This window comes from Paraburkholderia caribensis (assembly GCF_002902945.1).
Taxonomy (GTDB): domain Bacteria; phylum Pseudomonadota; class Gammaproteobacteria; order Burkholderiales; family Burkholderiaceae; genus Paraburkholderia; species Paraburkholderia caribensis.
The window spans coordinates 1,668,497-1,899,182 of record NZ_CP026101.1 but is presented as its reverse complement, the minus strand read 5'-3'; the positions used below and the strand labels follow the sequence as shown (position 1 = coordinate 1,899,182).

The 230,686-nt window shown below is 63.9% G+C and carries 185 protein-coding genes, 3 tRNA genes, 1 other RNA gene and 1 pseudogene (1 of these 190 only partly in view); 111 read left to right on the top strand and 79 right to left on the bottom strand.

Going from position 1 to position 230,686, the window contains the following annotated elements; all coding sequences use genetic code 11:
• Positions 1-59 precede the first annotated feature (59 nt).
• Positions 60-620, bottom strand: coding sequence for a group III truncated hemoglobin (locus C2L66_RS08390; protein WP_060600706.1), 561 nt, complete (start codon positions 618-620; stop codon positions 60-62).
• 240 nt (positions 621-860) lie between these two features.
• Between C2L66_RS08390 and C2L66_RS08385 the strand changes: the two genes are divergently transcribed.
• Together C2L66_RS08385 and clpB are read left to right on the top strand one after the other, a co-directional pair.
• A complete protein-coding gene (locus C2L66_RS08385) occupies positions 861-1,358 on the top strand; it encodes an Rrf2 family transcriptional regulator (RefSeq protein WP_054930397.1) in 498 nt (165 codons plus the stop codon).
• A 371-nt stretch (positions 1,359-1,729) separates the two neighbouring features.
• Positions 1,730-4,327 carry an ATP-dependent chaperone ClpB gene (clpB, locus tag C2L66_RS08380; protein ID WP_054930398.1) on the top strand — a complete coding sequence of 866 codons (2,598 nt, stop codon included), beginning with the start codon at positions 1,730-1,732 and terminating at the stop codon, positions 4,325-4,327.
• Positions 4,328-4,460: 133 nt separating this feature from the next.
• Here clpB and C2L66_RS08375 read toward each other — a convergent pair whose 3' ends face one another.
• The 4 genes from C2L66_RS08375 to C2L66_RS08360 all read right to left on the bottom strand — a co-directional run bounded on the left by C2L66_RS08375 (position 4,461) and on the right by C2L66_RS08360 (position 14,235).
• The gene (locus tag C2L66_RS08375; protein WP_054930399.1) at positions 4,461-4,904 is read right to left on the bottom strand and encodes a YidB family protein; all 444 of its coding nucleotides are present in this window, start codon (positions 4,902-4,904) and stop codon (positions 4,461-4,463) included.
• 155 nt (positions 4,905-5,059) lie between these two features.
• Positions 5,060-5,584, bottom strand: a complete 525-nt coding sequence (locus tag C2L66_RS08370) for a ComEA family DNA-binding protein (protein WP_054930407.1) — start codon at positions 5,582-5,584, stop codon at positions 5,060-5,062.
• A 182-nt stretch (positions 5,585-5,766) separates the two neighbouring features.
• On the bottom strand, positions 5,767-8,169 hold the full coding sequence (gene pbpC, locus C2L66_RS08365; RefSeq protein ID WP_060600709.1) for a penicillin-binding protein 1C: 2,403 nt from the start codon (positions 8,167-8,169) through the stop codon (positions 5,767-5,769).
• 12 nt (positions 8,170-8,181) lie between these two features.
• Positions 8,182-14,235, bottom strand: a complete 6,054-nt coding sequence (locus C2L66_RS08360; RefSeq protein WP_060602656.1) for an alpha-2-macroglobulin family protein — start codon at positions 14,233-14,235, stop codon at positions 8,182-8,184.
• Positions 14,236-14,419: 184 nt separating this feature from the next.
• Between C2L66_RS08360 and C2L66_RS08355 the strand changes: the two genes are divergently transcribed.
• Together C2L66_RS08355 and C2L66_RS08350 are read left to right on the top strand one after the other, a co-directional pair.
• The gene (locus C2L66_RS08355; protein WP_054930401.1) at positions 14,420-14,800 is read left to right on the top strand and encodes a MerR family transcriptional regulator; all 381 of its coding nucleotides are present in this window, start codon (positions 14,420-14,422) and stop codon (positions 14,798-14,800) included.
• 29 nt (positions 14,801-14,829) lie between these two features.
• On the top strand, positions 14,830-15,240 hold the full coding sequence (locus tag C2L66_RS08350) for a carboxymuconolactone decarboxylase family protein (protein WP_060600712.1): 411 nt from the start codon (positions 14,830-14,832) through the stop codon (positions 15,238-15,240).
• A gap of 205 nt (positions 15,241-15,445) precedes the next feature.
• Here the strand turns inward: C2L66_RS08350 and C2L66_RS08345 are convergent, their stop codons facing one another.
• From C2L66_RS08345 to trxA, 7 genes are all read right to left on the bottom strand, one after another.
• The gene (locus tag C2L66_RS08345; protein ID WP_060602659.1) at positions 15,446-16,825 is read right to left on the bottom strand and encodes an MATE family efflux transporter; all 1,380 of its coding nucleotides are present in this window, start codon (positions 16,823-16,825) and stop codon (positions 15,446-15,448) included.
• Positions 16,826-16,827: 2 nt separating this feature from the next.
• Positions 16,828-18,585, bottom strand: a complete 1,758-nt coding sequence (locus C2L66_RS08340) for an ArnT family glycosyltransferase (protein WP_054930403.1) — start codon at positions 18,583-18,585, stop codon at positions 16,828-16,830.
• Positions 18,586-18,882: 297 nt separating this feature from the next.
• Complete coding sequence (locus C2L66_RS08335; protein WP_036005045.1) at positions 18,883-19,146, bottom strand: type B 50S ribosomal protein L31; 264 nt, start codon at positions 19,144-19,146, stop codon at positions 18,883-18,885.
• A 179-nt stretch (positions 19,147-19,325) separates the two neighbouring features.
• Positions 19,326-20,162, bottom strand: coding sequence for a M90 family metallopeptidase (locus C2L66_RS08330; protein WP_060600715.1), 837 nt, complete (start codon positions 20,160-20,162; stop codon positions 19,326-19,328).
• Between the two features lie 71 nt (positions 20,163-20,233).
• Entirely contained in the window at positions 20,234-20,734 is a 501-nt protein-coding gene (locus C2L66_RS08325; RefSeq protein WP_054930405.1) for a MerR family transcriptional regulator, read from the bottom strand.
• A gap of 150 nt (positions 20,735-20,884) precedes the next feature.
• Positions 20,885-22,150: a transcription termination factor Rho gene (gene rho, locus C2L66_RS08320; RefSeq protein WP_036005054.1), complete on the bottom strand. Its 1,266-nt coding sequence runs from the start codon at positions 22,148-22,150 to the stop codon at positions 20,885-20,887.
• Positions 22,151-22,441: 291 nt separating this feature from the next.
• Positions 22,442-22,768 carry a thioredoxin TrxA gene (gene trxA / locus C2L66_RS08315; protein ID WP_007586494.1) on the bottom strand — a complete coding sequence of 109 codons (327 nt, stop codon included), beginning with the start codon at positions 22,766-22,768 and terminating at the stop codon, positions 22,442-22,444.
• Positions 22,769-23,200: 432 nt separating this feature from the next.
• Here trxA and ffs point away from each other — a divergent pair.
• The 8 genes from ffs to C2L66_RS08275 all read left to right on the top strand — a co-directional run bounded on the left by ffs (position 23,201) and on the right by C2L66_RS08275 (position 31,221).
• An RNA gene (gene ffs / locus C2L66_RS08310) (signal recognition particle sRNA small type) lies at positions 23,201-23,299 on the top strand.
• Between the two features lie 180 nt (positions 23,300-23,479).
• On the top strand, positions 23,480-25,864 hold the full coding sequence (gene dnaX, locus C2L66_RS08305) for a DNA polymerase III subunit gamma/tau (RefSeq protein WP_060600719.1): 2,385 nt from the start codon (positions 23,480-23,482) through the stop codon (positions 25,862-25,864).
• A gap of 82 nt (positions 25,865-25,946) precedes the next feature.
• Positions 25,947-26,273 (top strand): YbaB/EbfC family nucleoid-associated protein, encoded by a 327-nt coding sequence (locus tag C2L66_RS08300; RefSeq protein ID WP_006048866.1) that lies wholly within the window; start codon positions 25,947-25,949, stop codon positions 26,271-26,273.
• A 142-nt stretch (positions 26,274-26,415) separates the two neighbouring features.
• The gene (recR, locus tag C2L66_RS08295) at positions 26,416-27,012 is read left to right on the top strand and encodes a recombination mediator RecR (RefSeq protein ID WP_036005062.1); all 597 of its coding nucleotides are present in this window, start codon (positions 26,416-26,418) and stop codon (positions 27,010-27,012) included.
• A gap of 71 nt (positions 27,013-27,083) precedes the next feature.
• Positions 27,084-28,328: a CaiB/BaiF CoA transferase family protein gene (locus C2L66_RS08290; protein ID WP_060600721.1), complete on the top strand. Its 1,245-nt coding sequence runs from the start codon at positions 27,084-27,086 to the stop codon at positions 28,326-28,328.
• 70 nt (positions 28,329-28,398) lie between these two features.
• Positions 28,399-29,436 (top strand): ABC transporter substrate-binding protein, encoded by a 1,038-nt coding sequence (locus C2L66_RS08285; RefSeq protein WP_060600724.1) that lies wholly within the window; start codon positions 28,399-28,401, stop codon positions 29,434-29,436.
• Between the two features lie 134 nt (positions 29,437-29,570).
• Positions 29,571-30,395 (top strand): ABC transporter ATP-binding protein, encoded by an 825-nt coding sequence (locus C2L66_RS08280; protein WP_036005071.1) that lies wholly within the window; start codon positions 29,571-29,573, stop codon positions 30,393-30,395.
• 1 nt (position 30,396) lies between these two features.
• Positions 30,397-31,221: an ABC transporter permease gene (locus C2L66_RS08275; RefSeq protein WP_054930413.1), complete on the top strand. Its 825-nt coding sequence runs from the start codon at positions 30,397-30,399 to the stop codon at positions 31,219-31,221.
• Between the two features lie 69 nt (positions 31,222-31,290).
• Here C2L66_RS08275 and C2L66_RS08270 read toward each other — a convergent pair whose 3' ends face one another.
• Positions 31,291-32,265, bottom strand: coding sequence for an NADPH:quinone oxidoreductase family protein (locus tag C2L66_RS08270; protein ID WP_054930419.1), 975 nt, complete (start codon positions 32,263-32,265; stop codon positions 31,291-31,293).
• 287 nt (positions 32,266-32,552) lie between these two features.
• On the opposite strand from C2L66_RS08270, the gene surE reads away from it, so the two are divergent.
• The 5 genes from surE to C2L66_RS08245 are packed head-to-tail and all read left to right on the top strand — an operon-like array spanning position 32,553 to position 37,231.
• Complete coding sequence (gene surE, locus C2L66_RS08265) at positions 32,553-33,311, top strand: 5'/3'-nucleotidase SurE (RefSeq protein ID WP_054930414.1); 759 nt, start codon at positions 32,553-32,555, stop codon at positions 33,309-33,311.
• Positions 33,308-34,384, top strand: a complete 1,077-nt coding sequence (locus tag C2L66_RS08260; RefSeq protein ID WP_060600727.1) for a protein-L-isoaspartate(D-aspartate) O-methyltransferase — start codon at positions 33,308-33,310, stop codon at positions 34,382-34,384. The genes surE and C2L66_RS08260 overlap by 4 nt, the downstream gene beginning before the upstream one ends.
• Positions 34,385-34,389: 5 nt before the next feature.
• Complete coding sequence (locus C2L66_RS08255; protein ID WP_060600730.1) at positions 34,390-35,337, top strand: peptidoglycan DD-metalloendopeptidase family protein; 948 nt, start codon at positions 34,390-34,392, stop codon at positions 35,335-35,337.
• Between the two features lie 16 nt (positions 35,338-35,353).
• Positions 35,354-36,448 (top strand): RNA polymerase sigma factor RpoS, encoded by a 1,095-nt coding sequence (rpoS, locus tag C2L66_RS08250; protein WP_060600733.1) that lies wholly within the window; start codon positions 35,354-35,356, stop codon positions 36,446-36,448.
• 6 nt (positions 36,449-36,454) lie between these two features.
• Entirely contained in the window at positions 36,455-37,231 is a 777-nt protein-coding gene (locus C2L66_RS08245) for a 3'-5' exonuclease (protein WP_060600736.1), read from the top strand.
• A 766-nt stretch (positions 37,232-37,997) separates the two neighbouring features.
• Here the strand turns inward: C2L66_RS08245 and C2L66_RS08240 are convergent.
• Positions 37,998-38,861, bottom strand: coding sequence for an endonuclease/exonuclease/phosphatase family protein (locus C2L66_RS08240; RefSeq protein WP_060600740.1), 864 nt, complete (start codon positions 38,859-38,861; stop codon positions 37,998-38,000).
• An 83-nt stretch (positions 38,862-38,944) separates the two neighbouring features.
• On the opposite strand from C2L66_RS08240, the gene rlmD reads away from it, so the two are divergent.
• Entirely contained in the window at positions 38,945-40,369 is a 1,425-nt protein-coding gene (rlmD, locus tag C2L66_RS08235) for a 23S rRNA (uracil(1939)-C(5))-methyltransferase RlmD (protein ID WP_060602662.1), read from the top strand.
• Between the two features lie 129 nt (positions 40,370-40,498).
• Here the strand turns inward: rlmD and C2L66_RS08230 are convergent, their stop codons facing one another.
• A complete protein-coding gene (locus C2L66_RS08230; RefSeq protein WP_036005095.1) occupies positions 40,499-41,356 on the bottom strand; it encodes an outer membrane protein assembly factor BamD in 858 nt (285 codons plus the stop codon).
• 38 nt (positions 41,357-41,394) lie between these two features.
• Between C2L66_RS08230 and C2L66_RS08225 the strand changes: the two genes are divergently transcribed.
• From C2L66_RS08225 to C2L66_RS08170, 12 genes are all read left to right on the top strand, one after another.
• On the top strand, positions 41,395-42,678 hold the full coding sequence (locus C2L66_RS08225) for an RluA family pseudouridine synthase (protein WP_060600743.1): 1,284 nt from the start codon (positions 41,395-41,397) through the stop codon (positions 42,676-42,678).
• Positions 42,675-43,514, top strand: coding sequence for a peptidoglycan editing factor PgeF (pgeF, locus tag C2L66_RS08220; protein WP_060600745.1), 840 nt, complete (start codon positions 42,675-42,677; stop codon positions 43,512-43,514). Before C2L66_RS08225 ends, pgeF begins: the two co-directional genes overlap by 4 nt.
• A gap of 427 nt (positions 43,515-43,941) precedes the next feature.
• Positions 43,942-45,930, top strand: a complete 1,989-nt coding sequence (gene phaC, locus C2L66_RS08215; RefSeq protein ID WP_224102591.1) for a class I poly(R)-hydroxyalkanoic acid synthase — start codon at positions 43,942-43,944, stop codon at positions 45,928-45,930.
• A 190-nt stretch (positions 45,931-46,120) separates the two neighbouring features.
• Positions 46,121-47,302 carry an acetyl-CoA C-acetyltransferase gene (locus tag C2L66_RS08210; RefSeq protein WP_054930433.1) on the top strand — a complete coding sequence of 394 codons (1,182 nt, stop codon included), beginning with the start codon at positions 46,121-46,123 and terminating at the stop codon, positions 47,300-47,302.
• A gap of 179 nt (positions 47,303-47,481) precedes the next feature.
• Positions 47,482-48,222, top strand: coding sequence for a 3-ketoacyl-ACP reductase (locus C2L66_RS08205; RefSeq protein ID WP_054930423.1), 741 nt, complete (start codon positions 47,482-47,484; stop codon positions 48,220-48,222).
• A 148-nt stretch (positions 48,223-48,370) separates the two neighbouring features.
• Positions 48,371-48,949 (top strand): polyhydroxyalkanoate synthesis repressor PhaR, encoded by a 579-nt coding sequence (gene phaR, locus C2L66_RS08200; protein ID WP_007742570.1) that lies wholly within the window; start codon positions 48,371-48,373, stop codon positions 48,947-48,949.
• 563 nt (positions 48,950-49,512) lie between these two features.
• Entirely contained in the window at positions 49,513-49,797 is a 285-nt protein-coding gene (locus C2L66_RS08195; protein ID WP_060600752.1) for a helix-turn-helix domain-containing protein, read from the top strand.
• 287 nt (positions 49,798-50,084) lie between these two features.
• A complete protein-coding gene (rimO, locus tag C2L66_RS08190; protein ID WP_060600755.1) occupies positions 50,085-51,476 on the top strand; it encodes a 30S ribosomal protein S12 methylthiotransferase RimO in 1,392 nt (463 codons plus the stop codon).
• Positions 51,477-51,479: 3 nt separating this feature from the next.
• Entirely contained in the window at positions 51,480-52,406 is a 927-nt protein-coding gene (locus C2L66_RS08185; protein ID WP_060600758.1) for a sugar kinase, read from the top strand.
• 156 nt (positions 52,407-52,562) lie between these two features.
• The gene (gene bktB, locus C2L66_RS08180) at positions 52,563-53,747 is read left to right on the top strand and encodes a beta-ketothiolase BktB (protein ID WP_054930427.1); all 1,185 of its coding nucleotides are present in this window, start codon (positions 52,563-52,565) and stop codon (positions 53,745-53,747) included.
• Positions 53,748-53,905: 158 nt separating this feature from the next.
• On the top strand, positions 53,906-54,511 hold the full coding sequence (locus C2L66_RS08175) for a hypothetical protein (protein WP_054930428.1): 606 nt from the start codon (positions 53,906-53,908) through the stop codon (positions 54,509-54,511).
• 40 nt (positions 54,512-54,551) lie between these two features.
• Complete coding sequence (locus C2L66_RS08170) at positions 54,552-55,736, top strand: cystathionine beta-lyase (protein ID WP_060600767.1); 1,185 nt, start codon at positions 54,552-54,554, stop codon at positions 55,734-55,736.
• 108 nt (positions 55,737-55,844) lie between these two features.
• On the opposite strand, the gene serB is transcribed toward C2L66_RS08170, so the two are convergent.
• Positions 55,845-56,684: a phosphoserine phosphatase SerB gene (gene serB / locus C2L66_RS08165; protein WP_054930434.1), complete on the bottom strand. Its 840-nt coding sequence runs from the start codon at positions 56,682-56,684 to the stop codon at positions 55,845-55,847.
• A gap of 392 nt (positions 56,685-57,076) precedes the next feature.
• Between serB and C2L66_RS08160 the strand changes: the two genes are divergently transcribed.
• The 5 genes from C2L66_RS08160 (at position 57,077) to C2L66_RS08140 (ending at position 64,953) form a co-directional block, all read left to right on the top strand.
• Positions 57,077-59,062, top strand: coding sequence for a glycoside hydrolase family 28 protein (locus C2L66_RS08160; protein ID WP_060602665.1), 1,986 nt, complete (start codon positions 57,077-57,079; stop codon positions 59,060-59,062).
• A gap of 137 nt (positions 59,063-59,199) precedes the next feature.
• Positions 59,200-60,444, top strand: coding sequence for a cytochrome P450 (locus C2L66_RS08155; protein ID WP_060600770.1), 1,245 nt, complete (start codon positions 59,200-59,202; stop codon positions 60,442-60,444).
• Positions 60,445-60,646: 202 nt separating this feature from the next.
• Complete coding sequence (ku, locus tag C2L66_RS08150; protein WP_054930431.1) at positions 60,647-61,633, top strand: non-homologous end joining protein Ku; 987 nt, start codon at positions 60,647-60,649, stop codon at positions 61,631-61,633.
• Between the two features lie 51 nt (positions 61,634-61,684).
• Positions 61,685-64,570 (top strand): DNA ligase D, encoded by a 2,886-nt coding sequence (gene ligD, locus C2L66_RS08145; RefSeq protein WP_060602668.1) that lies wholly within the window; start codon positions 61,685-61,687, stop codon positions 64,568-64,570.
• Between the two features lie 71 nt (positions 64,571-64,641).
• Entirely contained in the window at positions 64,642-64,953 is a 312-nt protein-coding gene (locus C2L66_RS08140; RefSeq protein WP_054930436.1) for a hypothetical protein, read from the top strand.
• A 38-nt stretch (positions 64,954-64,991) separates the two neighbouring features.
• Here the strand turns inward: C2L66_RS08140 and C2L66_RS08135 are convergent, their stop codons facing one another.
• The gene (locus C2L66_RS08135; RefSeq protein ID WP_060600773.1) at positions 64,992-65,963 is read right to left on the bottom strand and encodes a LysR family transcriptional regulator; all 972 of its coding nucleotides are present in this window, start codon (positions 65,961-65,963) and stop codon (positions 64,992-64,994) included.
• 165 nt (positions 65,964-66,128) lie between these two features.
• On the opposite strand from C2L66_RS08135, the gene C2L66_RS08130 reads away from it, so the two are divergent.
• Positions 66,129-67,145, top strand: a complete 1,017-nt coding sequence (locus C2L66_RS08130; protein ID WP_060602671.1) for a zinc-binding alcohol dehydrogenase family protein — start codon at positions 66,129-66,131, stop codon at positions 67,143-67,145.
• Positions 67,146-68,135: 990 nt separating this feature from the next.
• Entirely contained in the window at positions 68,136-68,702 is a 567-nt protein-coding gene (locus C2L66_RS08120; RefSeq protein ID WP_060600775.1) for a DUF6013 family protein, read from the top strand.
• A gap of 102 nt (positions 68,703-68,804) precedes the next feature.
• On the opposite strand, the gene C2L66_RS08115 is transcribed toward C2L66_RS08120, so the two are convergent.
• Both C2L66_RS08115 and C2L66_RS08110 read right to left on the bottom strand, forming a co-directional pair.
• Positions 68,805-69,608: an ABC transporter permease gene (locus C2L66_RS08115; protein WP_007585855.1), complete on the bottom strand. Its 804-nt coding sequence runs from the start codon at positions 69,606-69,608 to the stop codon at positions 68,805-68,807.
• Entirely contained in the window at positions 69,605-70,348 is a 744-nt protein-coding gene (locus tag C2L66_RS08110) for an ABC transporter ATP-binding protein (RefSeq protein WP_233444943.1), read from the bottom strand. Before C2L66_RS08110 ends, C2L66_RS08115 begins: the two co-directional genes overlap by 4 nt.
• A 101-nt stretch (positions 70,349-70,449) precedes the next feature.
• Here C2L66_RS08110 and C2L66_RS08105 point away from each other — a divergent pair, with 101 nt between their 5' ends.
• Positions 70,450-72,894, top strand: a complete 2,445-nt coding sequence (locus C2L66_RS08105) for an AsmA family protein (RefSeq protein ID WP_060600778.1) — start codon at positions 70,450-70,452, stop codon at positions 72,892-72,894.
• A gap of 109 nt (positions 72,895-73,003) precedes the next feature.
• Here C2L66_RS08105 and C2L66_RS08100 read toward each other — a convergent pair whose 3' ends face one another.
• On the bottom strand, positions 73,004-73,501 hold the full coding sequence (locus C2L66_RS08100; RefSeq protein ID WP_036005152.1) for a hypothetical protein: 498 nt from the start codon (positions 73,499-73,501) through the stop codon (positions 73,004-73,006).
• A 495-nt stretch (positions 73,502-73,996) separates the two neighbouring features.
• Between C2L66_RS08100 and C2L66_RS08095 the strand changes: the two genes are divergently transcribed.
• The 3 genes from C2L66_RS08095 (at position 73,997) to C2L66_RS08085 (ending at position 78,363) form a co-directional block, all read left to right on the top strand.
• Complete coding sequence (locus tag C2L66_RS08095; protein WP_060600781.1) at positions 73,997-75,607, top strand: sensor histidine kinase; 1,611 nt, start codon at positions 73,997-73,999, stop codon at positions 75,605-75,607.
• A 175-nt stretch (positions 75,608-75,782) separates the two neighbouring features.
• Positions 75,783-76,277, top strand: coding sequence for a response regulator (locus C2L66_RS08090; RefSeq protein WP_054930463.1), 495 nt, complete (start codon positions 75,783-75,785; stop codon positions 76,275-76,277).
• A 94-nt stretch (positions 76,278-76,371) separates the two neighbouring features.
• Positions 76,372-78,363, top strand: coding sequence for a hybrid sensor histidine kinase/response regulator (locus C2L66_RS08085; protein ID WP_060600784.1), 1,992 nt, complete (start codon positions 76,372-76,374; stop codon positions 78,361-78,363).
• A gap of 104 nt (positions 78,364-78,467) precedes the next feature.
• Here C2L66_RS08085 and mscL read toward each other — a convergent pair whose 3' ends face one another.
• From mscL to mfd, 5 genes are all read right to left on the bottom strand, one after another.
• Positions 78,468-78,917, bottom strand: a complete 450-nt coding sequence (gene mscL, locus C2L66_RS08080; protein WP_054930464.1) for a large conductance mechanosensitive channel protein MscL — start codon at positions 78,915-78,917, stop codon at positions 78,468-78,470.
• Between the two features lie 207 nt (positions 78,918-79,124).
• Positions 79,125-80,147 (bottom strand): threonine/serine dehydratase, encoded by a 1,023-nt coding sequence (locus C2L66_RS08075; protein ID WP_054930445.1) that lies wholly within the window; start codon positions 80,145-80,147, stop codon positions 79,125-79,127.
• A gap of 78 nt (positions 80,148-80,225) precedes the next feature.
• On the bottom strand, positions 80,226-81,473 hold the full coding sequence (argE, locus tag C2L66_RS08070; protein ID WP_060600786.1) for an acetylornithine deacetylase: 1,248 nt from the start codon (positions 81,471-81,473) through the stop codon (positions 80,226-80,228).
• Between the two features lie 147 nt (positions 81,474-81,620).
• Positions 81,621-82,808: a M20 family metallopeptidase gene (locus C2L66_RS08065; protein ID WP_060600789.1), complete on the bottom strand. Its 1,188-nt coding sequence runs from the start codon at positions 82,806-82,808 to the stop codon at positions 81,621-81,623.
• A 9-nt stretch (positions 82,809-82,817) separates the two neighbouring features.
• Positions 82,818-86,306: a transcription-repair coupling factor gene (gene mfd, locus C2L66_RS08060; RefSeq protein ID WP_060600791.1), complete on the bottom strand. Its 3,489-nt coding sequence runs from the start codon at positions 86,304-86,306 to the stop codon at positions 82,818-82,820.
• A gap of 281 nt (positions 86,307-86,587) precedes the next feature.
• On the opposite strand from mfd, the gene ispD reads away from it, so the two are divergent.
• The 3 genes from ispD to C2L66_RS08045 all read left to right on the top strand — a co-directional run bounded on the left by ispD (position 86,588) and on the right by C2L66_RS08045 (position 89,226).
• Complete coding sequence (ispD, locus tag C2L66_RS08055; RefSeq protein ID WP_054930449.1) at positions 86,588-87,298, top strand: 2-C-methyl-D-erythritol 4-phosphate cytidylyltransferase; 711 nt, start codon at positions 86,588-86,590, stop codon at positions 87,296-87,298.
• Positions 87,299-87,392: 94 nt separating this feature from the next.
• Complete coding sequence (gene ispF, locus C2L66_RS08050; RefSeq protein WP_036005177.1) at positions 87,393-87,872, top strand: 2-C-methyl-D-erythritol 2,4-cyclodiphosphate synthase; 480 nt, start codon at positions 87,393-87,395, stop codon at positions 87,870-87,872.
• A 187-nt stretch (positions 87,873-88,059) separates the two neighbouring features.
• A complete protein-coding gene (locus tag C2L66_RS08045) occupies positions 88,060-89,226 on the top strand; it encodes an acyltransferase family protein (protein ID WP_233444941.1) in 1,167 nt (388 codons plus the stop codon).
• An 82-nt stretch (positions 89,227-89,308) separates the two neighbouring features.
• On the opposite strand, the gene C2L66_RS08040 is transcribed toward C2L66_RS08045, so the two are convergent.
• The 4 genes from C2L66_RS08040 to ompR all read right to left on the bottom strand — a co-directional run bounded on the left by C2L66_RS08040 (position 89,309) and on the right by ompR (position 92,858).
• Positions 89,309-89,833 carry a carboxymuconolactone decarboxylase family protein gene (locus tag C2L66_RS08040; protein WP_054930452.1) on the bottom strand — a complete coding sequence of 175 codons (525 nt, stop codon included), beginning with the start codon at positions 89,831-89,833 and terminating at the stop codon, positions 89,309-89,311.
• A 76-nt stretch (positions 89,834-89,909) separates the two neighbouring features.
• A complete protein-coding gene (locus tag C2L66_RS08035; protein WP_007585877.1) occupies positions 89,910-90,458 on the bottom strand; it encodes a peroxiredoxin in 549 nt (182 codons plus the stop codon).
• A gap of 272 nt (positions 90,459-90,730) precedes the next feature.
• Positions 90,731-92,080, bottom strand: a complete 1,350-nt coding sequence (locus tag C2L66_RS08030; protein ID WP_007585878.1) for an ATP-binding protein — start codon at positions 92,078-92,080, stop codon at positions 90,731-90,733.
• 43 nt (positions 92,081-92,123) lie between these two features.
• Positions 92,124-92,858, bottom strand: coding sequence for an osmolarity response regulator transcription factor OmpR (gene ompR / locus C2L66_RS08025; RefSeq protein WP_007585880.1), 735 nt, complete (start codon positions 92,856-92,858; stop codon positions 92,124-92,126).
• 229 nt (positions 92,859-93,087) lie between these two features.
• On the opposite strand from ompR, the gene C2L66_RS08020 reads away from it, so the two are divergent.
• Positions 93,088-93,423, top strand: a complete 336-nt coding sequence (locus C2L66_RS08020; protein WP_054930465.1) for a hypothetical protein — start codon at positions 93,088-93,090, stop codon at positions 93,421-93,423.
• Between the two features lie 102 nt (positions 93,424-93,525).
• On the top strand, positions 93,526-94,689 hold the full coding sequence (locus C2L66_RS08015) for a DUF1501 domain-containing protein (RefSeq protein WP_060600797.1): 1,164 nt from the start codon (positions 93,526-93,528) through the stop codon (positions 94,687-94,689).
• A 3-nt stretch (positions 94,690-94,692) separates the two neighbouring features.
• Here C2L66_RS08015 and C2L66_RS08010 read toward each other — a convergent pair whose 3' ends face one another.
• Positions 94,693-95,526: a squalene/phytoene synthase family protein gene (locus C2L66_RS08010; protein WP_054930454.1), complete on the bottom strand. Its 834-nt coding sequence runs from the start codon at positions 95,524-95,526 to the stop codon at positions 94,693-94,695.
• Between the two features lie 292 nt (positions 95,527-95,818).
• Here C2L66_RS08010 and C2L66_RS08005 point away from each other — a divergent pair.
• Positions 95,819-95,905 (top strand) — tRNA-Leu (locus C2L66_RS08005).
• Positions 95,906-96,077: 172 nt separating this feature from the next.
• Here C2L66_RS08005 and C2L66_RS42135 read toward each other — a convergent pair.
• Positions 96,078-96,212 carry a hypothetical protein gene (locus tag C2L66_RS42135; protein WP_257722135.1) on the bottom strand — a complete coding sequence of 45 codons (135 nt, stop codon included), beginning with the start codon at positions 96,210-96,212 and terminating at the stop codon, positions 96,078-96,080.
• A gap of 210 nt (positions 96,213-96,422) precedes the next feature.
• Between C2L66_RS42135 and C2L66_RS08000 the strand changes: the two are divergent.
• Positions 96,423-96,752 (top strand): annotated as a pseudogene (locus C2L66_RS08000) (class II aldolase/adducin family protein); the annotation flags it as partial.
• A gap of 156 nt (positions 96,753-96,908) precedes the next feature.
• Here the strand turns inward: C2L66_RS08000 and C2L66_RS07995 are convergent.
• Positions 96,909-97,364: a MarR family winged helix-turn-helix transcriptional regulator gene (locus C2L66_RS07995; protein WP_007585886.1), complete on the bottom strand. Its 456-nt coding sequence runs from the start codon at positions 97,362-97,364 to the stop codon at positions 96,909-96,911.
• 63 nt (positions 97,365-97,427) lie between these two features.
• Complete coding sequence (locus C2L66_RS07990) at positions 97,428-98,573, bottom strand: glycerate kinase (RefSeq protein WP_060600800.1); 1,146 nt, start codon at positions 98,571-98,573, stop codon at positions 97,428-97,430.
• A gap of 523 nt (positions 98,574-99,096) precedes the next feature.
• Here C2L66_RS07990 and tig point away from each other — a divergent pair.
• The 8 genes from tig (at position 99,097) to C2L66_RS07950 (ending at position 108,302) form a co-directional block, all read left to right on the top strand.
• Positions 99,097-100,443, top strand: coding sequence for a trigger factor (tig, locus tag C2L66_RS07985; protein ID WP_054930456.1), 1,347 nt, complete (start codon positions 99,097-99,099; stop codon positions 100,441-100,443).
• Between the two features lie 182 nt (positions 100,444-100,625).
• Positions 100,626-101,285 carry an ATP-dependent Clp endopeptidase proteolytic subunit ClpP gene (gene clpP, locus C2L66_RS07980; protein WP_007585897.1) on the top strand — a complete coding sequence of 220 codons (660 nt, stop codon included), beginning with the start codon at positions 100,626-100,628 and terminating at the stop codon, positions 101,283-101,285.
• 207 nt (positions 101,286-101,492) lie between these two features.
• Positions 101,493-102,764 (top strand): ATP-dependent Clp protease ATP-binding subunit ClpX, encoded by a 1,272-nt coding sequence (gene clpX, locus C2L66_RS07975; protein WP_036005206.1) that lies wholly within the window; start codon positions 101,493-101,495, stop codon positions 102,762-102,764.
• A 183-nt stretch (positions 102,765-102,947) separates the two neighbouring features.
• Positions 102,948-105,365, top strand: coding sequence for an endopeptidase La (gene lon, locus C2L66_RS07970; protein ID WP_036005209.1), 2,418 nt, complete (start codon positions 102,948-102,950; stop codon positions 105,363-105,365).
• Positions 105,366-105,738: 373 nt separating this feature from the next.
• The gene (locus C2L66_RS07965) at positions 105,739-106,011 is read left to right on the top strand and encodes an HU family DNA-binding protein (protein WP_060600803.1); all 273 of its coding nucleotides are present in this window, start codon (positions 105,739-105,741) and stop codon (positions 106,009-106,011) included.
• A gap of 70 nt (positions 106,012-106,081) precedes the next feature.
• A tRNA-Val gene (locus tag C2L66_RS07960) sits at positions 106,082-106,157 on the top strand.
• Between the two features lie 41 nt (positions 106,158-106,198).
• Positions 106,199-106,275, top strand: a tRNA-Asp gene (locus C2L66_RS07955).
• Positions 106,276-106,373: 98 nt separating this feature from the next.
• Positions 106,374-108,302, top strand: coding sequence for a SurA N-terminal domain-containing protein (locus C2L66_RS07950; RefSeq protein ID WP_060600805.1), 1,929 nt, complete (start codon positions 106,374-106,376; stop codon positions 108,300-108,302).
• A gap of 95 nt (positions 108,303-108,397) precedes the next feature.
• Here C2L66_RS07950 and C2L66_RS07945 read toward each other — a convergent pair whose 3' ends face one another.
• The gene (locus tag C2L66_RS07945; protein ID WP_007585909.1) at positions 108,398-108,739 is read right to left on the bottom strand and encodes a hypothetical protein; all 342 of its coding nucleotides are present in this window, start codon (positions 108,737-108,739) and stop codon (positions 108,398-108,400) included.
• A gap of 140 nt (positions 108,740-108,879) precedes the next feature.
• Positions 108,880-109,608 (bottom strand): arylesterase, encoded by a 729-nt coding sequence (locus tag C2L66_RS07940; RefSeq protein ID WP_208459751.1) that lies wholly within the window; start codon positions 109,606-109,608, stop codon positions 108,880-108,882.
• Position 109,609: 1 nt separating this feature from the next.
• Between C2L66_RS07940 and C2L66_RS07935 the strand changes: the two genes are divergently transcribed.
• Positions 109,610-110,296 carry an ABC transporter ATP-binding protein gene (locus C2L66_RS07935; RefSeq protein ID WP_060600816.1) on the top strand — a complete coding sequence of 229 codons (687 nt, stop codon included), beginning with the start codon at positions 109,610-109,612 and terminating at the stop codon, positions 110,294-110,296.
• A gap of 72 nt (positions 110,297-110,368) precedes the next feature.
• On the opposite strand, the gene pgi is transcribed toward C2L66_RS07935, so the two are convergent.
• From pgi to C2L66_RS07920, 3 genes are all read right to left on the bottom strand, one after another.
• Entirely contained in the window at positions 110,369-111,991 is a 1,623-nt protein-coding gene (gene pgi, locus C2L66_RS07930; RefSeq protein ID WP_060600820.1) for a glucose-6-phosphate isomerase, read from the bottom strand.
• A gap of 268 nt (positions 111,992-112,259) precedes the next feature.
• Positions 112,260-113,837: a bifunctional ADP-dependent NAD(P)H-hydrate dehydratase/NAD(P)H-hydrate epimerase gene (locus C2L66_RS07925; RefSeq protein ID WP_060602676.1), complete on the bottom strand. Its 1,578-nt coding sequence runs from the start codon at positions 113,835-113,837 to the stop codon at positions 112,260-112,262.
• 107 nt (positions 113,838-113,944) lie between these two features.
• Positions 113,945-115,246: an FAD-dependent oxidoreductase gene (locus C2L66_RS07920; RefSeq protein ID WP_054930462.1), complete on the bottom strand. Its 1,302-nt coding sequence runs from the start codon at positions 115,244-115,246 to the stop codon at positions 113,945-113,947.
• A gap of 458 nt (positions 115,247-115,704) precedes the next feature.
• Between C2L66_RS07920 and purL the strand changes: the two genes are divergently transcribed.
• The gene (purL, locus tag C2L66_RS07915; RefSeq protein WP_060600823.1) at positions 115,705-119,784 is read left to right on the top strand and encodes a phosphoribosylformylglycinamidine synthase; all 4,080 of its coding nucleotides are present in this window, start codon (positions 115,705-115,707) and stop codon (positions 119,782-119,784) included.
• Positions 119,785-120,760: 976 nt separating this feature from the next.
• On the opposite strand, the gene C2L66_RS07910 is transcribed toward purL, so the two are convergent.
• The 4 genes from C2L66_RS07910 to C2L66_RS07895 all read right to left on the bottom strand — a co-directional run bounded on the left by C2L66_RS07910 (position 120,761) and on the right by C2L66_RS07895 (position 124,188).
• The gene (locus tag C2L66_RS07910) at positions 120,761-121,540 is read right to left on the bottom strand and encodes a peptidylprolyl isomerase (RefSeq protein ID WP_054930466.1); all 780 of its coding nucleotides are present in this window, start codon (positions 121,538-121,540) and stop codon (positions 120,761-120,763) included.
• 10 nt (positions 121,541-121,550) lie between these two features.
• Complete coding sequence (locus tag C2L66_RS07905) at positions 121,551-121,865, bottom strand: BolA family protein (RefSeq protein WP_060600826.1); 315 nt, start codon at positions 121,863-121,865, stop codon at positions 121,551-121,553.
• A gap of 1 nt (position 121,866) precedes the next feature.
• Positions 121,867-122,397 carry a septation protein A gene (locus tag C2L66_RS07900; RefSeq protein ID WP_007585925.1) on the bottom strand — a complete coding sequence of 177 codons (531 nt, stop codon included), beginning with the start codon at positions 122,395-122,397 and terminating at the stop codon, positions 121,867-121,869.
• 234 nt (positions 122,398-122,631) lie between these two features.
• The gene (locus C2L66_RS07895; protein WP_060602677.1) at positions 122,632-124,188 is read right to left on the bottom strand and encodes a protein adenylyltransferase SelO; all 1,557 of its coding nucleotides are present in this window, start codon (positions 124,186-124,188) and stop codon (positions 122,632-122,634) included.
• Between the two features lie 145 nt (positions 124,189-124,333).
• Between C2L66_RS07895 and C2L66_RS07890 the strand changes: the two genes are divergently transcribed.
• The 4 genes from C2L66_RS07890 (at position 124,334) to C2L66_RS07875 (ending at position 130,194) form a co-directional block, all read left to right on the top strand.
• The gene (locus tag C2L66_RS07890) at positions 124,334-126,037 is read left to right on the top strand and encodes a 3-(methylthio)propionyl-CoA ligase (protein WP_060600828.1); all 1,704 of its coding nucleotides are present in this window, start codon (positions 124,334-124,336) and stop codon (positions 126,035-126,037) included.
• 170 nt (positions 126,038-126,207) lie between these two features.
• The gene (locus C2L66_RS07885; RefSeq protein ID WP_060600831.1) at positions 126,208-128,292 is read left to right on the top strand and encodes a 3-hydroxyacyl-CoA dehydrogenase NAD-binding domain-containing protein; all 2,085 of its coding nucleotides are present in this window, start codon (positions 126,208-126,210) and stop codon (positions 128,290-128,292) included.
• 39 nt (positions 128,293-128,331) lie between these two features.
• Positions 128,332-128,958 (top strand): bifunctional nicotinamidase/pyrazinamidase, encoded by a 627-nt coding sequence (pncA, locus tag C2L66_RS07880; protein ID WP_060600834.1) that lies wholly within the window; start codon positions 128,332-128,334, stop codon positions 128,956-128,958.
• A 57-nt stretch (positions 128,959-129,015) separates the two neighbouring features.
• Complete coding sequence (locus tag C2L66_RS07875) at positions 129,016-130,194, top strand: acetyl-CoA C-acyltransferase (protein ID WP_060600837.1); 1,179 nt, start codon at positions 129,016-129,018, stop codon at positions 130,192-130,194.
• A 119-nt stretch (positions 130,195-130,313) separates the two neighbouring features.
• On the opposite strand, the gene C2L66_RS07870 is transcribed toward C2L66_RS07875, so the two are convergent.
• Positions 130,314-130,532, bottom strand: coding sequence for a hypervirulence associated TUDOR domain-containing protein (locus tag C2L66_RS07870; protein ID WP_060600839.1), 219 nt, complete (start codon positions 130,530-130,532; stop codon positions 130,314-130,316).
• A gap of 158 nt (positions 130,533-130,690) precedes the next feature.
• Between C2L66_RS07870 and C2L66_RS07865 the strand changes: the two genes are divergently transcribed.
• Positions 130,691-131,470 (top strand): SH3 domain-containing protein, encoded by a 780-nt coding sequence (locus C2L66_RS07865; RefSeq protein WP_060600842.1) that lies wholly within the window; start codon positions 130,691-130,693, stop codon positions 131,468-131,470.
• Between the two features lie 30 nt (positions 131,471-131,500).
• Here C2L66_RS07865 and C2L66_RS07860 read toward each other — a convergent pair whose 3' ends face one another.
• Complete coding sequence (locus tag C2L66_RS07860) at positions 131,501-131,992, bottom strand: LEA/WHy family protein (RefSeq protein ID WP_060600845.1); 492 nt, start codon at positions 131,990-131,992, stop codon at positions 131,501-131,503.
• A 255-nt stretch (positions 131,993-132,247) separates the two neighbouring features.
• Here C2L66_RS07860 and C2L66_RS07855 point away from each other — a divergent pair, with 255 nt between their 5' ends.
• On the top strand, positions 132,248-132,871 hold the full coding sequence (locus C2L66_RS07855; protein ID WP_060600847.1) for a trimeric intracellular cation channel family protein: 624 nt from the start codon (positions 132,248-132,250) through the stop codon (positions 132,869-132,871).
• Positions 132,872-132,918: 47 nt separating this feature from the next.
• Here the strand turns inward: C2L66_RS07855 and C2L66_RS07850 are convergent, their stop codons facing one another.
• Positions 132,919-133,212, bottom strand: coding sequence for a GYD domain-containing protein (locus C2L66_RS07850; protein WP_036005252.1), 294 nt, complete (start codon positions 133,210-133,212; stop codon positions 132,919-132,921).
• Positions 133,213-133,646: 434 nt separating this feature from the next.
• On the opposite strand from C2L66_RS07850, the gene C2L66_RS07845 reads away from it, so the two are divergent.
• The 5 genes from C2L66_RS07845 to C2L66_RS07825 all read left to right on the top strand — a co-directional run bounded on the left by C2L66_RS07845 (position 133,647) and on the right by C2L66_RS07825 (position 137,455).
• Positions 133,647-133,946 (top strand): Dabb family protein, encoded by a 300-nt coding sequence (locus C2L66_RS07845; RefSeq protein ID WP_107203099.1) that lies wholly within the window; start codon positions 133,647-133,649, stop codon positions 133,944-133,946.
• 6 nt (positions 133,947-133,952) lie between these two features.
• The gene (locus C2L66_RS07840; protein ID WP_054930476.1) at positions 133,953-134,426 is read left to right on the top strand and encodes a PaaI family thioesterase; all 474 of its coding nucleotides are present in this window, start codon (positions 133,953-133,955) and stop codon (positions 134,424-134,426) included.
• A 61-nt stretch (positions 134,427-134,487) separates the two neighbouring features.
• Positions 134,488-135,486, top strand: a complete 999-nt coding sequence (locus C2L66_RS07835) for an NADP-dependent oxidoreductase (protein ID WP_060600853.1) — start codon at positions 134,488-134,490, stop codon at positions 135,484-135,486.
• Between the two features lie 52 nt (positions 135,487-135,538).
• On the top strand, positions 135,539-136,408 hold the full coding sequence (locus C2L66_RS07830) for an SDR family oxidoreductase (RefSeq protein ID WP_060600856.1): 870 nt from the start codon (positions 135,539-135,541) through the stop codon (positions 136,406-136,408).
• Positions 136,409-136,495: 87 nt separating this feature from the next.
• Positions 136,496-137,455: an alpha/beta hydrolase gene (locus tag C2L66_RS07825; protein ID WP_060600859.1), complete on the top strand. Its 960-nt coding sequence runs from the start codon at positions 136,496-136,498 to the stop codon at positions 137,453-137,455.
• Positions 137,456-137,476: 21 nt separating this feature from the next.
• Here the strand turns inward: C2L66_RS07825 and C2L66_RS07820 are convergent, their stop codons facing one another.
• Together C2L66_RS07820 and ygfZ are read right to left on the bottom strand one after the other, a co-directional pair.
• The gene (locus C2L66_RS07820) at positions 137,477-138,298 is read right to left on the bottom strand and encodes an NRDE family protein (RefSeq protein ID WP_060600861.1); all 822 of its coding nucleotides are present in this window, start codon (positions 138,296-138,298) and stop codon (positions 137,477-137,479) included.
• Between the two features lie 103 nt (positions 138,299-138,401).
• Positions 138,402-139,463, bottom strand: coding sequence for a CAF17-like 4Fe-4S cluster assembly/insertion protein YgfZ (gene ygfZ, locus C2L66_RS07815; protein WP_060600863.1), 1,062 nt, complete (start codon positions 139,461-139,463; stop codon positions 138,402-138,404).
• Positions 139,464-139,540: 77 nt separating this feature from the next.
• On the opposite strand from ygfZ, the gene mltG reads away from it, so the two are divergent.
• The 10 genes from mltG (at position 139,541) to C2L66_RS07765 (ending at position 149,426) form a co-directional block, all read left to right on the top strand.
• Entirely contained in the window at positions 139,541-140,551 is a 1,011-nt protein-coding gene (mltG, locus tag C2L66_RS07810) for an endolytic transglycosylase MltG (protein WP_060600866.1), read from the top strand.
• On the top strand, positions 140,551-141,171 hold the full coding sequence (tmk, locus tag C2L66_RS07805) for a dTMP kinase (RefSeq protein ID WP_054930483.1): 621 nt from the start codon (positions 140,551-140,553) through the stop codon (positions 141,169-141,171). Before mltG ends, tmk begins: the two co-directional genes overlap by 1 nt.
• 94 nt (positions 141,172-141,265) lie before the next feature.
• On the top strand, positions 141,266-142,324 hold the full coding sequence (locus tag C2L66_RS07800) for a DNA polymerase III subunit delta' (protein WP_060600869.1): 1,059 nt from the start codon (positions 141,266-141,268) through the stop codon (positions 142,322-142,324).
• A gap of 63 nt (positions 142,325-142,387) precedes the next feature.
• Positions 142,388-142,894 carry a GNAT family N-acetyltransferase gene (locus C2L66_RS07795; RefSeq protein WP_060600871.1) on the top strand — a complete coding sequence of 169 codons (507 nt, stop codon included), beginning with the start codon at positions 142,388-142,390 and terminating at the stop codon, positions 142,892-142,894.
• A gap of 55 nt (positions 142,895-142,949) precedes the next feature.
• A complete protein-coding gene (locus C2L66_RS07790; RefSeq protein ID WP_054930486.1) occupies positions 142,950-143,741 on the top strand; it encodes a TatD family hydrolase in 792 nt (263 codons plus the stop codon).
• 51 nt (positions 143,742-143,792) lie between these two features.
• Positions 143,793-144,530 carry an ankyrin repeat domain-containing protein gene (locus C2L66_RS07785; protein WP_060600873.1) on the top strand — a complete coding sequence of 246 codons (738 nt, stop codon included), beginning with the start codon at positions 143,793-143,795 and terminating at the stop codon, positions 144,528-144,530.
• A 140-nt stretch (positions 144,531-144,670) separates the two neighbouring features.
• Positions 144,671-145,027 carry a Rap1a/Tai family immunity protein gene (locus C2L66_RS07780; RefSeq protein ID WP_036005290.1) on the top strand — a complete coding sequence of 119 codons (357 nt, stop codon included), beginning with the start codon at positions 144,671-144,673 and terminating at the stop codon, positions 145,025-145,027.
• Between the two features lie 271 nt (positions 145,028-145,298).
• Entirely contained in the window at positions 145,299-146,744 is a 1,446-nt protein-coding gene (gene otsA / locus C2L66_RS07775) for an alpha,alpha-trehalose-phosphate synthase (UDP-forming) (RefSeq protein ID WP_060600876.1), read from the top strand.
• Positions 146,745-146,820: 76 nt separating this feature from the next.
• Positions 146,821-147,984, top strand: coding sequence for an AAA family ATPase (locus C2L66_RS07770; protein ID WP_060600879.1), 1,164 nt, complete (start codon positions 146,821-146,823; stop codon positions 147,982-147,984).
• Positions 147,985-148,364: 380 nt separating this feature from the next.
• Positions 148,365-149,426 carry a glycosyltransferase family 4 protein gene (locus tag C2L66_RS07765; protein WP_054930490.1) on the top strand — a complete coding sequence of 354 codons (1,062 nt, stop codon included), beginning with the start codon at positions 148,365-148,367 and terminating at the stop codon, positions 149,424-149,426.
• Between the two features lie 211 nt (positions 149,427-149,637).
• Here the strand turns inward: C2L66_RS07765 and C2L66_RS07760 are convergent, their stop codons facing one another.
• From C2L66_RS07760 to C2L66_RS07750, 3 genes are all read right to left on the bottom strand, one after another.
• Positions 149,638-150,225: a BPSL1445 family SYLF domain-containing lipoprotein gene (locus C2L66_RS07760; protein ID WP_054930491.1), complete on the bottom strand. Its 588-nt coding sequence runs from the start codon at positions 150,223-150,225 to the stop codon at positions 149,638-149,640.
• Positions 150,226-150,660: 435 nt separating this feature from the next.
• On the bottom strand, positions 150,661-151,107 hold the full coding sequence (locus C2L66_RS07755) for a hypothetical protein (protein WP_054930492.1): 447 nt from the start codon (positions 151,105-151,107) through the stop codon (positions 150,661-150,663).
• A 333-nt stretch (positions 151,108-151,440) separates the two neighbouring features.
• Complete coding sequence (locus C2L66_RS07750) at positions 151,441-151,737, bottom strand: PsiF family protein (protein WP_054930493.1); 297 nt, start codon at positions 151,735-151,737, stop codon at positions 151,441-151,443.
• Between the two features lie 264 nt (positions 151,738-152,001).
• Between C2L66_RS07750 and C2L66_RS07745 the strand changes: the two genes are divergently transcribed.
• Both C2L66_RS07745 and C2L66_RS42340 read left to right on the top strand, forming a co-directional pair.
• Positions 152,002-152,298 carry a YciI-like protein gene (locus tag C2L66_RS07745; RefSeq protein ID WP_060600882.1) on the top strand — a complete coding sequence of 99 codons (297 nt, stop codon included), beginning with the start codon at positions 152,002-152,004 and terminating at the stop codon, positions 152,296-152,298.
• Positions 152,299-152,860: 562 nt separating this feature from the next.
• The gene (locus C2L66_RS42340; protein WP_060600885.1) at positions 152,861-154,111 is read left to right on the top strand and encodes a DUF6566 family protein; all 1,251 of its coding nucleotides are present in this window, start codon (positions 152,861-152,863) and stop codon (positions 154,109-154,111) included.
• A gap of 240 nt (positions 154,112-154,351) precedes the next feature.
• Here C2L66_RS42340 and C2L66_RS07735 read toward each other — a convergent pair whose 3' ends face one another.
• Positions 154,352-155,881 carry a mannose-1-phosphate guanylyltransferase/mannose-6-phosphate isomerase gene (locus C2L66_RS07735; protein WP_060600888.1) on the bottom strand — a complete coding sequence of 510 codons (1,530 nt, stop codon included), beginning with the start codon at positions 155,879-155,881 and terminating at the stop codon, positions 154,352-154,354.
• Between the two features lie 645 nt (positions 155,882-156,526).
• On the opposite strand from C2L66_RS07735, the gene C2L66_RS07730 reads away from it, so the two are divergent.
• The 12 genes from C2L66_RS07730 to C2L66_RS07675 all read left to right on the top strand — a co-directional run bounded on the left by C2L66_RS07730 (position 156,527) and on the right by C2L66_RS07675 (position 171,486).
• A complete protein-coding gene (locus C2L66_RS07730; protein WP_054930497.1) occupies positions 156,527-157,924 on the top strand; it encodes an undecaprenyl-phosphate glucose phosphotransferase in 1,398 nt (465 codons plus the stop codon).
• Between the two features lie 75 nt (positions 157,925-157,999).
• Positions 158,000-159,418, top strand: a complete 1,419-nt coding sequence (locus C2L66_RS07725; RefSeq protein WP_060600891.1) for a UDP-glucose dehydrogenase family protein — start codon at positions 158,000-158,002, stop codon at positions 159,416-159,418.
• A gap of 34 nt (positions 159,419-159,452) precedes the next feature.
• The gene (locus C2L66_RS07720; RefSeq protein ID WP_054930499.1) at positions 159,453-159,905 is read left to right on the top strand and encodes a low molecular weight protein-tyrosine-phosphatase; all 453 of its coding nucleotides are present in this window, start codon (positions 159,453-159,455) and stop codon (positions 159,903-159,905) included.
• The gene (locus C2L66_RS07715) at positions 159,899-161,080 is read left to right on the top strand and encodes a polysaccharide biosynthesis/export family protein (protein WP_060600894.1); all 1,182 of its coding nucleotides are present in this window, start codon (positions 159,899-159,901) and stop codon (positions 161,078-161,080) included. Before C2L66_RS07720 ends, C2L66_RS07715 begins: the two co-directional genes overlap by 7 nt.
• 91 nt (positions 161,081-161,171) lie before the next feature.
• A complete protein-coding gene (locus tag C2L66_RS07710) occupies positions 161,172-163,448 on the top strand; it encodes a polysaccharide biosynthesis tyrosine autokinase (RefSeq protein WP_374727110.1) in 2,277 nt (758 codons plus the stop codon).
• Positions 163,449-163,514: 66 nt separating this feature from the next.
• Positions 163,515-164,471: a glycosyltransferase family 2 protein gene (locus C2L66_RS07705; RefSeq protein ID WP_060600897.1), complete on the top strand. Its 957-nt coding sequence runs from the start codon at positions 163,515-163,517 to the stop codon at positions 164,469-164,471.
• Complete coding sequence (locus tag C2L66_RS07700) at positions 164,468-165,619, top strand: glycosyltransferase family 4 protein (protein WP_054930502.1); 1,152 nt, start codon at positions 164,468-164,470, stop codon at positions 165,617-165,619. Before C2L66_RS07705 ends, C2L66_RS07700 begins: the two co-directional genes overlap by 4 nt.
• A 27-nt stretch (positions 165,620-165,646) precedes the next feature.
• Positions 165,647-167,101, top strand: a complete 1,455-nt coding sequence (locus C2L66_RS07695; protein ID WP_374727113.1) for a glucose-6-phosphate isomerase — start codon at positions 165,647-165,649, stop codon at positions 167,099-167,101.
• Positions 167,102-168,331 (top strand): glycosyltransferase family 4 protein, encoded by a 1,230-nt coding sequence (locus tag C2L66_RS07690; protein ID WP_060600903.1) that lies wholly within the window; start codon positions 167,102-167,104, stop codon positions 168,329-168,331.
• Positions 168,332-168,380: 49 nt separating this feature from the next.
• Complete coding sequence (locus C2L66_RS07685) at positions 168,381-169,541, top strand: glycosyltransferase family 4 protein (RefSeq protein ID WP_060600906.1); 1,161 nt, start codon at positions 168,381-168,383, stop codon at positions 169,539-169,541.
• 320 nt (positions 169,542-169,861) lie between these two features.
• Positions 169,862-170,131, top strand: a complete 270-nt coding sequence (locus tag C2L66_RS07680) for a helix-turn-helix domain-containing protein (RefSeq protein ID WP_060600908.1) — start codon at positions 169,862-169,864, stop codon at positions 170,129-170,131.
• Positions 170,131-171,486, top strand: coding sequence for a HipA domain-containing protein (locus C2L66_RS07675; protein WP_060600911.1), 1,356 nt, complete (start codon positions 170,131-170,133; stop codon positions 171,484-171,486). Before C2L66_RS07680 ends, C2L66_RS07675 begins: the two co-directional genes overlap by 1 nt.
• A gap of 55 nt (positions 171,487-171,541) precedes the next feature.
• On the opposite strand, the gene gmd is transcribed toward C2L66_RS07675, so the two are convergent.
• The 3 genes from gmd to C2L66_RS07660 are packed head-to-tail and all read right to left on the bottom strand — an operon-like array spanning position 171,542 to position 174,446.
• Entirely contained in the window at positions 171,542-172,585 is a 1,044-nt protein-coding gene (gmd, locus tag C2L66_RS07670) for a GDP-mannose 4,6-dehydratase (RefSeq protein ID WP_036005339.1), read from the bottom strand.
• Positions 172,582-173,364: an SGNH/GDSL hydrolase family protein gene (locus tag C2L66_RS07665; RefSeq protein ID WP_060600914.1), complete on the bottom strand. Its 783-nt coding sequence runs from the start codon at positions 173,362-173,364 to the stop codon at positions 172,582-172,584. Before C2L66_RS07665 ends, gmd begins: the two co-directional genes overlap by 4 nt.
• Positions 173,361-174,446 (bottom strand): acyltransferase family protein, encoded by a 1,086-nt coding sequence (locus C2L66_RS07660; RefSeq protein ID WP_060600917.1) that lies wholly within the window; start codon positions 174,444-174,446, stop codon positions 173,361-173,363. Before C2L66_RS07660 ends, C2L66_RS07665 begins: the two co-directional genes overlap by 4 nt.
• 521 nt (positions 174,447-174,967) lie before the next feature.
• Between C2L66_RS07660 and C2L66_RS07655 the strand changes: the two genes are divergently transcribed.
• The 3 genes from C2L66_RS07655 to C2L66_RS07645 are packed head-to-tail and all read left to right on the top strand — an operon-like array spanning position 174,968 to position 181,163.
• Complete coding sequence (locus tag C2L66_RS07655) at positions 174,968-177,157, top strand: NHL repeat-containing protein (protein WP_098021533.1); 2,190 nt, start codon at positions 174,968-174,970, stop codon at positions 177,155-177,157.
• Between the two features lie 59 nt (positions 177,158-177,216).
• A complete protein-coding gene (locus C2L66_RS07650) occupies positions 177,217-178,695 on the top strand; it encodes a flippase (RefSeq protein ID WP_060600922.1) in 1,479 nt (492 codons plus the stop codon).
• The gene (locus tag C2L66_RS07645; RefSeq protein WP_060600924.1) at positions 178,692-181,163 is read left to right on the top strand and encodes a glycosyltransferase family 4 protein; all 2,472 of its coding nucleotides are present in this window, start codon (positions 178,692-178,694) and stop codon (positions 181,161-181,163) included. The genes C2L66_RS07650 and C2L66_RS07645 overlap by 4 nt, the downstream gene beginning before the upstream one ends.
• 806 nt (positions 181,164-181,969) lie before the next feature.
• Here C2L66_RS07645 and C2L66_RS07640 read toward each other — a convergent pair.
• On the bottom strand, positions 181,970-183,154 hold the full coding sequence (locus C2L66_RS07640) for an acyltransferase family protein (protein ID WP_060600930.1): 1,185 nt from the start codon (positions 183,152-183,154) through the stop codon (positions 181,970-181,972).
• 241 nt (positions 183,155-183,395) lie between these two features.
• Between C2L66_RS07640 and C2L66_RS41195 the strand changes: the two genes are divergently transcribed.
• Entirely contained in the window at positions 183,396-183,539 is a 144-nt protein-coding gene (locus tag C2L66_RS41195) for a hypothetical protein (protein WP_007749838.1), read from the top strand.
• Between the two features lie 263 nt (positions 183,540-183,802).
• On the top strand, positions 183,803-184,696 hold the full coding sequence (gene galU / locus C2L66_RS07635; RefSeq protein ID WP_036005763.1) for a UTP--glucose-1-phosphate uridylyltransferase GalU: 894 nt from the start codon (positions 183,803-183,805) through the stop codon (positions 184,694-184,696).
• Positions 184,697-184,769: 73 nt separating this feature from the next.
• Here galU and C2L66_RS07630 read toward each other — a convergent pair whose 3' ends face one another.
• Both C2L66_RS07630 and C2L66_RS07625 read right to left on the bottom strand, forming a co-directional pair.
• A complete protein-coding gene (locus C2L66_RS07630; protein WP_060600933.1) occupies positions 184,770-185,441 on the bottom strand; it encodes a phosphoribosyltransferase in 672 nt (223 codons plus the stop codon).
• 36 nt (positions 185,442-185,477) lie between these two features.
• A complete protein-coding gene (locus tag C2L66_RS07625; protein ID WP_054930514.1) occupies positions 185,478-186,248 on the bottom strand; it encodes an IclR family transcriptional regulator domain-containing protein in 771 nt (256 codons plus the stop codon).
• 380 nt (positions 186,249-186,628) lie between these two features.
• On the opposite strand from C2L66_RS07625, the gene C2L66_RS07620 reads away from it, so the two are divergent.
• From C2L66_RS07620 to C2L66_RS07595, 6 genes are all read left to right on the top strand, one after another.
• The gene (locus C2L66_RS07620) at positions 186,629-187,474 is read left to right on the top strand and encodes a beta-keto acid cleavage family enzyme (protein ID WP_054930516.1); all 846 of its coding nucleotides are present in this window, start codon (positions 186,629-186,631) and stop codon (positions 187,472-187,474) included.
• Between the two features lie 26 nt (positions 187,475-187,500).
• Positions 187,501-189,393 (top strand): bifunctional sugar phosphate isomerase/epimerase/4-hydroxyphenylpyruvate dioxygenase family protein, encoded by a 1,893-nt coding sequence (locus tag C2L66_RS07615; protein ID WP_060600936.1) that lies wholly within the window; start codon positions 187,501-187,503, stop codon positions 189,391-189,393.
• Between the two features lie 199 nt (positions 189,394-189,592).
• The gene (locus C2L66_RS07610; protein ID WP_060600938.1) at positions 189,593-190,810 is read left to right on the top strand and encodes a porin; all 1,218 of its coding nucleotides are present in this window, start codon (positions 189,593-189,595) and stop codon (positions 190,808-190,810) included.
• A 278-nt stretch (positions 190,811-191,088) separates the two neighbouring features.
• Positions 191,089-191,763 (top strand): ProQ/FinO family protein, encoded by a 675-nt coding sequence (locus C2L66_RS07605; protein ID WP_060600940.1) that lies wholly within the window; start codon positions 191,089-191,091, stop codon positions 191,761-191,763.
• 215 nt (positions 191,764-191,978) lie between these two features.
• Positions 191,979-193,406: an ISNCY family transposase gene (locus C2L66_RS07600; protein WP_060600942.1), complete on the top strand. Its 1,428-nt coding sequence runs from the start codon at positions 191,979-191,981 to the stop codon at positions 193,404-193,406.
• A gap of 270 nt (positions 193,407-193,676) precedes the next feature.
• Complete coding sequence (locus C2L66_RS07595) at positions 193,677-194,684, top strand: IS110 family RNA-guided transposase (RefSeq protein WP_060600945.1); 1,008 nt, start codon at positions 193,677-193,679, stop codon at positions 194,682-194,684.
• 373 nt (positions 194,685-195,057) lie between these two features.
• Here C2L66_RS07595 and C2L66_RS07590 read toward each other — a convergent pair whose 3' ends face one another.
• Entirely contained in the window at positions 195,058-195,261 is a 204-nt protein-coding gene (locus C2L66_RS07590; protein WP_060600948.1) for a DUF3563 family protein, read from the bottom strand.
• Positions 195,262-195,548: 287 nt separating this feature from the next.
• Here C2L66_RS07590 and C2L66_RS07585 point away from each other — a divergent pair, with 287 nt between their 5' ends.
• Positions 195,549-196,955, top strand: coding sequence for a sugar porter family MFS transporter (locus C2L66_RS07585; protein WP_060600950.1), 1,407 nt, complete (start codon positions 195,549-195,551; stop codon positions 196,953-196,955).
• A 265-nt stretch (positions 196,956-197,220) separates the two neighbouring features.
• Here C2L66_RS07585 and C2L66_RS07580 read toward each other — a convergent pair whose 3' ends face one another.
• Positions 197,221-197,676: a hypothetical protein gene (locus C2L66_RS07580; RefSeq protein WP_054930519.1), complete on the bottom strand. Its 456-nt coding sequence runs from the start codon at positions 197,674-197,676 to the stop codon at positions 197,221-197,223.
• Positions 197,677-197,931: 255 nt separating this feature from the next.
• Positions 197,932-199,071: a porin gene (locus C2L66_RS07575; protein WP_054930520.1), complete on the bottom strand. Its 1,140-nt coding sequence runs from the start codon at positions 199,069-199,071 to the stop codon at positions 197,932-197,934.
• A 551-nt stretch (positions 199,072-199,622) separates the two neighbouring features.
• On the opposite strand from C2L66_RS07575, the gene C2L66_RS07570 reads away from it, so the two are divergent.
• Positions 199,623-200,999, top strand: a complete 1,377-nt coding sequence (locus C2L66_RS07570) for a GntT/GntP/DsdX family permease (protein ID WP_060600953.1) — start codon at positions 199,623-199,625, stop codon at positions 200,997-200,999.
• Between the two features lie 51 nt (positions 201,000-201,050).
• Here the strand turns inward: C2L66_RS07570 and C2L66_RS07565 are convergent, their stop codons facing one another.
• Positions 201,051-201,956, bottom strand: a complete 906-nt coding sequence (locus C2L66_RS07565) for a LysR family transcriptional regulator (RefSeq protein ID WP_054930522.1) — start codon at positions 201,954-201,956, stop codon at positions 201,051-201,053.
• 133 nt (positions 201,957-202,089) lie between these two features.
• Between C2L66_RS07565 and C2L66_RS07560 the strand changes: the two genes are divergently transcribed.
• Genes C2L66_RS07560 through C2L66_RS07550 form a run of 3 tightly spaced genes read left to right on the top strand, consistent with a single transcriptional unit; the run spans position 202,090 to position 205,936 of the window.
• Positions 202,090-203,511 (top strand): M20 family metallopeptidase, encoded by a 1,422-nt coding sequence (locus C2L66_RS07560; RefSeq protein ID WP_060602680.1) that lies wholly within the window; start codon positions 202,090-202,092, stop codon positions 203,509-203,511.
• A 10-nt stretch (positions 203,512-203,521) separates the two neighbouring features.
• Positions 203,522-204,835, top strand: coding sequence for an MFS transporter (locus C2L66_RS07555; RefSeq protein WP_060600956.1), 1,314 nt, complete (start codon positions 203,522-203,524; stop codon positions 204,833-204,835).
• A 30-nt stretch (positions 204,836-204,865) separates the two neighbouring features.
• The gene (locus C2L66_RS07550) at positions 204,866-205,936 is read left to right on the top strand and encodes a serine hydrolase domain-containing protein (protein ID WP_060600959.1); all 1,071 of its coding nucleotides are present in this window, start codon (positions 204,866-204,868) and stop codon (positions 205,934-205,936) included.
• A gap of 64 nt (positions 205,937-206,000) precedes the next feature.
• On the opposite strand, the gene ppk2 is transcribed toward C2L66_RS07550, so the two are convergent.
• The 4 genes from ppk2 to bla all read right to left on the bottom strand — a co-directional run bounded on the left by ppk2 (position 206,001) and on the right by bla (position 209,707).
• A complete protein-coding gene (ppk2, locus tag C2L66_RS07545; RefSeq protein WP_060600962.1) occupies positions 206,001-207,050 on the bottom strand; it encodes a polyphosphate kinase 2 in 1,050 nt (349 codons plus the stop codon).
• Positions 207,051-207,242: 192 nt separating this feature from the next.
• On the bottom strand, positions 207,243-207,464 hold the full coding sequence (locus tag C2L66_RS07540) for a YdcH family protein (RefSeq protein WP_060600964.1): 222 nt from the start codon (positions 207,462-207,464) through the stop codon (positions 207,243-207,245).
• A gap of 182 nt (positions 207,465-207,646) precedes the next feature.
• Complete coding sequence (ampC, locus tag C2L66_RS07535; protein WP_409372588.1) at positions 207,647-208,786, bottom strand: class C beta-lactamase; 1,140 nt, start codon at positions 208,784-208,786, stop codon at positions 207,647-207,649.
• Between the two features lie 54 nt (positions 208,787-208,840).
• Positions 208,841-209,707 (bottom strand): class A beta-lactamase, encoded by an 867-nt coding sequence (gene bla / locus C2L66_RS07530; protein ID WP_063803369.1) that lies wholly within the window; start codon positions 209,705-209,707, stop codon positions 208,841-208,843.
• A 130-nt stretch (positions 209,708-209,837) separates the two neighbouring features.
• Between bla and C2L66_RS07525 the strand changes: the two genes are divergently transcribed.
• Positions 209,838-210,767 (top strand): LysR family transcriptional regulator, encoded by a 930-nt coding sequence (locus C2L66_RS07525; protein WP_060600973.1) that lies wholly within the window; start codon positions 209,838-209,840, stop codon positions 210,765-210,767.
• Between the two features lie 45 nt (positions 210,768-210,812).
• On the opposite strand, the gene C2L66_RS07520 is transcribed toward C2L66_RS07525, so the two are convergent.
• From C2L66_RS07520 to C2L66_RS40565, 10 genes are all read right to left on the bottom strand, one after another.
• Positions 210,813-212,315 (bottom strand): MDR family MFS transporter, encoded by a 1,503-nt coding sequence (locus tag C2L66_RS07520; RefSeq protein WP_103323687.1) that lies wholly within the window; start codon positions 212,313-212,315, stop codon positions 210,813-210,815.
• Between the two features lie 165 nt (positions 212,316-212,480).
• On the bottom strand, positions 212,481-214,709 hold the full coding sequence (locus C2L66_RS07515; protein WP_060600975.1) for a DEAD/DEAH box helicase: 2,229 nt from the start codon (positions 214,707-214,709) through the stop codon (positions 212,481-212,483).
• Positions 214,681-215,991 (bottom strand): ATP-binding protein, encoded by a 1,311-nt coding sequence (locus C2L66_RS07510; protein WP_060600979.1) that lies wholly within the window; start codon positions 215,989-215,991, stop codon positions 214,681-214,683. The genes C2L66_RS07515 and C2L66_RS07510 overlap by 29 nt, the downstream gene beginning before the upstream one ends.
• Positions 215,988-218,306, bottom strand: coding sequence for a tellurite resistance TerB family protein (locus C2L66_RS07505; protein ID WP_060600983.1), 2,319 nt, complete (start codon positions 218,304-218,306; stop codon positions 215,988-215,990). Before C2L66_RS07505 ends, C2L66_RS07510 begins: the two co-directional genes overlap by 4 nt.
• A 592-nt stretch (positions 218,307-218,898) precedes the next feature.
• Positions 218,899-219,981, bottom strand: coding sequence for an EamA family transporter RarD (gene rarD / locus C2L66_RS07500; RefSeq protein ID WP_060600985.1), 1,083 nt, complete (start codon positions 219,979-219,981; stop codon positions 218,899-218,901).
• Positions 219,978-221,261, bottom strand: a complete 1,284-nt coding sequence (locus tag C2L66_RS07495; RefSeq protein ID WP_233444937.1) for an aspartate aminotransferase family protein — start codon at positions 221,259-221,261, stop codon at positions 219,978-219,980. Before C2L66_RS07495 ends, rarD begins: the two co-directional genes overlap by 4 nt.
• On the bottom strand, positions 221,251-222,753 hold the full coding sequence (locus tag C2L66_RS07490) for a heme oxygenase-like domain-containing protein (protein ID WP_060600991.1): 1,503 nt from the start codon (positions 222,751-222,753) through the stop codon (positions 221,251-221,253). The genes C2L66_RS07495 and C2L66_RS07490 overlap by 11 nt, the downstream gene beginning before the upstream one ends.
• An 8-nt stretch (positions 222,754-222,761) precedes the next feature.
• Entirely contained in the window at positions 222,762-223,757 is a 996-nt protein-coding gene (locus C2L66_RS07485) for an iron-containing redox enzyme family protein (protein WP_060602682.1), read from the bottom strand.
• Complete coding sequence (locus C2L66_RS07480) at positions 223,757-224,743, bottom strand: iron-containing redox enzyme family protein (RefSeq protein WP_060602685.1); 987 nt, start codon at positions 224,741-224,743, stop codon at positions 223,757-223,759. The genes C2L66_RS07485 and C2L66_RS07480 overlap by 1 nt, the downstream gene beginning before the upstream one ends.
• A 49-nt stretch (positions 224,744-224,792) precedes the next feature.
• Positions 224,793-224,939, bottom strand: a complete 147-nt coding sequence (locus C2L66_RS40565; protein WP_007742629.1) for a hypothetical protein — start codon at positions 224,937-224,939, stop codon at positions 224,793-224,795.
• Between the two features lie 794 nt (positions 224,940-225,733).
• Here C2L66_RS40565 and C2L66_RS07475 point away from each other — a divergent pair.
• Positions 225,734-227,140 (top strand): aminotransferase-like domain-containing protein, encoded by a 1,407-nt coding sequence (locus C2L66_RS07475; RefSeq protein ID WP_054930536.1) that lies wholly within the window; start codon positions 225,734-225,736, stop codon positions 227,138-227,140.
• Between the two features lie 45 nt (positions 227,141-227,185).
• On the opposite strand, the gene C2L66_RS07470 is transcribed toward C2L66_RS07475, so the two are convergent.
• The 4 genes from C2L66_RS07470 to hpnK form a co-directional block, all read right to left on the bottom strand.
• Positions 227,186-227,890, bottom strand: a complete 705-nt coding sequence (locus tag C2L66_RS07470; protein ID WP_060600999.1) for a carbonic anhydrase — start codon at positions 227,888-227,890, stop codon at positions 227,186-227,188.
• Between the two features lie 414 nt (positions 227,891-228,304).
• On the bottom strand, positions 228,305-228,772 hold the full coding sequence (locus C2L66_RS07465) for a Fur family transcriptional regulator (RefSeq protein WP_054930538.1): 468 nt from the start codon (positions 228,770-228,772) through the stop codon (positions 228,305-228,307).
• A 104-nt stretch (positions 228,773-228,876) separates the two neighbouring features.
• Positions 228,877-229,866, bottom strand: coding sequence for a lysylphosphatidylglycerol synthase domain-containing protein (locus C2L66_RS07460; RefSeq protein WP_060601001.1), 990 nt, complete (start codon positions 229,864-229,866; stop codon positions 228,877-228,879).
• A protein-coding gene (gene hpnK, locus C2L66_RS07455; RefSeq protein WP_060601004.1) for a hopanoid biosynthesis-associated protein HpnK crosses the window boundary here: on the bottom strand, positions 229,863-230,686 show its 3' portion. It continues 40 nt past the right edge of the window; 824 of the gene's 864 nt are visible here — the last part of the coding sequence; the start codon falls outside the window, past its right edge; it ends in the stop codon at positions 229,863-229,865. Before hpnK ends, C2L66_RS07460 begins: the two co-directional genes overlap by 4 nt.

Genomic DNA, 230,686 nt, shown 5'->3' with positions numbered 1-230,686 from the left:
TCGCGATTCTCGAGTCCCCATTTTCGAATCGCACGATTAATCCTGACCGTTCGATCAGCTTAATCGTCGTCGCGCGATTTACCGATGATTTTTGCCGGAAATGGCTCGCCGCGCGGCTGCGCATGTTCGTCCATGTGCTCGTCGCGCGAGCGGCGGCGCGGCGCGATCCGGTCCAGCAAATCCTGCTGTTCGGCAGGAATCCGATAGTCCCAACCGAACTTGCTCAGCTGCAGGCTCTGCGCGATACGCAGCGCCGGTTCCATGAAGCGCACGGCGGCTGCCGGTTCGTAACGTGACTCGACCGTGTCCAGGAACAGGAACAGCCAGCGGCTGAAGTGGCGCGGTTCGAGGCCCGCGAGCGGCATGTGCGCCTGCTGCACGTTGCCGCGATACTGCTTCGCGCCCAGCACCAGCGATCCCCAAAACACGCACATCTTCGGCAGATGCTCGTCCCAGCGTCCGGCGAGCTTCTGCTCGAATGCGGGGCCGAGCAGCGCGTCGGCGCGTACGCGGTCGTAAAACGCGTAGACCAGCTCGCGGATGTTGTCCTCGGTGGGCTCGGCGTAGCGCGTGGCGAGTGGTTCGATAGCGGGAATATCTGAAGAATTATCGGACTTCATATCTGGAACAAAACTGAGTCGGGGCAAACCCGTCATCGCAAACGTTTTAGGCGCTCGCGCTCTAAAATCAGAAAAAGTGCGCTTAAAAGGAAAGTTACCGTTTATAGTTACGCGAAATAACGAGATAAACGTGGCAATAAGATGTGTTATACACGCATGTTATTGCGCGGCAGCAGTACCGGCGTTAGTGGAGCCGGCGTGAACATTCCGCACGCTGACTCCGTCGCGATTTGCCTTTCAATGAGACTCACAGACTATACCGATTACTCGCTGCGCGTGCTGCTTTACCTCGCGGTTCGTTCCGAAGGACTGGCAACAATCCAAGATATTTCCGATGCCTATGGCATATCGAAGAACCATCTGATGAAGGTGGTTCAGCGGCTCGCCGAACTTGGCTGGGTCGAGACCGTGCGCGGGCGCAATGGCGGTCTGCGGCTGTACGAACATTCGTCGTCGCTGACCATCGGCGAAGTGGTGCGGGCGGCCGAGAACGACTTTGCGCTGGTCGCCTGCTTCAACGGCGCCGACGCAAGCGGCGTGCATCGCGAGTGTGTCATTCAGTCGCAATGCCGGCTGAAGCACGTCTTCGAATCCGCGCGCTCGGCCTTCTTCCGTGAACTCGACAGCTTTACGATCCGCGACATCGCCGAGCCGGCGTCGCCGCTGATGTCGCTGCTCGGGTTGAAGCCCTCGGCCGCCGTCGTGCCGATCGTGCCCGCTGTGTCGACGGGCACCTGAGCGCCTTCGGGTGGAGCAAGCATCGCGTCGCGGAGGTTTCGTCTAACGCTCGCTCGCCCGGTCCGGCGTACGTCGCGCCTCGCGCCCCGCGCCCGGCGCGCCCGCAGGCCTGGACGGCCTGCCGTTCCGAACTGTCGGCTGCCCGCCGGCCATCCGCGCCGGGTCGTGCGTGCGGCTTCGTCCGTCGCTTTCGTACGATCCTGCGCCGGGCTACACTCGGTGGTTGTGCCGGCGGGCTTCCGGCTCCGTTCACGCGTCCCGCACGATCGTGCTGCTGGCGTGTAAATTCTCTCTCCCTGATGCAAAAAAGCGCTTGAAACCGGCAGAAAACGCCTCATTTTGGTGGTAATCGAAATTTGGAGGTCTCCTAGATGAGAGTCGACAAACTCACCACTAAATTCCAGGAAGCGTTGGCCGATGCGCAAAGCCTTGCCGTCGGTCATGACAATCAGTACATCGAGCCCGTCCACCTGCTAGCGGCACTCGTCGCGCAGCAGGACGGCTCCGCGCGCTCGCTGCTGTCGCGCGCCGGTGTGCACGTTCAGGCGCTGCAAACGGCGCTGGCCGACGCCATCACGCGTCTGCCGCAAGTGCAGGGCACGGACGGCAACGTGCAGATCGGCCGCGATCTCACGGGTCTGTTGAACCAGGCCGACAAGGAAGCGCAGAAGATCAACGACACCTACATCGCGAGCGAAATGTTCCTGCTCGCCATCGCCGACGACAAAGGCGAAGCGGGCCGTCTCGCGCGCGAGCACGGCCTGTCGCGCAAGTCGCTCGAAGCGGCCATCGTGGCCGTGCGCGGCGGCGCGCAGGTGCACAGCCAGGACGCCGAAAGCCAGCGCGAAGCGCTGAAGAAATACACGATCGACCTGACCGAGCGCGCCCGCGCGGGCAAGCTCGATCCGGTGATCGGCCGCGACGACGAAATTCGCCGTTCTATTCAGATCCTCCAGCGCCGCACCAAGAACAACCCGGTGCTGATCGGCGAGCCGGGCGTGGGCAAGACGGCCATTGTCGAAGGCCTCGCGCAGCGCATCGTCAACGGCGAAGTGCCCGAGACGCTCAAGGGCAAGCGCGTGCTGTCGCTCGACATGGCGGCGCTGCTCGCGGGCGCGAAGTATCGCGGCGAGTTCGAAGAGCGGCTGAAGGCTGTGCTGAACGACATCGCGAAAGACGAAGGCCAGACCATCGTCTTCATCGATGAAATCCATACGATGGTCGGCGCGGGCAAGGCCGAAGGCGCGATGGACGCGGGCAACATGCTCAAGCCGGCGCTCTCGCGCGGCGAGCTGCATTGCGTCGGCGCGACCACGCTCGACGAATATCGCAAGTACATCGAAAAGGATGCCGCGCTGGAGCGCCGCTTCCAGAAGGTGCTCGTCGACGAGCCGAGCGTCGAAGCGACCATCGCGATCCTGCGCGGCTTGCAGGAGCGCTACGAGCTGCACCACGGCGTCGATATCACCGACCCGGCGATCGTCGCGGCGGCGGAACTGTCGCATCGCTACATCACCGACCGTTTCCTGCCGGACAAGGCCATCGACCTGATCGACGAAGCCGCGTCGAAGATCAAGATGGAAATCGACTCGAAGCCGGAAGAGATGGACCGACTCGATCGTCGCCGCATCCAGCTGAAGATCGAGCGCGAAGCCGTCAAGAAGGAAAAGGACGAAGCGTCGCAGAAGCGCCTGCAACTGATCGAGGAAGAAATCGAGCGGCTCGACCGCGAATATTCGGATCTCGAAGAAATCTGGACGGCGGAAAAAGCGGCCGTGCAGGGCAGCGCGCAGCTGAAGGAAGAGATCGAGAAGACGCGCGCGGAAATCACCCGCCTGCAACGCGAAGGCAAGCTGGAGAAGGTCGCCGAGCTGCAGTACGGCAAGCTGCCGCAACTCGAGGCGCAACTGAAGGCGGTCACCAAGGCCGAAGCGGAAGAGCAGAGCAATCCGACGCGTCCGCGCCTGTTGCGCACGCAGGTCGGCGCCGAGGAAATCGCCGAGGTCGTGTCGCGCGCGACGGGCATCCCCGTGTCGCGCATGATGCAGGGCGAGCGTGAAAAACTGCTGCAGATCGAAGAGAAGCTGCATCAGCGCGTGGTCGGCCAGGACGAAGCGATCAGCGCCGTCGCCGATGCGATCCGCCGTTCGCGTGCCGGTCTGTCGGACCCGAACCGTCCGTATGGCTCGTTCCTGTTCCTCGGCCCGACGGGTGTCGGCAAGACGGAGCTGTGCAAGGCGCTCGCCGCCTTCCTGTTCGACGCGGAAGATCACCTCATTCGCATCGACATGAGCGAGTTCATGGAGAAGCACAGCGTCGCGCGCCTGATCGGCGCGCCGCCGGGATACGTCGGCTACGAGGAGGGCGGTTATCTGACGGAAGCGGTGCGCCGCAAGCCGTACAGCGTGATCCTGCTCGACGAGATCGAGAAGGCGCACCCAGACGTCTTCAACGTGCTGCTGCAGGTGCTCGACGACGGCCGCATGACGGACGGCCAGGGCCGCACCGTGGACTTCAAGAACACGGTGATCGTGATGACCTCGAACCTCGGCTCGCAGGTGATCCAGTCGATGATCGGCCAGCCGGAAGAGACCGTGAAGGATGCCGTCTGGGAGGAAGTGAAGCTGCATTTCCGGCCGGAATTCCTGAACCGGATCGACGACGTCGTCGTGTTCCATGCGCTCGATCGCTCGAACATCCAGTCGATCGCGAAGATCCAGCTGGAGCGCGTGCACGACCGGCTGGCGAAGCTCGACATGCAGCTGGTCGTATCGGATGCGGCGCTGGAACTGATCGGCAAGGTCGGCTATGACCCGCTGTTCGGCGCGCGGCCGTTGAAGCGCGCGATCCAGCAGGAGATCGAGAACCCCGTCGCGAAGCTGATTCTGGCCGGCAAGTTCGGTCCGAAGGACGTGATCCCCGTCGAGGTCGAGAACGGCAAGCTCGTGTTCGAGCGGGTCGTGCACTAAGGCGTCAGTGGAACCGAGCGTCGAAGGTCGACGCCTGGGTTCCGGTGCAAAGCAAAAAGGGCAACGAAGTGATTCGTTGCCCTTTTTTTATACTCAGCGCGTCAAAGAGGCCGCGTGTGGCGAACCGCGGCGTTCAGGCATTCTTGTTGCCGAACAGCCCCGCAAGCTGGCCGAGTGCGCCCAATGCGCCCGACACGCCGCCTGCATCGAGCTTGCCGTCGGCGGGCACTTCGCCGTTCGGCGTCGCGGCGTTGATGACGTGCGGCAGGACTTGCGACAGCAGCCCCGTCACCATCGAAGGTTCGACGCCGACTTTTGCCGCCATATTGGTAACAGCTTCGGAGCCGAGCACGTTATGCAGCGTGTCGGCGGCGATTGGCTGGTTTTCGCCCGTGCCGACCCACGAGCCTATGATGTCGCCCGCGCCGTTTTGCTGGAAGCGCTGGATCAGGCCGTTCAGGCCACCCGGCTGGTTGTTGACGAATTCGAGTGCGGCGGCGATCAGCGCAGCCTGGCCACCGCCCTGCGGCGAGTTGCCGCCGCCGAGCATGGAACCGAGGGAGTCGAGTAGGCTCATGACAATCTCTCTTGAGAAGCCGGTGCGACGCGGGGGAAGCGTGCGCCGGCGGGGAACGGAACGCCGCGCGGAGCGCGGCACCAATAGTGACAGCAATGGCCGTCGATATAGGCGTGAGGCAGTGCGGCGACGGGACGCGGCCGGATTGCGCGTCCTTATACGCCCGACGCAGCGGACGCAGCCTTGCTCTTCTTCGATTTCTTCGACTTCGAAGCCGTTGTGTCCGACGCGGTGGCAGGCGCGGACGCCGCCGCAGCCGCATCGGCCTTGCTCTTCTTCGACTTCGACGCCTTGCCGCCCGAGGCGGCCTCGGCAGGCGCCGGGGTTTGCGCCGTGGTCGCGGCGGGTGCGGGTGCGGACTTCGACATCGTGCCCGCCGGCGCCTTGGCGGGTGCGCCTGTCGGCGGCGCCGACGAGCCGTTGATCGTCAGGCCAGCCGCTTCGAGATTCTTCACCGACTTTTGCCCGATGCCCTTGACCCGGTTGGCGAGGTCGTCGGCATCCTTGAATGGGCCATTTTTGGTGCGTTCGTCGATGATCGCCTTGGCATGGACGGGGCCGATGCCCTTGACCGATTCAAGCGCGGCCTGGTCGGCGGAATTGACTTCGACAGCGGCCGCCAATCCCGCCGACAGCGACAGGACGAGCACGGCGATCAGCATCAACAGCTTTTTCAACATGGCAATCACTCCATTGAGGGCAAACAGGTAGCCGGGAACGGACGACGCTTCCATTTGAGCAAGCACTGCGTTCAAGCATAGGACAATTTGCTGTCCTCTTTCACCGAACGGCGCGAGACGAGGCGCGAATCGGCCGATTTATACCGTTCGCATCATGACAAGGCAATGCAAGCTCACCAAATTTAAAGCTTTTGCCCGTTCGTTGTGCTGTCTTGCAGCGGGGATGTCAGAGGAGTTTGAGCGGGCTGTGACGCCGCGCGGGCGTGTGCCGTACCCGGCTTGCCGGCGCGCGGCGGCACGGCCTGGTGCGCGGTCGCGCCGCGCACCTCGAAGCGCACCGAATCGGCGCTCGAGCCATCCGCATTGACGAGTTCGAGCACATGGCGTCCCGGCCACGGCAGCCACAGCACGCGTGCTTCGCCGCCGATCGGCTTGCCGTCGAGGCGCCAGTTGGCGCGCCCCGACGCGCCGCTCGCGCGTTCGAACACGACCCGCTGGCGTGTGGCGGGAATGTCGGGATCGAGCGCGAACAGCGTGCCGTCCGTCGGCGAGCCGATGCGCGGCGCGGCATTCGAAGCCGAAGCGGCCGCCTTGCCCGATGCGCGCGCGACGTCGCTCGCGTCGTCGGATGAAACGGCGTTCGCAGCCAGCCCGACTGTCTGCGTTTGCGTGCCGTCGACGAACCACTCGTTGCGCGCGGGCTCGATATTGCCGTCGAAGCGCACGCGCGTCTGCACGACACCTGCCGGCGCACGCGGCGCGACGCTCGGCACGCGCCGGTGCAGATAGCCGACGATAGCGGCCCAGATCGGCGCCGCACCCGTCACGCCGGACACGTCCCACATCGGCTGGCCATCCGCGTTGCCGACCCACACGCCGACCGTGTAGCGCGACGTATAGCCGACTGTCCAGTTGTCGCGCATGTCCTTGCTGGTGCCCGTCTTCACAGCCGAGAAAAAGCGCGTCGCGAGCGGACTGTCGAAGCCGAACGTGCGCGTGCGCGCATTGTTGTCGGACAGAACGGTTGTGATGATGTAGCTCGCGTCGGCGCTGAACACGCGTTGCCGCGCGAGCGGGGCGGGCGGCGTGCGGCGCGGCAGGTCGACAGCCGGCGCGGCGAGCCCGCCGTTGGCCAGCGCGCGATACGCATTGGTCAGCGACAGCAGCGTCACATCCGCGCTGCCGAGCGCCAGGGAGTAGCCGTAGTAGTCGCCGCTTTGCTCGAGCGGCAAGCCGAGCGCGGTGAGCGTCTTCGCGAAGCGATGCGGCGTGACCATCACGAGCGTGCGCACGGCAGGCACGTTCAGCGACGAGCCGAGCGCCGTGCGCACGCTGACCCAGCCCTTGAAGTCCTTGTCGTAGTTTTGAGGTATATACAGGCCGCCGCCCGCCGCCAGATCGAGTGGCGCGTCGTCGAGCAGCGAGGCCGTGGTGAGGCGCCGTTCGTCGATGGCCTGTGCATAGAGGAACGGCTTGAGCGTCGAGCCCGCCTGGCGGCGCGCGAGCACGCCATCGACATCGCGCGCGCCCGACAGTCCACCCGACGAGCCGACCCACGCAAGTACTTCGCCCGTCGCGTTATCGAGTACGACCACGGCGCCGTCGTGCACGTTGCGCGGATGCGCGGGCGCGTTTAGTTCGACCAGCGTGCGCGTGAGCGTATCGCTTGCGAAGCGCTGGAGTTTCGCGTCGAGCGTGCTCGTCACGCGCGCGCCCGCAACGGGATGCGTTTCGCTCGCGATGCGCCGCGCGACGTGCGGCGCGAGCGTCGGCGCATCGGGGGAGACGGACAGCCACGCGGGAGCAGGGCGCGCGAACGCGAGTTGCACGAAGGCCGCGAGATTCACGCAGCGCTCGGGCGCCTGCATGTCGCGCAGGATGCGGCATGCGCGTTCGCCGACCTTGGCGTACGGCGCATTCGGCGCACGGATCAGTGCGGCGGCGACGGCGGCCTCGCGTTCGTCGAGACCGGAAGGCGCCTTGCCGAACAGCGTGATCGACAGCGCGGACAGGCCGATCGTCTCGCCGCGAAACGGCACGAGGTTCAGATACGCTTCGAGAATCTGATCCTTGCGCCATGTGTGTTCGAGCCATAGCGCGCTGACGGCCTGATTCGCCTTCTGCGCGATCGAGCGTTGCCCCGAACGCTCCCGGTCGTCGTTGAGCAGACCGGTCAGTTGCATCGTGACCGTCGACGCGCCGCGCGTGCGCGTATTCCACAGATTCGCCCACGCGGCGGCCGCCGCGCCGCGCCAGTCGACGCCGCTGTGTTCATAAAAGCGCTTGTCTTCCGATACGACGATCGCTTCGCGCAGCGCCGGCGAGACGTCCGCCAGCGCGACCCAGTCGCCGCGCCGCTCGGTTTTGTCGATGCGCGTGCGTTGCAGCGGCACGCCGTCGCGCGACAGCAGCAGCCAGTCGGAGCTGCGCCATTGCGTGCGTACATCGTCGAACGCGGGCAGCGCGCGCGCGGCGAGCGGCTCGGCAAGCAACAGGGCGCACAGCGCGATGCGCGCAAACGCGATGCGCCCGCTCCGCCATTTGGGCAGAGCATGGCAGCCTATCGCATCCGTGCATTCACGCATCACGCGTTCTCCTTACTTCGCAGCCGCCGCCGGCTTCACGACGACGGCGGCATTCGGCAGCGCGCCGAACGTCGACGGCGCGTAGAGCGCTTCGACGCGCGTCGGCGGCAGACCGAACGTGCCGACGTTGTTCAGCCGCACCGTGTACTCCACCGAGAACTTGCCCTTCGGCACGTAATCGTAGTACGCGCGATAGCCGTCGAAACCGCGTTCGACAAAGGCCGGCCACGCCTCGCCCTTCGACTTCTCGCCTTGTGTCGCGGCTTCCGAATCGCGGCCGAGGCCCGAGCCGAGTATCGTCGCGCCCGCCGGAACGGGGTCGTTGACGACGACCCAGGTCATGTCCGTTTGGGCGTCGATGTCCAGATGCACGCGCACGATATCGCCGCGCGTGTTCACGCCCTTCACGGCGGGATCCATCGGCGTGACCGTCTTCGTGATCCGGTAGCCGGCGGCGAACGGCGCTTTCAGCGCGACGGCGGCGAGGCTTTCGATGGTCGCCCACGGCTTGCCCGTGCCGTCGTGCGTCAGCGTCAACGACACGGGCGCGCTGCGCGTTTCGGGCGGCCACGGCAGCAACTGGCTGCGCGTATCGGCCGTCTTCGTGACGGCCGTTGCGGATGCATAGTTCGCGGCGGCGGCAGCGGGCTGGCCCCACGAAATCGTCTTGTCCGTCGAGCCGAGTTGCAGCTTCGTCTGCCCCGTCACGGGCACGTTCTCGAACACCTGCGAGAAGCGCTGTACGGCAATCGATCCCCACAGGTTGGCCGTCGTCGTCTGCCATGCGCCGTTCTTCTGCAACGCCAGCAGTCCCGCGACGAGGCGCGGCATCTCGTCCTTCCAGCCGGGCATATCGACGAACGTGAGCGCCGTGCGCGCCGCATTGGTCTCCGTGCCCGACATCAGCCACCACAGATCGTCGTTGTCGGCTGTCGAGAAGGTGAGGCGCGTGCCCTGATACATGAGCCGCGCGCGGATGATCTGCTCGGCCTGCGCGAGCTTGTCGTCGCGTTGTGGAATGTCCTTCACGCGCGACAGCACCGCGTAGTAGTCGAGCACGGCCGAGGTCGGCCACTGGTTCGGCGCAATTTCGATCGAGCCGAGCATGCTCGCGCGCGCGGCGCCGTGACGCGACAGCGCTTCGAGCGCGGCGAGCTTGCGCAGATCGAGATCCTTGCGCGGTGCCCAGAAGTTGCGTTCGAGCCGGCCTTCGACAAAGCTGACCAGACCGCCTTCGAGCTTCGCGCGCAAATCGTCGGGCAGCGCGAAGCGCGGGTCGAGCTTCGCGGCTTCGTCCGTCACGGACAGCAGATACGCGGTGAGCGTGGTGCTGCCCGTGTTGCCGCTGTCGTCGCCGGGCGGGAAGTAATTCGCGAGACCGTCCTTGTCGAGATAGACGGGCATGCGCGCGAGCACGCCTTGCCAGCGTGCCGGGTCGCGCAAGCCGAGCGCAACCGACGTCTGCTGTTCGAGGCAGCTATACGGATAGCGCTCGAACCAGCGGCGCACGCCCGGCATGCCGTCCGACAGCTTCGATTGCAGCGACACGGCGATGCCGCCGCGCAACGCGCCCGCTTGCGTGGCCGTGGCGTTCGGCGGCGCGGCGACGGGCAGCGAGAACGTGCCGTCGACCTGCGTGAGCGTTGCCTGCTGCACGGTGATGGGAATCGCGGTCGTCACGCGTTGCGTGACCTTGAGCGCGTCCGTCGCGTGCGATGCGCCTTGTTCCGCTGCGCCGATGTTCCAGGTCAACGCAGCGGGGTTTGCCTCCGAAAGACCGTCGGGCGGCGTGACCGTCCAGGCGACTTCGCGTGCCGAATCGGCGGCGATATCGACGGTTTGCGCTTGCAACGACAGGCCCGGCACGTTCGGCGTGACGACCACTTTCATCGCGCGCGTGGTCGTGTTGCGCACCGTGAACTGCGCGCGGAACTGGTCGCCTTCGCGCACCAGCGGCGGCAAGCCGGAGATCAGTTGCAGGTCCTGCGTGCTGCGGATCGATGCGCTGCCCGTGCCGAACGTGCCGTCGCCGACGGCCGCGATCGCCACGATACGGAAGCTCGTCAACGCGTCGTTGAGCGGCACGTCGACGGACGCTTCGCCGTTCGCATCGAGCGTCACGCGCGGGTTCCACAGCAGCAGCGTGTCGAACAGTTCGCGCGTCGAGCTGTGTCCACCGCCGCCGCCAGCGGGCACGGCCTTGCGGCCGAAATGCCGGCGTCCGACAATCTCCATCTGCGCAGTCGACGTTTCGACGCCATACGCGCGCCGTTGCAGCATCGCGTCGAGCACGTCCCAGCTGTTGTTCGGCATCAGTTCGAGCAGCGCTTCGTCGACAGCGGCGACGGCGATCTGCGTGCCGGCGGGCGCGGGCTTGCCGCCGGGCATTTGCACCCGCAGCTTCACATGCGCCTTGCCGCGCACCGTGTACGACTTCGCGTCGGGCGTGACTGTCACAGCCAGTTTGTGCGCGGCCGTGCCGACCTTGATCTCGGCCAGACCGTAGCGGAACGCGGGCTTCGACAGATCGACGAGCGGTGTCGGCGCTTCGTAGTAGCGGCCTTCGTACCAGAACGCGCGTGCCCATTCGAGCGGCGCCTTCCAGCCCCACGTGAAGAACGAGTACCACGGCACTTCGCGGATGCGTCCGCGCAGCGCGAGCACCGACACATACACGTTCGGCCCCCACGCTTCGCTCACTTTCAGCTCGACAGTCGGGTCCTTGCCGTCCAGTTTCACGACATGGGTTTCGACGATGCCTTCACGCTCGACGGCGACGAGCGCGGTCGCGAAGCGGAACGGCATGCGTACCTGGAAGCGCGCCGTTTCGCCGGGTTCGTAGGCGCTTTTTTCGGGCAGCACGTCGATGCGGTCGGTGTTTTCGCCGCCGAACCACAGGTCTTCCTCACGCGTGACCCACACGGAAGTCGTGGCCGTCGATGCATGGCCCTCGCCGTCCTTCGCGGTGACGACGAGATCGACGTTGCCCGCTTCCTTAAGCTTCGCGTCGCAGGTCATCAGGCCGTGGTCGTCGCTCTTGCCGCTGCACAGCGTGCCGAGGTCTTTGGTTTCCGTGTGGTTGTCGTACGCATAGAAGCCGCCGACCATGCGCTTTCTCGACGTGATCGTGATACGCGCGATGCCGCGCACCTCGAGCGGCACGCCCGCGCGCGGCTTGCCTTGCAGATCGACGGCGAGCGCCTTAACGGGCACCGCATTGCCGACCGACACCCATTGCCCCGACTTCACGCCCGCGACGACGGCGGCGGGCCACAGCGTCGCGTTGCCGCTGATGGTCTGCACTTCGCCGTTCGGATCGGCGAAGGTCGCTTCGAGCGCGAGACGTTTCGGCGCATCCACTTGCGGCAGATTCTTCAGGCTCAGGCTGCCCGCTCCGTTGCGATCGAGCGTAACGGGTTCCTTGTCGGCGACCAGCTTGGACGTGTCGTCGTCGGCCGCCTGTTCGCTTTCTTCGTCATTGGACGACGCGTTGGCGTCGTTGCGTTTTTTGTACGGCGCGAAGCTGAACTCCGGATACGTGCCGGCGAAAGCGGGCGTCGTGCTCTTCATCAGCGCCGAGACCTGCACGGGCAGGCCCGACGCGCCGCCGCCAGACATGTAGTCGATCTGCAGCGTGACGGGCGCTTCGCTCGCGGCAACGAGCGGGTGGTTCTTTTCGTCGCGTACGGCGATCGAGCCTTTGAATACGGGCAGGCGAAATTCTTCGACGCGGAAGCTGCCCGACGAATAACGATGGCGGGCCGAGTCGGCGCTGCTGTCGTCGTCGCTGTCGTTGTTCGATGTGTCGTCGTTCGATGCCGCGCTTGCATCGCCGTCATCGAGCGACACGCTGTATTCGCCGAGCTTCGCCGCGGCGGGAATCGCGAAGGTCGAGTCCGCCGTGTGATCGGCGCTCCATTTCAGCGGCATATGCCAGCTCTGTCCGCTGCCGAGATGGCGGATCGTCAGGCGCGTGGGGTAGGTCTTCGGGAAAGCGAGGCCGTGCATCGTCTCGACGCGGATCATGTGCTTCATCGACACCGTCTCACCCGCGCGCAACAGCGTGCGGTCGAACACGGTATGCGCGCGCACGGTCTGCTCGATGCTCGTGTCGGTCGGCACGTTGAAGCGCCACGCTTCGATGCCGCGATTCCAGTCGGAGCGCACAAAGGCCATGTCGTGACCCGTCTTCGGATCGTCGATGCGCGCCGACACGAAGAAGCCTTCGAAGCTGTCTTCGCTGCATTCGTTGCGCGACGTCAGCGACTGGTTGATGGTCAGCACGCCGTGCGCGTCGGTCTTGCCCGATGCAAGCTCGTCGCCGTTGCAGTCGCTCACGTGCACGTCGGCGTTCGGCACGGGCTGGCCCTTGTCGAGCGTCGTCACCCACACGACGCTATTCTCGCGGCCTTGCTTGAAGTGCACGCCGAGGTTCGTGACGAGCACGGCCGTGCGCACGTACATCGGCGCCTGCTTGCCGAGCAGCGATGCGCCGAGCGCTGGCGACGCGAGTTCGATCACATAGAAGCCCGGTTTCGTCACGGGCACGCCGACTACTTCGAAAGGCCGCAGCGCTTTCGGATCGGCCTTCGGCAGCGCGAGCGTTTCGACGTTCGCTTGACCCGCGAGCAGCGACAGCGAACGTACGTCGATCAGCGGATTCTTGCGGTTCTCGGCTGGGTCCGAGTCCTCGGCCCGGCGCGGCACGATCACGGGATGCGGATTGTGCGCGAGCAGTTGCGGCATCTGCTGGTTGATCGACTGGCGGTCCATCATGAAGCCGTCGAAACGGTCGACGTTGCGCATCCAGCGGCGAATATCGCCGTCGGCGTCGACGCGCAACTTCGTGAACTGCGCGTTGCCCGCATTGAGCCCCGCGATATGCAGATCGGCCTCGACGTTGCGCAGCGTGACGGGCACGAGCGCGGGCATGCCCGGTTCCGCGAAACGCTCGATGATGCCGAACGTGCCCGACGAAAACTTCGCAAGCGGCGGCATCGGCGCCGTCGCGGTCTTCAGCGGAAAGAGGTCCGCGTTGCTCAGCGCGCGGCCGCTGACGTCCTTGAGATTCGCAGGAAGCTCGATGGTCAGATCGGTGCGCTCAGGCAGCGGCGCGGCGAATTCGACGGTGCTGGTTTGCGGGTCTTTGTCGTCAGGGGAGAAGCCTGGCTTGATCTCGCCGTTCGGCCCCTTGATGCGAATCTTTTCCGCATCGGTGCGCAGGATGGGCGCGTTGAACTGGACGCGCAGCGGACGCAACGGCGTGCAAGGCGCCTTCGCGTTCTCGCGCTCGCAACTGAAGCTCGCGGCAAAGGGTTCGCGCACGTTGAAGTCGAAGCGGCGCTCGACGTCGTTGGCAATGCCGCTCGGACTCGCGACGCCCTTGCCGTAGACGAGTTGCGCCTTCGTGCCGGACGGCAGCGTCTGCTGGCATTGCAGCGTCAGCACGCGGGCCGCTTCCTTCTGCAGACGGAAGCGCTTGAGCAGTTCGGTGCGCGTGGCGGCATCGACGTTCTTCACGGGAATCCGGTTGCCCAGGCCGCTCGATTCGCACCACACGTGCTGTCGCACCGACGCATCCGTCGCCGGACCGTTGAGCCGTACGACGAACGCCTGGTCTTCCTCGATTTCGCCGCCGTAGGGCTGCACGTTCTGCACGAACGGGCCGCCTGTTTCGAACGTGTAGTGACGCGGGCCCGTCAACGCCTGGCCCGCCGACGATTTCAACCCGTCGTTCAGATCGACCGAGCAGGCGACGCCGGGCGGCAGATCGGCGGTGAAGTCCCATGCCCAGGTTTTGCCGTCGATCCAGCGCGGCTGGCCGGCACTCGCCGATGCGTCGTTGCACTTGATACGCGCGGGCGCGGGCAGATCGGGGGCGCCGAACGCGACCATTGATTCGTCGAACTTGACGACCACCTGGCGCACCTGCGCGACCTTGCCTTGTGGCGTGACCTGCGTGATGCGCGCTGCATCGGCGTGCCATGTGACGCTGATGAGGAAACCGAGCATCGCAGCCGCTGCGGCTGCCCATATCGCTTGACGTTTGACGGTGCCGCTTTGCATCGACTGCGCTCCCGGTTTCATTTTTCTTTCGGATGGGAGCCGATTCTAACTGACGCTTTCGACGTTCCCAACCTGCTTCACAGGTAGGATCACGCTTGAATCCCACGCATTGTCACGCAAAGTCACGCATTGTCAGATAGCGCTTGACTTAGAGTTCACTCGAAGTCCTAACCTGAGTTCCGTCATGTCGAAAGCTCTCACCATCGGTCAGGTCGCCGCGACGAGCGGCGTCTCCACGCATACGCTGCGTTACTACGAACAGGCGGGATTGTTGCGGTCGATCGGCCGCACGGACGCGGGGCATCGCCTGTATGCGCCCGCCGATCTCGACTGGCTGCAATTCGTGATGCGTCTGAAGGCGACGGGGATGCCGATCGCCGGCATGCAGGCGTTTGCCGCGTTGCGTGCCGAAGGCGACGCGACGTTCGGCGCGCGGCGCGCGATGCTGATCGAGCATCGCGACGCCGTGCTCGCGCGCATCGCCGAGTTGCAGACGAACCTCGACGCGATCAGCGACAAGATCGCGTTTTACGAGGCGGCCGAACGTGAAGCATCGACAGGATGAATCGACAACTCATATGTAAAGGACTTGCCATGAATCACGCACACGACGATCGTTATGCACGCGGCTGGGACAAGCTGAAGGAAATCGACGGCACGGCAGGGGAGAAGGTGATCGCATCGCTCGCGCCGATTGCGCCGGATTTCGCGCGGCTCTTGATCGAGTTCCCGTTCGGCGACGTGTATAGCCGTCCGCAACTCGACCTGCGCGCGCGGGAAATCGCGACGATCGCGGCGCTGGCCGCACTCGGCAACGCGCAGCCGCAACTCAAGGTGCATATCGAAGCGGCGTTGAACGTCGGTTGCACGCGCGACGAGATCGTCGAAGTGTTCATGCAGATGGCCGTGTATGCGGGATTTCCGGCGGCGTTGAATGCGCTGTTCGCGGCACGCGAGGTGTTCGAGCGGCGCGATGAAGAGGAAGCGGCGGAGGCCGCAGTCTGAGTCGTTGGATGATCGGCGGCGGGTTGGCGGAAGGGTTCGAGTGCAACTAACGGTCTGTTTTAATAACATTCTCCAAACTGGCGTACGCGGCCCGTTCCAAAAACCCCGTCTGTAGAGGGAGATCGTCGGTTGCGGAGCAGCAGGGCGGTGCTGTCGGTCGGCACGGAGGACGAGCGCCACCGCGTTAGCGCCGGCTGCAAGCGAATCAGGCCGCGCTGTCCGCCTGCTGCACGGCTCCCAGCCGCACCGACCGCGCGCTGATCGACCGCAAATACAAGGCGAGACCGATGCCCGCGATCAGCAGGCTCGCCGCATTCGCGAGCCAGAATCCACGCGCGCCCGTGAACGATTCGGGCACCCAGCCGCCGACGTCGAACCCAAGCGCATACCCGCCGCCCAACCCGACGCCCCACAACGCAACGGCATAGATCACGGTGGGCACGACGGCCACTCGATACGCGCGCAGCACGAACGCCGAGGTGATCTGCAGCGCGTCGCACAGGTGATAGAACACGACGATCAGCACGAGCGGCATCGCGGCTTGCGCGACATGCGCGTTCGGCGTGTAGCCCGCGATGATGACGGGCCGCAGCGCGAGCACGATCACGCCGTAGCAGCACGCGATCGCCACCGCCATCGCAATGCCGTGCCGCGCGAGCGTGCGCGCCGCTTCGTAGCGATGCGCGCCGAGCGCCTGCGCGACGAGCGTCGAGGTGGCGATGCCGATCGACAGCGGCGTCATGTACAGCACCGCGCCGATGTTGCCCGCGATCTGATGACCGGCCAGCGTCGTCGTGCCGAAGCGCGCGATAAAGAGCGCCATGAACGTGTACGACGTCACCTCGATCAGATACGACAGCCCCATCGGCACGCCGAGCTTCAACTGCGCCGCCTGACGCCGCCACACCGGCCAGCAGAAATGCCGGAAGATCGCGAACGGCCGGAACACGTCGAGCTTCGTCATCACCGTCATGCCGACGATGGCAAGCGTCCAGTTGATCAGAATGCTGGCGAGCGCGGCGCCCGGACCGCCAAGCGCCGGCAAGCCGAGCTTGCCGAAAATCAGCAACACGTTGAGCGGCAGCTTCAGCAGCAGCGCGCCGATCTGCAGGATCATCACGAGCCGCGGCTGGCCGACGGCATTCGTCAACGAGCTATAGACGCGGAACGCGAGGCTCGCGGGCAAGCCGAACGCGAGTATCTGCAAATAGGACACGGTGCGCTCGCGCAGCGCCTCGGGTGCTCGCGCAAGCTGCAGCAGCGGGTGAGGGAAGAAGAGAATCAGAAAGCCGATTACCGCGAGCGCCAGCGCGAGCCACAGCGCCTGGCGCACTTCCTCGCCGATTTCCTCGTAGCGCGCCGCGCCGTAGAGCTGACCGGCGATCGGTTGCAGCGCCGTCAGAATGCCCGTCAGACCGATATACACGGAAATGTAGATCGACGAGCCAAGGCCGAGCGCGGCGAGATCGGTTGCCGAGAAGCGGCCGACCATCGCCGTGTCGATCACCCCGAACGCGATGATGGCCAGTTGGCCGATCAGCACGGGCCACGCCAGCCCGGCGATTTTCCGCACATCGGCGAACATGGTCAGCCAGTTTTCTTCGGGCGCCACGGGCGGCGCTTGACGGGCGGCTGCGGCCGGTCGATACGCACGTACAGGCGGAAGCGTTCGTCGCGGTCGGCGACGCGGCGGCCTTCCCAGACGAGCTTCCAGACGAAGTTGGACATCGCGCTCGGCTCGCCGAAGTCCTGCGTGTCCTGGCGCAGCAGCACGTCGCAGTCTTCGTCGAACGAAAAATGCATGTCGCCGAAGTAGGCGAACGTGGCGATCTGCGCGTCGCCCAGGCGAGCGGGCGATATGCAGTTGTAGTCGGACGGCAGGTGCGCGGCGATCTGCTGGGCGACGTCCTTGTAGGTCCGACTGTAGTTGACGACGGGCAGCCACAGTGTCATCAGCAGCACCCACATCAGCGTCGTGCCTGCGCTCGACAGCACGACGCTGCGCCACAGCACCTTCGGATGACGCGCCACCCGCCATTGCACCAGCACGAACCAGCAGACGGTCACGGCAACCGCGCATACGAACGACAGGATCTTGAACTGCGGCGTGAAACCGGGCGCGAGGCGCGCAAGATTGCGCGCCAGCTGATGCGGAAAGCCCGTCATGCCCGCGAGCCACACCAGCCACACGAACGAGCCCAGCACGGTGAAACTGAGCACCGCGAACCAGTCGATCGCGTTGATCGCGCCGCGCTTGAGCGTCGGCAGCGCGAACGCGGCGATCACCGCGAGCGCGGGCGTCAGCAGGATGAACAGACGGTTCGAGCCGTGGCTTTGCAGCACGACGAGAACCAGCATCGGCGCGATCACCGACAGCGGAATCGCGATGTGCGGCGCGCGCCGCAGGCCGGCCCAGCTGAACCACGCCCAGATCGCGAGCGGCCACGCGGGCCACGCGAACAGCGACAGGTTCTTGAGGGCGTAGAGCAGCGTCGAGCCATACGGGCCCGCGAACGCATGCAGACTGCCGCGCATCCACTGCTGGAGGAACCAGACGGCGTCATCGGGATAGAGCGCGATGGCCGCCAGCGGCCACGCCACCGACAACGCCAGGGCGACGGGCAGACCGGCCAGCATCAGCGTGCGCCAGTGCGTCTCGTGGACGATCACCATCATCGCGAAGGTGCCGATCAGCAGCGCGCCGACCAGCACAGGACTGCTCGTCAACGTGACGAGGCCGATCGCGCCACCCCAGATCAGCGCGCCCTGGACGGGTTTGTCGACCATCCGCACCAGACCGTAGACGAGCATCGCGATGCAGACGAACTGTGCGATTTGCGGCGTGGTTTCGTGGCCGCGCTCGGCGAGGCCGAAGGTGGCGAGCAGGATCAGCAGCGCGCCGTCGCCGAGCGTGCGGCCATAGTCGCGCGGCTCGGGTTCGCCGCCGAATGCGTATTTGAACGGCTGAACCTCGGGCCGGCGGCCGAGCAGATAGGCCGCGTACCAGACGAACGCGCACGCCGCACAGAACAGCAGGCCAGTGAACACGCGCGACGCATTGCTTGCATCGACCAGCGGGTCCAGTACGCGGATCGCGCTCGCGCCGAGCCAGTAGCCAAGCGGCGCATCCGACGTCATGTACTTGCCCACCAGATTCGGCAGCAGCCAGTCGTGCAGGGAGCCGTTGGCCATCGTCCACATGACGCCGAAACCGGCTGCATCCTCGTTCTTCCACGGGTCGCGCCCGAACAGGCCAAACGACGCATACACGACGCAGATGGTGAGCAGCAGCCAGCGCGGCAGCGCGCTGGTGGCGGAGGCGGTGAGGCGAACGACAGATCTCATGCGGTGTTCGTGTGGGGCCGCGCGCGTGGCAGCCGTGAGTTATTGGTGGAGCGCAGGAGGCGTCTCGAAATCGGACATGCGGCATTGTAGACGGGTGGCGCGGTGCGCGTCACACGCTGCCTTACAGACAGTTGCACAGCAGATAAACGGGCGAGGGCCGGGCGGATTGCCGATGCGAACCCGGGCGGTGTGCCGATAAAGCGTCCACCGACAAAAAAGGGCAGCTTTCGCTGCCCTTTTTGCATCGTAGCGGCCCGGACGATAGTCGGGGCCACCCGTGTGTCACTTCCCGGGGTATTACTTGCCGGCCTTGCCCGAAGCGCGGGCGCCGAACTTCTTGTTGAACTTCTCGACGCGGCCTGCCGTGTCCATGATCTTTTGCTGGCCCGTGTAGAACGGGTGCGATTCCGACGAAACTTCGATCTTCGCCAGCGGGTACGTCTTGCCTTCGAATTCGCCCGTTTCCTTCGTCTGGATGGTCGAGCGCGTCACGAACTTGAAGTCGATCGACATATCGACGAACAGGACTTCGCGGTAATTCGGGTGAATGCCTTCTTTCATGGTCTTTCCTTTAGTCTGGCGGTAGCCAACCCGGGAGCCGGAGGATTCCGCAACCGCGAGCCACTTGCCTAAGGTCGAAAAACGGCGATTATGCCAGAAAATCAGACCTTTGACGAGGTTTTCGGCGGTTTTCTGGCAGCCGCGGCGCTTGGTTGCTTTCAGTTATTTTTCTTTTCGAATCAGACGTTTACGTCGCCGAGCGCGCCCGTGCGCGCGGGGTCTTGCCGGTAATAGCGCGCGAGCAGCCGGTATAGCTCGGGATACTCCGCTTCGAACTCGCGCGGCTTCACGAACAGCGCCTCGCTGCACACGGCAAAAAATTCCGACGGATGGTCGGTTGCATAAGGATCGATCAGCGATTCCCGCTCGAAGCGCGCCCAGCGGCGGTCCGGCACGGCGTCCACCTTCGCGCAGAACTGATCGTATGCGTGGTCGAACACGTCCGCCCATTGGGCGGCGTCGAGCGGCGCATGGAGCCTGCGAAAGAGGGGCGGGTGGCCATCCGCTTCGCCCGTCACCATGTCAATCTTGTGCGCGAACTCGTGAATCACGACGTTGTAGGCGTCCGAGCCGTCCGTCATCTGCGCGTCTTCCCACGACAGGATCACGGGTCCGCCTTCCCACGCTTCGCCGCTCGCGTCGTGCTCGACTTCATGCACGACGCCGTCCTCGTCTTCAACGGTCTTGCGGATCACGAACTCGCCCGGATAAACGATCACGCCGACCCAGCCGCGATACAGCTCCAGCCCGAGATTGAGCACGGGCAGGCAGGCCTGCACGGCGATCGCGACGGTGATCTGCTCCGTCAGTTCGAGATCGTGCGCGGTCGAGAATTCCTTTTGCGCGATGAACAGACTCGTCATCTCGCGCAGGCGCTGCAGGTCGGCGGGCGCGAGATGCGACAGGAACGGCAGGCCGTCGAGCGTCGCCTGCCAGAGCGCGTCGTCGATCGCGTAGGTGCGTAGCGCGCGGTCGCGGCGGCGCGTGTCGAGCCATCGGGTGAGTTTCGAAAACATCGCGTGCGTGGATTCGTTTGAATGATCGATGTCGGGCGGTTGCGCGACATGCCGGGCCGTCCCTGCCGCGTTCAGGCTTTCGTGCCTTTGGCGCGCTTCAACGCGGCCGATGCGCGCCGCTTCTGGATCAGTTCGTCGGCGCTCTCGCCGGCGAGACGGCGCTGCACGTAATCCAGATCGTCGCTCAGTTCGGCTTTGAGCTTCTGCGCTTCCTTCAGTTCGCGCTGCACGGATTCGATCCGCGCATCGAGCGACTCGACCTGCTGCGCGAGACCGTCGCGTATCTGCTGCAACGATTCCATCGAATAGCCGCGGCGTCCGCTTTCGGTGTTTTCGAGCGGCCGCTTCAGCATTTCGGTAATGCCCGCCAGCGAAAAACCGAGCGCGCGCAAACGCAGGATGCGCGAAAAACGTTCGAGATCTTCCTCGTCGTACAGACGATAGCGGCCCTCGCTGCGGCTGGGCGTGACGAGCCCGCGCTCTTCGTAGTATTTGAGCGTGCGCGGCGTGACGGCCAGGCGTTCGGCGGCGTCGCGAACGGTCAACAGAACGGGGGAGTCGGCGATCGGCATGGTGATGCTTCACTGGTCGGCGGGACGTGAAGCATTATAGAGATAGGCGCGGGTTCGCATGGTCGCTTGCGCAGGCGCTGGGCGCGAAGATAAAAAAAAGCGCCTGCTCGGAAGCAGGCGCTTTTGGTGAATGCGAACCTCGACGGTTATTTAGCCGCCGCCGCGACGCATCATGTCGAAGAATTCGGCGTTGTTCTTCGTCTGGCGGATCTTGTCGAGCAGGAATTCCATCGCTTCGACTTCGTCCATGTCGTGGATGAACTTGCGCAGCACCCAGATCTTTTGCAGGATCTCGGGCTTGATCAGCAGTTCTTCGCGACGCGTGCCGGACTTGTTCAGGTTGATCGACGGATAGACACGCTTTTCCGCGAGACGCCGCTCGAGGTGCACTTCCATGTTGCCCGTGCCCTTGAACTCTTCGTAGATCACGTCGTCCATGCGGCTGCCCGTTTCGATCAGCGCCGTGCCGATGATGGTCAGCGAACCGCCTTCCTCGATGTTACGGGCCGCGCCGAAGAAGCGCTTCGGACGTTGCAGCGCGTTCGCGTCGACACCGCCCGTCAGCACCTTGCCCGATGCGGGGACAACCGTGTTGTAGGCGCGTGCGAGACGGGTGATCGAGTCGAGCAGAATGACCACGTCGTTCTTCATTTCGACGAGGCGCTTGGCTTTTTCGATCACCATTTCGGCGACCTGCACGTGACGCGCGGCCGGTTCGTCGAAGGTGGAGGCAATGACTTCGCCCGCCACCGAGCGCTGCATTTCCGTCACTTCTTCAGGACGTTCGTCGATCAGCAGCACGAACAGGATCACGTCCGGATGGTTCTGCTTGATGGCATGCGCGATGTGCTGAAGCATCACGGTCTTGCCGGACTTCGGCGACGCGACGAGCAGGCCGCGCTGACCCTTGCCGATGGGCGCGATCATGTCGATGATCCGGCCCGTGACGTTTTCTTCGCCACGCATTTCACGTTCGAGCAGCAGCACCTTGTTCGGGTGCAGCGGCGTCAGATTCTCGAACATGATCTTGTGCTTCGAGGCTTCCGGCGGCTGGCCGTTGACCTTGTCGACCTTCACCAGCGCGAAGTAGCGCTCGCCGTCCTTCGGCGTGCGGACTTCACCTTCGATCGTGTCGCCCGTATGCAGGTTGAAGCGGCGGATTTGCGACGGGCTGATGTAGATGTCGTCCGTGCTGGCGAGATACGAGGTTTCCGGCGAGCGCAGGAAGCCGAAGCCGTCTGGCAGCACTTCGAGGGTGCCGTCACCGAAGATCGTTTCGCCCGTTTTGGCGCGCTTTTTTAGAATGGCGAACATCAGTTCCTGCTTGCGCAGGCGGTTCGCACTTTCGATCTCGAGACCATTGGCCATCTCGATCAATTGGGACACGTGCAGAGTCTTAAGCTCGGATAAATGCATACGGAGAACCCGCAGAGAAGGTGCGACCTGAAATGAAATCTGGGAGGAGAAGTGAGCGGAACCGCTCAAGGACTTACTCGTCTTTTAGACGTTTTGTGGATTCTAGCATAGCACACGCCAAAACCAGCCTGCGCGGCCGGTTCTTTGTCGGCGCATGATTCTTGTTGTCATTGTTGTCCAGCGACAACAAGAATCATGCGGCTCGCTTCATGCGTGGCGGGACTTCATTGCCGACGCACTGCGCGAGCCGGGCAACGCGCCTGCTGCGCGCGTGCCGTCCGCGGGTGCAGATTAAAGATTGCCGTCGAGGAACGCGGTGAGTTGCGACTTCGACAATGCCCCGACCTTTTGTGCAGCGACCGCGCCGTTCTTGAAGAGGATCAGCGTGGGAATGCCGCGCACGCCGAACTTGACGGGCGTGGATTGATGCTCGTCGACATTGATCTTGGCGATCTGCAGGCGATCAGCGTAGTCCTTCGCAACTTCGTCGAGGATCGGCGCGATCATCTTGCACGGGCCACACCATTCCGCCCAGAAATCGAGCAGCACGGGTTTGTCGGATTTGACGACGTCCTGTTCAAACGACGCGTCGCTAATATGCTTGATGTGTTCGCTCATTTGTGTGAATACCTCTTTCGGTTCGAGGCCTGCTTTGAATGCCCGCCACGATACAACAAAATCAGAAAACTTTCCGTTCGCTTCGCCACAGGACAAACCATCAAACGCACCGCGGGAAGTATCGTGGGGACACCTTCAGGAGGGCGGGCTGGCTTGGCTTTGCGGGCCACTTGAACGTCAGTTTAGCCTAAATTGCTATGCGTTGCCCGTCGTGATAGTACGCATTCCGACAGTAGGGTTTCCGCGCCGCGCCTCACATGATTCAGTTGATGCCAGTGTCGATACGAAGCGTGGCGGTCCCTCGTGACATTACCTATCTGGAGTTCGCCTGCGCGAACACAAGAGGGCCGCAGCGAAGTTCGAACGAGGTTTCTGCGCGTTTTGTCTGCGAGCCTCTCGCGCAGCGCAACGAGCGATGTTAGAATACGACGTGACGGGCCTCCTCGCATGGAGGTGCGGTCAACCTGGTCAGGTCGGGAACGAAGCAGCCACAGCCGTTTTCCGCCAGTGCCGAGGGTCAGGCTCGTCACCTTCCTTTTTTCCCCCTCGTTTTACTTTCCCTGTTTGTTCTCTTTGCAGCGTCGTTCGAAACGCGGCATCTTCTATCGCCTGCCTAGCGAAATTCAATGAAGCGTCAAAGCGTCGTCGCGCCTTGTCTGAACACGCTACCGATTCGTCTTTACGCGTCAGTCTTGCTGATACAATTTCCGGATGACCTATCAAGTTCTCGCACGCAAATGGCGGCCGAAGGATTTCGCTTCGCTCGTCGGACAGGAGCACGTGGTGCGCGCGCTCACGCACGCGCTCGACGGCGGCCGTCTGCACCACGCCTATCTGTTTACAGGCACGCGTGGCGTCGGCAAGACGACGCTGTCGCGGATCTTCGCGAAGGCGCTCAACTGTGAGACGGGTGTCACGTCCACGCCGTGCGGCGTGTGCCGCGCGTGCCGCGAGATCGACGAAGGGCGCTTCGTCGATTATGTCGAGATGGACGCGGCGAGTAACCGCGGCGTCGACGAAATGGCCGCGCTCCTGGAGCGCGCGGTGTACGCGCCCGTCGACGCGCGCTTCAAGGTCTACATGATCGACGAAGTGCACATGTTGACGAACCACGCGTTCAACGCGATGTTGAAGACGCTGGAAGAACCGCCGCCGCACGTCAAGTTCATCCTCGCCACCACTGACCCGCAAAAGATTCCCGTCACCGTGTTGTCGCGCTGCCTTCAGTTCAACCTGAAGCAGATGCCGGCCGGACATATCGTGTCGCACCTCGAGCGCATTCTCGGCGAAGAGAACATTCCGCACGAAGCGCAAGCGCTGCGCCTGCTCGCGCGCGCGGCGGACGGCTCGATGCGCGATGCGCTGTCGCTGACCGATCAGGCCATCGCGTACTCGGCGAACCAGGTCACCGAGGAAGCCGTGCGCGGCATGCTCGGCGCGCTCGATCAAAGCTATCTGATCCGCCTGCTCGACGCGCTGGTCGCGGGCGACGGCGCGGCGGTGCTGTCGGTTGCCGACGAAATGGCATTGCGCAGCCTGTCGTTCTCGACCGCGCTGCAGGATCTCGCCGGGCTGTTGCACAAGATCGCGTGGGCGCAGTTCGCGCCGTCGTCGGTGCTGGACGAGTGGCCGGAAGCCGCCGACCTGCGCCGTTTCGCCGACGCGCTGAGTCCGGAGCAGGTGCAACTGTTCTATCAGATCGCGACGATCGGCCGAAGCGAACTGGGCCTCGCGCCAGATGAATACGCGGGCTTCACGATGACGCTGTTGCGCATGCTCGCGTTCGAACCGGCCCCGAACGGTGGCGGCGGAGGCGGCGTGGCGCCTGCTGGGCGTTCGAGCGTGCCGCCGGCTGGAGCGAAGCGCACGGGTGCGCCTGTCGCGGCGGCGGCTGCCGCGCCGCAGGCTCGCGCCAGCGAGGCGCCGGCGGCTGCCGTTGCGATTGCGCCGCGCGTCGCCCCGGAGGCGAAACCCGAACCCGCGCTGGTTCAGCCGCAAGCCGCTCCTGAAGCGGCCGTGCCGCCACCGCCAGCGCCTGAAATCCAGGCCGCGCCTGTCGATGCCGCCGTCACGCCGATGTCGGTGGCCGGGGCTTCGAGTTCGGCCGAATCGACCGCGAATGTCGATGCACCGGTTGCTTCCGTCCGGCAACAAGACAACGCTGCGCCGCAAGACGACGCCTCCACGCAGCCCGAATCGGCGCCGCGCCGCGCAGGCGGCGCGAGCGCCGCGCTCGACGTGCTGCGCAATGCGGGCCTGAAGGTATCGGCAGGAGGCCGTGCCGCATCGGCCTCGGCTTCGCCCGCGTCAGCGGCGCCTGCGGCACCCGCCAAGCCCGCCGCGCCGCGTGTCGCCGTTCGCGTGCCGACGCCCGATCCCGCGCGCCGCGCCGCGGCCGCCGCACAGCAGGGAAGCGCGGCGCGCACGCAGACGGCGCGCGCCGCGCAGCCGCAGGGCGCCTCGGGCGTTCCGCCGTGGGACGACATTCCGCCGGACGACTACATGCCCGCATCGTCGGACGATGCGTTCTTCGCGGCTTCCGACGACAACTTCGTTCCCGTCTTCGACAGCGGCCCGGACGACATGCTCGTCGGGCGAGGCAATGCGCCCGCCGCGCCTGTCGCCACAGCCGCGCCCGTCGTCGACATCCGCACGCTGCCGCCCGCCGTGCCGCTCGATGCGATCGGCGTCGCGGGCGACTGGCCGGCGCTCGCCGTCACGCTGCCGCTCAAGGGCATCGCTTATCAGCTCGCGTTCAACAGCGAACTGATGGCCGTCGAGGGCAAGACGCTCAAACTGAATGTCGCAGTCCAGCTTTACACCGAGTCCGCGCAGGTCGCGAAGCTCAAGGCGGCGCTCGCCGAACGTCTGGGCAATGAAATCGATGTGCAGGTCGAAGTCGGCCCGGTGCGGCGCACGGCAGCCGTGCTCGATTCGATCGAACGCGCGAAGCGCCAGCAGGAAGCCGAGCGCGAGATCGGCGCCGATCCGTTCGTGCAGTCGCTGATCCGCGAATTCGGCGCGAGCATCGTGCCGGGTTCCGTTCGCCCGCTTGCGCCGGGCGCCGAAGGCGGCCAGAGCGCGGCCGGCCACTGACATCCGCGCGCGCCTTCCGCGCCTCCCATTACGCCGACGCGCACGCGCCCAACCGAATCCACTATTACGAAGGAGCAAGTCCATGATGAAAGGTCAACTCGCCGGGCTGATGAAGCAGGCCCAGCAGATGCAGGAAAACATGAAGAAGATGCAGGAGCAACTCGCGCAGATCGAAGTCGAGGGGCAGTCGGGCGCGGGTCTCGTCAAGGTGACGATGACCTGCAAGAACGACGTGCGCCGCGTATCGATCGATCCGAGCCTGCTCGCCGACGACAAGGACATGCTCGAAGACCTCGTCGCCGCTGCCTTCAACGATGCCGTGCGCAAGGCGGAAGCCACCGCGCAGGAAAAAATGGGTGGCATGACTTCCGGCCTGCCGCTGCCGCCGGGATTCAAGCTGCCGTTCTAATTGCGCGCGGCGTGTCGCGCGCGGCGCATCGCCTCATGGCCTGATGCGCGCGCGTTCGCCGTTGGTTGTCAAACGGCGCGGTTTCGCACGCCGCAACGCATTCGCGATTCAATCCACTACACGTCGACGCCGCCGTACCAGCATGAAACAACCTTCCGCCTTGTCGGCGCTCGTCGAAGCGCTGCGCGTACTCCCCGGCGTCGGTCCGAAGTCCGCGCAGCGTATGGCATATCACCTGATGCAGCACGATCGGGAAGGCGCCGAGAAACTCGGCCGCTCACTGCTGTTTGCCACCGAGCATCTGCAGCACTGCGAGAAATGCAACACGTTCACGGAAGCGCAGATCTGCGAGGTCTGCAGCGACAGCGAACGCGATCCGACGCTGCTGTGCGTCGTCGAAACGCCAGCCGACCAGATCATGCTCGAACAGACCATGACCTACCGTGGCCTGTATTTCGTGCTGATGGGGCGCCTCAGTCCGCTCGATGGCATCGGCCCCAAGGAAATCCATTTCGACCGGCTCGTCAGGCGCGCATCGGACGGCGTCGTCAAGGAAGTCGTGCTCGCAACCAACTTCACCAATGAAGGCGAGGCGACGGCTCATTATCTCGGCCAGACGCTCAAGGCACGTGGCCTGTCCGTCACGCGGCTCGCGCGCGGCGTGCCCGTGGGCGGCGAACTCGAATATGTCGACGCGGGCACGATCGCGCGCGCAATGCTCGACAGGCGTTCGATGTAACGGCGCGCCGTCCGAACCGCAACGCGTGACGGCAGAACCGCCCGGCCAGCACAACGAAGATCAGGAGACACATGAGCGCATCCACTTCAACGCCAACGGATAAACCCGAAGCGGACAAGCCCAAGGGGCCGCTCGCGGGCGTCAAGGTGCTCGAACTCGGCACGCTGATCGCGGGTCCGTTCGCCGCGCGCTTTCTCGGCGAATTCGGCGCGGACGTGATCAAGATCGAAGATCCGAAGGGCGGCGATCCGCTGCGCAAATGGCGCAAGCTCTATCCCGAAGTGGGCGGCACGTCGCTGTGGTGGGCCGTGCAGGCGCGCAACAAGAAGTCGGTGACGATCAATCTGAAGGCCGAAGAAGGCAAGGAAATCGTCCGCAAGCTCGCGAAAGAAGCGGATATCGTCGTCGAGAATTTCCGGCCCGGCCTGCTCGACAAACTGGGACTCGGCTATGACGTGCTGTCGGCGGAAAATCCCGGTCTCGTGATGGTGCGCCTGTCCGGCTACGGACAAACGGGCCCGTATCGCGACCGTCCCGGTTTCGGCGCGATTGCCGAATCGATGGGCGGGCTGCGCCACATCACCGGTTATCCGGACTTGCCGCCGCCGCGCATCGGCATTTCGATCGGCGATTCGATCGCGGCGCTGCACGGCGTGATCGGCGCGCTGATGGCGCTGCATCACCGGCAGGTGAACGGCGGCAAAGGGCAGGTCGTCGATGTCGCGCTGTACGAGGCCGTGTTCAACATGATGGAAAGCGTGGTGCCCGAATACGGCGTGTACGGCATGGTGCGCGAGCGCACGGGCGCATCGCTGCCGGGCATCGTGCCGTCCAATACCTATCCGTGCCGCGACGGCAGCATCGTGATCGGCGGCAACAGCGATCCCATCTTCAGGCGGCTGATGCTCGCGATCGACCGTGAAGATCTTGCGAACGATCCGGCGCTCGCGCATAACGACGGCCGCGTGCCGCGCACGCAGGAGATCGACGGCGCGATCGCCGCGTGGCTCGCCAGCCGCACGATCGACGAAGCGCTCGACGTGCTGAACGCCGCCGACGTGCCCGTGGGCCGCATCTACAGCGTCGCCGACATGTTCACCGATCCGCAATACGTCGCGCGCCAGATGATCCAGACATTCAAGTGGCAGGACGGACGCGACATCACGCTGCCGAACGTCACGCCGAAGCTCTCGGAGACGCCTGGCGAGACGCGCTGGCTCGGACCCGAACTGGGTGAACATACGGATGAAGTTCTGCAAACGCTGGGTTATGATGCGGACCACATTGCAAGGTTGCACGCGCAACAGATCGTGTAGCGGGCACCCACGCTAGCGCACGAAGACGGGCGGATCAGCCCGCGACAGAACAAAAACCGGAGACAGGACCATGCAACGAAGAAGCTTTCTCGCAGGCGGCGCGGCACTCGCGGGCGCATCGCTCGTCGGCGCGCCGCTCGCGTTTGCGCAAAGCAAGCTGGAGACGTCGAAAGTCGCGATCGCCGTCGGCGGCAAGAACCTCTTCTACTATCTGCCGCTCACCATTGCCGAGCGCCGCAATTTCTTCAAGGACGAAGGGCTCGACATCGAAATCTCCGATTTCGCGGGCGGCTCGCAGGCGTTGAAAGCGGCTGTCGGCGGCAGCGCGGACGTGGTGTCCGGCGCGTTCGAGCACACGCTGCTGTTGCAGGCAAAGAACCAGTACTTCCGCGAATTCGTGTTGCAAGGACGCGCGCCGCAGATCGTGCTCGCCGTGTCGAAAAAGACGATGGCGAACTACAAGTCGATCGCCGATCTGAAGGGCAAGAAAATCGGCGTGACGGCGCCCGGTTCGTCGACGTCGATCATGGCGAGCTTCGTGCTCGCCAAAGCCGGGCTGACGGCGAAGGACGTGTCGTTCATCGGCGTCGGCGCCGGGGCGGGCGCGATCGCCGCGTTGCAGTCCGGCCAGATCGACGCGCTCGCCAATCTCGACCCCGTGATGACCAAGCTCGAACGCTCGGGCGAGATTCGCGTCGTGTCGGATACGCGCACGCTGGCCGACACGCGCACGGTGTTCGGCGGCAACATGCCGGCCGGCTGTCTGTACGCCTCGCAATCGTTCATCAGCAAGAATCCGAACACGACGCAGGCGCTGACCAACGCAATGGTGCGCGCGCTCAAGTGGCTGCAGACGGCGACGGGCACCGAGCTGATCAACACCGTGCCCGAGGCCTACCTGCTCGGCGACCGTGCGCTGTATCTGGATGCGTGGCAGCACGTGAAAGAGGCGATGTCGCCCGATGGCCTGATGCCCGCCGACGGCCCCGCGACATCGCTGAAAACGCTGCAGGCCTTCGACGACACGATTAAAGGCAAGCCGATCGATCTGTCGAAGACCTGGACGAACGACTTCGTGAAGAAGGCGCTCGCGACGGTCAAGGCATAACGCCATCTGAACTTCGATTCAACCTCGATCCGTGCCGGGCTTGCGCCCGGCGGCACGCGTGAGGGCGCAAGCCCCGCCGCGTCACGATATTGCAACATCGAACCACCGAAGCATCGAAACAAGCGAGCCAAACGATGACCGTTGCCGCCCTGGCGCTCGAAAACATCACCTGCACGTTTGCGTCGCGCGAGAAGCGCGGGCAACGTTACACCGCCGTCAAGGACACGACGCTGCGCATCGCGCCGGGCGAGTTCGTCTCCGTGGTCGGCCCGACGGGCTGCGGCAAGTCGACCTTGCTGAACGTCGGCGCGGGGCTGCTGGAGCCGTCCTCGGGCGCGGTGACGGTGTTCGGGGAACCGCTAACGGGCATCAACCGGCGCGCCGGCTACATGTTCCAGGCGGACGCGCTGATGCCGTGGCGCTCGGCGCTCGACAATGTGCTGGCGGGCCTGTCGTTCCATGATGTGCCGCGCGCCGAAGCGCTCGCACGCGCCGACGAATGGCTGAAGCGCGTCGGTCTCGGCGGGTTCGGGGACCGTTATCCGCATCAGCTGTCGGGCGGCATGAGAAAGCGGGTCGCGATGGCGCAGACGCTGATTCTCGATCCCGACATCATCCTGATGGACGAGCCGTTTTCCGCGCTCGACATCCAGACGCGCCAGTTGATGGAAAACGAGCTGCTCGACCTGTGGGCCGCGAAGCGCAAAGCCGTGCTCTTCATCACGCACGATCTGGACGAAGCGATCGCCATGTCGGACCGCGTCGTGGTGCTGTCAGCGGGGCCGGGTACGCGGCCGATCGGCGAGTTTACGATCGATCTGCCGCGTCCGCGCGATGTCGCCGAAGTGCGCTCGCATCCGCGCTTCGTGGAACTGCACGCGCAGATCTGGAGCGTGCTGCGCGACGAAGTGCTTAAGGGTTATCAGCAGCAACTGACGGTCGCGCCGGAGGGCAACTGAGATGTGGAAAGCATTGCGCCCGAACCGCGCGAACCTCGTGATCTGGCAGTGGCTGCTGCTCGTGCTGTGTTTCGTGCTCTGGTACGTGCTGACGAGCCCGACACTGCTGCCCGCGTTCTATTTCGACGACGCGAACAAGGCGGCGTTCTTCTTCGGCGAACCGCAGAAAGTGCTCCTGCGGATCTGGGAGTGGTTCGCGTCCGGTGAAATCTATCTGCACCTGTGGATCACGCTGATCGAAACCGTGCTCGCCTTCGCGCTCGGCACGGTGCTCGGACTCGGCGTCGGCTTGTGGCTCGCGCTGTCGCCGCTCGCGAGCGCGTTGTTCGACCCGTACATCAAGGCCGCCAACTCGATGCCGCGCGTGATTCTCGCGCCGATCTTCGGCGTGTGGTTCGGTCTGGGCATCTGGTCGAAAGTCGCGCTCGGCGTGACGCTCGTGTTCTTCATCGTGTTCTTCAACGTCTATCAGGGCGTGAAGGAAGTCAGCCCGGTCGTGCTCGCGAATGCGCGCATGCTCGGCGCGAACCGCAAGCAGCTATTGCGCGCCGTCTATCTGCCCAGCGCGATGAGCTGGGTGTTTTCGAGCCTGCATACGTCGGTGGGGCTGGCGTTCGTCGGCTCGGTGGTGGGCGAGTATCTGGGTTCGGCGCGCGGCGTCGGCTATCTGATCTTGCAGGCCGAAGGCACGTTCGATATCAACACCGTGTTTGCCGGCATTCTCGTGCTCACGGCCTTCGCGCTGATACTCGATGCGATTGTCGGCGCGCTGGAGAAGCGCCTGATGAAGTGGCAGCCGAAGAGCGGCGAGACCGAAAAGCTCTGATCGCCCGATGTTCCCGTTGCAAACGGCGCGTGACCTGCGAAGGCTACGCGCCGTTTGTGTTTTGAAGGCTTACGGCGTGATCACGATCTTGCCGAGCACGCGCCGCTGCGCCATGTCGTTGAGCGCGCGCGCCGTGTCTTCGAGCGGATAACGCGCCGACACGAGCGGCGTGAGCTTGCCTTCGCGAATCCAGCCGACCATCTGCTCGAACGCGGCCGCATTGCGTTGCGGCTCGCGCCGTGCGAAATCGCCCCAGAACACGCCGACGATGCTCGCGCCTTTGAGCAACGCGAGATTGAACGGCAGCTTCGGGATGTCGCCGTTCGCAAAGCCGACGACGAGATATCGCCCGCGCCAGCCGATGCTGCGAAAGGCGGGTTCCGCATAACTGCCGCCGACGGGGTCGTAAATCACATCGGGTCCGTTGCCGTCCGTGAGCGCCTTGATCCGTTCGCGCAAGTCTTCCGTCGCGTAGTTGATGGTCGCGTCGGCGCCGTGCGCGACGCAGGTCGCGAGCTTCTCGTCGCTCGATGCCGCTGCGATCACGCGTGCTCCGAGCGCCTTGCCGATTTCGACGGCGGCGAGTCCCACGCCGCCTGCCGCACCGAGCACGAGCATCGTTTCACCCGCTTTCAGCGCGGCGCGATCGACCACGGCGTGATGCGACGTGCCATAGGCGAGGGTGAAGACGGCTGCCGTCTCGAGATCGGCGTCATCGGGCAACGGCACGCACGCGGCAGCGTCCGCGACGGCCTGCTCGGCGAACCCGCCTTGCTGCGTGTAAGCGACCACGCGCATGCCGGGTCTGAACTGCGTGACGCCGTCGCCGACGGCGCGCACGATGCCCGCGACTTCCGCGCCGGGCGTGAAGGGCAGGGGCGGCTTGAACTGGTACTTGTTCTGGATGATCAGCACGTCGGGAAAGTTGACGCTTGCCGCCTTGACGTCGATGACGATCTGGCCGGCTTGCGGCACGAGATCGGGTAGTTCCTCGATGCTCAGGCTTTCGGGCGGGCCGTACTGGTTGCAGCGGATTGCGCGCATCGTGTCTCCCATCGGTGAATGTGCGTTGCAGGCTTCGCGGGTTCATGCACGGCTCATAAGCGTGCTTCCGGCTCCGTACGGCTGCGGGCGCGCTATAACGCGGGTGCCGCAGCGAAGCAAACGCCGCCGTCTTGACAAACCCTTATAGCGAAGCAGTGTAATGCAGGCGCGAACGACCGTGCGCTTTCGTCGTGCAGCCGCATCCATGCCGCGCTGCATGAAAGCATAGGCACGCGCGGGGCCTGTGTGTCGTTCGCGTGCCTTGTTTCCTCGGTTACAATCGCCGCATGCGAATCCTACTCAGCAATGACGACGGTTATCTGGCGCCAGGCCTTGCTGCGCTTTACGAAGCGCTCAAGCCGCTCGCCGATGTCACCGTGATGGCTCCCGAACAGAATTGCAGCGGCGCGTCGAATTCGCTAACGCTTTCGCGCCCGCTGTCGGTGCTGCGCTCGGCCAACGGCTTCTACTACGTGAACGGCACGCCGACCGATTCCGTCCACATCGCATTGACGGGCATGCTCGATCACACGCCCGATCTCGTCGTGTCCGGCATCAACAACGGGCAGAACATGGGCGAGGACACGCTGTATTCGGGCACCGTCGCCGCGGCGACAGAAGGCATCATGTTCAACGTGCCCGCCATCGCGTTTTCACTCGTCGATAAAGACTGGGTGCATCTCGAAGACGCGACGCGCGTCGCCGCCGAAATCGTCGCGCATTATCTCGAGCAACCGCTGCCGGGTTATCCGTTGCTGAATGTCAACATCCCGAACCTGCCTTACGAGCAGTTGCGCGAGTGGCGTATCACGCGCCTCGGCAAGCGGCATCCGTCGCAGCCGGTGATCCGGCAGACCAATCCGCGCGGCGAGCCGATCTACTGGATCGGACCGTCGGGCAGCGCGCGCGATGCCAGCGAAGGCACCGACTTCCACGCGGTGGCTAACGGCCTCGTGTCGATCACGCCGCTGCAACTCGATCTGACCCATACGGCTATGCTGCCCGCGGCGCGCGACTGGCTCAGCGCCGGGAGCGGCGCTTCATGACGGGCGAGCGCGCAAAGCGCTTTCCGCTGGGACTCGAAGACCTGGTGCGGGAGCCGCGCCGGGCGGACGCGCGCGGCGCGAAAACGGCTGCGGCCAAGCCGGCTGCAGCCAAGCCTGCCGCGCCGAAGGCGGCCGTACCCAACCCGAACGCGCAGGCAACAGGGCGCGCGCGCAGCAGCGTGAGCGGCACCGTCGCTGGAAAAACGCCGGCGGGCGCGAAGGGCGCGACAGGCATCCTCAATTCGAACGCGAAAGCGGCCGGTTCGTCCGCGCGCCCGTCCGCGATTACAAAAAGTCCGTCCGGAATCGTCAATACGAAAGGCGCAATTACGATCCGCAATGACGGCGCGCGCAACCAGTTGCCGCGTCCCGTGACGGCGTCGTTCGAGCGCACGGGCGCGCCCAATGTCGCGTTGACGAGCGCCGTCACGCTGACGTCAGAACGCGTGCGCGAGCGGATGGTCGAAAGGCTGCGGGCGAACGGCATCACCGACCCGCGCGTGCTCGATGCGATGGCAATGGTGCCGCGTCATATGTTCGTCGATCCTGGCCTCGCCACGCAGGCTTACGAAGACGCGGCGCTGCCCATCGGCCATCACCAGACCATCTCCAAGCCTTCCGTGGTCGCGCGGATGATCGAGCTGGCTGCGCAGGGCCGCACGCTCGCGAATGTGCTGGAAATCGGCACCGGCTGCGGCTATCAGGCCGCGGTGCTGAGCCACGTCGCGCGCGACGTGTATTCGATTGAACGCATCAAGCCGCTTTACGAGCGCGCGAAGACGAACCTGCGTCCGCTGCGCATCCCGAACATCCGTCTGCACTACGGCGACGGACGGATCGGTTTGCCGGCCGCGGCACCGTTCGACGCGATCGTGATCGCGGCAGCTGGACTCGATGTGCCGCAGGCGCTGCTCGAGCAGCTTGCCATCGGCGCGCGGCTCGTGGCGCCTGTCGGATCGCAGGACGGACAGTCGCAGGTGCTCACGCTCGTCGAGCGCACGGGCCCCGCGCAGTGGCGCGAATCGCGGCTTGATCGCGTTTTCTTTGTCCCCTTAAAATCCGGAGTGATTTAACCCCGATGAGTATGTTTCGCGCGATGCAAAGAACAAGCCTGAATGTCCCGTTGTCCGTCGCTCAGCGCAGCGTTTGCGTGGCCATGCTGTCCGTCCTGGCCGCATGTGCAACGCGGCTCGATAACGCGCCCGTCGTCGATCGCTCCGGCACCCTCGGCACTGTCACGCAGCCGGGCGCCGCGCCCGGCGCGCAGCCTGCCGCGCCGCTCGGGCCGCCGCCTCCGGGCTACTACCGAGTGAAGCCTGGCGACACCTTGTATAGGATCGCGCTCGAAAACGGTCAAAACTATCGCGACATCGCCGCGTGGAACAACCTGACCAACCCGAACCAGATCGAAGTCGACCAGTTGCTGCGCGTGGCGCCGACGGGTGCGAACGGCGCGCCGCTTGTGGCGGGCGTGCCGGGTGTCGCGACGGCGCCCGTTGGCGGCGGCGCGGTGCAGAACGCGCCAGTGGCGGGCGTCCAGCCGGCGCCGTCGGCGGGTGCGGCCAACCAGCCGCCCATTTACGGTGCGGCGCCGGGCGCGTCAGGTGCACAACCGGTCACGCCGCCGCCCGCGGCCAGCGACGCGACGGCGTCGAACGGCAACGTGACGTTTGCTTGGCCCGTGCGCGGACCGTTGTTGAACGGCTTTGATGATTCGAAGAACAAAGGCGTGAACATCGGCGGATCGGCGGGCGAAGCGGTAAAGGCTTCCGCCGACGGCCGGGTGGTTTATGCAGGAAATGGGCTGCGCGGTTACGGCAATCTCATTATCATCAAACATGACGCGACGTATCTCACAGCGTATGCACATAATCGTGCTTTGATGGTAAAAGAGGGTGACGCGGTAACCAAAGGTCAGAAGATCGCCGAAATGGGCAATAGTGATTCCGACCGCGTGATGTTGCATTTCGAAGTTCGCCGCCAGGGTAAGCCTGTCGACCCAATGAAGTATTTGCCGCCGCAATAAGCCAAGCGATACGACCATGCCGAAATCGAAGCGCCGCCCGTCGCAAGCAGAGACTGAGTCCGTGAGCCGTGCCACGCCTGTTTCGGTGGACGACGTTGGCGCTTCGGATGTCGATGACGACACTGTCGAGGATCTCGACAACGCCAACGACTCCGAAGAGCGGGCGTCGGGTCGCGACGAGGAATCCGAGGGGCGCGAGAGCGCAAACGATTCCGCGCCCGACGCCGACGATTTTCGCGCGCTCTTGCAGGCCGAACTCACGGCTGACACGATCCAGCACTACCTGAACCGGATCAGCGTGAAGCCGCTGCTGACCGTCGAGGAAGAGCAGCGTTATTCGCGCCTCGCGAAGGCGGGCGAGTTCGAAGCGCGCCAGGTGATGATCGAGCGCAATCTGCGGCTCGTGGTCAGCATCGCGAAGGGGTATCTGAATCGCGGCGTGCCGCTGCTCGATCTGATCGAAGAGGGCAACCTGGGCCTGATGCACGCGATCGAAAAATTCGATCCGACGCGCGGCTTCCGCTTCTCGACGTATGCAACGTGGTGGATTCGCCAGAGCATCGAGCGCGCGATCATGAATCAGGCGCGCACGGTGCGGCTGCCGGTGCATGTGATCCGCGAGCTGAATCAGGTGTTGCGCGCGAAGCGCCACCTCGAAAAGAATTCGATGAATTCGGGCGAAGCGGCCGAGCGCCGCGACGCGAGCATCGACGACATCGCGTATCTGACGGGCAAGACGACGGACGAAGTCACCGATATCCTCGCGTTGAACGAGCACACGGCGTCGCTCGATGCGCCGCTCGATCTCGACCCGGCGAGCAGCCTGCTCGATCTGTTGTCCGACGACCAGAGTCAGTCGCCCGATGCGGAGGTGCAGCATCGCGAGCTCGAGACGTTGACGCGCGCGTGGCTCGCGCGGCTCTCGGACAAACACCGTCATGTGATCGAGCGCCGCTTCGGGTTGAATCACATCGAGCCGGCCACGCTCGAGGAACTTGCCGACGAAATGGGCCTTACGCGCGAGCGTGTGCGCCAGATCCAGCAAGAGGCGCTCGTGCGTCTGAAGCGCTTCTTTGCGTCCAATGGCGTTCGAAAGGACGCTGTTCTCTAGAAACTGATGACTCCAATTCTGGTTTTCGACATCGAGACGATTCCCGATGTCGCCGGCATTCGCCGGCTTGAAAGTCTTCCCGCAACGATGTCCGACGAAGAAGTGGCCGAGCACGCGTTTGCGGCGCGGCGCGAGAAGACGGGCAGTGATTTTCTGCCGCATCACTTGCAGCGTGTCGCGGCGATTTCATGCGTGTTCCGCGATGACAATGGTTTTCGGGTGCGTTCGCTTGGCACGCCGTCGGATGGCGAGGCTTCGCTCGTGCAGTCGTTTTATCGCACGATCGAGAAGTACACGCCGCAGTTGGTGTCGTGGAACGGGGGCGGCTTTGATTTACCGGTGCTGAACTACCGTGCGCTGGTGAATGGCATACGCGCGAACCGGTTTTGGGATCTTGGCGAGGATGACCGCGATTTCAAGTGGAACAACTACATCAGCCGATACCACGCGCGGCATACTGACTTGATGGATGTGCTCGCGATGTATCAGGCGAGGGCGAATGCGCCGCTCGATGCGCTTGCCAAGCTGTGTGGTTTTCCCGGCAAGCTCGGGATGGATGGCGGGCAGGTGTGGCACGCGTTTCAGGCGGGGCGGATCGATGAGATCCGGAACTACTGTGAGACGGATGTCGTTAATACTTATCTGCTTTATTGTCGGTTTCAGTTGATGCGGGGTGGGTTTTCGCCGGAGGAGTATGCGGATGAAATCGCACTCGTGAAGAACTCCTTGGCGCAGGAGGCGGCGCCTCATTGGGCCGAGTATCTCTCTGCGTTCGATAATTAGTGGTTTTTTTGGGGTCTTTTGTCTGCGACGCTTGGGTGGTCTGCTTGCTTTTGCGCTGGCATCCGCGTGACGTTAGCGTGCTTCAGGCGTTGCCCCTGTGCGGGGCGGCACCTACTTTTCTTTGCCGCCGCAAAGAAAAGTAGGCAAAAGAAAGCGGCTCACACCGCCAGCGCTAATTCTTGCCTGAGGGCCCCCAAAGGTTCTTACGCTTCACACGGCAATCACGTCATTCGTGTTCGTTGCCAGCGCTCTTGCGGTGCGCCTCACCTGCTTCACACACCTGCGGCCCAGCACGCCGCGCCAGATAGTCCACCGCCGCCCAGGTGGCAAACTGTGTGTAGGCCATAGCGCCTCGCACGCCTCACTCCGGACCCGATAGCACGCGCATACCTCCATGTAAGAGCGCCGAGCTATACGCCGCGACAACCTACACACAGTTTGCCACCTGGGCGGCACGTACCATTCGCTGCCGCTAACTCATGTACGGGTGTTTGAAGTGGTGAGGCGCCTGTTCGACGCGTTGGCAACGAGCACCAACCAGGGCACTGCCGCGTGAGGCGTGGGGACGTTGGGGGCCCGTGGATAAGAACACGGGCTGGCGGTGTGAGCCGCTTTCTTTTGCCTACTTTTCTTTGCGGCGGCAAAGAAAAGTAGGTGCCGCCCCGCACAGGGGCGACGCCTGAAGCAAGCTAACGTCACGCGGATGCCAGCGCAAAAGCAAGCAAACCACCCCATCGTCGCAGACAAAAAAAACCCAAAAAAAACCTTAATCCAACTCGACCAAGATAGGCTGATGATCCGAAGCGCGGGTCGCGCCATCGACCTCACACCTACGTAACCGCATCCGCAAATCATCAGTGACAAATACGAAATCGCAGGTCAGCGGCCCATCTGCCCACTGAACCTTGTCAAAGACACCTGCCGTCATAGGCGGCGTCTGACCCGGATGCAACGTGGTCCAGGCATCGATAAACGAAGGACTGCCGTCGAGCGGCTCGAGCATCCGCCGGTAGGCCTCACTACCGTATGCGCTATTGAAGTCGCCACACACGACGGCACTGACCGGCCGCCCGGTATCAGCAAACGGCCCAATGGCGTTCTCGGCGGGAACAGGATGCGCCGCATGCCCAGCGGCTTCCTGCTGCAACTGGCGCAGCCGGTCGACCTGCGCGAGCCGCTGCTTCAGCGAATAAAACTCCAGATGCGTCACGATCACCCGCACCGAGCCGCCCGGCGCGCGCAGCACCGCCTCAAGCGCGACGCGCTGCATCGACGGCGCCTCCGGATCGACCGGCCATGGCAACGAATGGCGGATCACACGCTCGACAGGCAGACGTGTCGCGATCGCATTGCCGAACTGCCGTCGCGGCGCCGCCGGCGCATCGAGCTTCAACGCGGGCAGATCCGCGCCGATCGCCTCGAGCACCGTGAATCCCGGCAGGGCGTCCGCGATCTCGGCGAACTGGTCGTCGCCCGGATGCCCCGCCAGCACCGAAAAGCCACGCGTGACTTCCTGCATGCACAGCACGTCGAAATCAACGAGCCGGCGTGCCTCGTCGAGCGTGCGCGTCAGGTTCACGTCGCCGTGCGCACTGCGTCCCCACTGGACATTCCAGCTGATCAGTCGCATCGTCAAATCTCCGTCGGTGTGTGTCGTTCGTCTACAATCTCGTGTTTGGTCCCACTTTTACACAGTCTGTCAGGAAGTCGCAGGTGTCCGAAACTGTCCCCCACATTGGTAAAACGCGCTCGTCCAGAAAGGGCAAGCAGGCGCGCGAAGACGCTGCCGCCGGTCCCTTCAAGGCGCCCGAACTCGATATCGAGTCGCTCGATATGGAAGCGCGTGGCGTCGGCCGCACCGTCACGGAAGACGGCTCGCCCGGCAAGGTCATCTTCGTCGAGGGCGCGCTGCCCGGCGAACGGGTCACCTATTCGAGCTACCGCAAAAAGCCCAGCTTCGAACAGGCGCAACTCGTCGATATTCTTAAAGAGAGCGTGATCCGTACCCGCCCGCAGTGCAAGTTTTTTGGCATCTGCGGCGGTTGTTCGATGCAGCATCTCGACGTGCGCGCGCAGATCGCCGTCAAGCAGCGCGTGCTCGAAGACAATCTGGCCCATCTGTCGAAGCTGCGCCCGGAAACCGTGTTCCGGCCGATCCACGGCCCGTCCTGGGGCTACCGCTATCGCGCGCGCCTCACCGTGCGCCACGTCGCGAAGAAGGGCGGCGTGCTGGTCGGTTTCCACGAAAAGAAAAGCAGCTACGTCGCCGATATGACGAGCTGCGAAGTGCTGCCGCCGCACGTGTCCGACATGCTGGTGCCGCTGCGGCACATGGTCGAAGCGCTGTCGATTCGCGACCGCATGCCGCAGATCGAACTGGCCGTCGGCTCATCGGTGACGGCGCTCGTGCTGCGCGTTCTGGAGCCGCTCAACGAGGCCGACGAACAGCTGCTGCGCGATTTCGCCGATCAGCACAATGTCCAGTTCTGGCTGCAGCCGAAAGGGCCGGACACGGTCTATCCGTTCTATCCGCTCGACGCGCAGCTCGATTACACGCTGCCCGAATACGGCATCCGCATGCCGTTCCGTCCGACCGACTTCACCCAGGTCAACCATCAGATCAACCGCGTGCTGGTCGGCCGCGCGCTGCGTCTGCTGGCGCCCGCGAAGACCGACCGCGTGCTCGATCTGTTCTGCGGCATCGGCAACTTCACGCTGCCGCTCGCGCGGATCTCGCGGGAAGTGGTGGGTATCGAAGGCAGCGAGGTGCTGACCTCGCGCGCGCTCGACAACGCGAAGGAAAACGGCGTCGACAGCCATACGTCGTTCGCGTGCCGCAATCTGTTCGAAGTCACCGCCGACGACATCCGCGCGCTCGGTCATTTCGACAAATACCTGATCGATCCGCCGCGCGAAGGCGCGCTCGCGGTGTCGAAGGCGCTCGCGGACATTGCGCAGAGCGGCGAAGGGCCGTTGCCGAAGCGCATTGTCTACGTGTCGTGCAACCCGGCGACGCTCGCGCGCGACGCGGGCCTGCTCGTGCACGAAGCGGGCTACCGGCTGAAGGGCGCGGGTGTCGTGAACATGTTCCCGCACACCTCGCACGTGGAGTCGATCGCACTCTTCGAGCGCGACTGAATGTGACGGACTGAAGCGTGCGCCTATTGCATCAACGCGGAGACACGCAAACGCGGACGCCAGAAACAGAAACGCCACGGTATGCAACCGTGGCGTTTTTTTATCCGGTCAGGCGGGTCAGAACTGCCCTCAGAACTGCCACCAGGACTTTTCCTTGCCCGGACGTGCATGACCCGTGATGTACGGGCTGTCCGGGAACGTGCCCGCCAGGATGCGCTTCGTGTCGTCCGCAAGCTGGGGCTGATCCAGCTTCTGATACGACAGCATCATGATGTGCAGCGCGTCTTCGATCGCGGGCGCGTTCTTGTATTCCTTGATCGCGAGCTGCGCACGGTTGATGGCGGCCACATACGCGCCACGGCGGTAGTAGTAGTCCGCTGCGTGCACTTCGTGCGACGCGAGCGCGTTCACGATATAGCGCATGCGCTGGGCCGCATCCGGCGCGTACTTGCTCTGCGGGTACTTGTCGACGACGACCTTGAACGCGTCATACGACTCGCGCAGCGACTTCGGATCGCGCTCGCTCATGTCCTGGCCCGAGAAGCGGCCGAACAGGCCCAGATCGTCGTTGAAGTGGATCATGCCCTTCAGGTAGTACGCGTAGGGAATGTCCGGGTGATCCGGGTGAAGCTGGATGAAGCGGTTGACGGCCTGGTCGGCGGCGTCCGTTTCGCTGTCCTTCCAGTTGCAGTACGCGACGTTGATCTGCGCCTGCTGCGCGAAGTGGCCGAACGGGTCGCGGCCTTCGAGTGCTTCGAAGTATTTCGCGCACTTGCCGAAGTCGCCACCGCTCAAGGCGTCTTGCGCCTCCGTATATAATTTATTGTTGGTCCACGTGGCCGTTTCGTCGGTCTTTTCCGGCAGGCCGTGACAGGCCGCCACCAGCGTAACGGCTGCCATGGAAGCGCCATAGAGGGCTGCTTTCCTGGCCAGCTTTTGGGCCACCGTCTTTCGAACAGTTTGAGTAATGATGTTCAAGGCTCGCATTTTCCAGTCTAGCTTTACGTCCAGGTGACCCAGTCTCGATGACCCGTTCCAATACTCCGCGTCCCGCTCAGCATCCCGGTCAGGGCGCGCGGAAGAGCAACAAAGATTATAGCCCAAGCGCCGACCCCGCCAACGTATCGGCAGGTGACCCGGGCACCGATGCCCTTGACGACGATCTGGTCGGCGACGCGCTCGCCCCATCGTCTGCATCCGGCGCGGAGCAAGGCTCCGCGCGGCGCGCAGACGAAGCGCCGCGAGTCGTCACGGTGCCGTCCGAGCTCGCCGGGGAGCGCCTCGACAAGGTGCTCGCCAAAGTCTTTCCGGAGTTTTCACGCAGCCGGCTGCAAAGCTGGATCGAGGCGCAGCGTGTGCGCGTCGACGGACAGCCCGCGAAAATCCGCCAGCCGGTGCCGCTTGGCGCATCGATCGAGCTGGTGCCCGATCTGCTGCCCGAGCAGCTTGCGTTCACGCCCGAACCCGTGCCGCTCGACATCGTCTATGAAGACGACACGCTCGTCGTGATCAACAAGCCGGCCGGCCTCGTGGTGCATCCCGCTGCGGGGAACTGGAGCGGCACGGTGCTCAACGGCCTGCTGCATCGCTATGGCGACGCGGCCGCGGGCCTGCCGCGCGCGGGCATCGTGCATCGGCTGGACAAGGAGACCTCGGGACTGATGGTCGTCGCGCGCACGCTCGAAGCGCAAACCGACCTCGTGCGCCAGCTGCAGGCGCGCACCGTGAAACGCCGCTATCTCGCGCTCGTGTGGGGCAACATGCGCGACGAAGGCACGATCGACGCGCCGATCGGCCGCGATCCGCGCGAGCGCACCCGCATGGCCGTGGTGACGGGCGCCGCGGGCAAGCCGGCGCGCACGCACTTCCGGCGCATCGATTCGGCCATATGGGAGCGTCAGCCCGTCTCGGCGATTCACTGCGATCTGGAAACCGGGCGCACCCATCAGATTCGCGTGCATTGCGCCCATGTCGGCCATCCGCTGCTAGGCGACCCCGTGTACGGACGTGCGCGCGGCCAGCGCTCGGTGACGCCGCTGCCGGGCGGCTTCGCGCGCCAGGCGCTGCATGCTTGGCGGCTCGCGCTGGTTCATCCGCGCACGGGCCGCACGATGCAATGGCGCGCCGACGTGCCCGACGATATCGCTGAACTGTCCGAAGCGTTGGGCCTCGGCCGCGAGCACGACGCTGCGTACCAGGAAGATTTCGACGAGTATGACGACTACGACGATGAAGCCGAAGCATCGATCGAAGACGATTACGACGGTGAAGACGACGAACCATCACCCGACAAGGACGACCGCGCATGACGCTGCCTGAGCTGACCACCAACGACGTGTTGCGCCCCGAGTGGTCCGTGTCGCCGCGCGTGCGGGCGCTCGTCACGACGCGCAACGGCGGCGTCAGCCTGCCGCCGTTCGGCACATGGCGCGATGGCGTCGATGGAGCGGGCGGGCTGAATCTCGGCAGAAAGTCGGGCGACGATCCCGCGCATGTCGAAGCCAACCGTGCGCGTCTGATGCGGCTGACGGCGCGCGATGAGGCCGCATGGCTCGCGCAGGTTCATGGCGCGACCGTCGTGAATGCCGGTGACGTGCTGGCCGCCACACGGCGCGGCGAACCGCTGATGCAAGCCGATGCCAGCGTGACCGACCGGACGGGCACGGTATGCGTGGTGATGATCGCCGATTGCATGCCCGTCCTGCTATGCGATCCGCAGGGCCGCGCGGTGGGCGCTGCGCATGCGGGCTGGCGCGGTCTCGCGTCGGGTGTCGTGGAGCATACGGCGCAGCATGTCGCGTCGCTCGCGGGCACTGACATGTCAGCGTTGCATGCTTACCTGGGCCCATGCATCGGCCCGCAGGCCTTCGAGGTCGGACCAGACGTGCGTGACGCCTTCATGAACGGTGTCGGCGGCACACAACGCGAGGCCGTCGCCAGCGCCTTCGTCGAACACCCGTTGAACGCCGGCAAGTTCCTCGCGGATCTGCCGCGGCTCGCGCGTTGGCGTCTCGCGCAGATTGGCGTGACGAACGTAACAGGCGGCGATCACTGCACGGTCACCGAACGCGAGCGCTTCTACTCCTATCGACGCGATCGCGAAACAGGCCGGATGGCCGCGCTGATCTGGCTCGCGGATCAATGACAGGCGCGTCTAACTCCCGCTGCACAAAGGCAATTTTGCTGCGCCTGACCCGACGTTAAGCGGGGTCCTATACGGTCTTATGTTGCACTGCGCGAAAATAAGAAGACCTACGCGGTTGCGCAGTGCATAAGCGTTCCGCGCGTTCCTCCATCAGCCAGACGAGCCCGTAGTAGCGGGCTCGTTTTGCATTGCACAGCGCGAGCGTTTGTTCCATCGGCAATTCGGTTTCATATACATCGGGAAAACGATGATGAAAAAAATATCGCAGTGCGGCAAAATCGGGAACAAGCATTGACATGCCTTGCGATGGGGCGCAAGAATGTTCTCCACTGGGCAAGGACGTAACGCGGTCGTGAACCATTCGCTGCTCCCGCGCGAGTACCTGCCTCTCAACCCGTCCGCGAGGACCTTTCGGTTAAAAGCAGGCATGGCTGCATCTCAAACTTCCTCGACTTCTTCTCGCACGGACACCTCGTCGGACCGCACGCAGCAGCAGGCGGATGCGGCAGGGGTGCATCAATGGTTCGATGCCTGGATGAACGCATGGCGTTCGATAGGCGCGCAGGCTGCAGCGAACGGCAATCCATTTAGTGTCCCCGCCATGCCCGACTTCGCCAAAGCGGCGACGGCGCAGGCTGGTTCGCTGCCATTCGCGAATCCTTTCTTCGAGCAACTGGCCAAACAGTTTGCGCAAACGCAAGCTCAACCGAACGGTCCGGCCGAAGCTCAACCGTTCAACGCATTCTTCGGACAGGCATTCAATCCGCAGATTGCGCAACAGTTCACGCAGCAGCTTGCCGGGTTGAAGGTGCCGAGCGCATCCATCCCGTCCGGGCGTCTGCAGCAGTTGCAGTCAGACTATTCGCGTGAAGCGATGCAGTTGCTGCAACAGTCGACGCAGACAAGCTCCTCGGCTATCGAGCTCAAGGACCGGCGCTTCAGTTCGGATGCATGGAAGACGACGCCCGTCTACGCGTACACGGCAGCATGGTATCTGCTGAACGCGCGCTATCTGCAGGAACTGGTAGACGCGCTCGAAACCGACCAGAAAACCCGCGAGCGCATCCGCTTCGCCGTGCAGCAATGGACCGCGGCCGCCTCGCCGAGCAACTTCTTCGCGCTGAATCCAGAAGCGCAAAAAACACTGCTCGAAAGCAACGGCGAAAGCCTGCGTCAGGGCGTGATGAACCTGCTCAACGACATGCAGCGCGGCAAGATCTCGCAGACGGACGAATCGCGTTTCGTGGTCGGCAAGAATCTCGCGATGTCGGAAGGTTCCGTCGTGTTCGAGAACGAGCTGATGCAACTGATCCAGTACAAGCCGCGCACGGCGACCGTGTACGAGCGGCCGCTGCTGATCGTGCCGCCTTGCATCAACAAGTACTACATCCTCGATCTCCAGCCCGAGAACTCGCTGGTCGCGCACGCGGTCGAGTCGGGCCATCAGGTGTATCTGATTTCGTGGCGCAACGCGGATCAATCGATCGCCGACAAGGGTTGGGACGACTACATCGGCGACGGCGTGCTGGCCGCGATCGAAACTACGCGCCAGATCAGCGGCCGCGAGCAGATCAACACGCTCGGCTTCTGCATCGGCGGCACGCTGCTCGCGACGGCGCTAGCCGTGGCGTCGGCGCGCGGCGAGCATCCCGCGGCATCGATGACCTTGCTCACGGCGATGCTCGACTTCGCCGACACGGGCATTCTCGACATCTTCGTCGACGAAGCGCATGTGCAGATGCGCGAGCAGACCATCGGCGGCAAGAACGGCACGCCGCCTGGCCTGATGCGCGGCCTCGAGTTCGCGAACACGTTCTCGTTCCTGCGCCCGAACGACCTCGTATGGAACTACGTCGTCGACAACTACCTGAAGGGCCGCACGCCGATGCCGTTCGACCTGCTGTACTGGAACAGCGATTCGACGAGCCTGCCGGGCCCGATGTACTGCTGGTACCTGCGCAACACGTATCTGGAAAACAAGCTGCGCGAACCGGGCGCGCTCACCACGTGCGGCGAGAAGGTGGACCTGACGCGCATCGACGTGCCGACGTTCATCTACGGCTCGCGCGAAGACCACATCGTGCCGTGGGAAACGGCGTATGCGTCGGTGCCGCTGCTGACCGGCCCACGCAAGTTCGTGCTCGGCGCGTCGGGCCATATTGCCGGTGTGATCAATCCGCCGGCGAAGAAAAAGCGCAGCTTCTGGTCGGTGGCGGGCGACGATAAAACGCTGCCCGACAATCCCGCCGACTGGCTCGCAAGCGCGACGGAAACGCCCGGGAGCTGGTGGCCCGAATGGACGGGCTGGCTCGCCCAGTTCGGCGGCAAGAAGGTGAAGCCCGCGGCGCAAGCTGGCTCGGCGGAGTTTCCGGTGATCGAGCCTGCGCCTGGCCGCTACGTGCAGCAGCGCGAATAATCGTTCGGGGGCCGAATCATTCGGATAGGGTCGCCGTCGATGTGAAAAGAGCGACCACCCCCTGACGGAAAACGACTGACGACGGATGGAGTGAGACAGACGCTGTATCGCAGTAACGCTGACTTGACCGGATTATCAACTTGACGGGGTACTGTGGAGCATGTCGCCGCAGCCTCCGGAGGAAACGAAAATGACTGACGTAGTGATCGTATCGGCGGCCCGCACGGCTGTCGGCAAATTCGGTGGGTCGCTGGCGAAGATTGCGGCGCCGGAACTGGGCGCCACGGTGATCCGCGCCGTGCTGGAGCGCTCGGGCCTCAAGCCTGAGCAAATAAGCGAAGTCATCCTCGGTCAGGTGCTGACGGCGGGCTCGGGACAGAACCCGGCGCGTCAGTCGCTGATCAAGGCCGGCCTGCCCATGGCAGTGCCCGGCATGACCATCAACAAGGTGTGCGGCTCGGGCCTGAAGGCCGTGATGCTGGCCGCCAACGCGATCATCGCGGGCGACGCGGACATCGTCATCGCGGGCGGCCAGGAAAACATGAGCGCGGCGCCGCACGTGCTGCCGGGCTCGCGCGACGGCTTCCGCATGGGCGACGCGAAGCTGATCGACAGCATGATCGTCGACGGCCTGTGGGACGTGTACAACCAGTACCACATGGGCGTGACGGCTGAGAACGTCGCGAAGGAATACGGCATTTCGCGCGAAGACCAGGACAAGTTCGCGGCGCTCTCGCAGAATAAGGCGGAAGCCGCACAGAAGGCCGGCCGCTTCGATGATGAAATCGTGCCGATCCAGATTCCGCAGCGAAAGGGCGATCCGCTGTCGTTCGCAACGGATGAATTCGTGCGCCACGGCGTCACGGCCGAGTCGCTGGCGGGCCTGAAGCCGGCTTTCTCGAAGGAAGGCACGGTGACGGCGGCGAATGCGTCGGGCCTGAACGACGGCGCGGCAGCCGTGGTCGTGATGTCGGCGAAGAAGGCCGAGGCGCTGGGTCTCACGCCGCTCGCGCGCATCAAGGCGTACGCGAACGCGGGCGTCGATCCTAAGGTGATGGGCATGGGCCCGGTGCCGGCATCGCGCCGTTGCCTGGAGCGCGCGGGATGGAGCGTGAACGACCTCGACCTGATGGAAATCAACGAGGCATTCGCGGCGCAGGCGCTGGCCGTGCACAAGCAGATGGGCTGGGATACGTCGAAGGTGAACGTGAACGGCGGCGCGATCGCGATCGGCCACCCGATCGGCGCATCCGGCGCCCGGATTCTCGTCACGCTGCTGCACGAAATGCAGAAGCGCGATGCCAAGAAAGGCCTGGCGTCGCTGTGCATCGGCGGCGGCATGGGCGTGGCGCTCGCGGTCGAGCGTCCGTAAGCAGTCGTTTCACAAGGAGGCCGCCGCGCCTGCCGGTGTCGCCCGACGGCGACTGGCGGCGCGGCGTGGTCCGATGCTTTCGCGCGCCTGGCCGCATCGGGCGCGGCGGGCGCATCGGACATTGGAAGGCGAAGCACGAGGCGGCTGGCGCCTCGTAAAACGATAATGGAGTGTGTGTTATGTCACAACGAATTGCGTACGTAACGGGCGGCATGGGTGGCATCGGCACGAGCATTTGCCAGCGTCTGCTCAAGGATGGCTTCAAGGTGATCGCAGGTTGCGGCCCGAATTCCCCGCGTCGCGTGAAATGGCTCGAAGATCAGAAGGCTCTGGGCTTCGACTTCATTGCGTCGGAAGGCAACGTGGGCGACTGGGAGTCGACCAAGGCCGCGTTCGACAAGGTGAAGGCCGAAGTCGGCGAAATCGACGTGCTGGTCAACAATGCGGGCATCACGCGCGACGTCGTATTCCGCAAGATGACGCATGAAGACTGGACGGCCGTGATCGACACGAACCTGACCAGCCTGTTCAACGTGACGAAACAGGTGATCGACGGCATGGTCGAGCGTGGCTGGGGCCGCGTGATCAATATCTCGTCGGTGAACGGCCAGAAGGGCCAGTTCGGTCAAACAAACTATTCGACCGCGAAGGCAGGGATTCACGGTTTCACGATGGCGCTCGCGCAGGAAGTGGCCACCAAGGGCGTGACGGTCAATACCGTTTCGCCGGGCTACATCGGCACGGACATGGTGAAATCGATTCGCGCCGATGTGCTGGAAAAGATCGTCGCGACGATTCCGGTGCGCCGTCTGGGCACGCCGGATGAAATCGGGTCGATCGTTGCATGGCTGGCGTCGGACGAGTCGGGCTTCTCGACGGGGGCCGACTTCTCGCTGAACGGCGGCCTGCATATGGGCTGATCCGTGGACGTCCTGGTTCGTGGTGGCTCGAACGAAGCAGGATGTTGCATGGTTCAGATGTTTCCGGCGGCGTCTTGTACGCGCAGCGTTTTGCTGTGCGTTCGGCAGGACGCCGTTTCTGCGCTTCATTCGCGCTCAAAGGCGTTACATGACCACTACTACAAAGAAAACAGCCGAACGACTCATTAAGAAATATCCGAACCGTCGACTGTACGATACAGAGACCAGCACTTACATCACGTTGACCGATGTGAAGCAGCTCGTGCTGGATCAGGAGGATTTCAAGGTCATCGATGCCAAGAGCAACGAAGACCTGACGCGCAGCATCCTGCTTCAGATCATTCTCGAGGAGGAGAGTGGCGGCCTGCCGATGTTCTCGTCGATCATGCTGTCGCAGATCATCCGTTTCTACGGGCATGCGATGCAGGGCATGATGGGCACGTACCTGGAAAAGAACATCCAGGCGTTCATCGACATTCAGAGCAAACTCGCGGATCAGTCGAAGGGCCTGTACGAGGGCAAGACGATGAATCCGGAGGTCTGGTCGCAGTTCATGAACATGCAAGCCCCGATGATGCAGGGGATGATGACGAGTTACATCGAGCAATCGAAGAACATGTTCGTGCAGATGCAGGAGCAGATGCAGAACCAGGCGAAGACGATGTTCAGCACGTTCCCGTTTACGCAGCCGACGCCGCAAGGAAATCCGGAGCCGGAGAAGAAGTAAGGCTGCGCGAGCGGGCTGAATACTCGAATCTGCCCGGCGGCGCGCGCCGGGCAGAGGGTCGTCTGTTTCTCGTCGATGTCTGGCTAAGCCTGGTCATTTTCTGCACGTTGCGGCATGCAGTCCCAAAATGTTGACCAGTATGAAATATCTGATTGAGATTAATTTTTTTGATATTTCGAATTTGCTGATTTTTAGCTAGATAAAATCAGAACCGCTAGTGTTGACATGGGCTGCTGATCAAAAAAAATAATACTAGTCCGGACCTCAACCGTGACTCGAGTCTGTCATTGAATATCGCTGACTAGCTCGACAAGCCTGAGTCCCATCAAGAAGCGGCCGCATAAAAAACCGGCGCGGCTGTTTTGTATTTTACGGAGATCAAGCATTTGTCATGGAAGTTCACTATCAGTAAAACGAAAAGCGGGTTTTATTCGGTGAATGGGTCGATTCAATTTTCCGTTGGCATTTTGTCGCCAACGGATTAAATCACGTCTCGATGTTTCTCCTGGAGCGTGTCCGCGTTCGGGCGTTTTGTGCGGGCGTCAGGTCTCTTGAGGTGAGTGATGACAAGCAAGCACGTAGGTGGAAATATCGACGATTTCCTTGCCGAGGAATCGCTGCTTGAGGAAGTCACGGCTACGGCGATGAAGCGCGTGATCGCCTGGCAGATCGAGCAGGAAATGAAAGCGCAGAATCTGACCAAAACCCGAATGGCTGCAAAGATGAATACGAGCCGTGCGGCGTTGAACCGCTTGCTGGATCAGAACGATACGAGCCTCACGCTGACAACGCTGGCAAGCGCCGCGAATGCGCTCGGCAAGAAGTTCAGGTTCGAACTTGCTTCGTGAGACGGGCGCCGGATGTCCACGTGACTTTCTCCATGCGCGTTTTGGCGGCGATGTGCGCTAACCGCCGCGCCGTACGCCGCTTGACCCCTCTCACGGTATAATCCGAGGTTGCTTGCGCGGGCCTAATCGACTTCCCACAAGATCCACATGGCCCCATTTCGCGACGGTCCTCGCCACGAGGGCACCGTCGCACGGTGCACCCACGTTTGCCGCGATTCCGGCGCCCGGGCTGCACGCCCAAGCCCTCAACTATCGCGTCACTCATCGCTCTCGCCGGACCATTCTCTATGTCGCAGACTTCGACCCCCGCCGCGCCGACCGCTTCGATTCCGAAGGTCGGGTTCGTTTCCCTCGGATGCCCGAAAGCCCTCGTCGACTCCGAACAGATCATCACGCAGCTGCGCGCCGAGGGCTACGAAATCTCCGGCACCTATGACGGCGCGGATCTCGTCGTCGTGAACACCTGCGGCTTCATCGACGAAGCCGTCCAGGAAAGCCTCGACGCCATCGGCGAAGCGCTCACGGAAAACGGCAAGGTGATCGTCACCGGCTGCCTCGGCGCCAAGCAGAGCGCGAGCGGCTCGAACCTGATCGAAGAAGTGCATCCGAAGGTGCTCGCCGTGACGGGGCCGCACGCGCTCGGCGAAGTGATGCAGGCCGTGCACAGCCATCTGCCGAAACCGCACGATCCGTTCGTCGATCTCGTGCCCGCCGCCGGCGTCAAGCTCACGCCGCGCCATTATGCGTACCTGAAGATTTCCGAAGGTTGCAATCACCGCTGCACGTTCTGCATCATCCCGTCGATGCGCGGCGACCTCGTGTCGCGCCCCGTCGCGGAAGTCATGCTGGAAGCGGAGAACCTCTTCAAGTCGGGCGTGAAGGAACTGCTCGTCATCTCGCAGGACACGAGCGCCTACGGCGTCGACGTCAAGTACCGCACCGGCTTCTGGAACGGCAAGCCGATCAAGACGCGCATGACGGACCTGGTCGGCGCGCTCGGCGAACTCGCCGCGCGGTACGGCGCGTGGGTGCGTCTGCATTACGTCTATCCGTATCCGAGCGTCGACGAAGTGATTCCGATGATGGCGGAAGGCCCGCTCAAGGGGCATGTGCTGCCGTATCTCGACGTGCCGTTCCAGCATGCGCACCCCGAAGTGCTCAAGCGCATGAAGCGTCCCGCAAACGCGGAAAAAGTGCTCGAGCGCGTGCGCGCGTGGCGCGAAATCTGTCCGGACCTGACCATTCGCAGCACCTTTATTGCGGGCTTCCCCGGCGAAACAGAAGAGCAGTTCGAAACGCTGCTCGACTTCATCCGCGAGGCGGAACTCGATCGCGTCGGCTGCTTCGCGTATTCGCCCGTCGAAGGCGCGGGTGCCAATGAACTCGACGGCGCGTTGCCCGATGAAGTCCGCGAGGCGCGTCGCGCGCGCTTCATGGAAGTCGCGGAAGAAGTCTCGGCGAAGCGCATCGCGCGCAAGGTCGGCAAGACGCTGAAGGTGCTGGTCGACGAGATCAATGCCGATGGCGGCGTCGGCCGCACGGCGGCGGATGCGCCGGAAATCGACGGCGTCGTCTATATCGCGCCGGCGACCAAGGCGTCGAAGCGTTACAAGGTCGGCGATTTCGTGTCGGTGAAGATCACGGGTGCCGACGGCCACGACCTGTGGGGCGAGGTCTAGGCCATGCCCTCGAACACACCGTCCATCCTCGCGCTCGGCGAGGCCATGGTCGAATTCAACCAGTCCGGAATCAACCAGCCTACTTATTTGCAGGGCTTCGGCGGCGACACGTCGAACTTCTGCATCGCGGCCGCGCGACAAGGGGCGTCGACGGGTTTCGTATCGGCTGTCGGCAGTGATCCGTTCGGGCGTTTGCTGCTCGATCTGTGGCAGCGCGAGCAGGTGGATACCGCGTTCGTGCGCGTCGACGATCAGGCGCCGACGGGCGTGTATTTCGTGTCGCACGGTCCGTCCGGCCATCAGTTCGACTATCTGCGCGCGGGTTCGGCGGCGAGCCGCTACGCGCCGCGCGATCTGCCGCTCGACGCAATCGCCGCCGCGAAGGTCATCCATCTGTCGGGCATCAGTCTCGCGATCAGCGTGAGCGCGTGTGACGCCGCGCTCGCCGCGATCGCGCACGCGCGCGCGAACGACGTGCTGGTGAGCTTCGACACCAATCTGCGCCTCAAGCTGTGGCCGCTCGCGCGGGCGCGCGCCGTGATGCTCGAAGCGATCCGTCAGACGGACATCTGCCTGCCCAGTTGGGACGACGTCACTGAACTGACGAGTTTGACGGAGCGCGACGACATCGTCGATTTTCTGCTCGCGCAAGGGCCGCGCGTCGTCGCGCTGAAACTCGGCAAGGAAGGCTCCTATATCGCGACGCCCGACGAGCGGCGTGTCGTGCCCGGCCACGTCGTCCATGCCGTCGATGCGACTGGCGCGGGCGACTGCTTCGGCGGCGCGTTCATCGCGCGCATCGCTGCGGGCGACGATCCTTTCCAGGCGGCGCGCTACGCGAATGTCGCGGCCGCGCTGTCGACGCAAGGCTTCGGCGCCGTCGCGCCGATTCCCGATCGCGCGACGGTCGAAAAGCTTCTCGGCGCCTGAGCGCATGCTCATGCGCGCGCGTCGCCAGCACCGCCGCGCAATGGCGTCGGATTCAACGCGGAAATCCGGCACTCGGGTATGGTCAGCAAGGCAAGGTCACGCGCGTCTTCAACGGGGCGCATGACATTCATCTGAGACGAGAGAGAGGAGCAAGCGATGCAACGTGAAGTGGTGGTAGTGAGCGGCGTGCGCACGGCAATCGGCGACTTCGGCGGCAGCCTCAAAGACTTCGCGCCGACGGATCTCGGCGCGCGCGTCGTGCGCGAGGCGTTATCGCGTGCGAGCGTCGCCGGCGACGAAGTCGGCCATGTCGTGTTCGGCAACGTCATCCATACCGAGCCGAAAGACATGTACCTTGCGCGCGTCGCAGCGCTCAACGGTGGCGTCGCGCAGCATGCGCCTGCGCTCACCGTGAACCGGTTGTGCGGCTCGGGCTTGCAGGCAATCGTATCGGCGGCGCAATCGGTGCTGCTCGGCGACGCGGATATCGCGATCGGCGGCGGCGCGGAAAGCATGAGCCGCGCGCCGTACATCATGCCGTCGGCGCGCTTCGGCCAGCGCATGGGCAACGCCAGCATCGTCGACATGATGCTCGGCGCGCTGCACGACCCGTTTCAGTCGATCCACATGGGCGTGACGGCCGAAAACGTCGCGAAGAAATACGACATCTCGCGCGACGCACAGGACGCGCTCGCGCTCGAATCGCACCGCCGCGCCGCGAAGGCGATCGAGAGCGGCTACTTCAAGGAACAGATTCTCCCCATCACGATTGCGTCGAAGAAAGGCGACACCGTCTTCGACACGGACGAGCACGTCCGCATGAACGCGACGGCCGACGACTTCGCGAAACTGAAGGCCGTGTTCGCCAAGGAAAACGGCACGGTCACGGCGGGCAATGCGTCGGGCATCAACGACGCGGCGGCGGCCGTCGTGCTGATGGAGCGCAGCGTCGCCGAGAAGCGCGGCGCAAAGCCGCTTGGCCGGCTGGTTGCATACGCGCATGCGGGCGTCGATCCGAATTACATGGGCATCGGCCCCGTGCCCGCGACGCAGAAGGCGCTGGAGCGCGCCGGCCTGAAGGTCGGCGATCTCGACGTGATCGAAGCGAACGAAGCGTTTGCGGCACAAGCCTGCGCCGTCAGCAAGGAACTGGGCCTCGATCCCGCCCGGGTGAACCCGAACGGCTCGGGTATTTCGCTCGGTCATCCGATCGGCGCGACGGGCGCGCTGATCACCGTCAAGGCGCTGTACGAGTTGCAGCGTATCGGCGGCCGTTATGCGCTCGTGACGATGTGCATCGGCGGCGGGCAGGGCATTGCAGCGATCTTCGAACGGATCTGATCCGTTCGCGAGACGGGACGGGGCGGCGATGACCTGGCGTCGCGCCGCTCCGTCGCTGAACGAACTTGCGGTATAACCCGTCGCAGCGGGTTCTCGAGGTATCGGGCGTTGTCAGGCGTGCGCAGAACGCCGTCATGCCGGTTGAAAGGAAATAACGGATGCAGGAAACCAGCTCGAAACACAAGGCGTCGTGGCCCGCGATGATCGCGGCGGCGGCATTAGCCGTCGCGGCGGCGATGCCCGTCGCGACTCACGCGGAAAGCGACGCCGTCAAGCAACTCGCGGCGCCGCCGCCGATCCAGTTGCCGCTCAAGCCGAGCCCCGAGTTCGCGAAGTTTCCGCAGTACGCGGGCACGCTCGGCAAGCGTCAGATCGTGCTGCGGCTGGGTGCGAAAACCGACGACCCGTCCGGCGTACACGGCGAGTATCAGTTCGCCGACACGGGCGAGGTCATCCTGATCGCGGGCGACCGCGACGGCGACACGCTCGAAGTCGAAGAATCCAACGACGGCACGCATATCACGGGCAACTGGGTCGGCAAGTTCGCCGCGGATGGCTCGATCGAAGGCGAGCGCATGAACGTCGACGATTCCAATCCGCTGGAATTTTCGTTGCGGCCGCTCGCAGCGGGGCAGAAAGCGCCGTCGGCCGCGCCCGTTCAGGCTCAGAAACCGGCGCAACAGTCCACGCAACAGTCCGCGCCGCAGCCGCGCACCGGCGGCCAGCCCGTCAACGGCGTGAGCAATCTGACGATCGGCGAATAAGCGCCGCGCGCATCACAGACGAATCCAACTTTCCTTGACCATGACTCAAAAGACTCCAAAGCACGGTTTGCAGACCCGCATCGTCCAGCCGAACGATCAGCTCACGCCCGGCTGGGAATCGTTCTCGGTGCCCGTGGCGCGCGCCTCGACGGTCGTTTTCCCGGACCTCGCGGCGATGCGCGCGCTCGACTGGCGCAACGACGCGCAATGGCGCTACGGCCTGCACGCAACGCCGACCTCGATCGCGCTCGCGCAGCGCCTTGCCGCGCTCGAAGGCGGCAACCACGCGCTGTTGCAGCCATCCGGCCTGTCGTCGATCTCGAACGTGTATTTCGGGCTCGTGAAATCGGGCGACGACGTGCTGATCCCCGACAACGTCTATTCGCCGAATCGCGATCACGCCGAGTGGCTCGCGAAGGACTTCGGCATCACCGCGCGCTACTACGATCCGATGATCGGCGCGGGCATCGCCGACCTGATCCAGCCGAACACGAAGCTGATCTGGCTCGAAGCGCCCGGCTCGGTGACGATGGAAGTGTCCGACATTCCCGCCATCACGGCCGTGGCCCGCGCGCGCGGCGTCGTCACGGCAATCGACAACACGTGGTCGGCGGGTCTCTCGTTCCGTCCGTTCGATCACGGCGTCGACATTTCGATGCAGGCGCTCACGAAGTACCAGTCCGGCGGCAGCGATGTGCTGATGGGCGCGACGATCACCGTCGATCGCGATCTGCATCTGAAGCTGAAGCTGGCGCGCATGCGCATGGGCATTGGCGTGTCGGCGGACGATTGCTCGCTGATCCTGCGCAGCCTGCCGTCGATGAAAGTGCGTTTCGAGCAGCATGATAAAAGCGCGCTCGAGCTCGCGAAGTGGCTGAAGACGCGTCCGGAAATCGCCGTGGTGCTGCATCCGGCGCTGCCCGATTGTCCTGGTCATGAATTCTACAAACGCGATTTCACGGGTGCGGGCGGGCTGTTCTCGGTCGTGTTCGACGCACGCTACACGCCGCAACAGATCGACCGGTTTTGCGAATCGCTGGAACTGTTCTCGCTGGGTTGGAGCTGGGGCGGCGCGCAAAGTCTGGCGATGCCGTACGACGTCGCGTCGATGCGCACCGAATCGCAATGGCCGCATCGCGGCACGCTGGTGCGCTTCTACGTCGGTCTTGAAGAAGAAGCGGATCTGCGCGCGGATATCGAGCGATGCCTCGCCGCGTTGGGTTGAACCTGTCGCGCGTGACGTGCGTGTAGCGTTTCGTCGAGTCAGAAGCAAAAAGGCCCGCTCGGTTTCGAGCGGGCCTTTTTTATGTTCCTATGAAGCGAACGCGCCGGCTCAGAAAAGCCGCAGCAATCCGTCCAGTCCGACGTGATTGAACGCGACGCTCGCCGCTTCGCGCACAACCGGCTTCGCACGGAACGCGACGGACAGGCCAGCCGCCGCCATCATTTTCAGATCGTTTGAACCATCGCCCATCGCGATCGCGCGGGCCGGCTCGATGCCGAGCTTGTCGCAAGCTTCGCGCAGCGTGCGCGCCTTCACGTCGGCGTTGACGATCTCGCCGAGCACGCGGCCCGTCAGCTTGCCGTCGACGATTTCCAGCGTATTGGCGCGTGTGAAGTCGAGAGCGAGCCGCGCTTGCAGCTTGTCGGTGAAGAACGTAAAGCCGCCCGACACCAGCAGCGTCTTCATGCCCGCGGCCTTCGCGCCCGCCAGCATTTTTTCCGCGCCCGGCGACAGTTGCAGGCGCTCTTCGTAAACCTTTTCGAGTGCGCTCGCGTCCAGCCCTTTCAGCAACGCGACGCGGCGCGTCAGGCTCTCGTTGAAGTCCTTGATCTCACCGCGCATCGACGCTTCCGTGATCGCCGCCACTTCCGCCTTCAGCCCGCAGAAATCCGCGATTTCATCGATGCACTCGATCGTAATCAGCGTCGAATCCATGTCCATGGCGACGAGGCCGAAGTCGGTCAAACGCCGGCCCGCTTCGACGAACGCATAGTCGAGCGCATGCGTTGCGCAGTAGACGTCGAGGTCGGCGCGCTGCGCGAGGTCGGCGGTTTCGATGCGCACCGCGCACGGATCGATCACGGTGAGATTCGAGCCGCGCGACAGCGCGATGAGTGGCTTGTGATGCTCGGCGGCAAGCGGGCTGAGGCTTTGGATGACGAGATTCATGTCGACGCGGGAATGGGACAGCAGCAAGAAGGCACGGGAAACGCCCATTGTAACGGTTCCGTGCAATGCGGCCGCGCAGGCGAGGGCGGTGAGTCTTGCGGATGGTATCGACGCGCGGTGCGTTCCAGGTTCACGGACGCGATCGTCGTGATCAAGGCTATCTCATAAATAAGCTGCCGATAACACTTGGTACTACGGAATGAATTGTCGAACCAAGCGGGGTTTACCACATGGGTTTTTATTGATTCGGATCGCTAATATTCTCTGTGTTGTTTGACAACATCTCGAAAAAATCAATGGCTTGTCAGATGACGGGCGAGCGTGATGCGCTCGTCGGAACGCTGCAGGCGCGATTGCACGACTTAGAAAACTCCAGGGAAGACAGAGCGATCATGGGCACTCACATCGAACATCTTGCATCGACGCCAACACGACCCGCGCGGGCGGCCGCAGCGGCGTGGCTTGCGTCGTTGTCGACAGCGCTGGTTCTCACGGCCTGCGGAGGCGGGTCGGGCCCGGGCGTATCGGCCGTATCGGGCGTATCGGGCGTATCGGGCGTGTCGGGGGGCAACGTGGACAACAACGCTGCCGCTGCGCCCGCTGCTGCTTCCAGCGCAAGCGACGCCAGCGCTCCGACAGCCGATCAACCGGCCTCGGATGCCACGCCCGCCTCCGACGCCACACCCGCCAGCGACACGCCCGCGCCGGGCTTCCAGGTCGGCACGACGACCTTCGACGCCGCGCTGCCGCCGGAACCGACCTTGCCGACATCGTCGCAAATCTGTCAGACGCTGCCCGCGACGCTGACAGCGCAGGCGAACGGCCTGCTGCCCGATAGCGCCGACGCCGCCAGCACGGCCCCCGACACCACGCGTATCCAGGCTGCGCTGACGGCATGCACGAACGCTGCGAGCACGGGCCTTTCGACGAACAAGGTCGTGCGTCTGACGTCCGGCGCGAACGGGGCGAACGCGTTCCTGTCCGGCCCGCTGAACCTGCCGAGCGGCGTCACGTTGTGGATCGACAAACGCGTGACCCTGTTCGCGTCGCGCGATCCGCGCCAGTTCGACAAGACCCAGGGCACCGCGAGCTGCGGCCTCATCACTGTCAGCGACAACGGCTGCAACGCGCTGATCACGGCCGCCAGGACGAGCAACAGTGCGGTGGTCGGCGACGGCACGATCGACGGGCGCGGCGGCAGCCAGCTGGTCAGCAGCGTGCGCGACGATCCCAATCTGCTCAAGCGCGCCGATGGCTCCGCGATGAGCTGGTGGGACATCGGTTATGAGGCGAACGTCGTGCAGAACAAGTCGCAGAACAACCCGCGTCTCATCCAGATCAACAACGGCAGCAATTTCACGCTGTATCGCGTGACGCTGCAGAACGCGCCGAAGTTTCACGTCGTGCCGAGCGGCGTGCAAGGTTTCACTGCGTGGGGCGTCAAGATCTACACGCCGACGGCCGCCTACGAGGCAATGAACAACTACAAGGGCGTGCCGTACAGCACCGTCAATGCAAAGAACACCGACGGCATCGACCCCGCGAGCTCGGGCGCGATCACCAGCAATCCAGGCAACCCGGGCAAGCTCACGGGCGACGCGAGCAACATGCTCATCGCGTACACATCGATCCGCACGGGTGACGACAACATGGCGATCAAAGGCGGCACCGCGCCCGTCAACGGCCGCACGTACAACATCACGGTCGCGCACAGCCACTTTTACGAAGGGCATGGGATGTCGATCGGCAGTGAATCGGCGGGGTCGGACAACGGGGTGGCCAATGCGGACGTCACGCCCGTGGGCGGCGTGTACCCGAGCGTGAGCAACGTGAACGTCTACGACCTGAGCATCGACGGTGCGGACAATGGCTTGCGCATCAAGTCCGACTGGAGCCGCGGCGGACTCGTCTCGAACATCCGTTATTCGAACGTGTGCATTCGCACGGGCAACCAGACGTCGAACCCGCAGGCGCTGATCTTCTCGCCGTACTACAGTCCCACGAAGACCCTCGGACTGTATCCGAACCTGCAAGGCATCGTGCTCGACGGAATACGCATCGTCAACGCGTCGAACTACACGTTCCAGGGCTTTGATTCGACCAGTCCGATTCTGCTCGGTTCGGGCTGGTCGGCGGGAACGGCTGGATTCCCGAGTCCGGCCGTGGTCAATCCGTTGCTGATCTCGCTGAACAACGTCGTGGCGGATGCCGCGCCGCTCAGCATGACCGTTGCGGACGCACAGTTCTCGATTGGCGAAGGCGGCACGACGCTGCCGTTGCGGGCAGGCAGCGGCGTGACATTGACGCAGGCGGCGGGCGCGCAGGCGTCGCCCGTCGATTGCAGCAAGGCGTTCGTGCCATTCCCGACGAAGTCGTGACATGACGTGGCGGGCGTGACGCGCATCGGCGTCTCGCTCCGCCACGAGCGGCAAGCAACACGGCGCCGGCATGGTTCATACTGAGGGTTCGAAACGTTTCAGCCGCGCTCGCGGCGAAGATCAAAAAGGAGACACCCATGACCCCGTCCAACGCGACGTCGAACGATGCCGACATCGCGCGCCGGTTCGATTTGCGACACCTCGACACGTCGTTTCACGCGGACCCGTATCCCGTCTATCACGCGCTGCGCACGCACGAGCCCGTCAAGCGCATGCCGGACGGCTCGCTTTTTCTCACGCGCTATCGCGACGTGCAGGCCGTCTATCGCGATCCGAAGACCTTCAGCTCCGACAAGAAAGTCGAGTTCGCACCGAAGTACGGCGCCACGCCGCTCTTCGAGCATCACACGACGAGCCTCGTCTTCAACGATCCGCCGCTGCATACGCGCGTGCGCAAGCTGATCGCGGGCGCGTTGACGGCGCGTGCGATTGCCGCGATGGAGGACGGGCTGGTGCGTCTCGTCGACGGCTTGCTCGACCGCGCTGCCGGGCGCGGCGAGATCGATCTGATCGGCGACTTCGCGGCGGCAATTCCCGTCGAGGTGATCGGCAATCTGCTCGACGTGCCGCACGACGAACGCGAGCCGTTGCGCGACTGGTCGCTTGCGATTCTCGGCGCGCTCGAACCTTCGCTCACGCCGGCGCAGCACGAGCGCGGCAATCGCGCGGTGACGGAGTTCGTCGCGTATCTGAAGGATCTCGTCGCGCGACGCCGGGCCGCGCCCGGCGATCCGCAGCACGACGTGCTCACCCGCCTGATCCAGGGCGAACAGGGTGAGGGCGGCGGCGAGCAGTTGTCCGAAGTCGAACTGCTGCAAAACTGCATCTTCATCCTGAACGCGGGCCACGAAACGACGACCAACCTGATCGGCAACGGCCTCGTCACGCTGAGCGTCTGGACGGAAGAGCGCGACGCGTTGCTGCGCGAGCCGGCGCTGATCGAAAGCGCCGTCGAGGAATGCCTGCGCTTCGAGAGCTCGAACCAGCTCGGCAATCGCATGACGATGATCGATACGGAGATCGGCGGTGTGCCCGCGGCTGCGGGCACACCTGTCACGCTGTGCATCGGCGCGGCGAACCGCGATCCCGAGCAGTTCGCGCAGCCGGACCGCTTCGACATCCGCCGCGCGCCGAACCGGCATCTCGCGTTCGGCTTCGGCATTCATCAGTGCGCGGGACTGTCGCTTGCGCGCCTCGAAGCGCGCATCGCCATTGGACGCTTCGTACGGCGCTTTCCTGCATATCGAATCAGCGGCGAGCCGACGCGCGGCGGACGCGTGCGCTTTCGTGGCTATGCGGCCGTGCCGTGCGCCGTCGAGTGAAATCTGCGGACCGATAGCGCGGACCTGAAGCCGTGTGCCCGTAGCCGTAGCTTTTTCCGCCTCTGAGGCAAGACTTACAGCGGGATGACGTCGCGCGGCCGCGACCGTCTCTCGCGGGCATGCCAGGGCGTGGATAGCGGCCCGCATCGGCGCTGGGCACGCTTGCTGCTTGGTACGGAGTTCAACTTCCCGGGAGCGCGCGATGGCTCATATGATCTGGAAAGGCGCGATCAGCTTCGGTCTCGTCCATGTGCCGGTGCAACTGTATCCGGCGATCAAGTCCGAAAAGGTCGGCTTCAATCTGCTCGACAAGCGCACGATCGATCCCGTCGGCTATCGGCAGATCAACAAGCGCACGGGCAAGGAAGTGACGCGCGAGAACATCGTGCGCGGCTTCGAGTACGAGAAAGACCGCTACGTCGTGCTGACCGACGAGGAAATTCGCGCGGCGAATCCCGAGTCGACCCAGACCGTCGATATTCTCGCGTTCGTCGATGCACCCGATATCCCGTTTCTTTATCTCGACACCCCGTACTACCTCACGCCCGACCGCAAGGGCGAGAAGGTGTACGCGTTGCTGCGCGATGCGATGAAGGCGACCGGCAAGATCGGCGTGGCGAATGTCGTAATGCACAACAAGCAGCATCTGGCCGCGCTGATTCCCGTCGGCCCGATGCTCGCGCTGAATACGCTGCGCTGGGCCTCGGAAGTGCGTCCATTCGACGAATTCAAGGTGCCCGACGAAAACGCGAAGAAGACAGGCGTGACGGCACGCGAACTCGACATGGCGAAAAAACTGATCGCCGACATGAGCGACACATGGGACCCGTCTGAATACAAGGACACGTTCCGCGACGACATCCTCGCGCTGGTCGACAAGAAGGTGCAGGCCGGCAAGACCGAAGAGGTGATGGATATCGAAACGCCTCGCGAAGCGCCGCGCTCGGCGGATATTCTCGACTTGTCCGATCTGCTCAAGCGCAGCCTTGGACGCGGCGGCAAAGGCAAGCCCGCCACGCGTGCAGCGGCCAGCGACGACACGGACGACGAGGAAGCGGCTCCCGCAAAACGCCGCGCGCCCGCGAAGAAGGCGGCGCGCCGCACGACGGGGACCGTGGCGAAGACAAGCGCGGGGACCACCGCGCGCAAGAGCACCAGCACGGCTGCGCGCAAGCGCCGCGCCGCCTGAACACGGATCGCGCCGCTGGAGATGTCTCGCGGCGCAAAGAGCACAGCGATCATGGCCGACAAGCTCGATACCTATCAGCGCAAGCGCCGCTTCGATAAGACGCCGGAGCCGTCGGGGACTGCTGCGCGCGCGAAGCGTGCGAAGCGTGCGAAGGGTGCGAAGGGTGCGAAGGGTGCAAGCACAGCCGCAAGAAACACCGTGAAGCCGCACAGCTTGTCGTTCGTGATTCAGGAACACGACGCGCGACGCCTGCATTACGACTTCCGTCTTGAACTCGACGGCACGCTCAAATCCTGGGCCGTGCCGAAAGGGCCGAGCCTCGATCCGTCCGTCAAGCGGCTTGCCGTGCATGTCGAAGATCATCCGCTCGAATACGGTACGTTCGAAGGTTCGATCCCCGAAGGCAACTACGGCGCAGGCTCGGTGATCGTATGGGATCGCGGCACATGGGAACCGGCGGGCGGCGAAGCGGGCGCGCGTGACGCGTATCAGGCAGGCAAGCTCAAATTCCACCTGAACGGCGAGAAGCTGCACGGCGGCTGGACGCTGGTGCGCAGCCACATGCGCGGCAGCGGCGACAAGGAGCAGTGGCTGCTCATCAAGGAACGCGACGACGCTGCGCGCAGCGAAGCCGATTTCGACGTGCTCGACGAGCGGCAGGGCAGTGTGCTCTCGGATGCGCCGGGGGCGCGCGGCGGCACGAACGGCAAACGCGTCTCCAGCAAGCCCGCCGCTGACCAGCCGAAGAGCAGAGCGGAACGCGCCAACGCATCGGTCAAGGCGAAGAAGGCGGCGGCATCGCGCAAGGCCAAAGGCACTCCTGCCGACCGCCCCGACATCGTCGCGACGCGCAACGCGGAATCGCTGCGCGAACTGGCCGGTCATCCGTCGATAGAAGGTGCCGTCGAGGCGAAGCTCCCGTCGGCGCTCAAGCCGCAACTGGCGACGCTCGTCGACAGCGCGCCCACCGGCGACCATTGGGTCTACGAGATCAAGTTCGACGGTTATCGTGTGCTGGCGCGCATCGATCACGACTCGAAGGATGCCGTGAAAATCTTCACGCGCGCAGGCAACGACTGGACCACGAAGTTCAGCAAGCAGGTCAAGGCGATCGCGCGCATCGGCGTGGACCGCGCGTGGCTCGACGGCGAGGCCGTCGTGCTCGACAGCAACGGCGTGCCGAGCTTCCAGGCGCTGCAAAACGCCTTCGACGCGCACCGGCCGCAGGACATCACCTTGTATCTGTTCGACCTGCCGTATCTGAACGGCTATGACCTGCGCGGCGTGCCGCTCGAACAGCGTCGCGCGATCCTGCGCGCGCTGCTCGATACCGCCGACGACGACACGCTGCGCTTTTCCGAAGACTTCGGCTTCGACGCGGGCCAGTTGCTGAAGAGCGCATGCGATATGCAGCTCGAAGGCATCATCGGCAAGCGGCGCGACAGCCAGTACGTGTCGGGCCGCTCGCCTGCGTGGATCAAGCTCAAATGCCGGCGCCGTCAGGAATTCGTGATCGGCGGTTATTCGGAACCGGCGGGCAGCCGCGAGGCATTCGGCGCGCTGCTGCTGGGCGTCTACGACACGAAGGGCAAGTTGCAATATGCGGGGCGCGTCGGCACGGGTTTCGACGCGGCCAGACTGCGCTCGATCAAGAAGGCACTGGACGCACGTGAAACGCAGAAGATGCCGTTTGCCAGCGAGCCGCGCGAACGAAGCCGCACGCCTGTGCATTGGGTGAAGCCGGAACTCGTCGCCGAATGCAATTTTGCGGAATGGACGAGTGACGGCATCGTGCGGCAGGCGTCGTTTGTCAGCTTGCGCGACGACAAGCCCGCCAGGCAGATCGTCCACGAAGCGCCAGACAAAGGAGCCGACGTGCAACAGATGACGGATGAGACGAACGCCGCTCAGGCGAAGACGTCGACGGCGAAAAAGCGCGCGTCGAAGACCGCGGATGTCGAGCCGACGCCCGCCACGAAGCGTGCGAAGACGAGCGGCGCGGCATCGCGAGACAAGGCGGTGGCGAAAACGACCGGCAAGGCCGCCACCGTGACGGTGTCCGGCGTGCGTATCTCGCACCCCGACCGCGTGATCGACAGGAGCACGGGCGCGCGCAAGATCGAGCTGGTCGAATACTACGCGTCGGTTGCGTCGTGGATGCTGCCGTTTCTGAAGGACCGGCCGGTCGCGCTCGTGCGCGCGCCGGAGGACATCGGCGGCGAGCTGTTCTTCCAGAAGCACAGCCAGAAGCTCGCGATTCCCAACATCACGCAGCATCCGGGGCTGGACCCGGACCATCCGCCGCTGCTGACCATCGAAAGCGAAGCGGCGCTGGTGGGCGCTGCGCAGATGGGCACGATCGAACTGCATACGTGGAACGCGGTGGCCGCGAATATCGAGAAACCCGACCGCATGGTGTTCGATCTCGACCCGGACCCCGCGCTCGGCTGGGAGCGGATGATCGAAGCGGCCCAGCTTACGCGCGAACTGCTCGCAGAACTCGGCCTCGCGTCGTTTTGCAAGACGAGCGGCGGCAAGGGACTGCACGTCGTCGTGCCGATCGTAAAGCAGCTCGGCTGGGACGAGGTGAAGGCGTTCACGCAAGCCGTCGCGCAGCACATGGCGACGGCGCTGCCGAAGCACTTTGCCGCGAAGATGGGTGCGCAGAATCGCAAGGGCAAGATTTTTGTCGACTATCTGCGCAACAACCGTGGCTCGAGCACCGTCTGCGCGTATTCGCTGCGCGCGCGGCCGGGGCTGGGCGTGTCGGTGCCGCTCGCATGGGACGAAGTGCCCGGTACGACGGCGGGCGATCAATGGAACATCGCGAATTTGCACGAGCGGCTCGACGCGCTGAAAAGCGACCCGTGGGCCGACTACGCGAAGACGAAGCAGCGCATCACGGCCGCCATGCGGCGCAGGCTGGAGCGCGATTGACGGCTGCTGGCCGCGAAGCGGCAACGCACGAGACGCACCGGCGTCATCGTGAGCACATCAGGGAGAGGACCATGAAGACATCGCAACAACACGCGACGGGCGACGATCACGAAGCGCAGAGTGCGCGCCCTGCAGGAAACGATCAGTCCAACGTGCCGAAGCGGCCGTTCGACGAGCAGGCTGCGCCGTTGCCGCATGAAGCGGATCAGAGCACGGATTCGCAGCAGGAGCATGAGCCGCGCGGCGTCGGCAAGCAGGCGCATCGCGATCTCGAGCGAGGACTCGAAGATACCGACCGGCGCGGCGGCGACGAGTATCAGGAACGCACGCAAAACGATGCGCACGCCAACGAGAATTCCGGCGAAACAGGCAAGCGCCGCTGACCCGCAAACCGACGTACGCGCAACGGCCCGTCACACGATTACCATCGCGTGCCTTGACTCGCGTCGCGGTCGAGTTCGATGTCCCAGTAGGGCGGATCGCCGAAATGCGCGGCGAGGAAGTCGATGAACGCGACCGTTTTCGGCGGCACGAAGGCGCGCGACGGATAGACCGCCCAGATCGCGACCGTTTCCCCGAGCGGATACGCGTCGAGCACCGTCACCAGTTCGCCGCTGCGTAGATACGGCGCGACATCCCACGTCGATTTCAAGGCGATGCCGAATCCCGCCAGCAAGGCGTCGCGGATGACTTCGCCGTTATCCGTCGCGAGGCGTCCGCCGACGCGCACGGTCAACGGTCCCGCTGGCGTGACGAACGACCAATCGCGCTGATCGGCGAGGATCACGCATTCGTGCTGCGCGAGATCGGACGGATGATGCGGCGCGCCGTGCCTCGCCAGATAGGACGGCGCGCAGCAGATCACACGGCGGTTTGCTGCGAGCCGCCGGGCGATGAGCGTCGAATCCTTCAGCGCGCCCAGCCGGATGCCGACGTCGACGCCGGCATCGACGAGATCGACGATCGTGTCGGTCAGCCGCAGATCGACGCTCACGCCCGGGTAGCGCCGCAGAAACTGCGTAATCACAGGCGACACGTGCTGTCGGCCGAACGACGACGGCATCGACACGCGCAGCCGTCCTTGCGGCTCGGCCTGGCCGCGCCCAACCGACGCGCGCGCGGCGGCGGCCGCGTCGAGCAGCGTCTCGGCGCGCGTCATGAAGACTTCGCCTTCCTGCGTGAGACTGACGCGGCGCGTGGTCCGGTGCAGCAGGCGCGCGCCCAGCAGCCGTTCGAGACTGGCGATGCGCGCGCTCGCGACGGCGGGCGACAGCCCGAACTCGCGTCCCGCTGCCGAGACGTTGGCGAGCAGCGCGGCGCGCACGAACAGCGCGACGTCGAGCAGATCGAGGCGGTCGCGTTCATCGGTTGACGGCTGGGGAGTCGTGTTCATTGATTATTCGGAAATTCCAGAAGATGTTTCAGTCATTACGTTGGTTTTCGAAGCGTAAAGAATTTCTTACAGTTGAGTCAACGCGATCGGCGCGGTGTCTCGGATGAGTTGCCCGCCGTTGTCGTCGAAATCTTCGAAAAACGTCACACGAATCAAGGAGCCGTCATGAAAGCCGTTGGCCTGACCCGTTATCTCCCTATCGACAATCCCGAGTCGCTTATCGACATCGAGCTCGACAAGCCGCAGCCGGCCGGCCACGACTTGCTCGTGAAGGTGGAGGCGATTTCCGTGAACCCGGTGGATACCAAGGTGCGCGCGTCGAAGGAGACGGTCGAGACGCGGCCGCGCGTGCTTGGCTGGGATGCGGCGGGCACAGTCGAAGCCGTCGGGCCGGAGGTGACGCTGTTCAAGGTGGGCGACCCGGTGTTTTACGCGGGCAGCATTACGCGGCCGGGCGCGAACAGCGAGTTTCATCTCGTCGATGAGCGCATTGTTGGCCGCAAGCCGGCGACGCTGGATTTCACGCATGCGGCCGCGTTGCCGTTGACGGCGATCACGGCGTGGGAAGCGCTGTTCGACCGGCTTGGCGTATCGCCGCAGGGCGCGGATGCGGGCAAGTCGGTGTTGATTATCGGCGGCGCGGGCGGGGTGGGCTCGATCGGGATACAGCTTGCGAAGCAACTGGCGAAGCTGACTGTTATCGCGACTGCGTCGCGGCCGGAATCGGCGAAATGGGCGAAGGAGTTGGGCGCGGATCATATCGTCGATCATTTTGGCGATATGCCGGCGCAGTTGAAGCAGATCGGTTTTGAGCAGGTCGATTATGTGTTGATGTTCAACGACACCGATCGGCATTTTCCGGCGGCTGCTGCAGTGATCAAGCCGCAGGGTGGGATTGCGACGATTGTCGAGAATGCGAGGCCTGTGCCCGTCGAGCTTCTGAAGGCGAAGAGCGCCGCGTTTCATTGGGAGTTCATGTTCACGCGGTCGATGTTCGGGACGCCCGATATGATCGAGCAGCATAAGCTTCTGACTGAGGTGGCGCGGTTGATCGATGCCGGGACTTTGCGCACGACGGTGGGTGAGGATCTTGGCAAGATCAATGCGGGGAATTTGCGGCGCGCGCATCAGTTGCTGGAAGAGGGGCGGGCGATTGGGAAGCTTGTGTTGAGTGGGTTTTGATTTTTTGGTTTTGATGTTGGTGCGGGGGTGCTTTGTCTGCGACGCGGGGGCGATGGCGATTTTGCGGTGTGGGCGTACGTGATTTGCTTTTGCTTTTGCTTTTGCTTTGCGCTGGCATCCGCGTTTCGTTAGCGTGCTTCAGGCGTCGCCCCTGTGCGGGGCGGCACCTACTTTTCTTTGCCGCCGCAAAGAAAAGTAGGCAAAAGAAAGCGGCTCACACCGCCAGCTCTTTTTTCTGCCTGAGGGCCCCCGAAGGTTCTTACGCTTCACACGGCAATCACGTCATTCGTGTTCGTTGCCAGCGCTCTTGCGGTGCGCCTCACCCGCTTCACGCACCTGCGCTTCAGCACGCCGCGCCAGACAGGCCCACGGCCGCCCAGGTGGCAAACTGTGTGTCGGCCCTCGGTGCTCCACACGCTTCACTCCAGACAGATAGCGCACGCGTCCCACGCGGTAAGAGCGCCACCCTATACGACGCGACAACCTACACACAGTTTGCCACCTGGGCGGCCCATACCATTCGCTGCCGCTTGCACGGGTACGGGTGCCTGAAGCGGGTGAGGCATCTGTTCGAAGTGTTAGCAACGGGCATCAATAAGCGCGTTGCCGTTTGAGGTGTGGGGACGTTGGGGGCCCGTGGGAAAACGTCAAGGGCTGGCGGTGTGAGCCGCTTTCTTTTGCCTACTTTTCTTTGCGGCGGCAAAGAAAAGTAGGTGCCGCCCCGCACAGGGGCGACGCCTGAAGCGAGCTAACGTCACGCGGATGCCAGCGCAAAAGCCAAAAACACCGAACAACGGCACGAGAACAGCCACACCCAACCAACCCCACCCCCGCGCGCGCAGCGCAAAAAACAACCTCAACCCCGGGTTAATCCCAGCCCAAACCCACATCCACGCCAACCACTTGGCGTTAGACTTCCCGTGCAACATGCAAAAAAAACCACCGCGCGCGGCCAGCGCGAACGCGGCAGCACAACAACGAGGTGACAGTATGAGCATCAGCGTCAAACTTCCCGCGATTTCTGTTGTAGCTTCCATCGCATGCGCAACGCTTGCGCTCGCCGCATTGCCGGCACCCGCGCACGCAGCGACACCCATCACCGTCACTTCGCAGGCGGCCACGGACGGCCCCATCCGCTATACGGTCAAGGTCACGTCGAAGCAGTTCGGCAACTCGCAGGAAACCCGCACCATCCGTTCCGGAGAATCGGACGACTTCACCTGGAAAACCGTGCCGCCCGGCGGCCCCGTCGCAGCCGATAGCGACTGCCCAGGTCTGTCGTCGCTACCGCTCGACACGAACGGCGCCATGATCCGTCAGACACAGATCCGCTTCGCACCCGTCGTCGCCAGGGACGGCACCGCAACCGTGCAGATGAACTTCCAGGCGCAAACACCGAAAGGCACGAAGGCCGTGTCGAACAATGGCAAGTCGCTCAAGTGCCCGAACTACGCAAGCGTCAGTCAGGTGCTGCGCTTCACCATGCCGACCAACGGCAGCACGAAGACGCTGACACTCAGCGACGGCTCGCAGGTGAGCGTGTCGGCCAAACGGTAACGTAAGCGTCCTGGTATCCAATCCGGTATCGCAAGCCATGCACATCGGCTGAATTGCATGCGGTGTGCATGCATCGATCACCACGCTCGCCTCGCACACACGTCAGCGCTTCGAGCGCCGCTCGACAAGCCGCGACGCCAGAAACCGGTGCTCCGGCGAAAACAGCCGCCGATACGTAAGCAGCACAGCACCCACCGTCCCCAGCGCCGACGACGCCGCGATCAGGAACATGATCACGATCTGATAGCGCACGGCCTGCAGCGGCGATTGCCCGGCCAGCACCTGGCCCGTCATCATTCCCGGCAGACTCACGACGCCCACCACGGCCATCTGGTTGAGCGTCGGAATCATGCCGGCGCGCACCGCCTGGCGCGCCGGTCCCTGCGCGGCTTCCCAGCGCGTCGCGCCGAGGGCGAGCGCCATGTCGACGCGGTCGCGGCGCGCGGTTAGCTCCTCCGTCATCCGTTCAATGCCCAGCGACACGCCCGTCAGCGTATTGCCGAGAATCATCCCGAGGATCGGAATCGCATATTGCGGTTCGTACCACGGTCGAATGCGGATCACGGCAAAGAGTCCAACGGCCGCGACGAGCCACGCGCTCGCCCAGATCGACAGGATGCTGTCGACGCGCTGCCCGGCATACGTGCGCGAGCCGCGTCCCGCGCCCGCGAAGCCCGCGATCAGCGTCATCGCGATCATCAGCGGCAGCACCACGTACCAGCGCGCGTACGCAAATACCCACGCGAGCACATAGCCGATCGCGAGCAGCTGGACGACGGTGCGCACGGCCGCCCACGCGAGCTTGCGTTCGAGATCGAGCTTGAGCAGAACGGAGACCGCACCGTTCACGACGATCAGCAGCGCTGCCAGCGCGACGTCCCAGAGGCTGAGGTTCTGCAAGGTCATCGCGGCGGCTCCCCGGTGTGCGTGGACGTATCGGGCATAGTGCGCTGCGCATCGTCGAGCACGCCGGCGCGCATCGTCAGATGACGGTTGCTCACGCGGGCCGCTTGCGCCGGATCGTGCGACACCCACAGCCACGCGCGCACCTGCGGCGCGGCATCGAACCACGCGCGCACCAGGCCTTCGATCGCCAGCGCCGATTCGGGATCGAGCGATGCCGTCGGTTCGTCGAGCAGCAGCAAGTCCGGCGCGAGCTGCAGCACGCGGATCAACGCGGCGATCTGCGCCTCGCCGCCCGACAGCTCGCTAGCAAAGCGTTCGAGAAAATCGCCCGCACGTCCGGCCTGCGAAGCAAGCGCGGCCGCCTGCCCGCGGTCGAAGCGGACATCGCGATACGCGCGCAGCGTGTACGGATAACGCAGATTGTCTTCGACCGTGCCGTCGAGCAGCGCGGGCCGCTGGCGAATGTAGGCGACGTGGCGCCGGTAGAGCGGAATCGTCGCCCGTGCGATGCGCTTGCCGCGCCACCGCACCTCGCCGCTATCGAGTGGATCGAGCAGCGCAAGGGCACGCATGAACACGCTTTTGCCCGACCCGGACGGGCCCGTGATCGCAATTCGCTCGCCCGCATGAATGGCGATGCTGGTCGCATGCAGCAGCGTCTGGCCGCGCGCCGCGTCGCGCCGAACGAGGCTTTGCGCCTGGACGAGGGGCGCGTCCGTCAGGTTGGTGGGGTGGGGCATGGCATATTGGAATGTGTCGCAGCGCATCATCATAACGAAGCGCGCGCGGGCACAGCACGTGCTGTGCAGACGAATGACGCAAGTATTTTTTCGGAGCGCTCATGGCTGTGCTGCATTCGTCTGGCATGTCCGTCGGCAAGACAATCGGCAAAACCCTCGCGTGGCTGTTCGCGGTGCTGGTGATCCTGATCGTTGCTGTGGCGGTTTTCATTCTGACGTTCGACTGGAATCGCGCGCGTCCCTATGTGAACGACAAGGTCAGCGAAGCCATCGGCAGGCCGTTTGCAATCGAAGGCGATCTGAAGGTGGGGTGGCGACATCCCGTCGGCGAGGCGGGCTGGCGTTCGTGGGTGCTGTGGCCGCGCTTCTCGGCGCAGAACATCACGATCGCCAATCCCGACTGGGCGAAACAGAAGCACTTCGCGACGCTCGACGAAATCAACTTCCAGGTGAAAGTGCTGCCGCTGCTCGCGCACGACATCGTGATCCCGGCAATCAATGTCGTGAATCCATCCGTCGATCTCGAACGGCTCCTCGACGGACGCAACAACTGGACGTTCAAGCTGAAATCGTCGGCGGGACCGTCGGAATGGAAACTCGATCTGCACGACATCCAGCTCAATAAAGGCAATATCGCGCTGTCGGACGAGCAGAAAAAGATCGACATGCAGGCGGTGGTCGATACGCTCGGCCAGCCGATCCCCATCGGCGAAGCGATGAAGCAACAGGAAGAGGCGTCGCGCAGGTCGTCGGCTGAGGTCGTCGGCAAGCAGGGTGCGAAGCAGCTCGCTGCGCAGGCGAAGGCAGCCGCCGCATCCGAGGCGTCAGGCGCGTCCGCTGTGGCGCCTGGCGTGCCTGTTGCGTCGGGCGCGTCCGTGCCGGCTGGCGTGGGCGCATCGACGGCCGTAGCCGCATCGGGCGCCACGGCGAGCGCGCCAGGCACAGCCGTCGCGCAGAGTGCGAACTCGCCGCAATATGGAATCGGCTGGACGGTGAAGGGCACTTACAACCGCTCGCCGATATCGGGCAGCGGCAAGCTCGGCGGCGTGCTCGCGTTGCAGGACACATCCCGGCCGTTCCCCGTGCAGGCCGACGTGAAGGCGGGCGATCTGCGCATCGCACTGGTCGGCACCGTCACCGATCCCGCGCATCTCGCCGCCGTCGATCTGCGCCTGTGGCTGCAAGGCTCGAGCCTCGATCATCTGTATGACCTGACGGGCATCACGCTGCCCGAGACGCCGCCCTATGCGACGGAGGGTCATTTGATCGGTAACTTCAGGCAGGGCGGCAGCGTGTTCCGGTATGAAAATTTTACAGGCCGCGTCGGCGGCAGCGATCTGAACGGAACGGTCGTCTACACGCAGCGCGCGACACGTCCGCTGCTCGAAGGCACCCTTGTCTCGAATCTGTTGCAGTTCAAGGACCTCGCGCCGATCATCGGCGCGGATAGCAACGCCAGCAAGGCGAAGCGCGGCGACACCGCACGCCAGCCGTCGAACAAGGCGCTGCCCGCCGAGGAGTTCAAGACCGACCGCTGGAAAGCGATCGACGCGAACGTGAAGTTCACGGGCCGCCGCATCATCAAGGATCCGGCGCTGCCCATCACCGATCTCTACACCCATGTCGTCATGACGGACGGCGTGCTGTCGCTGGCGCCGCTGAAGTTCGGCGTCGCAGGCGGGTCGCTCGCGTCGAACATTCATCTCGACGGCAGCGCGTCGCCGCTCAAGGGCCGTTTTTCGACGGAAGCCCGTCACCTGAAGCTCAAGCAGTTGCTGCCGACCGCGAAGACCATGCAGAACGCGCTCGGCGAGATCAACGGCGACGCCGCGCTGTCGGCGACGGGCAATTCGCCCGCGGCGCTCGCGGCTTCGTCGAACGGCGAGGTCAAACTGCTCGTCACCGATGGCGCGGTGAGCCGTTTGCTGATGGAAGCGGCCGGGTTGAACGTGGCGAATGTGGTCTACGAGAAACTGTTCGGCAATCGCGACGTGCAGATCAATTGCGCGGCAGGCGATTTCGTCGTGACGGACGGCGTGCTCGACTCACGCGTGTTCGCGCTCGATACGCAGGACGCCGTGATCAACGTCGACGGCACGGTGAACCTGAAGAACGAGTCGATGGACCTCGGCGTGCATCCGCACACGAAGGGTTTCCGGATCTTTTCGCTGCGCTCGCCGCTCTATGTGAAGGGCACGTTCAAGGACCCTCACGTCGGCGTGAACGCGGCGGCGCTCGCCGTGCGTGGCGGCGCGATGGTCGGCCTCGGTCTGATCAATCCTTTCGCCGCGCTGATCCCGCTGATCGCGCCGAGCAACAACAAGCCTTTGCCGTGTCAGCAGCTGATGGCGGCCATGGAGGCGCAGCACCCGAGCGCGCCGCCGCCGGGACAGCGCGAGAAGGCCAAGGCTCTACCGCTGCCGCCGGGGACGCCGGGCGCGTCGGCCGTCGCGCCGTCGACCGCACCGTCGAAGCAGCCAGCAAAGCCGAACAACGGCGCGGCATTGCCGGGACCGTCGAACGCGGCGGATTACAAGGGAAGCTGAGCGCGAGGCAAGGATGCATCGCCCGCAATGATCGACTCGCAAAAACGCCACGGCCGCGAATCTTCGCGGCCGTGTTTTTGTGTGAGTGGCTACGCCTGATCTTCGGGATTCAACGGAGCGAACGCGGTGTCGCGTCGCCCGCCGCATCCTGACGCCGCACGCCGCGCCGCGTACTGGCAGCCGTGCGCGTCGCGCCGAACTCCGGCAGGATGCGCGCTCTCGCGCGGCTCGCGAACACGAGGAAGCCGAAACCATCGGCCTCGTACCAGTAGCCGCCGTTCTCCAGTCCGTCGAGCGGCTGTTCAAGCGCGTTGGCAATGGATTCGATGCAGCGCCGGCGCAATTCGGCGACGGCGGGATACGGTGGATGCGCGCCGCGCACGCTGCAGAGCAGGACATCGAGTCCTGGCAGCACATGCGCGTACAACACCGGCTCATCTTGCGAGCGGGCGCGCGCAATCTTGGTGTCGAGCTGACCGAAGGGCTTGAAGTGTCGCAGCACAGCGAGGAACGACTCGTCGCCGTCCACCTTCGCGCGCCTGCGCTTTTTCGGGAAGGACATAAAAACTCGCCTGAAAAAGAATTGCAAGAAACGCAGCGTCCTCATGCGACCACTCCCGGCTTCGCGCGCCGCACGTCGATCTTTTATAGCATACGAAAATGCCGGATACACGGTGATTCGTCTGTCTCACTCCATCGTTCCGTGCGAACCAGGCCGAATCGCGTCGCCGTGCGCTTTCGCATCCCCTGTGCATCTGGTCTCAATAATAGACTCACCCGCGCTGCGCGTGTTTCCGGCACCGTAAAAAAAGACATTTTTATGTGTGCCAAGCCCTCTTCGGCGCGCATTGAAATATGCGTTGGGCCCGCCCATAATGGCCGCGTCCCAGTTGCGGCGCGGTTTTCACGCCCATTGCACCGGTTCGGCGAGTCGACGGGCGCGGCGCATGAGTGAAAATATCGATAGCGTTCGTCGCGCAGCGACGTTAAGGCCGCGGCGCACAGCCATGATGCATGCGCCCCGCTCATGATTACGCGCGGCGGTTCCACATGCCAGGACGCGGTTGCCTCGCACGTTCATGCCGTATTGCGCCAGCCATCCATGAAACTGTTCACCAAAGGCTTATTGCTGATCGCGTTGCCGAGCGCCATCGAACTGGCGCTGCTCGGCGTCGTCTTCGACATGCAGGCGCAAACCACACGGGCCGTTGAACGCTCGTCGGACAGCAAGCAGATCCTGTATCAGGCGGCCGCGCTCGAAAACCCCGTGCTCCGGCAAGTCGCGCGCGTGCGCACGGGCATCGTCGCGGGCGCCCCGTCTTTCATGGACCGCCATGCGGCGTGGGTCGACATCGGCGACCGGCTCGCGCGGCTCGAAACCGCTGTCGCCGATACGCCCGCGCAGGCCGCGCGCGTGCAGCGCATGCGCGACGAAGTGGACAGCTACCGGCAGCAGGCGCTGTCTGTCGCGCAGTCGCTGCGCACGGGCGCGACGATGAAACCCTTCGTCACGCTCGAAGGCGGCGAGTTGCCTGCGCAGGTGATGCGCTTTCGTGTGCAGTTGAAAGAATTCATCGACGAAGCATCGCGGCTCGAAGTCGAGCGCAACGCGACGCTCGCGAAAACGCGCCAGCGCCAGCAATGGACGCTGGTGGGCGCCGTGATCGGCTCGATGCTGCTGTGGGCGGGCACGGCATTGGGATTCGCGCGCAGCATCGGCCGGCGGCTGGACGTGCTCGCGGCAAACGCGCAGCGGCTCGCCGGCGGGCAGCCGCTGCCCGCGCCGCTATCGGGCAACGACGAAATCGCCGCGCTCGATTCCGCGTTGAATCGCACCAGCGCGCTGTTGCGTGAGGCAGACGACAAACAGGCCGCGCTCAAGACATCGCTGCAAGTGCGCGCGGCGGAACTGGCGAGCGTCAACGAAACCCTGCGTCAGGAGACGCAGGACAACGAGATGTTCATTTACAGCGTGTCACACGATCTGCGCTCGCCGCTCGTGAACATGCAGGGTTTCTCGAAGGAACTGCAGGTTTCGTGCGACGAACTGCGCGCGACCATCGACGATGCGCGTCTGCCCGAGCCCGAACACAAACGCGTTGCGCATGTGCTCGACGGCGACATGCAGGAATCGCTGCGCTATGTGCGCTTGTCGGTGACGCGCGCTGCGGCCATTATCGAAGCGCTGTTGCGCATTTCGCGCGCGGGGCGGCTCGAATATCAATGGCAGCGCGTAAGCGTCGGCCGCGCGGTCGCGCGTGCCGTCGACGCGCTGCAAAAGCGCATCGACGAGCGCCGCGCGGTGGTTCTCGTGCGCGATCTGCCCACGGCGTGGGGCGATCCATCCGCCATCGAACAGGTGTTCAGCCAGTTGCTCTCGAACGCAATCAACTTTCTCGATCCGTCGCGGCCGGGGCGCATCGAAGTCGGCGCGCTGGATGGCGCACCTGCCGAGCGCGCGCTCGCGTCGCCGCAAAGAACCCGCACTTACTTTGTGCGCGACAATGGAATGGGCATTCCCGCTGCCTATATGTCGAAAGTATTTCGCGCTTTCCAGCGGCTGCACGGCGATGTCGCGCAAGGCGACGGCGTCGGCCTTGCGCTCGTGCGGCGCACGGTCGAACGACATGGCGGGCGCGTGTGGGTCGAATCGGCGGAAGGGGCGGGGTCGACGTTCTTCGTCACGCTGCCCGATCAACCGATGCGCTATTGATGCGCTATTGATGCGCCGTCGATGCGCATGACACGCACCGGCCCTCATGCGCAAAGGGGCAGCAAGCCGTCAGCCAACGGCCGCATAATAGCGGGCAGCGAGTCGTACCATTCACGCAGTCGCAGCTCACGCACAACGCATCGAACAGATGCGGCGCAAGGGCTTCGGAGGGAACATGTCACACGGGGAAACGGATGGTAAGTCGGTCGGCATCGTGCTGGTCGAGGACGATGACGGGCATGCTACGCTCGTCGAGCGCAATCTGCGGCGCGCGGGGATTTCGAACGGTTTTGTCCGCTTCGGCGACGGTCAGGAAGCGCTCGATTATTTCTTCGGCGAACCGCGCGCGGGCGAGCGCGCCGCCGGCCGGCCGGCGCGCGACGAACTCGCGAATTACGTGGTGCTGCTGGACCTGAAGATGCCGCGCGTCGATGGCTTTGAAGTGTTGCGGCGGCTGAAGGAATCGCCGTCGACGTCGTCGATGCCCGTGATCGTCCTCACGACCACCGACGATCCACGCGAAATCGAACGTTGCTACGAGTTGGGCTGCAACGTCTACATCACGAAACCGGTCGAATACGATGCGTTCATCGAAGCCGTGCGGCGGCTGGGTTTTTTCCTGCAGGTCGTGAAGCTGCCGCCGGGACAGCGCTACGCGCCCGCAGCATGATTGCCGGTGGGCCGAGGCATTCACGCAGCGTTCACGAATTATTCACGCGGCACCATTGCAGCCTCGTCCGTCCCATTGACCTGAATCATCTGGCATGACAGAAGACGTAACCACGTTACCCACAGCCCGCGTGCTCGTCGTCGACGATGACGAAGGCATCTTGCGCCTTGCGCGCAAGTCGCTGGAGCGCGCTGGCTGCCGGGTCGAACTGAGCAGTAGCGTCGAGGCTGCGCATCGCGCGATCGTCGCGAATTCACCCGATCTGATCGTGCTCGACTATCAGCTCGACGGCGCGGAGACGGGACTCGACTTTTTCCGGCGCCTGCGCAGCGAAGGGGTGCGCATCCCCGCCATTCTCGTCACCGGCTTCACGGATGAATCCCGCGTGATCGAAGCGCTGCGCTCGGGCGTCTCCGACGTCGTGCCGAAAGCGGGCGACTATCTCGACTATCTGCCCGAAGCCGTCGAACGCGTGCTATCGCAGATGCGGATGCAGCGCGCCTCGGCGGAAGCGCTGCTGTTGCGCGAGCGCGAGGCGCATTACCGGATGCTGTCGGAGGCGCTGCCGCACCTGGTATTCACGTGCAATGCCCACGGCGACTGCGATTTCGTGTCGAAGCAATGGGTCGAATACACGGGTCTCGACGGCACGCATGCGCTGGGTCTTGCGTGGATCGATGCCGTGCATCCCGACGACCGCGAAGAGACGCGCCGCAGCTGGCTTGGAACGGTGCGCGGCGACGGCGCCGACTATCGCAGCGAATTCCGCATTCGCCGGCACGATGGCGCGTATCGCTGGTTCGACGCGCGCATTGCCGCGATGCGCGATGCGGGCGGGGTCGTCAGCAAATGGTTCGGCAGTTGCACTGACATCCATTCGCAACGCGAAGCCATCGAGGAGCGCGAGCGACTTCTTGCATCCGAGCAGGCCGCGCGCCAGGCGGCGGAAGAGGCGAACCGCGCGAAGGACCGCTTTCTGGCGATGCTGTCGCACGAATTGCGCACACCGCTCACGCCCGTGCTGGCGGGCGCGCGCATGCTCGAAATGATGCAGGACCTGCCCGACGCCGTGCGCGCGGGCGTCATGATGATTCGCCGCAACGTCGAACTGGAGGCGCGCCTGATCGACGATCTGCTCGATCTGACGCGGGTTGCGAACGGCAAGCTGCGGCTGTCGCTGGAAACGGTCGACGTGCATGAGGTAATCGACAGCGTGCTCGAACTGTTCCGCAGCGAGATCCAGACCAAGCAGCAGGACGTGCACATCAGCACCGAAGCGCACCATCATTTCGTGCTCGCCGACCGCGCGCGTCTGCAGCAGATGCTGTGGAACCTGATCCGCAATGCCGCGAAGTTCACGCCGGATGGCGGCCATATCTACGTGCGCACACGTGACGAACGGATGCACGTGCAGATATCCGTGGAAGATACGGGCGTCGGCATCGAGCCCGAGCAGATCGGCAAGCTCTTCAATGCGTTCGAGCAGGGCAGCCAGAACATGTCGCGGCAGTTCGGCGGGCTGGGTCTTGGACTCGCAATCACCAAGGCGCTGACGGACGCGCATGGCGGCACGGTGACGGCGCAAAGTCCGGGCGCGCATTGCGGCGCGACCTTCACGATCACGCTGCCGACGGCCGCCGAGCCGCACGCCGAGCCGGTCGTGCCGGAGGCGGCGAGCGTGCAGCCGGCGGGCGGATTGGGCATTCTGCTGATCGAGGACCACGCGGACACAGCCGAAGTGATGGCGCAACTGATGCGCACGCTCGGCCATGACGTGACGGTGGTCGGGCGTGTGGCCGATGCGCTCGCCGCCACGCAAACCGCCACGTTCGACCTGATCGTCAGCGACGTGGGCTTGCCCGACGGTACGGGCCTCGATTTCGTCAAGGCGTTCCGCGAGCGCGACGATGCGCCGGCCGTTGCATTGACGGGCTTCGGCAGCGACGAGGATATCCGGCGCTGCCTCGAAGCGGGCTTCACGTCGCATCTGACCAAGCCCGTCAATTTCTCGCAGCTCGAGCAGGTGATCGAGAGCGCCGCAGCCGCGAAGACGCAGAAGAACGCAGGCGAGGCCAGAGCGGATTAAGCCCGCGCGTGTGGCGAAAAAAGAAGGACGTGTTGCGCGCAAAGCGCAACACGTCCTTCGAATTTATATGAGCGCCGCTTTCGTGGCGCTTCGATGAGGCGTGGTCAGATACGCGGCGAATGCTTCAACGAATCGCGGATTTCACGCAGCAGCAGCACGTCTTCGGGCGTGGGCGGCGGCGCTTCAGGCGCGGCCGGGGCGGGCGCGCGCAGCTTGTTGATGAATTTGACCATCATGAAAATGATGAACGCGAGAATCACGAAGTTGATTGCGACCGTGATGAACGAACCATAGCCGAACGCCGCGACGCCTGCCGTCTGCAAGTCCTTGTAAGACTCCGGATTGCCCTTGAAATTCGCGGGGATGTGTCCGAGCAGGATGAACTTGTTGGAGAAATCGAGGCCGCCCGTCGCGACGCCGACGACAGGCATGATCAGATCCTTCACGACGGAGTTGACGATAGTCGAAAACGCTCCGCCGATGATCACACCGACCGCGAGGTCCATCACGTTGCCTTTGAGGGCAAATTCCTTGAATTCAGTAATCATGCTCATCGGGCAGTTCTCCTTGAAGTCGATGGCGACATGATAGCCAACGATCGGCACTGCGTGAAATGATTTGGCGCCTGATCGTGTTGCGCTCTGGCCGATATGTCGCGGAAGTGACGAAGAGCCGTCGATGCTTGCAAACGGTGCGCCTGCCATCACCCGGGTCGAATCGGGCGACGGCAAGGCGCGTGAAAAGTACGTGAAGCGAACCGCTTAAACTTCTGCCGCGCGCGCCTGTTCGATGTGCGCGGCGAACGTGACAGGATCGGTATTCGTCCCGCATAGCAGCACGCCGACGCGCTTGCCTTGCAGTTGCTCGCGCAACGGGCCGAGCAGGGCGGCCGTGGCGGCGGCGCACGCAGGTTCGACGGCCAGCTTCAGTTGCATGAACAGGGTGAGCATGGCGGCGCGCAAGGCGTCGTCGGTGACGGTGACGAGACGGTCGACATGCCGGCGGCACAGCTCGTAGCTGTATTGCTCGGTGTGCGGCGCCATCAGCGAATCGGCGATCGAATGCATGTGGGTCATCTTGACGGTGTGATTCGCGGCGAAGCTGCGGTTCATCACGTCCGCGCCTTCCGGCTCGACGCCGTACACATGCACACGCGGATTGGCGAGGCGCAGCGCCGTCGAAATGCCCGCCGCAAGCCCGCCGCCGCCGATCGGCACGATCACGGCATCGAGATCGGGTGTCTGCGTCGCCCATTCGTAGCCGAGCGTCGCGGTGCCGAGCACCGTGCGGTAACCGTTGAACGGATGCACGAAATAACGGCCTTCCTCGGCCTCGATGCGCCGCACGATCTCGAACGCTTCTTCCACGTTGTCGGCCATCACGACTTCCGCGCGATATTGCCGGCACAGCGCGATGCGTGCCGGATTCGCCGCGTGCATCACGACGACTTTCGCGCTGATGCCCATACGCATGGCGGCATAGGCGACGGCCACGGCATGATTGCCGCCCGACACGCAGGTCACGCCGGAACTGCGCTGCGCTTCGTCGAGTGCGAGCAGGTTCGAGAACGCGCCGCGCGCCTTGAAGCTGCCGCCCGCCTGCAGCAGCTCGAACTTGAAGTTGACGAGCGTGCCTTCGAGCGTCGGAAAATCCATCCGGTCGAACACAGGCGTTCGCACGACCCACGGCGTTAGCGCGAAGTGCTGCGAGGCGATGTCGTCGAGCGTCGGGATCGGCTCACCGTCGATCGTACGGTCAGTGTGCTGCGGCGTGGCGGTGGACATGGCGTGCGTCGTCTTGTGGGTGAGGTCCGCGTTTTATGCCTTGTTCCTGTTTGTGCTTGTTGTTATGTGCTGCTCGAGTTATTGCGCGTGCGCATCGACCGACATGCTGTGAATGAACTTGCCGAGAAACCGTTCGCACTGCGCCAGTTGATCGAGCGTGACGAATTCGTTTGCCTTGTGCGCCTGGACGATGTCGCCGGGCCCGCACACGATGCTCGGAATGCCCGCCAGCGAGAACAGGCCCGCTTCCGTGCCGTACGCGACCTTGCGCTTGTCCTGATCGCCGGTGAGCGCGCGCACGAGTTGCGTGATGGCCGCCTGCTCCGTCGAGTCGAGGCCGGGCGCCGCGGCGATTTTCGTAAACTCGATCGCGGCCGCTTCGTGCTCGCGCTTCATCTTCGGCAACAGCGTTTCACGCGCGTACTGGTCGATGCGCGCGAAGATCGGCTCGGGATCGAGTGTGGGCAGATTGCGGAACTCGAACTCGAAGCTGCACTCGGCGGGTACGGTGTTGATCGCGTTGCCGCCCTTGATCGTGCTGGTCTGCGCCGTCGTGAACGGCACGTCGTAAAGCTGGTCGAACGGGCCTTGCTCGCGGAACTGATCGGCCATGTCGCGGATGTAGCAGATCAGGCGCGCCGCGTATTCGATTGCGTTCAGGCCTTTGGGCGTGAGCGACGAATGCGCCGCGAAGCCGCGCACGCAGCACTGGTAAGCGTTGATGCCCTTGTGCGCAATGATGGGGCGCATGCTGGTCGGCTCGCCGACGATGCAGCCGTCCGGTTTGACGCCGCGCTTCATCAGGTCGGCGATCATCAGCGGCGCGCCGACGCATCCCACTTCTTCATCGAATGAAAACGCCAGATGGATCGGCTTGGCGAGCCTCGTCTGCTGCATCTGCGGCACGAGCGTGAGCGCCGCGCCGATAAAGCCTTTCATGTCGCAGGTGCCGCGGCCGTAGAGCTTGTCGCCGCGCACTTCGGGCTTGAACGGATCGCTGTCCCATTTCTGGCCGTCGACAGGCACCACGTCCGTGTGCCCCGATAGCACGATCCCGCCATTGGTCTCGCCGTCATGCGCCGGAATCGTCGCGAACAGGTTGGCCCATTTGCCGCTTTCGTCGTGCGTCAGGGTGGCGTCGACACCGCGTTCGCGCAGCGCGTCGCGCACCGTTTCTATCAGGCCGAGGTTCGGATTGCGGCTGACCGTGTCCATCGACACGAGGCGCGTGACCCAGGGGAGCGAAGCGGGGGAAGAAGACTCGGCGGAAGCAGCGGAAGAAGACGACGTTTGGGCGGACAGCGCTTTGTCAGCGACCTGTGACATGACTTGAGCTCCAGCTTGGGTGTGTTTTGATGATACCCAAAAACCGCTTAATTAGCCAAAGCTCATAAAGCGCGGTCGCTTGCCGGACGGGGCTTTGCGCGACGCAGCAATTGATGGCGCGCGTTGAAAACGTTCCCGGGTGATGGGTCAGGCGCGTTGCTCGTCGGGCGCGAGCAGGCTGAGCAACGCGCTTTCGTACACGCGATAGACGGGCGCGATGCTGGCGAGTTCGATGCGCTCGTTCGCCGCGTGGATGCCTTCGCATTGCACGCCAAAGCCGCACAATGCAGGCACGCCGAGCGACGCGAGGTAGTTGCCGATGTTCGACGGTCCCGCGACGGCCAGCGGCAGGTCGGCGCCAAGTTCGCGGCGTGCTGCGCGATGCAGCGCGCGCGTCATGGGATGCGAATCGGGCACGCGGTAGGCGGGCCAGCCCGCGATCCATTCGATCGACGTCGCAAGCGATGGATCGTGTTGCGCGTCCCGATCCCGAACGATGTCTTCGATCGCACGTCGCGCTTCAGAAGCATCGAAACCCGGCGTGAGGCGGCAATCGACGGTGAGTTCGCAACGATCCGGCACGCTGGTGAATGTGCCGTCGCCTGCGCGGATACCGGTGACGGTCAATTGCGCGGGGCGATCGAACGCTCGGTCCACGGGCAGCGTGGCCTCGTTCAAGGCAGCGGCCAGGTGGGCGCCGCGTATCGCCGCATTGAGTCCGCGCGTGTGGCTCGCGCCGGAATGCGCGGCGACGCCGTGCACGACGAGCTTCGCGCGAACGAACCCGCGCGCGCCGACGACGATACGGTCGATGCCCGGATAGCCGATGAACACACCATCGGGCTTCACCGCATCCGGCACGTCGAAGAACGCGCGGGCGCCGCCGAAACGGCCCGTATGCTCGTCGAGATCGAACAGCACGCCGAGCGTGCCCGCGAGCGTATTAATGCGCTTCGCGAACGCGGCGGCGAGATGCGCGAAGATCGCGACGGCCGCCTTGCTGTCCGCGCTGCCGCGTCCGTGGAGCCAGCCGTTTTCGACCCGTGCGGCGAGCGGCGGACAGGTCCACGTCGATTCGTCGCCGAAGCTCGCGGTGTCCAGCGTCGCGTTCAGCAGGTAATGCGGGCCTGGGGCCGCGCCGCGTATTGCCGCATGAAGCGCGAGCGGTTGTCCGTCGGCGGAAGCGAGCCGGCGCGTGTCTATGTCATGCGCGCCGAGCCACGCTTCGATACATTCGAGCACGGGTGCGCGCGCATCGATGCCGCCGCGGCTCGGCACGCGCACGAGCGCCGTCAGCAGTTCGACGATCGATGCCGTGTCGACAGCGCCCGTCATCTGGCGGGCTTATGAAGCGACGCGCCGGTCCGCCGCGCCTTTGGTCGGTGCGCCGAGCGCACGCAGCGTTTCCTTGACGGTCGCGACGCGCACGGTGAAATCGGGACTACGGCTCTCGATGCGCAGCTTGTCCTGACCCGCGAGCTTGATGTGCTTGTGCTTCTGCACCATCTCGATGATCCGCATCGCGTCGATGGGCGGATTCGGAATGAACTGCAGGCCGATCACTGCTTCGCCCGCGTCGATCTTCGAGATGCCGAGCGGCTTCGCGGCGAGGCGCAAGCGGTGCGTTTCGACCAGCGCATGCGCCTGCGGCGGCATCTTGCCAAAGCGGTCGATCAGCTCTTCCTGAATGCCGTCGATGGAATCGTTGTGCTCGCAGTTCGCCAGCCGCTTGTACAGCGACAAACGCTCCTGCACGTCGCCGCAATAGTCGGCGGGCAGGATGGCGGGCGTGTGCAGATTGATCTCCGTCGTGGCCGCCAGCGGTGCCGTGAGGTCCGGCTCCTTGCCGTTCTTCAGCGCCTTGACGGCGTCGTTGAGCATGTCCGTATAGAGCTGGAAGCCGATCTCGTGAATCTCGCCCGACTGCTTGTCGCCGAGCACTTCGCCCGTGCCGCGAATTTCGAGGTCGTGCATCGCGAGATAGAAGCCCGCGCCGAGTTCTTCCATCTGCTGAATCGCTTCGAGACGCCGTTGTGCCTGCTTCGTCAACCCTTGCGGATCGTGCACCAGCAGATACGAATACGCCTGGTGATGCGAGCGGCCAACGCGGCCACGCAGCTGATGCAGCTGCGCGAGACCGAATTTGTCCGCGCGGTGAATCAGGATCGTGTTCGCGCTCGGCACGTCGATGCCCGTTTCGATGATGGTCGTGCATAGCAGCACGTTCGCGCGCTGCGCGACGAAATCGCGCATCACGCGTTCCAGTTCGCGCTCGTGCATCTGTCCGTGCGCCACCGCGATACGCGCTTCGGGCACCAGCGCTTCGAGCATCTGCCGGCGGTTTTCGATCGTCTCGACTTCGTTGTGCAGGAAGTACACCTGGCCGCCGCGCTTCAGTTCGCGCAGCATTGCTTCGCGGATCACGCCGTCTTCCTCGCGGCGCACGAAGGTCTTGATCGCGAGGCGCTTTTGCGGCGCCGTCGCGATCACCGAGAAATCGCGCAAGCCTTCCAACGCCATGCCGAGCGTGCGCGGAATCGGCGTTGCGGTGAGCGTGAGCACGTCGACTTCGGCGCGCAGCGCTTTCAGCGCTTCCTTCTGGCGCACGCCAAACCGGTGTTCCTCGTCGATGATGACCAGCCCCAGCCGCTTGAACTGCACATCCGACGACAGCAGCTTGTGCGTGCCGATCACGATATCGACGCTGCCTTCATTGATCTGCTGGATCGACGCGCTCACTTCCTTCGTGCTCTTGAAGCGCGACAGTTCGGCAATCCGCACGGGCCAGTCGGAGAAGCGGTCGGTGAAGGTCTGCGTGTGCTGCTCGGCGAGCAGTGTGGTGGGCGAGAGCAGCGCTACCTGTTTGCCGCCCATCACCGCAATGAACGCCGCGCGCAACGCGACTTCCGTCTTGCCGAAGCCGACGTCGCCGCACACGAGGCGGTCCATCGGCTTGCCGCTCGTCATGTCGCCGATCACGGCGGCAATGGCGGCCGCCTGGTCGGGGGTTTCCTCGAAGCCGAAGCTCTCGGCGAACTTCACGTAGTCGCGCGGTTCGAGCGCGAACGCATGGCCTTCGCGCGCAGCGCGGCGTGCATAGAGGTTCAGCAGTTCGGCCGCCGTGTCGCGGATCTGCTGCGCGGCCTTGCGCTTGGCCTTTTCCCACTGGCCCGAACCGAGCGCGTGCAGCGGCGCGCTTTCCGGGTCCGCGCCGCTGTAACGCGAGATCACGTGCAACTGCGCGACGGGCACGTACAGTTTGCTGTCGCCCTGGTATTCGAGGTGCAGGAATTCGGTTTCGCCTTCGCCGAGGTCCATCGTCACGAGGCCCATGTAGCGGCCAATACCGTGCTGCGAATGCACGACCGGGTCGCCGACCTTCAGCTCCGACAGATCGCGCACCATCGAATCGACATTGCTCGCCTGTTCCTGGCGGCGGCGTCCCGTGCGTCTTGCGAGCGGGCCGTACAGTTCCGTCTCGGTGAGGATCGCGACGCCTTCGCCCGGAATCGCGAAGCCGTTTGCGAGCGGCGCGACGCCGAGCGCGAAGCGCGCGTCGGAGGTCAGCCAGTCACCGTAGCTGTCGACGGAAGCGGGGCGCAGCGCGTTGTCCGCGAGCAGTTGCGCAATCGTCTCGCGCCGGCCCGCCGATTCCGCCGCGAACAGCACGCGGTTCGGCGTCGTCGCGAGCCACGCGCGCAAGGCGGCGACGGGATCGTCGGCGTGGCGGTCGATCGCGAGATTGGGCAGCGGCACGGCCCAGCCGCCGCCCGCGTTGCCGGGCAACGACAGGCGCGCGAACGGCTTGGCGAACGTGAAGAAATCTTCGTCCGACAGGAACAGGCGCTGCGGCTCCAGGATTGGCCGGTCGCGGTCGTGCGACAGGAAGTTGTAGCGCTGCCTGGTATCGGCGGTGAAGCGCCGGATGGCGGCGTCCAGATCGCCGACGAACGCGAGTTGCGCGCCGTCGGGCAGGTAGTGGAAGAGCGTCGCCGTCTCTTCGAAGAACAGCGGCAGATAGTATTCGATACCCGCCGACGGCACGCCGTTGCCGATGTCCTTGTAGATCGACGCGCGGCTCGGATCGCCTTCGAACACCTCGCGCCAGCGGCTGCGAAAGGCGGTGCGCGCGGCTTCGTCGAACGGAAACTCGCGGCCGGGCAGCAGGCGCACGTCCTTCACGGGGTAGAGGCTGCGCTGCGAATCGGGATCGAACGCGCGGATCGAATCGACCTGGTCGTCGAACAGGTCGATCCGGTACGGCAGCGGCGAGCCCATTGGAAAGAGGTCGATCAGCGAGCCGCGCACACAGTATTCGCCGGGCCGCACGACCTGGCTCACGTGCTCGTAGCCGGCCAGCGTCAGCTGCGCTTTCAGCTTTGCTTCGTCGAGACGCTCGCCCTGCGAGAACGAGAACGTGTAGGCGGCCATGAAGGAGGCGGGCGGCATCCGGTACAGGGCGGTCGTCGCCGGCACGAGCAGGATGTCGCAGCGTGCTTCGCCGAGATCGTGCAGCGTCGCGAGACGCTCGGAGACGAGATCCTGGTGCGGCGAGAACGAGTCGTACGGCAGCGTTTCCCAGTCGGGCAGCAGGCGCACCCGGGCCTCAGGCGCGAAAAACGCGAGTTCCTGCGACAGCCGCTGTGCATCGACGGCGCTCGCGCAGACGACGGCCAGCAGCGGCACCTGCGCCTTGTACGCGAGGTGGTAGCGCGCGATCAGCAGCGCGTCGGACGAGCCGTTCGTGCCGTCGAACACGAAACGCTGGCCGGCCTTGACCAGCGCGACGGGCGTTGAGGAGGAGGACTGCGTGGATGCGGCGATGTCGGGCATAAAAGGGAAACGGCCTTTGGGTGACGCCAATGAACAGCGGTTCAACGATCGACTGCAAACGAATGACGGTAAATGGTGCTGCAACTCATGCTGGGCGGTGCTGCAAGCGGCTGACAACCCCGCCTGCCCGCAACACGGGAATCAATGCAAACGCCCAGCGGGCGCCTCGTGGGCGCGTCGCTGACGGTGCGTGACCGGCAAGTTTACGCGTGCTGGGGCATGCGTGCCGAAGACCTATTATAAAATCCGTCCTTCACTTTCACCTGCAACGCGTCCGTTCCGTGACTTCCCGCCTCTTTGCCCTGATTCCTTGCGCCGGTACCGGCAGCCGTTCGGGCGCGCCGATGCCCAAGCAATATCGAACCGTCGCGGGACGCGACATGCTGTATTACTCGCTCGCCGCGTTCGACGCATGCAGCGAGTTCGCGCAGACGCTCGTCGTGATCGCGCCCGACGACCAGCATTTCGACGCGCGCCGCTTCGCGGGCCTGCGCTTCGCCGTGCGGCGCTGCGGCGGGGCATCGCGGCAGGCTTCCGTGCTCAACGGGCTGCATGCGCTCGCCGAGTTCGGCGCGCGCGACGACGACTGGGTGCTGGTGCACGACGCGGCCCGCCCCGGCATCACGCCTGCGCTGATCCGCGCGCTGGTCGGCACGCTGAAGGACGACGCCGTGGGCGGCATCATGGCGCTGCCCGTCGCGGACACGCTCAAGCGCGTGACGCCCGATACCGACAACCGCATCGATCACACTGAACCGCGTGACGGCCTGTGGCAGGCCCAGACGCCGCAGATGTTCCGCATCGGCATGTTGCGCGAAGCGATTCTGCGCGCTCAAGGCGACGGCCACGATCTCACCGACGAAGCGAGCGCGATCGAATGGTCGGGTCACGCGCCTAAACTGGTTCAAGGCAGCTTGCGCAATTTCAAGGTCACGTACCCGGAAGATTTCGATCTGGCCGAAGCGATACTCGGGCGCGGCACGCCGGGCTGACGGGCGCCTCGCCTGCGTCCTCGGGGCGGGCGCGCGGCCGTCATGGCTTCAGCATCATCACAACGCTTTCACGAAACAACGGAACCCCACGCATATGGATTTGAGAATCGGACAAGGCTACGACGTTCACGCATTGGTGCCGGGACGCCCGCTCATCATCGGCGGCGTGACGATTCCTTACGAGCGCGGGCTGCTCGGCCACTCGGATGCCGACGTGCTGCTTCACGCGATCACCGACGCGCTGTTCGGCGCGGCCGCGCTCGGCGATATCGGCCGTCATTTCCCGGATACGGCAACCGAGTTCAAAGGCGCGAACAGCCGCGTGCTGCTGCGCGAATGCGCGGCGCGCATCGCGAAGGCGGGCTTCACGATTCAGAACGTAGACAGCACGGTGATTGCACAGGCGCCGAAACTCGCGCCGCATATCGACGGGATGCGCGCGAATATCGCCGAAGATCTGAATCTGCCCATCGAGCGCGTCAACGTGAAGGCGAAGACCAACGAAAAGCTCGGCTATCTGGGGCGGGGCGAGGGCATCGAAGCACAAGCGGCCGCGCTGTTGCTGCGCGCCTGAGCGTTGCGGCGTCGTTCTGTGGAGCGGGTCAGATTTGCCTGATCCGCGTATGCGTCTTAGTGTGAATCTGCATCATTTGCCGGTTTCGGACGACAACGTGCATTAAAAAAATCGAAACGCGCGGTCGCGCATTTTTGTCGATATTTGTCCGCTTACAGTGGTCCGCATGAAGTCAAGCGGACGGACAATGACGGCGGTCGACACGCGCGTCAAACATGCGGGGCACGCGAAGGAACATGTGCGCGGGCTCAACGGGCTGAGAGCGCTGGCTGTCGTGCTGGTGTTCCTCTCGCACAAGGCGCACGTCGAAACCGTCGACGTCGGCAAGCTCGGCGTCTGGATCTTCTTTCTCATCAGCGGTTTTCTGATCATCGGAGAACTGGATCGCAATCGCGTGCGTGTCGAAGCGGGCAATGCGCGCCGCGAAGCCGTGATGTGCGTGTTCTTCATGAAGCGCGCATTGCGCATCTTCCCGATCTACTACTTGCTGCTGCTCGCACTGACGATCGCGCATGCGCTGTTCTATCAGCGCGATGTCGATCTCGGTCTCGCGTGGCATTACTTCTTTCTGTCCGACTACTGGATCGGCGTGGTGAAGGACGGCTGGCCGGGGACGGTGTCGCACTTCTGGAGCCTCGCCGTCGAGCAGCAGTTCTATCTGGTCGCGCCATTTCTGCTGGTGCTGACGCCGGCGTCGCGGCATCGGGCAGTGTGCGCGCTCGTCGTGCTGACGGGCGTGGCCGGTCATCTCGCGATGCATGCCGCCGACGCCAGCGAACCGCTGATCTACGCATGCTCGCCGTTGAACTTCGCGCTGCTCGCGCTCGGCGGGCTGTGTGGGGTGTTGGGGCGCGAGCGTGGTCTTGCGCGAGCCGCGGGGCATTGTTCAACAGGCATCATCGGCGCGCTCGGCGTGCTGGTGTTCGCAACGCAGCCGGTGTGGAGCACCTTGGCCTTACCGTTTTCAGCCGCCGGTTCCGCGTGGATCGACATTGGCCTTGCGCTCTCGCTTTGCGCGCTGTTCGCGTGGATCGCAAACAGCCCTGGCAGCATCGTCGTGTCGGCGCTCGAAATCAAACCGCTCGACTATCTCGGCACGATCAGCTACGGCTTCTATCTGTTTCACAACCTCATTCCGTCGAAGCTCGGCTTCGCTCCCGCCTGGTTCGCCGCACCGACGTGGGTTCACACGCTGTGCGCGCTTACGCTGCAATTCGCGCTTGCCGTGCTGCTCGCGCATCTGTCGTGGCATCTGGTCGAGAAGCGGCTGCTCGAACTGAAGAAGCCTTTCGAGGCGGCGATCGCGCGGCGCTTGCCTGCGCGCTGCCTGCACAGCCAGACGCAACCGCGCTGACTTTTGCCCCGGTCAAGCAAAAACGCCACGCACTAAGCGTGGCGTTTTGCTTCAGGCGCGGCGTGCGCGCGGCTTACTTGCCTTACTTGCCTTCGGCCACGATCACTTGAGCGGCTGCATTGACGACCGCCGCGATACGGCCGACGTCGCGCAGTTGCGTCGAGCTCATGCCTTCGTTGATCAGCGTGTCGAAGTGCGATTTCACGCAGAAATGGCACTTGCCGATGATCGACGCGGCGAGCGCATACATTTCGAAGCGGCGCTTGTCGACGCCGCCATGCGACGCGTACGCGTTCATCCGCAAGCCAGCCGGCTGCGACTTCAGATCGGCGTTTTCCGTCATCTCGACGTACGGATACCAGACGTTGTTCATGCCCATCAGCGCAGCGGCCGTCAGCGCGCCATTGACTTCTTCCGGCGACAGCACGCCTGCGTCGCGGATCGCGGCGATGATCTTCGGGCTCTTCGCGGCGAACGCGGCGGCCAGCGCGACGCCGACGGCATCGGTGCCTTGCAGCGACGAGCGCGCAATCGTGCCGTCGAGATTGAGGCGAATGTCTTTGGCGTAATCAGGAATAAGTTCTTTAATCGCTGAGATGAATTCCATTGATATCTCCTATCAAATTGCCGATAAAAAAGCCCGCTGGCCTTTTCAAGCTTAGCGGGCTTTCAGCTGCGAGTCCTTACAGCGTCGCGCCGCCGACTGCGCGGTTGCACGGGCAGAGCTCATCCGTTTGCAGGCCGTCCAGAATGCGCAGGACTTCTTCCGGGTTACGGCCGACGTTCAGGTTGTTCACCGAAACGTGCTGGATCGTGTTGTCCGGATCGACGATGAACGTGGCGCGCAGTGCGACGCCGGCTTCCTTGTCGCGCACGCCGAGCTGGTCGATCAGCTCGCCCTTGACGTCGCCGAACGCGTAGTGGTTCAGCTTGTTCAGGTCCTTGTGTTCACGGCGCCATGCGAGCTTGACGAATTCGTTGTCGACGCTGCCGCCCAGCAGGACGGCGTCGCGCTCTTCGAAGTCCTTGGCCAGCTTGCCGAACTCGACGATTTCCGTCGGGCAGACGAACGTGAAGTCCTTCGGGTAGAAATAGATGATCTTCCACTTGCCCGGGAACGACGATTCCGTGATTTCCTCGAACGCCGATACGCCGTTTTCTTCGTGGTTGTTGAAACCCGGCTTCGCAGCCGTCACGGTAAAGGCTTCGACTTTATCGCCCACAGTTTTCATGCGCTGACTCCTTGAGAATTGGCAAATGAGATTCAAAACAACCCGCTCAAACTACCTGCTGGCTGTAACGAACACGTTACACGCTTGAGACTATAACTCTATTAATCAATCGCATCAATAGTTTTTTTCTAAATAGGTAGATAGATTTTCTCAAATATGGCGATAGAGCAGTCTGGAATTAGGTTGTCTCGCACGAAATTCGGGAAAATATTGCACAAGAATGCAGCAATCTGAAACGGAAGCCGGTAATTCCGGCCGGCTTCCTGTCCGCTTCAGACGCTCTTGGCGAGCGGGAACTCGATCGTCACTTCGAGCCCCGGCAATGGCGTGCGGTTGCGTAGCCTCAGCGCGCCCCGATAGCGTCCGACGAGCCGCTGCACGATCGCCATGCCGAGCCCCGTGCCGTTGGCCTGCGTGCGCGCCGAGTTCACGCGGTAGAAGGGGCGGGTGACGAGCGCCAACTGGTCTTCGGGAATGCCTGGACCTTCGTCGACCACCGACAACTCGACCCGCGAATGCGACACCCGCGTCTCAAGAATCACATGCGGGATGCCATCGGACTCGGACAGCCCGTACTTGCGCGCATTCTCGATCAGATTGCCCACGACTCTTCGGATATCCGTCTCGTCCGCCTCGATCACGGCAGATGGCGCCAGCCGCGTCACCAGCCGCATGCCATCTTCGCTCGACATGCGCGCAGCCAGTTCCCCTGCGATCACGGAAAGGTCGACGGGTTCCGGCATCCGCTGCACGGGGCGCGCGTAATCCAGGAAGCGGCCAATGATCATGTCCATCTGCTCGATGTCGTCGATCATCGCGTCCTTGGTCGCCTGGTCGGACGGGCTCATTTCCGTTTCCAGACGCAGACGCGCAAGCGGCGTGCGCAGGTCGTGCGAGATGCCCGCCAGCATCAGCGCGCGGTCCGCTTCAAGTTGCTCCAGGTCCTGCACCATCTGGTTGAAGCTTCGGTTGGTTTCGGCCGCCACGCCCATGCCGCGTTCGGGCAGCTTCTCCGGCGCCTGGCCCGAGCCGACCTTGCGTGCCGCCATCGCGAGCCGCGCGAATGGCCGGTTCACGAGACTGGTAATGAACGCCGCGCCGAACAGCGACAGCGCGAGCGCGAAAATACCCCAGCCGGCCCATTGCAGGCCCGTCACGCTATCGAGCTGATCGCGATCGAGCGCCACCCAGTAATCGTCGTCGTCGATCTTGAAACTGATCCAGACGCCGGGAATGTCGTTCACCGACTGCGCGATGATCGTGTCGTCGCCGAGGCGCCCGCGAATGTCATGCTCGATCAGGCGGTTGAGCGATTCGTCGGGCTGGAGCTTGTACTTGTCGGTGGTTTCGCGCGGATACACGCGCACGCCTTCATTGCTTTCCAGATCCTGCAGCAGTGCGCGCCGCAGGTCGGGATCGGAATAGAGGAGTGCGGTGCGCGTGAGCTTGACGATTGCGACGAGCTGCAGCGCGACGCGTTGTGCGCGCGGCTCGCGCTCGATCACGCGGAAGCTCTGGAACCAGGCGGCGAGGCTGACCGCGATCAACAGCGCGATCAGCAGGAACGTTCGCCAGAACAGGCCGCCGAACGCGAGCGTCAGGAGGCGCCGGTCGATCCGCATGCGGCCTTCTTATGGCAGAAGAGAGACAACTGGAACGGCAAATTCAGGCTGCGCCGTCGGGGATGAACACGTATCCGAGACCCCAGACCGTCTGGATGAAGCGCGGGCTGCCCGGGTCCGGCTCGATCAGCTTGCGCAGACGCGAAATCTGCACGTCCAGGCTGCGGTCGAACACTTCGTATTCACGGCCCCGCGCGAGTTCCATCAGCTTTTCGCGCGACAGGGGCTGGCGCGGATGACGCGCGAACACCTTGAGCACCGAGAACTCGCCCGTGGTCAGCGGGATTTCCTGGCCGGCCTTGGTGAGCGTGCGCGTTGCGAGGTTCAGCGCGAACTCGCCGAACTCGAAGACTTCCGATGTCTCCGACGGCGCGCCTGGCAATTCAGATGGCGACTGTCGGCGCAGTACCGCGTGAATGCGCGCGACCAGTTCGCGCGGATTGAACGGCTTGGGCAAGTAGTCGTCAGCGCCCATTTCGAGCCCGACGATGCGATCGACATCCTCACCCTTGGCGGTGAGCATGATGATCGGCGTGCGATCGTTGCTGCCGCGCAGACGCCGGCAGATGGAAAGGCCGTCTTCGCCCGGCAGCATCAGGTCGAGCACCAGAAGGTCGAAACGTTCGCGCACCCACAGCTTGTTCATCGAGGGCGCGTTCTCGGCAACGTAGACGTTGAAGCCCTGCTCGCCGAGGTAGCGGCGCAACAGATCGCGCAGACGCGGGTCGTCATCGACGACGAGGATTTTCGAAGGGTTTTTGGTTTCCATGGTCGGCATCTTAGCGCGATTAGAGAGAGGTGCACGTTTGCACCAATTATCACGTAACAGTCAGTTACAAAATTTACCCGGCCTGTGGCACGACGTAAAGCCTTGGCGCTTACACTCCTTTACTGTTTGCGCCAGTTCGGTAGATACTTCACTCGAATAAAGCTCTCGCACCCGGTTTCAAGCCGGAGTCAATACACGTATCTGAGGTTGCCGGTTGCCGCGCCACGAAGGGAAAAAGATGAAGGGAGGGGTCTGGCCGAACATGCGCCTGAGCGTGATCGCTGTAGCTGTTGCGATCGTGTTCGCGAGCGCGTTGAGCCCGGTTCCTGCCCATGCCGATTCCTCGACGGAACGCAACACCGACACACGCCCGCCACCGCGCCCGCATACCCGCTCGGGCCGCCAGCCGCACAATCCCGACGCGGATCGTCCCGCATCCGACACGATCATGCGCGCTACTGCCGTGCCGCCCGATCTGGATCAACGTCGGCGCGACGGGCACATGACGCCTGAAGAACGGCGTTTGCTACGACAGCATATCGAAGATGCCGTTCGCGAGCTGTACAAGCGCTGACGCCTGATTTTCATGCACCGTCACCGACGGGCGACGCTTCGGCGCGACGGCCGCGTGTTTGCCGTTCGTGTCGAATAAGGTCATTCATCCAGTGAGGCATCGATGAAGCGGCGCGAGTTTCTGACGATGGCGGCGGCAGCAAGTGCGTCGCTATCCATGCCACGCGTCTTCGCCGCGCCACACACGAGCAGCGGCATATCGACGCAACTGGATGCAGGCGCAACGGGCCGCGCGCCGGGCAAGCTGATTGTTCTGATCGAACTGAAAGGCGGAAACGATGGTCTGAACACCGTCATTCCTTTCGCCGATTCCACTTACTACGCGTTGCGTGAGCACATCGCGATACCGCGCGAGCGCGTGCTGCCGCTGGACGAGCGTGTCGCGCTGCATCCCGCGATGCGCGCGCTGCTGCCATTCTGGCGCGATGGAGAAGTGGCCGTCGTGCAGGGTGTCGGTTGCGCGCAGGATCATGCATCGCATTTCCGTTCGACGGAGATCTGGGACACGGCATCATCGGCCGATGTGTATCGACACGACGGCTGGCTGACGCGTGCAATCGGGCAATGGCCCGCGAGCCAGCGAGCGGTGGCGGCGGCCTCGTTCGGCAGTGCGGAGCCGGGGCCGTTCGCGGGCTGCGCAGCGCGCGTCGAGGCGGATGACGCCTGGGCGCGTGTCGATGATCCCGACGCCGCGCCGCACGCCGGTTGGCTCGACGCGGATCGAGGCGAGAGCGATCGCGTTTCCAGCGTCGCGCAAGCACTCCGGGTGAGCGCGCCGACGCTTCGGGATTCGATCGATGCCGCGCTGCGCACGGTCGTCGACCGGTTTGCGCCGCATATGTGCGGCGCGATCCGGCTAACGCTCGATGGTTTCGACACGCACAGCAATCAGCCGGCGCAGCACGCGGCTTTGCTCCGGCAACTCGCCGAAGGCTGCGCGACCCTTCGCGCGGAACTGACGCGACGCGGCAGGTGGCGTGACACGCTCGTCGTGACGTACTCGGAGTTCGGCCGCTCCGCGCGCGAAAACGTTCATCGCGGCACGGGGCATGGCGGCGGCGCCGCACATTTCGTGCTGGGTGGTCAGGTGCGTGGAGGTGTGTACGGACGCGCGGCCGATCTGGCGCGGCTCGATACGGACGGCAATCTACCCGTCGACATCGACTTCAGACAGATCTACGCGACCGTACTCGGCCCGTTCCTGAAACTGGATGCAAACGCGGTCCTTCAGGACGACGTCCCGCCGCTGCCGTTGCTGCGCGCCTGAACGTCAGTGCTTGCGCGCCGCTCGCCATGCAACCCACAGCTTGCGGATCGGCGTGAGCGCGATACGTTGATGAAGCACGCGGTAGCCGTCGCGCTCGATCTCGTCAAGCAACGCCAGCGCCAGTGCAGCCAACGCGCGCAGCGTGCGCTGCGAGTGACGCTCGCCGACGGGTAGCGCATCGAGCGCCTTGCGGATCGAGTCGCGGGCACGCGCTGTCTGGAAACGCATCAATTCGGTGAACGCGTCCGTGTACTTGCGGTTGATCAGATCCGCCGCCGTCACGTTATAGCGCTGCATTTCGTCGATGGGAATATAGATACGGCCATGCCGCGCGTCGTTACCGAGTTCGACGACGATCTGCGCGAGCATCAAGGCCTCGCCGAGCGGTGCGGCCCAGACTTGAGCCTGCGACGGATCGCGCGCCGTCGCGCGCGCAACGACGCACGCGAAGTTGCCGCCGACCCCGGCCATATAGCGGCGCAGGTTCGGATAGTCGAGATAGCGCGCCTGATCGAGGTCCATTTCGAAGCCCGCGATCAACGCCTGCAACGCGGGATATTCCGCCTGCACATCGGGCAGATGTGCAGCGAGCGCCTGCGACACGGGGTGCGTCGGTTCGCCCGCTGCGAGCGCGGCCGCTTCTTTTTGCCACCACGCGAGCTTCGTGCGTCCGATCGTCGGATCGGTCGTTTCCTTCACGGTTTCTTCGAACTCGCGACGCAGCGCGAACAGCGCAGTCAGCAAAGGCTGCCGGGCGACGGGCGCCTGGCGCAGTGCGTAGTAGGTGCTCGAGCCGGGAGGCGCTGCTTTCTGCAGGCAGTATTCGTCGAAATTCACGGGAATTGGCTTGTGGGGAGGCAGTCGCGCACGGCTGTGCACGAGGGACCGAAAATTGTAGCATCGACCGTATTCGACAGATGCAGACAAGCGCAGATCAATCGGTTAGAATCTCGCGCTTACGCTTTTGGCGGTGTCGCGATCGGACGTGTTTTTCAGGCGCGTTCGTTCGTGGAGATGGCGGGTCTGAGCCCACAGGTTCGGATTTGTCCACGCGAACGACATGGCGATGACATCGCGACGTCCATCGCCAGTGAGACATCGGGTGCTGCACCTCACGCATCGCCCGGCTGCGAGGATGGCGAAATTGGTAGACGCACCAGGTTTAGGTCCTGACGCCCGCAAGGGTGTAGGGGTTCGAGTCCCCTTCCTCGCACCACTTTTTTCTCATTGATTGACACAGAACCCCGCCTGTTTTCGACGCGCGGGGTTTTTTGTTTTTGCATCCCGACGCGACGATCGCGCAGACTCGCGGCCAATCAATCGACCCGCACAAAAAACCCCGCACGAAGGCGGGGCTGGCTCATCACATCGAAGATTCGCGGCTACTCTTAGTGGCAGCGCTTTTCCCAGTGATGATGCACCTTCACCTTATGGCACTCGTGATGGTGGTCGTATGCGAATGCCGAGGACATGCTCACAAAACCTGCGGCCGCAGCGACCAGTGCCAGAACAACCTTCTTCATTTTCGATCCTTAAAATCAGAGAGATAGAGCGAAGCGCGATCGTAGCAAGTCCGGTTTACGATCCGCTTGGACTCAGTCGTTCTCTATGTCTTGTACGCTGCCTATCGCGACGCACGACATCGACCCTCTGGTTGCACGCACAACCAGATTCTCCTGTTCTGCGATCAGCGATCATTTAGCTCGTCAACGCGTAAGAAGAGGGGCGTGCAAATGGCACCAACCGATGTTCGACCACCCTCAGACATCGACGCGCAATGCATGCTGCGCGTGACACTTGCAGGCACGTACCGCGTGTTCGCGATGCCCGGCTGGACCAAGCTGATCTACAACCACATCACCGTGCGCGTGCCCGGCACGCACAGCCATTTCCTGATCAACCCGTTCGGCCTGCACTACACCGAAGTGACGGCGTCGCATCTGGTGAAGGTCTATGTAGACGGGAATGTGCTCGATGGTTCGCCGCATCGTGTGAACCCGGCGGGCTTTGTCATGCACGCCGCGATTCATCGCGCGATGCCCGACGCGCATTGCGTGATGCACGATCCGTTGTATCGCGACTAGAAAGGCGAACGCCGCCCTGCGAGACGCATAGGCGGGCCGACTTGTGAATGAGTGTTTAAGGAATTCGGCAACGACGGGTTCACCGGCGCCAGGCAAGCGCCGATGAACGTTCGCCCCGGACTTCGTCTGACCTGACTACGCTGCGTTGCGCGCGATCGCGGTTTCGATCACCTTGTCGAGTGCTTCGCTGAGCGCGACTTTCTCGCGGTCGTCGAGGCAATCGAACAGATCAGTGTTCCACTTGCGTGCGATGGGCATCACTTTGCGATAGAGCGCACGGCCTTCCGCGGTCAACGATACGAGCACCACGCGGCCGTCGTCCGCGCTCGCTTCGCGTTGCACGAGGCCTTGTCTGATCAACGCTTCGGCTGCGCGGCTCGCCTGACTTTTGTCGAGGTTCGCGTGGCGCGCGAGGTCCATGATCGAGAATGGTCCGAACGATCCAACCGATGCAATCACGCGCGCCTCGGGTAGCGTCACGTCCAGCTTGGCCATATACCGTTCGCTGATGCCCCGCTCGGAAAGTTTATTCAGCACGTGCAGACGATACGTCAGAAACTGTTCGAGTCCGGCTTTATCGGAGGCCTTCATGGTCTTCCCGTTGTGAGTGGATGCAGTCCGGTGATGTGATTGTTGCTGCATCCGCTCGCGCGGTCAACGCGGGCCAAACCTGAGTCGCGTCATCTGTTCGGCTTCGTTCGCAAGCAAGGTCGCTGCGTCGCGAATCGCGACTTCTAGCGTGATCGGGCCGGGGGCCGGCGAGAAGCATCCGCTGAAATGCTCGGCGAGTTTTGGCAGCGCCGACGGGTCGACAGCGCCCGACAGCAACGTGGCGGGCACGCCCGCGGCGCGCGCGTGCCGGCAGGCGATGAAGGGCGCCTTGCCGTGCAGCGTTTGCACGTCGGAGCGGCCTTCGCCCGTGATGAGCCAGTTGGCGCCTTCGAGTGCCGCGTCGAGTCCGATCTGTCGCGCGACCACTTCCGCGCCCGGCTCGAATTCGGCGCCCAGCATATGCAATGCGAACCCGAGTCCGCCCGCCGCGCCCGCACCCGGCTGGTTGCGCGCGACGCGATTCATGGCCGGCTCGACGAGGTCGGCGAAGCGGGTGAGGGCGGCGTCGATGGCCGCGACCTGCTCCGGCTTTACGCCTTTTTGCGGGCCGAAGACTGCCGTTGCGCCGTGATCGCCCGTCAACGGGTTGTCGACATCCGACATGCCGACGAACGTTGCCTCTTGCAGACGGGCATCGAGTCCCGATGCGTCGACGCGCGCCAGTTGAGCAAGCTGCTCGGGCGTCGCGTCGAGTTCATGCCCTTGCGCATCGAGTAGCTTGAGGCCGAGACCGACGAGCAAACCCGCGCCGCCGTCGTTCGTGCTGCTGCCGCCGAGCGCGACGAAGAAGCGCCGCACACCCGCGTCCAGCAGCGAGCGGATGGCTTCGCCCATGCCGCGCGTGCTGCGCTTTTCCACGGGAACGCCCATGCCGACAGGGTCCGTGATGCCCACGACCTCCGCGGTTTCGATGATCGCGCTGCCGTCGGCGAGAAGCCCTGTTGCGCCTTCACGCGCAGGTCCCGCCGCGCCCTGCACTGTGAGCGTGCGCCGTTCGCCACCGCTGGTGAGCATGGCGTCGAGTGTGCCTTCGCCGCCGTCGGCCATTGCGCAGACACGGATCGTCGCGTCGGGCCGCGCGCGCAGAATGCCCGTCGCGATGGATTGCGCGACCTGCTCCGCGGAGAGCGAACCTTTGAACGAGTCAGGAGCGATGACGACAATGGGCGCGGACGGCGTATTCGGCATGGTGTCTCTGATGATTTGCTTTGAGTAGGCATCGCTGTGCTCGCCGCGATGCGATGAAGCGCCCGGAACGCCTATGCGCGCGGCAGCGGCGTATCAGGATGTGGTGAAGCTTATCAGCATGCGGCGCGCGACTGAATATACCGGAAGGTATAGGCAGAATTGACTTTGATTCACAGCTGGCGCGGACCGTGGTGGATTGCGAGCGGCTTTGGAATCGCCCGAAAGGCGGCCGGAATCGGGCTTCGCAAGCCACAAAAGATCGCGAAACAGCGAATCCGGCTAGGCGCGCAAATAGTTTGCTAAAATATTTGGCTCTCTGACCCAAACTGTGCCGCCGGCGGCCTCACAGCCCGCGGCGAGAGGCACGCGATCGATGTCACACGTGACTGAGCGAAGCGTAGCGGCGACCCGCGCAACAGCGAATGCAACGCGCAGTGTCGAACGCACGACGCAAAGCGGACATCGACAGGCGGCGCACACAAGATAACTGATTCGCTCGAATAATTTTAGGACGATTGAAGCCATGGCTAACGTTGTTGAAAACCTCGGCAAGCTCGAACGCCGCGTGACGATTTCCTTGCCGAAAGACACGGTGCAGAAGGAAGTGGATGCGCGCATCCGTCAACTCGCGAAAAACGTGCGCATGCCGGGTTTCCGCCCGGGCAAAGTGCCGCTCAAGATGGTGACGCAGCAGTACGCGGGTCAGGTCGAAGCCGAAGTGCTGAGCGACAAGGTTGGCAAGGAATTCTTCGACATCAGCCGCGCGGAAAACCTGCGCGTCGCTGGCCAGCCGAGCTTCAGCCCGAAGACGGATGCAACGGAAGGCGCATACGCATTCGACGCGACCTTCGAGGTTTACCCGGAAGTGAAGCTGGGCGACGTCGCGACGGCTGAAATCGAACGCACCAAGACCACCATCAGCGACGCCGAAATCGACCGCACGCTGGACATCCTGCGCAAGCAGCGCGTGCACTACCACGCTCGCGGCGAAGCCGGCGAGCACGGCGACGGCGGCGCGGACACGGCTGCGAAGGACGGCGACCGCGTCACGGTCGACTTCATCGGCAAGATCGACGGTGAAGCGTTCCAGGGCGGCAGCGCGGACGACTTCGCGTTTGTCCTGGGTGAAGGCCGCATGCTGCCGGAATTCGAAAAGGCCGCGCTTGGCCTGAAGGTCGGCGAGTCGAAGGAATTCGACCTTGCGTTCCCCGAGGACTATCACGGCAAGGAAGTCGCCGGCAAGACCGCGCAGTTCACCATCACGATGAAGAAGATCGAATGGCCGCATCTGCCCGAAATCGACGGCGAGTTCGCGAAGTCGCTTGGCATCGAAGACGGCGACCTGACGAAGATGCGCGCCGAGATTCGTGACAACCTCGAGCGCGAAGCGAAGCGCCGCACGCAGGCTGTCGTGAAGAACCAGGTGATGGACGCGCTGCTCAAGATCTCCGAACTCGACGTGCCGAAGGCGCTGATCGAGCAGGATCAGGAACGTCTCGTCGAAATGGCGCGTCAGGATCTGACGCAACGCGGCGTGCCGAACGCGAAGGACGCACCCATCCCCGCAGAAATGTTCGCCGAGCAGGCAGAGCGCCGCGTCAAGCTGGGCCTCGTGCTGGCCGAGCTGGTCAAGGCCAACGAGCTGCAGGCCAAGCCGGAACAGATCCGCGCGGAAGTCGACGAATTCGCGAAGAGCTACGAAGACCCGAAGGAAGTCGTCCGCTGGTATTATTCGAACCAGCAGCGCCTTGCCGAGATGGAAGCGTATGTCGTTGAGTCCAACGTCGTCGATTTCGTGCTGAGCAAGGCGAAGGTGACGGACAAGGAAGTGAGCTTCGAAGAGCTGGCAAGCGCAACGGCGCAAGCGTAATAGCATCGCTGTAACGGCGTGCTGGCTGTCCGAGCGACGGCCCGCACGCCGTTTTTACATATGAGCGCAGCCGATTATGCTAAAAGAACGCTTGTCGGCCGCTTTGGCTCTTGAAGAAACGCGCGGCCGCACCTACTTGTCCTGAACCATTATCAGAACATTTCCTGACAAGGATCCATTGCATGACCTTTCGCGCTCAAATGCTGGACACGTTGACCTCGCAGTCGTCGCGGGATCGGGATCTCGAAGCGCAAGCGCTCGGCCTCGTGCCGATCGTCGTCGAAACGAGCGGCCGTGGTGAACGTTCGTATGACATCTATTCGCGCCTGCTGAAGGAGCGCGTGGTGTTCCTGGTCGGCGAAGTGAACGATCAGACTGCGAACCTCGTGATTGCACAGTTGCTGTTCCTGGAAAGCGAAAATCCGGACAAGGACATCAGCTTCTACATCAACAGCCCGGGCGGTTCGGTGTCGGCGGGGATGGCGATCTACGACACAATGCAGTTCATCAAGCCGGATGTCTCGACGCTATGCATGGGCCTCGCGGCCAGCATGGGGGCGTTCCTGCTGGCGGCGGGCGCGAAGGGCAAGCGTTTTGCGCTGCCGAACGCTCGCGTGATGATTCACCAGCCGCTGGGCGGCGCGCGCGGCCAGGCATCGGACATCGAAATTCAGGCACGCGAAATCCTGTACCTGAAGGAACGCCTGAACCAGTTGCTGTCGCACCACACTGGGCAACCGGTTGAGCGCATCCAGCGCGACACGGACCGCGACAACTTCATGTCGGGCGACGATGCACAGGCTTACGGCCTCGTCGACCAGGTGTTGCACAAGCGTCCGTAAACAATCGTTGAAACATGGCTGATCCGGAGCGCTTTTTCTCCAAATTGGGGGAAGAGCGCCGGCGCGAAACCTTGTGAAATAATAAGACCCGTCTGAACGCCTGCGGCAAACGCCGTCACAGCTTTTGCGCGTCCGTCCCGCCCCGAACTGAACGAGGCGGGCAAACGGCGTATCATGTCATTCGAGTGTCCGGAGGCTCACACATCTATGGCGGACAAAAAAGGTTCTAACAGCGAAAAGCTGTTGTATTGCTCGTTCTGCGGCAAGAGCCAGCACGAAGTTAAAAAACTGATTGCTGGCCCGTCGGTATTCATCTGCGATGAATGTATCGACCTGTGCAACGAAATCATTCGCGACGAAGCAGCGGGCGCGGGTCTGGAAACGGGCCTGTCCAAGTCCGACCTGCCGAGTCCTCAGGAAATCCGTGACATTCTCGATCAATACGTGATCGGGCAAGAACGCGCGAAGAAAATTCTCGCGGTCGCGGTCTACAACCACTACAAGCGCCTGAAGCATCTCGACAAGAAGGACGACGTCGAATTGTCGAAGAGCAACATCCTGCTGATCGGGCCGACCGGCTCCGGCAAGACGCTGCTCGCGCAGACCCTTGCACGCCTGCTGAACGTGCCGTTCGTGATCGCCGACGCGACCACGCTGACGGAAGCCGGCTATGTCGGCGAAGATGTCGAAAACATCATTCAGAAGCTGCTGCAAAACTGCAATTACGAAGTCGACAAGGCGCAGCGTGGCATTGTCTATATCGACGAAATCGACAAGATCAGCCGCAAGTCGGACAACCCGTCGATTACCCGTGACGTATCGGGTGAAGGCGTGCAGCAGGCGCTGCTGAAGCTGGTCGAAGGTACGATGGCGTCGGTGCCGCCGCAAGGCGGGCGTAAGCATCCGAACCAGGATTTCATCCAGGTCGACACCACCAACATCCTGTTTATCTGCGGCGGCGCATTCGACGGCCTCGAAAAAGTGATCGTCGACCGTACGGAAAAAACGGGGATCGGTTTCGGTGCGAGCGTCAAGAGCAAGCAGGATCGTGATGCCGGCGAAGTGCTGCGCGAAGTCGAGCCGGAAGATCTCATCAAATTCGGCCTGATTCCAGAACTGATCGGACGTCTGCCCGTCGTGGCGACGCTCGGCAAGCTGGACGAAGCCGCGCTGATGAAGATTCTGGTCGAACCCAAGAACGCGCTCATCAAGCAGTATCACAAGCTGTTCAATATGGAACGCGTCGAGCTGGAGATCCGTCCCGCCGCCCTGCAGGCCGTCGCCCGCAAGGCGATCCGCCGCAAGACGGGCGCACGTGGCTTGCGTTCGATCCTCGAACAGGCGTTGCTCGACGTCATGTACGAACTGCCGGCCATGAAGGGCGTCAGCAAAGTCATTATTGACGACAATGTTATTGATGGTGACGGAAAGCCGCTACTGATCTACGAAGACGCGCCGAAGGTGGCGGGTTCGAATTGATCGGCTTCCCGATTTTTGAAAAAAAGCCGTTCATGGCAACGTGAACGGCTTTTTTCGTTTATCGTGTCGTCAGGATGGACTGTTTTTCTGGAGTCACTGAACTTTTCCCACACGCGAAGGCTTGCAATCTTTTTTGTCGGCCTCAACTATCGAACAAACTGATTCCACTCATGGGGAAATGAAATGTCAGGAACCCAACTCCTCCCGCCGGAACGCGTCACACTCCCGCTGCTCCCGCTGCGCGACGTAGTCGTTTTCCCACACATGGTGATCCCGCTCTTCGTGGGTCGCCCGAAGTCGATCAAGGCGTTGGAAGCCGCAATGGAAGGTGGCAAGCACATCATGCTTGTTGCCCAGAAAACGGCGGCCAAAGACGAGCCGACCGAAAAGGACATGTACGAGGTTGGCTGTATCGCCAACATCCTGCAGATGCTCAAGCTGCCCGACGGCACCGTGAAGGTGCTGGTCGAAGGTCTGCAGCGTGCCAAGACGCTGTCGATCGAAGAGCAGGAAACGCAATTCTCGTGCGAAGTGATGCCGCTCGAGCCCGACCACGCCGATAGCGCTGAAACGGAAGCGCTGCGTCGCGCGATCGTGTCGCAGTTCGATCAGTACGTGAAGCTGAACAAGAAGATCCCGCCGGAGATTCTGACGTCGCTGTCGGGCATCGATGAAGCAGGGCGTCTTGCCGACACGATCGCTGCGCATCTGCCGCTCAAGCTCGACCAGAAGCAACAGATTCTCGAAATGTTCCCGGTCATCGAGCGCCTCGAGCATCTGCTCGCGCAGCTCGAAGCCGAGATCGACATTCTGCAGGTCGAAAAGCGCATCCGTGGACGCGTCAAGCGTCAGATGGAGAAGAGCCAGCGCGAGTACTACCTGAACGAGCAGGTCAAGGCAATCCAGAAGGAACTGGGCGAAGGCGAAGAGGGTGCGGATCTCGAGGAACTCGAGAAGCGCATCACGGCTGCGCGCATGCCGAAGGAAGCCAAGAAGAAGGCCGACGCCGAGCTGAAGAAGCTCAAGCTGATGTCGCCGATGTCGGCGGAAGCGACGGTCGTGCGCAACTACATCGACACGCTGATCGGCCTGCCGTGGCGCAAGAAGAGCAAGGTCAACAACGACCTCTCGAATGCCGAACGCGTGCTGGACGAAGACCACTTCGGTCTCGAGAAGGTGAAGGAACGCATTCTCGAGTACCTCGCGGTTCAACAGCGCGTGGACAAGGTGAAGGCGCCGATCCTGTGCCTCGTCGGGCCGCCGGGCGTGGGCAAGACGTCGCTGGGCCAGTCGATTGCGCGCGCAACGAACCGCAAGTTCGTGCGCATGGCACTGGGTGGTGTACGTGACGAAGCCGAGATTCGCGGCCATCGTCGTACGTACATCGGTTCGATGCCGGGCAAGATCCTGCAGAGCCTGACCAAGGTCGGCGTGCGCAATCCGCTCTTCCTGCTCGACGAAGTCGACAAGATGGGCATGGATTTCCGCGGCGATCCGTCGTCGGCGTTGCTCGAAGTGCTCGACCCGGAACAGAACCACACGTTCGCCGACCACTACGTCGAAGTGGACTTCGACCTGTCGGACGTGATGTTCGTCGCGACGTCGAACTCGCTGAACATCCCGCCGCCGCTGCTCGACCGGATGGAAGTGATCCGTCTGTCGGGCTACACGGAAGACGAGAAGGTCAGTATCGCGCAACGTTATCTGCTGCCGAAGCAGAAGAAGAACAACGGCCTGAAGCCGGGTGAGATCGAAGTCACGGAAGCAGCCATCCGCGACATCATTCGCTATTACACGCGTGAAGCGGGCGTGCGTTCGCTCGAGCGTGAAATTTCGAAGATCTGCCGCAAGGTCGTGAAGATGCTTCTGCTGAAGAAGGCGGACAAGGCAGTCACCGTCGACGGCAAGAACCTCGACACGTTCCTTGGCGTACGTAAGTACGACTTCGGTCTGGCCGCGAAGGAAAACCAGACCGGCCAGGTCACGGGCCTCGCGTGGACGGAAGTGGGCGGCGATCTGCTGACGATCGAAGCGGCCGTGATGCCGGGCAAGGGCAATGTGATCCGCACGGGTTCGCTCGGGGACGTGATGAAGGAATCCGTCGAAGCCGCGCGCTCGGTGGTGCGTTCGCGTTCGCGCCGTCTCGGTGTCAAGGACGAAGCGTTCGAGAAGCAGGACATCCACATTCACGTGCCGGAAGGCGCGACGCCGAAGGACGGTCCGTCTGCCGGTATCGCGATGACGACGGCGCTGGTGTCGGTGCTCACGGGCATACCCGTGCGCGCGGATGTCGCGATGACGGGCGAAATCACGCTGCGCGGCGAAGTGCTGCCGATCGGCGGGTTGAAGGAGAAGCTGCTGGCAGCGCATCGCGGCGGCATCAAGCTCGTGCTGATTCCGGAAGAAAACGTCAAGGATCTGACGGAGATTCCGGACAATGTGAAGAACGCGATCGAGATCGTGCCCGTGCGCTGGATCGACAAGGTACTGGAACTGGCGCTGGAACATGGGCCGGCTCCGCTGCCGGAAGAAGAGCCGAAGGCGGCTGCGCCCGTTGGTGAGTCGAAAGACTCGGGCGCAAGCGATGTCGTGAAGCACTAAGCCAGACTCGCCATGCACTGAGCGCCGTATTGGTTAGCTCAGTCAACAGCGATCAAAAAAACCCGCGGCCCCGTCCGCGGGTTTTTTATTGCCTGCACAAAGCAAACGTTTGGTCGACGAGACGACCAGCCGCGCCATTTGCTGTTATCCAGGAGACCTTGCAGCGCGCGGTAAACTGGTTGCATCCGCAGCCATCGCTTGCAAGATCCTGTCATCGAAAGCCCCTCGACGAGCCCCTTGAATCAGGCTCAATCCCGCTTGACACAAGGGTTTCGGCCCATTCTAATGAGTGGCCGGCAAATCTGCCGTGCCGTATATAACCGGGCGCATAAGCGCTTTCATGATTGCCCAACTACATTCTCGGGGGCCTGGAATGAATAAAACGGAATTGATCGATCACATCGCGCAGCAAGCCGACATTTCGAAAGCGGCAGCAGGTCGCGCGTTGGATGCCGTGATCGGTGGCGTCAAGGGTACGTTGAAAAAGGGTGGTTCGGTCACGCTGGTCGGCTTCGGCACCTTCGCCGTCGGCAAGCGCACGGCACGCACGGGTCGCAATCCGCGCACGGGCGCAGCAATCAAGATCAAGGCAGCCAGGGTTCCTAAATTTAGGCCTGGCAAAGCGCTAAAGGATGCGTTAAACTAATGGGCTCGCTGCTTGATGAATGTGTCGACGCAAGTCGGCATCGAGAGTCAGGCAGCGGCGATCTCGGAGCGGGTGCTTAGCTCAGTTGGTAGAGCGGCGCCCTTACAAGGCGTAGGTCGGGAGTTCGAGCCTCTCAGCACCCACCAGTTCCAGATCGAAGTGACACGCTGCAGCGTATGCAGCATAAGGAGTGGTAGTTCAGTCGGTTAGAATACCGGCCTGTCACGCCGGGGGTCGCGGGTTCGAGTCCCGTCCACTCCGCCAGTATCCTAGAAAGGCGAACTCCGGTTCGCCTTTTTTATTGCCCGCTGATGTACTATCGGGCGTTCCGTTTTTGGCATCCGACTTTTGCCTCCTCAAGCATGCTCGATTTCTTTCGCAATCACCAACGTCTGATGATGTTCATGCTCATCCTGGTTATTCTGCCGGGTTTGGGTTTTGTCGGTATCCAGGGCTTCCGTGGCTTCTTTGACGAGAGCGCGAATGTCGCGAGCGTCAACGGGCACAAGATCACGCGCGGCGAATATGACAACGCGTGGCGTCAGCAGATGGACCGCGCGCGTCAGATGCTCGGCGCACAGTTCGACTCGAAGATGTTCGATACGCCGGAGCGCCGCAAGGAGATGCTCGACGGGCTGATCCAGCAGCGCGTGCTCGCCGACGAGACGCAACGTCTGCACCTGACGGTGTCCGACGATGCACTGCGTCGCGCGCTGATGGCCGATCCCGTGATCGGCTCGCTGAAGAATCCCGACGGCTCGATCGACCTGAACAAATACAAAGAACTCCTTGCGATGCAGGGCATCACGCCCGATCAATACCAGGAGCAGGTTCGCTACAGCATGGCGATGCAACAGTTGCCCGCAGCCATCACGCAAACCTCGTTCACGCCGAAGACGCTCGCACAGCATCTGACCGAACTGGCCGAGCAGCAGCGCGAAGTGCAGGGCCTCGCGTTCCGCGCGAAGGAGTACGAGTCGAAGGTGCAGCCGACTGACGCGCAAATTCAGGCGTACTACGACGCGCATCGCAACGACTTCGCGACGCCGGCCACGGCCACGATCCAGTATCTCGTGATGTCGCCCGCAACGATCGCGGCATCGGCGAACCCGAGCGACGCGGATCTCAAGAAGTACTACGACGACAACATCGCTCACTACCGCACGGTGGGTGAAGTGCGCGCGAGCCACATCCTGATCTCGGCGCCGAAAGACGCGAGCGCCGCCGACAAGGACAAGGCAAAGCAGAAAGCACAGGAAATCCTCACGCAGATCAAGGCGCATCCCGACCAGTTCGCGCAGCTCGCGCAGCAGGATTCGCAGGACCCGGGTTCGGCGTCGAAGGGCGGCGATCTGGGCTACTTCAGCCCGGGCATGATCGCGGGCGGCAAGGCCTTCGACGACGCCGTCTTCAAGATGAAGAAGGATGAGATCAGCGATCTGATCCAGTCGGACTTCGGCTATCACATCGTCAAGGTGACGGACGTGAAGCCGTCGGTGACGAAGCCGTTCGACGAAGTGAAAGATTCGATCGCCAAAGATCTCAAGGCGCAACTCGCCACGAAGGCATTCGGCGACGATTCGGAAGGCTTCACGTCGATCGTCTACGAACAGGCGAAGAGCCTGCAACCGGCCGCGGACAAGTACAAGCTGCAGATCCAGACGGCTACGGTGACGCCGCAGCCGAACAGCGCGTTGCCGCCGGATAGTCCGCTCAATAATCCGAAATTCCTCGCGGCCGTGTTCGCGAACGACTCGGCGAAGGACCGCAACAACACGCAGGCAATCGACGTCGGCAACAACACGCTGATCGCGGCACACGTGACCGACTTCAAGCCGGCCGCCGTGCCGGCGCTCGCTGCCGTCAAGGACGCCGTGCGTCAGAAGGTGGTCGCGCAGCAGGCTGCCGATCTCGCGCGCAAGGAAGGCGAGGCCAGGTTGGCGGATCTGCAGAAGTCGAAGTCGACGCAGGGCTTCTCGTCTGCGCTGAAGGTGTCGCGCAGCGACGCGCAAGGTGTGCCTCCCGCTGCATTGGGCGCAATTTACAAGGTCGATGCGCAAAAGTTGCCGGCCTACGTCGGCGTCGACCTCGGGGCGGACGGCTATGCGATCTATCGCGTGAACGCTGTCGTGCAGCCCGCGCCGACCGATGCGCAGCGTCTCGCCTCGGCGCAGCAGCAGATCGCCTCGGTGAATGCGCAGGCTGAAGCCGAGTCGTATCTGGATGCGGTGCGCGCGCGGTCGAAGGTGAAGATGTACGGTTCGCTCGATAACCCGCAGTCAGGCGAATAAGCCAGTTCAGAGGCCGCCTGCGCGCCTCTCGATACGCCACAAAAAAAGCCCCGCACACTGCGGGGCTTTTGCTTTGCGAGAAGCGTTGGGAAGGATTACAGGCAGGCGCTGATGTCGCCCGTCGCGTCGCTGCCGGCACCGCCTGCGGCGCGGAAGCCGACCCACGTGCCGGAGCCCTGATAGTTCGGGCGCACGACGGCCGCCGCGCCGTTCGGCGGCTGCTGGCCGGGGACGTAGACGTCCATCGCTGCGTCGTTGGCCAGGGTATCTTGTGCGACGACCTGCTGCTGGGTCTTGTCAGCCCACTTCTTGGCAATGCACTGGCCGACGACCTTCGGCGGCTGCTGGCTGGTGCCAACCGACTGCACGCCGGCGGGCGGTTGTGCGGCACAAGCGGAAATGGCGACGGCCATAGCGATAATCGGTAAGTATTTCACGTTATCTCCTTCCAGAAATCGCTCACATGGAGCCGGTTGTCGAATTCAGACGAACCTGTCTGATCGACCATGGGTGATCACGTTCCCCTCATTCGGAAACAAGTTGTTAGCGCGCTGTAACACTCAACGGCGCTTCACTTTCACTGAGACGAAGTGCGGAGCAGCGGCTTCAGCGCTGACCACACGTTGTCCAGTAGCACGGGCTGTGCCCGTTGGGTCGGATGAATCTGATCGGACTGAAACATGTCCGGCTTGTCTTCAATTCCGGCGAGGAGAAAAGGGACGAGCGGCACGCGCAACTGCTTCGAGAGTTGCCCGTAGAGCCCGTGGAACTTTTGCGTGTAGTCAGGGCCGTAATTAGGCGGCACGTACATGCCGACGAGCAGGACCTTCGCGTGGCCTTGCTGCGCCTGTTCGATGATTGTGCGGAGATTGTCTTCCGTGGTGTCGAGCGGGACGCCGCGCAGCGCGTCGTTGGCGCCGAGTTCCACAATCACCACGGCGGGCTTGAGCCGCTGCATCAACGCAGGCAGGCGGGCGCGCCCGCCGCTCGTCGTGTCTCCGCTGATGCTCGCATTCGCAACGTTATAATCGATCCGCTCACTCGACAAACGCTGACGCATCAGCGAAACCCAGCCGGTGTCGCGAGGCAGGCCGTACTCGGCGGAGAGACTGTCGCCGAGCACGATGATCGTCGGCTTCGCCTGTTGCGTATTGCTGCCAGTGGGGTTCGTCATGGCAGCGGCCGCGCTGGTGTTGCCGGTGGCCTGAGCGGACGCAGAAAAAGTCGCGGCGATCACGATGGGAATACACGCCGCAGTCAGCGCCGCGATCGACGCAACGGCGCGCACTTTCAACCTACGCTTCACCATGCAAAAGAAAACCGGTCCAGTCATCGAAGTGCGGGGTTTATGCAAGAGGGTTAAGGATGCGACGGGTGAGCTGACGATCCTCGACAACATCGACCTGTCGATTCAGGCGAGCAGCCGCGTGGCGATCGTCGGCGCGTCGGGCTCCGGCAAGTCTACGCTGCTCGGACTGCTTGCCGGATTGGACAGCGCGACCTCGGGGTCGGTTCGTCTGCTTGGCCGCGAACTGACGGAACTCGATGAAGACGGCCGCGCCGCGCTACGCAATGGCTCCGTCGGCTTTGTGTTTCAGTCCTTCCAGTTGATGCCGCATCTCACTGCGCTCGAGAACGTCACGCTTCCGCTCGAGCTGCAGGGCGAGCTGCCGGCACGCGACATCCACGCGCGCGCGCGAACACTGCTGACCCAGGTTGGCCTCGGCGAGCGCATGCGGCATTACCCGAAGCTGCTGTCGGGCGGAGAGCAGCAGCGTGTGGCGCTTGCCCGCGCTTTCGCCACGCATCCCGCCGTCCTGTTCGCCGACGAGCCGACGGGCAGCCTCGATGCCGCAACAGGCCATGCCGTCATCGATCTGATGTTCGAGATGAACCGCGCAAACGGTGCGACGCTGGTGCTCGTCACGCACGACGTCGAGCTTGCTCGCCGCTGCGATACGACCGTGACGATCGAAGCAGGGCGCCTGATCTGATCGGATAGTGCGGGCAAAAAAACGGGCCTTCTGGAGGAAGGCCCGTTTGCATTCAAGCCGCTGAACGAAGGGTCAGCGCTTCAGTGCCGCTCGCGCCCGTGCGATCAGCGCCGACGTCGACGAGTCGTGCTTCTTTTCATCGGTGCTGGCGCTGGTGAGATCCGCCTCGACGACCTTGCCGAGGATCTTGCCCAGCTCGACGCCCCACTGGTCGAAGGAGTTGATGTTCCAGACCGTGCCTTGCACGAGCACCTTGTGTTCGTACAGCGCGATCAGCGCGCCGAGCGAGCGGGCGGTGAGGGCATCGACGAGCAGCGTCGTGGTAGGACGATTGCCCGGGAACATGATGTGAGGCACGAGTTCCGGCTTGTTCGGGCCGGCCACTTTTTCGGCCTCTTCACGCGTGCGGCCGAGCATCAGCGCCTCGCTTTGCGCGAAGCAGTTTGCCAGCAGCTTCGGATGATGCGACACGAGCGGGTGCTCGGGCGTCAGCACGGCGACGAAATCGATCGGGACGATGGTCGGCCCCTGGTGCAGCATCTGGAAGAATGCGTGCTGACCGTTCGTGCCCGGCTCGCCCCACGTGACAGCGGATGTATCGTAGGTAACGAACGAGCCGTCCAGACACGCCTGCTTGCCGTTGCTTTCCATTTCGAGCTGCTGCAGGTATGACGGCAGGAAATGCAGCGCTTCCGAGTACGGCGCGACCAGATAGCTTTGCGAGCCGAAGAAGTTTCGATACCAGATGCCGATCATGCCCATCAGCACGGGCAGGTTGCGATCGAGCGGCGCGCTGCGGAAATGCTCGTCCATCTCGTTTGCGCCCGCGAGCAGTTCGTCGAACTGTTTCGGACCGACGGCGATCATGATCGACAGGCCCACGGCCGACCACAGCGAATAGCGGCCGCCAACCCAGTCCCACATCTCGAACACGTTTTCCTGCGCAATGCCGAACTTGACGACTTCGGCGGGATTCGCCGAAACGCCGACGAAGTGCTTCGCGAGTTCGTTTTGAGGGCAGCCTTTCTCGACGAACCAGTCGCGCAGCGAATTGGCGTTGGTCATCGTTTCGAGCGTGGTGAACGTCTTCGAGACGATGATGGCCAGCGTTTCCTCCGGATCGATCTCGGTCAGCACGCGATACAGGTCCGCGCCGTCGACGTTCGAGACGAAGTGCGTGGTGATGTCGGGTGTGGCGAGGTGATGCAGCGCATGCACGACCATCTTCGGCCCGAGGTCCGAGCCGCCGATGCCGATGTTCACGACATAGCGAATGCGCTTGCCCGTATAGCCCTTCCATTCGCCGCTGCGGACCTTGTCGGCGAACGCGGCCATCTTTGCACGCTCGGCTTGAATCTTGCCGTAGAACGGCGCGTTCGGATTGCTGGCGCGCAGCGCCGTATGTAGCACCGCGCGGCCTTCCGTGGGATTGACGATGTCGCCCGCGAACATCGCGTCGCGACGTTTTTCAACATTGGCTTCACGCGCGAGCTGCACGAGCAGCTTCAGCGTTTCGTCGGTGATGCGGTTCTTCGAGAAGTCGGCCGCGAGACCGCCGCCGGCAAGCGTGAACCGTTCGGCGCGCGTCGGCGCGGGATCGTTCTCGGGTGCAAACCAGTCGCGCAGGCGCGCATCGCGAATCTGTTCGTAGTGTGTTTGCAGCGAGTTCCAGGCGGGGAGCGAGTTGAGAGTCATAACCGTCCGTCTAACGAAGGAAAACGAATGGCCGGCCGCGCATCGGGCGTGCCGGGGGTGATCTGCAGACGCGCGGTTGGCTGAGCGGTACGGTCGCCGGATGCGCGGCGGCGTGTCTCGTGCCCCGTCAGCGGGCGTCTGCATTCGCGTCGCGGCCGATGGACGGCCGTGCGACGCAGTCAACCAGTATAGCGGGCCAGGATGACAGCCGGGATAGATGGGACGCGCCGCCAGATAGCGGGACACGGCCGCCGGCACGGGCAGGCCGTCAATCGCGCAACGGATACACCAGCCGGTTCAACAACTTGCGTACCATCGGCGCGAGTTCGCCCGCGGTGAGACCGGCCGGGCCTTTGCCGCGCGTTGTTAGCATGTCGGCGGCGAAACCGTGCAGAAAGACGCCCGCAAGCGCTGCCTCGTAGCGCGGAAGACCTTGCCCGAGGAAGGCGCCGATCAGGCCGCCGAGCACGTCGCCCGTGCCGCCCGTCGCGAGCGCCGCGTTGCCCGTCGGGTTGACGGCAACGCGCCCGTCCGGCGCTGCGATCACCGTGCCCGTGCCTTTCAGCACGATGACGCTTGCGTAACGCGCGGCCAGTGCGCGCGCCGCTTCCAGCCGGTCGCGCTGCACGCTCTTTGCGTCGGTGCCGAGCAGGCGCGCCGCTTCGAGCGGATGAGGCGTCAGCACGCACGGATCGTTCGCCGACTCGCCACGCTGCTTCACGGCAGCGGCGAGATCGGCGTGAGCGGCGATCAGATTCAACGCATCGGCGTCCAGCAGTTTCGGCACGTCTAGCGGCAGCACGTCGTGCAGCACGCCGACGGCGCGCTCGCGCTTGCCCATTCCGCAGCCGATCGACAACGCGTCCATCTCCGCGAGCGGCAGTTCGTCAAGCGGATGCAGCATCAGTTCAGGATGAGGCGGATCGTAAGGCGGGCTGCCCGCGCCGAGAAACGCGACGTGGACCTTGCCCGCGCCCGCGTACAACGCGGCGCGCGCCGCGAGAATCGGCGCGCCGCACATGCCCGTATCGCCGCCCACGACGGCCACGCTGCCGAACGTGCCTTTGTGTGTGGAGTAATCGCGCGGCGGGAAATGCGGAACGAAAAGGGCGGGCCCGTTGAGCCGCACGTGCGGTTCGGGAGGCCATTCGAGCCCGATGGACGCGATGATCACATCGCCCGCAAGGTCGCGTCCCGAACCCATGTAGAGACCCGGCTTCGCGCCAATGAACGTGACCGTGTGCGTGGCGCGGACGGCCGCGCCCCCTTCGACGACATTGCCCGTATCGCTGTCCAGGCCGCTCGGCACGTCGAGCGCCAGCACGCGCCCGCGTGTCTTCGCGCGCGCGGACAAACGGCCGGCAATCGACGCGAACACGCCGTCCAGAGGTCGGGCCAAGCCGATGCCGAACATACCGTCGACGACCCAGCTGTATTCGTCGAACGAGTCGGGCACGGCATTCGAGATCGGCACGCCCGCCGCGCGCGCTTCGGCCAGCGCCCAACGGGCGTCGTCGGGCTTCACTTCGACGGGCATGCAGACGTGGACCGTGATACCGGCGCGATGCAGTTCAGCCGCCACGACGAGCGCGTCGCCGCCGTTGTTGCCAGGGCCGGCTACGAGCCATACCGGCTCGTGCGGACTACTCGTACCGTCAAGGTTGATATGGTCGAGCAGAAAGCGCGCGCCCGCACGTCCGGCGCGGCCCATCAGTGTGTGGGCGGGCAGCGTCGCCCCGGCGTCTGTTTCGAGCGCGCGCAGCTCGGCGACGCCCAGCAGCGGAAATGGCCGGTCATACGGCTTGACGAGCGCGTCGTGAAGGAAAGGCAAGGAGGTATCGGTCATGGCAGCGTACGAGAGCAACAGGGTACGCCCATGGTAGTGGCAATGCGCGTGCTGTCGCCAGCACGCGCAATGGCATAGGACGAATAACCGCCCCCTGCCGGAACGGGTTATCCGTTGAAGCGTTCGGGTCGAAGCGCCGCGATCGTGTCAGGCGGCAACTCCGACGGCGCGCCGGACACGAGGCTCGCAATCAGCTTGCCCGAACCGCATGCGAGGCCCCAGCCGACGGGACCGTGCGCCGCGTTTACAAAAAGCCGCGGATGCAGCGCATTGCCCGTCACGGGCAGACCGTCGGGCGACAGCAGTTTTACGCCTTCCCACGGCAGGGCGGCGGAAATGCGCGCCGAGCCCGGCACCCAGTCGTGGGTCGCCTGGCTGAGCAGCGCGAGCGCTTCCTTCGTCAGCGGCTCGGGCAGCGGCAGCCGGGTCTGGCTCGCGCTTTGCAGCACCGCGCCGCCCGCAATGCGCAGCCGGTGGTTGCTGCGCGTGATCGTGATGCGCTTGACGGCATCGATCACCGTCGTATGGGGCGCGAACTCCTCGCGAGCGATCGGCGCGACGAGGTTATGCAGGCGCAGCGGGTGCAGCGGCAGGTTCAGCCCGAGCTTCTCCAGCAGCGCGAGACTGCCCACGCCCGCAGCGACGACCACCGCGTCCGCGCTGATCACGTCGACTTCGCGCGAGCGCGTCGATTCGCCGTTGGCGGGCGCCAGTTCGACGGCAGCGCGCTGGTTGTCGAGGCGGATACCCGTCACTTCGCGGCCGCACTGAAACTGTACGCCGCCTTGCGCATCGAGCGTCTGCTTGAGCAACTTCGCGAACAGCGGACAGTTCGCCGTGCCTTCGTCGTCGAACAGCACGCCGCCCGCGAAATGCGGCTCGAGCGGAATCGAATGCTCGATGGTCTGACATTCCTGAGGGCTCAGCACGTGATGCGGCACTTCGAACTGGCGCAGCAGGTCGAGCGCGGGCTGCGTGTGCTCCCAGTCCTGCTGGCTGCGCACCAGGTAGAGCTGTCCGTTCGACTGCTCGAATTCCAGATTGAAGTGATGCTCGATGTCGGCAAGCGACTGGCGCGCCGATTCGATCAGCGGACGCAGCAGCGAAAACTGCTTCTTGAACGCTTCGGGCCCGGCGAGCGCCGAGAGCGTGCGGACGAAGTCGCGCACCTGCCCGTTGAAGCCCGTCTTCTTGATCACGCCGCTTTTGGCGGCCTGACGGTGCTGCATGAAGGTCGGGCCGAACCACACGTCGAGCGGCGTGGGCAGCAAGGTGCCGCCGTGACCGTAGGTCGCGCCTTGGGCGACGGTGGCGTGCCGTTCGACGACGCACACCCGATGACCGGCCGCGCGAAGCTGATAGGCGGTGGCGACGCCGACGATCCCGCCGCCAATGACAATGACATCCATGGTTAATTCGTGTTGCCGGCGGCACGCGTGGGGCCAGGCGTATGACGTGACATGCGGCGCAGCGCGACAAGCCGATGCTGCACCGATCTGATGAAAGGCCGAATGATATCAGTCAAACGACCCGTCCGGCACGCTGCCGTTCGGCGCGGGAAGGGCGCTCGACGGGCGCGCGCTATGGGACAGGCGGCAAGAGGGAACGCGCAATCCGCCTACCACGAACGGCCGGAAACACGTCTCAAAATGACGCGGCGCATTGCCGGCGGGGCATGCCGCCGCCGGGGACACGTTGCCAAAGCGCGCGGAGCGTCATGTGAGGCAGGTCTGCCGGGCCTTCCCGGGTTATAATCCCGGACTTCCTTACGCCTCACGTCGCCTCCACGCGCGACTGTCCGAGCGATTGCCACGGGTAATCGCGCGCGGCACCCAGCGACGCAACCGATCGACGCAACGTCAAGTCCATGGCTCACTTCTCGTGTTTCCCCGGCGCTTCGGCCCTCTCCGATTTCCGTCAAACCCGCCTGCTCGACACGTTGTCGCGCATCGACGCCAGCATCGTCGGCGTGCGCGGCCAGTATCTGCATTTCGTGAACTCGCAGACGCCGCTCGCCGCGGAAGACAGCGCGAAGATCGAAGCGCTGATGCACTACGGCGATCCGTTCGACGCCGGCAAGGACAAGGGTGCCGTCGAAACCTTCCTCGTCGTGCCGCGCTTCGGCACCGTGTCGCCGTGGGCGAGCAAGGCCACGGACATCGCGCTTCACTGCGGCTTGACGCATGTCCGGCGCATCGAGCGCGGCATCGAGTACACGGTCGTGCTGAAAAGCGGGCTGCTCGGCGGCAAGAAGGCGCTGTCGGACGAGACGCGCGCCGCCGTGGCGGCGGCGCTGCATGACCGGATGACGGAAAGCGTCGCGCCGTCGCGCGATCACGCGATGCACCTGTTCGACGAGCTGCCCGCCAAGCCGCTGCAGACGGTCGCCGTGTTGACGGACGGCCGCAAGGCGCTGGAGCAGGCGAACATGGAACTGGGCCTGGCGCTGGCCGAGGACGAAATCGACTATCTCGTCGACGCCTTCACGAAGCTCGGCCGCAATCCGACCGACGTCGAACTGATGATGTTCGCGCAGGCCAACAGCGAGCACTGCCGCCACAAGATCTTCAACGCAAGCTGGACGATCGACGGCGAGGCGCAGGACATCTCGCTGTTCAACATGATCCGCAACACCGAAAAGCTCAACCCGCAAGGGACGATCGTCGCGTACTCGGACAACTCGTCGATCATGGCAGGCGGCCCGGCCGAGCGCTGGTTCCCGCGCAAGCAGGCGAATGCAGGCGAGCCGGGCGAGCGCTACGGCCGTCACACCGAATTGACGCACACGTTGATGAAGGTGGAAACGCACAACCACCCCACCGCGATTTCCCCATTCCCGGGCGCTGCGACGGGCGCGGGCGGCGAAATCCGCGACGAAGGCGCGACGGGCCGCGGCGCGCGTCCGAAGGCGGGTCTCACGGGCTTTACCGTGTCGAACCTCGACTTGCCCGACGCGCGCGAGCCGTGGGAAAACGCTCGCGACGCCACGCAGCCCATCGGCCACCGCAATGCCGCCGACCAATTCGACACGTACGGCCGCCCGGACCGCATCGCGTCGCCGTTGCAGATCATGATCGACGGGCCGCTCGGCGGCGCCGCGTTCAACAACGAATTCGGCCGTCCGAACCTCGGCGGCTATTTCCGCACGTACGAGCAGAATGTCGCGGGCCGCGTGCGCGGCTATCACAAGCCGATCATGATCGCGGGCGGCCTCGGCAATATCTCCGACCAGCACACGCACAAGCACGATCTGCCTGCCGGCTCGCTGCTGATCCAGATCGGCGGTCCCGGCATGCGCATCGGCATGGGTGGCGGCGCGGCGAGTTCGATGGCGACGGGCACCAACACGGCCGAACTCGACTTCGATTCCGTCCAGCGCGGCAACCCCGAAATCGAGCGGCGCGCGCAGGAAGTGATCAACTCGTGCTGGCAGCTGGGTGCGGGCAATCCGATTCTGAGCATCCACGACGTCGGCGCGGGCGGTCTGTCGAACGCCTTCCCGGAACTCGTCGACGGCGCGGACAAGGGTGCGGTGTTCGAGTTGCGCAAGGTCCAGCTGGAAGAAAGCGGGCTGTCGCCGCGCGAAATCTGGTCGAACGAAGCGCAAGAGCGTTACGTGCTGGCCATTCCGCCGTCGCGGCTCGAAGAATTCGCGGCGATCTGCGAGCGCGAGCGTTGCCCGTTCGCGGTGGTCGGCACGGCTACTGAAGAGCGTCAGCTGAAACTGATCGACGCCGACCTGAAGGACGCGAGCGCGCACCAGCCCGTCGACATGCCGATGGAAGTCCTGCTCGGCAAGCCGCCGCGCATGCATCGCGACGTGACGCGCGTGTCGACGCCGCTGCAGCCCGTCGACGTCACGCACGTCGCATTGCACGAGGCAGCCGTCGACGTGCTGCGTCATCCGACCGTGGCGAGCAAGTCGTTCCTGATCACGATCGGCGACCGCTCGGTGGGCGGCACGACGGCGCGCGACCAGATGGTCGGCCCGTGGCAGGTGCCCGTCGCCGACTGCGCGATCACCACGGTCGATTACGCGGGCTTCCGTGGTGAAGCCATGGCGATGGCCGAGCGCACGCCGCTCGCCGTGATCGACGCGCCCGCGTCGGGACGCATGGCAGTCGGCGAAGTGGTGACGAATATCGCAGCGGCGCCGATCGCGTCGCTGGACAAACTGAAGCTGTCGGCGAACTGGATGGCGGCATGCGGCAGCCCGGGCGAAGACGCGGCGCTGTACGATACGGTGAAGGCGATCGGCATGGAACTGTGCCCGGCGCTCGGCATCGGCATTCCTGTCGGCAAGGATTCGCTGTCGATGCGCACGAAGTGGGCGGACGGCGACGTCGAGAAAGAGGTGGTCGCGCCCGTGTCGCTGATCATCTCGGCATTTGCGCCCGTCGAAGACGTGCGCCGCCATCTCACGCCGCAACTGCTGAGTCTGAAGGAAGCGGGCGAAACGGTGCTGATCGCAATCGATCTTGGCCGCGGCAAGCAGCGTCTGGGCGGCAGTATTCTCGCGCAGGTGACGCAGCAGGTCGGCGACACGGTGCCTGACGTCGACGATCCCGAAGACCTGAAGCGTTTCTTTGCGGCGATCCAGGCGCTCAACGCGGACGGCAAGCTGCTCGCGTACCACGACCGCTCGGACGGCGGGCTGTGGGCGACGGTTTGCGAAATGGCGTTTGCGGGCCACGTGGGTGTGTCGCTGAACGTCGACATGCTGACGCTCGACCCGAATCACGAGTTCGACTACGGCGACGCGAAGGACTGGGCGAAGCAGACGAGCGGCCGCCGCGAAGACCGCACGATCCGCGCGCTCTTCAACGAAGAGCTCGGTGCGGTGGTCCAGGTGCGTGCCGGCGATCGCGACGCGGTGCTTGCGGTGCTGCGCGAACATGGCTTGTCGGCGTGCTCGCATGTGGTCGGCAAGCCGAACGAGCGCGACATGGTTGAAATCTACCGCGACGCGAAGAAGATTTTCGACGCGCCGCGTACCGAGCTGCATCGCACGTGGAGCGAAGTGAGCTGGCGCATCTCGCGTCTGCGCGACAACCCCGCGTGCGCCGATGCGGAATTCGATGCGTTGCTCGATGCGTCGGACCCTGGCATCCAGCCGCACCTGTCGTTCGATCCCGTTGAGGATGTCGCCGCGCCGTTCATCGGCAAGGGCGCGCGTCCGCGCGTCGCGGTGCTGCGGGAGCAGGGCGTGAACTCTCACCTCGAAACGGCTTACGCATTCGACCGCGCGGGATTCGATGCGCACGACGTTCACATGAGTGATTTGCTGTCGGGCCGCGCGACGCTTGCTGATTTTGCGGGTGCGGTTGCGTGTGGCGGCTTCTCGTATGGTGACGTGCTGGGCGCGGGCGAGGGCTGGGCGAAGACGATCCGTTTCAACGCGCAGCTTGCGGATATGTTTGCAGCGTTCTTTGGTCGCAATGACACGTTCGCGCTTGGTATCTGCAATGGCTGTCAGATGATGAGCAGCCTTGCGTCGATGATTCCTGGCGCGGATGCATGGCCGAAGTTCACGCGCAACAAGTCGGAGAAATTCGAAGCGCGCTTCTCGCTGGTGGAGGTGCAGTCGTCGCCGTCGATTTTCTTTGCTGGTATGGAAGGATCGCGGATTCCGGTTGCCGTTGCACACGGCGAGGGGTTTGCGGACTTCTCGCAGCAGGGTGATATGGCGCGTGTCGCGGTTGCGATGCGGTATGTCGATCATCGCGGACAGTTGACTGAACAGTATCCGTTCAATCCGAATGGGTCGCCGGCTGGGATTACTTCTGTCACTACGCCTGACGGGCGGTTTACTGTGCTGATGCCGCATACCGAGCGCGTTCATCGCAATGTGCAGATGAGCTGGCATCCCGATGCCTGGAAGAACAGCGCTACGGATGGCAGTCCGTGGATGCGCGTGTTTCAGAATGCGAGGAAGTGGGTTGGGTGAGGTTTTGCTCTGGGCGGGCGGGGTTGGTTGGCTTGAGTTTGCGCCGCGTTCCGCGATTTTGTTTTGCCCGCTTCAAGCGTTGCTGTTCGGTGTTTTAAGGTTTGCGCTGGCATCCGCGTTACGTTAGCTCGCTTCAGGCGTCGCCCCTGTGCGGGGCGGCACCTACTTTTCTTTGCCGCCGCAAAGAAAAGTAGGCAAAAGAAAGCGGCTCACACCGCCAGCCCTAATACTTGCCTGAGGGCCCCCAAAGGTTCTTACGCTTCACACGGCAACCACGTGACCCACGTTAGTTGCCAGCGCTCTTGCGGTGCGCCTCACCCGCTTCACGCACCCGCATTTCAGCACGCCGCGCCATGCAGTCCACCGCCGCCCAGGTGGCAAACTGTGTGTAGGCCGTAGTGCCTCGCACGCCTCACTCCGGACCGATAGCACATGCGTTCCACCCTGTAAGAGCGCTACCCTATACGACGCGACAACCTACACACAGTTTGCCACCTGGGCGGCACATACGATTCGCTGCCGCCAACCCTTGTACGGGTGTCTGAAGCGGGTGAGGCGCCTGTTTGAAGCGTTGGCAACGGGCACCAGCCAGGGCGTTGCCGAGTGAAGCGTGGGGACGTTGGGGGCCCGTGGGCAAACGTCAAGCGCTGGCGGTGTGAGCCGCTTTCTTTTGCCTACTTTTCTTTGCGGCGGCAAAGAAAAGTAGGTGCCGCCCCGCACAGGGGCGACGCTTGAAGCGAGCTAACGTAACGCGGATGCCAGCGCAAACCTTAAAACACCGAACAGCAACGCTTGAAGCGGGCAAAACAAAATCGCGGAACCCAGCGCAAACTCAAGCCAACCAAACCTGCCGCGGCCATGAAGCGATAACCCCAACCCACGGATGCCCGCGCAAACAAAACACACACACCAAAACCCAAAAAAACAAAAAGCCGCCCAAAGGCGGCCCTCCCGTGCGGACGCACGCAAAAAACCTTTACTGCACTTTAGCCTTGGACCGAAGGTCCTCCTCAAACGCCTGCAGTTTCTCCTGCTGCATCTGCTGCGCAATTTGAGCCTTCACCTGCTCGAACGGCGGCGGCGGCGTCTGCCGCACATCATCGACGCGAATGATATGCCAGCCAAACTGCGTATGCACCGGCGCATCCGTCATCTGTCCTTTCTGCAGCTTCTCCGCAGCAGCGGCAAACTCAGGCACATAAGCCTTAGGATCCGACCAGTCCAGGTCACCACCATTCTTGCCCGATCCCGGGTCCTTCGAGAACTGCTTCGCAAGATCTTCGAAGCTCGCGCCAGCCTTGATCTTCGCGATCAGATCCTTCGCCTGCTGCTCGTTGTCGACGAGGATGTGATGCAGGTGATACTCCTTGCCGCCAATCTGCTTGACCAGTTCGTCGTACTTCGCCTTCACTTCGGCATCCGTCGGCTGGTTCTGCTTCACGAAGTTTTCGATCAACGCACGCAACACCACCGTCTGCTGCGCAACCGCCACCTGCGCCTTGACGTCGGGCTTCGACGGAATGCCTTCGCGGATCGCTTCCTGCATCAGGATCTCGCGGTTCACCAGTTCTTCACGAACGGCCTGTTGCAGCTTCGGCGAATCCTGTTGACCCTGCTGCACGAGTTGCGCGACCAGCGCATCGGCGCGCGACTTCGGAATCGGCGTGCCGTTCACCACGGCGATGTTCTGTGCAAATGCAGGAGCGGCCGCACATGCAGCCAGCAAGACCCAGTAGCGGGTGTTTTTCAAGGTCATCGGAAGTTTCCTAACGGGACAGCAAATTGAATTCTTCTGGCGTATAAGCCGTGATGGCGAGAGCGTGAATGCCGCGCTGCATGGCATCGGCCAGCGCATCATACACCATGCGGTGCCGCGCCACGCGAGCCTTGCCGGCAAAGGCGGCAGCCACGATCGTCACCGCATAGTGACCGCCCGCCGACGCGCCCGCATGACCCGCATGCAGCGCACTGTCGTCGCGCACGGTGATCGAGTCGACAGGCGCGAGCGCCGATGTAATGCGCGCTTCGATCAGCGCGATGCGCTCGGCAGGACTGGCCTGCAGGAAAACGTCGTCGCTCATGTCACTCTTCCTTCATATACTTCGACAGCCACAAACTCTGCCCGACGATAAACACGACGAGGCACCCCGTCGCGCCGAACAGCTTGAAGTTGACCCACGCATCGGTCGAAAAATTGAACGCGACGAACAGATTCAGAATGCCGAGCAGCACGAAAAAGATCGCCCACACGTAGTTCAACTGGCCCCAGATGCGATGCGGCAACTGGATCTGCTTGCCCATCATCGCTTCGATCAGATTCTTGTTGAACGCCAGCGCGGACACCACCAGCGCCACCGAAAATGCCCAGTACAGCACGGTCGGCTTCCATTTGATGAAGGTGTCGTTGTGCAGCACGAGCGTCGCGCCGCCGAACACGGTGACGACGCCGAGGCTCACCCACAGCATCGGGTCGACCTTGCGGTGCCGGAACGCGACCCACGCAATCTGCACCAGCGTGGCGGCGATCGCGACAGCCGTCGCCGTGAAAATGCCCCACACCTTGTACGCGACGAAGAACAGGATGATCGGGAACAGATCGAACAGGAATTTCATTGTCGGGTTGGGAATCCGGAGAGTGTTGGGCGCATCGTGCGCGCCGTCTGCGAGGGTTCGGATGAGATCGGCGCAATGGCGGCGAGAGCCAGTCGGAACCGTCCGAAAAGCGCTGGCCACGCCGACATGACGATCAGACCGCACGCGACGCTATCTGGGCTCGAATTGTAGCGCAGCCGGCTTGGTGCGGTCGTGGAAGCCTGTCGGCGCGGACACGCGCGAAAGGCTGCCGGCTCACGACGAACAGCTCACTTCCAGCGACGACGCCCAGTCGGGCGGCAGTCCCGCATAGGCTTCATGGTCGGGTTGCTCGTCGAACGGACGGCGCAGCACGGTGGCGAGGCGCTCGACCTCGGAGAAATCCTTTTCTTTCGCCTTGCGGATCGCGGCCTCGGCCAGGTGATTGCGCAGCACGTATTTCGGATTCACGCGGTTCATCGCTTCGGCGCGCGCGGCGTCGTCGCGGGTTTCGTGCGACAGCCGCGCGCGATAGCCGGTCGCCCAGGCGTCGAACGCGGCGCGATCGAGAAACAGGTCGCGCACGCTCGTATCGCCGCTCGCGTCGTGCTTCGACAGTTTCGACAGATTGCGGAACGTCAGCGTAAAGTCCGCGCGGTTCGCGTGCATGATCTCGAACAGCTGGTTCGCGAGCACGTCGTCGCCTTCGCGTTGCGTTTCGAGGCCCAGTTTGGCGCGCATGCGCGCTTCGAGCGCGGGCGCAAAGCGCGGCTTGAAGCCTTCGAGCACGCGCTGCGCATCCTGCACCGCGCGCTCGCTGCGCTGCGCATCGTCGTAACGTTCGCCGAACAGGGGCAGCAAACCTTGCGCGAGACAGAACAGGTTCCAGTACGCGATCTGCGGCTGCATCCGGTACGCGTAACGCCCTTGCGAGTCCGAGTGATTGCAGATGTGGTTCGCGTCGAAGCCATCCATGAAGCCGAATGGACCGTAGTCGATCGTCAGGCCGAGAATCGACATGTTGTCCGTGTTCATCACGCCGTGACAAAAACCGACCGCCTGCCATTGCGCGATCAGATCGGCCGTCGACAGCACGGCTTCGTTCAGCAAGGCGAGGTAGGGGTCATCGGCGCCGCGGCATGCCGGGTAAAAGCGGTCGATCACATGATCGGCCAGCGCGCGCAGCGCATCGACACGATCGTTCGCGTAGAAATGCTCGAAGTGCCCGAAGCGCACGAAGCTTGGCGACACGCGCGTGACGACGGCGGCCGTTTCCATTTCTTCGCGGCGCACGGGCTGATCGGAGCCTGTCACGCAGAGCGCGCGCGTGGTCGGAATGCCGAGGTGATGCATCGCCTCCGAGCACAGATATTCGCGGATCGACGAGCGCAGCACCGCGCGTCCGTCGCCCATGCGTGAATAAGGTGTGCGCCCGGCGCCTTTCAGCTGAAGCTCGAAGCGTTTGCCGCCGTGCTCGACTTCGCCGAGCGTCAGCGCGCGTCCGTCACCCAGTTGGCCCGCCCACACGCCGAACTGATGTCCCGAATAGACCGACGCATACGGCAACGAGGCCGCCGGCCAGTCACGCGTGGTATTGCCCGAAAAAAACTCGGCGAAACCCGGCGCGCTCGCCAGCGACGCATCGAAGCCGAGCATCGCCGCGACATCTGGCGCGAAGCCGACGACATACGGCGCCGGCAACGGCGCCGCTGGCAGACGTGTCAGAAAGACGTTCCCGAGCGCGGCGAAGCTGCCTTCGCGCTGGTTGTCGATGGCGCCTGCGGCCGTCGACATGGAACCCGATAACCCTGCATTGCATGGGGAAAACGACATATTGAGCGCCTCTTTATTAACCGATATTGTAATTCCGCGCCTGCCGCGCTGCAGCGCGCGCATCCGAAGCGCATGGCAAAGCGCGATCGATGTCGAATAACAACGCGAGACAACACAACATCACACCTCTGGGAGACACCCGCGTATGACGACGCCGCTCTATGGACAGATGATGGACGTGCCGCTGACGGTTTCCTCGCTGCTGGCCCATGCGTCACGCCACTTCGGCACGACCGAGATCGTATCGAAGCGCATCGAAGGCGACGTGCATCGCTACACGTACCGCGATTGCGAGCGGCGCGCGAAGCAGCTCGCGCAGGCGCTGATGGCGCTCGGCGTCGAAGCGGGCGACCGGATCGGCACGCTCGCCTGGAACGGCTACCGGCATCTGGAAACCTACTACGGCACGACGGGCTTCGGCGCCGTGTGCCACACGATCAATCCGCGCCTCTTTCCCGATCAGATCGCCTATATCGTCAATCACGCCGACGACCGCTACGTGCTGTTCGACATCACGTTCGCCGCGCTCGTCGATGTGCTTGCGCCGCAGTGTCCAAACGTGCGCGGCTGGATCGCGATGACGGACGAAGCGCACATGCCGCGCATGTCGACGGCCGCGTCGAGCTATGAAGCGCTGCTCGCGCAGCACGACGGCGCATTCGACTGGCCGGAACTCGACGAACGTTGCGCATCCAACCTTTGCTACACATCGGGGACGACGGGTAATCCGAAGGGCGCGCTGTACTCGCATCGCTCGACCGTGCTGCATGCGTTCGGCGCGTCGCTGCCCGATGCGATGGGCCTGTCCGCACGAGATTCCGTGCTGCCCGTCGTGCCGATGTTCCATGTGAACGCATGGGGCATTCCGCACGCCGCGCCGCTGACGGGTGCGAAGCTGGTGTTTCCGGGCAAGGATCTCGACGGCAAGTCGCTGTATGAGTTGATGGAGGCGGAGCGCGTCACGTATTCGGCGGGCGTGCCGACCGTGTGGCTCGGCTTGCTGAACCACTTGCGCGAAGCCGGCGTGAAGTTTTCGACGCTGCAGCGCACGGTGATCGGCGGTTCCGCATGTCCGCCTGCGATGCTCAAGATGTTCCAGGAAGTCTATGGCGTCGAGGTGATTCACGCGTGGGGCATGACGGAGATGTCGCCGCTCGGCACGCTTGCGAAGCTCACATGGGAGCAGTCGCAGCGCTCGCCCGACGAGCAGCGCAAGCTGCGCGAAAAGCAGGGCCACGTGATGTACGGCGTCGATATGAAGATCGTCGGCGACGACGGGCGCGACCTGCCGTGGGACGGCGTCGCGTTCGGCGATCTGCACGTGCGGGGGCCGTGGGTGATTGACCGGTACTTCCGCAGCGATGCGTCGCCGCTCGTCGACGGCTGGTTTCCGACGGGCGACGTGGCGACGATCGACAAGGACAGCTTCCTGAACATCACCGACCGCAGCAAGGACGTGATCAAGTCGGGCGGCGAGTGGATCAGTTCGATCGACGTCGAGAACGTCGCGATTGCGCATCCCGCCGTCGCGGAAGCGGCGTGCATCGCGTGCTCGCATCCTAAGTGGACAGAGCGGCCGCTGCTGGTCGTCGTGAAACGTCCGGACGCCGACCTGACGCGCGACGACATGCTGGCGTTCTACGAAGGCAAAGTCGCGAAATGGTGGATTCCCGACGACGTCGTATTCGTCGACGAACTGCCGCATACGGCAACGGGCAAATTGCAAAAGCTCAAGCTGCGCGAGCGCTTCCGCGACCACGTGCTGCCGTCGGCGCTCGACATCGAGAACTGCCCGTTCGACGAGAAAGAAGGGCACGCCCTACGGCACGTGAAAACCGATCTGTCGTAGACCTCGGGTTTACGCCATCGCCGCACGCATCATTTGAATTTGAACGATCGTGCTTTTTTGTGTATTCTGCCTGCTATCGCAAACGAACGGCGAAACAGCGGACAATGGTTCGGGTGTTCCCATCCGGACTGCGCCTGTCAGGCGCGTCCGCATCGCATGGAGGCAGGCAGATGGCAGTGGACTACACGACACACGACGGCGTCGCCGTCATCACGCTGAATAATCCCCCCGTCAACGGCCTCGGCCTGTCGACGCGCAAGGGCATCGTCGAAGGCGTCGAGCGCGCGCAGGCCGATCCCGCCATCAAGGCGATCGTGCTGACGGGCGCGGGCAAGGCCTTCTCGGGCGGCGCCGACATCACCGAATTCAACACGCCGAAAGCGCTCCAGGAACCGACGCTAATGACAGTCATCAAGGCTGTCGAAGGCAGCGCGAAGCCCGTCGTCGCGGCGATCCACAGCGTCGCGATGGGCGGCGGACTGGAACTCGCGCTCGGCGCGCACTATCGCGTGGCGGCGCCCGGCGCGCAGATCGCGCTGCCCGAAGTGAAGCTCGGCATCCTGCCCGGCGCGGGCGGCACGCAGCGTCTGCCGCGCGCGCTCGGACTGGAAGCCGCGCTCAACATGATCGTGTCGGGCACGCCCGTGATGTCCGAGAAGCTCGCGGGCACGCCGATTTTCGATGCGCTGATCGAAGGCGATCTGATGGAAGGCGCGCTGGCGTTCGCGCGCAAGGTCGGCGCGCAAAGCGGTCCGCATCCGAAGATTCGCGACCGCAAGATCGAGCATCCGAACGCCGCGGGCTTCATCCAGTTCGCGCGCAACAGCGTCGCGGCCGTCGCGAAGCAGTATCCGGCGCCGCACAAGTGCATCGACGCCGTCGAGGCGGGCGTGCTCAAGGGCTTCGAGCAAGGCATGAAGGTGGAGCGCGAGTGCTTCCTCGCGCTCGTACAGACGCCCGAAAGCCGTGCGCTGCGCCATGCCTTCTTCGGCGAGCGCGCGGCGAGCAAGATTCCCGATGTGCCGTCCGACACGCCCGTACGCGACATCAAGAAGGTGGCGGTGATCGGCGCGGGCACGATGGGCGGCGGCATCGCGATGAACTTCATCAACGCGGGCTTGCCCGTCATGCTGCTCGAAACGAAGCAGGACGCGCTCGATCGCGGTCTGGCTACGATCCGCAAGAACTACGAGGCGACCGTCAAGAAAGGCAAGCTGACGATAGACGCGCTCGAGCAGCGCATCGCGCTGATCACGCCGACGCTCTCGTACGACGACCTCAAGGACGCCGATCTCATCATCGAAGCCGTGTTTGAAGAACTCGGCGTGAAGGAGCAGGTATTCAAGCGCCTCGACGAAGTCGCGAAGCCGGGTGCGATCCTCGCGTCGAACACGTCGACGCTCGACCTGAACAGGATCGCCGCTTTCACGAAGCGCCCGCAAGATGTGGTCGGCATGCACTTCTTCAGTCCGGCCAACGTGATGAAGCTGCTCGAAGTGGTGCGCGGCAAGGACACGGCGAAAGACGTGCTCGCCACCGTGATGAAGCTCGCGAAAAAGATCAAGAAGACGGCCGTGGTGTCGGGCGTCTGCGATGGCTTCATCGGCAACCGGATGATCGAGCAGTACATCCGCCAGGCGCTCTTCATGCTCGAAGAAGGCGCGCTGCCCGCGCAGGTCGACAAGGCCATTGAAAAATTCGGCTTCGCGATGGGCCCGTTCCGCATGAGCGATCTCGCGGGTAACGATATCGGCTGGGCAATCCGCAAGCGGCGTTATCAGGAGCACCCGGACATGCATTACTCGAAGATCGCCGATCGCCTGTGCGAGACGGGGCGCTTCGGGCAAAAAACGGGCGGCGGCTGGTACGACTACAAGGCGGGCGACCGCAATGCGTATCCGTCGAAGCAGATCGACGAGATGATCGTCGCGTATTCGAAGGAACTCGGCGTCGAACGGCGCAAGCTCTCCGACGACGAGATCGTCGAGCGTCTGGTGTTCGCGCTCGTCAACGAGGGCGCGAAGATTCTCGACGAGGGCATCGCGTCGAAGCCGTCGGATATCGACATGGTCTATCTGACGGGCTACGGCTTTCCGCTCTGGCGCGGCGGCCCGATGCTGTATGCGGATACCGTCGGCTTCTACAACGTCGAGCGCGCGATCCGCCGTTATGCGGCCCAACCGAACGGCGACGCCTGGCAGATTGCTGCGGGCATCGTCGAGCGGGCGGCGCAGGGGCGCGGCTTCAATAGCTGAACGCGCACGCACCGCCGTCGCGAAACAACAGGAACAGTGATGAAAGATGCCCGTGACGTTCTGCTCGTCGTCGATGTGCAGAACGACTTCATGCCGGCCGGCGCGCTCGCCGTCGCGCGCGGCGACGAAATCGTGCCGCTCGTGAACCAGCTCGCGCGGCGCTTCAGCCACGTTGTACTGACGCAGGACTGGCATCCGCCGTCGCATGTTTCGTTTGCCGCGAATCATGCAGGCCGCCAGCCGTTCGAGAGGATGACCCTGCCGTACGGCGAGCAGGTGCTGTGGCCGACGCACTGTGTGCAGAACACGCCAGGCGCCATGCTGCACGCGGCGCTCGATATTCCGCATGCGCGCGCCGTGATTCGCAAGGGGCATCACGCGGGTGTCGACAGCTATTCGGCGTTTCTCGAAGCCGATCGCACGACGCCGACGGGACTTGCCGGCTATCTGCGCGATACGGGCGTGACGCGCGTGTGGTGCTGCGGGCTCGCGACCGACTATTGCGTCGCGTGGTCGGCGCTCGACGCGCGCGCGGCGGGCTTCGAGGTCGTCGTCATCGAAGACGCGACCCGCGCAATCGATCTGAACGGTTCGCTCGACAAGGCTTGGCGCGAGATGCGCGCCGCCGGCGTCGAACGCGTGCAATCGGCGGACTTGCTTGTCTGAGCCGGCGCCACGCAAGGCGAACCACACACACTCTTTGAAAATTTGCAGGAGACATGCATGACTGACGCCGTAATCGTATCGACTGCCCGGACGGGTCTCGCCAAATCGTGGCGCGGCGCGTTCAACATGACGCACGGCGCGACGCTCGGCGGCCACGTGACGCAGGCCGCCGTCGAACGCGCGAAGATCGACCCGGCGCGCGTCGAGGACGTGATCATGGGCTGCGCGAATCCCGAAGGCGCGACGGGCTCGAATATCGCGCGACAGATCGCGCTGCGCGGCGGGCTGCCCGTGACCGTGCCGGGCATGACGGTGAACCGTTTCTGCTCGTCGGGCCTGCAGACGATTGCACTTGCCGCGCAACGCGTGATGGTCGGCGAGGGCGATGTGTTCGTCGCGGGCGGTGTCGAGTCGATCTCGTGTGTGCAGAACGAAATGAACATGCACATGCTGCGCGAAGGCTGGTTGACGGAACACAAGCCGGAAATCTACTGGCCGATGCTGCAAACGGCCGAGACCGTCGCGAAACGCTATTCGATTTCGAAGGAGCGTCAGGACGAATACGGCGTACAGTCGCAGCAGCGCGCGGCGGCGGCGCAGGAAGCGGGGCGCTTCAACGACGAAATCGTGCCGATGACGGTGCTCGCCGGCATCGCGGATAAAGCAAGCGGGCGCCTCTTCACGAAGGAAGTGACGATCGCGGCCGACGAAGGCATCCGCGCCGACACGACGCTCGAAGGCGTGTCGAAGATCCGCACGGCGCTGCCGGGCGGCGTGATCACGGCGGGCAACGCGAGCCAGTTTTCGGATGGCGCGTCGGCGTGCGTCGTGATGAACGCGAAGGTCGCGGAGCGTGAAGGCCTGCAGCCGCTCGGAATTTTTCGCGGCTTTGCGGTGGCGGGCTGCGAGCCCGACGAAATGGGCATCGGCCCGGTGTTCGCCGTGCCGAAGCTGTTGAAACAGGCAGGTCTCAAGGTCGACGATATCGATCTGTGGGAACTGAACGAGGCCTTCGCCGTACAGGTGCTGTATTGCCGCGACAAGCTCGGGATTCCGAACGAACGCCTGAACGTCAACGGCGGGGCGATTGCGGTGGGTCATCCGTATGGCGTGTCGGGTGCGCGTCTGACGGGCCATGCGTTGATCGAAGGCAAACGGCGCGGCGCGAAATTCGTCGTGGTGACGATGTGCATCGGCGGCGGGCAGGGCGCGGCGGGCTTGTTCGAAGTCGTCTGAGCGCGCTTTCGCGTAGCGACTCTGCGCGGATATGTCAGCCCGCGTGCGAAAGCACGCGGGCTTTCTGCTTTCTTTACTTGCTACATTCTGGCTTTGCCTTACGCAGGCTTTGCCGTGCGTCACCGCTGCTTCGTTTTGTGCAAAGCTTCCGCGCGATGGACAGCACGTTTGCCGCTTTTTTCGCTTTCGACCTCGTAGTGCACGTCGTCCTTCGATGCGGCCACCGTATGACCATCCAGTTCCGTGTGCGCGGTGATCGCGCGGACGATCTTGCCCCTTGTCATGCCCTGTGGCGTGTTCCAGTCGACGCGATCGCCCGGTTTCAGATCATGCTTCATGCCGTTCTCCCGACAGATTGAGTGATGGCGAATATTGCATCCGTTGTTCCCGTTTCCGCCTCATTTCCGTGACAGCGCGTGGATGACGAATGCCTGTCAGGCACACAATTCGCTGCTTCGTCCACCCACACATCCGCCAGACGATAAGGAGAACAATCATGCGAATGCGGGTTGCTTGCGTTGCTGTGATGGGGGCAACGGCGTTGTCGATCGCATCGGGAGCGGCGTCGGCGCAATCGCAGGCCTACACCAATCAGCCTGTCTACCTGTACGCGGGACCGGCGCAGGATTACCCGGTCGTCGCGCAATTGCCTTCCGGACAACCCGTGGCCGTCTATGGCTGCGTGAGCGGCTACACGTGGTGCGACGTGGCGATCGCGCAGGCGCGCGGGTGGGTTTACGGCGGTTACCTGACCTATCCGTATCAGGGCAGCGATGTCCCCATCATGGACTACGGGACGGTGATCGGCCTGCCGCTGATTACCTTTTCGATCGGCTCTTACTGGGACCATTACTATCGCGGGCGCCCGTGGTACGGCGACCGTGGACGCTGGGCAAACCATCCGCCGCCGCCGCACCGTCCGCCACCGCCGCCGCCAGGCGGCAATCGTCCGCCGCCCGGTGGGAACCGGCCGCCGTCCGCGTCGCCCGCGCCGCCGCCTCCGCCTGGGCCATCCGCCGCCGGGCATGGACATCGGCCCGGCCCGCCGCAGCAGGGCGAGCGTCCGCCGCAAGGGCAGCCACCGCAACAAGGCGGCCGTCCGCCGGTCCAGGGCGGCAATCCTTCGGGACCGCCGCCTGCTCACGGCGGGGAGCATCCACCCGGGCCGCCGCCCGCGCAAGGCGGTGGACATCCGTCCGGGGGGCCTCCGGGCGGCGGTGGCAACGCCCGGCCGCCAGCGCCTTCGGGGCACGGCAACGAAGGCCCGAATCACTGATTGCGATGCCGTCCGCAGCCGTTCGCTGCACTACAGGCCGCTGAGGTTGCCCGTCGGCAGCGATAGCGTGCCCTGGTCGATGAAGCGCGTGCCGCCCGTGACGCCGCCAGCGAGCCGGCCCCGCAGCACATACGGAAGTTGCCCCGACTGCGCGCTGTCGGCGAAGGCGAATGCCTGGCGGACGACAGTGAAGGCGGGCACCGTCAAGGGCACGCCGATCACGGTTTCGCCGAAGCGCGGCACAGTGCCGCTCTGATCGCTGACGCCGCTCGCGAATGGCTTGCCGTTCAGATCGAGTTCGACGGAAACGCCGTTGAAGTCGACGGGCGCTTCGTTCGGATTCTGCACACGCAGCTTCAGAATGAAGCGCATCTCCATTCCCTGGCCCTCGAGCGGCTCGATCCCTGCGACGTTCACACGCAGCGGATTGCTGCCGAACATGCCCGCACAGCCGCCAAGCGCCAGCAGCGCGGCGAACAACATCAGCACACGGGCGAAGCGCGCAGCGCGGTCGGCGATCATGGTCGTGCTCCTCTCGAAAGGGACGCGCGAATAGGCGCGCGTCGTATGCACTATAGCGGCGCAGGGCGCTGAAGCGGGCGCAATCGCGCGCCGGTGCGGCACGCTTTGCCCGCCGCCACGGCGATGAGACAATCGCGGCGCCCTCGGCGCGCAGCCGGTTCGCGCCGAACCAGGACGGTCCCCGCGCGTGCGTGCGCGCCGTTTCGTTGTACCGTTCGGCTCGTCACGGGGCAAGACAGACGCACGACAAACCGTATGAAACCGAAAATCGAAACAATCGTTCTTGGCGCCGATCTCGCCGGCACGTTCATCTTCGCGATCGAGGGCGCGGTGGCCGCGATGCACAGCGGCCTCGACCTGCTCGGCGTGATGGTGATCGCGTTCGTCGCGGCGCTCGGCGGGGGCGTGACGCGCGACCTGCTGATCGGCGCAACGCCGCCCAACGCCATCCGCGACTGGCGCTATCCCGCGTTGACGTTCGCAGCGGGCCTGCTCACGTTCCTCTTCCACGCCAACGCGCAAGGCTTCCCCGAGTTCTGGCTGATGGTGCTCGATGCGGCGGGCCTGTCGCTGTTCGCTGTGGCGGGCGTCGAAAAGGCGATGCTGTACCGCATCCGCCCGTTCGTCGCGGCGCTGATGGGCACGGTGACGGGTGTTGGCGGCGGCGTCATCAAGGATGTGCTGCTCGCGCGCATTCCGTCCGTGCTCGTCACCGATATCTACGCGACGGCGGCATTCGTCGGCGCAATCGTGGTGCTGAGCGCGCGCCGCTTCGGCCTGTCGCCGGCGCTGGCGGGCGTGGCGGGCGGCGTCGCGTGCTTCGTGCTGCGCGTGGCCGCGGCGACGCATGGATGGCATCTGCCGCGCGCGCAGCCCTGAACGCGGCGCACAAGCGAACCCGCGAGCAACCCGCGCGGGACGCCAGGCTACTTCAATCCGCCGACGATCTTTTCCATCTCCGTTTCGCTGAACGCGCGCATCGTCGCCGTGCGCACGTTGCCTTGCGCGGCGAGCGCGAGGCCGAGACGGGTCGTGGTCTCGTCGTCGGGCGACTCGAACGAGATCACGAGGTCGTACGCGCCGAGCGTCCAGTTCACCGTGCCGACCGTCACGCCCATCGCCTTGCTGGCTTCGCGAAACGCGCGTGCCCGGTTGACGGTATCTTTCGCGGTGCGCACACCCTGATCGGTCCAGTTGACCAGCATGAGGTAAGTGGCCATGTTGTCCTCGTGAAGTGAATGCAGATGATCCGCGCACGATGCGGCGGCGCCCGGCGAGAAAGGCGAGCGTGCCCACGGAGCGGGCCGTTTTCCATGCGTGCATAAGGCGGCAAAGAGGAAGGAAGACAAGGCGGCCGGGGGGCGGCGGGCCCGCGCGCTGGAGAAGGAATGGCCGCAGGTTGAAGGCGCCCGGTTTCGCGTTGCGCGTGAGCGCTGCCTGCGCACGGCCGGGCTGATTGCCTGAAAAGTATAGGCGACACAACGCGCCGTGACGCGGCCGATCGCACGGGTGGTGTGTGCGTTTTTCCTATGCCATGCAGCTCGATTCATCGTCTCGCGCAGTGCAGGTATCATCTGGCGAAGCGTGTTTCATCCGTGTCCAGCATGGGTTCCGTGCGGGCCGCGGCGCCAGGTCAACAGCAAAGGTGAACGTCTTGATTCGTCATATCGTGATGTGGAAGTTGCAAGCGGGGGAAGGCCGGACGCGCGAGCAAAACGCGTTGGTGCTGAAAGAAAAACTGGAAGCCTGCCGCGATGCCGTGCCGGGCATCGTGCACCTCGAAGTCGGTATCGCGACACCCGGCCTCGACTCGACGTTTGACGTCGTGCTCGTCTCCGATTTCACCAACAAGGCGGCGCTGGACGGGTATCAGGTCCACCCCGTGCATCAGGACGTGAAGGCATTTCTCGCGCCGATCCGCGAGGCGCGTCAGGCCGTCGACTACGAACTCTGAACGCATATGACCGACTCTTCCAGCAACACGCTGGTGATCGAAAGCCCGTTTATCGATCACCTCGGCGTGCAACTCGTTTCGGCCGGCGACGGCGCCAGTGAAGTCGTGCTGCCGCTGCGTCCCGAGCATCTGAACACGTGGGCCGTGTCGCACGGCGGCATTACGATGACACTTTGCGACGTCGCGCTCGCCATGGCCGCGCGCAGCCTCGCGGCCGACGGCGTCGGCGTCGTCACGGTCGAAATGAAGGTGAACTTCATGCAGCCCGGCAGCGGCGAGTTGCGCGCGACGGGCCGCGTGCTGCATCGCTCTACCACGATGGCCTATTGCGAAGGCGAGATCCGCGACAGCGAAGGCCATTTCGTCGCGAAGGCGCTCGGCACGTTCAAGTACATGCGGCGACTCGCCGTTGGCCGCGAAGTGCGGCAGCAGCGGCTGCGCAGCGATCCGTCGGCGAAGCCGGGGCCGAGCGACGGCTGAACGCCGCGCCGCGCCTTCGCCCCGTACTTCATACCCGACATTCTCCGGAGACAAACTCATCATGAGCCAGCTCAATCGCCAGATTCTGCTCGTGTCGCGTCCGCAGGGCGCGGCATCCGCTGACAACTTCAAGCTCGTCGAAACGCCGCTCGCGCCGCTCGCCGATGGCGAGGTCCGCGTGCGCAATCACTATCTGTCGCTCGATCCATACATGCGCGGCCGCATGAGCGACGCGAAGTCGTACGCGGCGCCGCAGCCGCTGAACGAGGTGATGATCGGCGGCACGACGGGCGAAGTGGTCGAGTCGAAGAACGCGGCTTTCAAGCCCGGCGACAAGGTGGTCGGCATGTTCGGCTGGCAGGAATTCGGTACGTCGGACGGCAAGAACCTGCGCAAGATCGACGACACCCACGTGCCGCTCTCTGCGTATCTTGGCCCCGTCGGCATGCCGGGCGTGACGGCGTGGTACGGCCTGAACCGGATCATCGCGCCGAAGGCGGGCGAGACGGTGGTCGTCAGCGCGGCGAGCGGAGCGGTCGGCAGCGTCGTCGGACAACTGGCGAAGCAGGCGGGCGTGCGCGCCGTCGGCATCGCGGGTGGTCCAGACAAGTGCCGCTATGTGGTCGAGACCCTGGGGTTCGACGCATGCGTCGACTACAAGGCGGGCAATCTTTATCAGGACCTCAAGGCGGCGACGCCGGACGGCGTGGACGGTTGCTTCGAGAATGTCGGCGGCGAAGTGCTCGACGCGACGCTCGCGCGGATGAACGCGCATGGCCGCATCGCGTTGTGCGGCTTCATCGCGGGTTACGACGGTGCGCCTTTGCCGCTCAGGCATCCGGCTTTGCTTCTCACACAGCGTCTGCTGGTTCAGGGCTTCATCGTCAGCGAGCATCTGGACGAGTGGCCCGCCGCGCTGAAGGAACTCGGCACGCTCGTCGCCCAGAAGAAGCTGCAGTATCGCGAGACCGTCGCGCAAGGCCTGGAAAACGCACCCGAAGCGTTTCTCGGCATGCTCAAGGGGCGCAACTTCGGCAAGCAGCTCGTCAAGCTGATCTGAGTCGGCGCAAACGGGAACGCGCCACGCGCAATCGCTCATCGAGGGAAACGGCATGTTCGAGTTCGACGGCAAAGTCGCCGTGATTACAGGCGCGGCGAGCGGCTTCGGCCGCGCGTTCGCGGAAAAGGGCGCGTCGCTCGGCATGAAGCTCGTGCTGGCGGATATCGACGCGAACGCGCTCGCACAAACTGTCGATGCGCTGCGCGCATCGGGCGCCCAAGCCATCGGCGTGCAAACTGACGTGTCCGACGGCGCACAGGTTCAGGCGCTCGCGGATGCCGCGCTCGCAGCCTTCGGCAAGGTGCATCTGCTGTTCAACAATGCCGGCGTCGGCTCCGGCGGCTTTCTGTGGGAAAGCTCGGCGAACGATTGGGCATGGGTGTTCGGCGTCAACGTGATGGGCGTCGCCCACGGCGTGCGTATCTTCACGCCCATCATGCTGAAGCAGAAGGAGCCGGCGCATATCGTCAATACGGCATCGGTTGCGGGGCTGTTGTCGCCGCCGTCGATGGGCATCTACAACGCGTCGAAGCACGCAGTCGTGTCGCTGACGGAGACGCTGTATCACGATCTGCAAAACGCGGGCGGCGAGGTCGGTTGCTCGCTGCTGTGTCCCGCGTTCGTGCCGACGGGCATCGCGGATGCCGAGCGTGCGCGTCCCGAGTCGCTGCGCAACAGCGCCGAGCCCACGCGCTCGCAGCTCGCCGCCGACAAGCAACTGCAGCGCGCGGTGCGATCCGGCAAGCTGGGCGCGACGGACGTCGCGGCGCTGACGTTCGACGCGATCGCCGGGCGGCGCTTCTACATCCTCACGCATCCCGCCATTCTCGCGACGGTGCGGCTGCGGCACGAGGACATCGAGCAGCAGCGCAATCCGACTGATCCGCTGTCGCTCAAACCCGAGGTCAAGGAAGCGCGCTAGCGCGCCCGGTCGAGCGTTTCAACGCGTGTTCGTGGCATCATGGCGCGCTCATTTAACCGTGCGGCGCGTGCGCGCCGTCGTCCAACCATGCCGTTGAATCCGAAGATCGAGCAGGTGCTCGACATGATCGCGCGGGCAAAGCGCCCCGCTTATCACGATCTGACGCCGCAAGCGGCGCGCGCGTCGTACGAGAAGAGCGCGCCGATACTCGAAGTGCCCGCGGCGCCGATGTTTTCCGTCGACGACATCGACGTGCCGATGCGCGACGGCGCGTCCATTCGCGTGCGTCTCTATCATCCCGCCGAGCCTCAATGGGCCAATCCCGTGCCCGCGCTCGTCTACTATCACGGCGGCGGCTTCACGGTCGGCAGCGTGAACACGCACGACGCGCTCTGCCGGATGTTCGCGCGCGACGCGCAATGCGCGGTGATGTCGGTCGACTACCGGCTCGCGCCGGAGCACAAATTTCCCACCGCTGTCGACGACGCGTTCGACGCCCTCGAGTGGCTGCACGACAACGCTGCGCTCTACGGCATCGACGCGAGCCGGATGGCAGTCGGCGGCGACAGCGCGGGCGGCACGCTTGCCACCGTATGCGCCGTGCTCGCCCGCGACGCAGGCATTCCGCTCGTGCTGCAACTGCTGATCTATCCGGGGACGACGGGTCATCAGCAGACCGACTCGCACGCACGCCTCGCGGATGGTTATCTGCTGTCCGGCGACACGATCCAATGGTTTTTCGAGCAATACCTGCGCGATGCCGACGACCGCCACGACTGGCGTTTCGCGCCGCTCGACGGCACGCGCGGCGCGCCTGCATTGCACGGCGTGGCGCCCGCATGGATCGCAACGGCCGAATACGATCCGTTGAGCGATGAAGGCGACGCCTATGCGCACAAGCTGCGCGAGTCGGGCAATGCCGTCGCGTTCACGTGTTACGCGGGCATGATTCACGAGTTCTTCAAGATGGGCGGCTACGTGCCCGACGTCGCCATCGCGCATGCGGACGCGGCGGCCGCATTGCGCGCCGCGTTCGGCGCCGACTGAAAATGAGCGGCTGTTTCGCCTTCAGGCGATATCGAACGTGAAACTGCGCTCGTAATCCCCGGGGCGCACGACGCGATGCGAGCCGTTGTCGTCGCTGCGTTCCAGCGCCGCGACGCTCAGCCGTCCGTTCTGCGCCAGCACCTGCACGGCCGTCGTGCCGCGCGTGCCGTAATCGGGCGTATCGATAAAGGCCGCCGACAACGCGCGTTCGCGTTCGAGCGAAATGCCTGTCGCCGGCAATTCGTCGTCGCGGGCGACGTGCGGGTCGCGCATCAGACCGATCAGCGTCGCGAGCGGCGGACGGGCTTCGCCGGCGAGCGCCTGGGCAAGCTCGGCGCGCTTGCGCACGAGTTTCGGCCAGGGCGTGTCGAGCACCGCGTTCGAAATGCCATGTGTGCCCGGCGCGAGCAACATTGGCGCGGCGGGCGAGCGGTTGCAGTACCAGGCGAGTTCCCGCCGCGTCCAATCGCCGACGAGCAGATTGAAGCCGTTGTACATGTCACCGTCCCGTGCGACGCGCAACAGATAGTCGAGCGGCGCGCCGCTTTCGATACCGTGATCGCCCGACAGCCAGTTGCTCACCAGCGTGCCGCGCGTCGGCGCATCGGCGCGCATTTCTTTTGGTGCGCGATAGTTGGTGAGCGCGGCAAAGCGTCCGTCGCGCGTCATGCCGAGCCACGTGCCGCCGCCGACCAGGTCTCGGCCCGCCAGCAGATTTGGCGCGTCGGCCCACCAATGCATCGGTTCGGCCGTGCGCTTGAGGAATTCGTCGCGGTTTGCCGCGAGCGTGAACAGCGGACCGTCAGACGCTTCGGGGCGCCAGTCGAACACGATCAGACACATCGGCAGAAGTCTTGGTAACGAGAAGGCGTGAATACGGCGGGAACACGCCGCGACTGATATCCGGGAAGGAAGGCGCGGCGCCGTGCGGATGTTGCTGGGTGCGTCAGACTTCCGTCGGCAGCGCGTAAGGCAGGGGCAGGAAGGTCAACGCGGGGCCGTCGGCGGCACCCAGATGGACGCTGCCGTTTTCGAGCGCGGCCAGCTTGATTTCGACGAGTGCATCGACGCCGCCGTCCGGCGCGGCCGCCGTGTTGACGAGCATGCCGCACGGCTGGCCCGGATCGTCCGAATGAAACAGTTCCGCGCCCGGCACGACGCTTTCCGTTTCACCCGCCACATTCGCGAGTGACATGCGCCGCTTGATCGTGCCGCGATACTGGCTGCGCGCCACCACTTCTTGGCCCGGATAACAGCCTTTACGGAAATTGACGCCGCCGAGCACGTCGAAGTTGATCATCTGCGGCACGAACTGTTCGGCCACGCGCTGCGTGATACGCGGCTCGCCCGCGCGGATGTCGAGCCAGTCCCACACGGCGGGGGAGACACGCGGCAGTCTGGCCTCCAGCGCGGGCAGGCGGGCTTCGACTTCGGCCTTCGGTCCAACCCACACGTACCGCAGGCGGCCCGCCGCATCGGGCACGCGCACCAGCGACCCGGCTGGCCCGTCCACCTTGACGTGCACGCCGTCGGGAATCGCGTCGAACACGCCCGAGAGCGCGCCTCGTACGTCACCGGCAAGGCCGATGGCGAGTGTAGTCTCCGAAGCGTCGCCCAGCTTCGCCTTGGCGCGCAGCACGAACATCGACAGACGCTTTTGCACGGCGGCCTGCACGTCCTTCGACACCAGCATGCGGATCGACTCGCCGCTGCACCATACCAGGAACGACGCCAGCAAGCGGCCCTTCGGCGAGCAGTAGCCGGCGAGGCGCGCCGTCGCGGCATCGAGATGCTGGGTGTCCGCCGTGAGTTGCGAGTGCAGGAAGGCAGCGGCGTCGTCGCCCGTCGCGTCGATCACGCCGAACTGCGGCAGCGGCATGAACGCGCCGCCCGACAGGACGGCGTCGAACTCGTCGCGCGCGGGGCGCGCAAACGCAGGAAGCGAAACGGCAACGTGAGCAGGAGCGGGGGCAGCAGTGCCGGGAGCAGAAGCAAGCGGTGCGTTCATGGATTCGGGGAACAGTCAATTCTGACTTTGGCGGAGGCAAGCAAGTATTATATTGGCTTCACCCGAACCACGTTTCCATGTCCCTCCTGAAGAAATGCCTCATCGCCTGCGTCGTGCTCGCGATGCTGCTCGCCGCCGCGACGTACGGCGCATACCACTGGGCCACCACGCCTGTCCCGCTCGCCGCCCCGCAACTCGATGTCACGATCAAACCGCACAGCAGCTTGCGCAGCGTCACGGCGCAACTCAACCGTGGCGGCGTCCCCGTCGAGCCCGAACTGTTCGTGATGATGACGCGCGTGCTCGGGCTGCAGTCGGCGCTCAAGTCCGGCAACTACGAATTCAAGCAGGGCATCACGCCGTACGACGTGCTGCAGAAGATCGCGCGCGGCGACGTCAACGAGTACGTGGCGACGATCATCGAAGGCTGGACCTTCCGGCACATGCGCGCCGAACTGGATGCGAATCCGGCGCTCAAACACGATACGGCGGGCATGTCCGACGCGGATCTCCTGAAGGCGATCGGCGCGCCCGAAACGCCCACGGGCACGGGCGAAGGGCTGTTCTTCCCGGATACCTACCTGTTCGACAAGGACACCAGCGACCTCGACGTCTACCGCCGCGCATACCGGCTGATGAAGCTGCGCATCGACGAAGCGTGGGCGGCCCGGGCGCCGGGCCTGCCGTACAAGACGCCGTACGATGCGCTGATCATGGCGTCGATCGTCGAGAAGGAAACGGGCAAGGCATCCGACCGCCCGATGGTCGCCGGGGTGTTCGCGAACCGTCTGCGCGTCGGCATGCCGCTGCAGACCGATCCGACCGTGATCTACGGAATGGGCGAGAGCTACACGGGCCATTTGCGCAAGAAGGACCTGCAGACGGACACTCCTTACAATACCTATACGCGGATGGGCCTGCCGCCTTCGCCCATCGCGCTGCCGGGCGTTGCGTCGCTGCAGGCCGCGCTCAATCCGGCGCAGACCAGCGCGCTGTATTTCGTGTCGCGCGGCGACGGCAGCAGCATCTTTTCTGACACGCTCGGCGATCACAACAAGGCCGTCGACAAATACATTCGAGGTCAATGATGGCTCGGGGAAAATTCATCACGTTCGAGGGCATCGACGGCGCGGGCAAGACCACGCATCTCAGCTGGTTCCGTGACCGGCTGGAGCAGAAGCTCGCGCCCGTCGGCCGTTCCGTTGTCATGACGCGCGAGCCGGGCGGCACGAAGCTCGGCGAATCGCTGCGCGACATCCTGCTGCATCAGGCTATGGACCTCGAAACCGAGGCGCTGCTGATGTTCGCCGCGCGCCGCGAGCATCTCGCGCAGGTGATCGAGCCGGCGCTCGCGCGCGGCGACTGGGTGCTGTCCGACCGTTTTACCGACGCGACCTTTGCTTATCAGGGCGGTGGGCGCGGCCTGCCGCGCGACAAGCTCGAAGCGCTCGAGCGCTGGGTGCAGGGCGGCTTCCAGCCGGATATGACCTTGCTGTTCGACGTGCCGCCTGAAACAGCCAGCGAGCGCCGCAGCGCGGCGCGTGCGCCGGACCGGTTCGAAAGTGAATCGGACGCGTTTTTCACCCGCACCCGCACCGAGTATCTGCGCCGTGCCGAAGAAGCGCCTTACCGGTTCGATATCATCGACTCGACGCGCAGCATTGCTGAAATTCAGAAGCATCTTGAAGATTTGATCGTATCTCTTTGAATTTACGCCGATATAAGCTCATTGAATATCATTGGGCAATTCTCGGCCGATACATCAAAAACACTCTTCAACCTATTGAATCAAAAGACAAACAATGATTTATCCGTGGCAAACCGACGACTGGAACCGCCTGCAGCAACTGCGCGCCCACTGGCCGCACGCGCTGCTGCTTCACGGGCAGGCCGGCATCGGCAAGCTGCGCTTTGCCCAGCATCTGGCGCAGGGGCTGCTGTGCGAATCGGCGCTGCCCGATGGCCAGCCGTGCGGCACCTGCGCGGCGTGCACCTGGTTCAAACAGGGCAATCACCCGGACTACCGGATCGTGCTACCGGAGGCGCTCGCCGCGGAAGCGGGCTTCACCAGCGCCGCGGCCGATGAAAAGGCCGAGAAAGCGGGCGCCGACGCCGACGAAGGCGGCAAGAAGACACGCACGCCCAGCAAGGAAATCAAGATCGAACAGGTGCGGGCGCTGCTGGACTTCTGCGGCGTCGGCTCGCATCGCGGCGGCGTGCGCGTCGTCGTGCTGTACCCCGCCGAGGCGCTGAACGTCGCCGCCGCCAACGCGCTGTTGAAAACGCTGGAAGAGCCGCCCGCGGGCGTCGTGTTCCTGATGGTGTCGGCGCGCATCGACCGGCTGCTGCCGACCATCATCAGCCGTTGCCGCCAGTGGCCGATGACCACGCCGTCGTCGCAGGCCGCCACTGCGTGGCTCGCGCAACAGGGTGTCGACGACGCGCCGGGCCTGCTGGCCGAAGCCGGCGGGGCGCCGCTCGCCGCGCTGGCGCTCGCCAGCGACGAAAACCGCCCGTTGCGCGACTGGACGCTCAAGCAACTGGCGGCCGGCCCCAATTGCGATGCGTTCGCGTGCGGCGAGACCTTGCAGAAGCTGCCCGTGCCGCTCGTGCTCGGCTGGCTGCAGCGCTGGATGTACGATCTGCTCGCCCAGTCCACGGTAGGCGCATCGGGCACGCCGCGTTATTTCCCCGCCGCGTCGGCGGCGCTTTCGCGTTGCGCGTCGCAGGCCGACGCGAACGGTTTCGCGCGCTTCATGCGGACGGTCACGCGGCAACGCGCGGTCGAAAACCATCCGCTCAACGCGCGGCTCGTGTTCGAAGAACTGTTTCTCGGTTATCGCGACCTGTTCGTCCAGTAGCCAGACCCATTCGCCGCGCGTGAAGCACCACCGTTTTCAGCCCATTCCATCATCGACATCGACATGACTCTTCAATACCGCGATGCCACGCTCGACGATCTGCCCGCCATCGTCGCCATCTACAACTCGACCGTGCCGTCGCGGCAAGTCACGGCCGATCTGGAACCCGTCAGCATCGACAGCCGCCGGGCGTGGTTCGAGGCGCACGGTCCTGAGAAGCGTCCGCTGTGGGTCGTCGAAGATGCGGGACGGGTGATTGCATGGCTGAGTTTTTCCGACTTCTACGGACGGCCCGCCTATCAGCGTACGTCCGAAGTCAGCATTTATCTGGACGAAGCCGCGCGCGGCAAGGGGCTGGGCAAGAAACTGCTGGCAGCCGCGCTGGAAGCCGCGCCGAAACTGGGTATCGATACGGTGCTCGGCTTTGTATTCGGCCACAATGAGCCTAGCGTGCGACTGTTCCAGGCGTTCGGCTTCGCAACATGGGGCACGCTGCCGCGCGTCGCCGTGCTGGATGGCGTCGAGCGCGATCTGGTCATCCTCGGCAAGCGTCTGGACGGCGCGCAATAGGCTGTTGCGGTACGGCTCGCCTCAAACCTCACCGGATTTTTCGCAGGACTTCACCATGTTCGTCGACTCCCACTGCCATATCAACTTCGAAGGACTCGGCGACCGTCTGCCGCAAGTGCTGGACAACATGCGCTCGCATTCGGTCACGCACGCGCTGTGCGTGTCCGTCGACTTCGAAACGCTGCCGTCCGTGCTGGACATCGCGCGTTCGTACGACAACGTCTATGCGTCGGTAGGCGTGCACCCGGACCACGAGGATGCACGGGAGCCGACAGTCGCCGAGCTGGTCGAGCTGGCGCAGCATCCGAAGGTGGTCGCGATCGGCGAGACGGGGCTTGATTATTACCGCCTCGAAGGCCGCTCGATCGACGACATGGAGTGGCAACGCGAGCGCTTTCGCGTGCATATCCGCGCCGCGCACCAGACGGGCAAGCCGCTGATCGTGCATACGCGCGCGTCGTCGGCGGACACGCTGCGGATCATGGCCGAGGAACGCGCCAGCGTGCCGGGCGGCGTGATGCACTGCTTCACGGAGCCTTGGGCCGTCGCTGAACAGGCGCTGGCGCAGAATTTCTACATTTCGCTGTCGGGCATCGTCACCTTCAAGAGCGCGACGGACGTGCAGGACGTCGCGCGCCGGGTGCCGCTCGAGCGTCTGCTGATCGAAACCGACTCGCCGTACCTCGCGCCCGTGCCGTATCGCGGCAAGCCGAATGAACCTGCGTACGTCAGTTATGTCGGAAGGTTCATCGCGCAGCAGCGCGAGATGCCGGACGAAGCGCTCGCGGCAGCGACCAGCGAGAACTTTTTCCGTTTGTTCAAGATTCCAGCGCCGGCCGGCGTTTGAAGTGAAAAGCACGTAGTATCAAAAGGATAGGAAATTTTCCTAAAGCAACACATGAAAAAATATCTGACCGAGGGCCATCACGGCGCAGCTTCCATCCGCTCAGCCGGCCTGCGCCGCACGGTGGCGAAACTGACGCTGGCAGCGGGTGTCGCGCTCGCGACGCTCGGCGCACTGCCAGCGTCCGCCGCACCCGCCGACACGATGATCAAGGCCGTCAAGTTCGACGACGTGAAGGAAGTGAAGAAGCAGCTGGCGAACGGCATGGACCCGAACATGACCGACAACCAGGGCATTCCGCTGCTCGTGATCGCCGCGCGCGAAAAGTCGGACAAGGTGGTCGCCGCCCTCATCGACAATCCGAAGACCAACATCGAGATTCTCGACAAGGCAGGCGAAAACGCGATGATGATGGCCGCGCTGAACGGCGACATCGACATCGTGAAGCAGCTGATCGCCAAAGATGCCGAAGTCAACAAGAAGGGCTGGGCGCCGTTGCACTACGCGGCGGCGAACGGCAACGACGACATCGTCAAGCTGCTGCTCGATCATGACGCGTACATCGACGCCGGTTCGCCGAACGGCACCACGCCGTTGATGATGGCGTCGCGCGGCGGCCATGTGTCGACCGTGAAGCTGCTGCTCGACAGCGGCGCCGACCTCAACGTGAAAAACCAGCTCGGCCTGACCGCGCTCGATTTCGCCAAACAGTACAAGGAGCCCGATGTCGTCGAAGGGCTGACGGCGCGGCTTCAGCAGATGCAGAAACAGGCCCCGCAGGCGCCCCAGTAACGCTGCAAAACAGTGCAAAATAGCAGCTTGGGCGCGGGTCACCACGCGCCTGAATTGCAGCCGGGACGGGTGGCCAAAACCGCGCGGCGAAGACCGCCGGACACCGTCTGGTTCCGGGCTCACACCAGGAAGGAAAAAACATGCTGCGGGTTTTGATTTGCTTCGGCGCGCTCGCTGTGCCGTTGACGGCTGCCGCGTTTACGGGGGGCGATCTCAACAAGCTGTGCACGAAGACCGACGTGGCGTCGCGTAGCGCGTGTGCGGCCTATATCGAAGGCGCTGCCGACGGTGTGTTCAACACGATCGACGCGATCGGCGGGACGACAGGTCCGCGCGTCGGCCAGTATTTCTGCCTGCCGCCCGAAGCGCGCTCGCAACAACTGACGGACGCGGTGCGCAAGTACATCGCCGACAACCCGAACGTGGCGGGCTACAACGCCAGCACGGCCGTCTCGCTGGGGCTCGGCAAGGCATTCCCCTGCAAGTCGGGCAACTGAGCGGCGGCCGCTTTTCGTTTTCGTCGCCAGGTCTGGTTCGTCGCGATTCATCCCGACGCGCGCCGTGCTCGCTGCACCGCGCGCGTTTTCTGCTTTTTTCTACGCAGTCGACGCGTTGTCGGCACCGTTCCAAACCGGTCTTTTGGCCTATGCCGTCCGGCCTCGCACAAATGTGCAACTGATCGGGCGCAACCGCGGTCTTACCAGCACTGAACAATGCGCGCCGGCCACGGCAGACCGGCCGCGCCAACCAGAGCGGAGGGACAGCAACATGGGCCGACTGATCGTCGTGTCGAATCGCGTGGCAACGCCAACGGAGACCAAAGGCTCCGCGGGGGGGCTCGCGGTCGGCGTTTTCGGCGCACTGAAGGACGCGGGCGGCGTGTGGTTCGGGTGGAGCGGAGACGTCGTCAGCGAAACAGTCGCCAACGCCGGGCCGACGCTCGACGTCGACGGCTCCGTGACCTTCGCGACCACGGGCCTCACGCGCAAGGACTACGACCAGTACTACCGCGGCTTTTCGAACGCGACGCTGTGGCCCGTGTTCCACTATCGCAACGACCTCGCGCGCTACGAGCGGGAGGAATACGCGGGCTATCGGCGCGTCAACGCGTGGCTGGCGCACAAGCTCATCAAACTGCTGGAACCGGACGACATCATCTGGGTGCATGACTATCACCTGATCCCGTTCGCCGAGGCGCTGCGATCCGAGGGCGTCAGGAACCGCATCGGTTTCTTCCTGCACATTCCGTTTCCGGCGCCGCAGATTCTGCTGAACATCCCGCCGCACGAAGAACTCGTGAAGTCACTGTGCTGCTATGACCTGCTCGGTTTTCAGACTGACAACGACGAGCTCGCTTTTCACGACTATCTGCGCCGGCACGCACGCGGCACGGTGTCGAGCGATGGCCGCGCCGAAGCGTTTGGCCGGCAATTGCGTACGGGTGTCTATCGGATCGGCGTGTTTCCCGACGAGATCGCCGAACAGGCGAAGCGCTACGAAAGCCGTCAGCATGTACTCGACCTGAAGCAGAGCCTCGAAGGGCGCAAGCTGATCATGAGCGTCGACCGGCTCGATTATTCGAAAGGGCTGGTCGAGCGCTTCCGGGCCTTCGAAGCGTTGCTGGAGCGCTCGCCAGAGTGGCGCGGCAACGTCACGCTCGTGCAGATCGCGCCGCCCACGCGCTCCGACGTCACCACCTACCAGGACATCCGTCAGCAACTGGAGTACGAAGCAGGGCGCATCAACGGAAAGTACTCGGGTCTCGATTACACCCCGATCCGCTATCTGAACCAGCAGTACGACCGCTGGAAACTGATGTCGCTGTTCCGCGAATCGCAGGTCGGGTTCGTCACGCCTCTGCACGACGGGATGAACCTCGTCGCGAAGGAATATGTCGCGGCCCAGAATCCGGACGATCCCGGCGTGCTGGTGCTGTCCATGTTCGCGGGCGCGGCGGCCGAGCTTGAAGGCGCATTGATCGTGAATCCTCATGATTCGCTCGGCATGTGCGACGCATTGCAGCGCGCGCTCTCGATGCCGCTCGACGAGCGCAAGCGGCGCCATGATCTGGATATGCAGGCACTGCGCAAAAACGATCTGGGCGTGTGGCGCGATTCGTTCCTGCGCGATCTGCGCAGCGTCCCCACACCAGCGCCGTTGCCCGATAGCGGCCGCGAAGGGCGGGCGCAGGCAAAGAAGGCGGGACGCGGCTGATGCGGCGCAGGCATCCAATCGAAATCCAGAATAATCCTGTCTTGCCGGCGCCAGGCGTCGGCTCCGCGGAGCATGGATGCTGACGACGCTCGCCATCGCCAACTATCGCTCGCTGCGCGATCTGATCGTGCCGCTTGCGCGCCTGAACGTGATTACAGGCGCGAACGGCAGCGGCAAATCGAGCGTGTATCGGGCGTTGCGGCTGCTGGCCGTGACGGCGCGCGGCGGTGTGATTCCGTCGCTGGCGCGCGAGGGCGGGCTGCAGTCCACGCTATGGGCGGGCCCCGAGCGCTTCTCCCGCGCGATGCTGGCGGGCGACACGCCCGTGCAGGGCACGCGCCGCACAGAGCCCGTCAATCTGCGGCTCGGTTTTGCAGGCGACGAATTCGGCTACGCAATCGATCTCGGTCTGCCCATTCCTGGAGAAACCCAGTTCGGGCTCGATCCCGTTATCAAGCGCGAATGCATCTGGAGCGGTCCCGTGTTGCGTCCGTCGGCGCTGCTGGTCGACCGGCATGGCGCGTCGATCCGCACGCGTGACGACGACGGTGAATGGCAGACTATTCCGCATACCGTCGCCAGTTTCGACAGCATGATGACGGAGTTTTCTGACCCGCGTAGCGCGCCGGAGATGATCGCCGTGCGCGAGCAGATCCGTTCCTGGCGTTTCTACGATCATTTCAGGACGGATGTGGAGTCTCCCGTGCGCCTGCCGCAGATCGGCACGCACACGCCCGTGCTCGGCGACGACGGCGCCGATCTTGCCGCCGCGCTGCAGACGATCCACGAAATCGGCGACGCGGCCGCGCTCGATGCCGCCATTCACGACGCCTTTCCCGGTTCGCGCGTCGTAATCACCAATATCGAGGGGCGCTTCGAGGTGACGATGCAGCAGCAGGGTTTGCTGCGCGCGCTGAAGGGCGCCGAATTGTCCGACGGTACGCTGCGCTACCTGTTGCTCGTCGCGGCGCTGCTCACGCCCAGGCCACCCGCGCTGCTCGTGCTGAACGAGCCGGAAACCAGCCTGCATCCCGATCTGCTGCCGGCGCTCGCGCGGCTGATCGCGCGGGCGTCGCTGCGTTCGCAGGTTATCGTCGTGTCGCATGCGGCGCGGCTCATCGCGGCGCTGGAACGCGAGGACGGCAGCGAATCCGTCGTGCTCGAAAAACAGTTGGGCGCGACCCGCATCGCCGATGCCGAGTCGCGCGATCTGCCTGCGTGGAAGTGGCCCGCCCGCTAGCGCGACGCGAGCGGCCGACAGGGCAAAGCGCTTCGCACAGCGCAGTAACTCGTGAGAAAGGGCAAGAAGGGATTGCCCGAAGCGAGTGTTTCCCGACTGTAACAGCGTAATGCAAATGAAATACCTGCGGCATTCCGGGCGGCACCGGGCAATAATCGTTGCATTGGACACGCGTGGCCCGACGGTAGGGCGCGCGTGTCTTTTTAGGGAAGCCGGAAGCGTGGTTCGAACGTCTTTCGACGCCGCGTACGGATAAACCCGACATTGCGCCACAGCGCGCATGAAATCGCCAAACCGCGTTTGATCGGCTGCCTGCCTGCTGTCATACTCGGTCGCCACTGCTCGCTGCAGCCGCGTTCAAGCGGCCCCTGGAGACACAGATGAGAATTGCGCAGATCGCTCCCTTGACCGAATCCGTGCCGCCGAAGCTCTATGGCGGCACTGAGCGCGTCGTGTCGTACATCACCGAGGCGCTCGTCGACCTGGGCCATGACGTGACGCTCTTCGCCAGCGGGGATTCCGTTACGCGCGCGAAGCTCGAACCCGTGTGGCCGCGCGCGCTGCGGCTCGATCCCGGCATTCGCGACCGCATCGCGCCGCACATGCTGCTGATGGAGCTGGTCCGCCGTCAGGCCGAAGACTTCGACGTGCTCCATTTTCACATGGACTACTACTCGTTTTCGGTGTTCAAGCGGCAGGACACGCCGTTCGTCACGACCTTGCACGGGCGCCTCGACTTGCCCGAGCAGCAGCCGGTGTTCGACACGTTCAACACCGCGCCCGTCATCTCGATCTCGAACTCACAGCGTCATCCGCTGCCGCAGGCGCGCTGGCTCAGCACGGTCTATCACGGCCTGCCGGAAACGCTTTACACGCCACAGCCCGTCGAGCAGAAGTACCTCGCGTTTCTCGGCCGCATTTCGCCCGAAAAGCGCGTCGATACGGCGATCCGCATCGCGGGCCGCTGTGGCATTCCGATCCGCATCGCCGCCAAGGTCGATGCCGCCGACGCCGAGTACTTCGAGCGCGAGATCAAGCCGTTGCTGGATCTGCCGTATGTCGAGTACATCGGCGAGATCGCCGATCATCAGAAGGCCGAGTTTCTGTCCGGCGCGCATGCGCTGCTGTTTCCGATCGACTGGCCGGAGCCGTTCGGCCTGGTGATGATCGAAGCGATGGCGTGCGGCACGCCCGTCATCGCCTTCAATCGCGGCTCGGTGCCCGAGGTGATCGACGACGGCGTGTCCGGCTTCATCGTCGAGGACGAGATCGGCGCGGTGGCTGCCGTCAACCGTCTGCACAAGCTGCCGCGCGCGGGCGTGCGCCAACGCTTCGAAGAGCGCTTCACATCGCACCGGATGGCGCAGCAATACGTGGACGCGTACCAGTCGGTGATCCGCGCGCAGAAGCGTTCGCGCTTCAAGGTGATCGACGGCACCTGAGGCGGGACGGCAGCGCCAGATAAAGAAAGGGCGACGCAATCCGAGAATTGCGTCGCCCTTGGTCATTCACGGCAGTCATTCACCGTGTTCGTCACATCCGTCGCCAATGGAGCAGGGTGGCGTTGCCGCGCGCTCCCATCGACGACGTGCCGGAACCGCAAGGCGGACTCCCGTCCGCGTCCCGTAGCGCTGCATCGACGCCGCCGTGCCGTCAGATCTTGAGCTTCGACACCTTCGTGCCTGCCAGCGACACATCGGCCATCAGGCCGGCGTTTGTCAGGATGAACACTTCGACGGGCGCGGTGGCCGTGGTCGTATCGACGGCGCCGTTCGCGCCCATCTTGACGAGCGCGACGGACGCATCGGCGCCGACCGACCAGCCGTCCGAACTGCGGAATTTGTCGAGCGAGTCCTGCGTCATGAACAGGAAGATGATCGCCTTCGACTGCGCGCCGGCTTGCAAGCCGAACGAGCCGGAGATCGTGCTGTAGTAGCCGACCGTGCTGCCGCCTACGCGCAGCGAGCCTTCGCCGTACTGGCCGCCGACCACGAAGCCGACCTGCAGCACGGACGGGAAAACAAGAATGCCGCGCGCCTTCGAAACCAGCTCGCGCGAGCCGTTGACCGTCGTGTAGAGGCGGGACATGGTGCCGTCGACACTGGCGTCGATCGACTGCCGTTTCGACATGTCCGTAGCGGCAGACTCCCCGCTGCTCTTGGTGGTGGTGCAGCCGGCCAGTGCAAGGGTTCCGAAAGCGAGCGCGGCGGTGCTCTTCAGCATGAAGTTTCGTCTTTGCATCGTTTTTCTCCATCGTGGTTCCGGGGTGCAGCCTCAGTTCACGCGGGTTGCCTGTTTAGTTATATCACACCAACCAGCAATGCAAGGGTTCTGGGGACACCGCGCAAACCCTTGTCTGACGGGCACTCTGCCGATAGTCGGCGATCTGTTGGGTAAATCTGGCCGGTCGGTCGCGCGGGCGGGAAGCCTGTCCGGCTGCTGTCCGGCGCACCCGCGCGAAGACGGCAATGTGCGCCGCCAGTCCCGATTCGAGCTGCTGGCGCTTCGACCGGAAGCAGTCGTATTTACCGTTTCTGCGCTGCCGCGCCTCTCGCTGTAAGCGAACGGAAAGTGTTGCGGGAAAGCAGCAGCGGCCCATCGGACGGGCGCCGCCTGGCGCCCGCCGCCGGCAAACTTTCGGGCCACGCTGTACTGCGCGAGAAGGTAGCTGGAGCGCTAATGATTCGCTGGACTTTTATTGACGGGCGGCCGCCTCAGCGCGCGGCGCACCATGCCGATGATGAAGCCGATCGCGAAGATGGTCGCGGCGGGCACGACCCAATAGCCGACGAACGCATGCCACAGATAACCTGCCAGCGTGCTTTTGCGGACCGCGTACTCGTTGAGCGCATCTTGCTGGCGCGGCGCGTTCGCGCTCAGCACGTCGGCGGGGCAACCGGACGCGCGCGCCATGTCGGGCGTGCCGTGGCAGCGCGCGGCGGCGCCTGCGGCGCGTTGCGCGTCGGTCAGCTGCCAGGTCGTGAGCGCGTTGTTCAGGTCGACCCGGTTATAGGCCATTTCCTCCTGAATCTCGCGCACGGCGACGATCGCCACGGGCACCGCCCAGAAGACGATCACCACCAGCCAGCGACGCAACCAGCGATTCTTGTGTCTCCCAACCATCCTTGCCTCCGTGCGATGCGCTTGCGGCATCAACGACAAGCTGGCGGCCCGTGGGACTTTGTTTTGTGTGGGGCAGGGCCGTCTGTGCCGCCATCATAGAAGAAAACGGCCAGACAAGTGCAGGTGTGATGACGTGAATGCACCGCTTGTGTGCGCCATCTGGCAGGGGCGCATGCGCAACGCTTCAGGTTCGACGCGACTGCGCTGCCGCGCGCCCGCGAAGCCCAAAGAAAAGCGGCGTCCGCAATGGACGCCGCCCGTCGATACCGCCTCTCGCATCCCGCGCCGCGCGAACCCACACACACGACGCGAGGTGAAGCGCAAACGAGGATCTCAGCCCTTGTTGCTCAGACAGGTGCTCATGAACGCCTTGCGCTCGTCGCCTTTCTTGTCGGCCGCCTGCTTGTTGCACATCTTCATCTTGTCCTGCTGCGTCATCGGTCCCGACGCGGCCGCCGCCGGCTTCGCCGACAGGCAGGTCTGCATGAACGCCTTGCGTTCGTCTCCCTTCTTGTCGCCTGCCTGCTTGTTGCAGTCCGTCATCTTCGATTGCTGGCTGTTCGCGGCGAAAGCGGGCGACGCGAGCAGACCCGTCAGGGCGAGGGCAGCGAGAGCGGCTTGGATCTTCATGGGACACTCCATCACGGGTTGTGAATGTTGTTGGTTATCGTGCGACGGGCATCGAGCCAGGGCGGACAGCCGCGGGCCGATAGCTTTCGCTGTGATCGCCGTCACCATGGCGATGCATGGTGCTGTCAGAACGAGCGGACAGTGCAAACGGTTGACGCATGCCGCACTCAGACTGCACAGGTCTTTCCCTAAGATCGCTTACCCTGAACGCGTGAACCGTTATGCTCGAGTCGTTGCCGTCATCGCCATTTAGGAGCTTTCGCTATGCACTATCTGCTGATCTACGATGTGTCGTCGGATTATCTTGAGCGTCGCGCGGAGTTTCGCGGCGCGCATCTGAAGCTCGCATGGGCAGCCGCCGAACGGGGCGAACTGCATCTCGCCGGCGCGCTCGCCGATCCCGTCGATATGGCCGTGCTGCTCTTCGAAGGCGATTCGCCTGCCGTCGCCGAATCGTTCGCGCAAGCCGATCCGTACGTGCTCAACGGTCTGGTCACGAAATGGCGCGTGCGGCCGTGGACCACGGTGGTCGGCGAGCGCGCAGCGACGCCTGTTCGCTGAGCCGTCGATCGACGCGACCCATCCACGCCATCCCACGTCTTGTTCGTTTCATGCAGCGGCCACTATGCATCACAAATAAATAACGCCGCTGCACACGCGCACCTTATGCGTCGCACATCAATGCGAATGTAACTGCGTCAATTCTGTTGTGCGCAATCCACGCGCGCATCCGTTTGTCATGACGGCGGCGCGAGCATGGACACGCTGCATCGCGCTGTTCGCGCATCGTACGAAACGTTGCAACCGGCGGCATTTCTGTGACAGCCAGGAACTAAACGACGCAGCAAAAAGGACAAGATTGTTTCTATCCGTAACACTTGTCTCAGTCATATTCAGACAAACCCTAGGAATGGTATGCTTCGTGCACAAATTCTCCCATGCACGAGTGAGACCACGTTTTGTGCGTCGTCCCGGTGAATCAGCGCACTATCGATGTGCTTTTTTCCATCCCGGCGCACGAACGTATAAGCATATTGTGCAACCGCGGACCCGACACGAACCGCCAAAATGAAGTTCGTGCGAGCCCAACGCCGCAGCCAGGCCAGGCTGCGTGGAGAACTCCATGTTTTTCGATGAGCTAAGCAATGACGAATGGGCGCAAATATCCGCGCTTGTTTCCGACGAGCCAGCCGTCCGCCTGAACCGACGCGGACGGCCCCGCGCCGAACCCCGAATCGTGGCCAATGCCGTTCTGTGGATCCTGACGACGGGTGAGCCGTGGTCGAAGCTTCCTGGCCGCTATCCGTCAGGCCCTACGTGCCGGCGCCGCTTCGAGGAGTGGCAAGCCGACGGCACACTGGCAGAAGTGATCCGTCTGTTGACGCTGAATGGACGCACGTTCGCGTACATTCCCGAGCCGACGCCGCCCGCTGCGCCGAAGCCCGCGCCTGTGGTCGAAGCGCAGAAGCCGCGCGACGAACTCGCGCGCGGCGTGTTCTGGAAAAGTCCGGAGACGTGGCAAGCGTCGTCTGCTGAGTCGGGCGTGCCGGGCGGCGCGCCGTCCGGCTGGCATGCGCTCGCGCCGATGGCCGACATCACGCGCCAGCTCGTGGGCTCGGCGGCCGTCGAAACGGGCTTCGTCGAGGCACCGCGCGCCAATGTCGTTAGCGCGGCGAGTGCGCTCGAAGCCGGCGTCGTCTTCGGCGACGCGCAGCGCATCGATGTGCAAGCACCGATGCAGGCGCACGCTGCCAATGCCGACTCGCCTGTCACGCCGGTGCAAGCCGGCGCGCACGGCGACGACGCGTCCACCGCGAACGCTTCGGCGGATACCGCGGCGGACAGCCAGCACACGCCGCTGTGGATGAGCCTCACGGCGCCGCGCGGCCTGGAAGTCGCCGACCGCCAGGGCTACACGATTTACGTCGAGGCGGAGCAGGTGACCAACGATGCATTCCGCGCATGGGCCGAGATCATGAAGGACGGCAAACGCGTCGAGCGTTCCGGCCTGATCGGCCCGCGCTTCGCCGATGTCGACGAAGCGCATCGTTTTGCGCTCGACTGGGCGCGGCAATGGATCGACCGCGAATGCCGTACGCGCGAGGCAGCGGCGGGACTGCACGCGCATCCGTCGAACGTGGGTATGCACACGCCGAAGGCCGCGGTGCGGCCAGTCACGCGCGCCATGCCCGAACTCACGCCGACGCCGGCACTCGCCGCGGCGAACGTTGCCGCTGCAACGGGCAATCCGCATTTGCCGCAGCATCTGAATCCGCGTCTGATGCCGTTGCGCCGCTATCCGTCCGATGTCGCCAAGGACAAAACGGGCGAACGCTACCCGTTGCCGTCGAATCTGCTTTCGCACGCAGGATGATGACGATGGCGTAGTCGCGCCATCGTTTTCTCAAGAACTGGAACCGGTCACCTGGGCAGACGCGCAGCGGTCAGGCGCGTCGTTGCCGTCTCGTCGTTCATTGCCGTGACTCGATGCCGTGCTTCACGCATCGCGCGCTTCACCCTGGCCGTTTCTATCTGAGCTACAGCAGCATGTAGCAGCAGAGAAGGGCGCATTCATGCTGCGTCCGTCTCTGCTGCGTTCGTTCGGGACTTGCGTTTATCGGCGGCCGTATGTGTCGTCGAAGCGCACGATGTCGTCTTCGCCGAGATACGATCCCGATTGCACCTCAATGATCTCGAGCGGCATCTTGCCCGGATTCTCGAGACGATGCGTGACGCCGAGCGGGATGTACGCCGATTCGTTCTCCGACACGATGAAGCGCTCTTCGCCGCGCGTGACGAGCGCCGTGCCGCGCACGACGATCCAGTGTTCGGCGCGATGATGATGCATCTGCAGCGACAGTTGCGCGCCCGGCTTCACGACGATGCGCTTGACCTGGAAGCGCTCGCCCGTGTCGACGGAATCGTAGTGGCCCCACGGCCGATGCACTTTGCGATGGTTCACGGCTTGCGCGCCATGGGCTTCGCGGATGCGGGCCACCACCTTCTTCACGTCCTGCACGCGGCGCTTGTCGGCGACGAGAATCGCGTCGTCGGTTTCGACGACGACGAGATCCTGCGTTCCGACGCAGGCGATCAGGCGGCCTTCGGAATGCGCGAAGGTCGATCCGGCGCCTTCGAACATCACGTTGCCGCGGCCGACGTTGTCGTCGCCGTCTTTCGGCAGGATGTCCCAGATCGCGTCCCACGAGCCGACATCGGACCAGCCGGCGTCGAGCGGCACGACGACGCCCGTGCACACCGACGTGTCGCCGCCGAGACGTTCCATCACGGCGTAGTCGATCGAATTGGACGGGCACGCGCCGAATGCGTCGCGCTGCACGCGGAAGAAATCGCCGTCGGTGGTGCCTTGCGCATGCGCAGCTTCGCAGGCTTCGTAAATGGCAGGCTGGAAGTGGCGCACGGCCTTGATCCACGTCGACGCGCGCAGAATGAAGATGCCGCTGTTCCACCAATACTCTTTCGAGTCGACATAGCGCTGCGCGAGTTCGACATGCGGCTTTTCGACGAAGCGGTCGAGCTGATGGGCGTCGATCACGCGCTCGCTCGCCGTTTCGACGGCGGGCAGTGAAGCACCGATACGAATGTAGCCGTAGCCCGTTTCGGCGCGCGACGGCACGATGCCCATCGTCACGATCTGGCCGTTCGACGCGTGCTGCACGCCCGCCGCGACGGCGGCGTGAAAACCTTCCGTGTCCGTCACGGCGTGGTCGGCGGGCATCACGACCATGATGCCGTCCTGATCCTGCGCGAGCACCGAAAGCGCCGCGATGGTCAATGCCGGTGCCGTGTCGCGCGCGCAGGGCTCGAGAATCAGGCGGCTCTGTTTGCCGCTCACGCGCAATTGCTCGGCCGTCGTGAAGCGATGTTCTTCGTTGCAGACAACAACCAGTTGCTCGGCAACGGGATAACCGGCATCGAGTCCGTCGAGCCGTTGCGTCGTCGATTGCAGCAGCGAGTCTGCGCCCAGCAGACCGATCAGCTGTTTCGGATGCTGTTCGCGCGACATTGGCCACAGCCGTGTTCCCGAACCGCCGGCCAGTATCACGGGATGAACCTTGAGCTTGACGTTGAGCCGGGTTTGATTCGCCTGTCGATTGTCGACGTCTGACGCCGTAGCAGTCATGGTGATAACTCCTCGAAGCGGGATGAATGCCTGAGTTTTTATCACGTCGTAATGCGTCAATAAATCGGCATTGAATTTCTGCCGAATAATTCCAATGCAAAATGGCAGTCATGCATTAACGAATAATTTCGCAATGCCGGAAAAATAGAAAATAAATCAGGTAAAAATTGACACGACACAATTCGCAGACCCGGAACGCGCGTGCTGATCGACCCGCGGGCAGCATGGTCTGACACCACAGCGGAAAAAAAGCCCAGCAAAAGCGGGACAAACGGCGCGAAGTGCGGTGCGAATCCGCATAATTCGGCAACAATTACCGAATAAAAGCGAAAAAAATATCGTAAATCGTGCCGATACATTTTGAGATTTTTTGCCGCCTTGCGGCCGGAATTTTAATGCCGCTTTATCTAGGCTTGTACAAGGGTATTCACTCACCGGCGCAATTCATCCGTATTCCCGTCGCAACGCAAACCGAAATGCGATCCAATGCGAGGTGATTTGCTTTTCTGCGTTGCTTTCCATTGGCAAGGCGCAAAGCCGGTTGACGAACCACCCGGTAATCCGCCGCGCGAATCACGCAGCGCACTTTTCAACGGACCGTGGATAGAACTTGATCGAACTGACAGACAAGGCGAGGGGCAGCAGATGCTGAGCGTTCTATCGAGAATCATCGACATCGGCATGGTCGCGCTCGGCGCGCTGATCGCGGCCGCGCTGCACGCGGGGCATTTCGTTTGGCTCGACGACATGCAAAGCGTGTCGCTGGCGTTCGACTGCCTGCTGGTGATCCTGTTCTTTCCGGCCCTCGGCATTTATCAGTCGTGGCGCGGCAAGCCGCTGTACGACCTGCTGTGGCGCGTGTCGATGGGCTGGCTGATGGTCGAGGTGACGGGCATCCTGATGAGCTTCAGCCTGCACCGCTCGGACATGCTGTCGCGCCTGTGGCTGGCGTACTGGGCCGGCGCCAGCGTGGTGCTGCTGATCGTCACGAAGGCGCTCGTGCACGCCGTGCTGCGCGGGCTGCGGCGCGAGGGCTTCAACCAGAAGAAGGTGGCCATCGTCGGCGGTGCACCGTACGGCAAGTTTCTGATCGAGCAGATGCGCAGCCGTCCCGAAGCCGGCTTCAGCCCCGTGCTCGTCTATGACGAGGACGACAACCGCAGCCACTACGAAGACATCGACGAACCGGAAACGATCGAAGGCGTGCCCGTGCGGCGCGACTACGCGGCGATGATCGACGAGATGCGCCGCCGGTCGGTGCGCGAGTTGTGGATGGCGCTGCCGATGTCGAAAGAGAAGGTCATCCATCGCTTCGTGATGGAGTTTCGCAACGACTTCGTGAACATCCGCTTCATCCCGGATGTGCGCAGCCTGACGCTCCTCAACCAGCCGATGGTCGACCTGCTCGGCGTGCCCGCGATCAATCTCGCCGCGTCGCCGATCACCGACCTGCGCGTGCTGCCCAAGCGGATTTTCGACCGGCTGTTCGCGCTCGCCGCGCTGACGGCGCTCGCGCCGCTGCTGCTCGCGATCGCCGTGGCCGTGAAGCTTTCGTCGCCGGGACCGGTGTTTTTCCGGCAGCGGCGCAAGGGCATCGACGGCCGCGAGTTCGAGATCTTCAAGTTCCGCTCGATGAAACTCCACAAGGAGGAGGCGGGCAAGATCACCCAGGCCACGCGCCGCGATCCGCGCATCACGCCTGTCGGCGCGTTCCTGCGCCGCACGAGCCTCGACGAACTGCCGCAGTTCATCAACGTGCTGCGCGGGGAAATGTCGGTGGTCGGCCCGCGTCCGCATGCACTCGAACACGACGACATCTACAAGGATCTGGTGAAGGGCTACATGCACCGCTACCGGATCAAGCCCGGCATCACCGGCTGGGCGCAGATCAACGGCTATCGCGGCGAAACCGACCGCATCGAAAAGATGATGGGCCGCGTGAAGCTCGATCTGTACTACATGCAGCACTGGAGCTTCTGGCTCGACATCAAGATCGTGGGCCTGACCTTCTGGAAAGGCTTCGTGGGCAGCAACGCGTACTGACGCGCGTGGGGTCCATCGGATAGAACGCCGCGCGTTCTCCATTCACTGAACCATTCAATCTCCGAGGTGTAATTCATGAACCTGACGATCGTTGGAACCGGATACGTTGGCCTCGTCACGGGTGCCTGTCTGGCAGACATCGGGCACGACGTATTCTGCCTCGACGTCGATCAGCGCAAGATCGACGTGCTGAACAACGGCGGCGTGCCGATCCATGAGCCGGGTCTGCTGGAGATCATCGCGCGCAACCGCAAGGCGGGGCGCCTGACGTTTTCGACGGATATCGAAGCGGCCGTCGCGCATGGCGACATCCAGTTCATCGCCGTCGGCACGCCGCCCGACGAAGACGGTTCGGCCGACCTGCAATACGTGCTGGCGGCAGCGCGCAATATCGGCCGCCATATGAAGGGCTTCAAGGTGATCGTCGACAAGTCGACGGTGCCCGTCGGCACCGCGCGCCGCGTTGCGCAGGCCGTGCAGGACGAACTGAACCAGCGCGGCCTGAAGCAGATGTTCTCGGTCGTGTCGAACCCGGAGTTCCTGAAAGAAGGGGCCGCCGTCGACGACTTCACGCGCCCGGACCGGATCATTCTCGGTTGCGACGAGGACGTGCCCGGCGAAAAGGCGCGCGAACTGATGAAGCGTCTGTATGCGCCGTTCAACCGCAATCACGAACGCACGCTGTATATGGACGTGCGTTCCGCCGAGTTCACGAAATACGCAGCCAACGCGATGCTCGCGACACGCATCTCGTTCATGAACGACCTCGCCAATCTCGCCGACCGCGTGGGCGCCGATATCGAAGCGGTGCGTCGCGGCATGGGTTCCGACCCGCGCATCGGTTACGACTTCCTGTACGCGGGCTGCGGCTATGGCGGCTCGTGCTTCCCGAAGGACGTGCAGGCGCTGATCCGCACGGGCAGCGAGATGGGCCACAACCTGCGCATTCTCGAAGCCGTCGAAGCCGTCAACGAAACGCAGAAGAAGATCCTCGCGCACAAGATCGTCGCACGTTTGGGCGAGGACCTGTCGGACCGTACGTTCGCCGTCTGGGGTCTTGCGTTCAAGCCGAATACCGACGACATGCGCGAAGCGCCGAGCCGCGCGCTGATCGCCGAACTGCTGGCGCGCGGCGCGAAGGTCGTGGCCTATGACCCCGTCGCCGTCGACGAATCGAAGCGCGTGTTCGCGCTCGACCTGAAAGACAAGCCGCAACAGCTCGCCCGCCTCGCGTTCGCGGATGAAGAAATGCAGGCGGCTCAGCAGGCCGACGCGCTGGTGATCCTCACCGAATGGAAGGTCTTCAAGAGCCCGGATTTCGACAGCCTCAAGACGCTGTTGAAAACGCCGTTGATTTTCGACGGCCGCAATCTGTACGAACCGGACACGATGCGCGAACTGGGCATCGAGTACCACGCGATCGGCCGTCAGCCTGCGCAATCCGAAGCCGCTGTCGCTTCGCTTGCCACGGCTTCCACGGCTGCTGTGCTGTAACCCCTGGCGTCATCGACTGCAAAGAGGCCGCCCCATGTTCGCGAACGTCCTGATCGTCTGCCACGCCAACGTGTGCCGCTCGCCCGCCGCCGAGCGACTGTTCAAGTCGCGTCAGGACACGCGCGGCGCGCAGCCCATCGCGTTTCGTTCGGCGGGCCTGCGTGCGATCGACGGCTACGGCATGGACCCCGTCATGCGGCGTCTGCTCGAAGAACGCGGCGTGGAAAGTGGCGCGCATCGCGCGCGGCGGCTCGACGGCAAGCTCGTGCGCGATGCCGACCTGATCCTCGTCACCGAACAGCGGCAAGTGAAGGACGTGGAGGCGCTCGATCCCACGTCGCGCGGCAAGGTCTATGCGCTCGGCAAGTGGGACAAGTGGGGAAGCGCCGACGTCGTCGATCCGCATGGACGCGACGAAGGCGCGTATCGCGACAGCCTCGCGCACATGGAACACCTCGTCATGGGATGGCTGGACAAAATATGCTGAAACGAAACATCACGTTATCTATTGTGCTGACGACTTTTCTGTCGGCGTGCGCGACCGCGCCGGGGAATTACCTCGACACGTCGCGTCTGAAGGAAGACTCGCAGAACAAGCCGGCCGAAACGTACCCGGTCACGCTGATCGATGCCCAGGTGATCCAGAAGCAGCAGGCGCAGACGGCGGACGCCATTGCGAAGCAGGTGCTGCCGCCGCCCGGTCCGTTCGCCGATCCGACGCAGTATGTCTATCGCGTCGCGCCGCAGGACATTCTCGGCATCACCGTCTGGGACCACCCGGAACTGACCACGCCGAACGGCAGCACGCTCTCTTCGGGCGGCAACACCACGCAGTCGATCGGCGGCGCGTTGCAGCAGCCTTACACGCAGGCGTTGCCGGGCCAGGCCGATCCGTACGGGCAGACGGTCGCGCCCGACGGCACGATCTATTTCCCGTTCGTCGGGCGCATCCGCGCGTCGGGCCGCACCACGGCGCAGATCCGCGACGAACTCGCCAGGAAGCTCGTGCCGTACATCCGCGATCCGCAGGTCGACGTGCGCGTGCTGTCGTACCGGAGCCAGAAGGTCCAGGTGACGGGCGACGTGAAGACGCCGGGGCCGCTTGCGCTGTCCGACGTGCCGCTCACGCTGGTCGATGCGATCACCCGGTCGGGCGGTTCGACCGACAGCGCCGATCTGCAGCGCGTGCGCCTCACGCGCAAGGGCAAGCTCTATGTGCTCGACGCGAACCGCATGCTCGACAAGGGCGATACCACGCAGAACGTGATGCTCGAACCCGGCGACATCGTCAACGTGCCGGACCGCAGCGACACGCGCATCTTCGTGATGGGCGAAGTGAAGACGCCGATTCCCGTGCCGATGAACAAGGGCGAACTGACGATCGCCGATGCGCTCACGCAGGCGGGCGGCATTCTCGACACCGACGCGAACCCGCGCCAGATCTTCGTGATGCGCGGCATGAAGGACAAGCCGACCACGCCCGACGTGTATCGCCTCGACATGACGCAGCCCGACGCGATCATGCTGTCGTCGCAATTCCAGTTGCAGCCGATGGACGTGGTGTACGTGGGCACGGCCGCCTCGACGACCTTCAACCGCGTGTTGCAGCAGGTCCTGCCGACGGTGCAGACGCTGTTCTACCTGAAGCAGCTGACGCGCTGATGTCCTGACGTCTCATTGCTTTGCAATGCCTGAACCGCTGCCGGCATCCCGGCGCTTCGCATCCGGAACACGAACGGATGCAACGCACCGGATGCCGCCGGCGACCCGACCCGGGTCAACCCTGAGCACTCAAGCGAGTATCCAAGTGAGCACTCAAGCCAATCCCCATCTGGCCATCCAGGCCAGAACCGAAGAAGAGGACGTGGTCCTCGGCCAACTGCTGCAGGTGATCATCGACGACATCTGGTGGCTGATCGGCATCGCCGCGACCATCGTTGCGATTGCCGGCTTCTACTGCTATGTCGCGAAGCCCGTGTATTCGGCCGATGCGCACGTGCGCGTGGAAACGTCGGACAACACCTCGCAGGCGCTCACGCAGACGCAAACGGGTGCGACCATCTCGACGGGCCAGTCGACGATCCCCACCGACGCCGAGATCGAAATGATCAAGAGCCGCGGCGTGGTTGCGCCCGTGGTTCACGACATGAAGCTGAACTTCTCGATCGCGCCGAAGACCATCCCCGTGCTCGGCAGCCTCGCTGCGCGTCTTGCGACGCCGGGCCAGCCCGCGAAGCCGTGGCTCGGCCTCGGCTCGTACGCGTGGGGCGGCGAAGTGGCCGACGTCGATTCGCTCGACGTCGCCCCCGCGCTCGAAGGTCAGAAGCTGATCCTCACCGCGCTCGACAACCAGCGCTACACGCTGATGACGCCCGACGGCCAGTTGCTGTTGCGCGGCCAGGCAGGCCAGCCCGCCCAGGGCGGCGGCGTCACGATGCTGGTCAACAAACTCGTCGCGCGGCCCGGCACGCAGTTCACGGTGATGCGCGCGAACGACCTCGACGCGATCGCCGCGTTCCAGTCGGCCATCAACGTGCAGGAGCAGGGCAAGCAGACGGGCGTGATCTCGATCTCGCTCGAAGACCAGAACCCCGAGCACGCGGCCGCCGTCGCCAACGCGCTCGCGCAGTCGTATCTGCTGGAGCACATCCGCACCAAGCAGGCCGACGCGAGCCGGATGCTCGACTTCCTGAAAAGTGAAGAGCCGCGCCTGAAGTCCGATCTCGAACGCGCGGAAGCGGCGTTGACGGCGTATCAGAGCAAGAGCGGCTCGATCAACGCGAGCGACGAAGCGAAGGTCTATCTGGAAGGCAGCGTGCAGTACGAGCAGCAGATCTCGGCCTTGCGCCTGCAGATTTCGCAGCTCGAACAGCGCTACGGCGACGATCACCCGATGATCAAGGCCGCGCAGCAGCAGATGGCCGAACTCCAGGCGCAGCGCACCAAATACGCGGACCGTTTCCGCGATCTGCCTGCCACCGAAGTCAAGGCCGTGCAGTTGCAGCGCGACGCGAAGGTCGCGGAAGACATCTACGTGCTGCTGCTCAACCGCGTGCAGGAACTGTCCGTGCAGAAAGCGGGTACGGGCGGCAACGTGCATATCGTCGACGCCGCGCTGCGCCCCGGTTCGCCCATCAAGCCGAAGAAGGCGCTGATCCTGTCGGCGGCAACGATACTCGGGCTGATCGTCGGCACGGGTTTCGTGTTCCTGCGCCGCAATATGTTCAAGGGCATCGACGACCCCGAAACGGTCGAGCGCACCTTCCATCTGCCCGTCTACGGCCTCGTGCCGCTGTCGGCCGAACAGGCGCTGCTGGAGAGCGCCGCGGTGCGCGGCGGCACGCGCCAGCGCGCGGTGCTCGCCAACGCGAAGCCGAAGGACGTGTGTATCGAAAGCCTGCGCAGCCTGCGCACGTCGATGCAGTTCACGCTGCAGGACGCGCGCAACCACATCGTGATGTTCACGGGGCCGCTGCCGGGCGTCGGCAAGAGCTTCCTGACGATCAACCTCGCCGTGCTGCTCGCGCATTCGGGCAAGCGGGTGCTGATGATCGACGGCGACATGCGGCGCGGCGCGCTCGAAAAGCATCTGGGCGGCTCGCAGGACAACGGTCTGTCGGAACTGCTGAGCGGCCAGATTTCGCTGGACGATGCGCTGCGTGCAACGGAAATCGACAACCTGTCGTTCATCTCGTGCGGACGCCGTCCGCCGAACCCTTCCGAACTGCTGATGTCGCCGCGCCTGCCGCAATACCTCGAAGGGCTGGCCAAGCGTTACGACGTGATCCTGATCGACACGCCGCCCGTGCTGGCCGTGACCGACGCGTCGATCATCGGCGGCTATGCGGGCTCGACGTTCTTCGTGGTGCGCTCGGGCATGCACAGCGAAGGCGAGATCGCCGACGCCTTGAAGCGCCTGCATTCGGCGGGCGTGCACGTGCAGGGCGCGATTTTCAACGCGATGCCGCCGCGTGCGCGCGGCAACTACGACCGCAGCTACGCGGCCGTGCAGGAATACCTGAGCACCTGATGCGCGCGCCGGCCTTGCCCGCGCGGCGAGGCCACGCGCCATCGACCAAGCCACGGAGAGTACAGGATGAAGATAACGGTACTGGTGCCGACCTTTCGCCGCCCGCAAGATCTCGCGCGCTGTCTCGCGGCCTTGCAGAAGCAGGAGCGCGTGCCCGACGAAGTCGTGGTGGTCGCGCGTCCCGATGATGAAGCGACCCACGCATGCCTCGCCGATCCCCTCGTGGTCGGCGCGTTGCCGCTGAACGTCGCGGCCGTCGAAGTGCCGGGCCAGGTGGCCGCGCTCAATCGCGGCCTGGATGCCGCGACGGGCGACGTGATCGCGATCACCGACGACGACGCCGCGCCGCACGCCGACTGGGTGCGCCGCATCGGCGCCGCGTTCGAGAGCGATCCGCGTCTGGGCGCGCTCGGCGGCCGCGACTGGGTGCATCAGAAGGGCGGCGTGCTCGACGGCTCGCGCTTTCTGGTCGGCAAGATGATGAAGTCGGGCAAGATCATCGGCAATCATCACCTCGGCGTCGGCGAAGCGCGCGAGGTCGATCTGCTCAAGGGCGCTAACATGAGCTACCGGCGCGACGCGGTGCGCTCGATCCGCTTCGACGGCCGTTTGCGCGGCGCGGGCGCGCAGGTGCACAACGACATGGCCTTCAGCATGAGCGTGAAGAACGCGGGCTGGAAGCTGGTCTACGACCCGCGCGTCGCCGTCGATCATTACCCCGCCGAACGCTTCGACGAGGACCGCCGCGATGCGCAGTCGCTGACGGCGGTGCGCAATGCCGCTTATAACCTGCATCTGATCTTGCGCGAGCAGTTGCCCGCAGGGCAGCGCGAAATTGCGTGGTGGTGGTATGCCCTCGTGGGCACGCGTGTCTATCCGGGCGCGGTGCATGCGATGCTCGCGCTGACGTCGAAAGGCGCGCGCACCAAGCTCGCGCGCTGGCGCGCCGTGCGCACGGGCGCTCGCGAAGCGCGTCGCGCGTTCGCGCAGCAGCGTGGCACGGGCACGGGGGTGCACGCATGACGACGAAGGTCCACGTACACCTGTTTTACGGCGCTGATCCGCGCTTCTATCGCCCGGGCGAGAACATCGGCTGCCTGTATGGCTATCACCATGCCGAGTCCGACGAATTCCAGTTGAGTTATTCGCAGGACGCGAAGGAGAGCAAGCCGGTGCGCCTCGTGCGCCGTGCGTTGAAGACGCTGCTCGGTTTCGACCTGATTCACACGCTGCGTAATCGCGATGAGATGCTGCGCTCGGACGTCATCTGGACGCATACGGAGCAGGAATGGCTGTCGGCCGCGCTGATGCTGCTGATGAACGGCAAGCGCCAAACGCAACCGCTGTTGCTCGCGCAAAGCGTGTGGCTGATCGACAAGTGGCCGAACTATGGGCTGCTGCGCCGCTGGTTCTATCGGAAGCTGATTGCGCGTGCCGATCTCCTGACGACGCTCGCGCGCGACAACGCCGAACTGTGCCGCGAGTATTTCGGCCGCGACGCGACGCAGCTTTTCTACGGGCTGAACACGCGCGATTTCCCCGTGCAGCAGCCGAAGGCATGGCAACCGGATACGCCACTGCGCATCGCGGCCATCGGCAACGATCGCGACCGCGACTGGGAGACGCTGATCAAGGCCGTCGGCAACGATCCGCGCTTCGCCGTGCGGCTCGCGACGCGCCGGCGCATCCCGCGTGCGCTGCGCTCGCTGAACGTGCAGGTCGCGCCCGCCGCGGGCCTGAAAAAACAGCGTGAACTGTACGACTGGGCCGACGTGGTCGTCGTGCCGCTGCGACCGAATACGCATGCCTCCGGGATCACGGTGATGCTGGAAGCCGCCGCCGTCGGCAAGCCGATGGTGGTGACGAACGTTGGCGGCTTGCAGGATTATTTTTCGGCCCGCGCGGCGGCGTATGTGCCGCCGTTCGACGCCGACGCGCTGCGCGAGGCGCTGCTTGGCCTCATCGCGTCGCCGGACAAAGCGCTGCAACAGGCGCAGGCAGCATCGATGCAGCTCGTGTCGCGCGATCACACGACCCAGCACTATGCGCAGCAGCACGTGAAGCTCACGCGCGATTTGCTGCGCCGGCAAGCGCAGCACGCGCATCCCGCGCAGCAGACGAACGCCGGTGGAAACACGCGCGTGCCGTCGCAGAGCCGGGGAGGGATGTAAGCGATGTCCTCCATTGCACGAGCCGGGATGGACAGCGCCGCGCGCGCCGTCAAGAGCATGAAGGGCGAAAGGCGCCAGAAGAGCGAGTGGCTGCCGCCCGCATTGCTGTGGCTCGTCACGGTCATGTTGATCGTCGCGCATCAGGGCACGGTGCTGACGCTCGCGTTCCCGGTGCTGTCGATCGCCGTGGGTTTCTGGCTGTACTTCAAGGCGCCCGCGAAGTACGTCGGCTACATGTGGTGGCTGTGGTTCCTGAGCCCGGAAGTGCGGCGTCTCGCCGACTGGTCCAAAGGCGCGTTCACGCCGACCAGCCTGATCCAGGTCGCGCCCCTCGCCGTGACGATGATCAGCGGGCTGTCGCTGATCCGCTTCTACCCCGTGCTCGCGCAACGGCGCGGTCTGCCCGTCCTGCTGGCGCTGGCAGGGCTTGCGTATGCCTTCATGATCGGCGTCGTCTCCAGCGGCCCGCTGGCGGCCCTGTACGACCTCGCGAACTGGGTCTATCCGATCCTGATCGGCTTTCACATCATGGCGCACTCGCGCCAGTACCCGGAGTTCCGCGAGACCATCATCAATACTTTCATCTGGGGCATGCTGCTGATGGGCGGCTACGGCCTCGTGCAATTCTTCGTCATGCCGCAGTGGGACGCGCTGTGGATGCTCGGCTCGCAGATGAACTCGCAGGGCGACCCGGTGCCGTTCGGCGTGCGCGTATTCAGCACGATGAATTCATCGGGTCCGTTCGCGCTCGCGATGATGGGCGCAATGGTCTACGTGATGGCCGCGAACCATCGCGTGCGCTGGGTGGCGGGCGCGCTCGGCTTCCTGTCTTTTTGTCTCTCACTGGTGCGCTCGACGTGGGGCGGCTGGGTCATCGCGATGCTGATCCAGCTCGCCAAGTCGAACAACAAGGTGCGTATCCGGATCGTCGCGAGCGCGGTGCTGCTGGTTGGCCTGTGCGTGCCGCTGCTCGCCATCGGCCCGGTCGCCGAGCGGATGCAGGCGCGCCTCGACACGATCGTCAATCTGCACGACGACCAGAGCTACGCCGCGCGTAACGAGTTCTACGCGACCTTCGCGAAAACCGCGTTCACCGACGTGACGGGCGAAGGGCTGGGCGCGACGGGCACCTCGACCAAGCTGTCGAACGACGGCGGCCAGCTCGGCCAGTACGGCAACTTCGACAGCGGCGTGATGAACATTCCGTTCGTGCTCGGCTGGCCGGGCACGCTGCTGTACATGTCGGGCGTGATCTGGCTGCTGCTGCGCGCGCTGCGCGCCTCGTTCAAGCTGCGCGACGACAAATTCGCCTCGGCTTCGCTGTCGCTCGCGCTGGCGATCTTCGCGATGCTCGTCTTCACCAATTCGCTCGTCGGCACGGGCGGCCTGCTGCTCTTCATGGGCGTGTTTTCGATTATTTCCGCGGCGCACTGGCAGAAGCTGAACCGGCGCCGCCAATCATTCTTTCCTGGAGGCCACTGATTGAGAGTCGCCATCGTCACGCACGTAGTGCGTCATAACGACGGGCAGGGCCGCGTCAATCACGAGATCGCGCGCGCGGCGCTCGACGAGAACATCGAGGTCACGCTGGTCGCCTCGCATGTCGCGCCCGAACTGCTCGAACATCCGCTGGTGCGCTGGGCGCCCGTGAAAATCGGCCGCTTCTGGCCGACCAATCTGTTGCGCCAGCAGGTGTTCGCGTTGAAGAGCGCGTGGTGGCTGCGCAAGCACCGCGCCGAATACGACGTGCTGCACGTCAACGGCTTCATCACGTGGATGCCTGCCGACGTAAACACCGCGCACTTCGTCCATAGCGGCTGGTTCAACAGCAAGTATTACCCGTTCGGTTTGAGCAAGGGGCTGTGGTCCGCGTACCAGTTCGTCTATACGCGCGTGAATGCCGTGCTGGAAGGCTGGGCATACCGGCGCTCGCGCGTGATCACGGCCGTGTCGCAGAAGGTCGCAACGGAGATTGCCGCGATCGGTCTCACGCCGCGCAACCGGCTCGACGTGATCTACAACGGCGTCGATACACAGGGCTTCGCCGCCGCGCAGGGCGACCGCACGCGCTTCAAGTTGCCCGAGGACAAATTCCTGCTGCTGTTCGTCGGCGATCTGCGCACGCCGCGCAAGAACCTCGGCACGGTGCTCAAGGCATTGAAGCATCTGCCCGAGCACGTGCATATGGCGGTGGCGGGTTATCTGCCGGGCAGTCCGTATCCGGAAGAGGCGAAAGCGCTCGGCATCGCGGATCGCGTGCATTTTCTCGGTCTCGTCAAGGAGATGCCCGTGCTGATGCATTCCGTCGATGCGTACGTGTTTCCGTCGCGCTACGAGGCGATGAGCCTGTCGCTGCTCGAAGCGATGGCGGCGGGCCTGCCGGTGGTGACGGCGCACACGGCTGGCGGGGCGGAGATCATCACGCCCGAATGCGGCATCGTGCTCGACGATCCCGACGATCCGCAGGCGCTCGCGCAAGCCGTGGGACGTCTCGCATCGGATGACGCGCAACGGCTCGCGATGGGCCGCGCGGCCAACGAACTCGCAACGGGCTTCGGCTGGGCGCGCATGGCGCAGCAGTACATCGCGCTGTACCGGCAGATTGCGGGGCAGCGCGAAGACCGCCGCCGCACCAAGAACCTCAATGACAACGACGCCGAAGCGCTGGCGCCGAATGTGCTCGCGGGCCCGCAACGCGCGGATCGCGCGTGACGCGCACCGCTCGATGCGCACATCGACAACGACAAGGAAAGCACACACCATGACCACTCGTTCCATCAAATCGCTGCAGATCGGCATGCACTGGTTTCCCGAGCGCGCGGGCGGTCTCGACCGCATGTATTACTCGCTGATCGGCGCGTTGCCCGGCGCGGGCGTCGAAGTGCGCGGCGTCGTGGCGGGCTCGGCGCGCGTCGCGCAGGACACCAACGGCGCGATCCAGGGCTTCGGCTCAGCGGCGCAATCGCTGCCGCTGCGCCTGATGGCCGCGCGCCGCGCGCTGCGCCGCGAGATTCGCGAGCAGCGTCCCGACCTGATCTCGTCGCACTTCGCGCTGTACACCTTTCCGGGTCTCGACGCGATGCGCGGCATTCCGCAGGTGTCCCACTTCCAGGGACCGTGGGCCGACGAAAGTCATGTCGAAGGCGCGGACTCGCTCGGTCAGCGCGCCAAGCGCTATCTCGAGCAGACCGTGTATGCGCGTTCGTCGCGGCTGATCGTGCTGTCCGATGCGTTCGGCCGCATTCTGACGTCGCGCTACGGCATTCCCGCCGACCGCGTGCGCGTCGTGCCGGGCTGCGTGAACGTCGACCAGTTCAATCTGCCGTTGACGCAAAACGAAGCGCGGCTGCGCCTGCAGTTGCCGCTGGGCCGGCCCATCGTGCTGGCCGTGCGGCGGCTCGTGCGGCGCATGGGTCTCGAAGATCTGATCGATGCCGTGAAGGTCGTCAAGCGCCGCAATCCGGACGTGCTGCTGCTGATCGCAGGGAAGGGGCGCTTGCAGCAGGAGTTGCAGCAGCGCATCGACGATGCCGGTCTCGGCGACAACGTGAAGCTGCTCGGCTTCGTGCCGGACGAGCATCTGGCCGCGCTGTATCGCGCGGCCAATATCAGCGTCGTGCCGACCGTGGCGCTCGAAGGGTTCGGGCTGATCACCGTCGAATCGCTGGCGTCGGGAACGCCCGTGCTGGTGACCCCCGTGGGGGGGCTGCCGGAAGCGGTGGCGGGGCTGTCGCAGGATCTCGTGCTGCCCTCGACGGGCGCGGATGCGATCGCCGAGGGCCTGGGCAAGGCGCTGGATGGAACGATCCGGTTGCCGGACCCGGATGCGTGCCGGGCGTATGCGCGGGCCAACTTCGACAATCCGGTGATCGCGAAGCGGGTTGCGGCCGTGTACAACGAGGCGATCCAGGCAGCGGCGTAGGGCGGATAGAGAGCGATCAGGGGAGGGACGGCCGCGAGCCGTCCCTTTCTTTTTGCGGCGCGCCCGGCGGCGAGGCAGGTCTCGCGCATCGGGTCGCTATAATTCCGATATTTAAGGAATTATTGACCTTCCTATCTCGCGCGAGTCTTAATTCCTGAAAAATCAGAACTATTGACAGTTCACACGCTCTTTCCTCATAATTCCGATATTCTCGTAATTATTCGTCTTGCGGCGTTCGCAGGACGGTTTATTCCTGAAATACCGGAACTATGGCTCGCACCTTGCCTCGACCTACGGCCGTCAATCCACTGGCTCACGACATGGCAGCCTTGGGCCGGCTCGTGCGCAACCGGCGTGCGCAAAGCGAGCTTCGCATCGACGACGCCGCCGACATGCTCGGCATCTCCAAAGACGTGCTATCGCGTCTGGAAAACGGCCGGTCGGTCAGTCTCGACAAGGTGTTCAAGGTGTTGAACGGTCTCGGCCTCAACATGCTGGTTTTTACGAACCAGCAAACCAGCGCCGTGCTCGATGCCGTCCAACCGTTCAACCCGAACACGGCCTCAGATACGCCGCCGGAGGCGTCCTGATGCCTCATGCCCTTCACGTAACGGCTCACGAAGGCGCAGTCGGCCGCCTCGACTTCGACGCGCAACAAAGCCTCTACCGCTTCGCGTACGACACACACTGGCCCGCGCGCAGGCATGCGTTTCCGCTGTCTCCACACATCCCGCTGTCAGGCGACGAGCCGCCGGCGGGCGCCGTGCATCGATTCATCGCCAATCTGTTGCCGGAAGGGCGGGCACTCGATGTCGCGTCGGTCGTGTATCAGGTGTCGAAAGACAACACCTATGGGCTGATCCGGATGCTCGGCAAGGAGCCCGTCGGCGCATTGAGCTTTCTCGCCGCGGACGATGACGGCAACCCCGTTCCCCCGCAAGAACGGCCGCCCGCGCGCCGGGAAATTTCACCCGACGAACTGAGCCAGCGCATCCGCGAACGCGACGTGATTCCGTTCCCTGTGTGGGACGGCAAGGTCCGTCTGTCGGTAGCGGGCTATCAGGACAAGCTGCAAGTACTGGTGGAAGGCGAGCGCATCGCGCTTGCCGACGGACCGCTCAGTTCGACGCACATCCTGAAACCGGAATCGCGCAGCCCCGTGACACCCTGCATGGTCGCCAACGAGCACTACTGCATGACGCTGGCGTCCCGCATGGGACTGCCGACCGCGCCCGTTTCGATCCGTCGCATTCCCGAGCCGATCCTGCTGATCGGGCGGTTCGACCGGACGGTCGAGCGGGACCCGTCGGATGGCGAGTCCGTTCAGGCGGTGCGCCGCCGCCATGTGATCGACGGCTGCCAGGCACTCGATCTACCCGTCACGTTCAAATACGAGCGGAATTTCGGCAACACGCCGGACGTGCGCAACATACGCGAAGGTGTGAGCTTCGAAAAACTGTTCGCGCTTCAGCGGCATCTCGACAATCCCGCTGCCGCGCGCACTTTCATGATCCGGTGGGCGCTGTTTCAACTGCTGATCGGCAACAGCGACGCACACGGAAAAAACCTGTCCTTTTTCATGCACGGCGGCGGCCTCGAACCTGCGCCGCTGTATGACCTGGTGTCCGTCAATGCTTATGGCGAGCGCGTCGAGCAGGACATGGCGATGGGCTATGGCGACGTATTCCGGCTCGATGAAATTACGCCGTTCGCACTGGCGGATTTCGCGCGGCGAACGGGCACGCTGCCACGCTTTCTCGGCCGCGAAATGACGCGCATGGCGCAGGCCGCGAAGGCGCTCGCGCCCGCACTGGCGCGCTCGGACGCCTACGTCGGCGACGAACGCGCGCTGGTGCATACCATCTCGGACTTCATCGGCGTGCAGGCCGAGCGCCTGTTGCAGTTCGCCCCGATGGTCCCGCAGGTCGATCGCAAGCTGCTTTAGAAAAGCAAAAGGGCGCTTCACGCGCCCTTTTGCTGTCAGCGGCGGGAAGGCACTATCAGCACGACACGCCGTTCTGGTTCCGCGCAACATCCGCCTCGACCATCATCTTGCACAGATGTTCGAGCGTGGTCTCCGGCTTCCAGCCGAGCTTGTCGCGCGCCTTGTCCGCGCAGCCGATCAGCAGATCGACTTCGGCAGGGCGGTAGAACTTCGGGTTCACACGAATCAGCGTCTTGCCCGTGCGCACGTCGATACCCTTTTCGTTCTCGTTGCGGCCCGACCATTCGAGCTGGTATCCGGCAGCGGCGAACGCCATCTTCACGAAGTCTCGCACCGTCTCCGTGCGGTTCGTCGCGAGCACGTAGGTGTCGGGTTCATCCGCCTGCAGCATGCGCCACATGCCTTCCACGTACTCGAGCGCGAAGCCCCAGTCGCGCTTCGCATCGAGATTGCCGAGTTCGAGCACATCGGCCTTGCCGAGCTTGATCTTCGCGACCGTGTCGGTGATCTTGCGTGTGACGAACTCCCGGCCGCGCAGCGGCGATTCGTGATTGAACAGGATGCCGCTCGTCGCGAACATGCCATACGACTCGCGATAGTTGATGGTCGACCAGTGCGCGAACAGCTTGGCGACGCCATACGGGCTGCGCGGATAGAACGGCGTCTCCTCGCGTTGCGGCACGGCCTGCACCTTGCCGAACATTTCCGACGTCGACGCCTGGTAGAAACGCATCTTCGGATTCACCGTGCGGATGCCTTCGAGCAGGTTGAGCACGCCCACGCCCGTGACCTGCGCCGTCGTCGAAGGCTGGTCGAACGACACGCCGACGAAGCTCTGCGCCGCGAGGTTATACAGTTCGTCGGCCTGCACGGTGTCGAGCAGACGCAGCGTCGAGCCCGCGTCGGTCAGATCGTGCTCGACGAGTTGCAGATTCGGATTGTCCATCACGCCGAGTTCTTCCATCCGCCAGAAATTGACGGAGCTGGTGCGGCGATACGTGCCTGTAACCTGATAGCCCTTGCCGAGCAACAGTTTCGTCAGATAGGCGCCGTCCTGGCCGGATACGCCCGTGATAATAGCCTTGCGTTGTGTGGTCATGAGTTGCCTCTCGTCGGGTTGTCGGAAGTGGAGTGAAGAGGGGATGCGGCGCGCGGCGGCTCGCGCGTCGAGTCGGCTGCGACGCCGGACACGCGCCGCACGAGGGGATCGATTACCTGAAAATCCTGCTGCGCCTTCACGCGATACAGCTCGGGCTTCGGATGCGCGCCGTCGGACATATGGGTCTTCCAGTCGGCCATCGCGGAGATTTGCGCGTAGTGGTCGACGAGCGGGACCTGCTGTTCGGCCGCGACGCGCCGCGTCATGGCGGCCATTGCTGCGAGCCGTGCATTCAGACGCCCATCGGGCATCGGGTTCGCGGTCTGCAGCACGGGCAGCTTGCCGAGCGCCTGCGCGGTCTTCACGAGGTCGGTTTCGGCCTGATAGAACTGCTCGGGCGTCTGGTTGTGCATCACTTCGTTGATGCCGTAGTTGATCGTGACGATCTGCGCATTCGACGCCGCCAGGCGGTCTTTCCACGGGCCGTTGCGGCCCGGGCCCGTGCCGTCGCGCAATTGCGTCGCCATCGTGCCGCCGACGCCGTCATTCACGACCGATACGCGCGCGCCGTATTTCGCGCGCAATGCGTCCTGCAGATACGTCACCGCGTTCTCGGCGCGTGGCCCGCAGCGGCCGTCGCTGCACGAAATGCCGAGCGTGGTCGAGTCGCCGTAGGCTTCGATCAGCACCTGGGGCTGCGCGCGTTCTTGCGCATGCGCGAGCGTCAGCGCGCACAGGAGCACGTACGGCGCGACACGCAGCAGCAGCGCGCGCGTCATGCGCTAGTCCTCGATGCTTCGCGTGCCGCGTGCAACACGGCGTCTGGCTGTTGGCCACGTGTCGCGCCGCCATGAATCAGGCGCCGCTCGAAGCCGAACCACGATGCGCTTGCATAAGCCAGCGTGATTGCGAGCGCGAGCGCGGCCGTCACGTAGCGGTTGAAATGCAGCGGCCAGAGCGCGTAGAGAACGCTCAGATGGATCAGATAGATCGTGTAGCTGATCGTGCCGATATAGACGAGCACGGGATTGCACAGCACGCGCTTGACGATGCCCTTGCTCTGCAGCGCGATCACGACGACCGACGTGCACAGCAACAGCGACACGCTATACAGCCCCGCATTCGACAGCGGCGTATTGGCCGCGCGAAAACGCGGATAGTGCAGATGCAGCCACGCGAGCACGGCCAGCGCGACGCACACGCCAAGCACGGCCAGCAGCCTGAAGGGCGCAAGCGCGTTCGCATCGCGCCGCACGGCAACGGCGAGCAGCGCGCCCGCCGCCAGCAGATCCATGCGGAACGGCGTCAGGTAATAGATCGGCCAGAACGAATCGAACCACGGCGTCGCGACGGCGCGCAGCACGGGAACCAGCACGATCAGCGCGCCCGCGACATAGCCAAGCGCGCGCTCGGGCACGAGCAGGATCACGAACGGCCAGACAATGTAGAACTGCTCTTCGACGGCGAGCGACCACAGCACGTTCAGGCTGTCATGGCCGCTCTGGTTGAGCGCATCGCCGATATTCGTCGCGAAGAACGCATACCACTCCCAGTGCTGCGCCCAGCCGAAGCCGAACAGCAGCGACGACACCGCCATCAGCAGCAGATACGGCGGCAGGATGCGGCGCGCGCGGCGTGCGTAGAAGTAGCTGAAATACGATTGATGGCGCGCCTTGCGGTCCAGCAGGATGCCCGTGATCAGAAAACCGCTTAGCACGAAAAACAGATCGACGCCCATCCACAGCGGCGCCTTCAGCGCATGCTGCGCGAACACCGCAAGCACGGCGATCGCGCGCAAGCCGTCGAGCTGGACGATGCGTCGCTGGTGAGAGGGCGGGGCGGGCAGGGTGCTGGCTGTCATGAGCGTCCGTGTATGCGCCTGATGCGGCAGTCAATGGGCCATGCACGGTGTCGCGAGGCGATCACCATGAAGACGATAAAAGCGGGTTTGATTCTAGGTAAATAAAAACCCTAAAAAACAAGAATGAAATAAACGAATTGATTTGAATAACGGAAAGCGGATTTTCATACCTGCATACGGCCGGTTACACCTCGATACATAGTCGCGGCGCGAGCCGGTAAGAAGTCCGGTTCCGATCGTGGGATCGGTAAATCGCAGCTGATTTCAAGCAAAAAATTCCCGAAAAAAATGCGGAGCAAATTTTTTTCCGATTTCTTTTCGTGCGATTCAACCGACGAATAATTTTGAATTATTTGCGATTTTCGTCCTTCATTCTTTGCACTTACCGTTAAGCGCTGATTGGATCAATGCGCATTAACGCCACTGCGCGCATTGCGCTGCCATTCGAATTTCCACATTGCATCCGGCGATAGCGCACCGTCATCGCCCGCCTTCGTTTCGCCTCGACTGGAGAACTCGCGTTGTCCCGACTCACGCTTGCCCGCGCGATGTGCGCGTTTGCCCTTCTCGCGACACTGCATGCGTTCGCCGAACCCGCGCTGAACGTGCAGACGTCATGGATCGGCAATACCTTCGGCTTCGGCGACGGTGCGTGGACGCAGATCAACATCACGGCGCTCGCGGTCTCGCCCGACGGCAAGGTCTACACGAACGCGCCGTGGGACGAGAGCGGCGCGGAGGCGAGCGTCTATCAGAATGGCAAGATGCTCGGCTTCGCGGGCGGCACGCATGGCTGGGGCAACAGCGGCGGCAACGCGATCGCGATCAACCAGCGTTATGCGTACGTGGCTGTCGGCGTCGGCAACGAGAAGGGGCATCTCACCGGCCAGGGTGTCTGGCCGGACAAGGGCCGCCAGTGGTACGGCATCTCGCGGCGCGAGATCGGCGATACGAAGCGCGTCGCCGCGTTCCAGCCCGCCGTGAGCAGCCTCGATCCGCATGCGAAGGCGGCCGCCGCGTTCGCAATGGTCAACGACGTGCCGACGGGCACGCGTGGCGACATCAACGGGCTCGCGGCAAGCGATACGACGCTCTATGCGTCGAACACGTCGCAGAACCGCATCGAGGTGTACGACGCCGAATCGATGCAGCGCAAGGCGCAATGGGGCGTGCCTGAACCGGGGCGCATCGCGCGCGCAGGCGACGGCACGCTATGGGTGCTGACCAGCACGCTCGGCGACAAGCCGAAAGTCGCGCACCTGGATGCCAACGGCCAGCGCCTGAAAGACGAGTTGCCACTGCCCGCCGACACGGTCGCCGTCGACATCGCCACCGATCCGCAAGGCCGCGTGCTGATCGCCGATAACGGTCCGCGTCAGCAGGTGCTGTTCTTCGGCAAGCGCGACGGCGGCTATGCGCTGACAGCGACGCTCGGCGAGCGCGGCGGCATTTTCTCGGGCGTCGCAGGCAAGCCGGGACCGCAGCGCTTCAACGGACTCACGGGCGTCGGCGTCGACGCGCGCGGCAACGTCTACGTCTCGACCAACGGCATCGGTCCGCGCTTCGAGCCGACGGGCGCGGGCCTCGGCGCGACGCTCGAAAGCTATGCGCCCGACGGCAGGCGCGTGTGGCAGGTCGAAGGGCTGTTGTTCGTCGATGGCGCGTGGATGGACCCGTCGCGGCCCGACAGCGTCTACACGGGCAACAAGCGCTTCACGCTCGATCTGTCGAAGCCGGCGGGCCAGCAATGGACCTACGCGGGCTTCCTGACGAACCGTTTCAGGTATCCCGACGATCCCGTCTTCAACACCGACCAGTGGCCGGGCCTGCCCATCGCCCGCAAGCTGAAGGGCCGCACGTTCCTGTTCCTCACGGACATGTACGCGGACCATCTGAAGATCTATCGCTTCGACGGCGGCCGCGACGGCGAGACGGCGACGCCCTCGGGCTTTATCGCGGGCCGCGAGCGCGCCGTGCTGAAGGTGCCGAATGCGCCGAAGGGCGGCGACTGGATCTGGCGCGACAGCAACGGCAACGGCCGCTTCGACGCCGACGAGTTCACGCCGAACACGACGGGCACGCACCTCGCGGGCGGTTGGGGCTGGTGGGTCGACACCAACGGCGACATCTGGCGCGCGCGCGATTCAAAGGGCATCAACCGCTTCCGCTTCGGCGGTCTCGATGCGAAGGGCAACCCCGTCTATTCGTACACGGACATGACCTCATACCCGGTGCCGCAACCGTTCAGCGAAATCAAACGCGCGATCTACGACCCGCAAACCGATTCGATGTATGTGACGGGCTACACAACTGAAGCGCCGTTCGACCGCGGCTTCTGGAAGGAAGTGGGCCGCGTGATGGTGCGCTACGACAAGTGGTCGAGCGGCAGCCCTGTTGCGCGCTACACGTTGCCGCTGCCGTGGGACACGAAAGCGAAGCCCGTCTCGACGCTGATTGGCCTCACCGTCGAAGGCAAATACGTATTCGCCGTCGAGCCCGTCGGCACCGTCCACGTCTACGACAAGGAGACGGGCACGCCTGTCGGCACGATGCAGCCGGGGCCGGAAGTGGGCCACGCATCGGGCTGGGTCGACGTGCCCAACGGCATCAGCGCGTCGCGCCGCGACGACGGCGAGTACCTCGTATTCGTCGAGGAAGACGCGCGCGGCAAGGTGCTGATGTACCGCTGGAAACCTGCATCGAAGACATAAACACGACGCTTCTCCACCCACACGCTACCCAAACCTATGACTGACCAGAAAGGCATTCGATGGATAAAGGCATCCTCAGAAACGTAGTGATCAACCTGATCGGGCTGGTGCTGCCGACGTTTGTATCGCTCGTCACGGTGCCGTCGTACATCAGGCTGCTGGGCGTCGAACGCTACGGCGTGATCGCCCTCGTCTGGACGCTGATCGGCTACTTCAGCATTCTCGACCTCGGCATGAGCATGGCCGCGCAGAACCACATCTCGAAGGCGCGTGCATCCAACGATGAACAGGCCTGCGAGCAGGTGTTCTGGAGCGCGACATGGCTGAACCTGGCGACGGGCATCGTCGGCGGGCTCGTCATCTACTTCGGCGCGGCGCTCTATACCGCGTATTTCTCGAAGGTGTCACCCGAGTTGCAGCATGAAGTCTATATGGCGCTGCCTTGGCTCGCGGTGGCGATACCGCTGGCCAATGTGTCCTGGGTGTTCGCGGGCGCGATCAACGGCGCGGAGCGATTCGGCATCTACAACACGAACCAGACGCTCGGCACGTTCCTGTTCCAGCTGCTGCCGCTCGCCGCTGCATGGATGATGGGGCCGACCTTGCAGAACGTGCTCGCGGCGGCTGTCGTCGCGCGATTGCTCGCCGCGATCCTGCTCGGACGTTCCGCGCTCAACGTGCTGGGCATCCACCATATCCGCGCGCCGCAGTTCAAGGTGGCGAAGGGGCTCTTCAACTTCGGCGGCTGGATGCTGATTGCAAGCATCTCGGGGATGGTCGCCGAGTCGCTCGACCGCGTGATGCTCGGCACGAGTCTCGGCGCGCGTTTCGTCACGTACTACACGGTGCCGCAGAACCTCGTCACGCGTCTGAACATCGTGCCGACGGCGCTGCAGCGCACGCTGTTTCCGCGCCTGTCGGCCGTGGACCGCAACGATGCCGACGTCATCATGCGGCAGTCGCTCGAATTCCTGAACGGCGTGTTCACGCCCATTGCGCTCGTTGCGATCATCGTGCTCGAGCCCTTCCTGCATGCGTGGGTGGGCAGCGAAGTCGCCGACGCGGGCGGCCCCGTGGGCCGCATCCTGATCATCTCCGTGTGGCTCGTCGGCCAGGCGAACCTCGCGCGCATTCTCATCCAGTCGCAGGTGCATCCTGCGACAGCCGCGCGTCTCGGCCTGTTCGAACTGCCTTTCTTCGCAGGCGCGCTGTGGTTCGGCATTGCGCACTTCGGGCTGACGGGCGCCGCTGTCGTCGTGGCCGCGCGCGGACTGTTCGACTACGTCGCGCTGCTCAAACTGTCGGCCATTCACGCGCGTCCGATCGTGCTCGACATGCTCGCGCATCTTGCCTTTCTGGCGGGCACCTTGTGGCTCGCCACCTTGCTCTCCAGCCTGCCGATGGCCATTGCCGCGGGCGCACTCATCGTGAGCGCGAACGTCGCGTGGTCGCTCACGATGACCCCTGCATTGCGCGATCTTGCGCGTTCGCTGCTTGTGCGTCTGAAGTTGCGACTCAATCCGAGGAATAGCGCATGAACCACGATATCGTTGAAGAAGACCTCCTTCGTCCCACGCCCGTGACGCGCGATGCGGGCCGCGATCTCATCACGACCTCGCCCGTTGCGAAGCCGCCTGCGGCACGGCGCGGCGCGCGCAGCGTCGGGCCCGTGCGCGTCGCGATCATTCACGACTGGCTCGTCACCTATGCGGGCGCCGAGCGCGTGCTCGAACAGATCGTCGCGTGCTTTCCGGACGCGGACCTGTTCAGTCTCGTCGACTTCCTCGACGACCGCACGTTCCTGCGCGGCAAGTCCGTGACGACATCCTTCATCCAGAAGCTGCCGAAGGCGCGCACGAAGTACCGCAGCTATCTGCCGCTGATGCCGCTCGCGATCGAACAGCTCGACGTCTCCGCGTACGACGTCGTGATCTCGAGCAGTCATGCCGTCGCGAAGGGCGTGCTGACGGGCCCGGACCAGGTGCATATCAGCTACGTGCATTCGCCGATTCGCTACGCGTGGGATCTGCAGCATCAGTATCTGCAGCAGTCGAAGCTGACGAGCGGGCCGAAGTCCGCGTTGGCGCGGATGATCCTGCATTACATGCGCAACTGGGATATCCGCACGTCGAATTCCGTCGATGCGTTCGTCGCGAACTCCGAGTTCATCGCACGGCGCATCCACAAGGTCTATCAGCGCGATTCCGAAGTGATCTTTCCGCCCGTCGATGTCGAGTCGTTCTCGCTGTGCGAAGAGAAGGACGACTTCTATCTGACGGCCTCGCGCATGGTGCCGTACAAGAAGATCGACCTGATCGTCGAGGCGTTCGCGCGGATGCCCGAGCGCAAGCTGGTGGTGATCGGCGACGGCCCCGACATGCAGAAGGTGCGCGCGAAGGCGACGCCGAACGTGCAGATCATGGGTTATCAGCCGTTCAATGTGTTGCGCGATCACATGCGGCGCGCGAAGGCGTTCGTGTTCGCGGCGGAAGAAGACTTCGGCATCTCCGTGGTGGAAGCGCAGGCATGCGGCACGCCCGTGATTGCATACGGCAAGGGCGGGGCGCTCGAAACCGTGCGTGACCAGTACGAGTCGCATCCGACGGGAATCTTCTTCAACGAGCAGACGGCCGATTCGATCATCGGTGCGGTGGAGGATTTCGCCGACGATCCCGCGCGCTTCAGGCCCGCCGATTGCCGCGCGAATGCCGAGCGTTTTTCGGTCCGGCATTTCCGCGAGCGCTTCTTCGGCTTTGTGCGCGAAACCGTGCCTGCGTTGCAGGGGGCGACGCTGCCTGTGGATGAACCGCCCGCGAAGGTGGGCGACAAGAAGCCGGTGTCGAACGCCTTGCGGGTGCTGGCGATCGATCAGAGCGGCGTAATGGGTGGCGCCGAACTGTCGCTGCTGGAAGTCGTTAAGGCGCTCAGGGCGCGCGTGCAGGTGCTGCTGTTCGACGACGGGCCGTTCCGCATGGCGCTGCATCGCGAGGGCGTGGCCGTCGACGTGCTCGATCCCGGCGCGACGCGCGACATGCGCAAGCAGGGCGGCACGCCGCCCATCGCCAGGGCGGTGAAGAGCGTGGCGTCGCTGGTGCGCGCGACCGTGGTGCGGGCCCGTCAGAGCGACGTGATCTATGCGAACACGCAGCGGGCGATGGTGATTAGCGCGATTGCGGGGCGCTTCGCGAGGCGTCCGGTGGTCTGGCATCTGCGCGATATCGTGAGCCCGGAGCATTTCGGCAGCCGGCAGCTTGCGATCATCAAATGGTGCGCGAAACTGGGGCTGGCGCATGTGATCGCCAATTCCGCGGCGTCGGCGCGTGCGTTTGCCGAGCTGACCAATTTTGGCGACAGGCGCATCGATGTGGTGTTTAACGGGATTTCTGCTGCGCCGTTCAGCGCGTTGCGGGAGACGCCGCAAAGCGTGCTGCGTGCGCGGTTGAAGTTGCCGCAGGATGCGTTTCTGGTGGGCTCGTTCAGTCGTCTTGCGCAGTGGAAGGGGCAGCATGTGTTGCTCGAGGCGATGGTGCTCAATCCGCAGATGCATGCGGTTCTGGTGGGTGCGGCGCTGTTTGGTGAAGATGCCTATGAGGCCCGGTTACGCGAGTTTGTCGCGGCCAATGGGCTTGACGGGCGGGTGCACTTTCTCGGGTTTCAGGATGATGTCGCTGCGTGCATGTGTGCCGTCGATGTGGTTGCGCATACGTCGATTACGCCGGAGCCGTTTGGTCGTGTGATCGTTGAGGGGATGCTGGCCAGACGGCCGGTCGTGGCTGCACGTGCTGGTGGTGTCGTTGAGATCATCGACGATGGTGTGAATGGGGTGATGTGCTCACCTGGCGATGCGCATGCGCTGGCCGATACGCTCGCTGAGTTGCGGGCGGATCGGGCGCTGCGCGACAGGCTTGTTGCGAATGGGTATCAGACCGCTGTGCGGAAGTTTGGGACGCAGGCGTATGTCGAAGGGGTGGAGAGGATTCTTGCCAATGTGGCGAGTGGGGGGTGAGGGTTGAGGTTTTTTCTGTCTGTCTGCGACGCTGAGTGGTTTGCCTGGGTTTGAGCTGGCATCCGCGTTACGTTAGCGCGCTTCAAGCGTCGCCCCTGTGCGGGGCGGCACCTACTTTTCTTTGCCGCCGCAAAGAAAAGTAGGCAAAAGAAAGCGGCTCACACCGCCAGCCTTTGACGTTTGCCCACGGGCCCCCAACGTCCCCACACTTCGCACGGCAACGCCCTTGTTCGTGTGCGTTGCCAGCGCGCTGAATGAGCGCCTCACCCACTTCAAACACCCATACATGAGCCAGCGTCAGCGAATGGCATGTGCCGCCCAGGTGGCAAACTGTGTGTAGGTTGTCGCGTCGTATGGCTTGGCGCTCTTACCGGGTGGAACGCATGCGCTATCGGTCCGGAGTGAAGGGTGTGGAGCACCGAGGGCCGACACACAGTTTGCCACCTGGGCGGCCGTGGACTGTCTGGCGCGGCATGCTGAAACGCGGGAGCGTGAAGCGGGTGAGGCGCTCAGCAAGAGCGCTGGCAACGAACGCGAATGACGTGATTGCCGTGTGCAGCGTAAGAACCTTTGGGGGCCCTCAGGCAAGAATTAGCGCTGGCGGTGTGAGCCGCTTTCTTTTGCCTACTTTTCTTTGCGGCGGCAAAGAAAAGTAGGTGCCGCCCCGCACAGGGGCGACGCCTGAAGCTAGATAACGTAACGCGGATGCCAGCGCAAAGGCCAATACACCGACCGGCGACGACGCGTGAAGCAAGACAACAAAACGCGGATGCCAACGCAACCAAAAACCAGCCCAATCCCACAAGTTACGGCACCCGCCCACTAGCAGACTTGAAACTACTGGACCACTTCATCGCCGGCAACTCGACACAACGATAAAAAACCCATGCAACGACAAGTGCCACAAGCATAAAACCAAAAGTCGGCAAGATCGACAACTGCAAAACCGAGCGATACAACACAGAAGAGAGCAACACAAAAATGGGCAAATGAATCGAATAGAGCGAGAAGCTGAAGTCACCAAACCGGGACAGCAATCGAATCACAGGCGTCTCGCTATGCTGCCGGCTCTTGAGAGCCTCATTCAGATAGCACGCAAACCCAACGGCCCAAAACTGAAACGCCAGGTACTGCCCAAAGCGAAAGGCAACACACCCAAGCACGGTCAGCAAAACGGCCAACCCATACATCAGCCACGGCACGTGCTTACGCGACGAATCATCGCCACGCTTGATCTGCAATTCAGCGATCCATGCCCCGAGCATCCATGAGAACCAGAACGACGTAAAGAACTGCAAGTCATGCCGCTCGAACACAAAAACCGACACCACATTAACGAGCGCCACCATCCCAAGCACAGGCAAAATTCCAAGCCTGCGCCGCAGCGCGAAAACCAGCGGATAGACCACATAAAACTGCACTTCTAGCGACAGCGTCCACAGCGCGCCATTCGACCCATACGTCTTGCCGGCCACGCCTTGCAGCGAGAACAGATTGACAAAAAACGCCTGTGGCCCGATATCGAGAATCTTGTGATTGACGGGGGGAAATTGCAGGCTGGCCCAATCAAGCGCAAGCGTCAGCAGCAGCGCAGCAAACAGCACAGGGTATATGCGCGCAAACCTCCGCGCCCAAAAATTCATCGCATCGAGCCGATACGCAGAATTGTTCGCGAGACGCTGCGCAGCGCCGCGATGAATGCAATATCCGCTAATAACAAAAAAAATCGGCACACCCGCCGAGCCCCACGCAATGGGCAGCGTCAGATACGCAACGATCGTATTCAGATCGAATGATTTGCCCACCACATGGTGAAAGCTCTGCATGCCCACCCATTCGATCTGGCGACAATGAAAATATGCCACCAGCAACGCGGCGAACCCGCGCATCGCGTCGATGACATGTTCCTTCCCGGCGACCTTCGCCTCGCTGCGCGTCCCCGGCGCAAAGGACAGGGACGAACGGGTGGCGTCCAGTGCTGTGTCGCTCATGCGCGGTCCTCAATCGTTGATGAATGAATTGGCGCGCAGCCTCCAGGAGGCAGCACGCCTGCTTGCGTATCCTAGGTGAAAGGGCGTGTAAAAAATCAACAAGAAATGATTGGAATTATTCAAGCCTTCATACTGACAATGAATTGTCGAAGCCGGTCGAAATTCAAATAGACACCCGAATTATTTGACGTTTTTTTCGTGTTACGTTCATGCGGGGAAAACTTCTGACAGGGGTGAGGTCATGAACCTGCATTTGATCGCCGGCGTCGCCGTGTTGCTGCTACTCGTTGCCGTGTCCGCGTACCGTGAAGCATTGCGCAACGAGCCGATCAGCCGTATCCGGATGAACCCGGAAAAAATGCCGCAGTTCGAGGAAAACGAATGAGCGCATGAGGGCGGCGCTCGCCCTCGGCATGATGGGCAAGATTTACGCGCGCCCACGCACGGCGCCCCGGATTGTTCGCGTCATTATTTCCGCATGATTTCAAATATCGGAACGACGCATTCGAAATGAACAATTTGAATTAATTTCAACAGGGCGCTATCAGTCCTTTCAAATAATTTTTGCGCTAGTCTTTTCCGGCACGACAATGCGCCGCCTCTCACGGCGATTGCATACATTCAATCAACCGAGTGGAAATGCATACCATGCTGAAAGTCACCAAAGCCGTCTTTCCTGTAGCGGGCCTCGGCACACGTTTTCTGCCCGCCACGAAGGCGAGCCCGAAGGAGATGCTGCCCATCGTCGATAAACCGCTGATCCAGTACGCGGTCGAAGAAGCGATCGCGGCAGGCATCACCGAAATGATCTTCGTCACAGGCCGCAGCAAGCGGGCAATCGAAGATCACTTCGACAAGTCCTATGAAATCGAGGCGGAACTCGAAGCGCGCGGCAAGGAGCAACTGCTCGATCTCGTGCGCAGCATCAAGCCGGCAAATGTGGATTGCTTCTACGTACGTCAGGCAGAAGCGCTCGGCCTCGGCCATGCGGTCATGTGCGCCGAAAAGCTGGTCGGCGACAGCCCGTTCGCCGTGATCCTCGCCGACGACCTGCTGCACAGCGAGCAGCCCGTGATGAAGCAACTGGTCGACGTGTTCAACCATTATCACAGCTCGGTCGTCGGTGTCGAAACCATCGCGCGCGAAGCGAGCCGCTCGTATGGCGTGGTCGACGGCAAGGAATGGGAAGAGGATGTGATCAAGCTGTCGGGCATCGTCGAGAAGCCGGCACCCGATAAGGCGCCGTCGAATCTCGGCGTGGTCGGCCGCTATGTGCTGATGCCGACCATCTTCAAGCACATTCGCGCGCTGAAGCCGGGCGCGGGCGGCGAACTGCAACTCACGGACGCGCTGCAATCGCTGCTGACGGAAGAGCAGGTGCTCGCGTATCGCTATTTCGGCACGCGCTTCGATTGCGGCAGCAAGATCGGCTATCTGAAGGCGACTGTCGAATTCGCGCTGCGTCACCCGGAAGTGCGCGGCGAGTTCGAAGACTACCTGCAAAGCTATCTGCCGTTGCATCTCACCGCGGCCGCCGCCTGAAAGCAACGCCTGCGGCAACGACGGCGCGTCTACCGGCCGTCGCGCTGCAGGTCAGTCGGTGCAAGCGCGCGCGTCATCCGCACGACGCGGGCCCGCTGGCCGACGATGCGCGTGCGAGTATTGCGCGCACATCGTCGTCGGTGGTTTCGCTGAAGTCCGAATAAAACTGGCTGACGCTGAAGAAGAGTTCCGGCGCGTTCACGCAGACATATTCGTCGACGTCGCCGCCGATGCGCCCGGCCGCGTCGGGCGGCGCGACGGGCAACGCCGCGACGATTCTCGCCGGCGCGCGTGCGCGCAATGCGCGTGCGGCCACCTTCATTGAAGCACCCGTTGCGAGCCCGTCGTCGACGATGATCGCGATGCGGCCCGTCACGTCGACGCGCGCGCGCAGCGGGTCGCGAAACAGCGTCTCGCGCCGCGCCAGTTGCGCTTTCTCCTCCGCGAGGACGCGTTCGAATTCGGGCTGCGATACGCCCGTCTCGCGCATCAGTTCTTCATCCACATACAGCGCATCGCCCGATGCAATCGCGCCCATTGCCAGCTCGCATTGCCACGGCACGCCGAGCTTGCGCACCACGAGCACATCGAGCGGCGCGCCGAGCGCACGCGCGACCTCATACGCAACGGGCACGCCGCCGCGCGGCAGCCCGAGCACGACGACATCGTCGCGTTGCGCGTAATGCTTCAGTTGAACGGCGAGCGCACGGCCCGCGTCGGCGCGATCCGCAAATCGACCGTACATGATTCGCTCCCACGTCCGCTACCTCTACGTCATTCACTATAGGACGTTGAGCATCGACAGCGCCGATTCTTGCAGCGCGCGCAATACGCGATTGAGCGCCGCTTCCGACGTTTCCTTGCCCATCGGCATGTTCGTGCTGAGCGCCGCGACCACTTCGCCATGGCGGTTCTTCATCGGCACGGCGACGCCGCGCACGCCGATATCCAGCTGTTGCTCGATCACCGCGAACCCGTCGGCCTGCGCGCGGCGGACCTTTTCGAGCAGGCCGGTCTTGTTCGTGAGCGTGTGCGGCGTGAAGGGCTTGAGTTCAGCGTCGTTGAGCCACGTCTGCATCGCTTCCTGATCGCGGTGATACGCGAGCAGCACGACGCCGGGGGAGGTGAGCGGGGCGGGCACGCGCGCGCCGAGCACGAAACCCGTCGTCATCACACGCGACGTGCCGTTGCGCGCGATGAACACCAGTTCCCAATCGTCGAGCACGCTCACGTAGACGGATTCGTTGATCGTCGCGCTCAGTTGCTGCAGGTACGGCTGCACGGTTTTCGGCAGCCGCGCCGAATCGAAATACGACCAGCCGACGCGCAGCACCCGCGGCGTCAAGCCGTACAGCTTGCCGTCGCCCTGCACATAGCCGAGATGTTCGAGCGTCAACAGATAGCGGCGCGCGGCCGTGCGGGTCATGCCCGTCAGTTGCGCGGCCTGGCTCGGCGTGAGCCGGGCATGTTCGCTGTCGAACGACTCGAGGATCGCGAGGCCTTTTTCGAGGCCCGCGATCCAGTCGCGTTTGTCCAATGGCGGTCGGTTCATGGCAATCGTTCCCTGATTTTGCGCGGCTAACGTATCGGTATGCGCGATTATCGCTCAGTTGTCATCGACTGCGCGCCGTTGGTCGATAGCGCCACGAGCACCCGGGAACACCGTTTCGCCCGCTTGCGAATCGGGCGGGAAACCTCGCCCCGCACTGTATGCGCCACACGACACCCAGCCTGGTGCAAACCCGCGAAGCGCGCGTTAATCGCACAGAAACGTGCGATTAACGCACGTTTCGGGCATCGGGAGCATTGCCCACCCCAGGGCGCTTGCCTATTCTTGAGCCACCTCAGCGCTTCAGGCCGCGCCGCACCGGATGGGCACATCGGATGCGGCGCGCAAGCGGCATCACAGGTTTCATCGAGAAAGGTTCTGCCATGAGTCACGCCACGAATCAGCCTTGCATCATTTCCGTCGCGATCACGGGTTCCGTGCCGCGCAAGAAGGACAACCCGGCGGTGCCGATCTCGATTCCCGAGCAGGTCGAGAGCACCCATGAAGCCTATGAAGCCGGCGCGACCCTCGTGCATCTGCACGTGCGCGACGAAGAAGAGCGCTCGAGTTCCGACCGCAGCAGCTTCGCGAAGCTGCAGGAAGGCATCCGCAAGCATTGCCCGGACATCATCATCCAGTTTTCGACGGGCGGGCGCGGCCGTTCCTTCGAGCAACGCGGCGCGATGCTCGATTTGCGGCCTGACATGGCGTCGCTGGCCACGGGCTCGGTGAACTTCCCGACCACGGTCTACGAGAATCCGCCCGATTTCGTGCGCACGCTCGCGCAGACGATGCTCGATCACGACGTGAAGCCCGAAATCGAAATCTTCGACCTGGCCATGCTGTACAGCACCGTCGATCTCGTGCAACAGGGCCTGTTGAAAGAGCCCGTGCATGTGCAGTTCGTGATGGGCGTGAAGAACGCATTGCCCGCGCGCCGCGAGATTCTCGAATTCGAAGTGGCGCAACTGCAGAAGCTGCTGCCGAGCGCGACATGGACGGCTGCGGGCATCGGCCGGCATCAGCTCGAGGTGAACTACTGGACGCTCGAAATGGGCGGCCATTGCCGCACGGGGCTCGAGGACAACGTGCGCTGGGACAAGGACACGCTGGCGAAAAGCAATGCGCAACTCGTCGAGCGCGTGGCGAAGCTGTGCGGCGAATTCGGCCGTCCTGTCGCGACGCCCAGGCAGGCTCGCGAGATGCTGGCGCTCAAGCCCGCCGCGTAAACACGATTCCCGAACCAAGCCCTATCATGCTTCGCTCCATTGCCACTGTGTCGGTTAGCGGCACGCTCGTCGAGAAGCTCGCGGCGATTCGCGCGGCGGGTTTCGACGGCGTCGAGATCTTCGAAAACGATCTGCTGTACTTCGACGGCTCGCCCGCCGACATCCGCAAACGTTGCGCCGATCTCGGCCTGCAGATCACGCTGTTCCAGCCGTTCCGCGATTTCGAGGGCGTTTCGAAGGAGCGGCTCGCGCAGAACCTGAACCGCGCGCAGCGCAAGTTCGAGCTGATGCACGAACTCGGCACGGATCTCGTGCTCGTGTGCAGCAGCGTCAATCCAAACGTGATCGCGGACGATGCGCTGATCGTCGATCAGCTCGGCCAGCTTGCGTTGCTCGCCGAGCGCGAAGGCGTGCGCGTGGGCTTCGAGGCACTGGCGTGGGGCAAGTACGTGAACTCGTATCGACACGCATGGCAGCTCGTCGATGCCGTCGATCATCCGAGTCTCGGCCTGATACTCGACAGCTTCCATACGCTGTCGATCGACGACCCGATCGATCCCATCGCGGAGATTCCCGGCGACCGCATCGCCTTCGTCCAGATCGCGGATGCGCCGCTGCAGAAGATGGACGTGCTCGAATGGAGCCGGCACTTTCGATGCTTCCCGGGGCAAGGCGATCTCGATGTCGCCGGCTTCGCGGAGCGCGTGCTCGCGACGGGTTATCAAGGTCCGTTTTCGCTCGAAATTTTCAACGACGGCTTTCGTGCCGCGCCGACAGCGGCGACGGCCGCCGATGGCTACCGCTCGCTGCTGTATCTCGAAGAGCAGGCCGGGCTCAAGGGCGCCCGCTCGAAGGATGGTCAGCCGCTCTTCACGCCGCCTGCGCCGCCCGCGCATTCGGGCTTCCAGTTCATCGAGTTCGCCGTCGATGCGACCAGCGTGCCGCCTCTTGCGCAGCGCTTCGCCGAAGCGGGCTTTCATGCGGCGGGCAAGCATCGTTCGAAGGATGTGACGCTGTATCAGCAGGGCGGGGCGTCGATCGTGCTGAACGCGGAGACCGATTCGTTCGCCAGCGAGTTCTTCCATCGGCACGGGCTGTCGCTGTGCGCGTCGGCGTTTCAGGTCGACGATGCCGCGCGTGTGTTCGAACGCGCGACGTCGTTCGGCTATGCACCGTTCTCGGGCCGCGTCGGCCCGAACGAACGCGTCGTGCCGGGCGTGCGCGCGCCCGATGGCAGCCTGCATTACTTCGTCGATGCGCGGCCCGACGAGCCGACGCTATATGAAGCCGACTTCGTGCTGAGCACGCCTGACAGCGAACGCACGCAAGCGGTGCAGGGCGAGTTGAAGCGCATCGATCACGTGTGTCTCGATCTGCCTGCCGACGCACTCGATACATGGATTCTCTACTTCAAGGCTGTGTTCGGTTTCGATGCGGAGCCTGCCTGGTTGCTTCCCGATCCTTACGGACTCGTGCGCAGCCGCGCGGTGCGCAGCGCCGATGGATCGGTGCGAATCGTTCTGAACGCTTCAGTGGACGGACGGACTTCGACTGCGCAATCGCTGCACACGTATCGTGGAACGGGCCTCAATCACGTTGCATTCGACACCGACAATATTTTCGCGGCCGTCGAACAGTTGCGCGCACGCGACGTTCAGCTATTGAGAATCCCGTCGAACTATTACGATGACCTTGAAGCGCGTTACGATTTCGCCGACGGGATCGTGAACCAGATGAAAGACGCCCACATCCTCTACGACAGGGACGCGCAGGGCGGCGAGTTCTTCCATGTGTACACCGAGCAGATGGATGGCCGCTTCTTTCTGGAGGTCGTGCAGCGCAAGGGCGGTTACGACGGATACGGCGCGGTCAATGCGCCCGTGAGACTCGCGGCGCAGGCCCAGCGCAAGCACGGCTAGGCGCAACGGTATGCAGCGAAGGATCGCACGGGCCGATAGTGGTGGTTTCCCGTAGCCATCCTCATAGCATCCGGATTTTCCAGCATTACTTCAGGCTTTCGTACTACCCGCAGCACCGGCGGCGACGGCATTCGCTTGTCCCGCCGCAACAAAACGATGCGACGCATCGTCATAACACTCAAGATAAAAGGATCAGGAGATGAAACGACGTTACCCCGAAGTCAAAGCCGCCCTGGCTGGCGCAGCGATGCTGGCCACGCTGCCTGCCTTCGCGCAAAGCAGCGTGACGCTGTACGGCATCGTCGATAACGGCATTGGTTATCAGTCGAGCTCGACGACGCTCGGCTCGACCACGGGCGGTCACTCGTCCGTCAAGATGGTCACGGGCGTGTGGGCGGGCAGCCGCTTCGGCCTGAAGGGCGCAGAGGACCTCGGTGGCGGGACGAAGGCGATCTTCACACTGGAAGAAGGCTTCAGCGCGAACAACGGCGCGATGTCGACGAGCAACCTGATGTTCAGCCGCCAGGCGTTCGTCGGCGTCACGAACGACAACTACGGTTCGCTGACGGCTGGCCGCCAGTACGCGTCGTACTACCAGCTGCTGTCGCCGTACAGCCCGACCACCTGGCTCACGGGTTTCTATGGCGCGCACGCGGGTGACGTCGACGGTCTCGATACGATTTATCGTGCGAACAACACGCTGCTGTACATGTCGCCGAAAATCTACGGCTTCAAGTTCAGCGGTTCGTATTCGTTCGGCGGCGTGGCGGGCAGCGCGTATCAGGGCTCGACGTGGAGCACGGCGGTCCAGTATGCACAAGGCCCGATCGGCATCGCGGTCGGCTTCTCGAAGATCAACAACTCGAACGTGAATGGCGGCACGTTCGGCGCCGATACGACGACGTCGAATGCAGGCGCGCAGGCGGGCGTTTCGGCCGTGACCAACGGCTACCAGTCGGCACGCGCGCAGCAACGCTTCGCAGTCGGCGCGGGCTATACGTTCAACAGCCAGTTCGACATTACGGCGACGTATTCGAACGTGCAGTACATTCCGGGCATCGGCTCGGGCTTCCACGACCTGTCGATCTGGAACTCGGGCGGCGTCGTGCTGCACTGGAAGCCGACGGCTGCATGGGACTTCGCGACGGGCTACGCCTACACGCGTGCGACGAAGGCCAACGGCATCACGAGCAACGCCTCGTATTCGCAGGTCAACCTGTCCGAGTATTACTCGCTGTCCAAGCGTACGGGTCTGTATGCGTTGCAGGCGTATCAGCGCGCGAACGGCCAGACGCTGGGCACGGGCGGCCGCAGCATCATCAACGCGACGGCGACGATCGGCGACGGCTTCAATTCGACGCCTTCGTCATCGCGCAGCATGGTGGGCGTGGGCGTCGGCATGGTGCACCGGTTCTGACGCTGGTTGACATTGCAGAAGCAGGACAGGGCGCCGCGATTGCGGCGCTTTTTCATTGGGTGCGCGGCGATGTGCGCTGCGCGCGCATTCGATGTGGGACCGTCGCTTGCTGCGGGCGTCGGCTGGCGGAGACCGTTGCTTGCCGCGCCGAAATGAGACGATGACAGGAAACGGCCATCGACGGCGCGCAAGATTGACGGACGGCAGCGAGAAGTCGCCCGGCATGAAGGTGCTCAGCGGCTGCTACAATCCTGCGTCATTGCAATGAAGGTGAAGACATGGGCTTTGAACAACTGGCGAAACTGAGGGACGAACTCGCCAAGCAGGCAAAGGCGCAGCGCAAGGAAAAGCAGGCTGCGGACAAGCCGGCTCCTCAAGCGGGCGGCAAGGATCAGAAGGCGAAGGACGCCAACGCGCGCGACGCGAAAGCCCGCGACGCGCGACGGGCCCCCAGGCCTGCGGACGCGAAGGCGCACGGCAAGCCGGCGTCGGCTCGGCCGGCGGCAAAGCAGCAGAATCCCGTCGATCCCGTCGTGCATACGATCGGCAAGCTGCAGAAGCGTTTTCCGTTGGCGTTTCCGAAGAATCCTGCGCCGAAGGTGGCGCTGAAAATCGGCATTCTCGACGATCTGCTCAAGCAGGCCGGCGAATTGAAGCTGTCCGAGCAGGAAGTCCGCGATGCCGTGAGCACCTGGTGCCGTGGCAGCCGCTATTGGGCGAGCTTGACGGAAGGCGCGTCGCGTGTGGATCTGAATGGCGCGGAAACGGGCAAGGTCACCGCGTCGGAATCCGCGTTCGCACGACGCCGCTCGGGCGGACGGAACAAGCCTGCTGCAAAGGCTGGTGACGATGCGGGTGCGGTGGTTGCTGCTGCAAAGCCTGCGGATGAGGCGGCTGCGGCGCAGACTGACGGCGAAGGAAATGCGCCGGCTGCGGATCAGGCGCAAGGTTGATCGATTGCGGGCCGATGAGGCTGGTGGTCGATGGTTGAGGTTGGAGGGAGCGGTGGCTGGTTTGCTGCTACCTTGTTGTGATTTGACATAATCTTAATTATCAACCTTTATGTTGTAGCGGCTCTATCCTAATGTCGTGTTCTGGCTATTTACAGATGTCGTGTTTCTGAACGCTGGCAAGCTGGCACCGTGCTGCAACCATGCGGGAGCCAGCCATGAAGCCGGACACCACACTGGTGAGTCTGAGCATGCGCGAACTGGACAGGCTGAAGGTTATCCAGGCCATCGTTGAGATCGGCCTGAAGCCCGGCCGTGCCGCCGAACGGCTGGGCCTGACCGTGCGCCAGGTCGAACGTCTGGTGACCCGGTATCGGGAGCGTGGGCCATCCGGCGTGGCCTCCGGCAGACGTGGCCGACCGGGTAACCGCAAGCTCGACGCAGGGCTGGCGGTGCGGGCCCTGACGATCGTCCGCGAGCGCTACGCGGATTTTGGGCCGACGCTGGCGCGCGAGAAGCTCGAGGAATGTCACGGCATCCGGCTGGCCAAGGAGACGGTCAGGCGACTGATGACCGAGGGCGGACTGTGGGTGCCGCGCAAACAGCGTCCGCCGAAGCTCTACCAGCCACGGGCGCGGCGCGCCTGCCTGGGCGAACTGGTGCAGATCGACGGCAGCGATCACCGCTGGTTCGAGGACCGCGCGCCGGCCTGCACGCTGCTGGTGTATGTCGATGATGCGACCAGCCGGCTGATGCAGTTGCACTTCACGGCCACCGAGTCGACCTTCAGCTATTTCGAGGCGACGCGCGCGTACCTCGAGCGCCATGGCAAGCCGGTGGCGTTCTACAGCGACCGCGCGAGCGTGTTCCGCAGCACGTGCGCCGGCAAGACGGGGCGCAGCGTGACGCACTTTGGCCGCGCGATGTACGAACTGAACATCGATACGTTCTGCGCGAACTCGAGTTCCGCGAAGGGTCGTGTGGAGCGTGCGCACCTGACGCTGCAGGACCGGCTCGTCAAGGAGTTGCGCCTGAAGGGCATCAGCACGGTCGCTGACGCCAACGCGTACGCGCCCTGCTTTATCGCGGCCTACAACGCGCGTTTCGCGAAGCCGCCGAGAAGCACGTTCGACGCACACCGGCCGTTGCGTGACGATGAGGATCTGGACCGGCTGATGACCTGGCGCGAGACGCGCCGTGTGACGAAGTCACTGACGGTGCAATACGACCGGGTCATGTACCTGCTGGAAGACACGCCGGCCAACCGCGCGCTGGTTCACCGCTACATTGACGTGTGGGAGTACCCGGACGGGCGCATCGAGATCCGCGCCGATGGTCAGGTGCTGGCGTGCCGGCGCTACGACAAGCTCGCGGAAGTCGATCAGGGCGCGGTGATCGAGCACAAGCGGCTGGCTCACGCGCTACAGGTCGCGCAGGCGCTGCAGGCGCAGCGTGATGACCGGCGCATCTCGGGCTCGCCGTCGCGTACCAACCGGGGCGTGGCACCGCGCGCGAAGGACCGGCTGCCCGGCACGAAGAAACCGCGCGAGTTCACGCGCGACGATCTGGATCAGGCAATCGTGCAGATCGCGCAGCCGTCGAAGGCGCTTTCCACACCTGGCCAGCGGTCCGCACGCACTCACTGAACGGACTGACACGCCCTGCCCGTTCAATCCGCATCCTTCGACACTGCGTGAGATTCAAACCATGAAAGACAGACCCAGACCCAACGTCAGAAACACGACATCTGTAAATAGCCGGCGCTACGACATTTCAATCTGGCTTTGACACCAAATGTAGGTCCCAAATAGATGGAATGGTCGCCTCCCGCCTTAACGGGCCGCTCAACGCCGCAGGCCCGTGGGCTGAACGTGCGACATTGCTGGTTCGGCAGTCCTGCCGTCAAGGAGAACCAGATGGAACCCACGACCATTGCCATCGACCTGGCCAAACGCGTATTCCAGATTCACTATGTCGAGCCAGATACTGGCACGATTCGCAGCAAGGTTCTCAAACGCGCCCAGCTCGTGCCGTTCTTTGCCAACCGGCCTGCGAGTCGTGTCGTCATGGAAGCCTGTGGCAGCGCCCATCACTGGGCCCGCGTCCTGGCGCGACTTGGCCACGACGTGCGGCTCATCGCAGCCCAGTTCGTGCGGCCGTTCGTGAAGTCGAACAAGAATGACGCAGCCGACGCTGCGGCGATCTGGGAAGCCGCCCAGCGTCCAGGCATGCGGTTCGTGGCCGTCAAGACCGAAGACCAGCAGGCCATGCTCGCAATGCACCGCATCCGCCAACAACTGGTCCGCATTCGCGTCATGCAGGTCAACCAGCTTCGTGGACTGCTCTATGAATTCGGAGTCGTCCTGCCTCAGGGGCGCCGGGCATCAATCGAGGCCGCCAAACTCGCGCTGGCCTCACTGGCCGACCAGCTGCCAGCTATGCTCGCAGACAGCCTGCAGGATCAATTCTCGCGACTTCGTGAACTCGACGAGCAGATCGCACGGCTCGAACGTCGCATTCTCGACTGGCGGCGCAACGACGACGCATGCCGTCGCATCTCGGAGATTCCTGGCGTGGGTGTGCTCACCGCGACTGCGGCGGTATCTGTGATCGGACAGGCAAAGACGTTCCGTTCAGGGCGAGAGTTTGCCGCTTATCTGGGCCTGGTGCCACGACAGAACGGTTCTGGCGGCAAGGTGAAGCTCGGTGGCATCAGCAAACGCGGTGACGTGTATTTACGAACGCTGCTGATCCACGGCGCCCGATCCGTTATCTCAGCGGCGAAACATCTGCCGGAACGACTGCGTGCACTGTTGACCCGACGTCCCACGAACGTCGTCGCTGTCGCGCTGGCCAACAAGATGGCGCGAACGATCTGGGCGCTGCTAGCGTACGGCCGAACGTATCAGCCGACACCGGCGTAGTGACTACCGCCTCGCACACACTTTAGCCATTCACGGTTGCACAGGCATATTGAACGATGGCAAGACAGGTTGGACCGCGCAAAGGCAAGCCTGAGACATTTCTCGGATCTCGAGTCCGCCATTTAGATTAGGACCTTTGCGGCGAAATCCATCGGGGCCGGCGGGCATGCCCGCGATCGAGTCCGGATATAAGTCCGCAACCACCCTCCTCGCCCACGCACAATTGCCTTGCAAATGGGAGGCGACCATATAAGAAATGTCGTGTTTCAGGTAGTTTGAGCGCCGGACATCTGCTCTGGGAGCCGGCGATGAACACTGACCGAGGCCCGGCTCAAACCCAGCCACTCGCGCGAGGCGTGTGCGCCTCCAGCCCTCAATGCTTCGACCCAAACGAATTCTGATCGCGAGATACCGCTCCGCAAAACGGCATGCGATACGCGTGGTCTTCCTCATCGACCTGCCGCATGCGGCGTTCGAGGTCAGCCAGATCGCTCGACGACGCGAGATAGTCGCCGTGCAACGAAACGTCACGGCTAGCAACCATTTTTCCGAGAAGGTGGGAAATGCGTGCAAACATGATGTGCTCCTTGTCGTGTAAAGGGCGGCGTTCGCCATATGGCGCCGCCACCCGACACAGTGCACATGACGTAGGTTCGGTGAACCCGCTTCACATGCACCGCTGATGTGAAGCAGATTAAGTCCCGTGAATTAGCTTCGAATGAGCATCGCACGCGGCGGGAAATGATCCAGTGCCGTCATCCAGCGCTAATTCTCATATTCGATCATGGACACAAATGGCGATCGATGCGAAAGTGCCCGACCGCGACCATGACTGGTATGAGAAGCACCCTGGAGACACATCAAATGAGCACCCTCACCGACTGCAGCGCCCCCACCCAATCGAGATCCAGACGCTACGGGCTCTTCGTCTGCCTCATGGCGGCGCTCGCCGGCCTGTTGTTCGGTCTCGATATCGGCGTGATTTCAGGCGCCCTGCCCTTTATCGCGAAGCATTTCGTTCTGAACGACCGCTCGCAGGAATGGATCGTCAGTTCGATGATGGTCGGCGCGGCGATCGGCGCACTGGGTGCCGGCTGGCTGTCATGGCGACTCGGACGCCGCTACGCGCTGGCGCTGGCGGCGACACTGTTCATCGTCGGCTCGCTCTGGTCGGGGCTCGCGGGCAGCCCGGCCGATCTGATCGGCGCACGCTTGCTGCTGGGACTTGCGGTCGGCATGGCGTCCTTCACGGCGCCGCTTTACCTGTCGGAGGTAGCGCCGCGCCAGGTGCGCGGGGCCATGATCTCCACGTATCAACTGATGATTACCGTCGGGATTCTGGCCGCCTTCCTGTCGAACATCGGCCTTTCCTATGTGGCCGACTGGCGCTGGATGCTGGGCGTGATCGCGATCCCGGCCGCGTTCTTTCTGGCAGGCGTGCTTGCTCTCCCCGACAGCCCGCGCTGGCTGCTCCAGCGCAACCGTGCAGCGGAAGCCCGCGCCGTCCTCCAGCGCCTTCACGGCAACCCCGCCGACGTGCAAGCCGAACTCGAACAGGTCACCGAAGACAACACGCGCCCCCAGCGAGGCTGGAGCCTGCTGCGCAAGAACCCGAACTTTCGTCGTTCCGTGCTGCTCGGCGTCGTGCTGCAGATCTTCCAGCAACTCACCGGCATCAACGTCGTGATGTACTACGCGCCGCGCATCTTCGAACTGGCCGGCTTCGGCACCCATGAGCAGCAATTGTGGGCTACCGTCATCGTCGGCCTCGTCAACGTCGTGGCAACCTTCGGCGCCATCGCCTTCGTCGATCGCTGGGGCCGCAAACCGATTCTCTATGCGGGATGCGCGGTCATGGCATTCGGCATGTGCTCGCTCGGGTTTCTTCTGCATGCGGGTGTGGCGGGTCTCACGGCACAGGTTCTGGCCGTCGCGGCGCTGCTGCTTTTCATCGCAGGCTTCGCCATGTCCGCGGGTCCGCTGGTGTGGATTCTCTGCTCGGAGATTCAACCCCAGCAGGGACGCGACTTCGGCATCGCTGTCTCGACCCTGGTCAACTGGGTGGCCAACATGGCTGTCGCGGCAACGTTCCTCAGCCTGTTGTCCACGGTTGGCGAAGCAAACACCTTCGTGCTGTATGCCGTGCTCAACGTGATCTTTGCGATCGTGGTGTTCTTTTATGTACCCGAGACCCGCGGTGTCTCCCTCGAGAAGCTGGGTAACGACCTGATGGCCGGCAAGCGCCTGCGTGATCTGGGCAAGGGCAATTAAAGGAAAATCGATGCTCGCCGAAACCAGAGTGTCGTCTCTATCAACGCGATCTGGCAATCTCGTCCACTTCACCGTGACGCCAGCACTGTCCCGCGAAGAATGGGAGGCGACGCTCGCGACAGTGCCCGACGACGCCCCGCTATGCCACGGCCCGGGCCGGCAGCAATGCTAACGATCACGCGCTGATACGCAAGAAACCTTTCGCCAGTTTCTGAACAGCTGGTCGGGCTTTGAAGCCGTCGGCGAAGCTGCTCGCCGCCTCGACTTACTGCCCCGACACCTGCTTCCTGATAAACGCGACGTACCCATTCTGCGTCTTCAGGATTTTGCTGGCGCAGTCGTCGTAATCCGAGCCCTTTGCGTTGTCCGGCCCATACATGCCACGACATTGTGCAAACAGCGTAAGCGTCGCGCCACCCGGTCGCGCGACGCGCGTCGCCGAGAACGACACCTTGCCCGAACTGTAAGGCACATCGGTTTCGATCGACACGGCGTCCGCGCGCGTGACGGAGGTATCCGAATGCTGTTCGACATAGCGCTTCGTCGCCGCCCACGCGGCGTCGCACTGCGCACCGTCGCAATCGACGGCCGCATTGCGCTGCGCTGCGGCAAGGCTGGTTTCGTTATGCGAGTACTCCTGCGCCTGGCGCGCCTCCTTTTCGGCAGACGAGCATCCTGCGAGCACGAGCGCGGCGAGCGCAACGACATGGATTGTTTTCACGAGCGGGCTTCCTTTGCGACGGTCGAGCGCGATTATAGCTGCGTGCCCTGAGCACTCACAGGTCCGTCCGGCTGCCCGCCCGGAATGCAATAACGCGCGCCCCGCTCTACACGGAACGCGCGTTCGCAGATGCCGGCGAAACCCGCGCGCGCGACTGTCACGGCGTCGCGTGCGGCGCGCGCGGCAAGTCTCGCCTGGACGTTGCCGCTTCGAAGCGACCTTAAATCGGCCTTAAAAGCGGCCTTAGAAGCAGCCTTAGAAGCGGTGACGGATGCCGACGGTGCCGACTACTTGCGAATCCGACGACGAAGCGCTCACGCCGACGATATGCGCGGTAATGCCCGAATTGCCCGTGCTGCCGACATGCTGATACGCCGCTTCGGCATACACGTCAGTGCGCTTGGACAGTGCGTAATCCGTTTGCAGCGTGACCTGGTGGTACTTCGGATCGACGCCTTGCAGGCTTGCATCGGTGTACGTGTACGCACCCGACAGCGTCCATGCCGGCGTGAGCGCGTAACGGCCGTTCACTTCGAAGTTGGTGAAGTGCGCGCCGTTGCCGTTCAGCGTGAAGCCGCTCGACGTGCCCGACGCCGATGCGCCGATCGACGTCGCATTCGCGAGCTGCGTCTGCGTGAACACAAAGCCGACGTTAGCCGGGCCGAACGCATAGCTGACGCCTGCGCCGTACGTGCGTTGACGCGAAGCCGTGAAGGTCGCGTCGCTGCTGACGGCGCCGCTCGAGTTGCTCGTGCCTGCGCCGTTCAGTTGCAGGTAAGCCGCCGCAACCTTCAGGCCGCCGAACGTGTACGTCGCGCCGACGCTATACGCACGGTTGTCCGCGAAGCCGTCCGCTTCGTTCGAGAAGCCGTACATCGCGCCGACCTTGAAGCCTGCGTAATCGACGCTCTGATACTTGACCGAGTTGCTGACGCGGAACGAGTTGTTCAGATTGTCGTTGTCGTACGGGTGCGAGGCGAGCGTGCCGCCGTATTGTGTGCCGTTCAGCGCGAGCGGGCCCAGATTGTCGACGAGATTGTCGTACTGGCGGCCGAGCGTGACGGAACCGTACTGGTTGCTCGAGAGCCCGACGAATGCCTGACGGCCGAACAGGCGGCTGTTCTGGCCCATGTTGCCCGTCGACAGATTGAAGCCGCTTTCCAGAGTGAAGATCGCCTTCAGACCGTTGCCGAGATCTTCCGAGCCGCGCAGGCCCCAACGGTTGCCGTTCAGGATGCCGCTGGCCTGCTGGATGTTGCTATGACCGCCAGAATTGCTGGAGTACGTCAGGCCCGTGTCGAGCAGGCCGTAGAGCGTGACTGAATTCTGAGCGTGCGCGGCACCGGCCGTGCCGAACAACGCGAGCGAGAGGGTCGAGAGTACGAGCTTTTTCATCTTTTCTCCATTTTCCCGATAACGAATGCTATCGTGGCGCGGAGAATATCTGATTGAATCGGTTTTGCGACTTTGTCGTTGCGTTTAAACCACCATTTAAATGCTTTCCCAATCTTCCCTGTAATGGCGTCCGTAATTTTTATGATGCAGTACTTCATGTGAAATGGGGCGCATCCCTCTCGCGAATGCGCCCCAAGTGCCCAATTCTAGCTGTTCCCGGAATACAGGCCTGCGGATTTTATGGGGTCGACTGTTAAAGCTGCAAGCTGTAACCGGTACATTTATCTTTCCCATTCTTATAATGGTAAGAAAATGCAATCCGATTGCCGCATTTCATCGCTGTCTAAATCTATCGATAAATAATTGATAAGTCCATGTATTGATTTTTAACTGGCAGCCGGGCATTGCACGCATCTCACCTTTGCCCGCCAGCAGGCATCTGAAAGCAGCCGCTGTTACCATCGCTCGCGCTGCGCCACCCGCCGCGCTTCCAGCACGCACCTTCGGCTCCTCCAACACATCACCTACGCTCGAACAGAAAGAGACATCCCGTGCATCTCACTGCCGCCCTGACCCCGTGGTCCGCCCACGACACACGCCTCGTTCTCTCGTGCGCGCTCGGCCTTGCGCTGATCATCGTCTTCATCAGCGCGCTCAAGCTCGCGCCGTTCCTGTCGATCCTGATCGGCACATTCGCTGCGGGCTTCGCCGCGCAGCTTCCGCTCGACGTCGTCGCCAGCTCGTTCAGCAAAGGCGCAGGCGCGCTGCTAGGCGACGTCGGCATCATCATTGCGCTCGGCGCGATGCTGGGCGCGCTGATGGCCGATTCGGGCGCGGCCGACCGGCTCGTGTCGACGATCCTCGAACATTCCACCCCACGCCGCCTGCCCTGGTTGATGGCGCTCGTCGCGATCATCATCGGCTTGCCGCTGTTCTTCGAAGTGGGTCTCGTGATGATGGTGCCCATCATCTTCGTGATGGCACGCCGCTCGCAGCAGCCGATCCTGCGTATCGCGATTCCCGCGCTCGCCGGCATGACCACGCTGCACGCGCTATTGCCGCCGCATCCGGGTCCGCTGATCGCGGTGAGCGCGCTGCATGCCGATCTCGGCATCACGCTCGGCCTCGGGCTGATCGTCGCGATTCCCGCCGTGATCCTCGCGGGGCCGCTCTATGGCATCGCGCTGTCCAAGCGCATGCGGATCGCCGAACCGGAGGAAATGGGCAAGCTGTTTCGCGCCGGGTCGACGCAAACCGAACTGCCCGGCTTCACCATATCGCTGGTGACGATTCTGATGCCCGTCGTGCTGATGCTCGGCCGCACGGTGGCGAAACTCGCGCTTGCAAAGGACACGCTGTTGTTCGACACGCTCGACTTTCTCGGCGAGCCGATCATCGCACTCGGCCTGACGGTGATTTTCGCGATCGTCGCGCTCGGCTGGTCGCGCGGCATGTCGCGCGATCGCGTCGGCGGCATCTTGCGCAAGAGCCTGCCGCCCATCGCGGCGCTGCTGCTGACGATCGGCGCGGGCGGCGGTCTGAAACAGACGCTCGTCGCCGCCGGCATCAGCACCACGATCGGCAAGATTGCCGTCGGCGCGCACATGCCGCTGCTGTTGCTCGCGTGGCTGATCGCCGTCGCGCTGCGTCAGGCGACGGGCTCGGCCACGGTCGCCACCACGACGACAGCGGGCATCGTGGCGCCTGTCGTCGCAGGGCTGTCAGCGACGCACAATTCGTTGATGGCGCTCGCCATCGGCGCGGGTTCGGTGTTCTTCTGCCACGTCAACGACGCGGGCTTCTGGATGGTCCGCGAATACTTCGGACTGCAACTGAAGCAGACGGTGTTCGTCTGGTCGATTCTGCAGACTATCGTTTCGGTGGTGGGGCTGGTGGGGACGCTGGTGTTGTGGGGCGTGTTGGGCTAAAGAGACCTCAGCGTTCGCTACGCCAGCTCAACACCTGCTACGACAGCGTGCTCAATCCACCACCTCCGGCTCTTCGATCGCCCGCATCAACAGATCGAGAAACACCTGCATCGTATGCGGCAGCGTGCGGCCCGCCATGGTCTGAACCTGGAGCGTGCGCTGATGCAATTCCGCATTCGTAATCGGCACCGCGGCCAATCCGTCGACGTCGAGCCGGCTGCGCACCGTCAGATAGCCCGTCAGCGTGACGGCATCCGTGTGCCGCACGAAGCTCTGCAGCGCGGCGTGATAGTTGCTGACGAACACCGGCTCGAAGATCAGCCCTTCGAGGCTGCATGAAATATCGAACAACTGCCGGATCGTCACGCCCTGGTTGTCCATGGCGAGCGGCCATGGCATGAGATCCTTCAACGACACCGACTCGCGCGCCGCCAGCGGATGCCCGCGCCGCACCAGCGCGAAAATCGGCGCGCGCTGCGAATAGTGCACATTGATCTCCTTCTCCGGCGCCAGGCTGAAACACACGGCGATATCGGTCGTCCCTTCCCTCACCCGCTGTGTCGCCACGGAAGGCGCGGAGACGTCGAGCTGAAAATGCGTCGACGGATACGTTTTCAGGAAATGCGCGAACACCTGCGGCAGAAAATGCGGCGCGACGCCTTCGGAACTGGCGACGCGGATCGTCGCCCGGCCCTCCTCGGCCAGTCCGCGAATCTCGCCGATCACACGCTCGGTTTCCAGCACGCTGCGCCGCGCGTAGTCGGCCAGCAGCCGTCCCGCATCGCTCAGCACCATGCCGCGCGGACGCCGCTCGAATAACGGCGTGCCGAGTTCCTCCTCGAGCTTGCCGATCTGCCGGCTCAGCGCCGACACGGCGACGAAGAGCCGCTCCGATGCCTTGCTCAGCGACCCGCTGCGGGCCACTTCCAGAAAGTAACGCAGTGCTGTGTTGTCCATGGCCGCTTTGCCGTTCCGGCAACGATTCGTGGCAAATATTGTAATTGTGCAGAAATATCGGCGACGGCACGATCGATTCGACTACTACCCCACGGATGTGCGCGCTGCCGCGCGAGAAGCAGGAGATCACCCATTGACTCGTGAAATCGCCATTCAAAACGCAGCCGGCCAATACGACTCCGGCCGCTTCCTCAACGATCTGCGCCGCCGCGTCGCATATCGCACGGAAAGCCAGGAAGCCGACAGCGGCGCACGCCTGCGCGGCTATCTCGACGACGAACTGACGCCGCTCCTCACCCAATGGGGCTTCACCTGCCGCGTCGTCGACAACCCGGCGAAGGGTGCGGGCCCGTTCCTCATCGCGCATCGCCACGAAGACGATGCCCTGCCCACGGTGCTCAGCTACGGCCACGGCGACGTCGTGCGCGGCTACGACGCGCAGTGGCGCGACGGCCTCACGCCGTGGGACGTCACCGTCGACGGCGAACGCTGGTACGGCCGCGGCACCGCCGACAACAAAGGCCAGCACAGCATCAATCTCGCCGCACTGAAAGCCGTGCTCGACGTGCGCGGCGGCAAGCTCGGCTTCAACCTGAAACTGCTGTTCGAAACGGGCGAGGAAGTCGGCTCGCCAGGTCTGCACGCACTGTGCACGCAACGGCGCGACGAACTCGCCGCCGATGTGCTGATCGCCTCCGACGGCCCGCGCCTGTCCGCGCATCGTCCGACGCTCTTTCTCGGCTCGCGCGGCCTCGTCAATTTCAAGCTCGAACTGACGCTGCGTGAAGGCGGCCATCATTCGGGCAACTGGGGCGGGCTGCTGCGCAATCCAGGCGTCGTGCTCGCCAACGCGATTGCGTCGATGGTCGATGCGAACGGCAAGATACTCGTCGAAGGGCTGCGTCCGCCGCCCATTCCCGACTCCGTGCGCCGCGCACTCGCCGGCATCGCCGTCGGCGGCAATCCCGGCGAACCTACCGTCGATACCGACTACGGCGAGCCTGGCCTCACGCCCACCGAGCGCGTGTTCGGCTGGAACAACCTCGAAGTGCTCGCGTTTCGCACCGGCAACCCCGACAAGCCCGTCAATGCGATTCCGCCGTCGGCCGTCGCGTTCATGCAGATCCGCTTCGTGGTCGGCACCGACTGGCAGCAGCTGGAACCCGTCGTCCGCGAACATCTGGACAGGCACGGCTTCGGCATGGTCGAGCTGAAGGTGGAGCGCGGCGCGCCCGCGACCCGCGTCGATCCCGACAACGCGTGGGTGCAGTGGGCGCTGCGCTCGCTGCGTCAGACGACAGGCGACGAACCCGTGCTGCTGCCGAACCTCGGCGGCACGCTACCCAACGACGTCTTCGCCGACGTGCTCGGCATGCCGACGCTATGGGTGCCGCACTCGTATCCCGGCTGCTCGCAGCACGCGCCGAACGAGCATCTGCTGGGCCCCGTCGTGCGCGACGGACTTCGCATCATGGCTGGACTCTTCTGGGATCTGGGCACGCAGGACAGCCACGCAACCAATCCCGCACCGCTTGCTTCGACAACCCTTGCATAAGGAAGTCGCAATGAACATGGATTCCGTCACCGCGCACCATCCGGGTCATCCGTCACACGAAGTGGTTTCGCCGCCCGTCCCGGGCAAGCGCGTCTCGCGCCTGATCATCGCGACATCGATCGGCAATGCGCTCGAGTTCTACGACCTGATCGCCTACGGCTACTTCGCGACCACGCTGTCGAAACTGTTCTTTCCCGCGCATGACGCGACGATTTCGCTGCTGCTCACGCTCGGCACGTTCGCGCTGTCCTATCTCGCACGGCCCATCGGCGCGCTCGTGCTCGGCTCGTATAGCGACCGCAAGGGCCGCAAGGCGTCGCTGACGCTGTCGATCGCGATGATGACGCTCGGCACCGGAATGGTCGCGCTGATGCCCACCTACGCGTCGATCGGATTGCTCGCGCCGATCGGCATTTTCGCGTCGAGGTTGTTGCAAGGCTTTTCGGCGGGCGGGGAGTTCGGCAGCTCGACGGCGTTCCTGATCGAACACGCGCCGGAGCGCAGCGGCTTCATGTCGAGCTGGCAGTTCTCCAGCCAGGGCGCCAGCACGCTGCTCGCGTCGGCGTTCGGCGCAGTGCTCACAGGCATGTTGACGCAACCGCAACTGGAAGGCTGGGGCTGGCGCATTCCGTTCCTGTTCGGCATGCTGATTGGCCCTGTCGGGCTGTACATTCGCCGGCGCATCGACGAGACGCCCGAATTCGAGCGCATCGAAAAAGCCCATTCCCCCGTGCGCGAGATGCTCGCGACGCAGAAGTCGCGCGTGCTGGCGTCGATCGGCGCGCTGGTGCTGACCACCACGGCCAATTACATGATTCTCTACATGCCGACCTACGCGTCGCGGCAACTCGGTCTGGCGCCTTCGTCGGGCTTCATCGCGACGCTGATCGCGGGGCTGGTCGTGACGGTGCTCACGCCCATCGTCGGGCACTGGTCGGACAAGGTGGGCCGCACGCGCATCATGCTCGGCGCGGGCGCGCTGTTTTTCCTGACTGTCTATCCGGCGTTCATGTTCATGAACGCGCACCCTTCGCTGCCGACACTGCTCGCCGCCGTCACGTGGGTCGCGCTGCTGAAGGCCACGTACTTCGCGCCGATTCCCGCGCTGATGGGCGAGCTTTTCCCGCCCCGCACACGCACCACGGGCATGGCGTTCGGCTACAACATCGGTACGACGATTTTTGGCGGCTTCACGCCGCTGGCGGTTGCGTCGCTGATCGCCGTGACGGGCAACAACCTCGCGCCGGGTCTCTATCTGATGATGGCCGCCGTCGTGAGCCTGCTGACGCTGGTCTGGGCACGGGCGCGGCTGAACGCACATTGAGTCGAATCCATCTGCAAGGAACACGCATCTATGCAACACGATTTGCCGCAGGAAATCCGCGAGGCCATCCAGTTTTCGATCGACCACGAATCGTCGTGGGATCGCCACGCCGACGGCAAGTTCGGCGTGCATGTGAACGATCCGCCGCCGTGGAACCGGTTGCTCGGACCGATCCATGACCGCGGACCGGTATCGGGCGCGGTGGCTGTCGACGGCCGGCTGCTCGCGAGCTGGGGCGAGCCGGATCGCGCCGACCTGACGTTCAGTATCGCGAAGACCTATCTCGCGATACTGGCAGGCGTCGCGCACGATCGCGGCCTGCTGCCCGATCCCGACGAGCCGGTGCGCGTGCGCGTACCCGGTATCGGCTTCGACGATCCGCACAACGCGCCCATCACCTGGACGCAGCTGTTGCAGCAGACGAGCGAATGGCAAGGCAAGTGCTTCAGCCTGGCCGATCAGGCCGATCACTATCGCGCCGTGACGTTCGGTGAGCCGCCCAACGGCAACAAGGGCGAGCTGCGCCCATTGCAGCCGCCCGGCACGTACTGGGAATACAACGACGTGCGCATCAACCAGCTGTCGCTCGCGCTGCTGCATCTGTTCGGCAAGCCTTTGCCCGAGGTGTTTCGCGAGGCCATCATGCGGCCGGTCGGCGCCAGCGAGAACTGGCAATGGGTCGGCTATGACGACGCGTGGATCGACATCGACGGCACGCGCGTGCAATCGGTGCCGGGCGGCTCGCACTGGGGCGGCGGCATGTCGGTGAGCGCGAACGATCAGCTGAAAGTCGCGCAGATGCTGCTCGACGGCGGCATGGCGAACGGACGCCGCGTGCTGTCGGCGCAATGGATTGCACGGATGCAAACGCCCTGCGCGCTCGCGCCGTACTACGGCTATCTGGTGTGGCTCAACACGGGGCGCCGCGTGTTTCCGGGCGTGCCGGAAACGAGTTACTTCGGCGTCGGCGCGGGCAGTTCGTTCATGTGGATCGAGCCGGAGCGGCGCATCGCGTTGATCGTGCGCTGGCTCGATTCGCAATTCGCGGATGCGTTCTTCGGCAAGATGCTGAATGCCATCGATAAGGTCTGTTCGCGGTAGCGGACGGTGACATGCGAAAGCGCGCCGCCTGCGGCGCGCTTTGCGTTCGCTGCACCGGGATGCGCTAGAGCGCCCGCCCGACGATCATCGGGTCCACGGGGCCGATCACGGCGAGCTCGCGATTCGCATAAGGCAGCTTATGCAGCACGAAGCGCATCGCATTGAGCCGCGCTCGCTTCTTGCAATCGGAACGCACGACAGTCCATGGCGTGTCGGCCGTGTCGGTGTGCGCGAACATCGCCTCCTTGGCTTGCGTGTACTCATCCCATTTGTCCAGCGACGCGAGATCGACGGGGCTGAGCTTCCATTGCTTGAGCGGATGCACCTTGCGTTCCTTGAAACGCCGTACCTGCTCCTCGCGGCTCACCGAAAACCAGAACTTCACGATGTGGATGCCGCTCTGCGCGAGATGCCGCTCGAACGCCGGCACCTGCTGCATGAAGTCTGCGTATTCGTCAGGCGTGCAGAAACCCATCACCCGCTCGACGCCCGCGCGGTTGTACCAGGAGCGGTCGAACAGGACGATCTCGCCCGCTGTCGGCAGATGCTGTACGTAGCGCTGGAAATACCACTGTCCGCGCTCCTGTTCCGTCGGCTTTTCGAGTGCGACCACGCGCGCGCCGCGCGGGTTCAGGTGCTCCATGAAGCGCTTGATGGTCCCGCCCTTGCCTGCCGCGTCGCGCCCTTCGAACAGGATGATCACGCGTTGCCCTGTTTCGCGCACCCAGGCCTGCAACTTCAGCAACTCCACCTGCAAGCGGTACTTCTGCTTCTCGTATGCCTTGCGCGACATCAGGTTCAGATACGGATAACCGCCTTCGCGCCATGCGGGCGAGAGTTCGTCATCGGGATGACGGTTGCGGGTGGGCCTCCATGCCGCGGGGTTGCCTTCCAGCAGCAAGCTGCGCAGCGCGCTGACCTCGTCGGCGGACATGCCGTCCATCAGCGTCTTCAGTGAATCGAGCGCCGTCTCCCCATCTAGGACTGCGCCCGTCTCGATCAGCGACTGCACCGTGTTTGCGAGCAGATCGTTAGCGGCGCCGACGGCGTGACTGGTTTGCGCGAGTTCCGCCGACTTCGCGGTGCGCCCCGGAATCACGTCGCCACGCGACACCTGTCGCGCAGCACCGCGCGCATCCGGCTGCCTGGCAGTGGAGACAGGCGATGATGCCGCTTGCGCCTGAACGCTTGAATTGTCTTGTTGCCCGGTCAACGTGATGACCTCCCGTTTATTCTGTTTTTTCGAACGGCCCGCCTGAGGCGCGATATCGCTGCGCCCGGCACGCAGACCGTGGCGTCATGCACGTCACGCGGATGCGTCCGCCCGCCTGATGATGGTGTACAAACTGTCCTTGAGCCGCAGCTTCTCTTTCTTGAGGACTTCGATGCTGTGGCTGTCACCGTGCACGACGCCCGTCTCCATGTTGTGAACCTGATGATCCAGTTCGTTGTGGCGCTCGAAAAGCCGGGCGAAATGCGCGTCTTCTTGCTTAAGACGCGCGATCAGATCGCGATACTCAGGAAACATGGCACCTCCTCGTACGGTCAAAGTGAAACGCTTGCGTTCATTCTCGCACCGCGACGATGGTTCGCAACTAGTACGGATGGCTAATTACTGTGTCATGTGGTCGCACGGTTCACGGCCGGAAAGCCGCGCATGATCTGCGTCAAGTCACGCGCCATCCTGCGGTTGACGGTACCGTTCATCCGTCACTGTCCGCCGCCATCCAGCGACGTCAGAATGCGGTGCGCCGCCTCGACCCGGTCCGCGATCGGGAAGTTCCGGTTGCCGAGAATCACGATGCCCATGCGCCTCGCCGGCACGAACGCCACGTAAGAACCGAAACCGTTGGTCGAGCCCGTCTTGTTGATCCATACGTCGTCTTTCGGCGCTTGCGGCGGCTCGATCTTCGTGACGGGCGTGGCATCGAGCGCCATCGCGGGCGCGTTGCCTTCCATCAGCGCGTCCAGCGAAACGGGATACGGATATTGCTCCCAGATCAGATCCTGCGTCATCGGGCCTGCCTGGAAGTAGCCCGTATGCGTGTCGGTGATCGCACGTTGCAGTTGCGCGTCGAGCTTGACCTGCTTCATGTTCGCTTCGATGAAGCGCAGCATGTCGGCGGCCGTCGATTTCACGCCGTAGGCCTCCGGCGCAAACTCACCGCCTGCCATGCGGATCGGTTTGCCCGTCTTCGTATAGCCTTGCGCGTAGTCGGGCGCTCTACTGGCAGGAACGTCGATGAAACTGTTCTTGAGGCCGAGCGCAGGAAAAAGCCGCCGCTCGATCAGCGCGGTGAAATCCTGTCCCATGCTCTTTGCCGTGATCATGCCCAGCGCGCCGATGCCGGGGTTCGCATACGTGCGGACCGTACCCGGCGCATGAGCGGGATGCCAGGCCGCGAACCAGCGGATCATCTGAGCGTCGTTGCCGATGTCGTCGGGCACCTGCAAGGGCAGACCGCCCGGCGTATGGGTGCCGAGATTGAGCAGGCTCACGTTGCCGAACTGCGTGCCGCGCAGCGTAGGAAGATACTTCGCGACGCTGTCGGTCAACGACAGGCGGTTGTCGACCTGCGCCCACGACGTCAACGTGGCCGTGAACGTCTTGCTGACCGAGCCGAGTTCGAACAACGTTGAGTCGGTGACGGGCTTGCCCGTTTCCGTCGATGCCACGCCGTAGTTGAACACGACCGCCCTGCCGTCGACGATCACGCCGACGGCCATGCCCGGAACCTGGTCTTTCGTCATCAGCGGCTGGATGGCCGCGTCGACCGCGCGTTTCAGCTTGTCTTGCGCCGCCTCGGCCGCATGGCCCGCACCCGAGGTCATCCACATCGCGCAGAGCATGACTGCAACCCGCGCGCTCACCGTACCGGACTTCATCGCTTCGTTTCCTCTCTTTCAGATGTTCGCAACCAGCGCTCCGACCTGCGCGATCGCCGCGTCGCGCTGCGTCGCGGTAGCTTGAGTGGCGCCCGTCAGATATGCCACGACCAGAACCGGCGCCCGCCCTTCGGGCCAGACGACGGCGATATCGTTCGAGGTACCCCGCTCGCCCGTGCCCGTCTTGTCGCCGACGCGCCAGGCCTTCGGCAAGCCCGCGCGCAGCCGCGTGTCGCCCGTCTTGTTGGCCGCGAGCCAGGCCGTGAGCTGCTCGCGCGACGCAGCGGACAAATGCTCGCCGAGCAACAGCGCACGCAGGTCGGCGAGCATCGCGGCGGGCGTGGTCGTATCGCGTGGATCGCCTTGCGTCGCTTCGTTGAGCGTCGGCTCGTTGCGGTCGAGCCGCGTGACCCGATCGCCGATACTGCGTGCAAAGGCCGTCAGCGCCGCCGGGCCCCCGATGCTATCGAGCAGCAGATTGGCAGCCGTGTTGTCGCTGCGCGTGATGGTCGCTTCGCACAATTCGCCGACTGTCATGCCGTCGCCGCCTGCGCGCGGCCCGCTGACGGGCGAATTCGCCACCACGACCTCCTTCGCATAGACGATCTTGCGCCCAAGCTGTTCTTTGCCTTGGTCCTTGCGCACCAGCACCGCCGACGCGAGCAGGAACTTGAACGTGCTGCACATCGGAAAGCGCTCGTGCATGCGCCAGCCCTGCGGCTTCGAACTTGCCGTATCGAGTATGGCGACGCCCAGCCGCCCGCCCGCTTGCGCTTCGATCCGGGCAAGTTGTCGCGCCAGATCGCTCGTGTGCGGCGTTCCGCGTGACGCCGACGCCGCCGCGCCGAACGCATGAGCCGCAACGCCAGCTAACCCACTGCCCATCAACGTGAATGTGAATGTCCGCCTCGTGACCATTGCTCCTCCTTGAAGTGCCGCCACTATCGCGTTTTCGCAGCCGGCTGACAAACGATGATAAATTGCTCGATGCCCCAGAATTTCTAATGACTCGAACATGCGACCGTATCTCCCGCTGAACGCGCTGCGCGCCTTCGAATCGTCGGCCCGGCATTTGAGCTTCACGCGCGCCGCAGTCGAACTGAACGTCACGCAGGCGGCCGTCAGCCAGCAGGTGCGCATGCTCGAAGAGCGCCTCGGCGCGACGCTCTTCAAGCGCCTGCCGCGCGGCCTCGCAATCACCGATGAAGGACTCGCGCTGCGCCCCGTGCTCAGCGACGCGTTCGACCGCATCGAGGCCGTGTTGCGGCAGTTCGAAGGCGGGCATTTTCATGAGGTGCTGACGGTCGGCGCGGTCGGGACGTTCGCGGTCGGCTGGCTGATGCCGCGCCTGAAGGCGTTTCACGACGCGCATCCGTTCATCGAGTTGCGTCTGCTGACCAACAACAATCTCGTCGATCTCGCCGCCGAAGGCCTCGACTTCGCGATCCGTTTCGGCGACGGCACCTGGCCCGGCTCGCGGGCGCAGAAGCTGTTCGATGCGCCGCTTTCGTTGCTGTGCACGCCGGAGATCGCGCAACGCCTGCAGACGCCCGCCGATCTCGCCGGTGAAAAGCTGCTGCGCTCGTATCGCGCCGACGACTGGGCAAACTGGTTCGCGGCAGCGGGCCTTGCGCCGCGTCCCGTGCGCGGCCCCGTGTTCGATTCGTCGCGGCTGATGGTCGAAGCGGCCATGCAAGGCGCGGGCGTCGCGCTCGCGCCCGCTTCGATGTTCGAACGCGATCTGTCGATGGGACGTCTCGCGCGTCCGTTCGATATCGACGTGCACGCGGGCAGCTACTGGCTCACCTGGCAAAAGGCAAAACCTGCAACGCCCGCGATGCGTGCGTTCAGTCTGTGGATCGTGAAGGAAGTGGATGAAGGCGCGGCGAGCGGCGATGCGCCCGGCGAACCGGGCTTCGGAAAGACGCCTGCCCCGGCGCAATGAGCACGCGTGTCGCCGCAACGGCGGCACGCGTGGCCCCGGGATACATCACATCTCCGTCAGATGTTCAGCGACGGATCTGTCGCGCGGCTGTCCGCCGAGCTTGATGTGCGGCACCATCATCACCGACAGCACCGCGCCCACGCAGATCACGAAGATCGACAGGAACGTCAGATGCAGCGAGTGATGCAGCGCCGCGCGCACCATGTCGTTGCTCGAGATCGCGGCTTGCGCGGCGTTGGGCGTCGCGTCCAGCAGCGAGCGCAACTGGTCCGACGTGATCGCCATGCCCTTGTAATGGCTCAACCCGAAGTTCAGCACCGCACCGAAAATCGCCGCGCCGAGCGTGCTGCCCAGATTGCGCGAGAACAGGTTCGATGCCGTCGCGGAGCCGCGTTCGAGCGGCTGCACGATCTCCTGGATCAGGATCAGCGAACTGACGCTCACGATCCCCATGCCCAGCCCCATCACGAGCGAACCGACGCCCGCGAGCACGGGCGAGCCGTCCGGTTGCAGCAACGCAAACGCAATCGCGCCAAGCGGCAGGAAGAAGCTGCCGCCGACCATCGTGCGCCGCAGCCCGAGCCGGTGAAACGATCTCGCGGTGAAGGTCGCGCCCGACGGCCAGCCGAGCATCACCATCGTCAGCGCGAGACCCGCGACCACGGGCGACTGATGCAGCACGCCCTGCACGTACATCGGCAGAAAGGTGGTCAGGCCCATCAACGCCATGCCCGACAGCACGGTCGCCGCATTGCACGCGGCAATGGGACGATGGCTCCACAACTTGAACGAGATCATCGGCTCCGGCACGCGCCGTTCATGCCACACGAACAGCGCGGAGGACACGACGAACAGCGCGACTTCGAACAGCGCCCGTGCGTCGTTTTCCGAGCCTGCATCCGTGAGCGCCATCATCAGCGCGCCGATTGCGATGGTGAACAGCACCGCGCCCATGATGTCGATCGACGGCCGTTGATGGCGCTTCTCTTCATGCAGGTATTGGATAAACCCAAACGCGGCCAGAATGCCGATCGGCACGTTGATCCAGAAAATCCACGACCACGACAGATCGCGGATCAGAAGACCGCCCGCCATCGGACCGATCACCGCCGAGATTGCCCAGACGCTTGCGAGATAGCCCTGAATCTTGCCGCGCTCGCGAGCCGGATACAGATCGCCGACGATGGTCAGCGTGACGGGCTGGATCGCGCCCGCGCCCACGCCCTGAATCAGCCGGAACACGATCATCGCGGGCATCGACCACGCGAAGCCCGCGCCGAGCGAGCCGATCAGGAAGATCACGATCCCCACCAGCACGGTCGGCTTGCGGCCGTACAGGTCGGCAAGCTTGCCGAACACGACGGTCATTGCCGTTTGCGCCAGCAGGAACGACGAGAAAACCCAACTGTAAAGACGCAGGCCGCCTAGCTGGGTGACGATCTGCGGCATGGCCGTCGAGACGATGGTGGCCTCGATGGCCACCATCGCCATCGATGCCATCACCGCCGTGATGACGAGATGACGCTTCGTCTGAGGATGAGTCGACATGGGGGGATGTAGTTGTGTGCGGCGCTGGAACGTCGAAAGCTCGCTGAAACAGGATGCTCCAGGCGAGCCGGGGCGAAGCGCGCAAAGAAATGTATGCTACCGCTTAATTGCGCTGCCTGCACTCGGATTGTGCGCGCATCCTGGCTGCGCCCGTGCTCGCGGGCGTCATTCGCACGCTGTCGCGAGCCGCCGCGCCAGGGCCTGTGCGCCCGGGATGTCGAGCCGCAGCGATGCGTACGCGTCGCGCTTCACGTCGTCGGGCAAGGTCCAGTCCCATTTCTCGTTGTCGATGTTGCCGATCGCGCGCAGTGCCTCCTTGGTCTGCGAGGGCGTCAGCGCGGCGATGCGTTGCAGCGCATCCTTCACTGAACCGGCTACCCGCACGCTGACTATCGGCCCCTGATTCCATGCGTCGAGTCCTTCGGCGCGCAGCAGCACGACGAGGGCATCGTTGATCCAGTCGCCGGACCATGTCGCGAGCACCGTACTGCCGCCGTGCGTGAACACGGAGCGCGTGGCCAGTTCGTTCGACGCGAAGTACCGGCGTGCCTCTTCGAGTAGCTCGCGGCCCGTGGTATCGAGAAACACGACGGGCGCGCCATCCTTCAGCACATTGAACATCTCGCGCCGCACCTCGTCATGCACGAGCGAGCCGCCGCCGTCGAACACGGGCGGCACGCCGCCCTGATCGGGCATCACGTACACGGTCTTTTTGCCCGCATCGACATCCTGCACGCGCCAGCGCTGACCGCCGAACACGAGCCCCTGTCCCGGCGACAGCGGACGCGACACGGGCACCGAGCCGAGCACCTTCGCGCCCGCGACAATGCGAAATTCGTCGTCGGTCGAGAACGATGCGTAGAACTCGTAGTGATTGACGAGGCGCTCGCCCGCCACGCCATGCAGCAGCAAGCCGCCCGCTTCCTGCACCAGCAGATCCTTCGTGCCGAGGCCGCGCAGGATCGCGGCGAACGTCGGCTTGTCGACCGTGCCGAACGGGCCTGTCGCCACCAGCGTGTCCCACAGCTCGCCCGCGCTCGCGCCGCCGCGTTCGGCGATGATCGACAGAATCTGCTGCACGAGCGTCGAAGGATGCATGCCGCGCTCGCGCGGCGGCTCGAACCAGCCGCGCAGCAGCAGGTTCACCATCGCCACCGATTGCACGAGGCTCTCGCGCAGCCGGTCCGACAGATCGGAACCGCTGTGCACTTCCGCTTCCACGTCATAGCAGCGCAGAATCGCGGCTTCGCCCTTGCGGCGCCCGGAACGTCCGAGCCGCTGCCGCAAGCTCGCCACCGACGGCGGCGCCCCCACCTGCACGACGCTTTTCACCGCGCCGATGTCGATGCCGAGTTCCAGCGTCGTCGTGCAGACAGCACTCGCGGGGCGATCGCCCGCCTTCAGCGCCTGCTCGGTCTGCTCGCGCAGTTCTTTCGACAGACTGCCGTGATGCGGCCAGAATTCGTTCGGATAGCCATCGCGCTCGCAGGCGCGGCGTAACAGATCGGCGTAGAGCTCGACCTGCCGGCGGCTGTTGGGAAAAATCAGATTGTTCGAGCCGCGCAGCACCTTGACCATATGATTCGCGACCTCGACGGTGCTGGCGGGCACGACGTCTTCGAGGCCGGGATTCTCGATGCCCGGCTCGAACTGGATGCGCGGCGGCTTTTCGACATAGCCCTTGATCAGGATCTTCAGTTCCTGGCCCGTGCTGCCGGACTCGATGATCTGCACGTCCTGCGCCTTGCGCGGGCGCAGAAAATCCGCGGCAAGGCGCATGTCGCCGAGCGTCGCCGACAAACCGACCCGCGGCACGTTGCGCCCGCACACGCGATCGACGCGCCGCATCAGCGACTGCAACTGCATGCCGCGCTCGGAGCCGATGAACGCATGCAACTCGTCGACGACCACGTAGCGCAACGCGCCAAACGTCGCTTCCAGCGACGCGCCGCGCGTGACGAACATCGCTTCGAGCGACTCGGGCGTGATCAAAAGCACGCCCGTCGGCTTCTTCACGAAGCGCTGCTTGCGTCCCGACGACACATCGCCATGCCAGCCGGTGACGGGAATCTCCAGCGCATCGCACAGGTTGTCGAGGCGCGACCATTGATCGTTGATCAGCGCCTTCAGCGGACTGATGTACAGCACCGAACCGCTGCACGGCGTGTCGCGCAGCAGGTTCGAAAGAATCGGGAGGAACGCGGCTTCCGTCTTGCCTGCCGCCGTCGCCGCAGCGATGATCACGTCGCGGTCGGCCTCGATCAGCGCGGGCACCGCCCGCTCCTGCGCGTCGCGCAGCTCGGTCCAGCCTTCGCGCCAGATCCAGCGGCGAATGCGCTCGTCGAGCAGATCGAAGCTGCGCGACTCAGTTGAGCCGGAAGCTTGCAAGCTCATCGTCGCTATCGGGAGCGGCGTCGTTGACGATGTCGGCCGCGCCGCCCGTGTCGCGCTCGATATCCATGCTGCCGATCAGCGCGCGCCAGTCGGCCGATGGGTTTTGCTCCAGCACCGCGAGGAAATTGATGAACGCGGTGATCGTCGTGCGCGGAGTCCGGAAATAGGCTTCGCCAAGCCGCGTCGCGCAATGCGCCATGAACGCGGGAATCGCTTCCTCGGGCACGAGCGCCTTGCTCGCGTCGCCGAACGCGTAGACGATGCGCAGCTTGTCGAGCAGCACATAGAAGTCTTCCGGCGTGAGCGCGGCGAGGCGGATCACGGGGCCGCTGTAATCGACGAGCCCATTGGTCGCGAAGGCGTTTTCCGCGAGCCGCGATTGCAGCGCGGCGTAGCTATAGAGGCCGCGGCGCGTGTCGAGCAGAAACTCGGGCGTGCCGCCCAGCACGAAACCGAGCCCTTCCGCCGTGCCTTGCAGCGAGTCGTTCAGGATACGCAGGATCTGCTCGTAGTTCGCGTTGCGCGCCTGCACATTCGCGAGCTTGTAGAGATTCACCATCTCGTCGAGACACACCATCAGTCCGCTATAGCCCGCGAGCCGCACGAAACGTCCGAGCAGCTTCAGTTGATCGTACATGCTCGCGTCGTCGACGATGGTGCGCACGCCGAGCGCCTGGCGCGCGTCGGTGCGCGTCGTGAACTCGCCGCGCAGCCAGCGCACGGCATCGCTCTTGAGCTTCTCGTTGCCTTCTTCGAAGCCGCGGCAGTAAGCGGCGATCACGTCGGCGAAATCGTAGCCGTTGACCATCTCGGTCAGTTGCGACAGCTGCGCGCGGATCACTTCGTCGCTGGTGCGGCCCGTCGCCTTCGCTTCCGTCTTCGCCTGGCCGATGAACTTCTCGACCACGCCTGCCAGCGCGCCGCCTTCCGGCTTCGTGCGCGTCGCCATGTTCTTCACCAGCTCCGCGTACAGCGAGCGCGCCTGGCCGCCCGATGCATGCAGACGCCGGTCCGGATTCAGGTCGGCATGAACGGTGACGAGCTTTTTCTCGAGCGCGATGGCGCGCACGAGGTTGAGGAAGAATGTCTTGCCCGCGCCGTATTCGCCGACCACGATGCGGAACGCCGAGCCGCCGTCCGCAACGCGCTCGATGTCCTTCAGCAATGCTTCGAGTTCGTGCGCGCGCCCGACCTGGATCAGATGTTGCCCGATGCGCGGCACCACGCCGGCACGCAGGGATTGCAGGACCGCGTCGCGGTCCCTGGGGCGGATCGTTGTCATGCAGCCAACCTTTGTGCGACTTCCTGATTGATTTCGACGGGATCGTCTCCGTCCGTGAGCGGCTCGTCCCAACGGTCGAGCGACGCCTCGTTTACCTGTTCGATCGCGCCGTCCAGCATCAGTTCGAGATGCGACGCGGCATCGGCGAGTTCGGCGCGCGTCCACGACCCGCGCGTCACGAGCAGGCGCAGGAAGGACGAATGCGCGTCGTCGAGGCCGAGCAGCGGCCCGCTTGCTTCAGACGTTTGCAGCGTCGATTCTGATTCTGCCTGCGATTCAGGCGCGGGCGTTTCGGCAAACTGTTCGGCGAGCGCTTTGTCATGCACAGCGGCCGTTGCCTGTGCCGCAAGCATGTCCCGTTCCTCGACAGCGGCCGACTGCGCCGTTTCGTGGATGTGCACGGCCGTGGCGGCCCCATGCGCTTCCTCGACGAACACGTCGGCCAGCATCGAAGAGACACGCGCCGTCTCTTCCTTCAGCGCGGCGATGCGCGTCGCGTCGAGCACAAACTCGTGTTTCACCGCGACGGGCCTGGGCGCATGTGCGGGCTTCCTGACATGCTTCACGCCCGCTGGCGTGATGGCCGCGCCGCTCGCGTGCTGATGCAGGTCGGTGTACAGGCGCTGCGGATCGATGCCGAGCATCCGGTACACCTTCTCCAGCAAACGCACTTCTTCGCGCGACACGACGCCATCGGCATTCGCGGTGTGCACCAGAAACGAGGCGATCGTCGCCTTCACGTCGTGCGCGAGCGGTCCCAGTTTCTTCTTCATGCCGGCGCTCGCCGTCGGCTGTGCGAGTTGCGCGAGATTGCGCGCTTTCAGCCGCGCACGCTGCGCATCGGACAAGTGCGGCCACTGGTCGATCTGCCATTCGATCACGGCCGTCTCGCGCTGGGTCGCATCGCCGTCCGCGCGCGCGACCGTCGCGGCGAGATCCACGATGATCGTCGCGACATCGTATGCATCGTCGACGGGAAGCGGGTTCGCGCTGGGCGCGACGGCGAACAGCGCGACCGCGTCGGTCGGCTTCGGCGTGCGCGCGCCCAGCCGCACATCGGGTTCGACGGCGATGCCCGCTTCCGCGAGCGCGGTCGTGAATACCACGGCCTTGTCGCGCGTCATCTTGCCGCCCGAGCCGAAGCGCGCCAGCACCGCGCCGAACGTGCTGACAGCCGTCTCGCGCGCGACTTCGGCGGCCAGCGCGGCGATCGCGTCGTGCGTCGCCTGCGGCCACAAGGCGGGCGGCAGCGTCAGCGTCGCTTCCAGCGTGCCCTGCGCCTCCGGATAGCGGCCGAGATAGCGGCTGTACGCGTCGAGCGCGGCGGCGCTCTCGTGCATCAACAGTTGCAGTTTGTTGCGCGTGCCGTTCACGGCGGCGATATCGGGCAGACCGACCAGAAAACCCGGCACGGGCACGCTCTTCAATGCGCGGAACGACGGCTGCGGCGACGCGTCGAGCTTCGTGCGGTTCGCGGGCAAGATCATGCCGGCGCCGAAACGGTCGCGATACTGCCGCATGAACACGCGGTCGAACTCCTCGGGGCACCGCGCGACGGCCGTGCGCCGCACCATCATGGGATCGAGCTTGACCCACGCGAGCGCCCAGCCGGCCGGCAACGGATGCTGGTCGAGCGCCGCCTGGCCGAACGCGACGCGCACGTTCAGCGGCACCTGATAGCCCGTCGCGAGCCCGTCGGGCGCGGGCTGCAGATACATCCGCGTATGCCGCGACGCCACCAGCGACAACGCATCGAGAAGCGCGCGCACGTGCTTTTGCCAGCCGTAGTTCGCGTCGAGATTGAGCAGACGCCGCAACTCTCTGGCGATCGCGTCGAACTCGTCGCCGCCCACCTTGCCCGCCGCGCCGTCGACGAGCACGCGCCGCTCCAGGCCGTACAGGTAGAAAAACAGATAGCCGGTGTTGATGTCCGATTTCTTGCGATCGGAGGCGAGCCATTCGAGATACGTGCGGCGTTGCTCCGGCGTGAGCCCGCCATAGCTGAGCGCCACGCTGCCAAGCCCGGCTGCCGGGTCCGCGCCGTCGCGGGCGACGTCGAAGCGTGCGTCGATCACGCATGCCTCGATCGAATCAGCGTGCAGGCGTTGCACGTCGCCCGTGTAGAAGAAGCCTCCCGTGACCGTCAGGCCATGGATATCGATGCTTTCGCCAGGCACGACAAAGCGCGCGGACGAGCGCGCAGCAGGCCGCGCGCCGCCCGGCGCGGGGCCGATGCGGTAAGCGTCGGCGGCTGAGCCCGCCATGTCCATCGATACCAGCGGCTCGTCGTCATACGAGCCGGGAGAACTTGTCATGAAATTGCCTGGCTCCTCAGGAGCCCTGTGAGATCCGGATGAAAACGGCGACACGAACCGCAATGGCTTGCCGGCACGCTGCGTGCCGCACAACGTGTCTTTCGATGCAAGCTTGAGGGGAACCAACGAAAGCCAGCCCAGACGGGACAGCCCACCCAGCCGGCGCCAGAACGATCGGACGGCGGACCTGCGCGCGCATCCGATGCAAGAAAGGCAAGTCCCATCGACACGCCGATGACGACAACCCCGCCCTCCCAACACTGCTTCGCCCGCGGCTCATTGTTCTCCCGTCCACGTCGCCGGGAATCCGTTGCCCGGCGCGGTCGCGACCTTTGATTATATGTTCTTTTTCAGGATCGCTCCGACGGCGCAGAAATGGCCGCTCGTGCCCCGTGGAAGCCGCATCGAGACAATTGAGGTCACGACTTTTCTTACAAACGCCTTTGTACGCGAGCGAACAATCTGACCCCAACTAAATCGCATATTTTGCAAGCTCATTTTGCGAACTGGAGTTACACTCGGCGACATGCATTTCGCGCACAGGAGTTCCTGATCGAACGCGCCGAAATCTGAAACGCGGTCTTCGACGCCCTTATGCGTCAGACTTCTCGCACCGTCTCTCAGGTTCTGGACGGCCCTCGGAATGCCAGAACCTATTCACGCCAGCGGAAGCTGGCGTCTTTTTGTGCGGCGCCAGAATGGACACGTTTTGTGGCGCGACGCTCGCACCTTGCACGCCCTGCACACTTTGCGTTCCCTGCGCCGTGCCTGGCGCGGCGACGGCGAGCACAAGCGGACGGCGCCGGACCGACGCATAGGTCGCGAGGGCGAGACCGCACCAGATCAACCCATAGCCGGTCAGATCGACGGTCGTCAGCCGTTCATGGAAGACCGTGAGCGCGAGGATGAACGTCACGGTCGGCGTCGCGTATTGCATCACGGCCGATTCCGTCAGCGAAACCAGCGGCATCGCGTAGGCGTAGAGCGCGAGCGGCACGACGGTCAGCGGCCCCGCCAGCATCATCAGCACGGACGCGTCGACGCCCAACGACGTGAACGCAAGCGCATGATGCGAGCTCAGATAGCCGAAATAGCCGAGCGCGAACGGCATCATCACGACGGTTTCGCGCCACGTGCTGACGATCGCGTTTCGCGTCGGCCACACTTTGCGCGTGAGCCCCAGCAGCGAGAATGTGACTGTGAGCATCACGGCGAACACGGGCACCCCGCCGTGCGCGTAGCACTGGACGAAGGTGCCTGCAAGTCCGAGCGCCAGTGCCGCCGCTTTCAGACCGTTAAGCCGCTCGTTCAGAAAAACAATGCCGAGCGCAGCCGACAGCAGCGGATTCAGGAAGTATCCGAGACTCGCCTGTAACGCGTTGCCCGTCACCGACGCGAGGATGTACACAACCCAGTTAGCGGACAGCAAAACCGCCGGCAACAACGCGAGCGCGAACGATCGCCAGTCGCCCATCTGTTGCCGTAGCGCGGGCTTGAGCGCAATCACGGCCGACAGCACGACGAACGACCAGAACACGCGATGCGCGAGCATCTCCGGCGCGCTCACCGCCTTCAGATGCCAGTAATACAGCGGCATCAGGCCCCACCAGCAGAGCGCCACGAGCAGCGCAGCGTAGCCGGCGCCCTCCTTCTGCTTCGGATTGTTCGCATTCATGGCTGTAGCGCCTCGTCGAGTCGGTCGATCAGAACTTCCACTTCATCCACGCCGAAAATCAGCGGCGGCGACAGGCGCAGCGAATCCGGCGCGGCGGAATTCGGCATCGCCAGCACGCCGCCGTCGATCAGATCGAGCCAGACGTCGGTCATGCTTCTGCCGAGGCGCGCGTCGAGCCTGAGGCTGAGCGCAAGGCCCGTGCCGTGCAAGGTCACGCGCGAATCGAAACGCGCTGCGATGCGCTCGCCGATCAGCGCGCCCATCGCAGCCGCGTTCTCGACGAGCCGTCCGCGTTCGACGAGGTCGAGCACGATCAGTCCGCACTGCATCGCAAGCCGGTTGCCGCCGAAGGTCGAGCCCTGCACTTTCGCCTTGCCGGGCGCGCCGAACACGGCGTCGAAATCGCCGTCGTTCATCAGCACGGCCGACAGCGGCACCAACCCGCCCGTCAACCCTTTCGATACGACCAGCATGTCGGGCGCGACCGATGCCTCGGGTGCCCTGGCGTCCATGCCGATTGTGTCGATGCCGAACCAGGTGCCCGTACGGCCGAGGCCGCAATACACCTCGTCGGCGATCAGCTTCGTTCCGGTCTCGCGGCACAGCGCCGCGAGACGCGACGCGGTGTGCGCCGTCCAGTGCTGCGCCGCCGACGACCCCGCCACCGGCTCGAACACGACGGCGGCGATCTTGCGGCTTGCGAGTACGTCTTCGAGCGCGGCGAAGTTCTGCGCGTCGACGTGATGGACGTTGCCCGGCCTCCAGCGCAGCCCTTCCGTCCAGAACGGATTGCCCGTCATGAATGACGAAAACATCGACAGGCCGTGGAAGCTGTCGCGGAAGGCGACCACGTCGGTGCGCCCCGTGCTCGTCATCGCGAATTTCACGGCGCTTTCGACGGCCTCCGCGCCCGTGGTCGCGAAGAACACTTTCTGGAAGCGCTGGCCGCTGAGCGTGAGTAATTTATTGGCGAGCGCGAGTTGAGATTCGGCGCATTCGAACGGAAACACGTTTATCGACGTGCGCTGAAGCGCGTCGGCAAAGCGCGCGAGCAGCGCCGCATGCGCGTGCCCGAGATTCGCCGTGCCAAAGCCCGCGAGGCAATCGAGCAACACGCGGCCGTCGGCTGTTTCGACATAACAGCCGTCGCCGCGCGCGCCCGTCATGTCGAGGCCCGCTTCGTCGAGGAACCTTTCCCAATAGGGATTCACGGAGTCGAAGCGCTCAGTGCGCTCAACCCCGCGTTGGTCTGATTCGTCGAGCGCGTCGTCAGATTTCAAGCGGCCTCCTGCCTTCGCGCAGCCCATGAAACTGGAGCCGCGTCTGATCGCCGTAAAAGAACGCGACCGACTCCAGTTGCCGCATGTTCACTTCGAGCATGAAGAGCGCCGCTTCGAGGCTATAGCGCTGCTCCGCCGCGCTCACGTGCGCAACGTCGGCGAGGAACAGGCGCGACAGGCTCGGATGATTCAGTTCGTCGTTCGTCTCGCCGTGCTTTGCGACGATGTCGCCCGCATGCAGCGCGCTTTCGACCAGCCCGGCAATGTGCTCGTGAACGGGGCTGTGCTGGTCGCGCAGACCTTCCGTGACCATGATCGACGTAAAGAAGGCGGTGGGCAGGCGATGCGCGAGAACCGTGTACGCGTCGATATAGAGCGCGGTCAGCGGCAGCGGTACGGAGGCGCGCACCTCGGCTTCGTTCATGCCGAGCGCGACGCAGGTGGCGAGTTCGAACGCTTCGTGACCGTACTCTTCCTGGAAGTACTGAAAGAGCCGCGCGCGCAGATTGCGTTTGAGGCGGCGCGACAGCAGCGGCCCAAGTATTTCGACGAAGCGGTCGGTCACGTGATACTGCTCGACGTACAGCCCCTTCACGAGCGGCGTGATTTCCCGGCTCGCGAGCACGGCCGAAGCAAACGCGTTGCTGCCCAGTCGATCGAGCGCGCCGAGCAACAGGCGCTCCGCGCGGGCGGCGAGCGCGAGACCGCTGCAGGGTTCGCGCAAACGCTCCGTATCCGCCGACGTCATGCGCCTGCCGACCCGCAAAGGTGCGATCTCGACGAAATGCGCGAACGACAGCAGATACATTTCGAGATCGAGGGAATCGAGCGATGCGGCGCTGTGCAAATGTTGAAGCGGCGCATCGTCCGGAATGGCTACCGCTGGATGCCAGCCCGCCTGGCGGAACACTTCGCCGAGCATGTGCTGCCACGCGAGCAGGAGTTCGGGCGCGTTCTGCCGCGCATACGCCACCTGAAAATGAAGCGACTGAAGCGCGAAGTTGCCGGCGAACGGCCCGCTCTCCTTGCCCGAAAACGGGAACGCGCCAGGCGTCGTGTCGCGATTGGGGGCGTCGTTCGTGAGCATATGATGGACGACGCCCAGCACCTCCCGATACATCCCAGGCCGGCGCCCGACAACAGCGGCGAGGCGCTTCGCGACGTCGCGACACAACGCCATCGCATGCTGCGCATCCGACCTGACGCTGTCGATGCCGCTATCCGTCTCTTCGATCAGCGACAGCGCATCCAGCTGCACCGTCAGGGTGCGAATCCACGCTGGGCACGCGCCTTCGTTGAGCCGCATCCAGACATCGGATGAAGGCCGCATCAGTTGCGTGACCACCTCGGCCACCTCGTCGCGCCCGACGCCTTCGAAGGACAGGTCGACGGCATCGTCACCTACGCCGATCGTCAGTCCCTCGATGCCCGCCGACAGCTCGCACGGCACCAGCGCCGGCCGTCTGTATCGATCGATATCCCAGCGTTCCATGACGGCTCTCAGGCAAAGATGCGCGGTTTGGCGACGGGCTGGCGGCCGTAGAAATCGAGAATCTGGTTCTCCTGCAGCACCATGGTTTCGATAGCGAGCATCACGTGCTTCCTGACCGTCATCTGCTCTTCAGGCGAGATCGCCTCGATTTCGGCAAGCAGACTCAGCGAAATGTCTTCGTGGTCGAACTCGTCGTTGATCGTCGCGTGACGGGCGATCGGACGCCAGAAGCCTTCCGGAATGCCCGTCTCGCGACAATAGTTCGCCAGCTCGAGATGAAAGCTCGCGCTCGGCTGCTCGAACAGGAACAGCAGCGACTTGAAGCTCAACGGATGCTGGCGCGCATACACGCCCAACGATGCGCACAAAGCGAACGTGGCGGGCAGCGGCACCAGATAGTCGAGATTGTCGGTGCGGATAGAGACGGCTTGCAGCGACTGCCGCAGCATGTCGTCGTGATTCAGTTCCGAGGCGAGAAAGCCCTGCAGCAGCTTCTGCACCTTGACGGGCTCGGCATGGGCAAGCGCCGGCGCGATCAGACCCGGCGCCTCGCGCACGATATAGAAGTATTCGAGCGCATAGCCGATCAGCGCGCTCTTCGGCAACGTGCGATCGCAGAGGCCTTGATACAGACGCGATGTCGAATTCGCCTCGATGGTTTCGGCGGCGAACTTTCTGAGCCGGTGATAGAACTCCTCGCCTGACAGACAGCCTCGAGGCTCGGGAAACGCGCTCTCGGTCAACAGGCCGAGCCTGTCAAACTCCTCCAGCAGCCCGTCGACTTCGGACGCAAGCTCCGGATGGCGGCGCTTCAGTTCGGGAATCGACGTGTCGCCGCGCCGTAGAGAATCGACGAACGCCTTGAGCGCGCCGTGGCTGTCGGCGACGACGGAACACGATTGCTCGCGATAGTCGAGCGTCAGGCCGTGGTGCTCCTCGATCAGCTGCACGCCGGGACGAAAGCGCGGCGCGGCGAAAAGATCTGCTGCGGTCGTGGCCTGCATCATGCCTCCCCGTCGACGTCGAGTGTGCGCAGCAGCGCCGGGGACGTCGAATAATGTTCCCAGATGCCCGTATAGAACTGGTCGTACAGTTCGATGAACAGATGCGTTTGCGCGCGCATGCGCCGCACGTCCGCATCCGCGATGGCAGGAATGCGCGAGAAGATCTTGCGCGTGAGGCTGCCGTGGCCGCCGTTCAGGTTGATATCGGAATGCGCTTTCACGGGCCTGAGCAGCGCGGGGTCGACGCCGATCCGATACGCGGCGTCGAGGAAGGAATCCTGCTTGATGTCCTTGCCTTCGAGAATGCCGAGCGTCGAAAAGAAGAACAGCGGGTCGCTATGGGCCCAGAAGGCAAGCGCGTTACACAACGCCATGGTTTGCGGCAGCGGCACCGTGCGCGCGAGATCCTCACGCGTGACGCCGAGCGTGTTCAGCGCCTTGAGCAACAGTTCGTCGTGCCCGTACTCTTCCGCGTAGAACTCGTTCATCGAGAGCCGCACGCCCGTATTGGCGACATACGACAGAACAGGCGCGTCGAAATAGCTTTCGCGGAACAGGAAATGGTAGTTCTCCACGATCATTCCGTGGATCACGTTAAGGGGAATGTCGGCGCCCGTGCTCGCGGACGCGCACTTCTCCCAGAATACGTTCGTATAGAGCGTGCGATACAGCAGGTCGTTGGCGAGATCTTCGAGTTCGAGCAACACGTCGAGGCCGCTGCGCGCCAGCGCGGGCTTCACCGCGCGCACCAGTTGCAGTTCCTTCAGACGGTCGAACACTTGCTGTTCGTATGGCGTATAGCGGGCGATCACCTCCTCCGCCTTGACGCCGGCGCGCAGCGCGCTGATGAGCGACGCCGCGTCTTCACCCTCGACGGACGCCGGAAATTCATATTGATGCTCGTCGTCTTCGATGACGAGCGAGGGCGACGTGCTGAGACACTTTCCCGCCAGCACGAACGCCTGTGGTTCAAAAATGTCGTCCATCGCGACGGCCTCCATTCGTGGCCGGCACGCAACGGTGCCGGCGCTTGCATTACAGGTGAACCGGGATCAGGACGGGACGCGCCTTGCGCGGCTTGACCACGACCGTGATTTTCTTGTCGTCTTGCCTGTCCGTTTGCGACTGCGCCTGCGATTGTTGTTGCGGCTGCGCTTGCTGAACCTGCACTTGGGTCGTCATCTCAATCTCCTTGGGGTTGGCGTTAACTCTGCACTGCTTAACAAGCTGTCCACCACCGTGGCCAGTTCTTTCACACCCGGAGCCAAAAACCCAAAGCCGTGTGGCGGGCAGCATCGCCTCGCCAATGGCGGCAGGCCGATGAGCGCAACAGGCTTAACTTGTAGCCCCGTTTTCCGCCGTGGATCTGACGCCGGGCGCGGCTTCCGGGCCGCAGCGGCGCAGTCAGACGTATGTGTTATTTGCCGGCCCGCTGCCGCCGATCGCAGCCGCGCGCCGTTACCGAATGCGTGCCCGAGTGTCGGACTCCCGCCGCAGCCAGACGCTTTCGACGAAAAACGGGCGCCCCCATAACAGGGAGCGCACCGGGAGGTCGTTGTAGGTCTGGGCGGTCCAGCCGGATTCTCGTTATTGGCCGCCTTTGGTTGTTTCTCTCAGGTTCTGCTTTCTCTCAGGTTCTGCTGGACCGCATCTTTTTTGCACGGCCTCGGAAATTCTGTTCGTACAGTTCCGTTTTTGCGGAATCAGATAAAGTGTTCGTTCGTTTCGACCACTGTTCGAGGAATTCGTCGAATTGCGCTAACCCGATGATTTACTGATCATTTCCCTCGAAAATTCATGCAAACAAACTAACTCGTTGGGCCTATTGTTCCGGTAAACTGCGATAACTGGAATGAACACTTTCGATCAATTTGCGTGAAGTGTTCGGCAAACTCGCATGAACACTTTCAGAGCAATCATCTTGATGGGACCAAAGTAAGGTGCTAGCGCGCCCGCTCTGGTCGACAGGGAGGCGAATGAAGATCACCCTCGACGTCGCAACGGCTACCCCGCTGACGGAACAGATCGTCGGTCAGGTCGAAGCGCTGATCCTGTCGCGCGAACTGCGCGTCGGCATGCGCCTGCCGTCTATCCGCAAGTTCGCGGCGGAACACAACATCAGCCGCTTTCCCGTCATCGAGGCCTACGACCGGCTGGCCACGCGCGGCCTGCTGCAGCCCAAGCACGGTTCCGGCTATTACGTCGCCGAACAGTTCGAAAAAGCGCCGCGCGCCACGCGCGGGCTCGACGCGATCCGCGCGACGCCCGAATCCGACCAGATCCTGCGGCAGTTCGAGCGGCCCGACGAGGTGCTGAACCTGTCGATCGGTTTCATTCCCGAGGCATGGCGCGACGTCGAAGGCATTGCGCAGGCGATCCGCCAGGCGTCCCGCACGGACGCGCGCAGTCTGATCGACTACGCGATTCCGCAGGGCGACCCGGTGTTGCGACTGCAGATCGAACAGCGCCTGGCGTTCGTCGGCGTGGCGGCGGAGCCGCAGAACATCATGGTGACCAACAGCGCGAGCGAGGCGCTCGACCTCGTCGTGCGGATGCTGCTCAAGCCGGGTGACACCGTGTTCGTCGAAGATCCCGGCTACTTCAACCTGTTCGGGCTGCTCAAGCTGCAGGGTATCGAGCTGGTCGGCGTGCCGCGCCTGTCGAGCGGGCCGGATGTCGAGGCCGTCGAGGCGCTGCTGAGGGAACACCGGCCGAAGCTCTTTTTCATCAACACGGTCTTTCACAATCCGACGGGCACCAACGTCGCGCCGCATGTCGGTTTCCGGTTGCTGCAGCTCGCACAGGAGCACGACTTCATGATCGTCGAGGACGACGTCTACGCGGATTTCCAGGCGATTCCCACGCAGCGTCTCGCGTCGCTCGACCGGCTGACGCGTGTGGTGTATATCGGCGGGTTCTCGAAGAGCCTGTCGTCGTCGCTGCGGCTCGGCTATATCGCCGCCGAAGCCGGGTTGGTCAAGCACTTCGTCGAAGTGAAGGCGCTCACCAGCCTGGGCGGCACGCGCTTTAGCGAGCGCGTCGTGGCCGCGCTGCTCGAGCGCGGCACGTATCGCAAGCATCTGGAACGGCTGCGGCGGCGCGTGAATGGCGCCATTTCGACCGCAGTGGAATTGCTCAATGGCGTCGGCTGGCAGGTGTTCGACGAGCCCTGCGGCGGTACGCTGGTGTGGGCGCGCGTGCCGGGTGTGCCGAATTCGGATGTGTTCGTCGCCGAGGCCGCCCGCGCCGGCATCACGGTGCAGCCGGGCAGCTATTACCGGCCGCACGGCGAGATGACACCGTGGGTCCGGTTCAATACCGCGTATCTCGACAACGATCGGGCGCTGGGATTCTTGCGGCGCGCGGCGGCGATGGGCGATTGAACGATGGGCGATTGAAGCCAGACAGCCGCGCCGCGCCGCGCGCGATCAGCTACCCTGCTCCCGCTGAATCCGCGTGCGCGCTTCGCCAAGGCTTTCGAAGCGGTCGTCGTCCTCGTTGAACACCGAAATACGCCCATGCCCGATGTCGTACACCCACCCCTGGACATCGAGGCGCTTCTGCGCGAGCCGCCCGGCGACGGATGGATGCGTGCGCAGATGCATCAGTTGCAGCCGGATGTTTTCTTCGACGAGCGCCTGCACGACATGATCGCTGTCCACCTTGCGCGCCTGCACGACGCTGCGCGCCGTCTCCGCATTGCGTAGCCACGCGTTGACGGTCGGCATGTCTTCCGCTGTCATGGGCGCGGTGCCCGCGAGGCCGCGCATCGCGCCGCAGTCGCTATGTCCGCATACGACGATCTGCCGCACGTTCAGCGCCAGCACCGCGTATTCGACGACGGCCGACACGCCACCCAGCATTTCGCCGTAAGCCGGGACGATATTACCGATATTGCGGCACACGAACAGCTCGCCCGGATGCGTTTGCGTAATCATTTCCGGCGAAACGCGCGAGTCGGCGCAGGTGATGAACAGCGTGTGCGGCGCCTGACCTTGCGCAAGACTTTCGAATAGCGCCTGGGTGGCGGGAAACACTTCGTCGCTGAACTGCTCGACGCCGTCCAGCAGGTGCAGCAGGTCCGACTTCGCCGGGTCGCGAAGCCGTCTGGTGTTGAGCATATCGTCCGACATGAAGCTGTTCCCCTTCGCAGCGCAGCTGGATCATCGATCAGGAAGTGTACGACGGGAATGCGTCAGCGGGCAGTCATAGCCGCATGGGCCACGGCGCGCGAACGAAACGCGCAAAGAGAGGCATCATAAAAGAAGCCCCGGCCGGACGTGATCGGAGCGGCGCGGGGCTCTACAAAAGCTCGCCTGTTCTCAAGAGGCAAGCTCACGTTACCCGCGTCAAAAAAACGGAGCAATCGAAAAAAACCCCGGACGCCGGGTGCGGCGACCGGGGGAAGCTCTCTCGCGCGCGAAGGGAACCACCGCGCACAAACGTCACTTTAGCGGTTCGCACGGCGCGGATTAACGGGCCGCGCGGAAACACTCCTTTCCAGCGTGCACAAACGGGCGCGGCGCGTATATCCCGCCGTCCCGTCCTCACTTCGCACGCAGTCTCGGCGGATGCGCACGCGCTGCGCAATCCGCGCACACCCCGTGCAACGCCAGGGTCTTGCCGACAATGCGCAAGCCGAACTGCTTGGCGATCGCAACGCGCCGGCGATTGATCTTCGGGTCGGAGAACTCTTCGACGCGCCCGCACACCACGCACACGAGATGATCGTGCGCCTTGCCGGAGTTCAGCTCGTAGAGGCTGTGATGTTTGCCGAGCGGCACGTTCGCGACGAAGCCCGCCTCCACCAGCTGACTGAGCACGCGATAGGTGGTCGACAGGTTCATTCGTTCGCCGCCTGCAGCGATGCGGCGGTGAATTTCTTCCGCGCTGAAATGGCCATGCTCCGTGCGTTGCAGATAGTCGAGCACGGCGACCTGCGCAGCCGTGCCTAGCAGGCCGGCTCGCTTGAGCGCGTCGAGCGTTCGGGTCAGAGACGTTGACAAGGGCGGCATGCGCAGCCGTTCTGGATCGAATCGAGGGAACCGGCTTTCAGCCTACGACATCGGCATGAATATTTCCGGAACCTAGTTGATTGCGATTCGCATTCGGCAAGGACTCAACGCAAGGGTCGCGCGACACCGGCGCCCCGGTTGCGCACGAGCTCGGCCGCCTGCCACGATGCCAGCGCCGTACAGCCGAACAGCACTTCGCGCATCCGCTTGACGAGCGCAAGCGACAGCGCCGTCTGCTCGTCGACGCCGAACATTCGCGCGAGCAGCACCACGACAGCCTCCTGCACGCCCAGCCCCGACGGCACGAAGAACGCCGCATGGCGCGCCGCCTGCGTGAGCGCTTCGACGGCGATCGCGCCGCCAATCGAAACGGGATGCCCGAGCATCCACAGCGCGACGTACACCTCCGACGCGCCGAGCAGATAGCCCGCAAACTGCCAGACAAACGCGCGCAGCAGCAGGCGCGGCTCACGCAGCAACGCATCGATCGCGGCATCGAGCTGCGCGCCGCCGATGCGCTCGACGTTCCAGTGCGCGCTCATCGGCAGACGCGCGGACCAGCGCTCGATCGCGTGAAACAGTCCGCCGCGCCTGAGCAGCACGAACATGACGACGGGCAGCGGCAACGACAGCAGCAACGCCGCGCCGACGGTCGCGAGCACACCGTCGTGGCCCGTCTGCGCAACGATCAGCACGAGCCCGAGCGCGGCGAACACATACTGGACGGCGAGCGTCACCAGCACCTCGACGATCACCGACGCGCACACCGAGCCTGTCGATTCGATTTTCCAGCGCGCGAGCCTCACGCCGACGAACTCGCCGCCGATGCTCGCGACGGGCAGCAGCCTGCTCACCGCCTCGCGCACGGTCGCGACCCACCACAGATACGCGAGCGACGCGCTTCTGCCGAGCAGCAGCCGCCACGCCTGCGCATCGAGCAGCAACGGCAGCGCATGCAGCGGCACGAGCCACAGCAGCGCGAAGCCTGCCGAACGGATCGCGTGCAGCACATCGTCGATGCCGCCGTGCAACGCCAATGCGATCAGCACCGCGATGCCGGCGGGCAATCCCAGCCATTTGAGCCACTTGATCATAGGTATGACGGCTGCGCGAACACGTCGGCGAAACCGCCCGTGATCGCCCCGCTCGCGGCGATCGCCGACGCAACGCGTGCGGACAGCAGTGCATCGAGTTCGTCGCTGTGCCGGTACGTCTGCATCGTCGGTGTAATCGCGCCCTCGCCGCCCACGGCGGGATGACAATAAATCTCGCCGACGCCTTCCGGCAGCCGTGCCAGCGCGGCGAGCAGCGCCGCCTCGTCCAGATGCCCTGTCTGCGACATGCCAATCACGTAGTCGTTGTGTGCAATGCCTGCATTATCCAGCTGCTTGCGCACGCGTGCGATCCACGGCCTGATCCACGCAGGCGCACCCGGCTCGTACGGCAGCCGCATCGCCTTCAGCCCATATTCGCTACCGACTTCGATAATCAGCGAGAGCACCGTCGGATGCAGATGAAAGTGCTTGTGCGTGTCGACGTGATCGAGCGGGAGTCCCGTGCGTGCGAAGGCCTGAAACTGCGCGCGGATTTCCGCCTTCAACTGGCGCCGCACTTCGGGAAGGAGGAAAAAGCGAAAGCCGTTGCGCACCATCCGTTGGCCGAGCCGCCCATGTCTGTCGACGAGCGCGGGAACCAGATGCGTGGCGAGCATGGGGACGCCGTCCGCCAGCACGAGATGCAAACCGACGCGCAAGCTCGGATAACGCTGCGCGCGGCGCACGGCATCCGCCGCGGCGGGCGCGGACACCATCAGGCTCGCCGACGTCAGGACGCCATGCAGATGCGCGCGCTCGACGGCTTCGTTGATCCGCACATGCAGACCGAAGTCGTCGGCCGTCACGATCAGCGCGCGTC

Coding starts and splice junctions, on each gene's coding strand:
- C2L66_RS08390 (WP_060600706.1), bottom strand. CDS start 620: ATGAAGTCCGATAATTCTTCAGATATTCCCGCTATCGAACCACTCGCC.
- C2L66_RS08385 (WP_054930397.1), top strand. CDS start 861: ATGAGACTCACAGACTATACCGATTACTCGCTGCGCGTGCTGCTTTAC.
- clpB (WP_054930398.1), top strand. CDS start 1,730: ATGAGAGTCGACAAACTCACCACTAAATTCCAGGAAGCGTTGGCCGAT.
- C2L66_RS08375 (WP_054930399.1), bottom strand. CDS start 4,904: ATGAGCCTACTCGACTCCCTCGGTTCCATGCTCGGCGGCGGCAACTCG.
- C2L66_RS08370 (WP_054930407.1), bottom strand. CDS start 5,584: ATGTTGAAAAAGCTGTTGATGCTGATCGCCGTGCTCGTCCTGTCGCTG.
- pbpC (WP_060600709.1), bottom strand. CDS start 8,169: ATGCGTGAATGCACGGATGCGATAGGCTGCCATGCTCTGCCCAAATGG.
- C2L66_RS08360 (WP_060602656.1), bottom strand. CDS start 14,235: ATGCAAAGCGGCACCGTCAAACGTCAAGCGATATGGGCAGCCGCAGCG.
- C2L66_RS08355 (WP_054930401.1), top strand. CDS start 14,420: ATGTCGAAAGCTCTCACCATCGGTCAGGTCGCCGCGACGAGCGGCGTC.
- C2L66_RS08350 (WP_060600712.1), top strand. CDS start 14,830: ATGAATCACGCACACGACGATCGTTATGCACGCGGCTGGGACAAGCTG.
- C2L66_RS08345 (WP_060602659.1), bottom strand. CDS start 16,825: ATGTTCGCCGATGTGCGGAAAATCGCCGGGCTGGCGTGGCCCGTGCTG.
- C2L66_RS08340 (WP_054930403.1), bottom strand. CDS start 18,585: ATGAGATCTGTCGTTCGCCTCACCGCCTCCGCCACCAGCGCGCTGCCG.
- C2L66_RS08335 (WP_036005045.1), bottom strand. CDS start 19,146: ATGAAAGAAGGCATTCACCCGAATTACCGCGAAGTCCTGTTCGTCGAT.
- C2L66_RS08330 (WP_060600715.1), bottom strand. CDS start 20,162: ATGTTTTCGAAACTCACCCGATGGCTCGACACGCGCCGCCGCGACCGC.
- C2L66_RS08325 (WP_054930405.1), bottom strand. CDS start 20,734: ATGCCGATCGCCGACTCCCCCGTTCTGTTGACCGTTCGCGACGCCGCC.
- rho (WP_036005054.1), bottom strand. CDS start 22,150: ATGCATTTATCCGAGCTTAAGACTCTGCACGTGTCCCAATTGATCGAG.
- trxA (WP_007586494.1), bottom strand. CDS start 22,768: ATGAGCGAACACATCAAGCATATTAGCGACGCGTCGTTTGAACAGGAC.
- dnaX (WP_060600719.1), top strand. CDS start 23,480: ATGACCTATCAAGTTCTCGCACGCAAATGGCGGCCGAAGGATTTCGCT.
- C2L66_RS08300 (WP_006048866.1), top strand. CDS start 25,947: ATGATGAAAGGTCAACTCGCCGGGCTGATGAAGCAGGCCCAGCAGATG.
- recR (WP_036005062.1), top strand. CDS start 26,416: ATGAAACAACCTTCCGCCTTGTCGGCGCTCGTCGAAGCGCTGCGCGTA.
- C2L66_RS08290 (WP_060600721.1), top strand. CDS start 27,084: ATGAGCGCATCCACTTCAACGCCAACGGATAAACCCGAAGCGGACAAG.
- C2L66_RS08285 (WP_060600724.1), top strand. CDS start 28,399: ATGCAACGAAGAAGCTTTCTCGCAGGCGGCGCGGCACTCGCGGGCGCA.
- C2L66_RS08280 (WP_036005071.1), top strand. CDS start 29,571: ATGACCGTTGCCGCCCTGGCGCTCGAAAACATCACCTGCACGTTTGCG.
- C2L66_RS08275 (WP_054930413.1), top strand. CDS start 30,397: ATGTGGAAAGCATTGCGCCCGAACCGCGCGAACCTCGTGATCTGGCAG.
- C2L66_RS08270 (WP_054930419.1), bottom strand. CDS start 32,265: ATGCGCGCAATCCGCTGCAACCAGTACGGCCCGCCCGAAAGCCTGAGC.
- surE (WP_054930414.1), top strand. CDS start 32,553: ATGCGAATCCTACTCAGCAATGACGACGGTTATCTGGCGCCAGGCCTT.
- C2L66_RS08260 (WP_060600727.1), top strand. CDS start 33,308: ATGACGGGCGAGCGCGCAAAGCGCTTTCCGCTGGGACTCGAAGACCTG.
- C2L66_RS08255 (WP_060600730.1), top strand. CDS start 34,390: ATGAGTATGTTTCGCGCGATGCAAAGAACAAGCCTGAATGTCCCGTTG.
- rpoS (WP_060600733.1), top strand. CDS start 35,354: ATGCCGAAATCGAAGCGCCGCCCGTCGCAAGCAGAGACTGAGTCCGTG.
- C2L66_RS08245 (WP_060600736.1), top strand. CDS start 36,455: ATGACTCCAATTCTGGTTTTCGACATCGAGACGATTCCCGATGTCGCC.
- C2L66_RS08240 (WP_060600740.1), bottom strand. CDS start 38,861: ATGCGACTGATCAGCTGGAATGTCCAGTGGGGACGCAGTGCGCACGGC.
- C2L66_RS08230 (WP_036005095.1), bottom strand. CDS start 41,356: ATGCGAGCCTTGAACATCATTACTCAAACTGTTCGAAAGACGGTGGCC.
- C2L66_RS08225 (WP_060600743.1), top strand. CDS start 41,395: ATGACCCGTTCCAATACTCCGCGTCCCGCTCAGCATCCCGGTCAGGGC.
- pgeF (WP_060600745.1), top strand. CDS start 42,675: ATGACGCTGCCTGAGCTGACCACCAACGACGTGTTGCGCCCCGAGTGG.
- phaC (WP_224102591.1), top strand. CDS start 43,942: ATGGCTGCATCTCAAACTTCCTCGACTTCTTCTCGCACGGACACCTCG.
- C2L66_RS08210 (WP_054930433.1), top strand. CDS start 46,121: ATGACTGACGTAGTGATCGTATCGGCGGCCCGCACGGCTGTCGGCAAA.
- C2L66_RS08205 (WP_054930423.1), top strand. CDS start 47,482: ATGTCACAACGAATTGCGTACGTAACGGGCGGCATGGGTGGCATCGGC.
- phaR (WP_007742570.1), top strand. CDS start 48,371: ATGACCACTACTACAAAGAAAACAGCCGAACGACTCATTAAGAAATAT.
- C2L66_RS08195 (WP_060600752.1), top strand. CDS start 49,513: ATGACAAGCAAGCACGTAGGTGGAAATATCGACGATTTCCTTGCCGAG.
- rimO (WP_060600755.1), top strand. CDS start 50,085: ATGTCGCAGACTTCGACCCCCGCCGCGCCGACCGCTTCGATTCCGAAG.
- C2L66_RS08185 (WP_060600758.1), top strand. CDS start 51,480: ATGCCCTCGAACACACCGTCCATCCTCGCGCTCGGCGAGGCCATGGTC.
- bktB (WP_054930427.1), top strand. CDS start 52,563: ATGCAACGTGAAGTGGTGGTAGTGAGCGGCGTGCGCACGGCAATCGGC.
- C2L66_RS08175 (WP_054930428.1), top strand. CDS start 53,906: ATGCAGGAAACCAGCTCGAAACACAAGGCGTCGTGGCCCGCGATGATC.
- C2L66_RS08170 (WP_060600767.1), top strand. CDS start 54,552: ATGACTCAAAAGACTCCAAAGCACGGTTTGCAGACCCGCATCGTCCAG.
- serB (WP_054930434.1), bottom strand. CDS start 56,684: ATGAATCTCGTCATCCAAAGCCTCAGCCCGCTTGCCGCCGAGCATCAC.
- C2L66_RS08160 (WP_060602665.1), top strand. CDS start 57,077: ATGGGCACTCACATCGAACATCTTGCATCGACGCCAACACGACCCGCG.
- C2L66_RS08155 (WP_060600770.1), top strand. CDS start 59,200: ATGACCCCGTCCAACGCGACGTCGAACGATGCCGACATCGCGCGCCGG.
- ku (WP_054930431.1), top strand. CDS start 60,647: ATGGCTCATATGATCTGGAAAGGCGCGATCAGCTTCGGTCTCGTCCAT.
- ligD (WP_060602668.1), top strand. CDS start 61,685: ATGGCCGACAAGCTCGATACCTATCAGCGCAAGCGCCGCTTCGATAAG.
- C2L66_RS08140 (WP_054930436.1), top strand. CDS start 64,642: ATGAAGACATCGCAACAACACGCGACGGGCGACGATCACGAAGCGCAG.
- C2L66_RS08135 (WP_060600773.1), bottom strand. CDS start 65,963: ATGAACACGACTCCCCAGCCGTCAACCGATGAACGCGACCGCCTCGAT.
- C2L66_RS08130 (WP_060602671.1), top strand. CDS start 66,129: ATGAAAGCCGTTGGCCTGACCCGTTATCTCCCTATCGACAATCCCGAG.
- C2L66_RS08120 (WP_060600775.1), top strand. CDS start 68,136: ATGAGCATCAGCGTCAAACTTCCCGCGATTTCTGTTGTAGCTTCCATC.
- C2L66_RS08115 (WP_007585855.1), bottom strand. CDS start 69,608: ATGACCTTGCAGAACCTCAGCCTCTGGGACGTCGCGCTGGCAGCGCTG.
- C2L66_RS08110 (WP_233444943.1), bottom strand. CDS start 70,348: ATGCCCCACCCCACCAACCTGACGGACGCGCCCCTCGTCCAGGCGCAA.
- C2L66_RS08105 (WP_060600778.1), top strand. CDS start 70,450: ATGGCTGTGCTGCATTCGTCTGGCATGTCCGTCGGCAAGACAATCGGC.
- C2L66_RS08100 (WP_036005152.1), bottom strand. CDS start 73,501: ATGAGGACGCTGCGTTTCTTGCAATTCTTTTTCAGGCGAGTTTTTATG.
- C2L66_RS08095 (WP_060600781.1), top strand. CDS start 73,997: ATGAAACTGTTCACCAAAGGCTTATTGCTGATCGCGTTGCCGAGCGCC.
- C2L66_RS08090 (WP_054930463.1), top strand. CDS start 75,783: ATGTCACACGGGGAAACGGATGGTAAGTCGGTCGGCATCGTGCTGGTC.
- C2L66_RS08085 (WP_060600784.1), top strand. CDS start 76,372: ATGACAGAAGACGTAACCACGTTACCCACAGCCCGCGTGCTCGTCGTC.
- mscL (WP_054930464.1), bottom strand. CDS start 78,917: ATGAGCATGATTACTGAATTCAAGGAATTTGCCCTCAAAGGCAACGTG.
- C2L66_RS08075 (WP_054930445.1), bottom strand. CDS start 80,147: ATGTCCACCGCCACGCCGCAGCACACTGACCGTACGATCGACGGTGAG.
- argE (WP_060600786.1), bottom strand. CDS start 81,473: ATGTCACAGGTCGCTGACAAAGCGCTGTCCGCCCAAACGTCGTCTTCT.
- C2L66_RS08065 (WP_060600789.1), bottom strand. CDS start 82,808: ATGACGGGCGCTGTCGACACGGCATCGATCGTCGAACTGCTGACGGCG.
- mfd (WP_060600791.1), bottom strand. CDS start 86,306: ATGCCCGACATCGCCGCATCCACGCAGTCCTCCTCCTCAACGCCCGTC.
- ispF (WP_036005177.1), top strand. CDS start 87,393: ATGGATTTGAGAATCGGACAAGGCTACGACGTTCACGCATTGGTGCCG.
- C2L66_RS08045 (WP_233444941.1), top strand. CDS start 88,060: ATGACGGCGGTCGACACGCGCGTCAAACATGCGGGGCACGCGAAGGAA.
- C2L66_RS08040 (WP_054930452.1), bottom strand. CDS start 89,833: ATGGAATTCATCTCAGCGATTAAAGAACTTATTCCTGATTACGCCAAA.
- C2L66_RS08035 (WP_007585877.1), bottom strand. CDS start 90,458: ATGAAAACTGTGGGCGATAAAGTCGAAGCCTTTACCGTGACGGCTGCG.
- C2L66_RS08030 (WP_007585878.1), bottom strand. CDS start 92,080: ATGCGGATCGACCGGCGCCTCCTGACGCTCGCGTTCGGCGGCCTGTTC.
- ompR (WP_007585880.1), bottom strand. CDS start 92,858: ATGCCGACCATGGAAACCAAAAACCCTTCGAAAATCCTCGTCGTCGAT.
- C2L66_RS08020 (WP_054930465.1), top strand. CDS start 93,088: ATGAAGGGAGGGGTCTGGCCGAACATGCGCCTGAGCGTGATCGCTGTA.
- C2L66_RS08015 (WP_060600797.1), top strand. CDS start 93,526: ATGAAGCGGCGCGAGTTTCTGACGATGGCGGCGGCAGCAAGTGCGTCG.
- C2L66_RS42135 (WP_257722135.1), bottom strand. CDS start 96,212: ATGAAGAAGGTTGTTCTGGCACTGGTCGCTGCGGCCGCAGGTTTTGTG.
- C2L66_RS07995 (WP_007585886.1), bottom strand. CDS start 97,364: ATGAAGGCCTCCGATAAAGCCGGACTCGAACAGTTTCTGACGTATCGT.
- C2L66_RS07990 (WP_060600800.1), bottom strand. CDS start 98,573: ATGCCGAATACGCCGTCCGCGCCCATTGTCGTCATCGCTCCTGACTCG.
- tig (WP_054930456.1), top strand. CDS start 99,097: ATGGCTAACGTTGTTGAAAACCTCGGCAAGCTCGAACGCCGCGTGACG.
- clpP (WP_007585897.1), top strand. CDS start 100,626: ATGACCTTTCGCGCTCAAATGCTGGACACGTTGACCTCGCAGTCGTCG.
- clpX (WP_036005206.1), top strand. CDS start 101,493: ATGGCGGACAAAAAAGGTTCTAACAGCGAAAAGCTGTTGTATTGCTCG.
- lon (WP_036005209.1), top strand. CDS start 102,948: ATGTCAGGAACCCAACTCCTCCCGCCGGAACGCGTCACACTCCCGCTG.
- C2L66_RS07965 (WP_060600803.1), top strand. CDS start 105,739: ATGAATAAAACGGAATTGATCGATCACATCGCGCAGCAAGCCGACATT.
- C2L66_RS07950 (WP_060600805.1), top strand. CDS start 106,374: ATGCTCGATTTCTTTCGCAATCACCAACGTCTGATGATGTTCATGCTC.
- C2L66_RS07935 (WP_060600816.1), top strand. CDS start 109,610: ATGCAAAAGAAAACCGGTCCAGTCATCGAAGTGCGGGGTTTATGCAAG.
- pgi (WP_060600820.1), bottom strand. CDS start 111,991: ATGACTCTCAACTCGCTCCCCGCCTGGAACTCGCTGCAAACACACTAC.
- C2L66_RS07925 (WP_060602676.1), bottom strand. CDS start 113,837: ATGACCGATACCTCCTTGCCTTTCCTTCACGACGCGCTCGTCAAGCCG.
- C2L66_RS07920 (WP_054930462.1), bottom strand. CDS start 115,246: ATGGATGTCATTGTCATTGGCGGCGGGATCGTCGGCGTCGCCACCGCC.
- purL (WP_060600823.1), top strand. CDS start 115,705: ATGGCTCACTTCTCGTGTTTCCCCGGCGCTTCGGCCCTCTCCGATTTC.
- C2L66_RS07910 (WP_054930466.1), bottom strand. CDS start 121,540: ATGACCTTGAAAAACACCCGCTACTGGGTCTTGCTGGCTGCATGTGCG.
- C2L66_RS07905 (WP_060600826.1), bottom strand. CDS start 121,865: ATGAGCGACGACGTTTTCCTGCAGGCCAGTCCTGCCGAGCGCATCGCG.
- C2L66_RS07900 (WP_007585925.1), bottom strand. CDS start 122,397: ATGAAATTCCTGTTCGATCTGTTCCCGATCATCCTGTTCTTCGTCGCG.
- C2L66_RS07895 (WP_060602677.1), bottom strand. CDS start 124,188: ATGTCGTTTTCCCCATGCAATGCAGGGTTATCGGGTTCCATGTCGACG.
- C2L66_RS07890 (WP_060600828.1), top strand. CDS start 124,334: ATGACGACGCCGCTCTATGGACAGATGATGGACGTGCCGCTGACGGTT.
- C2L66_RS07885 (WP_060600831.1), top strand. CDS start 126,208: ATGGCAGTGGACTACACGACACACGACGGCGTCGCCGTCATCACGCTG.
- pncA (WP_060600834.1), top strand. CDS start 128,332: ATGAAAGATGCCCGTGACGTTCTGCTCGTCGTCGATGTGCAGAACGAC.
- C2L66_RS07875 (WP_060600837.1), top strand. CDS start 129,016: ATGACTGACGCCGTAATCGTATCGACTGCCCGGACGGGTCTCGCCAAA.
- C2L66_RS07870 (WP_060600839.1), bottom strand. CDS start 130,532: ATGAAGCATGATCTGAAACCGGGCGATCGCGTCGACTGGAACACGCCA.
- C2L66_RS07865 (WP_060600842.1), top strand. CDS start 130,691: ATGCGAATGCGGGTTGCTTGCGTTGCTGTGATGGGGGCAACGGCGTTG.
- C2L66_RS07860 (WP_060600845.1), bottom strand. CDS start 131,992: ATGATCGCCGACCGCGCTGCGCGCTTCGCCCGTGTGCTGATGTTGTTC.
- C2L66_RS07855 (WP_060600847.1), top strand. CDS start 132,248: ATGAAACCGAAAATCGAAACAATCGTTCTTGGCGCCGATCTCGCCGGC.
- C2L66_RS07850 (WP_036005252.1), bottom strand. CDS start 133,212: ATGGCCACTTACCTCATGCTGGTCAACTGGACCGATCAGGGTGTGCGC.
- C2L66_RS07840 (WP_054930476.1), top strand. CDS start 133,953: ATGACCGACTCTTCCAGCAACACGCTGGTGATCGAAAGCCCGTTTATC.
- C2L66_RS07835 (WP_060600853.1), top strand. CDS start 134,488: ATGAGCCAGCTCAATCGCCAGATTCTGCTCGTGTCGCGTCCGCAGGGC.
- C2L66_RS07830 (WP_060600856.1), top strand. CDS start 135,539: ATGTTCGAGTTCGACGGCAAAGTCGCCGTGATTACAGGCGCGGCGAGC.
- C2L66_RS07825 (WP_060600859.1), top strand. CDS start 136,496: ATGCCGTTGAATCCGAAGATCGAGCAGGTGCTCGACATGATCGCGCGG.
- C2L66_RS07820 (WP_060600861.1), bottom strand. CDS start 138,298: ATGTGTCTGATCGTGTTCGACTGGCGCCCCGAAGCGTCTGACGGTCCG.
- ygfZ (WP_060600863.1), bottom strand. CDS start 139,463: ATGAACGCACCGCTTGCTTCTGCTCCCGGCACTGCTGCCCCCGCTCCT.
- mltG (WP_060600866.1), top strand. CDS start 139,541: ATGTCCCTCCTGAAGAAATGCCTCATCGCCTGCGTCGTGCTCGCGATG.
- tmk (WP_054930483.1), top strand. CDS start 140,551: ATGGCTCGGGGAAAATTCATCACGTTCGAGGGCATCGACGGCGCGGGC.
- C2L66_RS07800 (WP_060600869.1), top strand. CDS start 141,266: ATGATTTATCCGTGGCAAACCGACGACTGGAACCGCCTGCAGCAACTG.
- C2L66_RS07795 (WP_060600871.1), top strand. CDS start 142,388: ATGACTCTTCAATACCGCGATGCCACGCTCGACGATCTGCCCGCCATC.
- C2L66_RS07790 (WP_054930486.1), top strand. CDS start 142,950: ATGTTCGTCGACTCCCACTGCCATATCAACTTCGAAGGACTCGGCGAC.
- C2L66_RS07785 (WP_060600873.1), top strand. CDS start 143,793: ATGAAAAAATATCTGACCGAGGGCCATCACGGCGCAGCTTCCATCCGC.
- C2L66_RS07780 (WP_036005290.1), top strand. CDS start 144,671: ATGCTGCGGGTTTTGATTTGCTTCGGCGCGCTCGCTGTGCCGTTGACG.
- otsA (WP_060600876.1), top strand. CDS start 145,299: ATGGGCCGACTGATCGTCGTGTCGAATCGCGTGGCAACGCCAACGGAG.
- C2L66_RS07770 (WP_060600879.1), top strand. CDS start 146,821: ATGCTGACGACGCTCGCCATCGCCAACTATCGCTCGCTGCGCGATCTG.
- C2L66_RS07765 (WP_054930490.1), top strand. CDS start 148,365: ATGAGAATTGCGCAGATCGCTCCCTTGACCGAATCCGTGCCGCCGAAG.
- C2L66_RS07760 (WP_054930491.1), bottom strand. CDS start 150,225: ATGCAAAGACGAAACTTCATGCTGAAGAGCACCGCCGCGCTCGCTTTC.
- C2L66_RS07755 (WP_054930492.1), bottom strand. CDS start 151,107: ATGGTTGGGAGACACAAGAATCGCTGGTTGCGTCGCTGGCTGGTGGTG.
- C2L66_RS07750 (WP_054930493.1), bottom strand. CDS start 151,737: ATGAAGATCCAAGCCGCTCTCGCTGCCCTCGCCCTGACGGGTCTGCTC.
- C2L66_RS07745 (WP_060600882.1), top strand. CDS start 152,002: ATGCACTATCTGCTGATCTACGATGTGTCGTCGGATTATCTTGAGCGT.
- C2L66_RS42340 (WP_060600885.1), top strand. CDS start 152,861: ATGTTTTTCGATGAGCTAAGCAATGACGAATGGGCGCAAATATCCGCG.
- C2L66_RS07735 (WP_060600888.1), bottom strand. CDS start 155,881: ATGACTGCTACGGCGTCAGACGTCGACAATCGACAGGCGAATCAAACC.
- C2L66_RS07730 (WP_054930497.1), top strand. CDS start 156,527: ATGCTGAGCGTTCTATCGAGAATCATCGACATCGGCATGGTCGCGCTC.
- C2L66_RS07725 (WP_060600891.1), top strand. CDS start 158,000: ATGAACCTGACGATCGTTGGAACCGGATACGTTGGCCTCGTCACGGGT.
- C2L66_RS07720 (WP_054930499.1), top strand. CDS start 159,453: ATGTTCGCGAACGTCCTGATCGTCTGCCACGCCAACGTGTGCCGCTCG.
- C2L66_RS07715 (WP_060600894.1), top strand. CDS start 159,899: ATGCTGAAACGAAACATCACGTTATCTATTGTGCTGACGACTTTTCTG.
- C2L66_RS07710 (WP_374727110.1), top strand. CDS start 161,172: ATGCCGCCGGCGACCCGACCCGGGTCAACCCTGAGCACTCAAGCGAGT.
- C2L66_RS07705 (WP_060600897.1), top strand. CDS start 163,515: ATGAAGATAACGGTACTGGTGCCGACCTTTCGCCGCCCGCAAGATCTC.
- C2L66_RS07700 (WP_054930502.1), top strand. CDS start 164,468: ATGACGACGAAGGTCCACGTACACCTGTTTTACGGCGCTGATCCGCGC.
- C2L66_RS07695 (WP_374727113.1), top strand. CDS start 165,647: ATGGACAGCGCCGCGCGCGCCGTCAAGAGCATGAAGGGCGAAAGGCGC.
- C2L66_RS07685 (WP_060600906.1), top strand. CDS start 168,381: ATGACCACTCGTTCCATCAAATCGCTGCAGATCGGCATGCACTGGTTT.
- C2L66_RS07680 (WP_060600908.1), top strand. CDS start 169,862: ATGGCAGCCTTGGGCCGGCTCGTGCGCAACCGGCGTGCGCAAAGCGAG.
- C2L66_RS07675 (WP_060600911.1), top strand. CDS start 170,131: ATGCCTCATGCCCTTCACGTAACGGCTCACGAAGGCGCAGTCGGCCGC.
- gmd (WP_036005339.1), bottom strand. CDS start 172,585: ATGACCACACAACGCAAGGCTATTATCACGGGCGTATCCGGCCAGGAC.
- C2L66_RS07665 (WP_060600914.1), bottom strand. CDS start 173,364: ATGACGCGCGCGCTGCTGCTGCGTGTCGCGCCGTACGTGCTCCTGTGC.
- C2L66_RS07660 (WP_060600917.1), bottom strand. CDS start 174,446: ATGACAGCCAGCACCCTGCCCGCCCCGCCCTCTCACCAGCGACGCATC.
- C2L66_RS07650 (WP_060600922.1), top strand. CDS start 177,217: ATGGATAAAGGCATCCTCAGAAACGTAGTGATCAACCTGATCGGGCTG.
- C2L66_RS07645 (WP_060600924.1), top strand. CDS start 178,692: ATGAACCACGATATCGTTGAAGAAGACCTCCTTCGTCCCACGCCCGTG.
- C2L66_RS07640 (WP_060600930.1), bottom strand. CDS start 183,154: ATGAGCGACACAGCACTGGACGCCACCCGTTCGTCCCTGTCCTTTGCG.
- C2L66_RS41195 (WP_007749838.1), top strand. CDS start 183,396: ATGAACCTGCATTTGATCGCCGGCGTCGCCGTGTTGCTGCTACTCGTT.
- galU (WP_036005763.1), top strand. CDS start 183,803: ATGCTGAAAGTCACCAAAGCCGTCTTTCCTGTAGCGGGCCTCGGCACA.
- C2L66_RS07630 (WP_060600933.1), bottom strand. CDS start 185,441: ATGTACGGTCGATTTGCGGATCGCGCCGACGCGGGCCGTGCGCTCGCC.
- C2L66_RS07625 (WP_054930514.1), bottom strand. CDS start 186,248: ATGAACCGACCGCCATTGGACAAACGCGACTGGATCGCGGGCCTCGAA.
- C2L66_RS07620 (WP_054930516.1), top strand. CDS start 186,629: ATGAGTCACGCCACGAATCAGCCTTGCATCATTTCCGTCGCGATCACG.
- C2L66_RS07615 (WP_060600936.1), top strand. CDS start 187,501: ATGCTTCGCTCCATTGCCACTGTGTCGGTTAGCGGCACGCTCGTCGAG.
- C2L66_RS07610 (WP_060600938.1), top strand. CDS start 189,593: ATGAAACGACGTTACCCCGAAGTCAAAGCCGCCCTGGCTGGCGCAGCG.
- C2L66_RS07605 (WP_060600940.1), top strand. CDS start 191,089: ATGGGCTTTGAACAACTGGCGAAACTGAGGGACGAACTCGCCAAGCAG.
- C2L66_RS07600 (WP_060600942.1), top strand. CDS start 191,979: ATGAAGCCGGACACCACACTGGTGAGTCTGAGCATGCGCGAACTGGAC.
- C2L66_RS07595 (WP_060600945.1), top strand. CDS start 193,677: ATGGAACCCACGACCATTGCCATCGACCTGGCCAAACGCGTATTCCAG.
- C2L66_RS07590 (WP_060600948.1), bottom strand. CDS start 195,261: ATGTTTGCACGCATTTCCCACCTTCTCGGAAAAATGGTTGCTAGCCGT.
- C2L66_RS07585 (WP_060600950.1), top strand. CDS start 195,549: ATGAGCACCCTCACCGACTGCAGCGCCCCCACCCAATCGAGATCCAGA.
- C2L66_RS07575 (WP_054930520.1), bottom strand. CDS start 199,071: ATGAAAAAGCTCGTACTCTCGACCCTCTCGCTCGCGTTGTTCGGCACG.
- C2L66_RS07565 (WP_054930522.1), bottom strand. CDS start 201,956: ATGGACAACACAGCACTGCGTTACTTTCTGGAAGTGGCCCGCAGCGGG.
- C2L66_RS07555 (WP_060600956.1), top strand. CDS start 203,522: ATGAACATGGATTCCGTCACCGCGCACCATCCGGGTCATCCGTCACAC.
- C2L66_RS07550 (WP_060600959.1), top strand. CDS start 204,866: ATGCAACACGATTTGCCGCAGGAAATCCGCGAGGCCATCCAGTTTTCG.
- C2L66_RS07540 (WP_060600964.1), bottom strand. CDS start 207,464: ATGTTTCCTGAGTATCGCGATCTGATCGCGCGTCTTAAGCAAGAAGAC.
- ampC (WP_409372588.1), bottom strand. CDS start 208,786: ATGCTCTGCGCGATGTGGATGACCTCGGGTGCGGGCCATGCGGCCGAG.
- bla (WP_063803369.1), bottom strand. CDS start 209,707: ATGGGCAGTGGGTTAGCTGGCGTTGCGGCTCATGCGTTCGGCGCGGCG.
- C2L66_RS07525 (WP_060600973.1), top strand. CDS start 209,838: ATGCGACCGTATCTCCCGCTGAACGCGCTGCGCGCCTTCGAATCGTCG.
- C2L66_RS07520 (WP_103323687.1), bottom strand. CDS start 212,315: ATGTCGACTCATCCTCAGACGAAGCGTCATCTCGTCATCACGGCGGTG.
- C2L66_RS07515 (WP_060600975.1), bottom strand. CDS start 214,709: ATGAGCTTGCAAGCTTCCGGCTCAACTGAGTCGCGCAGCTTCGATCTG.
- C2L66_RS07510 (WP_060600979.1), bottom strand. CDS start 215,991: ATGACAACGATCCGCCCCAGGGACCGCGACGCGGTCCTGCAATCCCTG.
- C2L66_RS07505 (WP_060600983.1), bottom strand. CDS start 218,306: ATGACAAGTTCTCCCGGCTCGTATGACGACGAGCCGCTGGTATCGATG.
- rarD (WP_060600985.1), bottom strand. CDS start 219,981: ATGAATGCGAACAATCCGAAGCAGAAGGAGGGCGCCGGCTACGCTGCG.
- C2L66_RS07490 (WP_060600991.1), bottom strand. CDS start 222,753: ATGGAACGCTGGGATATCGATCGATACAGACGGCCGGCGCTGGTGCCG.
- C2L66_RS07485 (WP_060602682.1), bottom strand. CDS start 223,757: ATGCAGGCCACGACCGCAGCAGATCTTTTCGCCGCGCCGCGCTTTCGT.
- C2L66_RS07480 (WP_060602685.1), bottom strand. CDS start 224,743: ATGGACGACATTTTTGAACCACAGGCGTTCGTGCTGGCGGGAAAGTGT.
- C2L66_RS40565 (WP_007742629.1), bottom strand. CDS start 224,939: ATGACGACCCAAGTGCAGGTTCAGCAAGCGCAGCCGCAACAACAATCG.
- C2L66_RS07475 (WP_054930536.1), top strand. CDS start 225,734: ATGAAGATCACCCTCGACGTCGCAACGGCTACCCCGCTGACGGAACAG.
- C2L66_RS07470 (WP_060600999.1), bottom strand. CDS start 227,890: ATGTCGGACGATATGCTCAACACCAGACGGCTTCGCGACCCGGCGAAG.
- C2L66_RS07465 (WP_054930538.1), bottom strand. CDS start 228,772: ATGCCGCCCTTGTCAACGTCTCTGACCCGAACGCTCGACGCGCTCAAG.
- C2L66_RS07460 (WP_060601001.1), bottom strand. CDS start 229,866: ATGATCAAGTGGCTCAAATGGCTGGGATTGCCCGCCGGCATCGCGGTG.